The 185,887-nt window shown below is 70.3% G+C and carries 148 protein-coding genes, 3 tRNA genes and 4 pseudogenes; 49 read left to right on the plus strand and 106 right to left on the minus strand.

Annotation, left to right across the window (positions count from 1 at the left end):
- Nucleotides 1-103 precede the first annotated feature (103 nt).
- Nucleotides 104-520 (plus strand): annotated as a pseudogene (locus tag HNR28_RS07845) (DNA glycosylase AlkZ-like family protein); the annotation flags it as partial.
- Here HNR28_RS07845 and HNR28_RS07850 read toward each other — a convergent pair.
- The gene (locus HNR28_RS07850) at nucleotides 498-1,835 is read right to left on the minus strand and encodes a metal-dependent hydrolase family protein (protein WP_151024710.1); all 1,338 of its coding nucleotides are present in this window, start codon (nucleotides 1,833-1,835) and stop codon (nucleotides 498-500) included. The pseudogene HNR28_RS07845 and the gene HNR28_RS07850 overlap by 23 nt on opposite strands.
- Before the next feature lie 45 nt (nucleotides 1,836-1,880).
- On the opposite strand from HNR28_RS07850, the gene HNR28_RS18685 reads away from it, so the two are divergent.
- The gene (locus tag HNR28_RS18685; RefSeq protein ID WP_280528027.1) at nucleotides 1,881-2,015 is read left to right on the plus strand and encodes a hypothetical protein; all 135 of its coding nucleotides are present in this window, start codon (nucleotides 1,881-1,883) and stop codon (nucleotides 2,013-2,015) included.
- A 31-nt stretch (nucleotides 2,016-2,046) separates the two neighbouring features.
- Here the strand turns inward: HNR28_RS18685 and HNR28_RS07860 are convergent, their stop codons facing one another.
- The 4 genes from HNR28_RS07860 to HNR28_RS07875 form a co-directional block, all read right to left on the minus strand.
- Nucleotides 2,047-3,339, minus strand: a complete 1,293-nt coding sequence (locus tag HNR28_RS07860; protein ID WP_151024709.1) for an aspartate carbamoyltransferase — start codon at nucleotides 3,337-3,339, stop codon at nucleotides 2,047-2,049.
- 146 nt (nucleotides 3,340-3,485) lie between these two features.
- Nucleotides 3,486-3,953: a hypothetical protein gene (locus tag HNR28_RS07865; RefSeq protein ID WP_170288465.1), complete on the minus strand. Its 468-nt coding sequence runs from the start codon at nucleotides 3,951-3,953 to the stop codon at nucleotides 3,486-3,488.
- A 169-nt stretch (nucleotides 3,954-4,122) separates the two neighbouring features.
- Nucleotides 4,123-6,549, minus strand: coding sequence for a penicillin-binding protein 1C (gene pbpC, locus HNR28_RS07870; protein WP_409360347.1), 2,427 nt, complete (start codon nucleotides 6,547-6,549; stop codon nucleotides 4,123-4,125).
- An 8-nt stretch (nucleotides 6,550-6,557) separates the two neighbouring features.
- Complete coding sequence (locus tag HNR28_RS07875; RefSeq protein WP_151024707.1) at nucleotides 6,558-12,530, minus strand: alpha-2-macroglobulin family protein; 5,973 nt, start codon at nucleotides 12,528-12,530, stop codon at nucleotides 6,558-6,560.
- A gap of 364 nt (nucleotides 12,531-12,894) precedes the next feature.
- Here HNR28_RS07875 and HNR28_RS07880 point away from each other — a divergent pair.
- From HNR28_RS07880 to HNR28_RS07900, 5 genes are all read left to right on the plus strand, one after another.
- Nucleotides 12,895-12,973: transfer RNA gene (locus HNR28_RS07880), tRNA-Ile, on the plus strand.
- Nucleotides 12,974-13,204: 231 nt separating this feature from the next.
- Nucleotides 13,205-13,501 (plus strand): transposase, encoded by a 297-nt coding sequence (locus tag HNR28_RS07885; protein ID WP_151024706.1) that lies wholly within the window; start codon nucleotides 13,205-13,207, stop codon nucleotides 13,499-13,501.
- Entirely contained in the window at nucleotides 13,498-13,908 is a 411-nt protein-coding gene (locus HNR28_RS07890) for an IS3 family transposase (protein WP_151024705.1), read from the plus strand. Before HNR28_RS07885 ends, HNR28_RS07890 begins: the two co-directional genes overlap by 4 nt.
- A gap of 201 nt (nucleotides 13,909-14,109) precedes the next feature.
- The gene (locus HNR28_RS07895) at nucleotides 14,110-14,364 is read left to right on the plus strand and encodes a type II toxin-antitoxin system Phd/YefM family antitoxin (RefSeq protein WP_151024704.1); all 255 of its coding nucleotides are present in this window, start codon (nucleotides 14,110-14,112) and stop codon (nucleotides 14,362-14,364) included.
- Nucleotides 14,361-14,789 (plus strand): type II toxin-antitoxin system VapC family toxin, encoded by a 429-nt coding sequence (locus HNR28_RS07900; RefSeq protein ID WP_211369312.1) that lies wholly within the window; start codon nucleotides 14,361-14,363, stop codon nucleotides 14,787-14,789. The genes HNR28_RS07895 and HNR28_RS07900 overlap by 4 nt, the downstream gene beginning before the upstream one ends.
- Before the next feature lie 509 nt (nucleotides 14,790-15,298).
- Here the strand turns inward: HNR28_RS07900 and HNR28_RS18795 are convergent.
- From HNR28_RS18795 to HNR28_RS07925, 4 genes are all read right to left on the minus strand, one after another.
- Nucleotides 15,299-16,171 (minus strand): PAS domain S-box protein, encoded by an 873-nt coding sequence (locus tag HNR28_RS18795; RefSeq protein WP_211369311.1) that lies wholly within the window; start codon nucleotides 16,169-16,171, stop codon nucleotides 15,299-15,301.
- Between the two features lie 13 nt (nucleotides 16,172-16,184).
- Nucleotides 16,185-16,856: a helix-turn-helix domain-containing protein gene (locus HNR28_RS07915; RefSeq protein WP_184142716.1), complete on the minus strand. Its 672-nt coding sequence runs from the start codon at nucleotides 16,854-16,856 to the stop codon at nucleotides 16,185-16,187.
- Nucleotides 16,857-16,938: 82 nt separating this feature from the next.
- Nucleotides 16,939-18,018 (minus strand): YkvI family membrane protein, encoded by a 1,080-nt coding sequence (locus HNR28_RS07920; RefSeq protein WP_043682277.1) that lies wholly within the window; start codon nucleotides 18,016-18,018, stop codon nucleotides 16,939-16,941.
- Nucleotides 18,019-18,115: 97 nt separating this feature from the next.
- Nucleotides 18,116-19,270, minus strand: coding sequence for an NAD(P)/FAD-dependent oxidoreductase (locus HNR28_RS07925; RefSeq protein WP_043682275.1), 1,155 nt, complete (start codon nucleotides 19,268-19,270; stop codon nucleotides 18,116-18,118).
- Between the two features lie 285 nt (nucleotides 19,271-19,555).
- On the opposite strand from HNR28_RS07925, the gene HNR28_RS07930 reads away from it, so the two are divergent.
- Entirely contained in the window at nucleotides 19,556-20,527 is a 972-nt protein-coding gene (locus HNR28_RS07930; RefSeq protein ID WP_151024703.1) for a zinc-binding dehydrogenase, read from the plus strand.
- 59 nt (nucleotides 20,528-20,586) lie between these two features.
- Here HNR28_RS07930 and gspF read toward each other — a convergent pair whose 3' ends face one another.
- The 11 genes from gspF to gspG form a co-directional block, all read right to left on the minus strand.
- Nucleotides 20,587-21,792, minus strand: coding sequence for a type II secretion system inner membrane protein GspF (gene gspF, locus HNR28_RS07935; RefSeq protein WP_043682270.1), 1,206 nt, complete (start codon nucleotides 21,790-21,792; stop codon nucleotides 20,587-20,589).
- A gap of 46 nt (nucleotides 21,793-21,838) precedes the next feature.
- Nucleotides 21,839-23,269: a type II secretion system ATPase GspE gene (gene gspE / locus HNR28_RS07940; protein WP_151024702.1), complete on the minus strand. Its 1,431-nt coding sequence runs from the start codon at nucleotides 23,267-23,269 to the stop codon at nucleotides 21,839-21,841.
- Complete coding sequence (gene gspD, locus HNR28_RS07945; protein WP_184142719.1) at nucleotides 23,266-25,608, minus strand: type II secretion system secretin GspD; 2,343 nt, start codon at nucleotides 25,606-25,608, stop codon at nucleotides 23,266-23,268. Before gspD ends, gspE begins: the two co-directional genes overlap by 4 nt.
- Complete coding sequence (gene gspN, locus HNR28_RS07950; protein ID WP_184142736.1) at nucleotides 25,605-26,441, minus strand: type II secretion system protein N; 837 nt, start codon at nucleotides 26,439-26,441, stop codon at nucleotides 25,605-25,607. Before gspN ends, gspD begins: the two co-directional genes overlap by 4 nt.
- Complete coding sequence (gspM, locus tag HNR28_RS07955) at nucleotides 26,438-27,022, minus strand: type II secretion system protein GspM (RefSeq protein WP_052355736.1); 585 nt, start codon at nucleotides 27,020-27,022, stop codon at nucleotides 26,438-26,440. The genes gspN and gspM overlap by 4 nt, the downstream gene beginning before the upstream one ends.
- Nucleotides 27,019-28,056, minus strand: coding sequence for a type II secretion system protein GspL (gene gspL, locus HNR28_RS07960; protein ID WP_170288538.1), 1,038 nt, complete (start codon nucleotides 28,054-28,056; stop codon nucleotides 27,019-27,021). Before gspL ends, gspM begins: the two co-directional genes overlap by 4 nt.
- A 7-nt stretch (nucleotides 28,057-28,063) precedes the next feature.
- Entirely contained in the window at nucleotides 28,064-28,933 is an 870-nt protein-coding gene (gspK, locus tag HNR28_RS07965) for a type II secretion system minor pseudopilin GspK (protein ID WP_151025517.1), read from the minus strand.
- Nucleotides 28,934-29,112: 179 nt separating this feature from the next.
- The gene (locus HNR28_RS07970; protein ID WP_170288539.1) at nucleotides 29,113-29,841 is read right to left on the minus strand and encodes a PulJ/GspJ family protein; all 729 of its coding nucleotides are present in this window, start codon (nucleotides 29,839-29,841) and stop codon (nucleotides 29,113-29,115) included.
- Nucleotides 29,838-30,209: a type II secretion system minor pseudopilin GspI gene (gene gspI / locus HNR28_RS07975; RefSeq protein WP_043682261.1), complete on the minus strand. Its 372-nt coding sequence runs from the start codon at nucleotides 30,207-30,209 to the stop codon at nucleotides 29,838-29,840. The genes HNR28_RS07970 and gspI overlap by 4 nt, the downstream gene beginning before the upstream one ends.
- Nucleotides 30,206-30,703 carry a GspH/FimT family pseudopilin gene (locus HNR28_RS07980; RefSeq protein WP_170288540.1) on the minus strand — a complete coding sequence of 166 codons (498 nt, stop codon included), beginning with the start codon at nucleotides 30,701-30,703 and terminating at the stop codon, nucleotides 30,206-30,208. Before HNR28_RS07980 ends, gspI begins: the two co-directional genes overlap by 4 nt.
- Nucleotides 30,693-31,118, minus strand: a complete 426-nt coding sequence (gspG, locus tag HNR28_RS07985) for a type II secretion system major pseudopilin GspG (protein ID WP_043682258.1) — start codon at nucleotides 31,116-31,118, stop codon at nucleotides 30,693-30,695. The genes HNR28_RS07980 and gspG overlap by 11 nt, the downstream gene beginning before the upstream one ends.
- Before the next feature lie 111 nt (nucleotides 31,119-31,229).
- Here gspG and HNR28_RS07990 point away from each other — a divergent pair, with 111 nt between their 5' ends.
- The gene (locus HNR28_RS07990; protein ID WP_043682255.1) at nucleotides 31,230-31,700 is read left to right on the plus strand and encodes a type II secretion system protein N; all 471 of its coding nucleotides are present in this window, start codon (nucleotides 31,230-31,232) and stop codon (nucleotides 31,698-31,700) included.
- 24 nt (nucleotides 31,701-31,724) lie between these two features.
- On the opposite strand, the gene HNR28_RS07995 is transcribed toward HNR28_RS07990, so the two are convergent.
- The 5 genes from HNR28_RS07995 to HNR28_RS08015 all read right to left on the minus strand — a co-directional run bounded on the left by HNR28_RS07995 (nucleotide 31,725) and on the right by HNR28_RS08015 (nucleotide 39,196).
- Nucleotides 31,725-32,402, minus strand: a complete 678-nt coding sequence (locus HNR28_RS07995; RefSeq protein ID WP_052355732.1) for a prepilin peptidase — start codon at nucleotides 32,400-32,402, stop codon at nucleotides 31,725-31,727.
- 26 nt (nucleotides 32,403-32,428) lie between these two features.
- On the minus strand, nucleotides 32,429-33,595 hold the full coding sequence (locus HNR28_RS08000) for a formylglycine-generating enzyme family protein (protein ID WP_052355731.1): 1,167 nt from the start codon (nucleotides 33,593-33,595) through the stop codon (nucleotides 32,429-32,431).
- Complete coding sequence (locus HNR28_RS08005) at nucleotides 33,585-35,882, minus strand: sulfatase-like hydrolase/transferase (protein WP_151024055.1); 2,298 nt, start codon at nucleotides 35,880-35,882, stop codon at nucleotides 33,585-33,587. The genes HNR28_RS08000 and HNR28_RS08005 overlap by 11 nt, the downstream gene beginning before the upstream one ends.
- 135 nt (nucleotides 35,883-36,017) lie before the next feature.
- Entirely contained in the window at nucleotides 36,018-38,144 is a 2,127-nt protein-coding gene (locus HNR28_RS08010; protein WP_151024054.1) for a TonB-dependent siderophore receptor, read from the minus strand.
- Between the two features lie 119 nt (nucleotides 38,145-38,263).
- A complete protein-coding gene (locus tag HNR28_RS08015) occupies nucleotides 38,264-39,196 on the minus strand; it encodes a helix-turn-helix transcriptional regulator (RefSeq protein ID WP_151024053.1) in 933 nt (310 codons plus the stop codon).
- A 359-nt stretch (nucleotides 39,197-39,555) separates the two neighbouring features.
- Here HNR28_RS08015 and HNR28_RS08020 point away from each other — a divergent pair, with 359 nt between their 5' ends.
- Nucleotides 39,556-40,284 (plus strand): type 1 glutamine amidotransferase, encoded by a 729-nt coding sequence (locus HNR28_RS08020; protein WP_151024052.1) that lies wholly within the window; start codon nucleotides 39,556-39,558, stop codon nucleotides 40,282-40,284.
- A 7-nt stretch (nucleotides 40,285-40,291) separates the two neighbouring features.
- Here HNR28_RS08020 and HNR28_RS08025 read toward each other — a convergent pair whose 3' ends face one another.
- Nucleotides 40,292-40,981 carry a helix-turn-helix transcriptional regulator gene (locus tag HNR28_RS08025; protein ID WP_170288428.1) on the minus strand — a complete coding sequence of 230 codons (690 nt, stop codon included), beginning with the start codon at nucleotides 40,979-40,981 and terminating at the stop codon, nucleotides 40,292-40,294.
- A gap of 331 nt (nucleotides 40,982-41,312) precedes the next feature.
- On the opposite strand from HNR28_RS08025, the gene HNR28_RS08030 reads away from it, so the two are divergent.
- Entirely contained in the window at nucleotides 41,313-42,701 is a 1,389-nt protein-coding gene (locus HNR28_RS08030) for a tryptophanase (RefSeq protein ID WP_151024050.1), read from the plus strand.
- A gap of 93 nt (nucleotides 42,702-42,794) precedes the next feature.
- On the plus strand, nucleotides 42,795-44,204 hold the full coding sequence (locus HNR28_RS08035) for an amino acid permease (protein ID WP_151024049.1): 1,410 nt from the start codon (nucleotides 42,795-42,797) through the stop codon (nucleotides 44,202-44,204).
- Nucleotides 44,205-44,226: 22 nt separating this feature from the next.
- Here the strand turns inward: HNR28_RS08035 and HNR28_RS08040 are convergent, their stop codons facing one another.
- The 6 genes from HNR28_RS08040 to HNR28_RS08065 form a co-directional block, all read right to left on the minus strand.
- The gene (locus HNR28_RS08040; protein ID WP_151024048.1) at nucleotides 44,227-45,345 is read right to left on the minus strand and encodes an acetoin dehydrogenase dihydrolipoyllysine-residue acetyltransferase subunit; all 1,119 of its coding nucleotides are present in this window, start codon (nucleotides 45,343-45,345) and stop codon (nucleotides 44,227-44,229) included.
- Nucleotides 45,345-46,364 carry an alpha-ketoacid dehydrogenase subunit beta gene (locus tag HNR28_RS08045; protein WP_043682230.1) on the minus strand — a complete coding sequence of 340 codons (1,020 nt, stop codon included), beginning with the start codon at nucleotides 46,362-46,364 and terminating at the stop codon, nucleotides 45,345-45,347. Before HNR28_RS08045 ends, HNR28_RS08040 begins: the two co-directional genes overlap by 1 nt.
- A gap of 30 nt (nucleotides 46,365-46,394) precedes the next feature.
- Nucleotides 46,395-47,396, minus strand: a complete 1,002-nt coding sequence (locus tag HNR28_RS08050) for a thiamine pyrophosphate-dependent dehydrogenase E1 component subunit alpha (RefSeq protein ID WP_151024047.1) — start codon at nucleotides 47,394-47,396, stop codon at nucleotides 46,395-46,397.
- A gap of 30 nt (nucleotides 47,397-47,426) precedes the next feature.
- Entirely contained in the window at nucleotides 47,427-48,623 is a 1,197-nt protein-coding gene (locus HNR28_RS08055) for an ATP-NAD kinase family protein (RefSeq protein WP_151024046.1), read from the minus strand.
- A gap of 160 nt (nucleotides 48,624-48,783) precedes the next feature.
- Nucleotides 48,784-50,796, minus strand: a complete 2,013-nt coding sequence (locus HNR28_RS08060; protein ID WP_151024057.1) for a sigma-54-dependent Fis family transcriptional regulator — start codon at nucleotides 50,794-50,796, stop codon at nucleotides 48,784-48,786.
- A gap of 231 nt (nucleotides 50,797-51,027) precedes the next feature.
- Nucleotides 51,028-52,290, minus strand: coding sequence for an MFS transporter (locus tag HNR28_RS08065; RefSeq protein ID WP_043682221.1), 1,263 nt, complete (start codon nucleotides 52,288-52,290; stop codon nucleotides 51,028-51,030).
- A 208-nt stretch (nucleotides 52,291-52,498) separates the two neighbouring features.
- On the opposite strand from HNR28_RS08065, the gene HNR28_RS08070 reads away from it, so the two are divergent.
- Entirely contained in the window at nucleotides 52,499-54,580 is a 2,082-nt protein-coding gene (locus HNR28_RS08070) for a TonB-dependent receptor (protein ID WP_148304928.1), read from the plus strand.
- 149 nt (nucleotides 54,581-54,729) lie between these two features.
- Here HNR28_RS08070 and HNR28_RS08075 read toward each other — a convergent pair whose 3' ends face one another.
- The gene (locus tag HNR28_RS08075; protein ID WP_151024045.1) at nucleotides 54,730-55,803 is read right to left on the minus strand and encodes a methyltransferase domain-containing protein; all 1,074 of its coding nucleotides are present in this window, start codon (nucleotides 55,801-55,803) and stop codon (nucleotides 54,730-54,732) included.
- 271 nt (nucleotides 55,804-56,074) lie between these two features.
- Between HNR28_RS08075 and HNR28_RS08080 the strand changes: the two genes are divergently transcribed.
- Both HNR28_RS08080 and HNR28_RS08085 read left to right on the plus strand, forming a co-directional pair.
- Nucleotides 56,075-57,043, plus strand: a complete 969-nt coding sequence (locus HNR28_RS08080) for a helix-turn-helix domain-containing protein (protein ID WP_249043876.1) — start codon at nucleotides 56,075-56,077, stop codon at nucleotides 57,041-57,043.
- Between the two features lie 50 nt (nucleotides 57,044-57,093).
- The gene (locus HNR28_RS08085) at nucleotides 57,094-57,519 is read left to right on the plus strand and encodes a copper uptake system-associated protein (RefSeq protein WP_151024043.1); all 426 of its coding nucleotides are present in this window, start codon (nucleotides 57,094-57,096) and stop codon (nucleotides 57,517-57,519) included.
- A gap of 83 nt (nucleotides 57,520-57,602) precedes the next feature.
- Here HNR28_RS08085 and HNR28_RS08090 read toward each other — a convergent pair whose 3' ends face one another.
- The 4 genes and pseudogenes from HNR28_RS08090 to HNR28_RS08105 all read right to left on the minus strand — a co-directional run bounded on the left by HNR28_RS08090 (nucleotide 57,603) and on the right by HNR28_RS08105 (nucleotide 63,720).
- Nucleotides 57,603-57,884 (minus strand): hypothetical protein, encoded by a 282-nt coding sequence (locus tag HNR28_RS08090; protein ID WP_151024042.1) that lies wholly within the window; start codon nucleotides 57,882-57,884, stop codon nucleotides 57,603-57,605.
- Entirely contained in the window at nucleotides 57,881-59,335 is a 1,455-nt protein-coding gene (locus tag HNR28_RS08095) for an efflux transporter outer membrane subunit (RefSeq protein ID WP_151024041.1), read from the minus strand. Before HNR28_RS08095 ends, HNR28_RS08090 begins: the two co-directional genes overlap by 4 nt.
- Nucleotides 59,335-62,476: pseudogene (locus HNR28_RS08100) on the minus strand (efflux RND transporter permease subunit). The gene HNR28_RS08095 and the pseudogene HNR28_RS08100 overlap by 1 nt, the downstream one beginning before the upstream one ends.
- Before the next feature lie 8 nt (nucleotides 62,477-62,484).
- Nucleotides 62,485-63,720: an efflux RND transporter periplasmic adaptor subunit gene (locus tag HNR28_RS08105; RefSeq protein ID WP_052355725.1), complete on the minus strand. Its 1,236-nt coding sequence runs from the start codon at nucleotides 63,718-63,720 to the stop codon at nucleotides 62,485-62,487.
- A 182-nt stretch (nucleotides 63,721-63,902) separates the two neighbouring features.
- On the opposite strand from HNR28_RS08105, the gene HNR28_RS08110 reads away from it, so the two are divergent.
- The 3 genes from HNR28_RS08110 to HNR28_RS08120 all read left to right on the plus strand — a co-directional run bounded on the left by HNR28_RS08110 (nucleotide 63,903) and on the right by HNR28_RS08120 (nucleotide 66,145).
- A complete protein-coding gene (locus tag HNR28_RS08110; protein ID WP_151024040.1) occupies nucleotides 63,903-65,276 on the plus strand; it encodes an ATP-binding protein in 1,374 nt (457 codons plus the stop codon).
- Nucleotides 65,273-65,959: a response regulator gene (locus HNR28_RS08115; protein ID WP_043682205.1), complete on the plus strand. Its 687-nt coding sequence runs from the start codon at nucleotides 65,273-65,275 to the stop codon at nucleotides 65,957-65,959. The genes HNR28_RS08110 and HNR28_RS08115 overlap by 4 nt, the downstream gene beginning before the upstream one ends.
- Nucleotides 65,960-66,068: 109 nt before the next feature.
- Nucleotides 66,069-66,145, plus strand: a tRNA-Pro gene (locus tag HNR28_RS08120).
- A 14-nt stretch (nucleotides 66,146-66,159) separates the two neighbouring features.
- On the opposite strand, the gene HNR28_RS08125 is transcribed toward HNR28_RS08120, so the two are convergent.
- The 9 genes from HNR28_RS08125 to HNR28_RS08165 all read right to left on the minus strand — a co-directional run bounded on the left by HNR28_RS08125 (nucleotide 66,160) and on the right by HNR28_RS08165 (nucleotide 76,497).
- A complete protein-coding gene (locus HNR28_RS08125) occupies nucleotides 66,160-68,076 on the minus strand; it encodes a bifunctional diguanylate cyclase/phosphodiesterase (RefSeq protein WP_170288427.1) in 1,917 nt (638 codons plus the stop codon).
- A 166-nt stretch (nucleotides 68,077-68,242) separates the two neighbouring features.
- A complete protein-coding gene (gene sufT / locus HNR28_RS08130; protein WP_151024038.1) occupies nucleotides 68,243-68,800 on the minus strand; it encodes a putative Fe-S cluster assembly protein SufT in 558 nt (185 codons plus the stop codon).
- 23 nt (nucleotides 68,801-68,823) lie between these two features.
- Nucleotides 68,824-69,273 (minus strand): Fe-S cluster assembly sulfur transfer protein SufU, encoded by a 450-nt coding sequence (gene sufU / locus HNR28_RS08135; protein WP_151024037.1) that lies wholly within the window; start codon nucleotides 69,271-69,273, stop codon nucleotides 68,824-68,826.
- Nucleotides 69,274-69,276: 3 nt separating this feature from the next.
- Nucleotides 69,277-70,557, minus strand: coding sequence for a cysteine desulfurase (locus HNR28_RS08140; RefSeq protein WP_043682196.1), 1,281 nt, complete (start codon nucleotides 70,555-70,557; stop codon nucleotides 69,277-69,279).
- Nucleotides 70,554-71,891, minus strand: a complete 1,338-nt coding sequence (sufD, locus tag HNR28_RS08145) for a Fe-S cluster assembly protein SufD (protein ID WP_084330593.1) — start codon at nucleotides 71,889-71,891, stop codon at nucleotides 70,554-70,556. The genes HNR28_RS08140 and sufD overlap by 4 nt, the downstream gene beginning before the upstream one ends.
- A complete protein-coding gene (gene sufC, locus HNR28_RS08150; RefSeq protein ID WP_043682193.1) occupies nucleotides 71,888-72,670 on the minus strand; it encodes a Fe-S cluster assembly ATPase SufC in 783 nt (260 codons plus the stop codon). Before sufC ends, sufD begins: the two co-directional genes overlap by 4 nt.
- 11 nt (nucleotides 72,671-72,681) lie before the next feature.
- A complete protein-coding gene (gene sufB / locus HNR28_RS08155) occupies nucleotides 72,682-74,130 on the minus strand; it encodes a Fe-S cluster assembly protein SufB (RefSeq protein WP_043682190.1) in 1,449 nt (482 codons plus the stop codon).
- A complete protein-coding gene (locus tag HNR28_RS08160) occupies nucleotides 74,127-74,645 on the minus strand; it encodes an SUF system Fe-S cluster assembly regulator (RefSeq protein ID WP_052355723.1) in 519 nt (172 codons plus the stop codon). The genes sufB and HNR28_RS08160 overlap by 4 nt, the downstream gene beginning before the upstream one ends.
- A gap of 58 nt (nucleotides 74,646-74,703) precedes the next feature.
- On the minus strand, nucleotides 74,704-76,497 hold the full coding sequence (locus HNR28_RS08165; protein WP_043682187.1) for an ABCB family ABC transporter ATP-binding protein/permease: 1,794 nt from the start codon (nucleotides 76,495-76,497) through the stop codon (nucleotides 74,704-74,706).
- A gap of 130 nt (nucleotides 76,498-76,627) precedes the next feature.
- Between HNR28_RS08165 and HNR28_RS08170 the strand changes: the two genes are divergently transcribed.
- A complete protein-coding gene (locus HNR28_RS08170) occupies nucleotides 76,628-77,155 on the plus strand; it encodes a sigma factor (RefSeq protein WP_052355722.1) in 528 nt (175 codons plus the stop codon).
- Entirely contained in the window at nucleotides 77,152-77,622 is a 471-nt protein-coding gene (locus HNR28_RS08175; RefSeq protein WP_043682184.1) for a hypothetical protein, read from the plus strand. The genes HNR28_RS08170 and HNR28_RS08175 overlap by 4 nt, the downstream gene beginning before the upstream one ends.
- Before the next feature lie 29 nt (nucleotides 77,623-77,651).
- On the opposite strand, the gene HNR28_RS08180 is transcribed toward HNR28_RS08175, so the two are convergent.
- The 8 genes from HNR28_RS08180 to HNR28_RS08215 form a co-directional block, all read right to left on the minus strand.
- Nucleotides 77,652-78,074, minus strand: a complete 423-nt coding sequence (locus tag HNR28_RS08180; protein ID WP_043682182.1) for a MerR family transcriptional regulator — start codon at nucleotides 78,072-78,074, stop codon at nucleotides 77,652-77,654.
- Complete coding sequence (locus HNR28_RS08185; protein WP_409360370.1) at nucleotides 78,071-78,379, minus strand: integration host factor subunit alpha; 309 nt, start codon at nucleotides 78,377-78,379, stop codon at nucleotides 78,071-78,073. The genes HNR28_RS08180 and HNR28_RS08185 overlap by 4 nt, the downstream gene beginning before the upstream one ends.
- Before the next feature lie 12 nt (nucleotides 78,380-78,391).
- On the minus strand, nucleotides 78,392-80,797 hold the full coding sequence (gene pheT / locus HNR28_RS08190; RefSeq protein WP_043682175.1) for a phenylalanine--tRNA ligase subunit beta: 2,406 nt from the start codon (nucleotides 80,795-80,797) through the stop codon (nucleotides 78,392-78,394).
- Nucleotides 80,798-80,832: 35 nt separating this feature from the next.
- Nucleotides 80,833-81,855, minus strand: coding sequence for a phenylalanine--tRNA ligase subunit alpha (gene pheS, locus HNR28_RS08195; protein WP_043682172.1), 1,023 nt, complete (start codon nucleotides 81,853-81,855; stop codon nucleotides 80,833-80,835).
- A 77-nt stretch (nucleotides 81,856-81,932) separates the two neighbouring features.
- Nucleotides 81,933-82,292 carry a 50S ribosomal protein L20 gene (gene rplT / locus HNR28_RS08200; RefSeq protein ID WP_043682169.1) on the minus strand — a complete coding sequence of 120 codons (360 nt, stop codon included), beginning with the start codon at nucleotides 82,290-82,292 and terminating at the stop codon, nucleotides 81,933-81,935.
- A gap of 13 nt (nucleotides 82,293-82,305) precedes the next feature.
- Nucleotides 82,306-82,503 (minus strand): 50S ribosomal protein L35, encoded by a 198-nt coding sequence (gene rpmI, locus HNR28_RS08205; protein ID WP_043682165.1) that lies wholly within the window; start codon nucleotides 82,501-82,503, stop codon nucleotides 82,306-82,308.
- 260 nt (nucleotides 82,504-82,763) lie between these two features.
- Complete coding sequence (locus tag HNR28_RS08210; protein ID WP_043682162.1) at nucleotides 82,764-83,003, minus strand: accessory factor UbiK family protein; 240 nt, start codon at nucleotides 83,001-83,003, stop codon at nucleotides 82,764-82,766.
- Nucleotides 83,004-83,077: 74 nt separating this feature from the next.
- Complete coding sequence (locus HNR28_RS08215) at nucleotides 83,078-84,595, minus strand: YifB family Mg chelatase-like AAA ATPase (protein ID WP_184142739.1); 1,518 nt, start codon at nucleotides 84,593-84,595, stop codon at nucleotides 83,078-83,080.
- 328 nt (nucleotides 84,596-84,923) lie between these two features.
- On the opposite strand from HNR28_RS08215, the gene HNR28_RS08220 reads away from it, so the two are divergent.
- From HNR28_RS08220 to HNR28_RS08235, 4 genes are all read left to right on the plus strand, one after another.
- On the plus strand, nucleotides 84,924-85,325 hold the full coding sequence (locus HNR28_RS08220; RefSeq protein WP_052355721.1) for a DUF2946 domain-containing protein: 402 nt from the start codon (nucleotides 84,924-84,926) through the stop codon (nucleotides 85,323-85,325).
- A gap of 94 nt (nucleotides 85,326-85,419) precedes the next feature.
- Nucleotides 85,420-87,768, plus strand: a complete 2,349-nt coding sequence (locus HNR28_RS08225) for a TonB-dependent receptor (protein ID WP_151024503.1) — start codon at nucleotides 85,420-85,422, stop codon at nucleotides 87,766-87,768.
- A 31-nt stretch (nucleotides 87,769-87,799) separates the two neighbouring features.
- The gene (locus HNR28_RS08230; protein ID WP_148304927.1) at nucleotides 87,800-89,026 is read left to right on the plus strand and encodes a sialidase family protein; all 1,227 of its coding nucleotides are present in this window, start codon (nucleotides 87,800-87,802) and stop codon (nucleotides 89,024-89,026) included.
- Complete coding sequence (locus HNR28_RS08235; RefSeq protein WP_211369300.1) at nucleotides 89,023-89,538, plus strand: TlpA family protein disulfide reductase; 516 nt, start codon at nucleotides 89,023-89,025, stop codon at nucleotides 89,536-89,538. The genes HNR28_RS08230 and HNR28_RS08235 overlap by 4 nt, the downstream gene beginning before the upstream one ends.
- 141 nt (nucleotides 89,539-89,679) lie before the next feature.
- Here HNR28_RS08235 and HNR28_RS08240 read toward each other — a convergent pair whose 3' ends face one another.
- On the minus strand, nucleotides 89,680-90,090 hold the full coding sequence (locus tag HNR28_RS08240) for a YtxH domain-containing protein (RefSeq protein WP_052355718.1): 411 nt from the start codon (nucleotides 90,088-90,090) through the stop codon (nucleotides 89,680-89,682).
- 582 nt (nucleotides 90,091-90,672) lie between these two features.
- Between HNR28_RS08240 and HNR28_RS08245 the strand changes: the two genes are divergently transcribed.
- Both HNR28_RS08245 and HNR28_RS08250 read left to right on the plus strand, forming a co-directional pair.
- Nucleotides 90,673-91,011, plus strand: coding sequence for a P-II family nitrogen regulator (locus HNR28_RS08245; RefSeq protein WP_043682155.1), 339 nt, complete (start codon nucleotides 90,673-90,675; stop codon nucleotides 91,009-91,011).
- A 25-nt stretch (nucleotides 91,012-91,036) separates the two neighbouring features.
- Nucleotides 91,037-92,269, plus strand: a complete 1,233-nt coding sequence (locus tag HNR28_RS08250; RefSeq protein WP_043682152.1) for an ammonium transporter — start codon at nucleotides 91,037-91,039, stop codon at nucleotides 92,267-92,269.
- On the opposite strand, the gene HNR28_RS08255 is transcribed toward HNR28_RS08250, so the two are convergent.
- From HNR28_RS08255 to HNR28_RS08295, 9 genes are all read right to left on the minus strand, one after another.
- Entirely contained in the window at nucleotides 92,257-94,419 is a 2,163-nt protein-coding gene (locus tag HNR28_RS08255; protein WP_244978232.1) for a diguanylate cyclase domain-containing protein, read from the minus strand. The genes HNR28_RS08250 and HNR28_RS08255 overlap by 13 nt on opposite strands.
- A 107-nt stretch (nucleotides 94,420-94,526) precedes the next feature.
- Complete coding sequence (gene ptsP, locus HNR28_RS08260) at nucleotides 94,527-96,251, minus strand: phosphoenolpyruvate--protein phosphotransferase (RefSeq protein ID WP_244978244.1); 1,725 nt, start codon at nucleotides 96,249-96,251, stop codon at nucleotides 94,527-94,529.
- Between the two features lie 47 nt (nucleotides 96,252-96,298).
- Complete coding sequence (locus HNR28_RS08265) at nucleotides 96,299-96,568, minus strand: HPr family phosphocarrier protein (RefSeq protein WP_043682145.1); 270 nt, start codon at nucleotides 96,566-96,568, stop codon at nucleotides 96,299-96,301.
- A gap of 19 nt (nucleotides 96,569-96,587) precedes the next feature.
- Complete coding sequence (locus HNR28_RS08270) at nucleotides 96,588-97,001, minus strand: PTS sugar transporter subunit IIA (RefSeq protein ID WP_043682142.1); 414 nt, start codon at nucleotides 96,999-97,001, stop codon at nucleotides 96,588-96,590.
- 73 nt (nucleotides 97,002-97,074) lie between these two features.
- On the minus strand, nucleotides 97,075-98,037 hold the full coding sequence (gene gshB, locus HNR28_RS08275) for a glutathione synthase (protein WP_043682138.1): 963 nt from the start codon (nucleotides 98,035-98,037) through the stop codon (nucleotides 97,075-97,077).
- A 21-nt stretch (nucleotides 98,038-98,058) separates the two neighbouring features.
- A complete protein-coding gene (infC, locus tag HNR28_RS08280; protein ID WP_242404307.1) occupies nucleotides 98,059-98,622 on the minus strand; it encodes a translation initiation factor IF-3 in 564 nt (187 codons plus the stop codon).
- A complete protein-coding gene (thrS, locus tag HNR28_RS08285; protein WP_043682134.1) occupies nucleotides 98,622-100,568 on the minus strand; it encodes a threonine--tRNA ligase in 1,947 nt (648 codons plus the stop codon). Before thrS ends, infC begins: the two co-directional genes overlap by 1 nt.
- 241 nt (nucleotides 100,569-100,809) lie before the next feature.
- Nucleotides 100,810-105,705 (minus strand): autotransporter outer membrane beta-barrel domain-containing protein, encoded by a 4,896-nt coding sequence (locus HNR28_RS08290; protein WP_151024505.1) that lies wholly within the window; start codon nucleotides 105,703-105,705, stop codon nucleotides 100,810-100,812.
- Nucleotides 105,702-107,276 (minus strand): hypothetical protein, encoded by a 1,575-nt coding sequence (locus tag HNR28_RS08295; RefSeq protein ID WP_158386253.1) that lies wholly within the window; start codon nucleotides 107,274-107,276, stop codon nucleotides 105,702-105,704. The genes HNR28_RS08290 and HNR28_RS08295 overlap by 4 nt, the downstream gene beginning before the upstream one ends.
- A gap of 208 nt (nucleotides 107,277-107,484) precedes the next feature.
- Here HNR28_RS08295 and HNR28_RS08300 point away from each other — a divergent pair.
- Nucleotides 107,485-107,561 (plus strand) — tRNA-Val (locus HNR28_RS08300).
- Between the two features lie 218 nt (nucleotides 107,562-107,779).
- Here HNR28_RS08300 and HNR28_RS08305 read toward each other — a convergent pair.
- From HNR28_RS08305 to HNR28_RS08330, 6 genes are all read right to left on the minus strand, one after another.
- Nucleotides 107,780-108,559, minus strand: coding sequence for a class I SAM-dependent methyltransferase (locus HNR28_RS08305; RefSeq protein ID WP_043682126.1), 780 nt, complete (start codon nucleotides 108,557-108,559; stop codon nucleotides 107,780-107,782).
- A complete protein-coding gene (locus HNR28_RS08310; protein ID WP_170288455.1) occupies nucleotides 108,559-109,740 on the minus strand; it encodes an acetyl-CoA C-acyltransferase family protein in 1,182 nt (393 codons plus the stop codon). Before HNR28_RS08310 ends, HNR28_RS08305 begins: the two co-directional genes overlap by 1 nt.
- A 94-nt stretch (nucleotides 109,741-109,834) precedes the next feature.
- Nucleotides 109,835-110,800, minus strand: a complete 966-nt coding sequence (locus HNR28_RS08315) for a chemotaxis protein (RefSeq protein ID WP_043682119.1) — start codon at nucleotides 110,798-110,800, stop codon at nucleotides 109,835-109,837.
- A 144-nt stretch (nucleotides 110,801-110,944) separates the two neighbouring features.
- Nucleotides 110,945-112,543: a copper resistance CopC/CopD family protein gene (locus tag HNR28_RS08320; protein WP_184142742.1), complete on the minus strand. Its 1,599-nt coding sequence runs from the start codon at nucleotides 112,541-112,543 to the stop codon at nucleotides 110,945-110,947.
- The gene (locus tag HNR28_RS08325) at nucleotides 112,540-113,079 is read right to left on the minus strand and encodes a YcnI family copper-binding membrane protein (protein ID WP_052355715.1); all 540 of its coding nucleotides are present in this window, start codon (nucleotides 113,077-113,079) and stop codon (nucleotides 112,540-112,542) included. Before HNR28_RS08325 ends, HNR28_RS08320 begins: the two co-directional genes overlap by 4 nt.
- Before the next feature lie 80 nt (nucleotides 113,080-113,159).
- Nucleotides 113,160-113,567, minus strand: coding sequence for a DUF2946 family protein (locus HNR28_RS08330; RefSeq protein WP_184142745.1), 408 nt, complete (start codon nucleotides 113,565-113,567; stop codon nucleotides 113,160-113,162).
- A 243-nt stretch (nucleotides 113,568-113,810) separates the two neighbouring features.
- Between HNR28_RS08330 and HNR28_RS08335 the strand changes: the two genes are divergently transcribed.
- A complete protein-coding gene (locus HNR28_RS08335) occupies nucleotides 113,811-115,427 on the plus strand; it encodes a methyl-accepting chemotaxis protein (RefSeq protein ID WP_184142748.1) in 1,617 nt (538 codons plus the stop codon).
- Nucleotides 115,428-115,512: 85 nt separating this feature from the next.
- On the opposite strand, the pseudogene HNR28_RS08340 reads toward HNR28_RS08335, so the two are convergent.
- Nucleotides 115,513-115,617 (minus strand): annotated as a pseudogene (locus tag HNR28_RS08340) (DNA repair protein RadC); the annotation flags it as partial.
- Between the two features lie 203 nt (nucleotides 115,618-115,820).
- Here HNR28_RS08340 and xth point away from each other — a divergent pair.
- The 5 genes from xth (at nucleotide 115,821) to HNR28_RS08365 (ending at nucleotide 120,285) form a co-directional block, all read left to right on the plus strand.
- Nucleotides 115,821-116,606 carry an exodeoxyribonuclease III gene (xth, locus tag HNR28_RS08345; protein WP_151024308.1) on the plus strand — a complete coding sequence of 262 codons (786 nt, stop codon included), beginning with the start codon at nucleotides 115,821-115,823 and terminating at the stop codon, nucleotides 116,604-116,606.
- Between the two features lie 187 nt (nucleotides 116,607-116,793).
- Nucleotides 116,794-117,147 (plus strand): hypothetical protein, encoded by a 354-nt coding sequence (locus HNR28_RS08350; RefSeq protein ID WP_242404291.1) that lies wholly within the window; start codon nucleotides 116,794-116,796, stop codon nucleotides 117,145-117,147.
- Nucleotides 117,144-117,788: a guanylate kinase gene (gmk, locus tag HNR28_RS08355; RefSeq protein ID WP_043682108.1), complete on the plus strand. Its 645-nt coding sequence runs from the start codon at nucleotides 117,144-117,146 to the stop codon at nucleotides 117,786-117,788. Before HNR28_RS08350 ends, gmk begins: the two co-directional genes overlap by 4 nt.
- Nucleotides 117,789-117,800: 12 nt before the next feature.
- Nucleotides 117,801-118,004 carry a DNA-directed RNA polymerase subunit omega gene (gene rpoZ / locus HNR28_RS08360; protein WP_043682105.1) on the plus strand — a complete coding sequence of 68 codons (204 nt, stop codon included), beginning with the start codon at nucleotides 117,801-117,803 and terminating at the stop codon, nucleotides 118,002-118,004.
- A 16-nt stretch (nucleotides 118,005-118,020) separates the two neighbouring features.
- Nucleotides 118,021-120,285 (plus strand): RelA/SpoT family protein, encoded by a 2,265-nt coding sequence (locus tag HNR28_RS08365; RefSeq protein WP_043682102.1) that lies wholly within the window; start codon nucleotides 118,021-118,023, stop codon nucleotides 120,283-120,285.
- Between the two features lie 221 nt (nucleotides 120,286-120,506).
- On the opposite strand, the gene HNR28_RS08370 is transcribed toward HNR28_RS08365, so the two are convergent.
- Both HNR28_RS08370 and HNR28_RS08375 read right to left on the minus strand, forming a co-directional pair.
- Nucleotides 120,507-122,324 carry a sensor histidine kinase gene (locus HNR28_RS08370; protein WP_151024307.1) on the minus strand — a complete coding sequence of 606 codons (1,818 nt, stop codon included), beginning with the start codon at nucleotides 122,322-122,324 and terminating at the stop codon, nucleotides 120,507-120,509.
- Nucleotides 122,315-123,001: a response regulator gene (locus tag HNR28_RS08375; protein WP_151024306.1), complete on the minus strand. Its 687-nt coding sequence runs from the start codon at nucleotides 122,999-123,001 to the stop codon at nucleotides 122,315-122,317. Before HNR28_RS08375 ends, HNR28_RS08370 begins: the two co-directional genes overlap by 10 nt.
- Before the next feature lie 178 nt (nucleotides 123,002-123,179).
- Between HNR28_RS08375 and HNR28_RS08380 the strand changes: the two genes are divergently transcribed.
- Complete coding sequence (locus HNR28_RS08380; protein ID WP_151024305.1) at nucleotides 123,180-125,540, plus strand: sulfatase-like hydrolase/transferase; 2,361 nt, start codon at nucleotides 123,180-123,182, stop codon at nucleotides 125,538-125,540.
- A gap of 194 nt (nucleotides 125,541-125,734) precedes the next feature.
- Here HNR28_RS08380 and HNR28_RS08385 read toward each other — a convergent pair whose 3' ends face one another.
- Entirely contained in the window at nucleotides 125,735-127,693 is a 1,959-nt protein-coding gene (locus HNR28_RS08385; RefSeq protein WP_151024304.1) for a SurA N-terminal domain-containing protein, read from the minus strand.
- 302 nt (nucleotides 127,694-127,995) lie between these two features.
- Here HNR28_RS08385 and ugpQ point away from each other — a divergent pair, with 302 nt between their 5' ends.
- Entirely contained in the window at nucleotides 127,996-128,763 is a 768-nt protein-coding gene (gene ugpQ, locus HNR28_RS08390; RefSeq protein WP_151024303.1) for a glycerophosphodiester phosphodiesterase, read from the plus strand.
- A 17-nt stretch (nucleotides 128,764-128,780) separates the two neighbouring features.
- Complete coding sequence (locus HNR28_RS08395; protein ID WP_184142751.1) at nucleotides 128,781-129,746, plus strand: 23S rRNA (adenine(2030)-N(6))-methyltransferase RlmJ; 966 nt, start codon at nucleotides 128,781-128,783, stop codon at nucleotides 129,744-129,746.
- On the opposite strand, the gene HNR28_RS08400 is transcribed toward HNR28_RS08395, so the two are convergent.
- Nucleotides 129,719-130,450: a pseudouridine synthase gene (locus tag HNR28_RS08400; RefSeq protein WP_151025600.1), complete on the minus strand. Its 732-nt coding sequence runs from the start codon at nucleotides 130,448-130,450 to the stop codon at nucleotides 129,719-129,721. The genes HNR28_RS08395 and HNR28_RS08400 overlap by 28 nt on opposite strands.
- A gap of 85 nt (nucleotides 130,451-130,535) precedes the next feature.
- On the opposite strand from HNR28_RS08400, the gene HNR28_RS08405 reads away from it, so the two are divergent.
- Complete coding sequence (locus tag HNR28_RS08405; protein ID WP_151025601.1) at nucleotides 130,536-131,087, plus strand: chorismate--pyruvate lyase family protein; 552 nt, start codon at nucleotides 130,536-130,538, stop codon at nucleotides 131,085-131,087.
- 44 nt (nucleotides 131,088-131,131) lie between these two features.
- On the opposite strand, the gene HNR28_RS08410 is transcribed toward HNR28_RS08405, so the two are convergent.
- Nucleotides 131,132-131,470 carry a P-II family nitrogen regulator gene (locus HNR28_RS08410; protein WP_043686455.1) on the minus strand — a complete coding sequence of 113 codons (339 nt, stop codon included), beginning with the start codon at nucleotides 131,468-131,470 and terminating at the stop codon, nucleotides 131,132-131,134.
- A gap of 130 nt (nucleotides 131,471-131,600) precedes the next feature.
- Between HNR28_RS08410 and argH the strand changes: the two genes are divergently transcribed.
- On the plus strand, nucleotides 131,601-133,040 hold the full coding sequence (gene argH / locus HNR28_RS08415) for an argininosuccinate lyase (protein WP_151025599.1): 1,440 nt from the start codon (nucleotides 131,601-131,603) through the stop codon (nucleotides 133,038-133,040).
- Nucleotides 133,041-133,099: 59 nt separating this feature from the next.
- Here the strand turns inward: argH and HNR28_RS08420 are convergent, their stop codons facing one another.
- The 7 genes from HNR28_RS08420 to surE form a co-directional block, all read right to left on the minus strand.
- Nucleotides 133,100-134,443 (minus strand): mechanosensitive ion channel family protein, encoded by a 1,344-nt coding sequence (locus HNR28_RS08420; RefSeq protein ID WP_151024797.1) that lies wholly within the window; start codon nucleotides 134,441-134,443, stop codon nucleotides 133,100-133,102.
- 103 nt (nucleotides 134,444-134,546) lie between these two features.
- Nucleotides 134,547-135,761 (minus strand): MFS transporter, encoded by a 1,215-nt coding sequence (locus HNR28_RS08425; RefSeq protein ID WP_151024796.1) that lies wholly within the window; start codon nucleotides 135,759-135,761, stop codon nucleotides 134,547-134,549.
- A gap of 24 nt (nucleotides 135,762-135,785) precedes the next feature.
- Complete coding sequence (rlmD, locus tag HNR28_RS08430) at nucleotides 135,786-137,108, minus strand: 23S rRNA (uracil(1939)-C(5))-methyltransferase RlmD (RefSeq protein ID WP_170288471.1); 1,323 nt, start codon at nucleotides 137,106-137,108, stop codon at nucleotides 135,786-135,788.
- Entirely contained in the window at nucleotides 137,101-137,880 is a 780-nt protein-coding gene (locus HNR28_RS08435) for a 3'-5' exonuclease (protein WP_151024795.1), read from the minus strand. The genes rlmD and HNR28_RS08435 overlap by 8 nt, the downstream gene beginning before the upstream one ends.
- A complete protein-coding gene (locus HNR28_RS08440; RefSeq protein WP_151024794.1) occupies nucleotides 137,877-138,716 on the minus strand; it encodes a peptidoglycan DD-metalloendopeptidase family protein in 840 nt (279 codons plus the stop codon). The genes HNR28_RS08435 and HNR28_RS08440 overlap by 4 nt, the downstream gene beginning before the upstream one ends.
- A gap of 17 nt (nucleotides 138,717-138,733) precedes the next feature.
- Nucleotides 138,734-139,558 carry a protein-L-isoaspartate(D-aspartate) O-methyltransferase gene (locus HNR28_RS08445; RefSeq protein ID WP_151024793.1) on the minus strand — a complete coding sequence of 275 codons (825 nt, stop codon included), beginning with the start codon at nucleotides 139,556-139,558 and terminating at the stop codon, nucleotides 138,734-138,736.
- Entirely contained in the window at nucleotides 139,555-140,322 is a 768-nt protein-coding gene (gene surE / locus HNR28_RS08450) for a 5'/3'-nucleotidase SurE (protein ID WP_043682065.1), read from the minus strand. Before surE ends, HNR28_RS08445 begins: the two co-directional genes overlap by 4 nt.
- A 112-nt stretch (nucleotides 140,323-140,434) precedes the next feature.
- Here surE and plsY point away from each other — a divergent pair, with 112 nt between their 5' ends.
- Nucleotides 140,435-141,079, plus strand: coding sequence for a glycerol-3-phosphate 1-O-acyltransferase PlsY (gene plsY, locus HNR28_RS08455; protein WP_151024792.1), 645 nt, complete (start codon nucleotides 140,435-140,437; stop codon nucleotides 141,077-141,079).
- Nucleotides 141,080-141,222: 143 nt separating this feature from the next.
- On the opposite strand, the gene tsaD is transcribed toward plsY, so the two are convergent.
- On the minus strand, nucleotides 141,223-142,269 hold the full coding sequence (tsaD, locus tag HNR28_RS08460; protein ID WP_151024791.1) for a tRNA (adenosine(37)-N6)-threonylcarbamoyltransferase complex transferase subunit TsaD: 1,047 nt from the start codon (nucleotides 142,267-142,269) through the stop codon (nucleotides 141,223-141,225).
- Nucleotides 142,270-142,456: 187 nt separating this feature from the next.
- Between tsaD and HNR28_RS08465 the strand changes: the two genes are divergently transcribed.
- Nucleotides 142,457-143,749 carry an NCS2 family permease gene (locus HNR28_RS08465; protein WP_151024790.1) on the plus strand — a complete coding sequence of 431 codons (1,293 nt, stop codon included), beginning with the start codon at nucleotides 142,457-142,459 and terminating at the stop codon, nucleotides 143,747-143,749.
- Nucleotides 143,750-144,040: 291 nt separating this feature from the next.
- Nucleotides 144,041-144,421, plus strand: a complete 381-nt coding sequence (gene trxA, locus HNR28_RS08470) for a thioredoxin (protein ID WP_043682061.1) — start codon at nucleotides 144,041-144,043, stop codon at nucleotides 144,419-144,421.
- A gap of 52 nt (nucleotides 144,422-144,473) precedes the next feature.
- Here the strand turns inward: trxA and HNR28_RS08475 are convergent, their stop codons facing one another.
- Nucleotides 144,474-145,091 carry an IMPACT family protein gene (locus tag HNR28_RS08475; protein ID WP_151024789.1) on the minus strand — a complete coding sequence of 206 codons (618 nt, stop codon included), beginning with the start codon at nucleotides 145,089-145,091 and terminating at the stop codon, nucleotides 144,474-144,476.
- Nucleotides 145,092-145,219: 128 nt separating this feature from the next.
- Nucleotides 145,220-146,821 (minus strand): ABC-F family ATPase, encoded by a 1,602-nt coding sequence (locus tag HNR28_RS08480; protein WP_151024799.1) that lies wholly within the window; start codon nucleotides 146,819-146,821, stop codon nucleotides 145,220-145,222.
- Nucleotides 146,822-146,916: 95 nt separating this feature from the next.
- Here HNR28_RS08480 and HNR28_RS08485 point away from each other — a divergent pair, with 95 nt between their 5' ends.
- On the plus strand, nucleotides 146,917-148,410 hold the full coding sequence (locus HNR28_RS08485; protein WP_151024788.1) for an AlbA family DNA-binding domain-containing protein: 1,494 nt from the start codon (nucleotides 146,917-146,919) through the stop codon (nucleotides 148,408-148,410).
- A 167-nt stretch (nucleotides 148,411-148,577) separates the two neighbouring features.
- Here the strand turns inward: HNR28_RS08485 and HNR28_RS08490 are convergent, their stop codons facing one another.
- Entirely contained in the window at nucleotides 148,578-149,513 is a 936-nt protein-coding gene (locus tag HNR28_RS08490; protein WP_211369315.1) for a DMT family transporter, read from the minus strand.
- Between the two features lie 90 nt (nucleotides 149,514-149,603).
- Between HNR28_RS08490 and HNR28_RS08495 the strand changes: the two genes are divergently transcribed.
- Entirely contained in the window at nucleotides 149,604-151,037 is a 1,434-nt protein-coding gene (locus tag HNR28_RS08495) for an aminotransferase-like domain-containing protein (RefSeq protein ID WP_151024787.1), read from the plus strand.
- A 25-nt stretch (nucleotides 151,038-151,062) separates the two neighbouring features.
- Here HNR28_RS08495 and HNR28_RS18415 read toward each other — a convergent pair whose 3' ends face one another.
- From HNR28_RS18415 to recC, 8 genes and pseudogenes are all read right to left on the minus strand, one after another.
- On the minus strand, nucleotides 151,063-152,091 hold the full coding sequence (locus HNR28_RS18415; protein WP_170288472.1) for an LD-carboxypeptidase: 1,029 nt from the start codon (nucleotides 152,089-152,091) through the stop codon (nucleotides 151,063-151,065).
- Between the two features lie 168 nt (nucleotides 152,092-152,259).
- Nucleotides 152,260-152,784: pseudogene (gene tadA / locus HNR28_RS18420) on the minus strand (tRNA adenosine(34) deaminase TadA); the annotation flags it as partial.
- On the minus strand, nucleotides 152,777-153,625 hold the full coding sequence (locus HNR28_RS08505; protein WP_043682057.1) for an HAD family hydrolase: 849 nt from the start codon (nucleotides 153,623-153,625) through the stop codon (nucleotides 152,777-152,779). The gene HNR28_RS08505 and the pseudogene tadA, both read right to left, overlap by 8 nt.
- A gap of 4 nt (nucleotides 153,626-153,629) precedes the next feature.
- Complete coding sequence (locus tag HNR28_RS08510; RefSeq protein WP_280528031.1) at nucleotides 153,630-155,180, minus strand: NAD(P)H-hydrate dehydratase; 1,551 nt, start codon at nucleotides 155,178-155,180, stop codon at nucleotides 153,630-153,632.
- Between the two features lie 167 nt (nucleotides 155,181-155,347).
- Nucleotides 155,348-156,994 carry an acyl-CoA synthetase gene (locus HNR28_RS08515; RefSeq protein WP_151025579.1) on the minus strand — a complete coding sequence of 549 codons (1,647 nt, stop codon included), beginning with the start codon at nucleotides 156,992-156,994 and terminating at the stop codon, nucleotides 155,348-155,350.
- Nucleotides 156,995-157,144: 150 nt separating this feature from the next.
- Nucleotides 157,145-159,136 (minus strand): exodeoxyribonuclease V subunit alpha, encoded by a 1,992-nt coding sequence (recD, locus tag HNR28_RS08520; protein WP_184142757.1) that lies wholly within the window; start codon nucleotides 159,134-159,136, stop codon nucleotides 157,145-157,147.
- Nucleotides 159,129-162,839 (minus strand): exodeoxyribonuclease V subunit beta, encoded by a 3,711-nt coding sequence (recB, locus tag HNR28_RS08525; protein ID WP_244978235.1) that lies wholly within the window; start codon nucleotides 162,837-162,839, stop codon nucleotides 159,129-159,131. Before recB ends, recD begins: the two co-directional genes overlap by 8 nt.
- Nucleotides 162,836-166,321 (minus strand): exodeoxyribonuclease V subunit gamma, encoded by a 3,486-nt coding sequence (gene recC, locus HNR28_RS08530; protein ID WP_221291642.1) that lies wholly within the window; start codon nucleotides 166,319-166,321, stop codon nucleotides 162,836-162,838. Before recC ends, recB begins: the two co-directional genes overlap by 4 nt.
- A 130-nt stretch (nucleotides 166,322-166,451) precedes the next feature.
- On the opposite strand from recC, the gene HNR28_RS08535 reads away from it, so the two are divergent.
- On the plus strand, nucleotides 166,452-167,243 hold the full coding sequence (locus HNR28_RS08535) for a YggS family pyridoxal phosphate-dependent enzyme (protein WP_052355708.1): 792 nt from the start codon (nucleotides 166,452-166,454) through the stop codon (nucleotides 167,241-167,243).
- 7 nt (nucleotides 167,244-167,250) lie between these two features.
- A complete protein-coding gene (locus HNR28_RS08540; protein WP_184142760.1) occupies nucleotides 167,251-167,787 on the plus strand; it encodes a C40 family peptidase in 537 nt (178 codons plus the stop codon).
- A gap of 148 nt (nucleotides 167,788-167,935) precedes the next feature.
- Here the strand turns inward: HNR28_RS08540 and HNR28_RS08545 are convergent, their stop codons facing one another.
- From HNR28_RS08545 to HNR28_RS08555, 3 genes are all read right to left on the minus strand, one after another.
- Nucleotides 167,936-168,490 (minus strand): Spy/CpxP family protein refolding chaperone, encoded by a 555-nt coding sequence (locus tag HNR28_RS08545; protein ID WP_084330583.1) that lies wholly within the window; start codon nucleotides 168,488-168,490, stop codon nucleotides 167,936-167,938.
- 178 nt (nucleotides 168,491-168,668) lie between these two features.
- Nucleotides 168,669-169,352 (minus strand): response regulator, encoded by a 684-nt coding sequence (locus tag HNR28_RS08550; protein ID WP_043682051.1) that lies wholly within the window; start codon nucleotides 169,350-169,352, stop codon nucleotides 168,669-168,671.
- 3 nt (nucleotides 169,353-169,355) lie between these two features.
- On the minus strand, nucleotides 169,356-170,819 hold the full coding sequence (locus HNR28_RS08555) for an ATP-binding protein (RefSeq protein ID WP_151025022.1): 1,464 nt from the start codon (nucleotides 170,817-170,819) through the stop codon (nucleotides 169,356-169,358).
- Between the two features lie 222 nt (nucleotides 170,820-171,041).
- Between HNR28_RS08555 and tenA the strand changes: the two genes are divergently transcribed.
- Entirely contained in the window at nucleotides 171,042-171,722 is a 681-nt protein-coding gene (tenA, locus tag HNR28_RS08560; protein WP_151025021.1) for a thiaminase II, read from the plus strand.
- Between the two features lie 48 nt (nucleotides 171,723-171,770).
- Here tenA and HNR28_RS08565 read toward each other — a convergent pair whose 3' ends face one another.
- On the minus strand, nucleotides 171,771-172,901 hold the full coding sequence (locus HNR28_RS08565) for an aminotransferase class V-fold PLP-dependent enzyme (RefSeq protein WP_043682048.1): 1,131 nt from the start codon (nucleotides 172,899-172,901) through the stop codon (nucleotides 171,771-171,773).
- 326 nt (nucleotides 172,902-173,227) lie between these two features.
- Between HNR28_RS08565 and HNR28_RS08570 the strand changes: the two genes are divergently transcribed.
- Entirely contained in the window at nucleotides 173,228-174,514 is a 1,287-nt protein-coding gene (locus HNR28_RS08570; RefSeq protein ID WP_151025020.1) for an EAL and HDOD domain-containing protein, read from the plus strand.
- Between the two features lie 31 nt (nucleotides 174,515-174,545).
- Nucleotides 174,546-175,733 carry a benzoate/H(+) symporter BenE family transporter gene (locus HNR28_RS08575; protein WP_151025019.1) on the plus strand — a complete coding sequence of 396 codons (1,188 nt, stop codon included), beginning with the start codon at nucleotides 174,546-174,548 and terminating at the stop codon, nucleotides 175,731-175,733.
- A gap of 28 nt (nucleotides 175,734-175,761) precedes the next feature.
- On the opposite strand, the gene HNR28_RS08580 is transcribed toward HNR28_RS08575, so the two are convergent.
- The 7 genes from HNR28_RS08580 to mdlC all read right to left on the minus strand — a co-directional run bounded on the left by HNR28_RS08580 (nucleotide 175,762) and on the right by mdlC (nucleotide 184,711).
- Complete coding sequence (locus HNR28_RS08580) at nucleotides 175,762-176,811, minus strand: TRAP transporter substrate-binding protein (protein WP_151025018.1); 1,050 nt, start codon at nucleotides 176,809-176,811, stop codon at nucleotides 175,762-175,764.
- A gap of 96 nt (nucleotides 176,812-176,907) precedes the next feature.
- On the minus strand, nucleotides 176,908-177,969 hold the full coding sequence (locus tag HNR28_RS08585; RefSeq protein WP_151025017.1) for a TRAP transporter substrate-binding protein: 1,062 nt from the start codon (nucleotides 177,967-177,969) through the stop codon (nucleotides 176,908-176,910).
- A gap of 152 nt (nucleotides 177,970-178,121) precedes the next feature.
- Nucleotides 178,122-179,453, minus strand: a complete 1,332-nt coding sequence (locus HNR28_RS08590) for a TRAP transporter large permease (protein ID WP_151025016.1) — start codon at nucleotides 179,451-179,453, stop codon at nucleotides 178,122-178,124.
- Nucleotides 179,450-180,013 (minus strand): TRAP transporter small permease, encoded by a 564-nt coding sequence (locus HNR28_RS08595; RefSeq protein WP_151025015.1) that lies wholly within the window; start codon nucleotides 180,011-180,013, stop codon nucleotides 179,450-179,452. Before HNR28_RS08595 ends, HNR28_RS08590 begins: the two co-directional genes overlap by 4 nt.
- Before the next feature lie 152 nt (nucleotides 180,014-180,165).
- Nucleotides 180,166-181,566: an FAD-binding oxidoreductase gene (locus HNR28_RS08600; protein ID WP_151025014.1), complete on the minus strand. Its 1,401-nt coding sequence runs from the start codon at nucleotides 181,564-181,566 to the stop codon at nucleotides 180,166-180,168.
- Between the two features lie 10 nt (nucleotides 181,567-181,576).
- A complete protein-coding gene (locus HNR28_RS08605) occupies nucleotides 181,577-183,028 on the minus strand; it encodes an aldehyde dehydrogenase (RefSeq protein ID WP_184142763.1) in 1,452 nt (483 codons plus the stop codon).
- A 54-nt stretch (nucleotides 183,029-183,082) separates the two neighbouring features.
- A complete protein-coding gene (gene mdlC, locus HNR28_RS08610; RefSeq protein WP_184142766.1) occupies nucleotides 183,083-184,711 on the minus strand; it encodes a benzoylformate decarboxylase in 1,629 nt (542 codons plus the stop codon).
- Between the two features lie 163 nt (nucleotides 184,712-184,874).
- On the opposite strand from mdlC, the gene HNR28_RS08615 reads away from it, so the two are divergent.
- Nucleotides 184,875-185,768 carry a LysR family transcriptional regulator gene (locus HNR28_RS08615; RefSeq protein ID WP_151025648.1) on the plus strand — a complete coding sequence of 298 codons (894 nt, stop codon included), beginning with the start codon at nucleotides 184,875-184,877 and terminating at the stop codon, nucleotides 185,766-185,768.
- Nucleotides 185,769-185,887: the final 119 nt, after the last annotated feature.

The raw sequence follows: 185,887 nt of genomic DNA on the forward strand, positions 1-185,887 counted from the left end.
TATCGGCACATCTTTCCCCAAAATCTTGTTCGCACCTTGATTTTATGCGGGTTTCAGGGATGTGCCGATTCCTTTTGGTGAAAAATCCAGGCTAGAGGGCCGGCTGCGCGCCACCCACACCACGCTGCTGTCCCCTTTCGACCCGCTGGTGTGGGACCGCGAACGCGCCTCGGCGCTGTGGGGATTCGACTACCGCATCGAGTGCTATACGCCCGCGGAGAAGCGCACCTACGGCTACTTCGTCCTGCCCATCCTGCACCGGGGCGCACTGGTGGGGCGGCTGGATGCCAAGGCGCACCGGACGCAGGGCGTGTTCGAGATCAAGGCGCTGTTCACGGAACGGGACGCCACGCTGAACGACGCCGCGCTGCAGGCCGTGGCCGGGGCGATCCGGCGATGCGCGGACTGGCACGGCACGCCCGAGGTGCGCGTGAGGCGCACGGAGCCCGCCGACCTGCTGCCGCGATTGCGCGCCTGCCTGGAGTCACCGGCAAGCCTCATCCGGGCAGGGCGTTCTTGAACAACTTGCCGTTCTTCATGATCACGGCGAAGTTCTTCTCCGGATCCGCGATCAGGCCGATGTCGGCGATCGGATCGCCTTCCACGAGCAGCAGGTCGGCGAGCGCGCCTTCTTCCACGACGCCCAGCCTGCCCGGATAGGGATTGCGGGGGCCCGACAGCGCGAGCAGTTCCGCGTTGGTGCTGGTGGCCATCCGCAACACCTCGGGTGCCGCATACCAGCGCGTCATCGTCGCCAGCATCGCCCCCTGGTGGACGGGCATGCCGGGGTCGAAGAGGATGTCGGTGCCCCAGGCGACCTTGAGCCCGTATTTCTTTGCGAGCCGGTAGGCGTTGTCGGTTCCGGCGTACACCTCGAGCTGCTTGGCGCGCGACTCGCCGGTCTTCGGATTGGAAAACTCGTTGTCGATGAAGGCCTGGGCGCTCAGCCAGACGCCCCGCTCGGCCATGAGCCGGGCGGTCGGCTCGTCCATCAGCTGGCCATGTTCGATGACCTTGACGCCGGCGCGGACGGCCGCCTGGATGGCGCGCGGCGTGTAGGCGTGAACCGTGACATAGGTGCCCCAATTCTCGGCGGCCTCGACGGCGGCGCGGAATTCGCCCTCGGAGTACTGGGCGACATCGATCGGATCGTAGTGCGACGACACGCCGCCGCCCGCCGCCAGCTTGATCTGGGTCGCGCCCAGCATGAGCTGTTCGCGGACGCGCTTGCGGACTTCGTCCGCGCCATCGGCGATCACACCGCCATTGACCGCTTCGCCGCGGCTGAGCGGAGCGTTCCGGCCGGCGGGAACCTCGTACGGCATGCGGAAATCACCATGCCCTCCGGTCTGCGAGATCATCGCCCCGGAAGGCCAGATCCGCGGCCCGTCCACCACGCCCTCGTCGATGGCCCGCTTGAGCCCGAAGGCGGGGCCGCTGAGATCGCGGACGCTGGTGAAGCCCCGCATGAGCGTGTTGCGGGCTTCCTTGCCGGCCACCAGGTTGATGTAGCCGATGTCGCCGGTCAACAGCACCGGCATGGGAACGGCCGCCATCATGGCATGCCAGTGCGCGTCGATGAGCCCGGGCATCAACGTCCGCCCGCCGCCCTGGATGATGCGGGTATCGGCCCGGCGGTCGACGGGGATCGGGCCAGTGGCGATCCGTTCGATCACATGGCCCCGCACCAAGACATTCGACGGCGCGGAGAGCGTATCGCTCTTGCCGTCGAAGATCCGCACGTTCTCGAACAGCACGGCGGCCGGCTGCACGTCCTGCGCACATGAAATGGCCGGCACGAGACAGCCGGCCGCGAGCCACAGCTTCAGTCGCATTCCCTGTACGAATCGCATGGCGCCCCCTGTTTTCCCGTTGAATTCATGCCCAGCCTCGTCATGCCCGGCCTCGATGAGGCGGGCCCGTCTCATGATACCTGGTCGTTCCGGCGCATCGAGGAAACGACCTTGATGCTGGAAGGCGAGGAAGCCGACCGGGAGCTGGGGAGTGCGAAATGAGTGCGGTGCCCGCGGCATCCCTTATGCGGGATCAGTCGATCCCGTGGAACACGCTGTCGTCCGGCCCGATGTGGGACGGCGGCGTCCAGGTCACGTCGCGCAGCGAATGCTGCACCAGGCCTTCGACGCCCATCAGCACGGCGAAGATCGCCATGCGCACCGGGATACCGTTGTCCGTCTGGCGGAAGATCGCCAGGCGCGGGTCGTGGTTCAGGTCGGTGCTGAGGTCGTTGGCGCCCTCGCGGCTGTCGCGCGGCAGCGGGTGCATGACGATGGTGTCCGGGCCGCAGCAGGCGTCCACGATGGCGCGGTTGACCTGGAAGTCGGCCGAATAGCCCTCCAGGCTTTCGCCCGAGAAGCGCTCCTTCTGCACCCGGGTGGCATAGACCACGTCGGCGCCCTTCAGGCCGGCGGCCAGGTCGTGGGTCTGCTCGATGACGTGGCCGTTGCGGCTGGCCTGGTCCAGCAGGTATTCCGGCATTTCCAGGCCCGGCGGCGACACCAGGGTGAATTTCATGCCGCGGTACAGGGCCAGCAGCTTGATCAGCGAATGCACCGTGCGGCCGTATTTCAGGTCGCCGGCCATGACGATGTGCGCGCCGTCCAGCAGTTTCCCCAGCCGGGAAAATTCCGTCAGGATGGTGTAGAGGTCCAGCAGCGCCTGGCTGGGGTGCTCGCCCGCGCCGTCGCCGCCGTTGACCACGGGGATGTTGGTCGCGGCGGCGAACTCGGCCACGGAGCCCTTTTCCGGGTGGCGGATCACCATGGCATCCACGTAGCCGCTCATCACGCGGCTGGTGTCGTAGATGGATTCGCCCTTGGCCATGGAAGAAAAGGTGAAGCCGGTGGTGTCGCACACCGAGCCGCCCAGGCGGCAGAAGGCCGCGCCGAAGCTGACGCGGGTGCGCGTGCTGGCCTCGAAGAATAGATTGCCCAGCACCGCGCCTTCCAGGACGCGCGAAACCTTCTGCCGCCGGGCGATGGGCTGCATCAGGTCGGCCACGCGGAACAGTTCCTCGACGGACTCGCGCGTGAACTGGTCCACGGACAGGAGCTGGTGCTTGTTGTCGATGGCGATACGGTCGCGCAAGGGCCCGGATTGTGCGCTCTGCGCATACTTCTGCATCAGTGCGTCGTTTTCCACGATCTCGGTGACGAAGCGGGACACCACTTCGGGCATCGCCCGCGCTTCCTGCGAGCCTTCCGGCAGCAGCCAGGTATCCAATGCACGGCGCTTGACTCCGATGCGGGCCGCGAACACGTCGCGGGTCAGGTTCAGACGGCGCATCGCGTCGCGCAGGAAGACTTGCTGGGAAATCGCCATCTTCGGCTCCTATATACGCAATGCGTAGATTTTTACCGATACAGCGTCATCGCGGCAAGAAAAAATTGCAGTCCCGCGCCGACCGCATCGAAAAAACAACGCGGCGCGAGCCGGGAGGCGGCGCGGGGCTCAGGGTCGCGTCCCCCTCAGAACCCCTCCGTGGATGGAGGAGCGTCCACGCCGGCGACCGAGCGGGCGGCCAGTTCGGCGTTGCGCGCCGAGCCCACGCCGAAGGCGAGCTGCTGCTGGGTGATCGGCGCGGCATAGCCGGGCGCAGCCAGCATGGTGCGGCCCACGACCAGCGCCAGCCGCAGGCCGGGGTTCGCCGCCGTGGCTTCGCGCAGTTTGCGCAACCCCTCGTCGCTCAGGATCAGCACCAGGATGCCGTCGCCCTTCTGATCGGTCGCCGACTGGATGCCGATCAGATCACTGCGGCCGATCACCGCCGTGGGCCGCACGTACAGCATGCCCGAGGGCTTCAGGCTGACCGGTGTCCAGCCGGGCCGGGACCGCACATCGGCCAGGAACACTCGCAGGTCCAGCGCCTTGCGGTTCTCGGTGATGGCATGCCGGGGTCCCGTCTGCGTCGGCGCCGCGGCCGGCACGGCGGCCATCTCGTCTCCCCCGCTCCGCGACCCGGGCGGAACCTGGCACCCCGCCAGGCCCAATACCACCGTCCCGGCCAGAGCCGCCGACCAAAGCCTGCCCCCACTGCACGGATTGCGCATCCTTCGCCTCCTTTGCATCTTGTTCATGTCCGCATGATGGCATATTTCGCTGTGATCAATGTTTACCCTGAGGAACAGAATGGTTCCCCGGATCCCGGCCGCCCGCGCGGCCTCCGGCCAGGACGCCGGCCGGGATCCTTGCTGGAACCCCGTCTGGAGTCCCTGCCGGCGTCCCGTCTGGAGCCCCTGCTGGCGTCCCGTCTGGAGCCCCTGCTGGCGTCCCGTCTGGAAGCCCTGTTGGAATACTGGCTGGAACCCCGGCCGCGAACCGCGCGCCCCGGACGACGACCCGGGCCCGGTCCAGCACCGCGCCGGCCGCATCCCGCAGCTCGAACACGTGCGCACCCGGACGCGGCGCCCAGTCCGGCGCCCCGCCCGCGCCGTAGGGTTCGCCATCCAGGAACCAGCGCGCATCGTCCACCGGCCGGGAGGCGGCATCCACCGCCCGCAGGCGCAGGCGCTGGCGGTCCCAGGGAATGTCGGGGTCCAGGGCCAGGATGGTGCCGTCCACGGGCTCGGCGATGCGCGGCCGGCCGGGATCCGCCCGCGCGTCCGGCGGCGCGAAGCGGGCCTGGGCCGTGTCCCCCAGGAAATACTCGATGCGCGCGGGTTCCAGCCCCTCGCCGAAGGACACGGCCCGCTCCACGACGCCCGGCGGCCGCGGCGGCGCCGGCGGGACATGGTCGCGGTAGAGCCAGTCGAACACGTCGTGCCAGACGGGGCCGGCGCCGCTGACGCCCGACACGTTGCGCATGCTGGCGCCGGCGCTGTTGCCCACCCACACGCCGACGGTGTAGTCGGCCGACCAGCCCACGCACCAGTTGTCGCGCATGTCGCGGCTGGTGCCGGTCTTCACCGCGGTCCAGAAGCGCGTGGTCAGCGGGCTGTCCAGGCCGAAGGTGCGGGCGCGCGCGGGACGGTCGGCCAGCATGTCGCCCACGATCCAGGCGGCTTCGGACGAATACAGCCGGCTGCCCGCCTGAACCTCGGCGCCGGGCCGCGCCCGCAGGTTCACGGGCGCGTAGTCGCCCCCGCGCGCCAGCGCCCGGTAGGCGTTGGCGAGGGACAGCAGCGTCACGTCCGCCGAGCCCAGCGCCAGGCTGTAGCCGTAGTAGTCCCCGTCCCGCGCCAGGGGCAGGCCCAGCGCCGTCAGGCGGCCGGCCAGCGCGTCGGGGCCGACCAGCATCAGGGTGCGTACGGCCGGCACGTTCAGGGATGACGCCAGCGCCGTGCGCGCGCTGACCCAGCCGCCGAAGCGGTGGTCGTAATTGTCCGGCACGTAGAGCCCTCCGCCCCCGTCCAGCCCCACCGGGCTGTCATCCAGCAGCGAGGCGGCCGTCAGGCGCCGCTCGTCCAGCGCCAGGGCGTACAGGAAGGGTTTCAGGGTCGAGCCCGCCTGGCGGACGGCGCGCGCATGGTCCACGTCGGCGGCCTCGGACAACGCGCCCGACGAGCCCACGTAGGCGAGCACGGCGCCGCTGCGGTTGTCGAGCACCACCACGGCCGCGTCGGTCACTCCGGTGCCGCGCAATTCGCCCAGGCGCCGGCGCACGGAGCGCACCGCCGCCGCCTGCAGGCCGCGGTCCAGCGTGGAGCGGATCTCGCCGCGCGCATCGGCCAGCCCGGCCTCCCACAGCAGCCGCGCCCAGTGCGGCGCCAGCGCCGGGGTGTCGAAACGCGCCTCGCGGGCGCGCGCCAGGGCCGCCTGCGTGAAGTCCCGCAGGCCACGGCACTCGCCCGGCCGGCCCAGTTCCCGCAGCAGGGCGCAGCCGCGCTGGACCAGCGTCGGGACCGGTGCGTTCGGTCCGCGCAGCAGCACGGCGGCCAGGGCGGCCTCGCGGAAGGTCAGGCCCGAGGCATGCTTCTGGAACAGCACCCGGGACAGGGCATCGACGCCGACCAGCTCGCCGCGCCAGGCCGCCAGGTTGAGATAGGCTTCCAGGATCTCGGACTTGGTCCAGCGGGATTCGAGCGCCCAGGCCGCCTGCATCTGGTCGAGCTTCTGCAGGATGCCGCGCCCGCCGGGCCCGCGCCGCAGGCCAGGGTCCAGCAGGGCCGCCAGCTGCATGCTCAGGGTCGAAGCGCCGCGCCGGGCGCCCGTGCCCCAGGCCGACGACCAGGCCGCCGAGACGCTCGCCAGCCAGTCCACCCCGCCATGCGCGTAGAAGCGCCGGTCCTCGGACGCCACCACGGCCCGCTGCAGGGCGGCCGAGACTTCGGCCAGGGGCAGCCAGTCGCCGCGCCGGCCGGAGAAATCCGTGCGCAGGCGCTGCAGTTCCCGCCCGTCCGCGGCCAGCAGGCGCGCGTCCGAAGGGCGCCAGGCCGCCCGGACGGCCGCGTAGTCCGGCGGAAAGGCGTCCGAAGAAGCCCGGACCTGGACCGGAGCTTGAGCCTGGGCCCAAGGCTGCGCCGCCGCGGCCAGGGCCAAGGCCAGGCCCAGCCTCCGCGCGACGGTCCGAAGGCCTCGGCGCACCCCGTCCATCCGTCCCATCAGGGCTGGGGCGCCACGCGCAGGGGCGCGTTGGGCGCGCTGCCGAAGACATCCGGCTGGTACAGGGCCTCGGCGCGCGTCGGCGGCAGCTGGTAGTCCCCCGGCACGTTCAGCCGCACCGTGTATTCCAGCGTCCGCTCGCCCGGCTCCATGACCTCGTAGTAGGCGCGGAACACGCCGGCGTCCCGTTCCACGAAGCTGGGCCGGTTCCACCAGTCCTCCTGGCTTTCACCCGCCGCCGCCAGGCTGGAATCCCGCCCCAGCCCGCCGCCCAGGATGGAGGCGCCCGCCGGCACCGGATCGCTGATCACGGACCAGACCAGGGCTTCCCGGGCCTGGACGCGCAGACGCACGCGGTAGACGTCGCCCACCGACCAGCGGTCGGCCCGCGCCTTGAATACCGGCGTGACCGTGCGCTCGACCCGCAGGCCGGCGTCCACGGCCTGGGTCTGGGGCACGGCGGCGCGCGCCGCGACCGTCGCCCAGCCGCCGCCCCGCCCCTGCTGGGCGATTTCCAGCGCGCCCTTGCCCGCCGGAGGCCAGGGCAGGTCGAGCGTCTGGCGGCGGATGCCGTCGGCCTGCGGCATGTCGGACCAGGGCAGCACGGCCGGCTCGCCGGGCGGCAGGGCCACGCGCACCGCGCCCTCGCCCGCATGGGTTTCCGTCGCGCGGGCGAACTGGTCCACCGCCAGGGTGCCCAGGGCATTGGCCGCGGTCGTGGACCAGGCGCCATCGCGCTGCATGGCCAGCAGGCCGGTCAGCAGGCGCGGCAGGTCCGCGCGCCAGCCGGGCCGGTCCAGCACCGTCATCAGCAGGCGGGCCTGCGCCGTGGCGGCATTGCTCATCAGCCACCAGCCCGAGTTCGCCGTCTCGTCGGCCAGCGCCAGCGAAGTGCCCCGCCGCGCCAGCCGTGCGCGCAGCACGGCCTCGGCCTGGGCCGACAGGGCGTCACGGTCGTCCAGCTCCGGCACGTGCCGCAGGATCGACAGCCAGGTCACCACGGCGGCCGTCGGCCAGTCGTCCACGGCCAGGGCGAAGCTGTCCAGCATGCCGGGCTGCCAGGCGCCTGCCAGCGCCAGCGCGTCGACGGCGATCAGCTTGCGCCAGAAATCGTCCTGCACGGGCGCCCAGCCGTCTTCCGTCAGACGGCCGAACACGTAGTCCTGCAAGGCCGCCAGCATGCGCTCGCGCGTCCCGGCCGGCAGATCGTAGGCCGGGACCTGCGCCCGCGCGGCGAGTTCCAGCAGGTGCGCCGTCAGCACCACGCTGCCGCGCCCGCCGGGGAAATACGACAGCAGGCCGGACTCGGTCTGGTAGTCGGGCAGGCGCTTCATCAGGGCCTGCCACGCGGCCGGATCCCGCCGCCCGAGCGCCTTGGCGCTGAGCTGCTCGACGCAGGTGTAGGGATAGGCTTCCAGCCAGGCGCGCACGCCCGGCAGGGAGCCCGCCAGGCTGGACTGCAGGCTGACCCGGACGCCACCGCGCGGCAGCCCCGACGCATCGGCCAGCGCCCGCGCCGAGGCATCCACCGGCACCCGCTGCGGCACCCCGTCCGCGATCCGCAGCAGCGTGGCCTGGCGCACCGTCACCGGCACGGCGGGCAGCAGCGTCTGCGTGACGACGATCCGGTCGGCCGCCGCCTCGCCCTCGATGGTGCGCGCCTCGAAGCGCCACTTCAGCGCCTCGGTCTCCGACCGGCCGGACAGCATTGGCGCCGTCACCGGCCAGGCCACGGTCTGCGCCGCCCCCGGTTCGAGTTGCAGGGCCTGCTCGGGCAGTGCCTGCTCGACACCGTCGGCCGCAGCCACGGCCGCCGACAGCGCCAGCGTCATCGGCCGCGCCGTGCGGTTGCGCACCGTCGCGCGGGCCTCGTAGCGGTCGCCCTCGCGCGCCACCAGGGGCAGCCCCGACACCACCTGCAGGTCCTGGGTGCTGACGATGTCGGTGAAGCCCGTGCCGAACATCCCCTGCCCCTGGTCGACCACGGCCACCAGGCGGAAGCGCGTCAGGGAATCGTTCAGCGGCACCTCCAGCGTGGCCTGGCCCTGCGCGTCCAGCGTCAGGTCGCCGCGCCACAGCAGGCGCGTGTCGAACAGCTCGCGCGTGGCGTTGAAGCCGCCGCCCCCGCCTGCCGCCACCGCCTTGCGGCCGTAATGGCGGCGCCCGACGACCTCGCCCTGGCCGGTGGCGGTCTCCACGCCGTAGTCGCGCTCCACGCGCATGGCGCCCAGCAGGTCCCAGCTGGCGTTGTCGCGCAGTTCCAGCAGGGCCTCGTCCACGGCGGCGAAGGCCACGCCGGCCCCGGCGGCCGGCGTGCCGTCGGGCAGGGTCGCCTGGATGCGGACCTTGGCATGCTGGCGCACCTGGTAGGCGTCGCGGTCGGCCTCGACCTTGACCTGCAGACGGTCGGCCTCGCTCTGGACGCGGATGCCTGCCAGGCCGAAGCGGAACGCCGGCTTGGCCAGGTCCACCAGCCCGGCGGGCTCCGGCGCGGCGTCCGACCGGGCGGCGCGCGCCTGCATCCAGTCCAATGGATGGCGCCAGCCCCACTCGAAGAACGAGGTCCAGGGCACCTGGCGGATACGGCCGCGCACGACCAGCACCGAGACGTAGACGTTCGGCCCCCAGCCCGCTTGCACGGGCAGGCGCACCACGGGCTCGTCGCCATCCAGCTCGACCACGTGGGTTTCCAGCACGCCCTCGCGCTCCACCGCCACCAGCGCGCGCGCCTGGCGGAACGGCATGCGCACGGTGAATTCGGCGGTCTCGCCGGGCTTGTAGTCGGCCTTGGCGGGAATCACGTCGATCCGGTCGTCGTTGCCCTCGCCGAACCAGGCCTCGCCGCCCCAGACCCAGATCGAGGTCGATGCGCGCGACACGCGCGACTGGGCGTCGCGGGCCTGGGCGGACAATTCGATCCGGCCGTCCCGGTCCAGGCTGACCGGGCATTCCAGCATGCCCTTCGCATCGGTATTCCCCTGGCACAGCGTACCCAGGGAGGCGACCCGCTCATGGGAATCGTAGGCGTAGAACCCGCCCACCAGGCGCTTGCGGGTGCTGTAGGTGGTGCGCACGCGCCCATCGAGCTGAACCGGCACGCCGGCCTGAGGCCGTCCGGCCGTGTCCAGCGCCAGCAGCGTGACGCTGGACTTTTCCCCGCGCGACATCCAGCGGCCCGTGCGCAGGCCAACCACCACGTCCGCGGGCCAGACCCGCGCCGTCTGGGCCAGCGTCTGGATCTCGCCGGCGGGATCGGCGAAGGACGCCTCGAACAGCCAGGACTGGGGCTCCGCCGGGTGCGGCAGGTCCGTCAGGTCCACCCGCGCCCCGCCCTGGCCGTCCAGGCGCAGCGGCCGCCGGTCCAGGATCAGCCGCCGCAGGCCGGCAGCCGCGGGGCCGCCGGATTCCGGATCCCCGGACTGCGCGTCGTCCCCCTCGGCCGACGGCTCCATGCCGAAGCTGAAGTCGCCGTACCCGGCGAAATCCGGCGTCAGGGGCCGCGCCACCGCCGACAGCGTGGCGGGCAGGTCGCGCGCCGGTCCGCCCGAGATCCAGGACAGCTGCAGATCGGCCCGCACTGACGGCGGAGCAACCAGCGGCCCGGCGGCCTGCGCCTCGCCGCCCGTAATCTTCAGCGAACCCGTCAGCAGCGGCAGCTTGAAGGACTCGACGCGGAATTCGCCGGCGTGCAGCCAGGGCGCCCACTCGTCGTCCGGCTGGTCCGTCACGGGCTGCAGTTCGATCGAGTAGCTGCCCAAATGGGCCTTGCGCGGGATCGTGTAGTCGACCAGGGCGTACTGGCCGCCGCTGGGGCTGGTTTGCCAGTGCAGGGCCAGGGTCTGCGCATCGCCCGAACCGTCGTGCGTCAGGCGGACCTGCGCGGGCAGGCGGTCGGCGGGCAGGTTTTCCACGCCGGCCCGGCTCAGGCGGCGCAGGAACAGCTTCATGGAGACCGTCTCGCCCACCCGCAGCAGCGTGCGGTCCAGCACCGCATGGGCCACCAGGTCGGGATCGCGGGACCGGCTGACCGGCACGTTGAAGCGCCAGGGCTCGATCCCCCGGTCCCAGTTCGACCAGGCGAAGGAAAAATCCGCCTGGCCATGGGCCTGGGGATGGTCGGCGGGAATGCGCGCCGTGACGAACACCCCCGATTGCTCCACGCCTTCGCAATACCGGTCCGTCGGCACGGGCGTGTCCGCATGCCAGATCCCCTGCGCGTCGGTCTGCCCGTCCAGCAGGCGGCGGCCATCGCAGTCGAGCACCGCCACCCGCGCGCCCGCCACCGGCCGGCCCTGGTCCAGCGTGGTCACCCAGACCAGGGTGTCGTCGCGCCCGGCCTTCAGGTGGACCGCCAGGTTCGTCACTAGCACCGCCGAGCGCACGTGCATGACCTGCTCGTCCGCCGCCGCGCCCTCGCGTTTCAGCAACGCGGCTCCCAGGCGGGGCGAGGCGACCTCCAGTACGTGCAGGCCGGGCTCGGCGAGAGGAATGCCGACCATCTCGATGTCCTGGCCCTCCGCATCCCGCACGCCGGGCAGCGCCAGCGTCCGGACCTCGTCCTTGGGGCCGAACACGGAACGCGCGCGCACGTCGATGAGGGGTTCGCCTTCGCGGGCCTCGCGCGGCGGGCGCAGCGCCAGCCGGTCGGCGAACTGGCCGGCCGTGAGCGAGCCCTCCTGGAGATTCCTCACCCGGGCATACCATTGCAGGGCCTGGACGTCGTCGGTGATCACCTGGTCGCGCGCCTGGCCGGCGGACAGAACGAGCTCACGGGTCTGCAATTGCGGCTCCACTCGGCGCAGTGCCAGCGGCGCCAGCGCGGGCCGGTCCTGGCCCGGCGCGCCCTCGGCGAAACGCTCCACGATGCCGAACGTGCCGGAGGCGAACTTCGCCAGCGGCGGCATGGCGTCCATCGTGATCGCCAGGGGAAAGCGGTCGGCGTTGTCCAGCGGCCGCCCCATGTCGTCGCGCAACGCATCGGGCAGCGCCAGGGTCAGGGTGGACCGCTCCGCGAAGGGCGGATCGAAGCTCAGGCTCTCGAGGGCGTCGCCCGACGCTTCCGCGTCGGGCCCGAACTGCCGCGCCGTGCGCCGCCCCTGGGGCGTTTCCAGCGCGATGCGCGCGGCCTGCTCCCGGGGCACCGGGCTGGAAAACGACAGTTCGATGGGAAACAGCGGCGAGCACGGCGCCTGCGCATGGGTGCGCGTGCAGCGCATGGACGCATGGAAGGCCGCGCGGACCTCGAAGTCCTCGGCCAGCCCCGCCGTGGACGGCACGCCCGGCCGGCCCGCCTGCCCCACGGAGCGCACGCCGGGCGCCACCACCAGCCGCACCCGCGCCTTGGACGGCAGCAGGCGCTTGCATTGCAGCAGGCGGGCGTCGTCCCAGGCGTCCGTCTCGCCGTCGCCGGCGACCGCCTTCAGGATCCGCTCGCGGTCCACGCCCGTCACCATGCGCACCGGCACGGCCTCGCCCAGGCCTTCGACTTCGCAATGGCTGTGCTGCAGCAGGGACTGCGTGTCCGGCGCGGCGTTGAAGCGCAGCACGAAGACCTGGTCTTCCGCGATGGTGCGGTCCCAGGGGCGGACCAGGCGGGCGCGCGGCCCGCCGGTGGCGAATCGGCGGGTGTCGCCGGTCAGCGGTCGGCCCTGCAGGTCGCGGAAATCGGGGTTGGGTTTCGCCTGGCACGACACCGCCCCCGCCAATGGCTTGTCGAAGGCATAGACCCAGTGCTGCGGATCGGTCCAGCGGCCCGAGCCCCGGGCCGTGTCGTCGTCGCAGGCGATCAGGAAGGGATCGGCCGCCCCGTCGTCGCCCAGCGCCACGGCGGGCGCGTCGAAATCGGCCTGCACCCGGGCGATCCGGGCCATCATGCCCTCGGGGGAGAACCGCGTCACCGACAGGGCCGAGGCGGAGGCGGAACCGCACAGGATCAGCGCCGCCAGCGCGATGCGCGAAAGAAGATGCCGCATGGAGGACTTCCCGGGTCGTTGCTGTTTTTATGCCAGGGTCCAGATTACCATCGGGACCGGGGCGCGGCCATCGCGCGGCGGGCGGCTGATCGCCCTTCCATTGCCGCCGTCCGCCCTCCTCTCCGCCGCGGGCGGCGGCGGGCGGCGCGCTATGCGATAATCCCCGACTTCCGGCCCCGGGCGCAACGCACCGGGGGACTGGGGCGGGCCTCTAGCTCATGCCTGGTTAGAGCAGCGGACTCATAAAAGGCGGGTCGAATTGTGGTTTCAGGCTAAAAAATTTATTAAAAACAGATACTTAAAAACGATTCTGAATGCACAAAATACGGCGGTGTAACCAAAATGTATGCCGCTGTACAGTTAAGGGCCTCTAGCTCATGCCTGGTTAGAGCAGTGGACTCATAATCCATTGGTGCCGAGTTCGACTCTCGGGGGGCCCACCACCTAAAGCCCCACATCCTAAGGGTGTGGGGCTTTTTCCTTGCCTACGCCACAAGTTCAAGCCTCCGTTACATGACACATACATGCAACCTAATGGAGTCTTGCAGCACCACACTGGAACCCCGAACCTATTTCTTGTGCTGCTTCAGGTACTCACGTTCAGCCTCTTCGGTGGGCTTGCCCCACCACTCCGGACAGATCAGATGGCATGATCATGCCTGGAGAGCGAAACGATGGCACGAACCAGAAGGCATTTCACAGACGAGTTCAAGCGCGAGGCGGTACGGCTGGCTGAACAGCCCGATACCAATGTGTCGCGTATTGCGCAGGACCTGGGGCTGGACCCCAGTGTTCTGCGGCGGTGGGTAGGACAGATGCGCGGCGGCACCTGGGAGCCCGCGCCTGGCAAGCCGCTCAAGAGCGCGCAGCAGCAGGAGATCGAGCAGTTGCGCCGAGAGTTGGCGAAGGTCAAGACCGAGCGAGACATATTAAAAAAAGCGGTCGGATACTTTGCCAAGGATCAGACATGAAGTATCCGTTCATCGCCCGGCATCGGGCCGTCTGGTCGGTCAGCGAACTGTGCCGAACGCTGGGCGTGTCGCGCAGCGGCTTCTACGAGTGGCACGCCCGATCGCCCAGCGCCCATCAACGGACCAACGAGCGGCTGCTGGGTCGAATTCGCGAGAGCTTCCAGGCCAGCGACCGAACGTACGGCAGCCCCCGGATATGGCGGGATCTGAGCGCCTGGGGCGAGCACTGCGGCAGGCATCGCGTGGCACGTCTGATGCGCCACGCAAACATCGTGGTCCGGGCCAAGCGTCGTCGTCATCCGTCCGATACCGGATCCAGGTCGGCCCATGCCATTGCCGCCAATGTGCTGGATCGCGACTTTACGGCCAGTGCGCCGAATCAGAAATGGGTGGCCAATGGAGAGTAGTTCCAGGCATATACCTTGATGATGGGAGCGGCGGTCATCGGATTGCCCCTCTGTTTTCCGTTCATCGCGTGAGGCGGTGTCAATAGTGATGGAGAGATCGGCCAAGCTGGCATCTCCCGTCCCCATCGCCTCGATCAGCCACTTGCCTTTCAATCAGCGTTGTAGTAACGTACCTACCATTATTGATGCTGGAGGTGCTCTATGACCATCACGACCCTATCCAGTCGAGAGTTGAACCAGGACGTGACGCGAGCAAAGAAGGCCACCAAGAGCGGCCCGGTGTTCATCACGGATCGCGGCAAGCCCGCGCACGTGCTGCTCAGCTTCGAGGACTATCAGCGGTTGACAAAGCAGCGGCGCAACATTGCCGACGCGCTGGCGATGCCGGGTGTTGCGGACATCGAGTTCGAGCCACCGCGCGTGACCATTGGAGCCCGGCCGGCTGATCTCTCATGATGTATGTGCTCGATACCAACGTGCTGTCCGAGCTGCGCAAGGTACGGCTTGGCAAAGCCGATGGGAATGTGACGGCATGGACGGAAAGCGTCGATGCCGCCGACCTCTTCGTATCGGCCATCACCATCATGGAGTTGGAGTTCGGCGTTCTGTCGATTGAACGCAAAGACGCTGCCCAGGGAGCCATTCTGCGCTCGTGGCTGGAGCAACACGTACTACCCGAGTTCTCCGGGCGCACGTTGCCTATCGATACCGCTGTGGCGCAGCGCTGCGCTCGACTGCATGTGCCGGACAAGCGCGGCGAGCGTGACGCGCTCATCGCGGCTACGGCGCTGGCGCACGGCATGACGGTGGTAACGCGCAACGTGGCCGATTTCAAACCGACGGGGGTGACCATCGTCAATCCGTGGGAGCCATCACCATGACCGCCCCAGGGTTCAGATTACCCCTCTCTATCCCCACTCACGCCTCATATCTCATTCAAAAATGGCAATCATTAGAACAACAGAAATAGAAATACACCTTGAGAAACTCGAACGGAACTTTCTGGAGCTCAAGGAAATAATCAAAGGCACGGAACCGAATCAAAATATATGGGATCAGTACAGTCTCAACCCAGACGACTACAGGCGGGATTTCATAGAAATCAATCTGACCAGGCTTGACTATGCCATTGACAGCTACAAGTCTTCCCTGGCCCAGTTGGCAAAGCTCAGAAATCGACAGGCCTCGCGACGAGCATCAAACAAGTAGTTCTCCTATCCGGCTTCACGCCAAGAATACCCATCAGCAGGAATAGATGCCGCATAAGCCATGAGTGCCGAGCCTGGCTCCCGGGAATTTCATAAAAATGCCGGCAGCGCACTACCCCATGAGCGAGTGGTGGCACTCATCAGACACGGCTGATGATGTAGAGCCTGATGCAGAGCCGCCATCAGCTTCCCTGGGCCTGCGCCTTGCGCGCGGCGCGCTCCCGTTCCACCCGCTCGGTCACGTCGCGCGCCATGGCGACCGAGCCGATGGCGGCGCCCGACTCGTCCTTGACCAGGGCGAAGGTCATTTCCACGTACAGCTTCCGGCCGTCCTTGTGCACTCCGCGCGTCAGGGTCGGACGGCCTGCGAGCTTCGTGCGGCCGCTGGCGAGCGCGGCGTCGTAGCCGGCCCAGTGGGCGGCGCGCAGGTGCTCGGGAATGATGATATCCAGGCTGGCGCCCAGCGCCTCGTCGCGGGAAAAGCCGAACAGCCGGCAGGCCGCCTGGTTCCAGCGCGCGATCCGGCCGGCGCGGTCGGCGTAGATCAGCGCATCGGTCGTCTGCTCGACGATCCGTTCCGCCAGGTCCGCGGGCGGCGCCGAGGCCTCGCGGATGTCGCTCAGGATGCGGCAGAACAGGGCCGCCGGCAGCGAGGTGCGCTCCGGCTCCGGCCCCTCGCCGGTCTGGTGCAGGATTTCCAGGCCGCGTGTGGAAGCCAGGAGGCGGCGCAGGCCCTCGTTCTGGGCGAAGCGCGCGCGCAGCGCCCGCTCGACCAGCCGGTGGTGCTCGTCGGACCCGAACTCGATCCGCGCCTCGCCCCAGTAGGCGTGGCGCTTGTCCGCCCCCTTGCCGCATTCCTTGGCCTCCCAGGCCGCCGAAGCGAAGGCGCGTTCGCGGGCCGGATGGCCCGGCGGGAACTTGATGCCCTGGATGAAGCCTTCCACGGAGGCCAGCGGCACGCCGTCCAGCTCGAAGGGCGACAGGCTGAAATTGGACAGCGCGACGCCGCGCCAGTCGTCGGACGTGAATGCGACATTGATCGTCTTGCGGGTCATGCGGGACCTCCCATCAACAACAGACCGAAACCACCTGCGCCGGCTGCCGGCTGAGGCTGACGTAGACGTGGCCGACGCCGCTGTCGAAGTAGGCGGCCTCGTGCCGGCCGAGCTCGACGGCCTCGCCGTTCTCGAACAGGATGCGCACCCGGCCGGACAGCACCATGACGAATTCCTGGCCCGGATGCCGGATGGTCTCCGAAAAATCGCGCGCCTCGCGCGCATTGATCAGCGCCACGAGCGGCTGCATCTTCTTGCCCGGAAACGCGCCGCACAGCACGCTGTATTCGTACTGGTCGGTCTCGTAGCGCTGCACGTCGGCGAAGCGGTCCTTGACGACCGTCGGGCTCCCGGCCGCGTCCACTTCGAGCCGCGCGTCCGCCTGCATGAACAGGCGCGTCATGTCGATGTCCAGCGCGCGGCCGAGCTGCAGCACTTTCTCGTAGCTGAGGGCGATCTGCCCGCGCTCGGCCTTCGAGACGGTGGACACCGCCAGGCCGCTGCGCTGCGCCACCTGCTGCAGCGTCAGCCGCCGCTCCTTGCGCGCCGCGCGGATCCTGGCCCCGACCTCGTGCCGGCCCGCCAGCCCGGGGCTGGCGGCGGAGGCCGGCGGCGCGGCCGCGCCCGGAAGCACCTTGGAGAGGACCTGGACTGCGCGGGTTTTCTTGTTCGTCGGGCCGGGCATGATGGCGAAGGTTGCGATGCGCCCCGATCGGGCGCTTGCGACATTCTATGTCGATCCGGCGTCCGGCACCGGCGATGCGGCCTCAGGCGCGGGACGCGGCGCCGTCCCCGCGGCGCGCCACGCGCAGCCAGCCCACGAACGCCAGCGCCATCAGCACGAAGCCGATGTAGCCGTAGATCGGATACACGATCCCCACCAGCTGGATGAAGCCGACGAAGCTGCCCGCCAGCGCCAGCACGCCCGCCGCGACGGTGCCGACGCGGAACCTGCCGCTGTCGGCGGGCACGATGCGCGCCATGAAGGCATAGAGCATGCCGACCGCCGTGTTGAGGATCATGCCGAAAATCACCAGCGACATCAGGTGGCCGAGCCAGGGCGAGATCTGCGTGGCGATCGAGAGCATCGGCATGGGCATCCCGCCGATGGTGTCCATGCGCAGGTACATCGCCACGGCGATCAGCAGGATCAGGACGCCCAGCAGCAGCCCGCCCAGGACGCCGCCCCACAGCGCGGTCGCCCGCGACCGGGCCTGCCCGCCCATGATCACCAGGAACGGCATCCCCGCCACGATGTTGTAGGACACGTACAGCAGGGCCGCGACCAGCCACTGGCCGGCGCCGCGGGGCTGGGTCTGCGCGGCGGCCGCGAGCGCCTCGTGGCCGGCGTGCGGCGTCATCAGCACGTAGCCGGCCACCACGACCGTCATGAACATGAGGAACGGCGTGACGGCGCCGATGAAGGCGATCACGCTGCGGATGTCCAGGCACACGATCAGGATGGTGGCGACGGTGGCCAGCACGCTGCCCCAGACCTCCGGGATGCCCAGCCACTGATTCAGCAGCGAGCCGGCGCCGGCCAGCATCACCACGGTGATCGCGAACAGGAAGAACGTGATCAGCACGTCGAACACCAGGCCCAGGTGGCGGCCCAGCATGGCGTTGACGACTTCCTTGTGCGAATCCGCCGCCAGCCGCTGGCCCATGGTGGAGAACGCCATCGACAGCAGGGCGAAGAGCACGCCCGAGACCACGCAGCCGACCAGGCCGATGGCGCCGAAGCTGGCGAAGAACTGCAGGATTTCCTGCCCCGACGCGAATCCCGCGCCGATGATGACGCCGACGAACGCGCCCGCGATCCTGCAGACGTCCTTGAACGAATCCATGCCCTTGTCTCCCGATGGTCTAGTGATGCCAGTGATGATGGAATGAATCGGCGCGCCCGAGGCGCGGGCGCCCGGCGCTCGCGGCACCGGGCGGATTTCAGGTCCGGTCCGCGTCGAAGCGGCGTGGGCTCAGCCGGTCGGCGGCGACGCCCTGCCGCGCCAGGAATTCCGGCAGCGCCCGGCCCAGCAGCAGCGCGCAGGCGGCCGCCGACGCGCCCGCCGAAGTCTGGATGCCATAGCCGCCCTGCCCCGCCAGCCAGAAGAATCCCGGACGCCGCGGATCCCAGCCGATGACGAAATCGCCATCGGGGGCGAAGCTGCGCAGCCCGGCCCAGACATGCCGGGGCCGCCGGATGCGCAGGCTGGTGAGCGATTCGATCCGGTGGATGCCCAGGGCGATGTCGAGTTCCTCGGGCACGACGTCGTGCGGCGCGACCGGGTCCGCGTTGGCCGGCGAGCCGAGCAGCTGGCCCGCGTCGGGCTTGAAGTAGAAACTTTCATCGACGCCGATGACGGCCGGCCAGGCGGCGACGTCCACCCCCTCCGGCGCGGCGAACGTGAACGCGGAGCGGCGCCTGGGTTCGATCCCCAGCGTCCGCGCGCCGCACAGCGCCGCCACCGGATCGGCCCAGGCGCCGGCGGCATTCACCACGGCGCGCGCCCGCACGGCGTCGCCGCCGCCCAGCGTCAGCGTCCACACGCCAGCCTGCTCGTCGAGCGCGGCGGCGGCCAGTTCGGCGTCGCAGCGCAGGCGGGCCCCCTGCCGCGCCATGCCGCGCAGGAAGCCCTGGTGCAGCTCGGCCACGTCGATGTCGGTGGCGTCCACGTCGTGCACGGCGCCGACGAGCTTGTCCGCTTCGAGGCACGGCGCCATGGCCTTCGCCCGGGCCGCGTCGATCCGTTCGGCCCGCAGGCCCTCGCGCCGGTACATCGCCAGCGCGTCGTCCAGCAAACGCTCCTGTCCCGCCGTCCCGACGTACAGCACGCCGCGCGGATGCAGCAGGGCATGCGCGCAGAAGCCTTCCGGGGGCTGCTCGAAGAACGCGCGGCTGGCCCGCGTCAGGGCGCGGATCTGCTCCGTGCCGTAGCTTTCCATGAACATGGCCGCCGAACGGCCCGTGGAGTGGTAGCCGGGCCGGGACTCGCGCTCCAGCACCGCCACGGACGCCCCTTCCCGGGCCAGGCGGTAGGCGACGGAAGCCCCCGCCATGCCCGCGCCGACCACCGCGAAGTCGAACACCTCGTCGCTCATTGCCTGTATTCCATTTTTTCCGATAGGAAAATTATCTTATAGGAAAAAAATCCCGGATACCCTGGTTTACCCCCATCCGCGCCCAGGCGGCCGCCGCATGCCCCACGCCGGGCACGTTCCTCATCGGGCATGTTCCTCATCAGGCATGTTCCTCATCAGGCATGTCCCTCGCCGGCCACACGTCCCCCTGCCGGCCGCACGCCCTCCGCCGGACGCGTGCCATCCCGGGTGCGTGCTACCGTATCTTCTTCACGGATTCCCTCCCCTTCATCCACGAGGCCCCGCATGCGCGCCCATACCGCCCGACTGGTCGACGACCGGATCCGGATCGAACCTCGAGACACGCCGATCCCCGGGCCCGGCGCGCAGCAGCTGCTGGTGCGCGTGCGTGCCGCCGGCCTGAACCGCGGCGAGTTCCTGGCGCTGCGCAAGCAGCCGCCCGGCGCCCCGGCCGTCCTGGGCATCGAGGCGGCTGGCGAGGTCGTGCGGGCCGGGGCCGATGCCGGCCCCTTCCAGGCCGGCGACCGCGTCATGGGGCGCTGCCGCGCCGCCTTCGCCGACTACGCGCTGCTGGACGCGCACGAGGCCATGGCCGTACCCGAGCGCCTCTCCTGGATCCAGGCCGCCGCCCTCCCGATCGCCACCATGGTCGTGTACGACATGCTGATCGCCCAGGGCCGGCTGGCCGCGGGCGAATGGCTGCTGGTCACCGGAATCTCCTCGGGCGTGGGCGTGGCCGCCCTGCAGCTGGCCAAGGCGCTGGGCGCGCGGGTCATCGGCACCTCCGGCTCGGCGCGCAAGCTGGCGGACCTGGAACGCCTGGGCCTGGACGTGGGCCTGCACACCCGCGCCGCCGATTTCCACGACGCCGTGATGGCCGCCACCGGCGGCCGGGGCGCCGGCCTGGCCGTCAACATCGTCGGCGGCTCGGTGTTCGCGGAATGCGTCCGCTGCCTGGCCTTCGAGGGCCGGCTGGCCACGGTCGGCTACATGGACGGCGTGCTCGAAGGCCGGCTCGACCTCGCCGCCCTGCACGCCCGGCGCCTGACGGTCTTCGGCGTGTCCAGCAAGGGCTGCGGCCCCGAAGAGCGCCGGCGCATCGTCCGGGGCGTCGCCGAACAGGTCCTGCCGCTGGTCGCCGACGGCCGGCTCGTGCCCGCCATCGACCGGGTGTTTCCATTCGGCGAACTGGAAGCGGCCATCGCCCGCATGGAATCCGACGAGCAGCTGGGGAAGATCGTGGTGGGCGGGGAATAGCCCCACGGTCCGGCCCCGCCGCCGCACCGGGTCCGCACGGCCGCCCGCCTGCTGGCCGCCTACTGGATCAGCTGGTTGATCTCGATGATGGGCAGCATCACCGCCAGCACGATCACCAGCACCATGCCGCCCATGGCGAGGATCATCAGCGGTTCGAGCACGGCGGTGAAGGTCAGGGCGCGCCGCTCCAGGTCGGCGGCCAGCACGCCCGCGGCGCGATCCAGCATGGCGGGCAGCTCGCCGGTGCGCTCGCCGCTGGCGACCAGATGGATCAGCAGCGGCGGGAAGACCTTCTGCGCCTGCAGCGCCTGGGCCAGGGAGCCGCCTTCGCGCACCCAGCGCAGGGCATCGGCCACGGCGGCCCGCAGCCTGCGGTTGCGCAGCGTGCGGCCCGAGGCCTCCAGGGCCTGCAGCAGGGGCACCCGGCTGCCCGTGAGGATGGCCAGCGTGGCGGCGAACCGGGCCACGTCCACGCCCTGCGCATAGCGCCCCAGCAGCGGCAGGCGCAGCACCCGGGCGTGCCAGGCCAGCCGGGCGGCGGGATGCCGCAGATGCAGGCGCCACAGGACGAAGCACAGCGCCAGCCCCGCCGCCACCGCCAGGCCCCAGTCCTGGATCCCGGCGCTCGCGGCCAGCAGCAGCCGCGTCAGCCAGGGCAGCGTCTGGCGCGCCTGGGTGAAGGCCCCCACCACCTGCGGCACCACGTAGCTCAGCAGGAAGACGACGATGGCCATCGACACCACGGTGACGATCCCGGGATAGATGAAGGCGGTCAGCACCTTGTTGCGCAGGGCGCCGCGCGCCTCGATGTAGTCGGCCAGCCGTTCGAGCACCCGGTCCAGATCGCCCGACTGCTCGCCGGCATCCACCAGCGCCCGGTAGACGTCGGGGAAATCGCGGGGATGGGCATCCAGGGCCTGTCCCAGACGCAGGCCGGCGCGCACGTCGTCGCACACGGCCGTCAGCACGCGCACCACCTGCGCACGCTCGGCCTGCTCCAGCGTCGCGCGCAGCGCGGTCTCCAGCGGCAGGCGGGCCGCCAGCAGGCTGGCCAGCTGGCGCGTCAGCCAGCCCAGATCGGCGTCGCGCAGCCGCGCGCGGGCGCCGATGCCCGCGCCCGCGCGGCGGCGCGCTTCCACCACGCTCAGCGGCAGCAGCCCCCGGTTGCGCAGCGTCTGGCGGGCGCCGCGCTCGCTGTCGGCCTCGATCCTTCCCCGCTCGGCGCGGCCGGCGGCATCGATCGCTTCGTATTGATAGGAGGGCATGGGCTAGGACCTGTTCATGCGCGTCGAGGAGACCGCCTGCGCGCCGTCACGGATCGCGCGCGACGCGCTCGATCTCGGCCCGGGCGGCGACGCCTGCGCGGATCCAGCGCTCGCCATCCTGGCGCAGGTCCGGCATGCCGCCGCGCCGGGCGGCCTCGCGCAGGGCCTGCTCGCCGCCGCCCTCGTGGATCATGGCGCGCAGCGTGTCGTCGAGCATGAACAGCTCGTGCACGCCGGTGCGCCCGCTGTGGCCGGTGTGGCCGCAGGCCGGACATCCCTTCGGATCGCGCTCGGCCGTGCCGTCGGCCCGCATCCGCCGGCAATGGACGCACAGCTTGCGCACCAGCCGCTGGGCCAGCACCCCCTGCAGCGTGGAGGCGAGCAGGAACGATTCCACGCCCATGTCCAGCAGGCGGGTCACCGCCGACACGGCATCGTTGGTGTGCAGCGTGGCCAGCACCAGGTGGCCGGTCAGGGAGGCCTGGACGGCGATCTCGGCGGTCTCCAGGTCGCGGATCTCGCCGATCATCACCACGTCGGGATCCTGGCGCAGGATGGCCCGCAGCGCCGCGGCGAAGGTCAGGTCGATGCGCGGATTGACCTGGGTCTGGCCGATGCCGGGCAGATCGTATTCGATCGGGTCCTCGACCGTCAGGATGTTGGTCGTGGCGGCGTCCAGCCGGCTCAGGGCGGCGTAGAGCGTGGTGGTCTTGCCGCTGCCGGTCGGCCCGGTCACCAGCACGATGCCGTGGGGCCGCCTGATGAGCGCGTCGAGCCCCCGCAGCACGGCGGGCGACATGCCCAGCCGCTCCAGCCGCAGCCGCCCCGCCTCCTTGTCGAGCAGGCGCAGGACGACGCGTTCGCCATGCCCCGTGGGCAGCGTGGAGACCCGCACATCGATGGGCCGGCCGCCCACGCGCAGCGCGATGCGCCCGTCCTGCGGCAGGCGTTTTTCGGCGATGTCCAGGCTGGCCATGACCTTGATCCGCGACACCAGGGCGTTGTGCAGGGCGCGGCGCGGGCTGACGATGTCGCGCAGCGTGCCGTCCACCCGGTAGCGCACCACCGAGTGAGCCTCGAAGGGCTCGATGTGGATGTCGCTGGCGCCGTCGCGGGCGGCCTGGGTGAACAGGGCGTTGATCATGCGAATGATCGGCGCGCCTTCGCGGGTATCGAGCACGTCCTCGACCTCGGGCAGGTCCTGGAGCAGGCGGTCCAGATCCACGTCGAGGGCCGCCTCGTCGACGATGGCGGCGGCATCCCCGGCATGGGCGTAGGCTGCGGCGAGCAGGGTGTCGAGCTCCGCGTCGGACACCGTGCGCAGCGGGACCGCGCCGTGCACCCGGCGGATCTCGGCCAGGGCCCAGGCGGGCGTGCGCGCCGAGACCGTCAGCGTCTCGCCCGTCGCCCCGGTCTCCAGCAGGGCGCGCCAGGCGCGCGCCCAGGCATAGGGCAGGCGGCGGCCCGGCGCGCTCATCGCGCCCCCGGCCGGCCGACCGGCGCGGCCACCGCCGGAGCAGCGTCCGGGTCCGCGGGCGCGCCGGCGGCCGGCGCGGCTTCGTCGGCGCGCCGGAAGCCGCGCAGGTCGAGCAGGCCCGTGCCGGGATCGCGTTGCAGCGCGGGCAGATCGGTCATGACGTCGTCCGGCATCAGCCAGGACGCCTGGACCGGCAGGCCGGCCTGGGCCGCCCGCATGAAGTTGTAGCGGTCGAGCGTCAGGCGGGCGCCGTCCTGGGCGGTGCGCACGATGTGGGGCCGCAAGAACAGCATCAGGTTGGTCTTGGTGTGGTTGCGCTTCTGGTACTTGAACAGGTTGCCCAGCACGGGGATGTCGCCCAGCAGGGGCACCGACGACGTGGAATCGTCCATCCTGTCCTCCAGCAGGCCGCCGAGCACGATGATCTGGCCGTCGTCGACCAGCACGCTGGTCTCCAGCGCCCGCTTGCGGGTCACGTCCGAGGTGCCGTTCTGCGAGGCGGTCGGGACGAGGCTGCTGACCTCCTGGTAGAGGGCCAGCTTGACCGTGCCGCCTTCGGAGATCTGCGGCCGGATGCGCAGGGTCAGGCCCACGTCCTCGCGCTGCACGGTCTGGAAGGGATTGCTGGCGCCGTCGCCCGAGGTCGTGTAGGAGCCCGTCACGAACGGCACGGTATTGCCCACGATGATGCTGGCCTCCTCGTTGTCCAGCGTCATCAGGTTCGGCGTGGACAAGACGTTCACGCCGCCGTGCCTCTGCATGGCCCGGGCGAGCACGCTGAGATTGAGAATCTGCGTGCCCATGACGTTGACCGTGCCGTTGATGACGCCCAGGTTCAGGCCCTGGCCCAGGGCGTCGATCGTGGTGCGGGTGGCCGTGTCCAGGCCGATGCCGGTCCCGCCCAGGTTGGCGCCGCCGAAGAAGGCGGCGCCGTCGCCGTTCAGGCTGTTGCCGCCGGCCATCCACTGCACGCCGAACTCGGCGGCCTTGTCGGCGTTCACCTCGACGATCAGGCTTTCGATCAGCACCTGGGCGCGCCGCTGGTCGAGCAGGTCGATGACCTCGCGCAGGCTGCGGTACAGGGGTTCCGGCGCGGAGATGATGAGGGTGTTGGTGGCGGAATCCGCCTGGATCGTGGCGCCTCCCGCGGAGAAGGCCATGCTGCGGGCGTCGGCGGCCGGCAGCGCCGCCGCGGCGCCCTCTCCCTGGGACGACGAGAGCGCGGCGGCGGGCAGCCCGGTCTGCGCCTGCGTGGCCGACAGCGGCGGTCCGTCCAGGGCATCGGTGCTTCCGCCTTGCCCCGTCAGCGCTCCCCGCAGCACCTCGGCCAGGTGGCTGGCCTGGGCGTTGCGCAGGTAGACGACATGCAGATTCCCGGTGCGGGATTCGGGCGTGTCCAGACGCAGGATCAGCTGGCGCGCCTGCTTCAGGCGCTCGGGCGTGATGGCGCGCAGCAGCACCGAATTGCTGCGGGGATCGGCCAGCACGGACACGTCCCGGGTCTTGCGCCCGCTGCCGTCCTGCAGCAGCTGCTGCGCCAGGGCGGCCACGTCGAGGGCGACGCCGTATTCGATCGGCACGACATCCGTGTTCACCGCCAGCGGCGTGTCGATGCGGGCTATGATCTGGGCGATGCGCTCCAGGTTGTCGGCATAGTCGGTCACGACCAGGGAATTGCTGCCTTCCTGCGCGGCCAGGGTGTTGTTCGCCGCCACCAGGGGGCGCAGCACCGGCACCAGATCGGCGGCGTTCTCGTAGCGCAGGGCGAAGACGCGGGTCTGCAGTTCGCCGCGGCGCGCCGGCTCCGCGCCGGACACCACCGCCCCGCCCAGCAGCTTGGCGTCGGCCTCGGGCACGACGCGGCTGACGCCGCCGACTTCCACCACGGCAAAGCCCTGCATGCGCAAGGCGCCCAGCAGCATGGCATACGCCGTATCGGCATCGACCGGCGCATCCGACACCAGCGTCAGCTGGCCGCGCACGCGCGGATCGACCAGGAAATTGCGCCCCGTGAAGCTGGCCAGGGCACGGACCACCGCGCCCAGATCGGCCTCCTGGAAATTGAGCCGGGTCATCGGCCCGTCCGCGCCGGCGCCGGGGGCGGCGGCCGAGGCCCCAGGCCGTTCCGCGATGGGCTGCAGCCGGCGGGGGCGCGGCGCCTGCCGGGGCTCATCGGCCCTCGCCGGGCGCCCGACGGGCACGGGCGGCGCCGACCCCACCGAGGTGCGGACCACCAGCGGCGATTCCTGGGCCTGGCGCGCGGCGTCCGGGACCGCGCAGCCTCCCAGGGCGAGCACGGACAGCAGCAGGGGCAGGTATCGGGCAGTCTCTCTTTTCATGAACGAATCCGCAGAAGGGTTGCTCCGTCGGGACCGGTTCGGGGCCCGAGGGTGTCCAGCAGGCGGCGCAGCGCGACCCGCGTGTCGGGGGATGCCGAGGCGTCGGCCCAGGCCCGGCCGTCGAAGACGAGACGGCCGGAAGGCGACCACGTTCCGGCGCCGTCCAGCCGCAGAGGACCGTCCTCCGTGCTCAATCGCAGGGCGAAGCCCGGCTCCGGGCCGGCGGCGGCCGCCACCGAGAGGCGGTAGTCGCCCAGCGGCCTGATGCGGCTCAAGGCGGACCCGGCCTGCCGCCACCGGATCCGCAGCAGTTCCCCTCCCGGCGCGGCCTCGGGCCCGCCGCGGCCGACCACGAGGTCGGGCCATTGCAGCAGGAGGTCTCCCTCGGGCTCCAGGGTGTTGAACACGGCATGCAGAGTCGTCAGGAGCGCCGCCGGCACCCGCAGGGTCTGGCCGGAAATGCGTACGCCGCCCCAGGCCGGGCGGATTTCCAGCGGGCCGCCCAGCCAGGCATGCGACACCGACACGCGCGGTCCGCCGGCGAACGCGAAGCGCCAGTGGAGCGGCTCGGGCAGGCTGCGCCGCAGCGGGCCGGCGCCGACGGCCAGCGTGGCCTGCGCCGACCAAAGGCTGCCCTGGGCATCGACCAGCGTGACGGGCGCGCCGTCCGGCACCCAGGCCATGGCCCAGCGGGCCGGCAGCACGCCCGCCGCGGCCAGGAGGGCCGCGCCGGCCAGCGCCAGGACGCCGGCCAGGCGCGCCGCGCGGCTCGTCGCGCGGCCATCGCCGGACGCGTCCCCATGCGCGCGCCGAACTCGATTGGGCGCGCTCATGGCGGGCTCCCTGCCGGCAGCGCCAGCTCGATGCTGCCGCTCAGCAGGCCGGGACGGTCGCGCCCCCCGACGTGGCTGCGCGCCAGGTCGAGGCGATGCACCCGCACCCGGGCGATCTCAGGCAACTGCGCCAGCCAGGCCAGCAAGCGGGCGGCGGGCGCCTGCTCCACCGTCAGCGGCTGCCGCATCGCGCCGTCGACCGCGCGCACCGGGCCGAAGCGGCCGTGCGCCTGCAGGCCGGCCCGCCGCAGGCTTTCCTGCAGCGCGGCGGCGGTTTCTTCGAGGGTCATGGCGCCGCGCCGTTCGCGCCCCAGCGCCCGGGATTCCAGCACGACGGCCTCCAGCTCGGCCGCCTGCGCCCGCAGCACGGGCAGCTGTTCCCGTGCCTGCCGCAGCGTCCCGATCGCGGGACGCAAGGCCGCCAGCCACAGCACGGCGACCCCCAGCAGCAGGACCGCCAGGCCCAGCAGGCGCCGCTCGCGCGGGCTCAGCCGCCGCCAGGCCGCATGCCAGCGGCCCAGCGCGGGCCGCGCCCGCGCGTTCCAGGCGTTCCGCCAGCGCTGCGCATGCGGCCCGCTCATCCCGCCTCCCCGGCCGGACGACGCGTGCCCTCCGACGCATCCGGACGGCCGGCATGCCAGACATGGGGCCGGGTCTCGTCGCGCGCCAGCCGGATGCCCCGCTCCGCCGCCGTCCGCGCCAGCGCCGCTTCGTCCGCCGGCGGCCGGTAGCCTTCGGCCAGCGTCAGCGTCAGGCGGCCGTCCGCGTAGCGCAGGCCGAGCACGTGCCCCTGCGCGAAGTCCAGCACCTCGGCCGCCGCCAGCGCCAGCGGGATGAAATCGTCGGCGGCCTCGCCGCCGCCGGCGAGCCGCAGCGCGTCGCGCTGCTGGCGGGCCTGGCGCAGCGGATCGATCACCACGGGAATGCGCGGATAGGCCTGCTGCACGGTCCGGCGCATGGATTCGCGCAAATCCTCCAGTTCGCGCCCCTGCCGGGCGGCATAGGCGTTCAGCCCCAGGATCCAGACGGCGCCCGCCGCGGCGGCCCAGGCGAGCGGCCGGCGCCAGCGTCCCGCCCCGCCCGCGGCGCGCAGCTCCCGATCGACGAAGGACCAGGCCGGCAGGGGGGCCAGCCAGCGGGGTCCCGCCGGCAGCTCCAGCACGCGGCCGGGATGCGGATCGTCCGCGGGCAGCGCCAGGGCATGCGGCACCAGGGACTCGACGCGCAGGCCCGCGGACGTCAGCAGCGACCAGGCCCGCTCCAGGGGTTCGCGCGCCGTCCAGGCGACGGCCACCGCGCCGTCGGGCTGGCGCGGCCCATGGGCCACGCGCAGGCGGTCGAGGTCGGACAGCACCATGGGCTCGACGCTGCCGCGCACCGCGTCGCCCAGCCGCCGGGCGGGGACGGGCGGCACCGTGATGCGGGCGACGACCGCGTCCTCGTCGCGCACGATGGCGTGCACCGGCCCCGCGCCCGCCACCGCGGCCAGCGACCGCAGGCCCAGCGCGCCCGAGCGCAGCAGACGCCCATCGCGCCCCACGAGCGCGAAGGCCAGCGGCGTGGCGGGCGTCAGTTCGGAAAGGGGAGGCAGCAGCAGCCGCATGTGTTGTCTCATGTTCTTCTTATCCATAGCTGACCCAGCGGACCGAGGCTCTCCCCTGCCGGTCGCGCTGGAGCAGGGCCCGCAGCCCGACCATCGTATCACCCACCACGACCTGCCCCGCGACGCTGAACCAGTCGCTGCGCACGTCCAGGCGCCGCGCCTGGCCGGCCTGCAGTTCCGGCAGGCGATTGAGGAGATCGCCCCGGTTGACGAACCAGAGCCCCCGGTCGCGCTGGGCGGCCAGGCCCCGCGCGCCGGCCAGGCCCAGCCCTTCGATCACGGCGCCCAGCACCTCGGCCGGCGCGGTATTGGCATTGAGCGGCACGGTCTCCGGCAGGTAGACCACGTAGGGCCGCAGCGCTTCCACCCCCGCCGGTCCCAGGCCCGCGACCCACTGCAGCTCGTCCACCCCGCGCAGCCCCATGGCGGCGGGCGCGCGCCCCGGCGCCGGCTGGCTGTCGGCCACCCGCCGCGCCAGTGCGCCAGCCAGGGCGGGATCCCGTCCCAGCCACTGCAGCAGCCGTTCCAGCGACCGCACGGCGGCGGGGCTGGGCTGCCCGTTCGCGGCCAGGTCGCGCAGATTGAACTTGCCCTGCGCATCCTCGATGCGGCCGGAGAACAGGGCGGAGCCGGGGTCGTCGGCCGGCCCCACGGGCAGATCCGCCAGCGGCTGGGTCCACAGGCCGTCGAGCCGGGTCGTGGCGTTCTCGCGCGCGTCGAGCTGCAGGATGATCCGCGACCAGTCCAGCCCGCCGCGCAGCACCCAGTGCGCCTGGGCCAGGTGCCGTTCGGTCGCCAGCACCCTCACCAGCCGGCCCTGCCCTTCGATCAAGGCCGTGGCCAGCGCGGCGGCCGCGATCACCACCAGCATGGCGGCGATCACCGCCATGCCGCGCTGGGAGGACCGGGCGGCGATGCCCGCCGGACCGCCTCCGTGCCGCGCATATGGGCGCGGGCTCGGGTGCGTGCGATCCGGCGTGCCCGGATCGACGGAACCCCCTACGATCCCAAGCGGCATCGTGCCGCGCAAAACCTCGGTCTCGCCGCCGGAGCCTGTCACAGGATGTCTCATGGCAGCACCACCACCTTGCGATAGGCGCGTTGCTCGCCGGCTTCCTGGCGCAGCAGCACGATTTCCAGACCCACGGCCGCCATTGCCTGCGCGGCGTCCGTCCCCGGGCGCGCCGCGCCGCGACCCGCGCCGGAGGCATCGGCCGGCGGAGCCTGCGGGTCCGTCCAGCCCTGGCCATGGCGCCATTCGCGCAGCGACCAGGCGCGCAGGCCGTCCAGGACGGCGACCGCGTCCGTGGGTCCGGGCAGGGGCAGGCGGTCCGAAGGCGCGCCGGCCGCCCGGTAGAGGACGCCCTGGTTCACGTACCAGTGCAGCCGCTGCCAGCGGCCGTCATCCGTCGAGCGCACCAGCAGCAGCCCGGATGCGCGGGCCCAGGCCACGCCCGGCGCGGGAAACGCCAGGCCGGCGCGGTCCGGTCCGCCCTCGGCCGCCCGCCAGGCGGGCAGAACGTCCTCCCCGGCATGCCGGCGCAGGTCGCGCTCCAGCTGCCTCCAGGCCCTGACCAGCGACAGGGTCTCCTCGGCCCGCGCGTCGAGCCGCCCGGAGACGCGCTGGACGGCATCCAGCCCGCGCCAGGCAATCAGGCCCAGCAGCGCCAGCAGCACCAGGGCGACCAGGACCTCGATCAGGGTGAATCCCCGCTGGGCGCCGGGCGCGGCGCCCGCCGGCCGGCCCGCGTGGCGCGGGCGCCCATGTGCGCGCCTGGGGCGGCCCGGCATGCTCATGGCAGACGCGAGGCCAGGCCATCGAGCTTGGACAGCACAGGGCCGTCCTCCAGCCGCACGCTCACCGACACGCGGCGGAAGCGGGCATTGGGCGTGGCCTGCACCCATTGTTCGCATTGCAGGGCGAGGTCCGCCTGCGGACAGGGCCGGCGATGCCGGCCGACCGCCGGGAATTCCCCCTGCAGGCGCATTTCCCCCAGGACGTTCTCCGCCGACTGCAGCGCCAGGCTGCGCAGCCGCAGCGCCTGCGCGCCGCCGATGCCCACCCCGAGCGCGCGGATGCCGGCCGCCAGCGCCACGCCGACGATGGCCAGCGCCACCAGCACCTCGATCAGGGTGAAGCCGCGCTGGCGGCCCGGCGCGCTCATGGCCGGACCTCGTAATGTCCGCTGCCCGAGCGCGAGATCCGCACCGTCCGGTCCCCGGCGCTCAGCGTGATCTCGAGCGGCGCGCCCACCCAGTCGCCGCCGAAGACCAGGGCGCCGGCCGGCCGGATGTCGACCGACACCGGCCCGGATGAAAGCCAGGAGCGCGGCCGCAGGGGCGAATCCGCGCCGAAGCGGTCGTCCCGCCCCCCGGCCGAGCGCACGGCCATCCGGGCCGGCAGCACCAGAGGACGCGGCAGCCGCTCGAAGGCGTAGCCCTGCGCCCCGGGGCGCCAGGCGATGCGCCCGCCTCCGGCCCGGGCCTCGGTCTGCGCCGCCATGAACAGCCCCGCCAGCCGGTGGGCGTCCTGGCGCAGCGTGCGCATGCCGGGATCGCCGAACGCGGACACGCTGGCCGCCCCCATCGCGATGCCCATGATGAGGAGCACGACCATCATCTCCAGCAGCGTGAAGCCACGCTGCGCGTCAATGCGCATCGATCCCGATCTCGGCATCCACGCCCTCGCCCCCCGGCTTGCCGTCGGCTCCCAGGGAAAACACATCGACCTCGCCCCGCACGCCGGGATTCAGGTATTGGTAGGGCGTGCCCCAGGGATCGCGCGGCACGCGGTCCATGTAGCGGGACTTGCCGTCCGGTCCGCCGGCCAGGACCTCCAGACCCTGTTCGACGCTCGGGTAGCGGCCATGGTCCAGGCGATAGAGCTTGAGCGCCTGCTGGATGGAGGCCACGTCCTGCCGGGCCGCGATCACCCGGGCCTGGTCGGGCCGGTCCATGACGTTGGGCACGACGAGCGCGGCCAGGATGCCCATGATGACGACCACCACCATGATCTCGATCAGCGAGAAGCCGCGCTGCGACGGCGCGCCTGGAAGGGAAAAACCTGCTTGCATGATGCTCCGTCCGGACGGACGCCTCGTCCCGCCGCGAAGCCGGCGCACGAAGTCCGCAGCCGGCACTATACTAAAAAGACTGAAAAGCCCGGACAGCGCGACCCGCGACCCATGCCCGCCCTCCGTCTTCCCGCCGCCGCATCCCTGCGCCGCCACGCCCCCGGCATGCTGCGCGGCGCCGCCCTGCTGGCGATCGCCGCGGGGATCGGGCTGTGGGGCGCCCTGCTGCTGGCGCCGCGCCCCGCTCCGGCGCCGCCGCTGCTGGCGCCGCACGCCGCCCAGGCGCCTTCCCTGGCCCCCCTGGAAGGCTGGTTCGGCAGCGGCCGGGGCCGCCTGCAGGTGCGCATCGCCGGCCTGATGGCCGCCGGCGCCCGGAGCACCGCGGTGCTGTCGATCGACGGCGCGCCGGCGCGCGCCTTCCGGATCGGCGACGACCTGGCCCCCGGCATCACCCTGACCGCGATCCGCGCCGGCGAAATCGTCGTCAGCCAGGACGGCATGGAAGAAACCATCGCCACGCCCGCGCCGCCGGCTCCCGCGCCGGGCTTCGTTCCGGTCGAGCGACCGCCGGCAAGCCGCTGAATCCATCCGCACCTCCTTCACCCGCTACATCCCCCACAAGGCGGCCACGCCGGCCGCGGCCAGGAAAGGCCCGAAGCCGAAGGCCTCGCCCGGCGCCAGCCGCCCCGCCAGGCGCCGCGCGAGCGCCACCGCCAGGCCCAGGCACGCGGCCACGAACACGATGCGCGGCAGGGCCGTCCAGCCCAGCCAGGCTCCCAGGGCCGCCAGCAGCTTGCAATCGCCGCGGCCCAGGGCTTCGCGGCCCGTCAGCGCCCTGAACCCGGCGGCCACGCACCAGAACGCCAGATAGCCGCCCGCGGCGCCCGCCACGGCATGCGCCAATGGCGCGAAGGCCGCGTCCATATTGACCAGCAGGCCCAGCCACAGCAGCGGCAGCGTCAGGCGGTCCGGCAGGTAGCCGGTCTCGGCGTCGATCCAGGCCAGGACCAGCAGCACCGACACGAAAACGATCGCGGCCAGGGCCGCGCCGGTCGCCCCGAAGCGCCAGGCGCAGGCCACCGCCAGCAGGGGCGCCGCCAGCAGGAACGCCCGGCGGCCCAGCCGATGGGCGGCCGTCGGCTCGGCCGGCAGGGTGCCATCCAGGGCGCGCGGCAGCCGCCAGGCGGCCCGGGCGAGCGGCACGTTCAAGGCCAGGGAGAAAGCCAGGGCGGCGCACAGAGTCGCCGCTTGCCCCAGGTTCCAGGAAGCCCACAGCATGCTCATGGTCCGCTCCACCTCCCCGCTCCGTCTCAATGCGGCCACAGCCGCGCCAGCACGGACGGCGAGGCCGGCGGCGGCGCGTCGGACACCAGCCGGAAGCCCACGTGCGACATGGGGCTGTAGGGGTCCGCCGCCTGCCGGGCGCTGGGCCGGTAGGCCAGGCAATAGCTTTCGTTGCACAGGAACGAGCCTCCCCGGATCACCCGCCTGGGCGCATCGGCCGGGACGCCCGGATCGGAGGGATCGTAGGACCGGGGCGGGCCGCGCGGATCGGCGATGGGCTTGCCCTGCGCCGCCTGCGCCTGGCGGGCGAAATAGCGCGCGTCGTACCAGTCGGCCACCCACTGCCAGGCATTGCCCGTCATGTCGTAGAGCCCGTAGCCGTTGGCCGGGAAGGACATCACCGGCAGCGTGCCGGCGGCGCCGCCCGCCTCGGGGCTGACGACGGGAAAAGCGCCGCGGCCGGAATCCCAGTAGTTGGCCATGGGCTTGCCGTCGGGCATCAGCTCGTCGCCCCAGACGTAGGTGGCCTGCTCCAGGCCGCCGCGCGCGGCATATTCCCATTCGGCCTCGGTCGGCATGCGCTTGCCGGCCCACCGGGCATAGGCCTGCACATCGGCGTAGCTGACCTGGACCACGGGATGGTCGCCCTTGCCCTCGATCGAACTGCCCGGCCCCTGCGGATGGCGCCAGTCGGCGCCCGGCACGTAGCGCCACCACTGGCTGTAGTCCGCCAGATTCACGGGCCTGTCCGTGCCGACGAACACCAGGGCGCCGGGCACCAGCACCGAATCGGGCGGCCTGGGCGTGCCGGGCGGCAGCTGGACGCGGACGGTCTCCCAGTCGGGCGTGCGCTCGGCCGTGGTCACATGGCCGGTCTGCCGCACGAACTCGGCGAACTGGTCGTTGGTGACGTGGGTGAGGTCCATCCAGAAGCCCTTCACCCGGACCGGATGGGCCGGCTTCTCGTTGCGCTGGGCGAGCCGGCTGTCGCTGCCCATCAGGAAGACGCCGGGCGGCACCCATGCCATGTTCCCGGGCGTGTCCTTGCCGTCGCCGAGGATGGCGACGGGTTCGGCCGGCCCGGCCTGCGCACGGACCTGGAACCAGGCGTAGCCCCCCGCCGCCGCGGCGATCAGGACCGCGGCGGACAGGGCGACGAATCGCGGGCGGAGGCGGGGGCGGTCAGTAGACACTGGCGGGATAGACGCAGGTCTTGCCGAGGTTCAGGCTGACGACGTCCTGGTCGGGACCGTTCGTGTAGCCATCGGGCGGGCTGCCGGGGACGGCGCCCGCGAAATCGTAGACGCTGGACTTGCCCCAGTCGGCGTGGATGCGGCGCCAGTTCTCCAGGTCGGCCTGGTCCACGATCCCGTCGATGTTGCCGTCGCCCTCGCAGAGCACCGCCGACTGCATCAGGCGGTCGAGCCGGTCCTTCAGGTCCTTGTAGGCGGCTTCCTCCCCGGCCTGCCAGCCCGGCCTGGGGGTGCCGTCGGGGTTGACCTTGCTCGTGCCCTCCTCGTCGAGCAGGGGCGTGCCCTTGGCCTGATCGACTTCGTAGAACTCGTATTCCACCTCGTCGTGGATGCCCTTGACCGGATCGAAGCGCTTGAAGGTATTGCGCACCAGCTTGTAGCGCGCTTCCCGCACGGCCACGGACTGGTCGGGCATGACGGTGTACAGCTCGGCCTCGGGCACGCCGTTCCCGTAGCGCACCTGGTTCACCTGGGCGCAGGTGCCGTAGGAGGCGATGGCGTTGTCGCCGCCCATGGGCGCGAGGTCGTCGTGCCCCTCGCCCCACCAGAAGCCGCTGTTGTCGCCGCAGACGGACTTCGAGGTGGCGATCTGCATGCAGGTGCCGCCGCCCGCCGCGGTCGTCACCACGCAGGGCCCGTTGCGTCCGCCGTCGGCCTGCTGGTTCAGGCCGCTGATGGCGAAGTTGGTCTGGCGCAGGGCCGACTGCGAGGGATTCTTCAGGTAGGCCTGGATGCCGACGGAATCGACCGGGCGCGAGGCCGGCAATGCCTGGCGCACATCGATGCCCGCCAGCTCGCCGAAGAGCTCGAACAGATCCACCCCGTTGACCATGTGCTCGACGTCGCGGCCGGGATCGGCCACGCCGCGCCCCGCCACGATCAGCGGCACCCAGACGCCCGTCTGGTAGGCCGTGCCCTTGGCGCGCGAGCTGTCGAAGGGCGCCTTGACGGCCAGACCCAGCGAGCCGTTGTCGCCGACGATGACGATCACGGTGTTGCTGGCCGCGGGATCGTAGTTCAGGCTGCCGTCGGGATTGCGGGCGGCGATCCCGGTTTCCACCAGCAGGCGGCCGAACTCGGCGTCCATCGCCTGGGTCATGCGGTTCTGCAGGACCTGCATGCGCAGCACGTCGGCGGCCGATCCGCTGCTGGTGCAGCTGAGGTTGTCGAACACGTGGGCATCGGGATAGCCGCCGGGGCCGACCAGGTCGGACAGCAGCGCCGCAGGCGGCTGCTGCCAGGGCGTATGCGCCGCGGTGTAGCTGACCGTGGCCATCCAGGGCTTGCCGGCCGCGCGCGACTTGATCCAGTCGATGGCCGCGTCGGTCTCGATGGTGGTGCGATAGCCGCGGGCGCGCTTGTCCCCGGGCGGCACCTGCTCCGCCCGGCCGTTTTCCAGGATCACCAGGGGCGACACGTAGTAGCCGTTGTAGCGGGAGAAATCCAGGCCGGCCGGCTTCGGGTCCGCGCAGCTCGCACCGGGCACGAGGATGCCGCCGGCCGCCAGGCACTGCAGCCCCGCCACGTCCTGTTCCGGCGCGTCCTTGCGCACCGGCCGGCAGCTGTCGTCCGGAAAATGGCAGGCGCCGTGCGCGGCCCCGTCCGCGGCCGCCGCCCCCGGCACGAAGCCGCACTGGTTCGAGGTGCCGGCCGGCACGGCGCCGCCGGCCCGCAGATCGATGGATTCGGGCAGCCCGCCGATCCAGCCATAAAAATAGTCCCAGCCGAACAGGGCCGGCGTGGCGATGCCCGCCTCGTTGTTTTCCGGGCCGGCGAGGTGAAACTTGCCGAACATGGCGCTCTCGTACCCCGCCTTGCGCAGCAGCTGGGGCGCCGCCGTTTCATAGGGCGAGAGCTGGGCATTGGCCAGGTCGCCGGGGCCCAGCGCCTGGTAGGTGTGGGTGCGGGTGGGATAGCGTCCGACAAAGAAGCTCGCCCGCGCCGGCGAGCATTCCGGCTGCGACCAGGTATTGCGGAAACGGATGCCGGCCTGCGCCACGGCATCCATATTGGGCATCTTCGGGGGATTGGCGCCGCCGTAGCCGAAGGACCTCATCTGGTCGATGCCGACGTCGTCCATCATGACGAACAGGATGTTGGGCTTATCGGGCTGGGACGGCGCCTCGGCCACCTGGCCGGAGCCGCCGCCATCGCAGGCGGCCAGCAGGAAAACCGCCCCGATCGCCGCGCCCGCGGCAGGAAAAATGCTTCTCCGTCCTTCCGACATCTCCATCCCCTTCTTTTGACTTTGTCAAACATTGAAGGAAAAAAATTGATGTGTGTCAAGAAGAAACCGCCTCTGCGGTGCCTGCCGCCACGGAGGCGACGGCCGGCGGCCCCCGGATCCTCCCGCATTCCTCCGTCAGAACGTGCCTCGCAGCGTCAGCGCGGCATTGACCGGATCCCCGTAGCGGTTGCTCCAGTTCAGGCTGCTGAAGCTCTGGTAATACCTGCGGTCGAAGACGTTGCTGACGCTGAGCGCGGCCGTCCAGCGCTTGTCGATGCGGTATCCCACCCGCAGGTTCGCCAGGGCATAGCCGCCCTGATGCAGGGTGGCGCCGCCGGATACGACCTTGTATTCGCTTTGCACCTGCACGCCGCCGCCCACGCTCCAGCGCCGTCCCTGCCACGGCAGGTCGTAGTGGGTCCACAGGCGCAGGATGTGCTTCGGATTGAACGTCGCGTACTGGCCGCTCTGGGTCGAATCCTCGACGTATTTCGTGGTGTCGAAGGTGTAGCCGGCCGACAGGGTCCAGAACGGCGTGACGCGGCCGGAGGCCGTCCACTCGAATCCCTGGCTGCGGACCTTGCCGCCATTGATGTAATAGCAGGTCGAGCCCACGCAGGGATGGGCCGGATCGACCTGGACGTTGTTGCTCAGCTCGGTGCGGAACACGGCCGCCGACACGTTCAGCGCGCCGCCCGCGAGCTCGCCCTTGATGCCGGCCTCGTAGGTCTTGCCCTCGACCGGGTCGAGCAGGCTGCCGTCGAAGGCGAGGCGCGTCTGCGGCTGGAACACCTCGGCGTAGCTCAGGTAGGCGGACCAGTTCCGGCCGAAATCCCAGATCAGGCCGCCATAGGGCGTGAACTGCCGGCCGGGATCGAAGCGCGCCGTCAGCGTGCGCTGGTCCCACCAGCTCACGCGGCCGCCCAGCACCAGGGTGAGCGGATCGGCCAGCTTGAACCGCCCCAGGGCATAGGCGCCCTTCTGCGTGGTGTCGGTCTCGCTGGACAGCTGAAACGGCCCCACGGCGGGCTCGGGCACACTGGACGGATCCCAGCGGTACACGTTGACCGGCACGCCATTGCCCGAGAGCAGCCGGGCCTGGCGCTGGTCGCTGGTCACGTTGGCATGGCTCAGGCCCAGCAGCAGCTCATGGGTGCGCCCCAGCAGCTCCACCGGCCCGTGCACGTTGAGGTCCACGCTGCGGTTGTCGCTGCGGAACCGGTAGGCCGCGCCATTCAGCGCGCCGCCGTCGCCCGTGGCGGGGTCGATGGCGCCGAAGGAACCCGCATACTTCATGTCGGAATCCATCGTCTGGTATTCGCCGCTCAGCCTGGCCTTCCAGCCCTGGCCGAACCGCCGTTCGAGCGAGCCGAAGGCGCGCGTCGTCTTCCAGTCGAAGCGATCCCAGTCCACGTCCAGGTAGGTCGAGCGCGGCAGGTCCAGGTCGGAGCCGTCGCGCGCCATCGGCACGCCCGCCATGTTGGGGACCGAGCGGATGGACTGGTGCTGCAGGCCCACGGTCAGCAGGGTGCCGGGCGCAATGTCGAACTCGGCGATGCCGTAGAGGGAACCGGTCTCGCGCCTGGCATGGTCGTAGAAGAAATCGCGGTCCTCGTAGGCGGCCGCCAGGCGGCCGCGGGCGGTGCCCGCTGCGTTCAGCGGACCGCCGACGTCCACCTCGGCGCGCCGCCGGTTCCAGCTGCCCAGCGTCAGCGCGCCGCTGGCGGCGAACGCACGCTGCGGGCGCTTGCGCACCAGGTTGATCGTGGCCGCCGGATTGCCCGCGCCCTGCATCAGGCCGTTGGCGCCGCGCAGCAGTTCGACGCTGTCGTAGGCCGACATGTCCTGGGGCGAATCGGCCGTCCCGCCCAGGGCCACCGGCACGCCGTCGAAGGCGAAGGAATCCACCTTCAGGCCGCGCACGTAGTACGCCGTCGTCAGGAGCACGTAGGGCTGGACCACCACCCCGGGCGCGCGCAGCATGGCGTCTTCCAGCGTGGACGTGTTCTGCTGGTCCATCTGCTCGCGGTCGATGACCACGACCGACTGCGGAATCTCCCGCTGGCTCAGCGGCAGCTTGGAGAGCGTGGTGGTGGATGCCTCTTTCGCCGATCCGGTCACCTTGATGGCCGGCAGCTCGGAGGGCGACGCCGGCGCGGCGTCCCCTCCGCTTCCAGTCTGCGCCGCCGCGGGCAGCGGACCGGCCGCCAGCAGCAATCCCAGGCAGAGCGCCGGAGCGGGCGGCCAATCGCCGATATTCATGTCTTCTACCTCTTGTTGAATGATTCTTATTATTATCATTTACATTTTCATTCAACTCTTTCGATTGCCGGTCTTTCCCTATCGATCCTGGGATCGTTCGCCCGGCAGACGCGTCCGCCTCAAGTGCCGGCCTCGCGGACGCACGCATCCGCCGGATCCACGGCCCTGAGCTCGCTCGGGGAGACGCCGTAGCGCTTGCGGAACGCCACGGAGAAATGCGCCGGACTGTAGCCGACACGATAGGCCACGGTGGACACGCTGGCCTCCTCGTCGCACAGCATCTTGTGCGCCTCGCGCAGCCGGTGCTCGGCCAGCAATGCAAAGACGCTGGTGCCGAACACCTGGCGAAACCCCGCCGTCAGCTTGCGGGGATTGGTGCCCACGCGCACGGCCAGCGCCTCCAGCGACGGGGGATCGCGCAGCGCGCCGAACAGCAGGTCGCGCGCGGCATGGACCCGCTCCACGTCGCTGGAGGTGACGCGAAGCGCGGGAGTCCTCCGGCCGCTTTCCGTGCACAGCAGCTGCGTGCCCAGGGCCGCCAGCTCGAGCGCCTTGCCGCCCAGATAGAAATCGCGCGCGCCGCCTTCCAGCGGGCACGTGGCAATCTGCGCCGCCAGCGCCTGCAGCGCGCGACTGGCCGGGCAGCTGAGCAGGCGCGGCCCGCCGCCGCGCGGCAGCAGCGGCTGCGGCAGCAGGCCGCAGTCCCGGTCGAGGATCTCCCGCCCCAGGCGCACGATGGTGTAGCGCAGCGGCGCGTCGCGGCCATAGCGTTGCCTGGTCGAGCTTTCGCCTTCGTTTGCGATGAAGCACAAGGACGGCCCCTTCAGGCAGTGTTCCGCTTGTCCCGGCGCGCTGCAGCGCACCTCGCCGCTCTGGACGAGGACCAGCTTGACGCCCTGCTCCAGCGGCTCCTCGTGCCAGTCTTCGCTGGCCGGATGCAAAATGCCCGCCACCAGTTTGACGCTAGCGTCGAAATGAGAGACGTCCGGATCGTGGCCGGGCGGCGCGCCGGCATGGCCGCGCTTCGAGGGGAGAATGAGGGTGATGGCCATCTGCCGTTCCATGGACGAGCCGCGCGCCCCGGGCTGCCGACCGCCGTCGGCAGCATCAAGGAACGATTATCATTCGTATTTACTCCAAGACCGGAGATTCTGGCAAGCATTTTCATGGCCAGTTTTCACGGCCAGGCTCGCCGTCCCCCTCTCCGGATGCGGCTTGCGCGCATCCGGGACCCGGCCGGGACCCGCGCCGGCGCCGACGCGATTAAACTTCCGGCAAGGCGACTGGACGGGCGCGAGGCCGGAACACCCACGAAAGCCCGGACCGCGGCTCGATCCGGTCCGGCCGCCGGCGCCCCCCGGCCACACCCGGATCGTTCAACGCACTTGCCCAACGCGCTCCAAGGAAGATCATGAAGGTCCATTTCGTCGTGCACGAGTCGTTCGAGGCCCTCGGCGCCTATGAAACCTGGGTCGAGGACCGCGGATTCGAGGCGAGCCATTCGCGCGTCTACGACCATGAGCCGCTGCCGCGGTCCATCGACGGCATCGACCTGCTGGTGGTGATGGGCGGCCCGCAATCGCCGTCCACCACCCGGGAGGAATGCCCGCACTTCGACGCCGCCGCCGAATGCGCCCTGATCGCCCGGTGCATCGCCGGCGGAAAGGCCGTCGTCGGGGTCTGCCTCGGATCGCAGCTGATCGGCACGGCCCTCGGCGCCCCGCACGAGCGCAGCCCGGAAAAGGAGATCGGCAAGTTCCCCATCACGCTGACGGCCGCGGGCAAGGCGAACGGCAAGTTCTCGCACTTCGGCGACACGCTGGAAGTGGGCCACTGGCACAACGACATGCCGGGCCTGACCGCACAGGCGAAGATCCTCGCCTACAGCGCAGGATGCCCCCGGCAGATCATCGAATACGGCGATCTCGTCTATGGCTTCCAGTGCCACATGGAATTCACGCCCGCGGTGGTGGAACTGCTGATCGCCGCATCGGAGCGGGAACCGGAAACATTCGCCGCGCGCCGGTTCGTGCAGCCGCCCGACGTCCTGCGCGCCCACGACTACGGCGCCATGAACCGGAAGCTCTACGGCTTTCTCGACCGGCTGGTGGAAGCCTACGCGCACGGGCGCCGCGGCTGACCAGCAGCTAGCCCGCGGCGCGCACGGCGCTCAGGTAGCGGTAGACCGTGGCCGGAGAGCAGCCCAGTTCCTCGGCCAGCAGGCCCACGGCGCCTTTCACGCCGAAGAAGCCGCGCGCATCCAGGCCGCCGACCCATTTCAGGCGCTCGCGATGGCGCAGCCGCCCCGGTTCCTCGTTCAGCTCGGCCCTGGCCCGGGCCAGAATGTCCGCCGCCAGCCCGCGCGCCGAGGCCGGAGACGGGCGCGGCGGCATTTCTCCGGCCGCGGACACGTCCTCCAGCGCTTGCGAGACGAAATGGCTGTCGACGAAGGAATCGGGGTGGCGCAGCCGCAGGATCCGTTCGCTGAGATCGCGGTAGCGGCTGTCGTCGAAACTGATGGTCAGCAGGCCGGCCCGGCGCCGGGCCTCGTCGGTGACGACGCGCGCCGAGGTCCGCAGCAGCTTGCCCGTCGCCGTCATGTCGGCGAGCTGGATCCACTCCTCCGGCTGCTCGTCCCGGGGCTCGTCCAGCCACTGCCCGAGCAGCGGGGGCAGCGGCGCTCCGAGCGTGCGCTGGGTGACGTGGCCGTTGGCGATCGCCACGACCGCGGCGGCCGGTTCCGTCAGGTCGTACAGGGCGATTTCATAATCCGGCCCCAGGGTCCTGCCCAGGAAGCCGGTCAAGGCGATGTGGTTCGGCAGCCAGGCTTTCTGCATGATGTTCGTCCGTTCTCCGCGGACAGCGGTGCTCCGCAGGCCATCGCACGGCTGTTCCGCCCGAGGATGGAAAGAATGAAACCTCATGCAAGATGATAATTTTTTATCAGGTGAAGCGCAACGAATTCAATGATTCTTGCAAATTTTCCGCCTCATCGGCATAATCCGTCGCATAGGCGGCTGTTACGCCTATAAACTGATAATAATTTCTTAAAACATCGCAGACAAGAAATCTTTATCCTTCGCACTGTCCGCCTGTCCACGGCCGCCGGCAAGGCGGCCACGCGACGACCGGGGTGTCCTCCCATCCAATCGTTTCCGGAGGCCTCTCATGGCGATCAAATACATCCCCGAACCCTTCCGCATCAAGTCGGTCGAGCCGCTGCGCATGCTCACCCGCGAAGAACGCGAGTCCCGGCTCATCGAAGCCAAATACAATCTTTTCGGCCTCAAGGGCGAAGATTGCGCCATCGACCTGCTGACCGACTCCGGCACGGGCGCCATGAGCACCGGGCAATGGGCCGGCATCATGCGCGGCGACGAAGCCTACGCCGGCGCGGCCAGCTACGAAAAGCTGATCGATACGGCCCGCGACCTCTTCGGCTACGACTACATCCAGCCGGTGCACCAGGGGCGCGCCGCCGAAAAGGTCCTGTTCCCGCTGCTGCTGTCCGCCGGCAAGCTGGCCCTCTCGAACATGTTCTTCGACACGACGCGCGCCCACGTCGAACTCGCCGGCGCGCGCTGCATCGATTGCGTCGTCGAAGCCGCCAGGCACCCCGCCGAACGGGCCCGCTTCAAGGGCAACATGGACGTGCCGCGCCTGGAGCAACTGCTGCGTGAACACGGCGGGCGCGTCGGCCTCATCGTCATGACGATCACCAACAACTCGGCGGGCGGGCAGCCGGTCTCGATGCAGAACCTGCGCGAAGTCGCGGCACTGGCCAGGCAATACGGGATTCCGGTCTGCATCGACGCCGCCCGCTACGCCGAGAACGCCTATTTCATCCAGCGCGACGAGGCGGAGTACAAGGACGTGCCGATCCCCCGGATCGTGCGCGAGATGTTCAGCCACGCCGACCTGTTCACTATGTCGGCCAAGAAGGACGCCATCGTCAACATGGGCGGGCTGCTCGGCGTGCGCGACGGCGCCTCGGACCTGATCCAGGGCATCCGGACCGCCTGCATTTCCTACGAAGGCTTCTACACCTATGGCGGGCTCAGCGGACGCGACATGGAGGCGCTGGCCGTCGGGCTGCGCGAAGGGGTCGACGAAAGCTACCTGCGCTACCGCATCGGCCAGATGGAATACCTGGGCGGCCTGCTGGACGATGCCGGCATCGCCTACCAGTCCCCGGTCGGCGGACACGGCATCTTCGTGGATGCGGCCGCCCTGCTGCCGCACATCCCCTATACCGAATATCCCGGCCAGGTCCTGGCCATCGAACTGTACCGGGAAGCCGGCATCCGCAGCTGCGACATCGGCTCGTACATGCTGGGCAACGACCCCGACACCGGCAAGCAGCTGCAGGCCAGCTTCGAGTTCACGCGCCTGGCCATCCCCCGGCGGGTGTACACCCAGGCCCACCTGGACGTCGTGGCCGAGGCGCTGAGCGAAATCAAGCAGCGCGCGCACCGCATCACGCGAGGCTACCGCATCACCTGGGAACCCCCCATCCTGCGCCACTTCCAATCCTCGCTGGAACCCATCGCCGCCTGATCCCGCACAAAGCAAAAAACAAACCAAAGAACAAGCCGGATCCGGGAGCAGGCCGAAGCCGCCCCGGAATCCGGTGCCTCAGGAGACAATCCCATGTCAGCCACTCAAGCCGGCGGACTCGCCCGCAACCTGAAAAACCGCCACATCCAGATGATCGCTCTGGGCGGCGCGATCGGCACCGGGCTTTTCTACGGCTCGGCCGCGTCCATCCAGCTGGTCGGTCCGGGCATCATCCTGTCCTACGTGATCGGCGGGCTCTTCATCTACCTGATCATGCGCATGCTGGGCGAGATGTCCACGCAGGAACCCGTCTCGGGCGCCTTCAGCCATTTCGCCTACCGGTACTGGGGCGCCTTCCCCGGCTTCCTGGCCGGCTGGAACTATTGGCTGCTCTACATCCTGGTCAGCATGGCCGAGCTGTCCGTGGTCGGCATCTACGTCTCGTACTGGCTGCCCGGCTTTCCCGCCTGGGCGAGCGCCTTGACGGTCCTGGTCGGCATCACCGCCATCAACCTGATCAACGTCCGGTTCTTCGGCGAATGCGAATTCTGGTTCGCCCTGATCAAGATCCTGGCCATCATCGGGATGATCGTGCTGGGCCTGGTCCTGATCGTCTTCGGCCTGGGACACGAAAGCACCGGGATCGACAACCTCTGGATCCACGGCGGCTTCCTGCCCAACGGCGTCCACGGGCTGCTGCTGTCCCTGGTGGTCGTGATGTTTTCCTTCGGCGGCACCGAGCTGATCGGCATCACGGCGGGAGAATCCGACGACCCGGCAAACAGCATCCCCCGCGCCATCCGCCAGGTCATGTGGCGCATCCTGGTCTTCTACATCGGCGCGCTGACCATCCTGGTCGTCATCTACCCCTGGAACCAGGTCGGCATGGAAGGCAGCCCCTTCGTCATGATCTTTTCCCGGCTCGGCATCCCCGCCGCCGCCGACCTCCTCAACCTCGTCGTGCTGACCGCCGCCATCTCGGTCTACAACAGCGGCATGTACAGCAACGGCCGCATGCTCTACAGCCTGGCCGAACAGGGCAACGCCCCGAAGATCTTCCTGCGCCTGAACCGCAACCGGATCCCGGCGGCGGGCATCCTGTTCTCCTCGGCCTGCACCCTGGTGATCGTCCTCGTGAACTACCTGATCCCCGAAGGCGCATTCATGCAGGTCATGGCCGTGGCCACGGCCGCGGCCACCCTCACCTGGATGCTGATCGTCCTGGTGCATTTCCGGTTCCGCCGGGCGCACCGGCGGCAGGGTTCCACGCTGCGCTTCGAGTCGCCCTTCTTTCCGTACGCCAACTTCCTGACCGCCGCCTTCCTGCTGCTGATCCTGGCGATGATGACGCAGCTGGACGGCACGCGCAACGCGGTCTGGATCCTGCCCTTCTGGATCGGCCTGCTCTACGCCGGCTACCGGATCGCCGGCCTGCACCGGCGGCCCGAAGGGCCGCGAGCCCGGCTGGGCGTCAATCCCGAGTCGGCGGCCGGAATCGATTGAGGCGAGGCTTTCTTCGCCCGACTCAGGCGGCCTGCAGGTGCGCCTTGAGCAGCGCATTCACCTCGCTTGCCTTCTCCATCTGCGGCATGTGTCCGGCGCCGGCCAGGATCTCGATGCGCGCGCCTTCGGGGGCGGCCTGCGCCTGGGCGCTGGGGATGATGCGATCCTCCCGGCCCCAGACCACGAGCACCGGCTTGCCGAAACGGCCCAGCTCGCGTCCAGGCTGCTCCGCCTGCCGCCCGCCGGCGAACAGTTGCCGGTCGAGCGCCGTCAGGGCCTGCGTGACGCCATCCAGACGCTTGTACCTCAGCAGATCGTCGAGCATCTGCCGAGTGACCAGACTGTCATCGGCGAACAGCAGCTGGGCGACGGGCTTGAGCTCGCGGCGCGAGGCGGCGCGGATGAAACCGCCGGTGTAGTCGCCGTTGATGTCGTCGCCGAAACCGGCGCTGTCGATCAATGCCAGCGAGGCCGCCCTGCCGGGGGCGTCCAGCGCCAGGCGCATGGCGATCGCGCCGCCCAGCGAATGCCCGATCAGATGGGCCGATTCCACGCCGACCGCGTCCATGAACCGCGTGACGAAGGCGGCCATCTCGCCCAGGGTGGCGCCGGCCAGCGCGATGCTGGTCTGTCCGTGCGCGGGAAGATCGAAGGCGATGACCGGGCCGCGCCCGGCCAGGGCATCGATGTTGAACAGCCAGTTGTTCAGATCGCCGCCAAAGCCGTGGATCAGCAGCGCCGGCACGCCCTCGTCCGGCCCGCGCCGCACATGGCGCACGCGGATGCCGCCCACGTCCGCATACAGGTAGGCCGGCCCGTCGTCCCCGCCTTCGGCTTCCGCGGCCGGCACCTCGTAGGCCGCGATGTACGCGTCGATGTCGGCATCGCTCACGTCGGGCCCGGCCATGACGGCGAGCAGCGCCTTGACCGGCAGGACCTCGCCGCTGGCCGCCACGATGCGGCGCAACACTCCCGGATCGGTGGCTTCCACCGCATTGGAGATCTTGTCGGTCTCGACGTCGACCAGCGCCTGGCCCCTCTCGATGGGGTCGCCCACCGACACCAGCCATTCCAGCACCGTGCCCTGGCGCATCTCCAGCCCCCACTTGGGCATGACGATCGGGGTAATCTCCATAGCCATCACTTGCTCCCTTTCTTGCCCATTGCGCGGCGCGCCGCCTGGGCGATGCGCTCGGCGCCGGGGATGTACATGTCTTCCAGCGCCGGCGAAAACGGCACGGGGGTGTGCGGCGGCGAGACCATCTGCACGGGCCCTTCCAGGGCATCGAAGAGCTGCATCGCCACCTGGGCCGCCACGTCGGCCGCGATGTTGCAGCGGGGACTCGCCTCGTCGACCACCACCAGATGCCCCGTGTTCTCGACCGACTCCAGCACGGTGTCCATGTCCAGCGGCGACAGCGTGCGCAGGTCGATCACCTCGGCCTCGATGCCCTCCCGGGCGAGCAGCGCCGCGGCCTCCAGGGCGCGGTGGACCATGAGGCCGTAGGCCACGATCGAGACGTGCTTGCCGTCGCGCACGATCTCTGCCTCGCCGAAGGGAATGGCATAGGGCGCCTCGGGCACGTCGCCCTCCATCCCGTACAGGTTCTTGTGCTCGCAGAAGATCACGGGATCGTTGTCGCGGATCGACTGGATCAGCAGTCCCTTGCTGTCGTAGGGCGTGCTCGGACACACCACCTTCAGCCCCGGGATGTGCGTGAACAGCGGAGTCAGCATCTGCGAATGCTGGGCCGCCGCGCGAAAGCCGGCGCCCACCATCGCCCGGATGACCACCGGGGTCTGCGCCTTGCCGCCGAACATGTAGCGGAACTTGGCGGCCTGGTTGTAGATCTGGTCGAAGCACACGCCCATGAAGTCGATGAACATGAGCTCGGCGATCGGGCGCATGCCGCAGGCCGCCGCGCCGATCGCCGCGCCGATGTAGGCGCTCTCGGACAGCGGCGTATCGAGCAGGCGTCCGCCGTGCTTGCCGTGCAGATCCTTGGTGACGCCCAGCACCCCGCCCCAGGCATCGCTCTGCCCTCCTCCGCCGGCGCCGCCGACGATGTCCTCCCCGAGCATGATCACGCTCGGATCGCGCGCCATCTCCTGATTGATTGCTTCATTGATCGCCAGTTTCATACTGAGTTTTCGGGCCATGATAAAAGTTCCTGGTCGGTTCAGTCGGGTTCAATAGCTGACGTACACGTCGGTGGTCAGGTCGGCCTCGGTCGGCAAGGGAGCGGCCTTCGCCTGCTGCACGGCGTCTTCGATCAAGGCCGCCACCTCGCGGTCTATCGCATCGAGCTCGGCCTGCGCGATGACGCCGGCCTCGGTCACGCGCGCGGTGAAGAGCTTCAGGCAGTCGCGGTTGAGGCGGATGTCCTCCAGCTCGCCCGGGGCGCGGTAGGTCTGCGCGTCGCCTTCAAAGTGGCCATAGAAGCGCACCACCTTGCATTCGAGCACCGAGGGTCCGCCGCCCTCGCGGGCGCGCCGGATCACCTCTCCGGCCGCCTCGTGCACGGCGAAGAAGTCGATGCCGTCGACCGTGACGCCCGGGATGCCGAATCCCGCCGCACGATCGACATAGCTGTCCACGGCAGTGGCGTAGTAGCGCGAAGTGGCCTCGGCATAGCCGTTGTTCTCGATCACGAAAATCATCGGCAGGTCCCAGGCCGCGGCCAGGTTCATGCTTTCGAGCACCGTCCCCTGGTTGGACGCGCCGTCGCCGAAAAAGGTGATGCCCACCTCGCCCTTGCCGCGGAACTTGGCCGCCAGCGCGGCGCCGCAGACCAGGGGGGCGCCGGCGCCCACGATCCCGTTTGCCCCGAGCATCCCCTTGGACAGATCGGCGATATGCATGGAACCGCCCTTGCCGTTGCAGGCCCCGCCCTTCCTGCCATAGATTTCCTCCATCATGGCGACCACATCCACGCCCTTGGCAATGCAGTGGCCGTGGCCGCGGTGCGTGCTGGCGATGCGGTCGCCGTCGCCCAGGTGGTGGATGACACCGACGCCGGTCGCCTCCTCTCCGGCGTACAGGTGGACGAAGCCGGGGATGTCTCCCCGCGCGAAATCCACATGCAGACGTTCCTCGAATTCGCGGATCGTGCGCATTTTCCGATAGCAATGCAGCAGTTCATCGTGCCCGAGCGGCAACGCGGTCGATCCGGTGGGATGGGCAATGGCCATGCGGCTCTCCTTGCTGGGTGGGATGGCGCCTCAGGAAACTGAAGCGGTGGGGGAAATTGGCGGGGAACCGCCGTGCGCGCGGCGCAGCAGCCCGTGTTCGGCGGCATGGCGCAGGCAGGCGCCGACATCGACGCTGCGAAACGCGCGTTCGCGCAGCGTCACGGTGAGCACGTCATCGGGGCCGAACGTGATTTCGCGCTCTCCGTCGAGCGCCACGACGCCCTCCCGCTGGCGCACGCGCACCGGCTCGCCATCGGACAGCCGCCGCCAGGCATGCACGGGTACGGTCTCGATGAGACCGGGCACGATGGGCGCCCGCAGATCGAAGCGGGGAACTCCGGCCGCATCCGGTCCACCGGCGCCGGCGGCCCGCGCGGCCTCCGCGCCGGGGACGCCCGAGGGGGACAGCTCGACACACAGGCCGCCCGGCTCATGCCGCCCCACGGGGTCGAGCAGGCCGCCGATGGACGACAGGCCAAGCGCATCGGGCTCGGCGAACGACAGATAGACGGCGGCGAGCGAATCCGTTTTCCAGAGGGCCCTGGCGCCGATGTAACGCTCGCGCGCAATCGCGACGTCCACCAGGGCGATGTCGCTGCGCGCATCGGCGCGTCCCGCATTGAGCGCCACGTCCAGGCGCTTGTTCCACGCCAGGGCCCGTGCCGCCGGAATCCGTCCGCTCGCGTACAGGCCGACCGCCAGGCCGGCCGTCGTGGCCTCGCGCATTTCCGGATAGGCGTTGTTGGTGCCGGTCGAGATGCCCGCGATGGGAACCCGGCCGCATTCGCGCACGACTGCGCGATGGGTGCCGTCGCCGCCGAGCACGATGATCGCGGCCGCCCCGGCTTCGCGCAGCAGGCGGGCCGCCCTGAAGCTGTCATCGACCCGGCCGGTCACCGGCATTTCCAGCCAGCCCAGGCGCGGCCAGCGGCGGTCGCTCCCGTCGGCCGCGCGGGCACGCGCCAGATGGCGCGTGAGCATGACGCGCAGGCCCTCGTGATCGGGCATCATCAGGACCTGGCGCACATCGCAGGCGCCCAGCGCCGCGAGTGCGCGCAACACGATATTGGCCCGGTCCGCAAGCTGCAGGCTGCCCGCATTGGCGACGACGCGCCGGATGTCGCGCGCCGATACGGGATTGGCAATGATGCCCACGACCGCGCCATCCCCGGCCGCCCCCGCCCGATCCGATACGCCGGCCGCCGCCTGCCGTGCAGCTTCGCGCATTGCGTTCTCCCAGAATCATTGCCATGACCTGGGAGATGCAAAAGGCGTGCCAACTCTGCGGAGGCTTCCAGCCGGCGGAATTTAAGGGTTGACCCTGAAAAAACGGCCGGATCGGCCGCGACACCTGGAACGGCCTGTGACAGCTGTCACAGGCCACCTGTCACAGCGTATCCCCCGCCGCGCTGATCTGATTGGGCGAGCGCACGCCATAGCGCTTCATGCGCCGGTACAGGGTCATCCGGCTGATGCCCAGCTTGCGCGCCGCGGCGCTCACGTTCCAGCCCGCGGCGCACAGTTCCCTGACGAGCGGCGCCGCATCGTACGGCGGCGGGCCGCCATCCGGATGGCCAGGCGGCCGGCCCGCCAGCCGCGGCCCGCCGCCATCGCCCGGCACCGGCGCCGCCGCGCGCTGGCATTGCGCGAAATCATCCGGGAGATCCGCATCCCGGATGATGCCGTGATTGCAGACCGCCCGCGCATATTCCAGCACGTTGCGCAGTTCGCGCAGGTTGCCCGGCCAGCCATAGGCTCCGAGCCGGGCCCGCGCGGCCGGTTCGATCCGGATCCCCGTGCCCAGCAGCTTGCCGATGAGCCAGTCCAGGTCGCTGCGCTCGCGCACGGGCGGCAGCGTGAACACGACGCCCTTGAGCCGGTAGTACAGATCCTCGCGGAAGCGTCCGTCGAGCACGAGCCGCTCCAGGTCATGGTGACTGGCGGAAATCACGTGGATGTCCACCGGCACCGGGCGCACCGCGCCGACGGCCAGCACCTCGCGCTCGGCGAGCACCCGCAGCAGCCGCGCCTGCAGCGCATACGGCATGTCGCCGATCTCGTCCAGAAACAGCGTGCCGCCGTCAGCCTCCTGGATCAATCCGCGCTTGCCGTTGGGTCCGGCCCCCGAGAAGCTGCCGGGCAGATGGCCGAACAGCTCGCTCTCGATCAGGGCCTCCGGGATGGCCGCGCAGTTGACCGAGACGAACGGCCGCCGGTGGCGGGCGCTGGCCGCGTGCAGCGCCTTGGCGAAATATTCCTTGCCCGAGCCGGTCTCGCCGTGGATCAGCAGATTGATCGGCGAATCCACCAGCCGCGCCGCGCGCTGCAGCTGGCGCGTGAGCGGCGCATCGCCGCCCGTCAGCGCGGCGAGCGGCGCGGGGAGGTCCGCCACGCTGGGCAGCGTTCCCGGCATCCCCTGCGGGCGTTTCACGGGGGGCACCGCCGCGAGGAACAGCGTATGGCCGGTTTTCGTGAAGGTGATGGCCCGCCCTTCCGGCCGCCGGGAGCCGAGATAGTCTCCCAGCCGCTCGAAGGAAGCATCGAAGATCGCATCGAACGCGCAGCCCAGGATCCGGCTCTCGTGCCGCGTCCCGGCGCCCGGCAGGCCAAGCTCGCGCTCCAGCAGCTTCTGCGCATACCGGTTGTGGCCGATCACGCGGCCCCCGGCGTCCAGAGCGATCAGGATGTCCGGCGCCACGTCGACGAAGGCCGGCGACGCCGACAGGCGCAGCGTCCAGTCATGGTGGTGCGCCCGCATGAAGCAGGCGTTCTCGATCCGCTGAGCGTAGATCTTGACCAGCTGCAGCGCGAACTGCTGGCTGGACTTGGGAGCCGGGGACGTGAGCGCCGAGGCATCCAGCACGGCGCTCATCCGCCCCTGCGAATCGAATACCGGCACCGCCGTGCAGGTCAGCGGAATATGCGTGACGTCGAAGTGATCCGTCTGATGCACCGTCAGCGCCTGGCCCGTCGCCAGTGCGGTACCCACGGCGCAGGTCCCGGCATGCGTCTCCGCCCAGTCCGCCCCGAGATAGAGGCCGGTGCGGCGCAACTCCGCCGCGGAGCGCTCGTCGCCGATGTAATCCACCGTCACGCCCTGGGCGTCGGTCAGCAGGACCACATAGCCCACGCCCGCGATCTGGTGATAAAGCTGGATGAGGCCGTCGCGCGCGATCCGGGTGAATTCTTCGACGCGCTCCTGGTGTTCGCGCAGTTCGCCGCCGGGCAGGATCCGCGCCGGCTGCGGGCTGGTCGGGTCCAGCCCATGGACATCGACGCAGCGCTGCCAGGAGTCCTGTATGAGACTGTCGCAACCCGTGCCGTGGATCGCGGGCGCGCGCTTGCGCCCGCTCGTCAGGCCGAGCACGGTTTCGATGTGGCAGCGCTGGTTCAGGTCCACCGGCGTCTCCTGTGCGGTGGATAGAATGACCCCAGTGTAGCGAATTTGCCTGCGAACCGCATGATGGTCACATCCGGCGGCGCACGCGCAGCGGCACGAAGCACGGCAGCGTGCCCGGCGGGGGGAAGGCCCAAGGAGGCCGATGGCGCAAAAGAGCATCGGCAGGGCCATGGCCATCACCAACAGGAAGGGGCAGGCCCGCCGGGGAGCCCGGATATCGGCTTTCGGTGCTCATGGACATGCCGGCCCATCCCGTTCCACCAGCATCGGCTGCGTGGATCGAGCAACCGCCTCGCGCACCCGGAAGGCGATACCAAAGGCGGCCAGAACGCCCAGCGTGAGCACCGCCAGCATGCCGTCGTAGCCCAGCACGTCGAGCAACATGCCCGCCAGCACCGGCACGGCCAGGCGCGCCACCGTGAACAGCGTGACCTGCAGCCCATAGTCGGTCGCATTGCGCTGGCGCCGGGTGAAACACATCGTCAAGCCGAACATCAGCGCCGACACCAATCCCATGCCGGCCGCGACCAGGATCGCGCTGGCGATCAGCCAGCCCTCTTCGCCCAGCGGCATCCAGACGGTCAGCGTCAACAGGACCAGTGCACCCAGCGTCACCAGCAGGTACAGCACGATGGCGCGCGCAATCCCCAGCAGCGGTATCAGCAGGCCACCGATCAGACTGAACAACGCGCCTGTCGAGCCCCCCACGATGCCGACGATGAAGGCCACGCGCTCGAGCGGCATGCCCAGATCCAGCATCAACGGCTTCAGGTACAACCACGCCGCGCCGATGAAAGGAAAGCTGGTCAGCAGCAACAGCGTCCACTGCCGTGCGCCGGGCTGGCCGAAGAATCCCGCCCAGTCGGCCAGCATGCCGGGCTCGGGCGCCTGATCGGCGGCCATCGCTCCCCGCGGCGCGGCCCGTGAGCACAGGAGCAGGAACGGCGGCATCCCCAGCGCCAGCCCGGCGCCCATCAGCCAGAATGGCGCCTGCCAGCCATGGCGCGCCTGCACGACGATCAGGATGCCGCCGCCCACGATCGCCCCCAGGAACATCGCCGCCGAGCGGATGCTGCCCGCCCGCATCTGTTCGGCGCGCGGCAGCCACTGCACCGCCAGCGCATTGAGCGGGATGTCGGCCCAGGTGGCCGCGACGCTGACGGCCAGCGTCAGCGCGAACAGCAGCGCGTGATCATCGATCAGGTTCGCCCGGCCAAGCTGCCAGTACAGCGCCAACAGCGCCACGCACAGCAGCAGCAGCCAGTGCACGAAGTGCCCGCGCCCCAGCCGCATCCGCTGCACCGGCACGGCGAACAGGAACTTGAAGATCGCCGGCAGCGCCGCGAGCTGGAACAGGCCGATTTCCGTGCCGCTCCAGTCATGCTGGCGCATCACCACCGGCATGCCGAACATCAGGTAGATCGCCGGCACGGCCAGCGCCAGATTCATCCAGCCAAACAGCCATTGCAAACCGAGCAGACGCATCCTGGCCATGGGGCTCTCCTGTGTGAGTGAATCTGCGAGTGTGGCCTCCTCCTTGGCATCCTGGAACCGGATCCGAGAATCGCATAGGAATAAGATCGCTTTGCATATGAATGTGAATATCAAGCATTCTCATTCGTATCTATCATGACAAAAGGCATCCACATGTCCACCGACAGCGACAGCCCCGCAACCCTCACAGACAAGGAACGCAGACGAGATGGAACGCGCATCCCGCACACATGGTCCGATCCACAGACACATCCCCCTGCGCGCGGTCACGGCGGCATGCGGCGCGGCCCTCATCCAGATGAGCCTGCCGGCCCCGGCGCTGGGACAGACTGCGCAGGACCGGCCGGCGGCCGGCAGTCCTGCGGAAACGGATCGAGCCACCGGACTGCCTCCCATCATCGTCCATGCGCAGAAGCAGGACGAGGATCTCCTGAGCGTGCCCGCGGCCATCGCCGTCGTCGATGGCGAGACGCTCGCGGAAGAAGGCGCGCAAAGCCTGGATGCGCTGTCGGGCATGGTCAGCGGCCTGAGCTTTCAGCCCATGGGGCAATCCGGCCTGCTGCCTCCCGTCATCCGCGGCATGAACGCCAACGTGACGTCCTTTTCCTCCTCGACCGCGCTCATCGTCGATGGAGTGCCCACGCTGCGCGGGCAGGGGTTCGAGGATCCATTATTGGGCGTCGAACAGGTGGAAGTGCTGAAGGGGCCTCAGTCGACGCTGTACGGCCGCAATGCCGAGGCGGGGGTCATCAACATCACGACCCGCAAGCCCGGCAACGAGCCCTACGCCTTCATTTCCGCCGAGGCGGGCAACCATGAGCGGCGCGCCCTGCGCTTCGACCTCAGCCACCCCCTGGTCCAGGACCAGCTGTTCCTGGGGGTCGCGGGTTCCTTCAGCCGCCAGGACGGCTTCCTGGAAAACACGTGGCTGGACCAGAAGGACGGCGGCCAGATGCGGCGCAGCGGCCGGTTCGCCTTGCGCTGGACGCCAGGGGCGCGCACCGACGCCATCCTGCGCTACACCCAGAACGAATACCGCGACCAGGCCTCGCTGTGGGGATCGCCCTCCTCGCCCGAACGCGCCGAGGTGCGCTCCGGCACCGAGGGCTGGAACCGATCCACGGCGCGCACCTGGTCGCTGGACGTCACGCACCGGTTCGACTCCGGCATCCGGCTGCGCTCGACCACCGCGCGCAACACCTACGTGGACGACCTGCAGCAGGACACCGATTTCCAGCCCGCCGACATGATGCACATCGGGCGCCGGCACGAGTTCACCACCCTGTCGCAGGAACTGCGCCTGGAGGGCGGCGAAGCGGGCCAGACGCGCTGGCTGGCCGGGCTGTACCTGGACGACGACAAACAGGACTTGTCCTTCGCCCAGAAAACCCCCATGGCCCTGACCCTGACTTCGGGAATCCAGAAGCAGCGCACCGCCGCACTGTTCACGCACTGGACGATCCCGCTGTCCGGCCCGTGGTCCCTGGTCGCGGGCGGACGCCTGGAACAGACCCGGATCCGCTTCGACATGCCCGGCATGGATCGGCAATCTCGCACCTATACGCAATTCTCCCCCAAGCTGGCGCTGCAATACGCCGTCAATCCGCGCACCAGCCTGTACGCCAGCCTGGCAGAAGGCTATCGCGCCGGCGGCTTCAACGCCTTCTCGCCCGCCGCCTATCGCGAATACGATCCCGAGAAGGTGTGGGCGCTCGAACTCGGCGCCAAGGGCACCGCGCTGGACGACACGCTGCGCTACGGCGCCGCGCTGTACGCCATGGACATCCGGCAGATGCAGGTGCAGCAAATGGTGACGCCCGGCCAGGTCTTCATCACCAACGCGGCCACCGGACGCTCCATCGGGGCGGAATTCGACATCGACTACCGGCTGGCGCCCGGCTGGAACCTGCAGGCGGGCCTGGCGCTGAACCGCAGCACGTTCCGCGAATTCCAGGACGGCGCCAAAAGCTACGGCGGCAACGACAACGCCTTCTCGCCCCGCGTCAGCGGCTACGCCGGCCTGCGCTACCAGGATGCGCGCGGCTGGTACGCGCAGGCGCGGCTGCACGGCGCAAGCAAGGTCTATCTGGACGCGGCCAACGCATACTCGCGCAACGGCTTTGGCATCCTTGATCTGAGCGCCGGCTACATGCTCAAGAACGTCGATCTGACCGTCTATGTCAACAACGTCGCCGACCGCCACTATGACGCGGTCGGCTTCCTGAACGGACTGGTCACCATCTACAGCCCCCCCAGGGAAGTGGGCGTGCGCGTGAGCTGGAAGCTGTGAAGCCTGGCCATCGCGGGCACCCTGCCCCAGCAGGATCACGGGCGCTTCGCCGACCTGTGGCTGGACCGCTTCAGGAGGATACTGCTGAAACATATACTGCTGAAGCATGCGGAGGACTCGGCCCTGATCCAGGCCCGGGATCTCCGAGCTCAGGCGCAATCCCCGTCTTTGCGCGCGAGCAGCACGGTGACGGGCGCCATCGGAAAGCGCACCTCGTCGATCTGCTCGATGCAAGCGAACCCCGCATCCCGCAGCAGCGCCGCCAGCCGGCCGCCCGGCAGCACGTGCCGGCCCTGCATGCGCAGGTGCAGGTAATACTGCAGTACCGGCCGCGCCCGGCGCGCATCGCCGCCGATCTCGGCATGGCAGCAGACCAGCAGCCCGCCGGGCCGCAACGCCGCGCGCAGCCGTGCCAGCACCGCGGGAATGTCCGGTACGAAATGCAGGACCGACGAGCACCAGATGAAGTCGTAGCCACCGCCGAAATCGGCCTCCGCCAGATCGCCGCCACGCGCCTGCAGGCGGTCGGCCAGGCCCGCGCGCTCGATCGCCGCCTGCGCGACCGCGGCCACCGGTGGATACTCGAAGACGACGCCCGTCAGGCGAGGCTGAAGCCCCGCCAGGGCAATCGCCACCAGGCCGGGGCCGCCTCCCAGGTCGAGCATGCGGCGCGCCCGCGCGAATTCCGGCTGCCGGCCCAGGATGTCGCAGGCCACCCGGGCCGTGACCGCCCGCTGCTCCTGAGCGATCTGGACCTGGGCCGCCCGCGCCCAGCCCGCCTGTACCACCGCCGGATCCGCCGCCTGGGTGTGCGATGCGCCATCGCGCACCAGCCCCTCCAGTTGCGTGCCCACCTGCCGCAGCACCTGATGGCGAAACAGCAGCGCATCGCCGCAGTATTGCTCCGATGCCGTGTGCAGGTACGGCCGCAACGCCGCCTGCGTGCGGTATTCCGGCTCACCACCCCCCCGCGGCCTGCGCTCCAGCAGCTCCATGCCCCACAGCAGCTCCAGGAAATGGCCCGTGTTCACCGGGTCCAGCCCCAGGCGCCGCGCCAGTTCAGGCGCGCCGGCGAACTCGTCCAGATGGGTGAACATGCCGGCTTCCAACGCCATGCGCATAGCATCGGCCCCCAGGCCCGCCAGCTGCATGTCCCAACAGGGCTGCAGGGCATGGGGCAGCGTCACGGAGGCGGGAAGGTTTTCGAGGACGACCTGCGCCATCACGCAGCCCTCCCCGCCCACTCGTCGATCCCGATGGACGGGCCCAAGCCCGCCCCTGTCTGTTCGGTGGTACTCGGACACATGAATTCATCCTCCTAATGCGTTGATTACATTGATTTGTCTCAAACCAAAACGCCCGCTGCGGTACAAAGATCTGGCATTCCACAGCCGGCCAACTTATGATATTGAGAATCATTCTCGAATTTCTATGAGATGAGCATGATTTCCTATGCGAGAGGCCTTTCGCAGCGGAAAAGCAGGAGGGAAGAAAGTGGACACGTGCACAAGCGGCTACCGGTTGTCGATCGACGAACCCCGCATCCACAGTCGCCCGGGAAACGGCAAGGCTCGGCAGCAACTTCCCGATGACCTCGGGCACTGCTACCAGGACTTCGTCGAACTGGAACCCGGCCTGGGCCTGAACCGCCTGCACTATCATCCCCGCATCCCGCTGATCGAAGAAAGCAGCGGCCCGCACAAAGGCCGCGTCATGGTCATCACCCTCGGCATGCAGGGCCGCTCCCGCTACGAAGGCCAGGACGCCACCCGGCTGGAATTCGCGCAGGGCCACACCACCATCACCGCGTTTCACGCCATCCCGGGCGAACGGCGCTACGAGGCCGGTGGCGTCGTGTCCCAATTGCGCATCATCGCGCATGAGGCCCTGATCGACAGGTATGCCGGACGGGAGCGCACCGACAGGATCCTCGGCAACCGTCGGCTCAACTGCCTGGCTTTCCGCGCCAGCACGCCGGCGGCGATGGCGCACGCCCGGGCCCTGCTCAGCCTCCTGCAGCCCTGCCAGGGCGAGCCATCCCGGCTGGACCTGCACATCCACACGCTCAGCCTGCTTGGCGAACAGTTCAATCTGCTGGCGCCTCCGCGCCGTGCCCGCGCATTGCCGTTCTCGCCCTCGGAGATCGAACGCATCGAACGGGCACGGCGGATGATGGGCGAATGCCTGGACAAGCCCATCACGCTCGACTATCTCGCCGCCGCCGTGGGCATCAACAAGAACAAGCTCAAGGATGGCATGATCCTTCTGTACAACGGCACGCCCGCGGAGCTGCTGCTGGAGCTGCGGATGACCAAGGCGCTCGCCCTGCTGGAAGCCGGCTATCAAGTCGCACAGACCGCCTGGCAGGTCGGCTACAAATACCCGAACAATTTCACCGCCGCCTTCACCCGCTATCACGGGAAATCGCCCAAGGCCATGTTCGGCAGGCGCACGGCGCTGTGACCAGCCCCTGCGTCCGCAGGTTCGCCCTTCCCCTTTCCAGGATCCCCGCCATGTCCATCGCCGCCCGTCTGAAGCTCGTCTCCATCATCGGCCTGCTGACGATCCTCCCCACGATCGCCATGGCGGCGGATACGCCGGACCAGGCCGCGGTCCGGAAGCTGCTGATGGACACGTACGACACGCCGCAATCGCATCTCGTCGTCGATCCCGTCGTGGTCGGCTCGAATCGCGCGTTGGCGGGCTGGACGCAGGGCGAGCGCGGCGGCGTGGCCCTGTTCACGTGGGAGCCGGACGGCTGGCGATTGTCGCTTTGCGGGAACGACTTGATCAGCCAGCCCGACAGCCTCGTGCTGACCGGCATGGCGCAATCGGACGCGCAGATCCTGTCGAAGGCATTCACGGCCGCGGCGCGGGAGACGCCGCCGGAGCGGCGCGCCCTGTTTCGGACCTTCGGCGAGACGATACGCATGAATTAGGGCCTATCCGGTCCCGGGGCTGCCGCGGCCGAGTTGCCCGATTTCTACATCGGCGCCCCGTGAGGCAGGGCCGACCCGCCCTCTCAAGACTCATCGATCCCCTGCTCCACCCGCCACCGGGCCCGCATCAGGTCCAGTTCGTCGCCGGTGGCGTCCGCGGTCTGCCACCAATACCACGGGGCGCCGGGGCCGCCTTCCATCCTGTCCACGCGTCCGCGCACGACACCGGGCGCATCCACATAAAGCCAGGCCGTGCCCCGATGGACCCATCCATAGGACCCGCGAAAACTCGGCCAGAAACGCACTTCCGGGGGCGCATCGTGCGCACGCGCCGGTTTCGCGCTCGATAATCGGACCATCGTCATTCTCCCAGTCCGGTGAGGATCATTTGCCGATCCATGTTCATTCCCCCGCCCAGGACCTTGTACAGAGTGACCCGGTTATTGGCCTCGGTCAGCGACAGGGAAATGAGCCCCTGCTGCGCCTCGTACAGCGTTCGCTGCGCATCCAACGCATCCAGATAGCTGTCCATGCCGTTGCGATACCGCGCCTCGGCCAGTTGAAAGGTCCGGCTGCTGGCTTGCACCAGCGCCTGCTGGGCCGCCAGGCGTTCCTGCATCGACACGCGCACGGACAAGGCATCGGCAACTTCGCGGAACGCGGTCTGGATGGCCCGCTCATATTCGGCCACCGTGATGTCGCGCTCGATCTTGGCGACATCCAACGAGGCGCGCAGGCTGCCGGCATCGAAAATAGGAATGGTGATGCTGGGCGCAAACGACCAGCTCCGGCTGGCGCCGGAAAACAGGTCGGAGAGCTGGCTGCTGATGCGTCCGTCCGACGCGGTCAGCGAAATGGTGGGAAAGAATGCCGCACGCGCCGCGCCGATATTGGCGTTCGCCGCCTTGAGCGCATGTTCGGCCGATACGACATCCGGCCGAACCAGCAACGCGGTGGAATCCAGACCGGCGGGAACCTGAGCCAGCAGGACCGGCTCGTCCCCCGATCCGCTCGGCAACAATGCGTCCGGCACGGGTGCTCCCACCACCAGTTCCAGGGCATTGCGGTCTTCTTCGACTTGCGCGGCGTAGCTGGCCGCGTCGGCACGCGCGCTTTCCACGGAGCTGCGGACCTGGGCCAGGTCCAGGCCGGACACTACGCCCAGCGCATGGCGATGCTCGCTCAAGACGAGCGTCTCATGCTGGCTTTCCAGTGTCCGGCGGGCAAGCGCCAGAAGTTCCCTGTCGGCCGCCAAGGTCAGCCAATCGCCCGCGATCTCGGCCATCAGGCTCAGGCGCGTGCTGCGCTGCGTCGCGGCGGTGGAGAGATAGCTCTCCAGCGCCTCGTCCTTCAGGCTGCGGATGCGTCCAAACAAATCCAGCTCATAGCTGCTGAAGCCCACCTCGGCCGAGTACTGCCGGCTGACGGCCGACGTCCCGGTGGCGCTGACCGAGGCGGGGCTGCGCGAGGCGCTCTGGCCGGCATCGACCTTCACCGAAGGCAGCGCTGCGGCACGCTGGATACGGTATTGAGCGCGGGCCTTCTCGATATTCAACAGCGCGATGCGCAGGTCGCGATTGTGCGCCAGCCCCAGCGCGATGACCTGGCGCAGCCGTTCATCCCGGAAGAACGAACGCCACTCCACATCGAGGAGCGACACCGGCCGCGCGCCGCCTTGCGTGGCATCGCTGGCCGCCGCCACGCCCCGCCACTGCCGCGGCACGGGGGATTCGGGACGCGCATAGTCCGGCGCCATGCTCACGCACCCGGCCAGGAGGACCGCGGCAGGCAGCATCACGGAAAACATTCGCTTCATCACCGCGCCTCCTTCATCGCCACATCCGCCGCATGCGAACGCCCGCCCGGGAACCGGGTCCGCACGATGACATAGAACAAGGGCACGAAAAAGATGCCCAGGACCGTGGAAAACAGCGTTCCGCCCAGCACGCCGGTCCCCAGCGAATGCCGTCCCCCCGAGCCGGCGCCGGAACTCAACACCATCGGCAGCACCCCCAGCATGAATGCCAGGGACGTCATCAGGATGGGCCGCAGGCGCAGACGCGCCGCCTGCAGCGTCGCATCGACCAGGGACTGCCCCTGTTCCTCGAGCGCCTTGGCAAACTCGACGATCAGGATGCCGTTCTTGGCGGCCAGGCCCATGGTGGCTAGCAGCCCCACCTGGAAATAAATGTCGTTGTTCAAATCCCGCAACCACGTCGCCAGCAACGCGCCGGCCAGGCCGACCGGAACCGCCAGCATGACCGACACGGGGATCGACCAGCTTTCGTACAGCGCGGCCAGGCAGAGGAACACGAACAAGGCCGAGACGGCGTACAGCAGCCAGGCCTGGGACCCCGCCTGCCGTTCCTGGTAGGACATGCCCGACCAGGCATGGCTGAAGCCGCCGTCCAGCCCGGCGACGAGCCCGGCGATGTCCGTCATCGCCGTGCCGGAACTGACGCCGGCGGCGGGGCTGCCGGTGATCTCCATCGACTCGGCGCCATTGAAGCGCGTGATGGTCTGGGGGACATAGGTCCACCGGCCGCTCGAAAACTCGGAGAGCGGCACCATGTCGCCGTCGCCATTGCGCACCTTCCAGCGCCCAATGTCCTGCGGCAGCATGCGCGCGGAGGCCTCTCCCTGCACATACACGCGCTTGATCCGGTCGTTGTGGACGAAGTCATTCACATAGGAGCCCCCGAGCGCCGCCGACAGCGTGCTGTTGACGTCCGACGCCGACACTCCCAGCGCCCCCGCCTTCCGGTCGTCGAGCGCCAGCTTGTAGGTCGGCGCATCCTCCAGGCCGCCGTACCGGACGGCGGACAGGCTGGCGCGGCTGCCGGCCCGCTCCAGCAGTTGTTCGCGCGCCTGGACCAGGGCCTCGTGGCCGTTGCCGGCCGGGTCCTGCAATTGCAGAGTGAAGCCCGCATTGCGCCCCAGGCTGGCGATGGCCGGCGGCAGAACGGCAAAGACCTGCGCATCGCGCACGGCGTCCGCCATCGCGGCATTGAGGCGGTCGGCGATCTCGCGGGCGGAGGCCGTACGCTCGCTCCAGTCCTTCAGGCGCACGAAACCCATCCCGGAGTTCTGGCTGCTGCCCGCGGTGCTGAAGCCGGCCACCGTGAAGAGGCTCTCGACTTCCGGCTGCCGGCGGATGAACCCTGCCGCCTCGTCCATCGATTGCAGAGTGCGCTGCTGCGTGGCGCCGGCCGGCGCATTGAGCATGACCATCAGCATGCCCTGATCCTCCTCGGGCAGGAACGCGGTCGGCAGCCGCCAGAACAGAAGCCCCATCCCGGCCAGCACGCAGGCATAGGCCAGGATGCCGGGACCGCGGCGGTCGAGGAGGCGGCCGACCCCGTGCCGATAGCGGTCCGTCATGCGACCGAAGCCGCGGTTGAACCAGGGGAAGAAGCGGCCCAGCGGCCCTCTGGCCGGCACGCGCCCGCCCTTTTCGACCGGCAGCAGCAGGGTGGCGCACAGGGCCGGGCTCAGCGTCAGCGCGACGATGACGGACAGAATCATCGCGGCGGCGATCGTCACCGAGAACTGGCGATAGATTTCCCCGGTCGAACCGCCAAAGAACGCCATGGGGATGAACACCGCAGTCAGCACCAGGGCGATGCCGACCAGCGCGCCGGTGATCTGCCCCATGGATGCGTACGCGGCCTCGCGGGGAGGCAGCCCTTCCTCGGACATGACGCGCTCGACGTTCTCGACCACGACGATCGCGTCGTCCACGAGCAGCCCGATGGCCAGCACCATCGCGAACAGCGTCAGGGTGTTGATCGAATACCCCAGCAGCGCCAGCACGCCGAAGGTGCCCATGAGCACCACCGGCACCGCCACCACGGGAATGAGCGTGGCGCGCCAGTTCTGCAGGAACAGGTACATGATCAGGATCACGAGCGCGATGGCCTCGCCCAGGGTCTTGACCACCTCGGTGATCGACAGGCGCACGAACGGCGTCGTGTCATACGCGATCCGATAGGACAGGCCATCCGGGAAATACGGCCGCAACTCTTCGAGCCTGGCCTTGACTGCCTCGGCCACGTCCAGGGCGTTGGCGCCCGTGGCCAGCTGCAGTCCCATGCCCGAAGCGGGCACGCCATTGAACCTGGACACCGACGAGTAGTCCTGCGAGCCCAGCACCACCGTGCCCACATCGCCCAGGTACACCGCCGCGCCGCCCGCATCCGACTTGAGCACGATGCCGCGGAACTCCTCCGGCGTGCGCAGCCGGCTGCGCGACGTCACGGTGGCGTTGAGCTGCTGCCCCGACGCGGCTGGCAGGCCGCCCAGCTCGCCGGACGACACGTCGGTGTTCTGCGCCTCGATCGCCGCCACGACGTCCGACGCCATCAGCCCGTAGTGGGCGAGCTTTTCCGGGTCGAGCCAGATGCGCATCGCATATTCGGAACCGAAGACGTTGACGCTGCCCACGCCGTTGACGCGGCTGAGCGGATCCTGGACGGAGGACGCCATGTAGTCGGCGATGTCCGTCGCATCCATGCTGCCGTCCTCCGACAGGAAGGAGACCACCATGAACATGTCGCCCATGGCGGATTTGCTCACTATGACGCCCTCCTGGCGCACGGCCTGCGGCAGCATGGCATCGGCCTGCGATACCTTGTTCTGCACCTGGACCTGGGCCGTGTCCGGATCCGTGCCGGACTCGAACGTCAGCGTCAGCTGCGCGCTGCCCGTGGAGCTGCTGGAAGACATGTACAGCAGATTGTCCAGCCCGGTCATCTGCTGTTCGAGGATCTGCGTCACGGAATGCTGCACGGTCTCGGCGGATGCCCCCGTGTAGGTGGCGCGCACCGAAATCGAGGGGGGGGGCGATGTCGGGATACTGCTCCAGCGGCAGCGTGAATATCGAGATCACGCCGCCCAGGGTGATCACGATGGCGATGACCCAGGCGAAGATCGGCCGGTCGATGAAAAAACGTGCCATGGATCGCCTCAGTCCGCCTGGGTGCCGCCGGAGGCCGGCTGCTCCGAGGTCCCGGATGGAGCCGGACGCGCCTCGCCCGGGCTCGATGCGGCCGAGCCCGGGTCGATCTCCACCGCGCGGACCGCGTCGCCGGCCCGGACCTTCTGCGCCCCCTGGACGACGACTCGTTCGCCGGCCGCCGCGCCGGCGGTGATCACCCAGCGGGAGCCGACGGCCGCACCGGTCTGCACCACGCGCGACCGCACCCGTCCGGCATCGTCCACGACCAGGACGGTGGCCTCGCCCTTGCCGTTGCGCGACACCGCCTGCTGGGGCGCCAGCACGGCCCGTTCGTCGATGGCCATCGACAGCGAGGCCTTCACGTACATGCCCGGCAGCAGTTCATGGTCCGGGTTGGGCACGACCGCGCGCAGCTTGACGGTTCCCGTCGCCTCGTCGACTTCCGAGGCCACGACCGCCAGGGTCCCCTCGTGGGCGTAGCGGCTGCCGTCTTCGAGCGTCAAGCCGACCGGCACGCCGCCGCCGGCGGATTTCAGCGCCCCCTCCCTCATCCGGCGGCGCAGATTCAGCAGCTGGACGCTGGACTGGGTCACGTCCACGTAGATGGGATCGAGCTGATGGATCGTGGCCAGGGCGTCCGTCTGGTCCGCCGTCACCAGGGCGCCCGGCGTGTAGGCGGAGGTTCCGATGCGCCCGGAAATCGGCGCGCGCACCCGGGTGTACTCCAGATCGATGCGCGCGCTCTCCAGGCCGGCCTGGGCCGCCACGACCGCGGCCTGGGCCTGTTTCAGGCTGGCCAGCGCGTCGTCCCTGTCCTGCTGGCTGACCGCATCCAGCTCCGCCAGCCTGCGATAACGTTCGGCCTTGGGGCGCGCCGACAGGACGGCGGCCTCGGCCTGGGCGAGCGTCCCCCGGGCGCTGTCGTAGGCGGCCTGGTAGGGGGCCGGATCGATCTCGTACAGCACGTCGCCTTCGTGCACCACCGCCCCTTCGGTGAACAGGCGCTTGCGCAGGATGCCGCCGACCCGCGGGCGCACGTCGGCGGTGAGGTAGGCGCGCGTCCGTCCGGACAGCTCGCTTGCCACCGGCAGGCGTTCCGACCGGAGCGTCACCACCCCCACCTCCGCGTGCGGCGAGGCGGGCGGATCGTCCTGTTTCGCGCAGGCCGCCAGCCCCAGCACCAGGGCGGACAGCAGCAGAAGCCGCCAGAGCGGCCTGCGACCAATGACTACACCGGACTGCATGGGCGGATTCCACAAAATTTCAACGAGTGCATGCTGCCCAGGGAATGTGATGAAAATATGGAGTTCGCACCCCGGGCGCCGGAATGCCGCCGCACGCCGGCCCGCGATGGCTACACTGGGGACGCTCCGGACCGATCCGGGGACGAACCGCCGCGCACCGGCCTGCCTTTCCCCGGGCTCGCATGAAGATCAGCATCATCATCAAGCTATTCCTGGCCGTATTGGCCGTTTGCAGCGCCGTCATGCTGATGCAGGCCGTCGCCATGCGGATCAGCGTGCAGCAGGGCTTCTTCGGCTACCTGAACGATCAGGGACGCCAGAGCATCGAGGAAGTCCTGCCGCGCGTAGCCGCCTTCTACCGCCGGCATGGCGGCTGGGACGAACTGCACGACAACATCCGCCTCTGGATAGACACCGTCCGGCCGCCGCCGGCCAAGGACGCGGGCATCCATCTATCGACGGCGGACCAGACGGGCGCGGGGGTCCGGATGGGCCTGCTCGACGACCACTACGTCCGCATCGTGGGCAACCCCATGGTCGATGCCCGGTCGATCCGCCAGCCGGTCGTGGTCGACGGCAGAACGGTCGGGTGGGTCGCCATGGTGCCCTTCGAGCAGGCCCTGGCGCCCGGCGAAGCGCGCTTTCTCGCGGAGCAGCTGCGCATGCTGTGGATCATCGCCGCCGCCTCGGTGGTGCTGGTGGCCCTGTTCACCTATCTGGTCACCCGGACGGCATTGCGGCGCGTGCGCAACCTGGCGCAGGCCACGCGCGCCCTGGCGGCAGGGGACTACGCCTTGCGCATCGAGGCCGGGCCGCGCGACGAGCTCGGCGCATTGGCGCAGGATTTCAACTACATGGCGCAGGCCCTGGAACACAACGAACGCGCCCGGCGCACCTTCATGGCCAACATCTCGCACGAACTGCGCACGCCGCTGGCGGTCATCCGCGCGGAAGTCGAAGCCATACAGGACGGCATCAACCCGCCCACCGCGGAATCGCTGGGCGTCATACACCAGGAGGTCGGCCAGCTGGGCAAGCTGATCGGCGACCTGCACGACCTCTCGCTCACGGACATCGGCGGGCAGGCCTACCAGCGGGTGCCCATCGACCTGGGCATGGTGCTGAACACGACCGTGGCCAGCATGCAGCGGCGCTTCGAGGGCGCCGGGCTGCGGCTGCGCGTATCCATCCAGGCAGGCCCTCTGCTGGTGCTCGGCGACGAAAGCCGCCTCCAGCAGCTCTTCGCCAACCTGCTGGAGAATTCGCTGCGCTACACGGACGCCGGCGGCGAAGTGCGCATCCGCTGCGCGCGGCAGGCGGACGCCATTCAGCTCCACATCGAGGACGGTCCTCCCGGCGTGGCGCAGGACAAGCTCGGTCACCTGTTCGAGCGGTTCTACCGCGTGGAAGAATCGCGCAACCGGGCCAGCGGCGGGAGCGGACTGGGCCTGGCCATCTGCCGCAACATCGTCCAGGCCCATGACGGCCGCATCCACGCCGCGCGCTCGCCGCTCGGCGGCCTCGGCATTTCCATCGAACTGCCCCTGATCCCATGAACGCCACCGGACACGGACACATCCTGATCGTCGAAGACGAGCCCCGGCTGGCGGCGATACTGGGCAAGTATCTGACCAGCGCGGGCTACACGCACCACTGGGTCGCCGACGGCCTGCAGGCCTTGCCCGCCTGCCGGACGCAGCACCCCGACCTCGTGCTGCTCGACCTCGTGCTGCCCGGCATGGGAGGAATGGACATATGCCGCGCCCTGCAGCGGGCGGGCGGCCACCCTCCCGTGATCATGGTCACCGCGCTCGTCGAGGAAATCGACCGCCTGCTGGGCCTGGAGGTGGGCGCGGACGACTACATCTGCAAGCCGTTCAGCCCGAAGGAAGTGGTCGCGCGCATCGGCGCCGTGCTGCGGCGGTATCGCCACGTCCCGCAGGCGGGGGGCCGCGGCCCCCTGATGCTGGACGAGGCCGCCTATTGCGCCCATCTGCACGACAGGCCCCTGGACCTGACCGCCGTGGAATTCCGCCTGCTGAGCCTGCTGTACCACGCGCAAGGCCACGTCTTCTCCCGCAACCAGGTGCTGAACCACATCTATACCGACCACCGCGTGGTCACCGACCGCACCGTCGATACGCACATCAAGAACCTGCGCCGCAAGCTGGCCGAGGCCGGCGGAAACGAAGAATGGATCAAGTCGGTCTACGGGGTGGGCTACCGGATGGAGCTTTGAGGGGGTCCGGAAACCGGCGGAAGCCCTTCGGGCGGCGATGCCTTGCATGGGGCGTTGTCCACCGCATCCCGAGCGGCCTGAGAATTTCTATGCTAGAATTTCGTTCTTTCGGGGCGTAGCGCAGCCTGGTAGCGCACTTGCATGGGGTGCAAGGGGTCGCGAGTTCGAATCCCGCCGTCCCGACCAGCATTATCAAGGGCTTACAGATTTCGGTCTGTAGGCCCTTGTTCTTTTCCGGCGACCCCTAACGATGCGGTGGACAAGGACGTAGCCGACGGAGCCGCCGACGACGCCCGCGGCCGGCGGCGCTCGACGTACAGGCACGGCCCGACGCGTTTCTTGGCCTGGGTCTTGGCCTCGCTGGCGGCCTGGGCGATCTGGTGGCGCGACTGGTAGGCGCCGGGCTCGACCAGCACCGCGCCCAGCGACAGGGTCGGGGGATCGTAGTGCCGACGCTGGCCCTGGCGGTCCTCGGCCTCGTAGCCGGCCGCCGCCACCCGCCCCATGCCCTCCAGCAGCCGGGCCATGCCGCGGGAAAAGTCGGCCAGCATGGCTTCGCACTTCGCCTGCCAGTCGGGGCTGCGGAACAGCAGGATGAAATCGTCGCCGCCGATGTGGCCCAGGAAGTCCTGGCCGGCGTCGGCGTGCGCCGACAGGACCCGGCCCAGCAGCTGGATCACGTCGTCGCCGCAGCGGTAGCCGAACACGTCGTTGAAGGGCTTGAAATGGTCCAGGTCGGCATGGCAGGCCACGAACGCCTGGCCGGCGGTGAGGAAGCGCTGGATCTGCCGGTCGATGGGCACGTTGCCCGGCAGCTGGGTCAGCGGGTTGGCATGCTGCGCGGCGCGCAGCTGCAGGCGGTTGAGCGCCTGCAGCAGGTCCTGGCTGGAGCCAATGCCCAGGTAGCGCCCCCGCCCCGTGATGATGAAGTCGTTCGCCAGGCCGTGGCCTTCGGATTCGGCCAGCCAGCGGCTGAGCGTCATCAGCGGCGTGTGCATGTCCACGATCAGCGGCGCGACGTCCATGAAGAGGCGGCAGGGCTTGGGGCCGTACAGCTCGCGCTGGTACGGCAGCGAGAAGCGCTCGATCAGGCAGGCCCGGGTCAGCATGCCCACCGGCACCTCGTCATCCACCACGGGGACGGTATGCAGATCCGGCTGGCGGCGGAACAGGTCGAACACGGCTTCGTTGGACACGGCCGAGGACACGCACGGCACGCGCCGCAGCAGCCGCAGCGCCCGGCCTTCGGCTCCGTCGTGCGCTGGGTCGGACTCCCGGCCATCGCTCGCCTCGTGCATGTCGCGCATGTCGCGCAGCCGGCGTTCCGCCAGGCCCGCGGTCAGTTCGGACCAGCGCGGCGGGACCGGTTCGTCCGCGGGACGCTGGATGTAGTAGCCCTGGGCGCAGGCCACGCCCAGATCGGCCATGCAGGCCAGTTCGTCCAGGGTCTCGACGCCTTCGGCGACGACCACGGCGCCGGCGACGGTGGCGATGTCGCAGACCGAGCGCAGGATCTGCTGGCGCAGCAGGTCGTCCTGGATGCCCGCCGTGAAGACCTTGTCGGTCTTGATGAATTCGGGCCGCAGGTCCAGCCAGCGCCCCAGGTTGGAAAACCCCGACCCCAGGTCGTCGATGGCGAACTGCAGGCCCTTCGCGCGCAGCCGGGCGATGACCGGAGGCAGGTCGGTCCAGAACGCGCCCTGGTCCTGCTCGGTGATCTCGATCACCACCCGAGCGGGGTCCAGGCCGGATTCGGCCAGCAGCGCGATCAGGTCCAGCGCCCCGTCGGCCGCGTGCAGCAAGGCCATCGGGCCGATGTTCAGGAACAGGCGGCCCGGCAGGCCCAGCGCCGCGAAGCGCCGGACCACGACGCGGCAGCAGCGGTGTTCGATCCGGACGCTCAGGCCGCGGGCGCGCGCCGCCTCAAACAGGCGGTCCGGCGCGTGCAGCGGGCTGCCCAGCGGTCCGCGGACGAGCCCCTCGTATCCCAGGATCGCGCCTTCCCGCATCCACACGATGGGCTGGAAGACGGCGTTCAGTTCTCCCCGGAGCAGCAGCGCGGCGATGTCGTCCAGCCCTTCGCGGCGGACTGCGTCGCAGATTGGCGGTTCACACACCGGGGGATCCAGAAGCGAAGACATGATGTGTGCAGCAAGATGAAATGCCGCATACTTTACCCGCGATTCATGACATGAATATGGATCCGTGCGCCGCCGCGCTGCGAAAAATCAAGAACGCCCCCGTCGCGGCGCCCGATCGGGGCGCTTCTCGCCGCGGCGGGCGCTACAGCAGGCCCAGCTGCAGGCGCGCGGGCTCGCTGATCATCTCGCGGCTCCAGGGGGGATCCCAGACCAGGTCGACGGTGGCCTCGTCCACGCCTTCGATGTTGAGCAGCTTGTTGCGGGCCTCGTCGGCGATCATGGTGCCCATGCCGCAGCCGGCCGCCGTCAGGGTCATCTTGATCTCGATGCGGAAGCGGTCGGCGACGCTGGCGGGCACGACCTTGCATTCGTACACCAGGCCCAGGTTGACGATGTCCACGGGGATTTCCGGGTCGTAGCAGGTGGACAGCATGGCCCAGGCGGCCTCCTCCACCGACTCGGCGGTGGCGGGGCCCTGGTGGACGTGCTTGACTTCCTCGACCGGCTCGAAGCCCAGGGCGTCGCCGTCCTTGCCTTCGATGCGGTAGAGGTTGCCCTCGACCATGACGGTGTAGGTGCCGCCCAGCTGCTGGGTGATGACGGCTTCGCAGCCGGCCTCGATGGTGACGGGCGAGCCGTAGGGGACGGTGACCGCCGGGCAGTCCCGGTTGACGATCACTTCCTGACGATTGAAGCTCATGATGTTACCTTTGGTTCATCGCGTTATTCAGTGACGGCCGTGTCGCCCGCCTGGATGATGGCGTTGTGCAGGGTATGCCAGGCCAGGGTGGCGCACTTCACCCGCGAGGGGAATTCGCGCACGCCCGACAGGACCTCGAGCTTGCCCAGGTCGCAATCCGGATGGGCCTCGGTCAGCATGGCGTGGATGTTGCGAAACAGCGCCTCGACCTGCTCGACCGGCTGGCCGCGCACGGCCTCGGTCATCAGCGAGGCGGACGCCGTGGAAATGGCGCAGCCATGGCCGATGAAGCTGACGTCCTGGACGATGCCGCCGCTGACCTTGGCGTAGACCGTCAGCTGGTCGCCGCACAGCGGGTTGTGGCCGTCGGCGCGGTGCGAGGCGTCGTCCATCGCATGGAAGTTGCGCGGCGCGCGGTTGTGGTCGAAGATGACCTCCTGGTAGAGGTCACGCAGGCCGTCGTCGTCCCTCATAGCCTATGCCACCCCGAACAGTTTCTGCGCCTTGCGCACGCCCGCCACCAGGGCGTCGATGTCGCGCCCGTCGTTGTACAGGGCGAAGGACGCGCGCGCCGTGCCGGGGATGCCGAAGCGCGACATCAGGGGCATGGCGCAATGGTGGCCGGCGCGGATGGCCACGCCGTCGGTGTCCAGGATCGTGCCCAGGTCGTGCGGGTGGATGCCGTCCACCAGGAACGACAGGATGCCGGCCTTGTGCGCGGCCGTGCCCACCAGGCGCACGCCCGGCAGTTCCAGCATGCGTTCGGTGGCCTCGGCCAGCAGCGCGGCCTCATGGGCGGCGATGCGTTCCAGCCCGATGGCCAGGACGTAGTCGATGGCGGCGCCCATCACGATCGAGCCGCCGATATTCGGCGTGCCCGCCTCGAAGCGCTGCGGGCCGTCCGCCCAGGTGCTGCCCTCGAAGCTGACGGTGCGGATCATGTCGCCGCCGCCCTGCCAGGGCGGCAGGCCGGCCATGATGGAACCGCGCACGTACAGCGCGCCGATGCCGGTGGGGCCGTAGAGCTTGTGGCCGGAGAAGGCGTAGAAGTCGCAATCCAGGGCCTGCACGTCCACCGGGGCGTGGGCCACGGCCTGGGCGCCGTCGACCAGCGCCAGGGCGCCGGCCTCATGCGCCAGGCGCACCAGTTCGGCCACCGGGTTGACCGTGCCCAGGGCGTTGGATACGTGCGCCACGCCCACCAGGCGCGTGCGCGGGTTCAGCTGGGCACGGAAGTCGTCCAGGTCCAGTTCGCCGGAATCGGTGATGCGCGCATGGCGCAGCACGGCGCCGGTGCGCGCGCACAGCAGCTGCCAGGGCACGATGTTGGAGTGGTGCTCCATGCCCGTGACCAGGATTTCGTCGCCGGGGCGCAGGGACTGGCCCCAGGTCTGGGCCACCAGGTTGATGGAGGCGGTGGTGCCGGCCGTAAAGACGATGTCCTGGCTGTCCGGCGCGTTCAGCAACACGCGCACCCGGTCCCGCGCCTGCTCGTACAGGTCGGTGGCGTGCTGGGACAGCCAGTGCACGCCGCGGTGGATGTTGGCGTTGGACTGCTCGTAGAATGCCTCCATCGCCTGGATGACGGCGCGCGGCTTCTGCGTGGTGGCGCCGTTGTCCAGGTAGGCCAGGCGCCGCTTGCGCACCGGGCGCGCCAGGATCGGAAAATCGGCCGCCCAGGGCGAAACCAGCGGGCCTTCCCCGGCGGGGTCGGCGGCCAGCCGGGCGCTTTGCTGCGGGGTGAGCGGCGCGTTCATGCGGCTTCCTCCAGGGCGGCGCCGCCCGGCAGCAGGGCGCGCACGGCGCGCTCCACCCGCCGGCGCAGCGGATCGGATTCGATGCGCGCGACGCTGGCGGCGGCGAAAGCGTAGATCAGGATGTCGCGCGCGTGGGCCTCGTCCAGGCCGCGCGAGCGCAGGTAGAACAGGCTGTCCTCGTCGATCCGGCCGACGGTGGCGCCGTGGGCGCATTTCACGTCGTCGGCGTAGATCTCCAGCTCGGGCCGGGCGTCGGACTTGGCCAGGCGCGACAGCAGCAGGCTGTCGTTGCGCTGGATGGCGTCGGTGCCGTCGGCGCCGGGCGCCACCAGGATGCGGCCGCTGAAGACGCCGTGCGAGGCGTCGGCCATGATGCCGCGATAGGACTCGTGGCTGACGCAGCGCGGCTTTTCGTGGCCGATCAGGGTGTGGTGATCGACGTGGCGGCGCTGGTCGACGTAGTACAGGCCGTTTAGCAGGGTCTCGCAGCGTTCGTCGGCGAAATGCGTGGCGATGTCGTGGCGCGCCAGCCGCGCGCCCAGGGACACCGAATGCGAGGCGAAATACGAGCCGCGCCCCTGGGTGGCGTCGATCTCGCCCAGATGCCAGGCCTGCTCGGATTCCTGCTGCAGCTTCAGGTGCGTGATGCGCGCGTCCTGGTCCAGCCGCAGGCGCGTGGCCGCGTGGCGGAAATTGGCCGCCCCCGGGGCGCCCACGTAGTGCTCGACCACGGTGGCCTGGGCGCCGGCTTCGGCCTGCACCAGGTGGCGCAGGAAGTGCGCCGCGCGCGGCGAGGCCGCCGCGCAGACCAGGTGGATGGGCCGATCGAGCGCGACGCCGCGGCCCAGCCGGACCCAGGCGCCGTCGCTGGCCAGGGCCAGGTTCAGGGCGCTGGTGCTGTGGCCGTCGGCCGCGTCGCCGTAGGCGGCGCGGATGGCCTCGGCGTGCTCGGCCCAGGCCTGCGACAGGGGCAGGACCGTGGCGCCGGCCGGCAGCGCGCCGACTTCGGACAGGGCGGCGTCGTAGGCGCCGTCGACGAACACCAGCCAGTGGCCGGGGTCGGCGGCCTTCAGCGCGGCGACCTGCTCGGCGACCGGCTGGGCGTCGCCGTCGTCGAATGCGGCGGCGGCCAGGGGCGCGAGCGAGGTGTGGCGCCAGGCCTCGATGCGGGGCGTGGGCCAGCCTTCGCTCATGAAGCGGTCGAGGGCGCGGCGGCGCACGTCGGCCAGCCAGGGCACCCCGGCGCCGGGCAGACTCCCGGCGCGCCGGCCGAACGCATCGGCCCAGGCCTGCAGGCCGGCGCTCGCCGGACTGGCTTGATGCTGTCCGCTCATGCCGCGGCCCCCCGGGCGGCGGGCCTGGCGGCGGGCGCCGCGCCCTGGATCCAGCCGTAGCCCTTTTCTTCCAGCTCCAGGGCGAGTTCGCGGCCGCCCGAGCGCACGATGCGGCCCTGGGCCAGCACGTGCACGTAGTCGGGCACGATGTAGTCCAGCAGGCGCTGGTAGTGCGTGATGACGATCATGGCGCGCTCGGGCGAACGCAGGCGGTTGACGCCGTCGGCCACCGTCTTCAGGGCGTCGATGTCCAGGCCCGAATCGGTCTCGTCCAGGATGGCCAGCTTGGGCTCCAGCAGCGCCATCTGCAGGACTTCGTTGCGCTTCTTCTCGCCGCCGGAAAAGCCTTCGTTGACCGAGCGGTAGAGGAATTCGTCGCGCATGCCCACTAGCTTCATCTCGGCCTTGGCCTTCTTGACGAAGTCCATGGCGTCCAGCTCGGGCAGGCCGCGCTCGCGGCGCATGGCGTTGACGGCAGCGCGCATGAAGTAGGCGTTGGAGACGCCCGGGATCTCGATCGGATACTGGAAGGCGAGGAAGATGCCGGCGCGGGCGCGTTCCTCGACGCTCAGCTCCAGCAGGTCGCGGCCCTCGAACTCGACGGTGCCGGCGGTGACCTTGTAGGCCTCGCGGCCGGTCAGCACCTGGGACAGCGTGCTCTTGCCGGCCCCGTTGGGACCCATGATGGCGTGGACCTCGCCCGGCTTGACCTCCAGGCTCAGGCCCTTGAGGATTTCCTTGTCCTCGATCGAGGCGTGCAGATTGTCGATTTTCAGCATGAGAGGGCTCCTTAACCTACGCTGCCTTCCAGGCTCACGCCGAGCAGGTTCTGTGCTTCGACGGCGAACTCCATGGGCAATTCCTTGAAGACTTCCTTGCAGAAGCCGTTGACGATCATCGATACCGCGTCCTCGGCCGACAGGCCGCGCTGCATGGCATAGAACAGCTGGTCCTCGGCGATGCGCGAGGCGGTGGCCTCGTGCTCGACGTTGGCGCTGGGATGCTGGACTTCCATGGTGGGGAAAGTGTGCGCGGCGCACTTGCTGCCGATCAGCAGCGAGTCGCACTGCGTGTAGTTGCGCGCGTTCTCGGCCTTGGGCGTCATGCGCACCAGGCTGCGGAAGGTGTTGCTGCCGTGGCCCGCGGAGATGCCCTTGGAGATGATGGTGCTGCGCGTGTTGCGCCCCATGTGGATCATCTTGGTGCCGGTGTCGGCCTGCTGGTGGTGGTTGGACAGCGCCACGGAATAGAATTCGCCGGTGGAGTCGTCGCCGCGCAGGATCACGCTGGGGTATTTCCAGGTGATGGCCGAACCGGTCTCGACCTGGGTCCAGGAAATCCGCGAGCGCGGCCCGCGGCAGTCGCCGCGCTTGGTGACGAAGTTGTAGATGCCGCCCACGCCGTTCTCGTCGCCGGGGTACCAGTTCTGCACCGTGGAATACTTGATCTTGGCGTCGTCCAGCGCGACGAGCTCCACCACGGCGGCGTGCAGCTGGTTCTCGTCGCGCATGGGCGCCGTACAGCCTTCCAGGTAGCTGACGCTGGCGCCTTCGTCGGCGATGATCAGGGTGCGCTCGAACTGGCCGGTGTCGGCGTTGTTGATGCGGAAATAGGTGGACAGCTCCATCGGGCATTTCACGCCCTTGGGGATGTAGACGAAGGAGCCGTCGGAGAACACCGCCGAATTCAGCGCCGCGTAGAAGTTGTCGCCGGGCGGCACGACCGTGCCCATGTACTTCTGCACCAGTTCCGGGTGCGAGCGCACGGCCTCGGAGAACGAACAGAAGATGATGCCGACGTCGGCCAGCTGCTTGCGGAAGGTGGTGGCCACGGACACGGAGTCGAACACCGCGTCCACCGCCACGCCGGCCAGCTTGGCGCGCTCGTGCAGCGGCACGCCCAGTTTTTCATAGGTGCGCAGCAGTTCGGGATCGACCTCGTCCAGGCTCTTGGGACCGTCCTTCTTGGACTTGGGTGCCGAGTAATAGCTGATGTCCTGGAAGTCGGGATCCGGATAGTGGACCTTGGCCCAGCGGGGCAGGTCCATCTTGAGCCATTCGCGGTAGGCTTTCAGGCGCCATTCGAGCATGAACTCGGGCTCGCGCTTGATGGCGGACAGGCGGCGAATCACATCCTCGTCGAGCCCCTTGGGGAAGGTCTCGGATTCGATCTGCGTGACGAAGCCGGCCTCGTAGTCGCGGTCGAGAAAGGAATCGAGCTTGTCGTTGACGGTACTCATTTGGACAGACTCCAGTTCGTGATGTTCGGGATGGCGCGGCGCGCGCCGGCTTCGGGCGCGGGAACCGGAACGGCGGATGCGTGCACGGGCGCGGACACGGCGCCGGGACCCTCGCCGTCGAGCATGTCGGCCACGGTGACGGATTCCAGCGTGCGGCGCACGATGCGGTTGATGCGCTGCCAGTGGGAGCGGATGTGGCAGGCGCCCTCGACGCTGCAGGCGCCCGGCAGCGCGGTGCATTCGGTCAGGCCGAAGGGCTGGTCTTCGAGCGCGTCGATGATTTCGGCCACGTTGATCCGCTCGGCCTCGCGGCCCAGGCGGTAGCCGCCGTGGGCGCCGCGGGTGCTGGCGACCAGGTCGCGCTGGGCGAGCAGTTTCAGGACCTTGCTGACGACGGGCTGGCCCAGGCCCAGGTCGCCGGCCAGCTCAGCCGCGCTGCAGACGTGCGTCGGACGGGAGGCCATGTGCGTGAGCACGAGGATTCCGTAATCGACGATCTTGCTGATCCGCAGCATCGGGGGTTCCAGGGACGGGCGTTGAAAACCAAATAGTACCTCTTTGGTACGATATAGGTCAAACCCTGATGTCTTCCACGGGCCTGGACTGTTGCAGATGCCACATGCGGGCGTAGCGGCCGTCGAGCGCGAGAAGGGCCGCGTGGGTGCCCTGCTCCACCACCCGGCCGGCCTCCATGACGAGGATGTGGTCGGCGTGGACGATGGTCGAGAGGCGGTGCGCGATGATGAGCGTGGTGCGCCCCTGGGCGATGCGTTCGAGCTGCGACTGGATGGCGCGCTCGGTGCGCGTGTCCAGGGCGCTGGTCGCCTCGTCGAAGACCAGGATCGGGGGGGACTTGAGCAGCGCGCGGGCGATGGCGACGCGCTGCTTCTCGCCGCCGGACAGCTTCAGCCCGCGCTCGCCCACCGGGGTGTCGTAGCCCTGCGGCAGCGAGGCGATGAAGTCGTGGATGTGGGCGGCCCGGGCCGCCTGCTCGACGTCGTCCTGCGTGGCGTCCGGACGGCCGTAGGCGATGTTGTAGCCGATGGTGTCGTTGAACAGCACCGTGTCCTGCGGCACGATGCCGATGTGGGCGCGCAGGCTGGCCTGGGTGTAGTCGCGGATGTCGCGGCCGTTCACCCGCACACAGCCCCCGGTGGGATCGTAGAAGCGGAACAGCAGACGCGACAGGGTCGATTTCCCGGCGCCGGAAGCCCCCACCACGGCCAGCGAGCCGCCCGCCGGCACGCTGAAGCTGACGCCATGCAGGATCGGGCGGTCGGGCTGGTAGGCGAAATCCACGGCCTCGAATGCCAGGCTGGCCCGGTCCGCCCGCAGCTCGACGGCATCGGGGCGGTCGGCCACCTCCTGGCGGTTGCCCAGCAGATCGAACATGCGCTCCATGTCGGCCAGGGCGTGCTTGATCTCGCGGTAGACGAAGCCGAGGAAATTCAGCGGCGCGTAGAGCTGGGTCAGGTAGGCCGACACCAGCACCACGTCGCCCACGGTCATGTGGCCCTGCACCACGCCGCGCGCCGACTGCCACAGCAGCGCGGTCATCCCCACGGTGATGATGGCGCCCTGGCCCATGTTCAGGAGATTCAGCGATACCTGGTTGCGCACGGCCGAGTCCACCCAGCGGCTCAGGTCGGCGTCGTAGCGGCGGCTCTCGTAGTCCTCATTGCCGAAGTACTTGACGGTCTCGTAGTTCAGCAGCGCGTCGACCGCCCGGCCGTTGGCCTGGCTGTCCAGGGTGTTCATGGTGCGGCGGTACGTCATGCGGCGTTCCGTGACCCTCAGCGTGAAGAGCACGTAGGCGGCGATGGTGCCCAGCGTCAGCGCGGCGAAGGTCCAGTCGTAGCGCCACAGCAGCACGCCCGTGACCATGGCGATCTCCAGCAGCGTGGGCACGATGTTGAAGACCATGAAATTGAGCAGGAAGCCGATGCCCTTGGTGCCGCGCTCGATGTCGCGCGTGAGCCCGCCGGTGCGCCGGCCCATGTGGAAGCGCAGCGACAGCGCCAGCAGGTGGCGGAAGACCTGGCCGGCGACGCGCTGGATGGCGCCCTGGGTGACGCGGGCGAACAGGGCGTCGCGCAGTTCGCCGAACACCGAGGTCGCCAGGCGCGACAGCCCGTAGCCCAGCAGGGCCGCCAGCGGCACGGCCAGCAGCGTGGGCGCCACGCCCAGCGCATCGACGATGTCCTTGAGCCAGACCGGCGTGGCGACGTTGGCGACCTTGGCCGCCACCAGACAGACGAAGGCGAGCGTCACCCGGCCGCGGAAGGCCCAGACGTACGGCCACAGGGTCTTCAGGGTCAGCCAGTCGTCGCGCCGCGCGGGCGCGGCGCCGGTGTGGGAAAAGCGCATGGAAACATCCGGAAAACAGGCGGGCGGCGAGCGGCTGGGAGCGCGCCGGCGGGACCGCATACAATAATGCATCCCTGGAGGACGCGCCTTTGGCGGCGCATCCCGCGACCCGGTGAACGGGAAAGATTGTATGACTGTTTCGGTTTTCGATTTCGAGGCGGAGCTGAGCGCCTGCGCGGCGGGCGACCGCGCCGCCTTCCTCGCGCTGTACCGCCACGAGGCCCCCGCGATGCGCGCCCTGGCCCTGGCCATGCTGGACGATCCCGACGCGGCCGACGCCGTGCTGCACGAGACCTTCGTCCTGATCTGGCGCAACGCGGCCGGCTACAGCCCGGCCATCGGCACCGCGCGCGCCTGGATCTACAGCATCCTGCGCTACCGCGCCTCGGCCCAGGCGCGGCAGATGCGCGCCGAAGGCCGCCATCCGGCGGAAAACACGCCCCTGCCCACGCTCCGCCTGCCCGCGGACGCGCCGGCCGGCACGGTGGCCGGCGCCCTCGCCGCCCTGCCCGCGCCGCAGCTCGACGCGCTGCTGCAGGCCTATCTGCACGGCGGCGATCCCGCCCGCATCGCGGCCCGCCTGGACCGCACCGAACCCGACATCGAGGCCTCCCTGGGCGCCGCCCTGGCGCACATCGACGAAGCCGTGCGCGCATGAGACCCACCTACCCTTCCTACTCCGACGACGAGATCGCCCGCTACGTGCTGGGCCTGGACATGCCCGACCGCGTGGCGGACATCCAGTCGCGGCTGGCCCACGACGACGCGGCAGCCGCGCGCGCCCTGAAATGGGAAGCCTATTTCCTCGGGATCGTCGATGCCCTGCCCGTCCAGCCGCCGCCCGACGCCGTACTGGAACGCATCCGCCAGAGCCTGGGAATGGAACGGGACGAGCCGCCCGTCCTGGGCGAGGCCCGGGCGTCCGGCGCCGCGCCGCGCGCCGCCGCCGGCGACGAACCGCCGCGCCGCACCCGGCGCGTTCCGCGGCTGCGGCGCGGCCGGCTGGCCCTGGCGATCGGCATCGGCGTGGCGCTGTGCCTGGCGACCCTGGCGCTGTGGGCCGGCCTGCGGCCGCCGCCCGCCGGCACGGTCGTCCAGCAGCCGGTGCATCTGGAAGGCCGCTGAATCAGAGATCCGGCCTCAGAGATCCAGCCTCAGAGATCCAGCAGTCCCGCCGCCTGGTGGGCCCGACGATTGCCGTCCAGGGCCTGGGCCAGGCGCTCGTGCACGGCCTGCAGTTCGGCGCGCAGCGCCTGCAGTTCGGCGCCGCTCAGGCGCACGGCGGCGTCCTGGTCGTGCGGCGCGTCGCCGCTGTCGCCCAGGCGGTTGCGCGCCCCGGCGATGGTGAAGCCCTGCTCGTAGAGCAGGTCGCGGATGCGGCGCACCAGCAGGACTTCGTGGTGCTGGTAGTAGCGCCGGTTGCCGCGCCGCTTGACCGGCTTGAGCTGGGCGAATTCCTGTTCCCAGTAGCGCAGGATGTGCGGCTTGACGCCGCACAGCTCGGAGACTTCGCCGATGGTGAAATAGCGCTTGGCGGGGATGGGCGGCAGCGCGGCCGCCGGCGTGGCGGCGGTCATGCGGCGCCTCCGTCGGTGCCCACGCCGTCCTTGAGCTTCTGGCTGGGGTGGAACGTGACCACCCGGCGCGCGGCGATGGGAATGACCTCGCCGGTCTTGGGATTGCGTCCCGGGCGCGGCGGCTTGTTGCGCACCTGGAAGCTGCCGAAGCCCGACAGCTTGACCTCCGTGCCCTGGACCAGGGCGTCGCGGACTTCGGAGAAGAACGTGTCCACGATGTCCTTGGCCTCGCGCTTGTTCAGGCCCACGCGCTCGAAGAGCAGTTCGGCCAGATGGGCTTTGGTCAGCGTCCGATCCGTATTCACCAGGGATTCCTCCTATGAGCGCAGGCGCGCGCCATGCGTCTCGGCCAGGGCGGCGAGCAGGCTTTGCACGCAGTGTTCGACCTGGCGGTCCTCCAGCGTCGCATCGCGTCCCTGGAACCAGAGGCGCAGCGCCAGGCTGCGCTGCCGGGCGGTCGCGGCTTCGCGCCAGATGTCGAACAGTTTAATGTCTTTGACCACGGAGAGGGCGCCGTCGGCCGCGATCCGCTGCCGCAGTGTATCAAGCAGCGACTGCCACGGCACGTCCGCATCCACCCAGATCGCCAGATCCCGCACCGCCACGGGCTGGCGGGACAGCTCCTGCGGATGGGGGAAGATACGTTCGGATACGGCTTCGGCGTCGATCTCGAAGACCACGGGGGCGTGCGGCAGATCGAGCGCCTGGGCCCAGCGCGGATGGACCTCGCCCAGCCAGCCGATCGCGCGGCCGCCCAGCAGCAGGCGGGCGCTGCGGCCCGGATGCAGCGCGGGATGGCCGGCGGCCTCGCAGCGCAGTTCGGCCGCGCGCGCGCCCAGCAGGGCTTCGAGATCGCGCTTGACGTCGAAGAAGTCCACCGGCCGCGCCGGCTCGCCCCATTGTTCCGCCAGGGCCGGCCCCCAGGCCGCGGCGGCCAGGCGGGTCGGCTGGGCCACGCCCGCGACGGCCAGGCCGCCGTCGGCCACCGAGGCATCGCGGGCGAACACACGGCCCAGCTCGAACACCCGCACGCGCGTCTGGCGATGCTTGGCGTTGTAGGCGATGTTGGCCAGCAGGCCGCCGATGAGGCTGGAGCGCATCACCGCGAGCTGGCTGGCGATGGGATTGAGCAGCCGGATGGGGTCGGCGTTGCCGCAGTAGTCGCGTTCCCAGGCTTCCTCGACGAAGGAGAAATTGATGACTTCCTGGTAGTCCCGCGCGGCCAGGGCGGCGCGCAGCGCGTGCGGGCCGCAGCGGGTCTCGGGCACCGCCCGCATGACGGCCGGCGCCACCGGGGGCCGGTCGGGAATGCGGTCGAAGCCGTGGATGCGGGCGACTTCCTCGATCAGGTCTTCCTCGATCGTCAGGTCGAAGCGCGCCGCCGGCGGCGTGACGACGAAATCGTCGCCCTGGCGCTCGTAGGCGAAGCCCAGGCGCGTGAAGACGGCGCCGACGGCCTCGGCGTCCAGCGGGATGCCCAGCACGCGGGCGCAGCGCGCCAGGCGCATGCGCACCGGCTCGCGCGCGGGCAGGTTGACGACCTGGTCGTCCAGCGGACCGGCCTGGCCGCCGCAGACGTCCAGGACCAGGGCCGTCATGAGCTCCAGGTGCTCGGGAATGGTGGAGAAGTCCACGCCGCGCTCGAAGCGGTGGCCGGCCTCGGAATTGAGCTTGTAGCGGCGCGGCCGGCCCATGATGGCCTCCGGCCACCAGAAGGCGGCTTCCAGGTAGACGTCGGTGGTCTCCAGCGTCACGGCCGAATCCTGCCCGCCCATGATGCCGGCCAGGCTTTCCAGGCCCCGGCCGCTTTCGATGACGCCCACGTCGGGCGTCAGATCGACGGTCTGGTCGTTGAGCAGTTCCAGCCGTTCGCCCTCACGCGCCCAGCGCACGGTCAGGCCGCCCTGGACCTTGGACAGGTCGAAGACGTGCGTGGGACGGCCCAGCTCCAGCATGATGTAGTTGGAGATGTCCACCAGCGCCGACACCGGCCGCTGGCCGGCGCGCTCCAGGCGCGACCTGATCCACGCGGGCGTGGCGGCGCGGGCGTTCACGCCGCGCACGATGCGCCCGGCGAAGCGGCCGCACAGGTCCGGCGCCTGCACGGTCACGGGCAGGCGGTCGTCGATGGTGACCGGCACCCGGGGAACGTCCGGCGCGCGCAGCGCGCAGCCGGTGAGCGCCGCGACTTCGCGCGCCACCCCCAGGATGGACAGGCAGTCGGCCCGGTTGGGAGTCAGCTTCAGGGTGTAGATCGTGTCGTCCAGGTCCAGCGCCTGGCGCAGGTCCTGGCCCGGCTCCAGACCGGCGGGCAGTTCGAGCAGGCCGGCGTGGTCCTGGGACAGGCCCAGTTCGCGGGCCGAGCACAGCATGCCGCGCGATTCGATGCCCCGCATCTTGACCGGGCCGATGCGCAGGCCGCCCGGCAGTTCGGCGCCCAGCCGCGCCAGGGGCACCAGCAGCCCGGCCGCCGCGTTGGGCGCGCCGCAGACGATCTGCAGCGGCTCGCCCGAGCCGTCATCGACCCGGCAGACGCGCAGCTTGTCGGCATTCGGATGCGGCTCGGCCGATTCGATGCGCGCCACCACCACGCCGGAGAACGGCGGAGCGTAGGGGTCGGCGTCCTCGACTTCGAGGCCGGCCATGGTCAGCCGATGGGCGAGTTCCTGGCCGTCGATGTCGGGATCGGCCCAGGCGCGCAGCCATGATTCGGGAAATTGCATGATTCGGATTCCGTGTCGCGGAAGGCCTGGCGGGCCTAGTCGTTGAACTGGCGCAGGAAGCGCAGGTCGCCCTCGAAGAACTGGCGCAGGTCGTCCACGCCGTAGCGCAGCATGGTCAGGCGCTCCAGCCCGGAGCCGAAGGCGAAGCCGATGTAGCGTTCCGGGTCCAGCCCGAAATTGCGCACGACCTGGGGATGCACCTGGCCGGAGCCGGAGATCTCCAGCCAGCGGCCCTGGTTGGGACCGGAGGTGAACATCATGTCGATCTCGGCCGAGGGCTCGGTGAACGGGAAGAACGAAGGCCGGAAGCGCAGCGTCAGGTCGTCGGTCTCGAAGAAGGCCCGCAGGAAATTCGTGTAGACGCCCTTGAGGTCGGCGAAGGAGATGTCCTCGGCGATCCACAGGCCCTCGACCTGGTGGAACATGGGCGAATGGGTGGCGTCGCTGTCGACGCGGTAGGTGCGCCCCGGGGCGATGACCTTGATGGGCGGCTTGTGCATGCGCGCGTAGCGCACCTGCATGGGGCTGGTGTGCGTGCGCAGCACCAGCGGCAGCCCGTCCGCGTCCTTCATGTCCACGTAGAACGTGTCCTGCATGGAGCGCGCCGGATGGTTTTCCGGGTTGTTCAGGGCGGTGAAGTTGGTCCAGTCGTTCTCGATCTCGGGGCCGTCGGCCACGTCGAAGCCGATGGAGCGGAAGATCTGCTCGACGCGCTGCCAGGTGCGGATCACCGGATGGATGCCGCCCGTGCCGCGCCCGCGGCCCGGCAGGGTGACGTCGATGGTCTCGGCCGCCAGGCGCTGGTCCAGCACGGCCTGGGCCAGTTCGGCGCGCCGCGCGTTCAGCAGGGATTCGACCTGCTGCTTGGCCTGGTTGATCTGCGCGCCGCGCGTGCGCTTTTCCTCGCCCTGCAGGGCGGCGAGGCCCTTGAGCAGCGCGGTCAGCGAGCCCTGCTTGCCGAGGAAGGCGGCTTTTTCGTTTTCCAGCGTGGCGGCGTCCCCGGCCTGGGCGAAACGGGCGCGGGCCTGGGCGATCAGTTCGTCGAGCGATGAGTCCATGTGCATTCCAAAACGCAAACGGAGCCCGATGGAGCTCCGTTTGCGATGATACAGAATCGAAAACGAAACTGTGTCGGTCAGGCGGCCAGCGCGGATTTCGCCTGGGCCACGACGGCGGCGAAGCCCGCCTTGTCGTGCACGGCCATGTCGGCGAGGACCTTGCGGTCGAGTTCGATCGAGGCCTTCTTCAGGCCGGCGATGAAGACGCTGTAGGTCACGCCCAGTTCGCGGCAGCCCGCGTTGATGCGGGTGATCCACAGGGCGCGGAAGGTGCGCTTCTTGTTGCGGCGGTCGCGGTAGGCGTACTGGCCGGCGCGCATGACCGCCTGCTTGGCGATCCGGAAGACGTTGCCGCGGCGGCCGCGGTAACCCTTGGCGGCCTTGATGACTTTTTTATGGCGTGCACGAGCGGTGACGCCGCGTTTGACGCGAGGCATGTGTAATCTCCGATCAGGCGAAAGGCAGCATCGCCTTCACGGAGGCGACGTTCGTTTCATGGACGGCAGCCGAACCGCGCAGCTGGCGTTTGTTTTTCGTGGTTTTCTTGGTCAGGATGTGACGCTTGAAAGCCTGGCCGCGCTTGATGGAACCACTGCCGCGCACCTTGAAGCGCTTGGAAGCGCCTTTTTTGCTCTTCATCTTGGGCATGACGATACTCTGTTGGCTTGGCAAATCCAGGTGGCCCGGGATCCGGGCGCTTGTCAGACCTGGCATTCGCATGTGTTTCGGACCCGGCATGCGCAACCTGCATGCACGAACCCTGCTTCCCGCCTTTCCCCGCCCAGGACGTCCCCCGTTCACGAAAGAACCGGAAGCAGCCGGGCCAAAAGACGAATCCCCTGGGATGAAGCAGACCCAGAGGAAATTGGGAAAAGCCCTTGATTATAGGGTGATTTGCCTGGATCTGTCTATTCCTCGTCCTGCTCCAGAGCCTGGACGCGCGCCTCCAGGGCCTCGATGCGCTCCAGCGCACGGGCCAGCAGGTCGGCCTGGATGTCGAATTCTTCCCGGGTGACCAGGTCCATGCGGGCGAAGGTCTGCGCCATGAAGGCCTTCATGTTGCGCTCGATGTCGGCGGCCGGGGTCTTGGCGAGCAGTTCGGACATGTTCTTCTGGAAGTCGTCGAACCATTGATTGGGGGCGATCATCGCGGCCTCCTGGAATGGGGAAGGGAAAACCGGCATTTTACCGCCCTGCCGCAGATTGCTGTCCACGCCGCGGCTCACGCGCCGCTGTCGGGGCGGTACTGCACCGCCTGGGCCATGTGCCCGGCCTCGATCCGGTCGCTGCCGTCCAGGTCGGCCAGGGTCCGGGCCACGCGCTGGGCCCGGCGCGCGGCGCGCGCCGACCAGCCCCAGGCCGCCGCCGCACGCATCAGCAGCGCGCGGCCCTCGGCGTCCGGGCCGGCGTGGCGCTCCAGGGCCGCGCCGTCCAGCTCGGCGTTCAGGCAGCCCTGGCGCGCCAGCTGCCGGTGCCGGGCGGCCAGCGCCCGCTCCCGCACCGGCGCCGAAGGCTCTCCCGGCGGCGCATCCAGCCACGCGGACTCCACCCCCAGGCCGACGTGCAGATCGATCCGGTCGAGCAGCGGTCCGGAGATCCGCCCCCGGTAGCGCGCGATGGCCTCCCGCGAGCAGCGGCATTCCCGCTGCGGATGGGGATGCCCGTGCCAGCCGCACGGACAGGGATTCATCGCGGCCACGAGCTGGAAGCGGGCGGGAAAGGTGCAGCTGCCGGCGGCCCGGGCGACCGTGACGCAGCCGGTTTCCAGGGGTTCGCGCAGGGCTTCCAGGGCCTGGCGGCCGAATTCCGGCAATTCGTCCAGGAACAGCACGCCGTGATGGGCCAGGCTGATTTCCCCGGGCCGGGGACGGGCGCCGCCGCCCACCAGCGCCGGCATGGAAGCGCCGTGGTGCGGCGCGCGAAACGGCGGCACCCGGGACAGCAAGGGCCGCGAGCGGGCCAGCCCGTGCACGGCGGCGACTTCCAGGGCCTGCTCGGGCGTCAGGGGCGGCAGCAGGCCGGGCAGGCGCCGCGCCAGCATGCTCTTGCCCACGCCGGGACAGCCGCTGAGCAGCAGACCGTGCCCGCCGGCCGCCGCCAGCTCCAGGGCCCGCCGGGCCGCCGCCTGCCCCCGCACGTCGGACAGGCACGGCGGCGGGGCCTCGTCGGCCGGCTCGCCGCGCGCGGGCGCGGCGGCGGGCAGCTCCGCGCGGCCGGTGAAATGCGCCACGACCTCGTCCAGGCCGGCGGCGGCCAGCACCCGCAGGCCCGGCACGCGGGCGGCCACCCCGGCGGCCTCCGGCGCCATGATGAGCACAGCGCGGGGATCGTCGCGCGCGACCGACAGCGCGATCGCCAGCACGGCGTCCGCCGGCACGATGCTGCCGGTCAGCGAAAGCTCGCCGGCCAGCACGTAATGCCGCACGTCCGGCGCCTGCCCCCGGGCGTCGGCGATCTGCCCCGAGGCCAGCAGCACGCCCAGCGCGATCGGCAGGTCGAAGCGGCCGGAATCCTTGGGCAGGTCGGCGGGCGCCAGATTGGCCGTGATGCGGCCTGCCGGGAACTCGAAACCGCTGCTCAGCAGCGCCGAGCGCACCCGCTCGCGGCTTTCGCGCACGCCCGCGCCCGGCAGGCCGACGATGGAAAACGACGGCAGGCCGCCGCCCACGTGGACCTCGACCTGCACGGGCCAGACGCGCGGCCCGAACAGGGCCCGGCTGGACAGAACGGCAAGCGACATCGGAACTCCTCCCGCATCATCCCCGCCCCCACTATAGAGGCGGACGCGGGGCCGCGGGCGGCGCGCGGGACGGATTTGTCCCGCCCCTCCCGCCCTGGATTCCTGCCCTGATTCCCGCCCTGGATTCCCGCCCTGGATTTGTCCCGGCCCCACGCCATGGCTTAGAATGCTTCTCGCTCGTATTTTTCGCATCGTATTTTTCGCATCGGATTTCCGTACCGGTTTTTCAGCATCGGGTTTCCCTGGTACAGGTTTTCGGCACCGGTTTTCCGCAACAGGTTCCCGCAGGCACTTTCCCCACTCCAGGATCTTTCAGGCCCCCGCAGCCATGGTTTCCGGACCCCGCAAACGCCCCGCCCGTCTGGCCGCCTGGCTCGGCCTGGTGGCGATCTGCCTGCTCGCCGCCGCACCGACGATCAGCTGGCTGCTGCAAGCCGCGCCACGGGACGTGGCCGTGGCCGTGTGCTCGCCCGCCGACCTGGAGGGCTCGCCCGCGGCGGACTACCGCATCCAGGTCGGAAGCCACCACGACGGCCCGGCCGACGCGCTGGACGCGTGCGGCTATTGCGGCCTGCTCGCCGGAAGCTCCCTCCTGCCCGCCCAGGCACCGGCCGCCCCGGCCGTGCTGCTGCTGGCGCTCGTCCTGCTGGCGGCGCCCCGCTGGATCCGCCACGTGCCGCTCGGCACGTTCCCCGCGGGCCGGCCGCGCGACCCGCCGCCGTCTTCCTGACCCCTTCCGGCCGCCGCGCCGGTTTTCGTGCCCGCGCCGCGCGCCTCGCCAAAGGCGCCGGCACGGCCACCCCCTTCTCGTCAGGAAGAACACCATGCACCCCGCTTCCACCAGGAAGATCGCGCACGGCCTGCGGCCGCGCGCCGGAGCCCTGTGCGGCTCCGCCCCGCTCGCTTTCGCCGTCCTCGCCGCCCTCGCCGCCCTCGCCCTCCCCCGCGGCCCGGCATGGGCCGAAGAATCGTCCGCCGCCGCCCTGCCCGCCATCACGGTCACCGGCACGGCCGAACGCCCCGCCACCGATGCCGACATGCCCGCCTCGGTCGAATCCGTCACGCGTGAGCAGTTCGGCAACTGGAACGTCGTCAACAGCGAAGACACCCTGAAATACCTGCCCAACCTGGACGTGCGCAAGCGCTTCATCGGCGACCAGAACTCGATCATCGCAGTGCGCGGCACCAGCAACACGCAAAGCGCCCGCGGCCTGGTCTACGCCGACGGGCTGCTGCTGAGCAACCTGCTGGGCAACAGCTACTCCTTCCCGCCGCGCTGGTCGATGGTGTTCCCCGACGACATCGAACGCGTGGACGTCGCGTACGGCCCCTTCTCCGCGCTGTACCCGGGCAACGCCATGGGCTCGACGGTGCTGATCACCACCCGCATGCCCGCCCGGTTCGAGGCGCGCGCCAACGTGAAGGCATTCACGCAGCACTTCGACCTGTTCGGCGTCGATCGGGACTTCGAGGGCCACGAGGCCTCCGCCACGATCGGCGACAGGATCGGGCGCCTGTCGTACCTGCTGGGCGTCAACCGCCTGAAGAGCACCAGCCAGCCGATGCAGTTCGCCACCCTGGCGCAATCGAACAAGGCCGCGACGGCGGCCGCCACGCCGGTGTCGGGCGCGTATTTCTACGACAACCAGACGGAGCAGCGCACGGCGGTCCTGGGGGTGAGCGGCGAAGGCATCAAGCACACGACCCAGGACCAGTTCAAGCTCAGGCTGCAATACGAGCTGGCATCGGAACTGCAGGCGGGTGCGTCCGTGGCGTACTGGCGCGAGCGCTCCACCAGCGACACCTCGACATTCCTGGAGGACGAGAACGGCAATCCCGTCTACTCCGGCAAGGTGGCCATCGACGGACGCGAGTACGACATCCCCGCGGCGGCGCTGGCGGCAAGCCAGGGCGAAAGCGACAACTGGCTCTACGGCCTGTCGCTCAAGACCACGCGCGCGGGCGGCTGGAACGCGGAGGTGAACGCCTCGGCCTTCGAGGTGACGCACAGCGTGGGGCGGCAGGCCAATGCCGGCGGCTCCAGCGACGGTCCCGGCACCATCACCTACGGCGACGGCACGGGCTGGAAGACGTTCGACCTGAAGGCCAGCTACACGCCGCAGGCGCAGTCCGGCCTGCGGGCCCACCGGCTGGCGCTGGGCTACCACTTCGACCACTACTTCACGAACAGCGGCACCTTCGACACGGCGAACTGGCGCGGCGGCGACTCCGGCGCGCTGAAGAACGCGTTCGAGGGCAAGACCAGCACGCAGGCGCTGTACGTCCAGGACGGCTGGCAATTCCTGCCGCGCTGGAAGCTCGTCTACGGCCTGCGCTACGAGGATTGGCGGGCCTATGCCGGCGGCCAGGCCTCCGCGGCCGCGCGGCTGGCGTATCCCGCGGCCGCGCAGCGCCACGCCTCGCCCAAGGCGTCGCTGTCCTTCGACGTGTCCGACGACCTGACGCTGCGCGCCTCGATCGGCCGGGCCTACCGCTTCCCGACCGTCGGCGAGTTGTTCCAGGGCCAGATCAGCGGCTCGTCCATCGTCAACAACAACCCCGGCCTGCAGCCGGAAGACGACCTGGGCAAGGAACTGTCGGCCGAGTGGTGGCACTGGAACGGCGTGTTCCGCTTTTCCCTGTTCCAGGACGACGTGCGCGACGCCATCTTCCGCCAGACGGACACCACGGTCATCCCGAACGTCACCAATTTCCAGAACATCGACAAGGTGCGCTCGCGCGGCGCCGAACTGGGCTACCAGGGGCGCGACGTGGGGATGGAGGGCCTGGACCTCACCGCCAGCGTGGCCTACACCCAGTCGAAGATCCTCGCCAACGCGTCCAACCCGGAATCCGTCGGCAAGTACTTCTACCGGATCCCGCTGTGGCGCGCCAAGCTGCTGGCCACGTACCGGTTCGGCGAACGGGCCTCGGCGAGCGCGGGCGTGCGGTATTCCGGGCGGCAATACAACACGCTGAACAACGCCGACACCAACCCCAACGTCTACGGCGGCACCAGCACCTACACCGTCGCCGACCTGAAATTCACCTACCGGCCCGACCGGCGCAGCGAATTGAGCGTGGGCGTGGACAACCTGTTCGACGAACGGTATTTCGTCTACCACCCCTATCCCGGCCGCACGCTCTACGTGCAGGCGGCCTTCCGGATGTGAAGCGGTCCCATTTCATCGGGAGATGCGAAAAATGAACACCTGGCTGTCCCTGCTGCTGTCCGCCGTGCTCGCGGCGGCCCCCTGGAGCCTTTCCGCCCGGACGGCCGTCCCGGCGGCGGCTTCCCATTCCCATCATGGCGCGAACGGGGCGCCGGTCATGGCCACCAGCGCCGCGTTCGGGCCGGACGGACGGCTCTGGATGGCGTCCGCCGACGACGGCCGCCTGTCGGTGCGCCATTCCGACGACCTGGGCCGCACGTTCAGCGCCCCCGTCCTGATCGACGTGCCGGCCGGATCGGTGCTGACCATGGGCGAGGACAGGCCCATGATCGCCACGGGTCCGCGGGGCGAAATCTACGTCGCCTGGACCCGCGCGCTGCCCCGGCCGTACACGGGGCACATCCTGTTTTCCCGCTCGGTGGACGGAGGCCGGCACTTCTCGACGCCCGTCCGGGTGCACCGGGACGACGCCGAAATCACCCACCGCCTCGCGGCGATGTCGGTCGATGCCGAAGGACGCGTGCTGATCGCCTGGATCGACCGGCGCGACTTCCAGGCGGCCAAGGCGCGGGGGGAGCCCTACGCGGGCACGGCCGTCTACTACGCCTGGTCGGACGATGACGGCGCCCGCTTCGGACCGGAACGGCGGCTGGCCGACCACAGCTGCGATTGCTGCCGCATCGCCGCCGCGCCCGCCCCGGCAGGCGGCATCGGACTGCTCTGGCGCTTCACCGATGCGGACGGGCTGCGGGACCACGCCTACGCGGAGGTGCGCGACGGGACCGTCGCGCGCGAAGCCGCCCGCGCCACCTACACCGGCTGGCGGGTGGACGCCTGCCCCCACCAGGGCCCCGGCCTGGCCCTCGCCGCCGACGGCACCCGCCACGCGGTCTGGTTTTCCGCCAAGGACGGCGAGCCGGTCATCTGGTACGGACAGCTGCGGCCGGGGCAGCCGCCCGGCCGCCTGCTGGCCGTCGCCCGGGAAGGCGCGGCGCACGCCGACGTGGCGGCGGCGGACGGGCGCGTCTGGATCGTCTGGAACCAGGCCGATGCCGACGGCCTGAAGCTGATGGCGCGGGTTTCGGCCGACGCGGGCGCGCATTTCAGTGCCGCCCGGGAACTCGCCCGCACCGACGCGGACGCCGGCTCGCCGCAGGTGCTGCTCGATCGCGGCGGCCGCGCCTACGCCGCCTGGGGCACGGCCGACGGCCTGCGCCTCGTCCCTCTCACCGGAACCGAAGGAACTGGACAACCATGAACATGCGGCTTCAAATGCGGCTTCTGATCCTGTCGATGCTGATCCCCGCGGCCGCCGCCGCGGCGCCCCCGGAAACCCTGGAACCCCTCACGGCCGAGGACGTGCCGGCCCTGCTCGAACCGCCGGCGCGCGGCGTGCGCATCATCGAACTGTGGGCGCTGTACTGCGCCTATTGCGAAACCAATCTGCGGGCCGTGGCCGAACTGAGCGCGGCCGACGCCGGGGTCCAGGCCGTGACGGTCAATACCGACCGCAACGCCTCCGCCGCGGCCGTCCTCCAGCGCCTGCGCTCGGCGCAGGCCACCGGCGTGCCCGCGCGCGCCTATGCCGGCGCGTCCGTGCAGCGCCTCAACTACCTGATCGATCCGCGCTGGGGCGGGGAGATGCCCCACACGGTGGTGCTGCACGCCGACGGCACGCGGCGCTCGGCGAGCGGCACGCTGACCGCCGAGCGGCTGAAGGCCCTGGTGGAGGGGCCGAAGGAAGGCCCGAAAGAAGGCCCGAGGCCTTGAGCCGCGCGGCGACATGAAGGCGCGCACGGCGCGCCCCTCGGGACGCGCCGGCCGCCCCGGGCGGGGGGTTCCGCGTGGGCGTGCCGTCCCGCCCTGATGCGCAGTCCTGCTTGACCGCGTCGTCCCGCGCGGACGGGTCGTTTACTTGGAACCGCCGTTCGAGTTGCCGACGGCGTTCTGGATGGAGGCGTCGGCCTTGGCCGCGCCTTCCTTCACGGATTCGCGGGCGTCGTTGGCGGCTTCGCCCGCCTGATGGGCCAGTTCGCTGGCCTTGTCGGAGACGGCCTGGCTCACCTGGGCCACCTTTTCCTTGGCGGCGTCGGTCGATTCCTTGATCTTGTCCTGCATGGACTGCTGGTCGGCCGGGGCGCTGTTCTGCTGCTCCTGCGGAGCGGGGGTGACGGGAGGCACGGGAGCCGGAGTCGGCGCCGTCGAAGGCGCGGGGGCCGCCGGAGGCGGGGCCGAAGCGTCATCGCTCTTGGAGCAAGCGGCCAGCAGGCTCAGCGATGCCGCCAGGGCGGCCAGAGTCAGCGTTTTTCGCGTCATGTTCATGATCTTCCCTATATGTAGAATTCCGCTGCGTGAAGAGGCGGATCATTTTCGAGGACCGGTCTGTTACAACCGGCTTGGTTACAATTCTAGCGGCCTGCGGGCGCGGGTAAACCCTGACATGTAATGACTGATGTCCGGCCCGGCGGCGGCGCCGGACGGCCAAACCCTTTTCCCCACAAGGGGAAAGCGGCCGGAACCGGCGCCGCCCCGCCCGCCGCGCACTCCACAACTGGACACAAAACCAGGGCCTTTCGCAGACGGAATCACCGCGCGGGCGCCCCGCGCACCGTTGCGGGGCGGGCCCGCACCTCTCTGGTGCGCCGCAGCGGCCGGGCCCGGCGCCGTCCCGCCCCCTGCCATCCCCCTGCCATCCCCCTGCCACTCCGCACCTGCCACTCCGCACCCGCCATCCCCCTGCCACTCCGCCCCTGCCACGCCCGCCGCGACTCCGCCCCCTCGCGGCCGGCTTCGGTGCCCTCCCGTCCCCCGTCCCCCGCCAGGCGTCGTGAACCCGCTACCACGTGAAAACTGGCACGCCTTTTGCTTGAATCCTCCGTGCAAGCACACCGCAAAGGAGCATTCATGAAACTCGTCACGGCACTCATCAAGCCCTTCAAGCTGGAGGAAGTCCATGCCGCGCTGGAGGCCGCCGGCATCCAGGGCATGACGGTCACGGAGGCCAAGGGATTCGGCCGCCAGAAGGGGCACACCGAGCTCTACCGGGGCGCGGAATACCAGGTCGATTTCCTGCCCAAGCTGCAGATCCAGGTCGCGGTTCCCGACGCCCTGGTCGAGATGACGGTGGAATGCCTGTGCCAGGCGGCCCGCACCGGCAAGATCGGCGACGGCAAGCTCTTCGTCACGCCGCTGGAGCAGGTGGTGCGCATCCGCACCGGCGAAACCGGCGAAGCCGCCCTCTGACCCCACGAAAACAGGAGCTTTCCTCATGGACAAGAGCGATCTGGTCTGGACCCTGATCTCGACCCTGCTGGTCTGGCTGATGTGCGTGCCGGGCTTGGCGCTGTTCTACGGCGGACTGGCGCGCAAGCGCCACGCCCTGTCCGTCATGACGCAGGTGCTGGCCGTCTGCGCGCTCATCACGGTGCTGTGGTTCGCCTACGGCTATTCCCTGGTGTTCACCGAGGGCTTCGGCGGCCTGGGCGGATGGACGCGCCTGGGACTGGCCGGCCTCTACCGGCCCGGGGACGCCGCCGCCCCCCTGCCCCTGCTCGGCACGATCCCGGAGCTGCTGTTCGCCCTGTTCCAGGCGACCTTCGCCGCGATCACCTGCGGCCTGATCACCGGCAGCATGGCCGAACGCACCCGCTTCGGCGCGGCGCTGGCCTTCGCCGGCCTGTGGTTCACGCTGGGCTACCTGCCGATCGCGCACATGGTCTGGGCCGGCGACGGCTGGCTGCACCTGCGCGGCGCGCTGGACTTCGCCGGCGGCACCGTGGTCCACATCAGCGCGGGCGTGGCCGGCCTGGTGGGCGCGCGCTGGGTGGGCCCCCGCCTGGGATACGGGCGCGAGGCGATGCTGCCCCACAGCCTGCCGCTGAACCTGACCGGCGCCGCGCTGCTGTGGGTCGGCTGGTTCGGCTTCAACGGCGGATCGGCGCTGGCCGCCAACGGGCAGGCCGTCCTGGCGGCGGCCAACACCTTGCTGGCCGCCGCCTGCGGGGTGCTGGCCTGGGCGCTGGCGGAACGCGTCCTGAAGGGCCATGCCTCGCTGCTGGGCGCGGCCTCCGGCGCCATTGCCGGGCTGGTGGGCATCACGCCGGCGGCCGGCCTGGTCGCGCCGGGCGCGGCCCTGGTCATCGGCGCGCTCGCCTCCTGGGCCGCGCTCTGGGGCGTGAGCGGCCTGAAGCGGCGCCTGGGCGTGGACGATGCCTTCGACGTCTTCGGCATCCACGCCGTGGGCGGGATCGTCGGGGCGGTCCTGACGGGCGTCTTCTATTGCGCCGATCTCGGCGGCCCCGGCCCGGCGGGCCTGGGGGCGCTGCTGCGCCAGACCTGGCTGCAGATCGAAGCCGTGCTGGTCAGCCTGGCATGGGCGGGCGCCAGCGCCGCGGTCTGCGCCCTGCTGGTGGACCGCCTGATGGGGCTGCGGGCCGCGCCCGACGAGGAACGCCAGGGCCTGGACGCCGCGGAGCACGGCGAAACGGCCTATCCCGACTGAAGGCCTCCCGACTGAAGGCCGTCGCGCGCGAGGGCGGGCGCGCGCATCTCGGGCGCGTAGACGCGGAAATGGTTGCGGCCCTCTTCCTTGGCGGCGTACATCGCCAGATCGGCGGCCCGCAGCAGTTCCGCGTCGCCGTCGCCGTCGCGCGGATGGAAGGCCGCCCCCATGCTGGCGGAGATCTGCACCACGTGGTCGCCCAGGGTGAACGGCTGGGACAGCGCGCCGAGGATCTTGTCGGCCAGCGCGAAGATGTCGTCCGGATCGTGGATGTCGCGGATGATGAGCGTGAATTCGTCGCCGCCCAGGCGCGCCACGAGGTCCGAACTGCGCACGCATTCGTTCAGCCGCCGCGCCACCAGGCGCAGCAGCTGGTCGCCCGCTTCGTGGCCCATGCTGTCGTTGACGTCCTTGAAGAAGTCCAGGTCGAGGAACACCAGGGCGAAGGGCACGCCGCTCTCGCGGGAATGCTCGATGCTGCGGCGCAGGTTTTCCTGGAACATCTGGCGGTTGGGCAGCTGGGTGAGGAGATCGTAGTGCGCCTGGTGCCAGATCGACGCCTCCCGGCGGCGTTTTTCGGTGACGTCGGAAAACAGGCCGATGCGGCAGTTGACGCTGCCGTCCTCGTTGTAGGACGTATTGATCGACAGGCGTTCGACGTATTCCTCCCCCGACTTGCGCCGGTTGTGGATGTCGCCGCTCCAGCGGCCGGTCTCGTGCAGCCGGGCCCACATCGCCCGGTAGAATTCGTCGCCGTGGCGCCCCGAACTGAGCACGTTCATGGTGCGCCCGACCACGTCCTGCAGGGTGTAGCCGGTGACCGCCGTGAAGGCCGGATTGACGTCCTGGATGGCGCCGTCGGCGTCGGTGACCACCATGGCCTCGCTGGTGTGGGCGTAGACCAGGGCGGCCCGCCGCGCCGACGCCTCGGCGCGCTTGCGCTCGGTGATGTCGAACATGATGCCGATCAGGGCCGGCCGGCCGTGCAGGGACATCAGCGAGCCGAAGGTTTCCAGTTCAACCATGGAGCCGTCGCGGCGCCGCGCCGTGCATTCGAGCCGCGTCCGGGCCTCGCTTCCCGCGAACCGGTCGCGCACCCGGCGCAGGGTGGCCTCGTAGGACGGGCCGATGAACACCCGGTCGAGGGGGAAGCCGTCGGCCAGCTCGGCCTGCGGATAGCCCAGGATGTCCGCCATCCGCGCATTGGCGTAGATGAAGCGCAGGTCGGCGTCCATCATGTAGATGCCGGCCAGCGTGTTGTCCGACAGGCCGCGGAACATGGCCTGGGCCTCGGCCAGCGCCGCATGCTCTTTTTCGATGTCCCGCAGGAGCTGCCCGATGTGCGCCGCGGAATCGTTGAGCGCGCGGCCCAGCTCGCCCAGCTCGTCGCCCGGCGGCAGCGCCGAACGGGCGGCGTAGTCGCCCACGGCCAGGGCCCGGCACTGGCGCACCAGGGCATGGATGGGCCGCAGGATCTGGCGGGACACCACCCAGCCGGCCAGCCCCAGCAGCAGGAGATCCAGTGCGAACAGCGCATAGGCGCCGTACAGCGCCCGCTGCTGCACCACCCGGACCTGGGCGACCAGTCCGTCCATGAGCGCCTCGGTGCGCGCCAGCAGCGCCGAGCCGGCCCGCATCAGGTCCGCCACGGCGGCTCCGGTCGCGGTCCCCGCTCCGGCCACGGCCCCATTCACAGCCTCGGCTCCGTTTTCCGCCCGGGTCCCAGCCCCGGTTCCATTTCCGGCCTCAGCCCGGGCCTCGGCCAGGGCATCGACGGCGTCCCGGTAGCGCGTCCAGGCCTCGCGCACGGCCAGCAGCTGCGGCGCGAGCGCCGCCGGCACGGGGGGTACGTCCAGATCGAACGCGTGGCCGCCGTGGCGCAGCGCGTCGTGCGCCGCCTCGAACGCGGCCGGCAGGTCGTCCGCCGGGGCCGGCGCGCCCGGCGGCTGGTGCCCGGCCAGCGCTTCCAGGCCGATGCGCTGGCTGAGCATGCGCATCTTGCCCGCGACGTTCAGCGTGGCGGCCATGCCATCGCTCTCCCGCAGCAGGAACTGGACGATGGAGACATTGCCGATGGCCAGCAACACCACCAGGATGAAGGCCAGCGAGGCCTTCTGCCGCACGGTGCGGGGAAGAGGATCGAGTCGCAAGAGGAGCCTGGATATATCGGGGTCGGGAACCAGGTGATGGCCACCGGACGATTCTACCAACGAACCGGAGGGCCAGGAACCCGGGCATGGCCTGGAAACCGGCGGCTTCAGGCGTCCAGGGTGGACAGGTCGATACGCTCGGCCCGGTTCAGGGCCGACGCGACCTTGACCCGCAGGGCGTTGGAATGGGCCCGGCGGATTTCCTTCTTGACGTCGAGCAGCTGCTGCGGATGCATGGAGAAGCCGGTCAGGCCCAGCCCCAGCAGCATGCGGGTGACGCGCACGTCGCCCGCCATCTCGCCGCAGATCGACACAGGCTTGCCCAGCCGCTCGCCGACGTTGATGGTGTGCGCGATCAGGCGCAGCACCGCTGGATGCATGGGATCGTACAGGGAGGCGACGTCGGTGTCCCCCCGGTCGATCGCCAGCACGTACTGGATCAGGTCGTTGGTGCCGATGGAGAGGAAGTCCAGCGCCTCGGCGAAGGGCTCGATGGCGATGGCGATGGCCGGAATCTCGACCATGGCGCCCACCTGCACGGCGGCGTCGTGGGGCAGGCCGGCGGCGCGCAGTTCCTCGGCGGCCCGCGCCAGGGCGCGGCGCGCGGCGTGGATCTCGTGCATGTGCGACACCATGGGAAACAGCACCCGGATCGGCCCGTGCGCGGCGGCCCGCAGCAGCGCGCGCAGCTGCGTGTTGAACATCTCGGGATTGGCCAGGCAGTAGCGGATCGCGCGCAGGCCCAGCGCCGGATTGGTGGCCACGGTCACCTCGCCGTCGAGCGTCTTGTCGGCGCCGATGTCCAGCGTGCGGATGGTGACCGGCCGGCCCGCCATGGTGCGCACCACCGAGGCGTAGGCCTCGTACTGCTCTTCCTCGCTCGGCAGGCTGGAGCGCCCCATGAACAGGAATTCGCTGCGGAACAGCCCGATGCCCTCGGCGCCGGCCGCCAGGGCGTCGGCGGCTTCCTCGGGCAGTTCGATGTTGGCTTCCATGCGGATCTGGATGCCGTCGAGCGTGACGGCCGGCGCGAAGCGCAGCGCCTTGAGCTCGTCGCGCTCGCGCAGGAAGGCGGCCTGCCGTTCCTGGTATTCCCGCAGCACGGCGTCCGAGGGATTGACCAGGACCAGCCCGTTCAGGCCGTCGACGATCAGCCGGTCGCCGTCGCGCACCAGCGTGCGCACCAGCCCCATGCCGACCACCGCCGGCACGTTCATGCTGCGCGCCACGATGGCCGTGTGCGAGGTGGCCCCGCCCAGGTCGGTCAGGAAGGCGCCGAAGCGCCCGCCGCGCAGGCGCATCATGTCGGCCGGGGAGATGTCGCGCGCCACCACGATGAGGCTGCCGTCCACGTCCACGGCGTCCAGGTTCGGCAGCCAGTGCACGGACCCCGACAGCACCCGCAGGACGCGCTCGATCACCTGGCGCACGTCCGCCCCGCGCTCGCGCAGGTAGGCGTCGTCCATCAGGGAGAACTGCTCCACCAGGAGCTGGCCCTGGGCCGTCAGCGCCCATTCGGCGTTGTACTGGCGTTCCGCGATCAGCTGGCAGACCGACTGCACCAGCATGGGATCCTGCAGCAGCATGGCATGCACCGACAGCAGCACGCCCAGTTCGCGCGGCGCGTCGGCCGGCAGGTCTTCGGCCATCTGCCCCAGTTCGCGCACGGTCTCGTCCACCGCCAGGGTGAAGCGCCGCTGCTCGGATTCGATGTCCTTCTCGGCGATGCGGTAGTGGGCGACTTCGAGCGAGGCCGCGCTCATGACCACGGCCCGGCCGATGGCATAGCCGCGCACCACGCCCTGGCCGTACAGGCACAGGGTGGAACACATCGCGGACGGCACGGATTCCGGCGGGCTCATGCGAGGATCGGCCTGGTCTATTCCGCTTCTCCGAAGCGGCCCTCGAACAGGGCGCGGATATCGGCCAGGGCCTGGGCCTCGTCCTCGCCCTGGGCATCGATCCGGACGGTGACGCCCAGGCCCGCGGCCAGCATCATCACGCCCATGATGCTCTTGGCGTTGACGCGCTGAGCCCCCCGCGAGATGAAGATGTCGCTGCGATAGCGCCCGGCCAGCTGGGTCAGCTTGGCGGCCGCGCGCGCATGCAGCCCCAGCTTGTTGGAAATCACCAGATCGATGGAAGGCATGGGCACGGGCTCCTGGGCTCTAGCAATCACATGGGGGTTCCGCATTCACGATACCGCGCAGCGCCCCCTGTCGCACGCGTTCACCGAGAGATTCGGGGTTTTCCTGCTGGTCTGTCAAGGCTTTCAGCACCATGCAGGCGTTGGTGCCGGTCAGCAGGTGCGCCACGTAGCCTTCCTCCAGCGCGCGGCGCAGGGCCTGGGCGGCGATGTTGAACGGCGTCGCGCCGTACAGGTCGCAGAGGATCAGCACGGGCTCGGCCGGCCCGCGCGCCCGCATCCAGTCCAGGATGCGGGCGGTCTGGGCGGGCGGATCGGCGTCGGGCGCGATGTCGAAGACCGTCAGGTCGGGCACGCGGCCCAGCACGTGGCGGGCGCAGGCCTCGAAGGCCGCGCCCAGGGGCTCGTGCATGACCAGGGCGATGCGGGTGTTCATGGGGCCTCCGCCGCGGCGGCTGCGCGCCGCGTACTCCGGCATGCGCGCGAGGGGCGGCCCGGTGCGCGCGGGGTCATGCCGCGCCCACGGCCCGGACCAGGGCCTGCACGAAGCGCCCGGCCACGTCGTAGCCGGTCTGCTCGGTGATTTCCACGAAGCAGGTGGGGCTGGTGACGTTGATTTCCGTGATGTAGTCGCCGATCACGTCCAGTCCGATCAGCAGCAGGCCGCGCTCCGCCAGCTTGCGGCCCACGGCCTGGGCCAGTTCGAGGTCGCGGTCCGACAGCGGCTGCGCCCGGCCGCTGCCGCCGGCGGCCAGGTTGCCGCGGGTCTCGCCCACGAGCGGGACGCGCGCCAGGGCGAACGGCACCGGCTCGCCGCCGATGATCAGGATGCGCTTGTCGCCGTCGAGGATCTCGGGGATGTAGCGCTGCGCCATGATGGTCCGCGTGCCCAGTTCCGTCAGGGTTTCCAGGATGGAGCCCAGGTTCGGCTCGCCCGGCCGCAGGCGGAAGATGCCGCTGCCGCCCATGCCGTCCAGGGGCTTGACGATGACGTCGCCGTGCTGCGCGTGGAAGGCGCGCAGCCGCGCCATGTCGCGGCTGACCAGCGTGGGCGCCGTGTACTGCGCGAATTCGGTGATGGCGAGCTTTTCCGGATGGTTGCGGATCGCCGCCCCGGCGTTGAACACGCGCGCGCCCTGCGCCGCCGCATGGTCGAACAGGTGCGTCGCGTAGACGTATTCCATGTCGAAGGGCGGGTCCTTGCGCATCAGCACCGCATCGAAGTCGGCAAGCGTGCAGTCGCGCGGCGCGGCATCCTGCGTCCACCAGTCGTGGCCGTGCCAGTCGGCATCGGCGCGCAGGCGCATCGCCGTGGCCGACACCCGCACGCGGCCTTCCAGGACGTAGAGATCGCCCATCGTGGCGAAGCTGAAGTCGTGCCCCTGCGCCGCCAGGCCGCGCATGATGGCGACGGAGGAATCCTTCCAGGCCTTCAGGGCGGGCAGCGGATCGATGACGAACAGAAAATGCATGAATGCCTCTGTGATGCCTGGCTAACTCGCTTTCTTGCGCGGTGCCAGCACCATCACCATCTGGCGGCCTTCGAGCTTGGGCATGGCCTCGACCAGGACCAGTTCGCCCAGGTCGTCGCGCACCCGTTCGAGGACGCGCATGCCGAGTTCCTGGTGGGCCATCTCGCGGCCGCGGAAGCGCAGCGTGACCTTGGCCTTGTCGCCATCCTCGATGAAGCGGCGCAGATTGCGCAGTTTCACCTGGTAGTCGCCTTCGTCGGTCCCCGGGCGGAACTTGACTTCCTTGACCTGGATGATCTTCTGGCGGGCGCGGGCTTCCTGCTGGCGCTTCTGTTCCTGGTACTTGAACTTGCCGTAGTCCATCAGGCGGCAGACCGGCGGACTGGCCGTGGGGGCGATTTCGACCAGGTCGACGTCGTTCTGTTCGGCCATGGACAAGGCCTCGGATGTGCGGACGATGCCCAGCTGTTCGCCATCCACGCCGATCAGGCGGACTTCATGAATGCGGATCTCACCGTTGACGCGGTGTTTCTTTTCGGTTGCGATGTCGAGAACTCCTGTGAGTTGATGAAAAAGGGGTCGAATCAGGCCTGCGCCGGTTCGGTCCCCTGCTGTCGGGTCGAGATTTCGTGCTTGAGCCGGGCGGTGAAATCCGCCACCGGCATCGTGCCCAGGTCCAGATTGCCGCGCCCGCGCACGGACACGGCGCCGGACTCGCGCTCCTTGTCACCGACGACCAGAATATACGGAATTTTCTGCAGGCTATGTTCGCGGATTTTACGGGTGATCTTTTCGCCCCGCACGTCGGCGAACACGCGCAGGCCCTGCGCCTTCAGGTCGCGGGCGAGCTGTTCGGCGTAGGCGGCGGAGGCGTCGGAGATGCAGCAGACCACGGCATGGTGCGGCGCCAGCCAGGCGGGCAGCGCGCCGGCGTGGTTTTCGATCAGCATGCCGATGAAGCGTTCCAGGGACCCCAGGATGGCCCGGTGCAGCATCACGGGCGTGCGGCGCTGGTCCTGGGCGTCGACGTATTCGGCCCCCAGGCGCGCGGGCATGGAGAAGTCCACCTGGATGGTGCCGCACTGCCAGTGGCGGCCGATGGCGTCCTTCAGGGTGTATTCGATCTTGGGGCCGTAGAAGGCGCCCTCGCCCTCGGAGACCTCGTAGTCGCAATGGGAGAGGTCCAGGCTGTCCTTCAGGGCCTGCTCGGCCTTGTCCCAGACCTCGTCGGCGCCGATGCGCTTTTCGGGGCGGGTGGCGACCTTGTAGAGGATCTCGGTGAAGCCGAAATCGGCGTAGACCTTCTGCAGCAGGCGCGTGAAGGCGGCGCATTCTTCCTGGAGCTGGTCCTCGGTACAGAAGATGTGCCCGTCGTCCTGGGTGAAGCCGCGCACGCGCATCATGCCGTGCAGCGAGCCGGAGGGCTCGTTGCGGTGGCACTGGCCGAATTCGCCGTAGCGCAGCGGCAGTTCGCGGTAGGAATGCAGGCCGGCGTTGAAGATCTGCACGTGGCCCGGACAGTTCATGGGCTTGAGGCCGTACACGCGGTTCTCGGATTCCGTCGTGAACATGTTTTCCTGGTAGTTGTCCCAGTGGCCGGTCTTCTTCCACAGGGACAGGTCCAGGATCTGCGGCGCCTTGACTTCCTGATAGCCGTTGTCCTGGTACACCTGGCGCATGTACTGCTCGACCTGCTGCCAGATCGTCCAGCCCTTGGGGTGCCAGAAGATCAGGCCGGGCGCCTCGTCCTGGAAGTGGAACAGGTCCAGCTCGCGGCCGATGCGGCGGTGGTCGCGCAGTTCGGCCTGTTCGAGCATGTGCAGGTAGGCGTCCTGGTCTTCCTTGCGCGCCCAGGCGGTGCCGTAAATGCGCTGCAGCATTTCGTTGTTGCTGTCGCCGCGCCAGTAGGCGCCGGCCACCTTCATCAGCTTGAACACCCGCAGACGGCCGGTGGACGGCACGTGCGGGCCGCGGCACAGGTCGATGAAGTCGCCCTCGCGGTACAGGCTGATCTTTTCGTTGGTGGGGATCGAGGCGATGATCTCGGCCTTGTAGGCCTCGCCGATGCCGCGGAAGAACTTCACGGCCTCGTCGCGGTCCCATTCCTCGCGCGTCACGGCTTCGTCGCGGCGCGCCAGTTCGGCCATCTTCTTTTCGATGGCTTCCAGGTCTTCGGGCGTGAAGGGACGCTTGTACGAGAAATCGTAGTAGAAGCCGTTCTCGATCACCGGACCGATGGTGACCTGGGCATCGGGAAACAGGCTCTTGACCGCATAGGCCAGCAGGTGCGCCGTGGAATGGCGGATCAGGTCCAGACCTTCGGGATCCTTGTCGGTGACGATGCTCAGGGAGGCATCCCGGTCGATCACGTGGCTGGCGTCCACCAGCCGCGCCGGCTCGCCGTCGACAGCCAGCCGGCCTGCCAGCGCCGCCTTGCCCAGCCCGGTCCCGATGGAGCGCGCGACCTCGTGCACGGAAACGGGATGGTCGAATTCGCGCCGCGAACCGTCGGGAAGGGTGATGCAAACCATGTAAGCGTGTCCTGAAAATGCGAAACGCGGCCTGCGCCGCGTAGGTAAAAAGCCTGAATTTGCCATGCAGGAGGAATCCATCCAGTGTAGCAATCAGGCGGACAACAATCAATTTGATACGAGGAAATGCGCGGGATTCCGGGCGCTCCGGCGATCCCCGGCGGCGGGGATCGTTGCAAAAAGGCCAGTCCGCGGGGACTGGCCTTTGTCCTGGCGCATCCCCCAAGGGGGATGCGGCGCGTCAGAACCGCATGGCCACGCGCAGGCTGAGCTCCTGGTTGCGGAATTCCGAGGCCAGCTGGGCCCGGTATTCCGCGCGCAGTTCGTACTTGTCCTGCGCGTAGAGCTGGACGCCGGCGCCCACGTTGAACAGCCGCTCGGGCAGGGACGAACTCGAAGTGAACGTGATGCCCTTGCCGCTGCCGTCGGAGAAGGACACGTCGCTGTCCAGGCTCCGGTTGTTGATGAACGTGGCTCCGACCGACACGTAGGGGCGCAGCCACCCGTACCGGCCCAGGTCGACGCGGGTGCCCGCTTCGAGGGTCGGCGAAACGGCCACGCTCCATTCCTTCATGGCGCCGGCCTGGAGGGTCGCGCCGTCCCCGGCCAGGGTGTAGCCCGGCATGTAGGTGTGCAGCACGTCCAGGTCGGCATAGGGCCGCAGGTACCAGTCGTCCGAGGCCAGCTCGTAGGCCGCCCGCAGCCGCAGGCCGGCGGTCCAGACATCGTTCTTGTTCTCGGCGCTCCACAGGTCGTCGCCGACCCAGAACAGGGAACTGGAGTCGTAGTCGCCGTAGCCGGCGTGCAGGGCGCCCGCCAGCAGCCACGGGCCGGTCTGGTGCTTGAGCGAGACGGAGACGTCGCCGCTGCGCCCGTGGACCGAGGTGAGGCTGTCCCGGGTGTGCATGGAACTGACGTTGTAGGCCGCCGTGGCGCCGAAGAACCAGTCGGGGCGGATCTCCCATTGCCCGCCGATGCGGTAGCTCAGGCCGTCCTGCGAATAGCCGTCGCTCGCCGACCCGCGGTCCTGCGTGGTGCGCGAGCCGGTGATGCGCGACCAGACGCATTGGGTCTCGCGCAGGGTGACGCCCGCACCGTCGAACACCGGGCAGCTCAGCGCGGCATTGAGCGACTTGCGCCCGGCCAGCGTCTGGTCCGAGGCCAGCTGGCCCAGGTCCTCGGTGGGCGTCATGCTGCCGATCGCGGTTTCGTACTGCTGGGCCGATTCGATGTTGGCCATGCTGGCGAATATGCCCGCCATGCCGGCTTCGTTGCCGTCCCAGGCGCGCTGCAGGCTGTCGAGCAGCGAGCGGTCCGTATCGGTCAGATTGCCTTGCGCCTTGCCGACGAAATCCGCCGAGGGGGAGATCGAGATGCCGCCGCCGCTTTGCGACGCCGACCAGGCGATGGGGCTGCCGGGGCCGCCGGCCGCCGTGGCCGCCCGTCCGGTCTGCAGGGACGAGGCCGACACCACCGTGAAGCTGCCGGGCAGCAGTCCCTCGACGGCATGCGGCTTGATCTTGACGCCCTCGACGAGCACCCGGGATGCCTGCACCAGGTCGGCCTTGGGGCCCCCGGCGGCGACGCTGTTGACATCCACGAGCAGCGTGCCGCCCAGCTGGAGGTCCACCTTCTGGACCGTGGCGGTGGCGATCCTGCCCACCCCGCCGACATCGAAGGTGCCGGCGTTGTAGAACCAGCCGTTGCCGACCTTGATCGTTCCGCTGCCGCCGCTGACGTAGGTGCCGCCCACTTCGTTGCGGAACTCGTTCCATTCCGTGGTGTTGCCGCGCGCCAGGTCGATGTCGCCCACCACGGTGCCGAAGTTGCGCACGGACTCCTGGCCGAAAGTGGAGACGATGGCCCGGTCGGAAAGCGCGCCGACGCGCGAACCGGCGCCGATGACGATGGTGTTGTTGCGCCCGCCGTCGATCACGATGCCCGCGCCCTCGCCCGAGCCGCCCTGCAGCGTGCCCGAATAATCGACGGCGATGCTGCCGCCGGCGCGGCTGGCGTCCAGCGCGCCGCTGCTTTGCTGGAAGCCGCTCTGGGCGAAGATCCCGTACGAGCCGGCGCCGCTCGTGCGGATGTCGCCGGCGAGCTTGATCGAGATGTCGCCGCCCGTGCCCTGCGAGGCGCTGCGCTCGTTCAGGCTCTTCCTGAGCGCGGCCAGGGCGCTCTCGACCGTGTCCTTGTCGTTGCCGAACAGCCTGACGATGCCCTGGAGGTCCTCGGGCACCTTGTCGATGTTGTCCAGCACCGTGCCCGAGCCGCCGGCCTTGCCGATGAGGCCGGCCAGGACCGTGGCCGTCTTCTCCAGCGCGGCGCGCGCCGTGTCGTCGGTCTTGAGCGCATCGCTGACCGTGCCGCCGCCTCCGCCCAGCGACTGCGCGAAGACGCCGTGCGCCTTGGCCCCCGTCGTCCGGATGGTGGTGCTGCCCGTCAGCGTGCGCACCTCGATGTAGCCGCCCTGGCCGCTGGAGCCGCCGGCGCCGCCCAATACCGGCAGCGTCCAGCCCTGCAGCACCGAGGCGCCGCCGTAGCCGCCGCCGCCGCCGATGGACTGGGCGAACACCGCCGCGGCATAGTCGCCGGAGGTCTGGATCGAGGCGTTGCCGTTGAAACCGATGTTGACGGTGCCGCCGTCGCCGCTGGCGCCGCCCTTGCCGCCGTAAGACGCGGCGTACTTGACCCCGCCGGGGCTGCCCGCGGCGCTGACGAGGCCGCCGCCGCCGCCGACGGACTGGGCCAGGATGCCGAACGCGGCCAGGCCCGACGTCGTGATGGAGCCGCCATGGACGACGTTGACCGCCCCGCCCGAGCCGGAGACTCCGCCCGAACCGCCCAGCGTGAGGCTGCCCGACTTGGCCGAGGGCTTCTTGCCGGACCCTGCCGTCGAGACGGCCGGCACCTTCTCGATCCCGACGGCCTTCAGCAGTTCCTTCATCGTGCCCGCCGGCACCGCCTTCTCGTCCGTGCCGGCGGACGCGGTCTTGTCTTCCGGCACGCTCATCATGAAGGCGCCCCCGCCGCCGCCGATGCTCTGCGCCACGATCGCGTGCGCTTCCTCGCCCTGCGTGCGGATGGTGCCTTCGTTGCGCACGGAGACGCCGCCGCCGTTGGCGCCCGAACCCCCAGCGCCGCCGGCCGTGAAGTTGAGCACGAGGTTCTTGTTGTCGCTGCTGAGCGCGCCGACGCCGGTGCCCCCGCCGCCGCCGACCGACTGGGCGAACAGGCCGAACGATTCCTGGCCCCGGGTCTGGATCGTGCCCGTGTTCCGGACGCTGACGTCCCCGCCGATGTTGCCGGTGCCGCCCGCGCCGCCCAGCGTGGCGCTGAGATTGGTCTTGTTGGTGCCCGAGGCGTAGGCGACGCCGCCCTGGCCGCCGCCGCCGCCGATCGACTGCGCCATGATCCCGTGCGACAGCTGTCCGGTGGTCAGGATGGAGCCCGTGTTCGCCACGTCGATGATGCCGCCGCGGTTGCCCGCCCCGCCGTCGCCGCCCATGGCGAGCGTGAGCGACACGTCGGGGCGCTTCACCGAACCCTTGGACTGCTTGTCCAGGTAGTCGGTGACCTGCTTGCCGGCCGCCTGCATCTGCCTGTAGAAGTCGGACTTCTTGAACGAATCGGCCAGCGACTTGTAGGCGTTGGAGTTCTGGACGTCCTTGATGAACGCGTCGAGGGCTTCCTTGGTCTCGGCATTGCCCTTGTCGGCCGCCCACGCCTGATAGGCGTCCACGCCGACCGCGTTCTTCAGCACCGCCCAGACCTCGCCGACCGTATCGGGCGTGTCGTCGGGCGCGGCCGTCAGGCTGCCGCCGTTGCCGCCGCCCCCGCCGATCGACTGGACGAAGATGCCATGGGAGGCATCGCCATGGGTTTCGATCGTGCCGGCGCCGGACACCGAGACCATGCCGCCGGATCCGCCGGCGCCGCCCTTGCCGCCCATCGCCAGCTTGAGCGCCAGCGTGCCGCCGGACACGGCCGAGCCGCCGCCGCCCATGCCGCCGCCCCCGCCGACGCTTTGCGCCAGCACGCCGTCGGCCTGCGGGCCGAGGGTGCGGATCAGGCTCGACGCGGTCAGGGAGGCGCTCACGCTGCCGCCGTCGCCGCCATTGCCGCCATTGCCGCCGATGGCGTTGACGACGGTGACCGAATCGGCCAGCGGCAGCTTCTCGACGAGGCCGTTCAGCGTCTTGTCGAAGGACAGCCCGGAGGAAGCGGACGCGTTGACCGCGCCGCCGTACCCGCCGCCGCCGCCGATGCTCTGCAGCAGGATGCCGGTGGCGCCGGCGCCCCGCGTCTCGATCCGGCCGCGGTTCTCGACCTGAGCCGCGCCGCCGCGGCCCCCGCCCGTACGGTTGGTGCCGCCGATGGTCTGCCCGAGCGCGATCGTCCGGTAAAGACTCAAGGCGTCGGCCGAGGCGTCGGCGGACCCGGCGTTGCCGCCGCCGCCGCCGATGCTCTGGACGTGGATGCCGATGGCGCCGTCGCCATGGGTGCCGATGGAGCCGTCGTTGTACGCCCGGACATTGTCGCCCGAGCCTCCGCCCCCGCCGCTGCCGCCGACGGTATTGGTCGCGTTGAACGCCGTGGCGCCCGGCGCGGCAATGGCCAGGCCGTAGGCGAACGCGTTGCCCGCGTTGCCTCCGCCGCCGCCGATGCTCTGCGCCAGGATGCCGGTGGCGCCCACCCCGAAGGTCTCGATGCCGGCGTTGCGGTTGTCGACGGCGGCGGCCGCGCCTTTGCCGCCATCGCCGCCGGAGCCGCCGATCGCATTGGTCAGGGCGATAGAAGGCAGGGGCTGGCCCGAGGGGGTGACCGCGGGCAGCGCCACGGCGAACGCCGCGGCGCCGCCGCCCGTGCCGCCGCCCCCGCCAATGCTGGAGGCCTGCAACCCGATGGCGGCTTCGCCCGAGGTCCGGATGGCGGAATTGTTGCTGATCCTGACCGCGCCGCCCTGGCCGCCCTTGCCGCCGGAGCCGCCCAGCGAGGAGGCGGCCGACACGGCCGGGCTGACGGACCTGGAAGTCGCGTAGCCGCCCGTGCCGCCGCCGCCGACGGATTGCGCCAGCACCGCCGTCGCGTTCCTGCCTCCGGTCTCGATCCGGCCCAGGGTGCTGTTGAAGGTCACTTCGCCGCCGTTGCCGCCACCCCCCCGGCGCCGCCCAGCGCCACGGACAGGAACGCGGTGGAGCCCGAAGCCGCGCCGCCCGTGCCGCCCCCGCCACCGATGCTCTGCAGCAGGACGCCATGGGCGGCATCGCCCGCCGTGCGGATCACGCCGCGATGCTCGGCCTTGACGTCGCCGCCGACGCCGCCCTGGCCGCCCGTGCCGCCGCTGGCGAAAAGCAGGATGCCGCTGTTGCCGCCCGATCCGCCGCCCTGGTTCACCGTCGGCCGGGTGGCGTAGAACGCGTCCAGGGCGCTGCCGCCGCCGACGCTCTGGGCCACGATCCCGCTCGAACCGGCGCCCGTGGTCGTGATGGTGCCGTAATTGGTGATGGAAACCAGTTTCCCCAGGCCCGCGCCGCCGCCGTCGCCGCCGTCCACGAAGGCGGCGCCGCCGCCGCTGCCCCCCACGCCGCCCACCGACTGGGCCATGATGCCGAAGCTGTAGTCGCCGCGCGTGGCGATGGTGCCGCCATTGAGCGCCTTGACCACGCCGCCGGCACCGCCCCGGCCGCCCGGGGTGCCCGCGGCGAAGGCGCCATTGGCGCCGCCGCCGCCCGCGCCGCCGGCGCTTTGCAGGATGACCGCGGTCGAATTGCTGCCATTGGCGGCGATGGTGCCCCAGTTGGCGAAATCGACGGCGCCGCCGGCGCCGCCGTTGGAGGGATAGCCGCCGCTGTTGCTGGCGTGCCCGCCGTCGCCGCCCAGGGAGCTGACGGACACCGCGGGCGCCAGCGCCCCGGTCACGCCGACGCTGGCGCTTTTGTCGAAGGTGGCGGAGACGTCTCCGCCGGAGCCGCCGCGGTCGGTATCGACCCGATCCTTGTACGTGCCGTCGGCGGACCGGCGCCCGTCCTTGCTGACGCCGGCCGCCCCGCCCTGCGAGAGCACCTGGATGGCGGGCAGCGCGCGGGTCCGGGCCGCCGGATCGCTGGTCGCGGTGACGCGCGACGCGATGTTCAGGGAAACCGGACCGCCGTCGCCGCCGCGCCCGATGCCGCTTTCGCTCTCGGTCCACGAGGTATAGCCCAGGCCGCCCGTGCCGCCCACCGAAAAGACGCGGATCAGCGGCCTGGCCTGCGCGGAGACGCCCAGCACGCCGGAGATCTCGGCGGACTGCGCCACGGAAAGCGAGGCCGCGCCGCCCTTGCCGCCCGGCTTGCCCGGCAGGTTATGGAAGACGCCCTTGGTGTGGACCGAGCCGCCGGCGCCGCCGACGGAACCGATCTCCAGCGCCGGCGAGGCCACGTTGCGGATCGGCTGGGACTGGGTCCAGGCCGAGGGATCCGCGTCCTTGCCCTCGGTCGCGGAGGACCAGGTGAACGCCGTTTCGCCATCGCGGCCATCGGCGCCGCGGCTGACCTGGGAAATGCCTTCGTCGGCCCGCGCCGGCCCGGCCGCCATCGAGCCCAGGGACGCGAGCAGCGCCGCAAGGCCGATGCCGCCGTGCAGCGCGGCTGCCAGGCGATTCAGGGAAAATTCGGCGCGCTTGCCGCGACGCCGCTCGATGGATGCCACGTAAAATCGTTTCACGATGATTCGTGGTTCGCCCGACGGAGACTGCGGCGAATTTTATCGTAGAAACTTGTTTCAACCGCGAAATGTTCATGGGTATGCCAACAGGTGTGGGTTTCCCGCCATATGCCCAAGTCGGCCTCCGGGCGACCCCATGGCGGCCCATTCGCGGCCTGGCTCGTTTGACAGTGCCCAGCGCCCACTCTATAATGCTTTTCTTTCCTGAAGGCGGTTAGCTCAGTTGGTTAGAGCGCTACGTTGACATCGTAGAGGTCGCTGGTTCGAATCCAGTACTGCCTACCAGAATTCATGCAAGGGGTGCAAGCCCGGGGCGCCAAGCCCCGCCAAGAAAAGCCGTATTCTCAATGAGATACGGCTTTTTTGTTGCCAAGCGGTTTGTTGCCAAGCGGTTTGTTGCCAGGAGGCGCCCAGCAGTACCAAACCCAGGGTGCCGAGCCCAGCCAGCACAGTGTGGGGTATGCATACCCCAAATCAGCGAGGGCCATACCCCAAAACGGAGCTCAGGCGCCGATCAGCAGCGACCGCGCCCAGCGGCGCGCCGGCAGGCCGGTGCGCGATTCCAGCCGTTCGGCCCGGTCCAGCAGGTCCTGGCGCGACAGGTCCAGGGCGTCGCCCTTGAAAGCCAGGGCCACCGTGTTGCCCTCGTCGATCTCCGGCAGGCACAGCACGCGCCCGCCGAAGGCCGCGCGGATGCCGCGCAGGTTTTCCTCGAAGCTCTCGTGGCGGCCGAAGAGGTTCACGCTCATCACGCCCGGCTCGTCCAGGATCCGGTGGCAGTCGCGGTAGAACTCCGGATCGCCGCACACCGGGCCTTCGGCCCGGCTGTCGTACAGGTCCACCATCAGCGCGCGGTAACGCCCCGCCCGCCCCGGCTCGGCCACCCAGTCGCGCGCATCGGCATGATCGATGACCGAGCGCGCGCTGCCCGGCAGGCGGAAGAACGCCCGGCACAGGGCGGTGACGGCGGGATTGCGCTCGACCGTATCCACCGGGGAGCGCGTATGCCGCAGGGTGAAGCGCAGCAGCGACCCCGCCCCCAGCCCCAGGATGCCGACGCGATCGCGCGGGCCGGACGGCGCGAACAGCAGCCAGGCCATCATCTGCTGGGTGTAGGCCAGCACCAGTTCGGAGGGGCGGGCGATGCGCATCGCCCCCTGGATCCATTCCGAATTGAAATGCAGGTAACGGATGCCGCCCTCTTCCGACAGGGTCGGCAGGTCGGCCTCGATGGCCTCGGCGGCCGGCCGCCGGGCGTCCCGGGCGGCGCGCGGCCGCGCCACTACAGGCGCTCGAAGATGGCGGCGATGCCCTGGCCGCCGCCGATGCACATGGTGACCAGGGCATGGCGGCCCTGGACGCGCCGCAGCTCGTGCAGCGCCTTGACCGTGATCAGGGCGCCCGTGGCGCCGATCGGGTGCCCCAGGCTGATGCCGCTGCCGTTGGGATTGACCTTGGCCGGATCGAAGCCCAGTTCGCGGGACACCGCGCAGGCCTGCGCGGCGAAGGCTTCGTTGGCCTCGATCACGTCGATCTGGTCCAGCGTCAGGCCGGCGCGCGCCAGCGCGTTGCGCGTGGCCGGCACCGGGCCGATGCCCATGTATTGCGGGTCCACGCCGGCGTGGCCGTAGGACACCAGGCGCGCCATGGGCGTCAGCCCGCGGGCCCGGGCGGCCTGCTCGGTCATCAGCAGCACGGCGGCGGCGCCGTCGTTCAGGCCGGACGCATTGCCCGCCGTGACAGTGCCGTTCTCCTTGGCGAAGACGGGTTTCAGTTTGCTGAAGCTCTCGGGGGTGGCGTCGAAGCGCACGTGCTCGTCCTGGTCGAACACGACTTCGCCCTTGCGGGTCTTCTGCGTCACCGGCACGATCTGCTGCTTGAAATGGCCCTGCTCGATGGCATGGGCTGCGCGCCGGTGCGATTCCAGCGCCAGGGCGTCCTGGTCCTCGCGGCTGATGCCGTATTTCTGCGCCACGTTCTCGGCCGTGACGCCCATGTGGTATTTCTCGAACGGGCAGGACAGCGCTCCCGTCATCATGTCCACCAGGCGCGAATCGCCCATGCGCGAGCCCCAGCGCTGGCCCACCGCCACGTAGGGCGCGCGGCTCATGCTTTCGGCGCCCGCGCCGATGGCGACTTCGGCGTCGCCCAGCATCAGCACCTGGGCGGCGGACACGATCGCCTGCAGGCCCGAACCGCACAGGCGGTTGACGTTGAAGGCCGGCACGGCCTGCGGGATGCCCGCGTTCAGCGCCGCCACGCGCGACAGGTACATGTCGCGCGGCTCGGTGTTGATCACGTGGCCGAAGACGACGTGGCCGACCTCGGCCGCCGCCACGCCCGCGCGTTCCAGCACGTTGCGCACCACGAGTTCGCCCAGTTCGCAGGGGGCGACGTCCTTCAGCCCTCCGCCGAAATCTCCGATGGCGGTGCGGCAGGCTTCCACGATGACGATGTCTTGCATATCGATTCCTATAATGAGAATGCTCCCACGCTGCGCCTTCGGCTTGCTGCCCCCCAGGGGGGCGTTTTTACTTGGGGCGGCCCGGCGGTAAAAATCAACGTCCCAGCGCCTTGCGGATGGCGCTGGACAGTTCCTCGGCGGAGAACTTGGGCACGTAGCCGTTGGCGCCGACGCTGCGCACGTGGTTCTCGTTGGCCGAGCCCGACAGGGACGAGTGGATCACCACCGGCATGGCGCTGAAGCGGGCGTCCTGCTTGATGTTGCGCGTCAGCGTGAAGCCGTCCATTTCGGGCATTTCCAGGTCGGTCAGCATCAGGCAGACCTTGTCGTGGATGGTCTTGCCCTCGGCCTCGGCGTTGGCGGCCAGGGTGTTCAGGCGGTTCCAGGCCTCCTGGCCGGACTTGGTCATCTCGTAGGGGACGCCCATGGCCTTGAGGGTCTGCTCCATGAGGGCGCGGGCCACGAAGGAATCGTCGGCCACCAGCACCACGGTGCCCGGCTTCAGGGCGAACTTGTCGCCGACTTCCTTGGGATCGACCTGGTGGCGGTTTTCCTCGGGCGTGATGGCCTGCAGGATGGCCTCGACGTCCAGCACCTGGGCCAGGCGCGCCTCGTCGCCGCTGCCCTCGGTCAGGCGGGCGATGCTGGTGATCAGGCTGGGGCCCGTGCCGGTGTTTTCGGCGGAGATGACCTGGTTCCAGTCCAGCCGCACGATGTCCTCGACCGACTCGACCGTGAACGCCTGGGTCGTGCGGGCGTATTCCGTGACCAGCATCAGGGTCGGCGCGGCCGCCAGCTTGCAGCCGATGATGCCGGGCAGGTCGTACACCGGGATCACCTGGTCGCGCAGGTGCACCACGCCGAGCGAGAACTTCGGCGCCCCCGCGATCGGCGTGATGGCCGGCATGGTCACGATTTCGCGGACCTTCAGGACGTTGATGCCGAAGAGCTCGGACTGGCCCAGGACGGCATCCGTCCCCAGGCGAAACAGCAGCAGTTCAAACCGGTTGGTGCCGGCCAGGTTGGTGCGTTCATCGATTTCTTTCTGGAGTGAGCTCATGTCAGGCCTTTTATGAATGCGGGGGTCTCCGAACCGGAGATTCTAAAGGGCTCGGGCATCTATTGCAGCACCGGCATGGAAATATTCCCGTCCCCCGATGCCCATCCCGCCGATCCGCACCCGCATACCTTAACCCAAGGCGGCTCAGGGCGGCAGCACCCCCTCCAGCGTCACCTGCTCGAAATCGTTCACCAGGATCTCCATGCTCAGCCGCCAGTGTCCGGCGCCGGACGCGGGCAGGGAGCCCGCCTCGACGCGCCAGCGCCCGTCGGGCAGGCGGCGGGCCTCGCGGCGCAGCGGCTCGATGCCGGCCTGCGGATTGCTCAGCGCCAGCGTCAGCCCCTCGGCCGCGAGCGGCTGGCCCGACGGATCGCTCAAGGCGACGAGCCACGCGCCGCCGGAGCGCGTCAGCAGGGCATGCGCCCGATCATTGGACAGCATGAAGGAGGCCGTGCCCTCATCGGGCCGGGGAGCGGACTCGGCCACGGCGGCGTCCAGGCTGCGCGGCGGCGGCGTGAAGCGCCAGAGCGACACCACTCCCAGCAAGACCACGGCGACGGCCGTTTCCACCTGGATGCTGCGCCGCAGGCGCGCGCGGGCTGCCGCCTCGCCCGCCAGGGCCGGGCCGGTGCAGCGCCAGCGGTTGAACGCCGCCAGGGCGAGCAGTCCGCACACCAGAACCAGCTTCGCGCTCAGGACGATGCCGTAGGACGTACGCCACAAGTCTCCGGGCCGGTCCAGCTGCAGCAGCGCCAGCCCCGCCCCGCTCGCCAGCAGGACGAGCACGACGGACGTGATCCAGCGGGAGAACCAGGCCAGGGGCGCCAGACCGGCCCGCCCGCCTCCCCCGGCGCCGAGCAGCCTGAGCAGCGGCACGAGCGCGCCCAGCCAGGCCGCCGCCGTCGCTACGTGCAGCACCACCAGGGGGCGCGACAGCCACTGGGGCGGCGCCGTGCCGGCATGGCCGCTGGCGGCGAGCGCCACGCCCGCCAGCGCCAGGCCCGCGCCCGCGCACCCGCGCACCATGCCGGGCCGGCGGGCGCGCAAGGCCGCCGCCGAGGCCAGCAGGGCCAGGGCGGTCAGGCCCAGCGTCCAGGCATAGCGGCTGTCCAGAGCGGCCGCCCAGGCCGGCCAGCCTGCGAGGGCTGACCGGGGCAGGTCCAGCAGGTCCAGCCCCTGCAGCCCCAGGTTCACGGGCAGCAGGCCCAGACCGAGCCAGACCAGGGGACGGGCCCAGGCCTGGCGGTCCGAGGGATTCCGCGTACGGAACAAGGCCGCGCCCACGCAGGCGAACAGGCAGGCGTAGCCCAGCCAGCGGCCCAGCCAGATGGCCGCCTGGCGCGCGGCGGGCGGCGACTCGGCCGCGCCCGCCCTGGCCGAAGCGGCGGCCGGGCCGGCCGCCGGGCCGACCGTGTAATCCAGCGCGCCGCCCACGGGATGCCCGTCCGCCGACACGACGCGCCAGCTGAGCAGGTAGGCGCCGCGCCCCGCGCCGCCGGGCAGCGGCACGCGGATCCGGCTGCCTCCGGTCTGCTCCGGCTTCACGTCCACGGGCGGGCCTTCGGGGCCGAGCAGGCGCAGCGCGGTGACGCTGACGGGTTCGTTGAACATCAGCACGGCGGCGCCCGGCGCCCGGTCGAGCACGGCGCCGGGCGCCGGATCGGCCGACACCAGCGCGGCATGCCCCCAGACCGCCTGGCCCCACATCAGCAGGCAGGCGGCCAGGAGGTGAGCGGCCTTCAATGGTGATGACCGTGGCCGCCGCCCTCTCCCTCATGGGCGGGCGCCACGATCTTCACGCCCGGCGCGGGGCCTTTCGCATCCGGATCGCCCGAGGTGTCGATCCAGCGCGACACGCTCTGGCCGCATTCCTGAACGACCGGGAAATACACGGTCTGGCCGGGCTTGAGGGCGTCCGACAGGTAGGCGCGGAAGACGAACTCGTCGTAGTAGGCGTCGGGCAGGCCGCCGCTCCAGCTGATCTCGCGCACGCCGCTTTCCACCGGCGCGCCGTGCAGGGTCTGGGGCTGCTCGTACTTGCCCTGGGTCAGGTCCAGGGTCCAGCCGGCCTTGGGCTGCGGCTTGGCCGCCAGCACGCCGTCGGGGATGCGCACGCGCAGCCGGGTAGTATCGGCGCCATCGCAGCCGTGGCCGACGCGCAGCACCGCCTTGTAGTAGCTGCCGGCGGCGGCCTGGGTCGTTTCGAGGGTGACGTGGGCCTGGGCGGCCGTGGCCAGGCCGAGCAGGGCCATCAGGCCCGCGGCAAGAGTGAATTTCATGAAGATGCCTTTCGGATGAATCGTGGACGAAAAAACGGACGAGCGGGATCGGAAAACCGCGCAACGGGTCCGGAGGTTTCTTAAACGAAAGCGAAGGGCGGGGGCGGCGCGCGCGAGCCGAGCGGCGCGCCGCGCACGCGCGAGACGGGCGGCACGGCGGCGGCGGCGGGCGCGGCCGGGAGGACCGCGGCCAGCGCCGCCAGGACCGGCATGGATACGGCCGTCGGCAGGGGTGGACCGCCGGCATGCTGAGCCAGCAGGCACAAGGGGCAGGCCTGGGATTGCGGACGGTCGTCGGGATGAGGATGGCCGTCCATTGGATGGTGGCCGGCCATCGACAGGCCCGGATTCTGCACCGGGCACAGCACCAGGCCCGGAAACATGCCGTCCCGGGCCTCGACGTCGAGCATGGTGCCCGCCGGCACCAGCGCGCGCAGCGCCAGGGCCAGACACAAGGTCCAGATCCAGGGCGGGCACAGGGCGCGCAACGGCCGTCTCGACGCAGGGAGATTCATGCTCAAAGTATAGGGCACCGGGAAAGGCCGCGTCCGGCGCCGCGGGCCCCCGGAAACCTCTTAACGCCTAATTGTCCCGCTTCCCGGGTCCATTTCGGCACACTCTCGGATTTTTATCCATGTTAAAGATAACGTTATTTCATTCTGTTTCAGCATAAAACGGCGCCGGCATGCCCTGCGCCGTTCTGCGTCAGCCGCCAAGGAGCCGCCATGAGCATGCGCAACATCAAAATCAGCACCAGACTTTCGCTCGGATTCGGCATCCTGATCCTGATCACCGTACTGCTCGCCAGCCTGGGTGTCCTGGAAACGCAGAAAAACCTGGAGAACGGCGAGACCGTCCAGGTCCGCAACGAAATCAATGCCAAGATCCTGCAATGGGCCCGCTCCGTCGAAGTCAACGGCGAACGCACGCTCGCCCTGACGCACATCCCGGACCCCGCGGCGCGCGAGGCCATCCAGGCGAAGATGGCGGCCACCTCGAAGAACATCACCTCCCTGCAGGACCAGATCGGCACGCTGCTCCAGACCGCCGAGGGGCGGGCCCTGTACGAGAAAGTGCTGCAGGCCCGCAAGAACTATACCGGCCAGCGCAAGACCGCCATCGAGGACCAGAAGAAGGGCGACGTCGAAAAAGCCAACACATTCTTCCTGCAGGACATGCCCGGCCTGATCGCCGCCTACCAGGAGTCGATCGACGCGCTCTACACCTTCCAGCGGGAACGCGAACAACAGCTGTTCGCCGAGAGCCAGCGGGCCGGCCAGCGGACGCTGGTCCTCGTGGCGCTGGCGGCCGTCCTGGCGCTGGCCTGTGGCATTCTCCTCGCCTGGCGCATCAACCGCTCCATCGCCCGTCCGCTGAAGCAGGCCGTGGCACTGGCCGGCCTCGTCGCCCAGCGCGACCTGGACCATGACGTCACGCCCCAGGGCAAGGACGAAATCACCGTGCTGGAACACACCCTGCACGACATGATGATCAGCCTGCAGCAGACCGTGCAGGACGTGCGCGCCGGCGCCGATTCCATCGCCTCGGCCTCGGCGCAGATCAGCGCCGGCAACCTGGACCTGTCCTCGCGCACCGAGCAGCAGGCCAGCTCCCTGGCCGAGACCGCCGCCACGATGGAGGAAATTACCGCCACCGTGCGCCAGAACGCCGACAACGCCCAGCAGGCCAACACCCTGGCCGCCTCGGCCGCCAAGACCGCCACCGACGGCGGGGCCATCGTCGCCGAGCTGGTCTCCACCATGAGCGAGATCAACACCAAGTCCCAGCAGGTCGCCGACATCATCGGCGTGATCGACTCCATCGCCTTCCAGACCAACATCCTGGCGCTGAACGCCGCGGTCGAGGCCGCGCGCGCCGGCGAACAGGGCCGCGGCTTCGCCGTGGTGGCCTCCGAGGTGCGGGCGCTCGCCCAGCGCTCGGCCGGCGCGGCCAAGGAGATCAAGGGCCTGATCGACACCTCGGTCGAATCGACCGCCAAGGGCAACGAGCAGGCCTCGCGCGCCGGGGCCACGATGCAGGACATCGTCGACAGCATCAACCGCGTCACCGACATCATGGGCGAGATCAGCGCGGCCAGCCGCGAGCAGACCACCGGCATCGAGGAGATCAATGCCGCCGTCACGCAGATGGACGACGTCACGCGCCAGAACGCCAGCCTGGTGGAGGAATCCGCCGCCGCGGCCTCCAGCCTGCAGGAGCAGGCCGACACCCTGGCGCGCCTGGTCGCCACCTTCCGCCTGAAGGACCAGGGAGGCCCGGTTGCCGCGCGGTCCTCCGCCGCCCTGCCGGCCCCGGCGGCGCCCCGGCTGGGGCATGGGGGACGCTGAGGGGGGCGCTGCAGACCGGACCTATCAGTCCTGTTGGACAGCGGGCCGGCTCTGCTGGCTATGGACGCACAACCCCGAGCGCCCCAACCAGCCGGCGCAGATACACCGATGCGCCGGCGATGGTGCCTCGGAACATTTCGGCGTATTCGATCAGCCGATGCTGCGGGCCCATGAACAGCACCGCGAACACCATCAGACGTGAGCCTCATGTCCACCTTGGTTGACACCCTGAGCTGGATCAGCGCGGCCGCGTCCGGGCGGCGCCCATTCCCCGTTCATGGCCAACAGGCGGGACCAGGCGACCTGGCTGATACCATAGCGGCATCCGCGCTTCCGGACGCCGCATCTTCCAATGCCCTGAAACTGGGTAGCCAAAAAGCAAATCCTCATACCATGAAACTCGCCACCTGGAACGTCAATTCCCTGAACGTCCGCCTGGGCCACGTCCTGGACTGGCTGCGGGCCAATCCGGTCGACGCGCTGTGCCTGCAGGAACTGAAGCTGCCGGACGAAAAATTCCCGCGCGAAGCCCTGCTGGACGCCGGCTACCACGCCTGCTGGGCGGGGCAGAAGACCTACAACGGCGTGGCGATCCTGAGCAGGACGCCGCTGCTGGACGTGCAGCGCAACATCCCCGGCTACGACGACCCCCAGCAGCGCATCATCGCCGCCACCCTGCCCGGCCCGGACGGGCGGCTGGTGCGCGTCGTCAGCGCCTACTGCCCCAACGGCCAGGCGGTGGGCTGCGACAAATACGCCTACAAGCTGGACTGGTTCCAGGCGCTGCGCGGCTGGCTGGGCGAGGAAATGGACCGCCACCCGGAACTGGCGATCCTGGGAGACTACAACGTGGCCCCGGCCGACGAGGACGTGCACGACCCGGCCGCCTGGGCCGGCGGCATCCTGGTCTCCGATCCCGAGCGCCAGGCCTTCCGCGACCTGCTGGGCCTGGGCCTGCAGGACACGTTCCGCCTGTTCGACCAGCCGCCGCGCACCTTCAGCTGGTGGGATTACCGCCAGATGGGCTTCCGGCGCAACGCCGGCCTGCGCATCGATCACATCCTGGCGACGCCGGCGCTGGCGGCGCGCTGCCTCGAATGCACGGTGGACAAGGCGCCGCGCGGCTGGGACAAGCCCTCGGACCATGCGCCGGTGGTGGCCACCTTCGGTCTCGCCTGACGCACGACGGCGGGAGGCACCGCCCCGCACAATCTCCACAACCCGGCCCTGCGCAGCCCGGCCCTGCCCAGCCATGCCTGCGGGCAATCAGGCCGCGTGGCGCGCCCCGGCGGGCGCCGTGCCCGCCCCCCGGACCCGGGCCACGCCGGCAAAGCGTCTATAATCGAGGACTCGTCCCACGTTCCCCATGCCCATGCCGCTCGAAAGCCGACTGATCTCCCATCTGGACCGTGGGCTGGTCCTGGACATCACCCTGGAAGACCTGTCCTTCCGCGTCTACGTGGCCCAGCGCGAAGCCGACGTCGAGCAGGTGGCCGAGCTGGTCCCGGCCGAGCAGTTCCAGGGGGACGGTGACGTCCACGTCGCCGCGATCCACGACGGCGACGACGCCTCCGAGCAGATCCAGGACGTGCTCTTCAACCTGAATCCGGGCGACGCCATCGTCTTCCTGTGCACGGGCCCGCAGGCCTACGCCGAGGCGCTGGCCGAGCTCGGCCAGCCCGGCCCGGCATCCCCGCGCGCCGACTCGAACGCGACATGACACAGTCTTCCGGCAATATCTTCATGGTGGTCGCCCCCAGCGGGGCGGGCAAGTCCAGCCTGGTCAATGCCCTGCTGGAAAAGGACGCCAGCCTGGCGCTGTCCATTTCCTGCACCACCCGCACTCCCCGCCCCGGCGAAGAAGACAAGAAGCACTACCGCTTCGTGTCCGTGGAAACCTTCCAGGCGATGCGCGACCGCGGCGACATGCTGGAATGGGCGGAAGTGCACGGCAATTTCTACGGCACGCCCCGCGACCGGGTCGAGCAGGCCCTGGACGGCGGCACCGACATCATCCTGGAGATCGACTGGCAGGGCGCATTGCAGGTGCGCCGCCACTATCCCCAGGCGATCGGCATCTTCATCCTGCCGCCCTCGATCGAGGCCCTGGAAGCCCGCCTGAAAAAGCGCGGCCAGGACGCGCCCCAGGTCATCGCCCGCCGGCTGCTCGCGGCGGGCGGCGAGATGGCGCATGCCTCCGATTGTGAATATGTTATTATTAATCAAGAATTTAGCCTTGCACTGGAACAGCTGCGGCACGTGATCTGCGCGGCGCGGCTGCGCTATACGGCGCAATCCGTCCGGCACGCCGACCTGTTCACCCAGCTGGGCATCCGCAAACCCCTGTCAACCGCTTCCTGAACCAGGACACCCATGGCCCGCATCACCGTAGAAGACTGCCTCGAAAAAGTCCCCAATCGCTTCGACCTGACGCTGGTCGCGACCTATCGCGCCCGCGAACTGGCCCAGGGACACGAGCCCCGCATCCAGAGCCACAACAAGCCCACGGTCACCGCGCTGCGCGAAATCGCCCAGGGGCTGGTCGGCACCGAGATGCTGCGCAAAGTCCCCACCTGATCCGGCGGGGCGGGCCATGGCGTTTTCAGGTTTGCGCGGCGCGTCCTCGGGACTGCTCGCCGTCCTGCGCAAGGGTCCCCGCCTGCGGCGGCGCAAGCCGCACACGGCGCCCGCCCCGCAATCCGAACCCGCGCCCAGCCCGATCGCCTCGCTGGCCGGGCTCAACCAGATCGTCTCCGGCTACCTCGGCCCGCGCGACATCGAGCGGATCCGGGAAGCCTACCGCTTCGCCGACAACGCCCACCTGGGGCAGTTCCGCGCCAGCGGCGAGCCGTACATTTCCCACCCCATCGCCGTCACCGAGATCTGCGCCGGCTGGAAGCTCGACGCCGACTCACTGATGGCCGCCCTGCTGCACGACGTGATCGAGGACCAGGGCGTCAGCAAGCAGGAACTGGCCGAGAAATTCGGCGGCGAGGTCGCCGAGATCGTCGACGGCCTCACCAAGCTCGAACGCCTGGAATACGCCACCAAGGCCGAACAGCAGGCGGAATCCTTCCGCAAGATGCTGCTGGCCATGGCGCGCGACGTGCGCGTGATCCTCATCAAGCTCGCCGACCGGCTGCACAACATGCGCACGCTGGATGCGGTCAACCCCGAAAAGCGCCGCCGCGTGGCGCGCGAAACCCTGGAAATCTACACCCCGATCGCGCACCGGCTGGGCCTGAACGCCTTGTTCCGCGAACTCCAGGACCGCTGCTTCAAGGCCATCTACCCGAACCGCTACGTCGTCCTGCACAAGGCCATGATGGCGGCGCGCGGCAACCGCCGCGAGGTCATCTCGAAGATCGCCGAGGCGGTGCGCGCCGCCCTGCCCGCCGCCGGCCTGGACGCGGAAGTCAGCGGCCGGGAAAAGTCGCTCTACGGCATCTACAAGAAAATGGTCGAGCAGAAGAAGTCGTTTTCCGACGTGCTCGACATCTACGGCTTCCGCGTCATCGTCCACACGCTGCCGGAATGCTACCTGGCCCTGGGCACGCTGCACCAGCTGTACCGGCCGGTGCCCGGCAAGTTCAAGGACTACATCGCCATCCCCAAGATCAACGGCTACCAGTCCCTGCACACCACCCTGGTCGGCCCCTACGGCACGCCGGTGGAATTCCAGTTCCGCACCCGCGACATGGACCACGTGGCCGAGGAAGGCGTGGCGTCCCACTGGCTCTACAAGGAGCAGGGCACCTCGCTCAACGATCTGCAGAAACGCACCCACCAGTGGCTGCAGTCCCTGCTGGACATCCAGAGCCAGACGGGCGATTCGGGCGAGTTCCTTGAGCACGTCAAGGTCGACCTGTTCCCCGACGCGGTCTACGTGTTCACTCCCCAGGGCAAGATCCTGTCGCTGCCGCGCGGCGCCACGCCGGTGGACTTCGCCTACGCGATCCACACGGACGTCGGCAACCACGCCGTGGCCTGCAAGATCAACGGCGAATTCTCGCCGCTGCGCACCGAGCTGCACAGCGGCGACGCGGTGGAAGTCATCACCTCGGCCGCCTCGCGCCCCAGCGCCCAGTGGCTGAACTACGTGCGCACGGGCCGCGCGCGCTCGGAAATCCGCCATTACCTGCGCAACGAGCGCTACGAGGAATCCGTGGCCTTCGGCCGCCGGCTGCTCAACCAGGCTTTCGACCAGCTCTCCATCCCCTACCCCAAGGACGACGATCCTCAGTGGGAACGGCTGGCCAAGGGTTCGGGCGGGGCCTCGCGCACGGAGATCCTGGCCGACATCGGTCTGGGCAAGCGCCTGGCCGCCGTGGTGGCGCGCCGCTTCGCCCCGGAAAACGCCATGCTGGAAACCACCGCCATGGCGGTGGACGAATTCACGTCCGTCACCAGCGCGCCCATCGTGATCCACGGCAACGAGGGCCAGGCGGTGCAGCTGGCGCCCTGCTGCGGCCCGCTGCCGGGCGACGCGATCATCGGCGGCATCCGCCTGGGCCACGGGCTGGTGGTGCACATGAGCGACTGCCCGGTGGCCAAGCGTCAGCAGGCGCGCGAGCCGGAGCGCTGGATCCCGGTCATCTGGGACACCAACACCGCCCGGCACCTGACCACGCGCCTGGAACTGACCGTGCTGAACGAGCGCGGCGTGCTGGGCCGCCTGGCCGCGGAAATCACCGAGGCCGACTCCAACATCATCCAGCTCACCATGCCCGACGAGGCCGCCTCCACGGCCCTGCTCAACATCATGGTGCAGGTCGACAGCCGCAAGCACCTGGCCCAGGTCATCCGCGCCATCCGGCACGTCCCCCAAGTCCAGAAAATCGTCCGGGCGAAGGGATGAGGCCGGACACAGGACAGTCCCTGCGGACTGTCCTGTGCCGGCCGAATCGGAGCGGCCTGCAGGCCGCGACGTGGAGGGATGCCACATCCCAGGACGAGCCCCGCCGGCCGAATCGGAGCGGCCTGCAGGCCGCGACGTGGAGGGATGCCACACCCCAAGACGAGCCCCGCCGGCCGAATCGGAGCGGCCTGCAGGCCGCGACGTGGGGAATCCAGGCCGCCTCAGCCTTCAGCGTCCCCTGGCAGCCGGGGCGGCAGCGTCAGCGTGACCCGCGTCCCGTCCGCCAGCGCCTCGATGCGCAGCGCGCCGCCCAGGGAGGCCGCGCGCCGGCGCATGTTCCGCAGGCCCGCGCCCCCGGCATCCGCCTCCGTGTAAGGGACGCCGTCGTTGTCGATGACGATGAGCGCCTCGCCCCGCGGGCCGGCGAGGCCGCGCACCGCGATGCGGGTGGCCGGGCCGTGCCGCAGGGCGTTGGTGACCGCCTCCTGCACGATGCGCAGCACGTTCAGGGCGGAGGTCGGCGTGACGCCGGACACCTCGGGCAGGCGCGCCATCGACCAGTCCAGCGCCACGTCCAGGCGCCTGAGCCGGGGTTCGAGCCGCTCGCGCAGGCCGGCGAGCGCGGCCACCAGCTCGCGGTCGCCGATATCCAGCGAATGGATCACCAGACGCAGATCGTCGAGCGCCTCGCGCGCCGTGCGCTCGATGCCCGCCGACCGCTCGCGCTCGGCCAGCGCGATGATCGAGGCCAGGTGGCCGCTCAGGCCGTCGTGCAGGTCCACCGTCAGCCGGTGGCGTTCCTCGCTGCGCACGCGGCACGCGGCCTTGCCGCGCTCTTCTTCGTACAGCCGGTGCAGTTCGGCCTCGCGCTCGGCCAGCCGCTGCTTGAGGTGGGCGTTGGCGCCGTCCAGGCGCGTCAGGCTCAGGCCCAGGCGGCGCATGAGGATCGCCGCGATCGCCACCAGCAGCAGCTGGCGGTAATAGATCGACAGGAAGACCGGGCCGTCCAGCAGGCCGGCGACGATCGCGCCGTCGTGCAGGGTGGCCAGCGAGAACAGGCACAGGGGCAGCAGGAGCAGCCAGGCCTCCGGCACCTTCCGGACGAAGGCACCCCAGGCCGAGAGGGCGACCGTGACCAGCGGCGAGAACACCAGGATGGGCGCCACCACGCCCAGCACCAGGGTGCGCGCCGGCGCCACGCCCGCCGCCAGCGCCAGCAGGCACGCGCCGGGCACGGCCGCCACGCAGGCGCGCAGCCACGCCGGCGGCACGGTGCCGTTGATCTTCAGCGCGATCACGTGCAGGATGAAGACGCTCGACATGCTGACGGTGAAGGCATACGGCAGCCAGGCGGACACGTCGGGCACGATGTCGGCCAGCAGGCCCGCGTACGAGGCCGTGGACACCAGCAGCAGCAGGAACAGCCAGCCGTACAGGGATTCCCGCGGCCGGTAGATCCAGATCATCAGGGTGGCGATGGCCAGCAGCAGCTGGCAGGCCAGCACCATCATGCGCGAGTGCTCGAATACCAGGACCCTGAGCCTGTGGTACGGCAGGATCTGCTGCGCGGTGCCCACGTACAGGGCCGACAGGTAGCCGCGCGCGACGCCCGGCGCTTCGAGCAGGATGTCGATCTCGTGGCGGCCCGGACTCAGATGGCGTTCCGACAGCGGCACCAGCGCCGAAGCGCCCAGCGTGATGCCCGGCACCAGGGAATCGGCGCCCGTGTCCAACATGCGGTCGCCGTCCAGGGCGATGACCGCGCGATAGCTGAACGTGGGCACGAGGAGATGGAGCGGCTGCGCGGGCGCCTCGTCCAGCTCGAAGACCGCGCGGTAGCGGCTCCGCGCCCGGTGGCGGTCCTGCGCGTGGGGCAGCGCCACCCACCCGGGCTCGTCGCCGGGCGCCGCCGTGAACCGGGCCTGGTCGATGACCAGGGCATGCCGCGGCACGGGCAGCGTCAGCCACAGCGGCGAACAGGCCGCCGCCATCGCCAGGACCGTCAGCACGATGCCGGGCCAGCGCCGGCTCAGAGCCATATCAGGCCCAGGCGCGAAGCCTCGAACACCGCCTCGGAGCGGTTGCCCACCTGCAGCTTGCGATAGATGTTCTTGATGTGCACGGGCACGGTCTGGCGCGACAGGCCGAGCTGCTCGGCCACGTCGGCATAGGTCAGCCCCTTGGCGATGCTCAGCAGGATTTCCGTTTCGCGCGGCGTGAGCAGCGCCGCCTCGCCGGGCGGGCCCGGCCCCCGGTCGCGGACGGGCGGCCCCTGCCCGCCCAGCCGCTGCACGATGACCCGCGCGATCGAGGAGGAAATCGGCGAGCCGCCGGCGAGCAGTTCCTCGATGGCCGCGATCAGCTCGTCGGGGCCGACGTCCTTGAGCAGATAGCCGGTCGCGCCGGCCTCGATGGCCGCGATCACGACCTCCTTGTCGGCCAGCACGGAGATCACCATGGCCTCTGCCCGGGGATGGAGGGCGCGCAGATGCCGGATGCCCTGGATGCCATGGCCGTCCGGCAGGCGCAGGTCGGTGATGAGCAGGTCGACCGGTTCGCTGCGCAGGACGGCCATCGCCGCGGCCAGGGTGCCGCAGGCCGCGACCAGGCGGCCGCCCCGCCAGCCCGTCAGGATCGTCTCGAAGCGCCGCCGCAAGGCCGCGTCGTCCTCGAGCAGCAGCACCCGGCAGCACGCCGCCTCGCCGCTCCGGTCCATGCCGGCATCCGGACATCCGCTGCCAGATTCCATCGCCCCTACCCTTTTCATGGTATAGGCCGGCGGCGGGCCGGCCTTTAATCTTCAATCTTGAATATTTTATTCATTGTCACCGTTTTTTTAGTTTGTCACGGCCGGGCCGGTTTGTCATTCCGGCCGCACACGAGGAGCGCCCATCATGACTCAAAGACAAGCCCGGCCCCTGCTCTCCGCGACCCTGGCGGCCGCCGCGCTGCTGGCGGCCTGCTCCGACTCCGGTTCCGGCTCGTCCGCGCCCGACGGCCCGGTCGCCTCGGCCAAGCCGAACATCCTCTTCATCGTGCTCGACGACCTGGGCGTGGACCAGATGACGGCCTACGGCTACGGCGGCGCCGCTCCGGCCCGGACCCCCAACATGACCGCCATCGCCCGCGCCGGCGTGCTGTTCCGCAACGCCTGGGCCATGCCCGACTGCACCCCCACGCGGGCCACCTTCTTCACCGGACGCTATCCGTCCCAGACCAACGTGCTGAACGCGCTGGTGGCGACCGACCTGGCCAATTCCGCGCCCTCGCCCTACGAGATGACGCTGCCCAAGCTCCTGAAAACGGAGGGCTACACCAGCGCCCTGATCGGCAAGATGCACCTGACGGGCTCGGACCTGAACGGCGCATTCAACCTGCCGCACGGCTACGACAGCATGTGGAAGCTGGGCTGGGACCATTTCGACGGCTTCCTGGACGGCGCGCCCTACAACATCGACACCCGGGCGGGCCTGGCGACCCAAGGCGCCGACGTCGACAGCGGCCCCTACAAATGCGGCTTCGTCCCGACGCGGCGCATCGACGCCGTCAACGGCGCCGATGCCGGCGCCTGCTACTTCGCCGGCGGCGGCTGCACGCAACTGGCGGTCGGCGGCGACGTCGTCACGCCGGGCCGCACCTGCATGGAACGCGGCGGCATCCTCGATCCGGGCCAGTCCTGCCAGGCCAGCGCGCCCGCCTACATCGACTTCGAGGCGCAGAACGGCTACTACACGGGACGATGGGTGAAAAGCTCGGCCAACGGCGGCGGCTATGTCGTGCCGGCCTCCGACCCATCCTCGCGCGGCTACCGCAGCATCCTGGAAACCGACCGCGCCCTCGCCTGGGCCGGGCAGCAGCCCGCCGACCGGCCCTGGATGCTGACCGTGGGCTACTCGGCCATCCACACGCCCCTGCAGGTGCCGCCCGTCGCGCTGATCGCGCAGGACACGCCGGGACGCGACGACAATCTGGTGTGCTCGCCCCTGGCCGACTCGGAGCGCACGCCGGGACTGACGCAGGCCACCGACCTGATCGACGGCCATCTCATCACCAACCTCATGATCGAGGCCGTGGACAGGAAGATCGGCGACCTGCTGGTGGGCCTGGGCCTGGCCAGATACAAGGACGACGGCACACTGGACTACCATCCCGAGCGGACCAACACCCTCGTCGTGATCATGGGCGACAACGGCACCTACGTGAACAGCGTCAAGTTCACCGCGCCGGGCCGCTTCGATCCCACGCGCGCCAAGGCCTCGCCCTACCAGACCGGCGTGTGGGTGCCGCTGCTGGTGGCCGGTCCGATGGTCGCCTCGCCCGGGCGCGAGGTGCCGCACATGGTGGGCTCGGTGGACCTGTACCGGCTGTTCGCCGAGATCGCGGGCGCCGACGCGGACACCGGCATTCCGGCCGGCCAGACGCTCGACGCGCAGCCCATGCTGGCCTACCTGACCCAGGCCGACCAGGCCGGCATCCGCAGCACCAACTTCACGGAAATGGGCACCAACTTCAGGGCGGCCGGCTCGTCCGAAAACGAATCCCCCTGCGTGATCCCGGCGGCCAACAACGTCTGCACGACCCTGTTCCCGCAAAAAGGCGTCTGCCTGGCGCAGGGCGGCATCTGGTACGGCGACAACCTGTCTCCGGAGACCAGCGGCGTGCCGGCGGAGGGCTACCACAACTGCTGCCAGGCCCAGGCGTACCGCGCCGGCCGGAACGAATCGACCACCTTCCTTCCGGTCACCACCAAGGCGGTCACGGACGGCACCTTCAAGCTGGTGCGCCAGACGCGCAACCAGTGCGATCCGGCCATGGGCACGGCCTCGGACCCCGGCGCCTACCGCTACAGCACCACCGGCTTCGACATCCGGGACGAGCTCTACCGGATCGACACCGCCGTGCCTTCTCCCGCGCTCGACCGGGACGGCAGCGAACTGACCGCGATCACCGCCCCGCCGCTGGACACCGCCACGCTGGATCCCGGGCAGCAGCAGGCCTACGAGCGGCTCAAGTCCGAGATGGAGCGGCACGACAGCGTGGCCGACTACCACTGGAACTACGACAGCACCAACTGCCCGGGCGACGGCAACCACGACGGCGTGGTGGACCGGCAGGACCTGGACAACTGGCGGGAGCTGAGCCAGCTGAACGGCGCCCAGTCGAGCTGGTACGACTTCAACCACGACGGCAGGACCGACGCGACCGACCAGATGATCATCCAGAACAACATGGGCAGGACCTGCCACGGCGCCTGAACGGCGGACCTGCCGCGGCGCCTGAATGGAGGACTTGTCGCGGCGCATGGAGGACAGCGGCCGGATCGGGGCGCTCGAACCGGGACGCTCGAATCGAAGCGCCCGGCACCCCGCCCCCGTCCCCGGGGCGCAAAGACGAAGGCCCCGATGGAATCGGGGCCTTCGTCCTGAAGAGGCGCGGCGCGCCGCGCCGGTCAATTCGACCCGCCGTCTCCCTGCTCGATCAGCCTGCGGCCCTCGTCCGTGACCTTGACGCCCAGCTGCTGGCGCAGTTCGGCCAGCACGGCCTGCTGCTCCACGCCGCCCCAGACCCGGGCCATCTGCTGGCCCAGGCCGTCGAGCGCGGGCGCGTCCGTCGTGCCGGGCTGGACCTTGTCCACCTGGACGATGGCGTAGGCGTGCGCCAGCGCCACGCCGCCGAAGGCCGGCAGGGTCTTGTCCGCCTCGACGGCGAACGCGGCGTCGAGCACGTCCTTGGACAGGCCGGCCGGGTCCAGGCGGCTGACCGTCGCCGGCTCGCCGAAGCCCTCGGCCGAAGGCTGGGCGCGCAGTTCGGCCAGCGTCTTCTCGCCCTCGGCCACGGCGGCGGCCCGGGCGCGCTCGCCGGTGAGCTGCGCGCGGATGTGGTCGCGGACCTGGTCCAGCGGCGGCACGTGCGCGGGCGTCGCCTCGCGCACGCGCACCACCGCCATGGTGTCGGGCGAGATCTCGATCACGCCGGAATTCTGCTTGTCGGTGAAGACCTGGGCGCTGAACAGGGCCTGGCGCACGCGCACGTCGCCCAGGATGGCGGAATCGCCCGAGGCGGAGGCCGCGCCCGGACCCGCCTCGTCGGCGCTCAGCAGGCGGTCGCGCGCGATCCCGCCGGCCTGGCGGACCTGCAGGCCGAGTTCCTTGGCGGCGGGCTCCAGGCTGGACGGATTGTCGTAGACCAGGCTGGTGAGCTTGGTCGCCATGTCGGCATAGCGGTCGGCGGCCAGCTGGCGGCGCACCTCGTCCTCGACCTTGGCGCGGGCCTGCTCGAAGGATTCGCCCTGCTCGGGCTGGACTTCGTCGGCCATGAAGATGTGGTAGCCATCGGGGCCCTTCACGGGCTCGGAGACTTCGCCCTGCTTGAGGGCGAAGACGGCCTGTTCCATGGCCAGCGGCAGCGTGCCGCGCTGGATCCAGCCCAGCCGGCCGCCGTCGCGCGCCGTGCCGGCATCCTGGGATTCCTTGCGCGCCAGTTCGGCGAAGCCGGCCGGCTCCGCGCGGACGCGGGCGACGATGTCTTCGGCCTTGGCGAGCGCGGTCTTGGCGACCTCGTCGGACGCGCCGGCCGGCAGCTTGATCAGGATGTGGCTGACGCTGACGCGCGCCGGCACCACGTAGCGCGCCTTGTTCTGCTCGTAGTAGTCCCTGAGCTGGGCTTCCTCGATGGCCGGCACGCTGGCCAGGGCGGCGGCCTCGTCGAGCACCAGGTAATCGGCGGACACCTGCTCGGGCAGGCGCAGGGCGTCCTGGTGGCCGTCGTACCAGGCCTGGATGTCCTGGTCGGACACCTGCACGTCCTTGGCGTGGTCCTCGGCCTTGAAGACCCGCAGGCGGATGGTGCGCTCTTCGGTCAGGGCGCGCTTGAGGCCATCGAGCACCGGGGCCGGCAGGCCGGCCGTGTCGCGCACCGGGCCGAGCACGCGGTCCAGGGCCAGCTCGGCGCGCTGTCCGGCCTCGAAGTCGCGCGGCGTCAGGCCGTAGGAGGCGAGGACCTCGTGGTAGCGGTCCGGGGAGAACTGGCCGTCGACCTGCAGCTGCGGCATGGCGGCGATGGCGCGGCGCAGGGCGCCGTCGGACACGCTGAAATGGTTCTCCGTCGCCACGGCGATCTGCAGCTTGCGGTCCACGAGCTGGTCCAGCAGGGCCTGGCGCGCCTGGGGGTTGTCCAGCAGGGCGGGATCGAAGCGGCCCTGGCTGCTTTCCTGCATCTGCTGCAGCTGATTGCGCTGGGCCTGGACGAATTCGTCGCGGCTGACCGCGGCCCGGCCGATCTCGACCAGAGCCGGATCGGCCGTGACGAAGGAATAGCCGCTGATCCCCAGGAACACGAAGGACGGCACCACCAGGATCAGAAGGATCAACTGCATCAGGCGCTGATGCGTGCGAATGAAATCGAACATGAACGGCTCACCTGCTGGAGACTGACGGCCCCAGGGCCGCGCGAACGAAATGTTCCGCAGTTTACCACCGCGGCCGACCGTCTCGCCAAGGCGGCGGCGGGGCGGACCCGCACCGTACCGACGCATCCGACGCATCTGGCATGTCCGGGGCATCCGGGGCATCCGGCACATCCAGCGCGCCCGAGGGGGCCGGCGCAGCCCCGGCCTGGCGCGGCCATGGCCCGGCTCGTTCAAGGCTTCCCTGGCGGGGGGCGCCCCCGCTGGCTAAAATGCGGACTGTCCTCCTTTCACGGCGCCGCCCCATGCCTCCATCCCATCCCGCCTGGCCCTGGCCGGCCTTCATCGCCCACCGCGGCGGCGGCCGCCTCGCGCCCGAAAACACCCTGGCGGCGATGCGCGCAGGCGCCGCCGCCGGATTCTCGATGGTGGAATACGACGTCAAGCTGAGCGGCGACGGCATGCCCTTCCTGCTGCACGACGACACGGTGGAGCGGACCTCCAACGGCCGCGGCCTGGCCAGCGAACTGGACTGGCGCGCGCTCGGCCGGCTGGACTTCGGCGGCTGGCACGGGGCGGATTTCGCCGGCGAGCCGGCCCCGTCCCTGTACGCCGTGGCCCGCTGCACCCGCGCCCGCGGCATCCACAGCAACATCGAGATCAAGCCCACCACGGGCCACGACACCGCGACCGGCGCGGTCGTGGCCCGCGAGGCCGCCCGCCTGTGGGCGGGCGCGGCCCTGCCGCCGCTGCTGTCGTCGTTTTCCGAGGCCGCCCTGGAAGCCGCCCGCGCGGCCGCGCCCGAACTGCCCCGCGCCCTGCTCATCGAAGGCCCGGTGCCGGCCGACTGGCGGGTCCGCCAGCAGGGCCTGGGCTGCATCGGCCTGAACATCGACGTGCAGCACGCCGACGAAGCGACGGTGCGCGACATCCTCGACCAGGGCGCCACCCTGGCCGTCTGGACGGTGGACGATCCCGGCCAAGCCCGCACGCTGTTCGGCTGGGGCTGCCACGCGGTCTTCACCGACGAACTGCACCACGTCCGGGCCGATGCGCCGGGCCTGGCGCGCTAGCCCCGCAGGTCGCCGCGATGTTCAGCTACCGTCACGCCTTCCACGCCGGCAACCACGCCGACGTCCTGAAGCACGCCATCCTGGTCCAGATCCTGGACTACTTCAACCGCAAGGACGCGCCCTACTGGGTGATCGATACCCACGCCGGCGCGGGCCTGTACGCCCTGGACGGCGAATGGGCCGGGCAGAGCGGCGAAGTGGTCGACGGGCTGGACCGGCTGCTGGGCGCGCCCCGGCCGCCCGAACTGGTGGCGCGCTACCTGCGCGCGGTCCAGGACTTCAATCCCGACGGCGTCGCCAGCCGCTACCCGGGCTCGCCCGCGCTGGCCCTGCACGCCCTGCGCCCGCACGACAAGCTGCGGCTGTTCGAGCTGCACCCCACGGAAATCGAAGTGCTGGAAAGCACGCTGCGGCAGCTGGACACTTCGCGCCGCCAGGTGTCCATCGCCCGCGAGGACGGCTTCGGCGGGCTGAAGCGGCTGCTGCCGCCGCCGACCCGGCGCGGCATCGTCCTGATCGATCCGTCCTACGAGGACAAGCAGGACTACCGCCACACCCTGCAGGCGGTGCGCGACGGCCTGGAACGCTTCGCGTCCGGCTGCTTCGCGGTCTGGTATCCCCTGGTGCAGCGCGTCCAGGCGCACGAGATGGCGCGCGTCCTGGAACGGCTGCCGGTGGAATGGCTGCACGCCACCCTGACGGTGCGCAAGCCCTCGGCCGACGGCCTGGGCCTGCACGGCAGCGGCATGTTCGTCATCAATCCGCCCTGGACGCTGCACGAGGAACTGCGCGCCGCCCTGCCCTGGCTGGAAAAGACGCTGGCCCAGGACGAGCACGCCCGGCATACGCTGCAGAACCACGCCGCCGCCGGCGCCTCGCCCGCCGGAAAGCCGGCCCGGCCGCCGCGGCCGGCCGAAGGCCGCGCGCCGCGCGCCGCCGCCCGGCCCGCGCCGGCTCAGAAACGTTCGCCGGGCCGCAAGTAGCGCCACTGCCCCACGGGCAGGTCGCCCAGCACGACGCCGCCCATGCGTACACGCTTCAGGCCCACGACCTTCAGTCCGACCTGCTCGCACATGCGGCGGATCTGGCGCTTGCGGCCTTCGCGCAGGATGAAATGCAGCTGGTCCTCGTTCTGCCATTGCACCTTGGCCGGCCGCAGGGCCTGGCCGTCCAGCGACAGGCCGTGGTTCAGCAGGGCCAGGCCGCCGGCCGACAGGCGGCCCTCGACGCGCACCAGGTATTCCTTTTCGATCGAGGAATCGTCGCCGATCAGCTGGCGGGCGATGCGCCCGTCCTGCGTCAGGACGAGCAATCCCTGGGAATCGATGTCCAGCCGCCCGGCGGGCGCCAGCCCGCGCAGATGCGCGGGATCGAAGGCCGGTCCGCCATGGCCCGTCCGGTACTGGGTGCGCGCCTGGATCAGCGACACGGCCAGGCGGTAGCCCTTGTCCGACTGATGCGACACGTAGCCGACCGGCTTGTTCAGGATGAGGGTGACCTTGTCGGTCTGGCGGCGGGCCGCCTGGCGTTCGAGCGTGATGCGGGCGCTGGGCAGGGCCTTGGTGCCCAGTTCGCTGACGATCCTGCCATCGACGCGCACCCAGCCGCGTTCGATGTAGGCGTCGGCTTCGCGCCGCGAGCACAGGCCGCGCTGGGCCATGAGTTTGGAGATTCGGACGGGTTCCATGATGCTGCGCATTGTATCGCGCCGCCCGGCCGGGCCGGGCGCCATCGGTCATGCTATCGTGATGCCCCTCGAAGACATGCTTTCCATGACCCCGGACACCGCCCTCCCCCGCCCCTGGCGCAGCGTACCCGCACCCGGACTGGACCGGACGCGGCAGGCCTGGCTGCGGCGGCCCGGCGCCCTGACTGCGGGACTGCGCCGCCTGGGCGAGGTGCGGCTGACGGTGCGCCGCGAAGCCGTCGAGGCCCTGACGCCCGGCTGGGCCGCAGAGGCCGGGCTGCCGGCCGGCGCCCCGGTCTGGTGGCGCGAGATCCTCATGACGATCGACGGCGTCCCCGCCGTGCAGGCCTGCAGCTTCACCCCCCTGCGCGCCAGCCTGGGCGTCTGGCAGGCCATGCGCGGCCTGGGCCAGCGCCCGCTGGCCGACATCCTGTACCGGGACCCGCGCATCGCGCGCAGCGGCTTCCGCTTCGGCCGGCTGCGGGTGCGCCGCGCCGACGGCACCTGGACGGGCGCCGCCACGGGCGCGGCGATCCTGGCCCGGCATTCGGTGTTCGTGCGCCTGGGACAGCCGCTGCTGGTAGCGGAATACTTCCTGCCGTCCTTCTGGGCGGTCGCTGGGCGGCGCCGGCCCTGAAGCCGGACGGCACAAGCAGAGGAAACGAGGCGGCGGGACCCGATCTACAGCGCCTCGATGCCGCTTTCGCCGGTGCGGATGCGCACGGCCTGCTCGACCGGGGTGACGAAGATCTTGCCGTCGCCGATCTTGCCGGTGCGCGCGGCGCGGATGATGGCCTCGATCACGCCTTCGGCCTGGTCGGCCGCGACCACCACGTCGATGCGGATCTTGGGCAGGAAATCCACCACGTATTCGGCCCCGCGGTACAGCTCGGTGTGACCCTTCTGGCGGCCGAAGCCCTTGACCTCGGTGACGGTCAGGCCGTTGACGCCCAGCTCGGACAGGGCTTCGCGCACCTCGTCGAGCTTGAAGGGTTTGACGATCGCCGTGATCTGCTTCATGTCGGACTGCGCCATGGTGTCGGGGTTCCGCTGAAAAGCTTTTAATATAGCGCAGACGCCGGCCGCCCGGCCCGGCGGCGGCCACGGCGGCGGCCGCGCGGGACGGCCCCTCCCTTATAATGCGCCCACTATGCCCAATCCCAACACCCCGTCCGCACACAATCAGTTCGACAACAAGTCGCAGGCCTGGTCGGCCCGCTTCTCCGAGCCCGTCTCCGACCTCGTCAAGCGCTACACCGCCTCGGTCGGCTTCGACCAGCGCATGGCGGCCTTCGACATCCAGGGCTCGCTCGCCCACGCCGACATGCTGGCCGCCGTGGGCGTGATCAGCGCCGCCGACCTGGCCGACATCCAGCGCGGCATGGCGCAGATCCTGGAAGAGATCCGCGCCGGCGACTTCACCTGGTCGCTGGACCTGGAAGACGTCCACCTCAACATCGAGAAGCGCCTGGTCGAGCTGATCGGCGACGCGGGCAAGCGCCTGCACACGGGCCGTTCGCGCAACGACCAGGTGGCCACCGACATCCGCCTGTGGCTGCGCCACGAGATCGACCTGGCGATCGGGCTGCTGGGGCAGCTGCGCCAGCGGCTGGCCGCCCTGGCGCTGGAGCACGCGGACACCATCCTGCCGGGCTTCACCCACCTGCAGGTCGCCCAGCCGGTCACCTTCGGCCACCACCTGCTGGCCTACGCGGAAATGTTCGGCCGCGACGCCGAGCGCCTGGCCGACTGCCGCCGCCGCACCAACCGCCTGCCTCTGGGCGCGGCCGCGCTGGCGGGCACGTCCTACCCCATCGACCGCGAGCGCGTCGCCCGCACCCTGGGCTTCGACGAGGTCTGCCGCAATTCCCTGGACGCCGTCTCCGACCGCGACTTCGCCATCGAGTTCTGCGCGGCCGCCGCGCTCGTCATGACGCACATTTCGCGCCTGTCCGAAGAGCTCGTCCTGTGGATGAGCCCGCGCGTGGGCTTCATCGACCTGGCCGACCGCTTCTGCACCGGCAGCTCGATCATGCCGCAGAAGAAGAACCCCGACGTGCCCGAACTGGCGCGCGGCAAGACCGGCCGCGTGCACGGCCACCTGGTCGCCCTGCTGACCCTGATGAAGGGCCAGCCCCTGGCCTACAACAAGGACAACCAGGAAGACAAGGAAGGCCTGTTCGACACCGCCGACACGATCCGCGACACGCTGACGATCTTCGCCGACATGATCGGCGGGGTGCGCGTCAAGGCCGACGCCATGCGCGCCGCCGCCCTGCAGGGCTACGCCACCGCCACCGACCTGGCCGACTACCTGGTCAAGCGCGGCGTGCCCTTCCGCGACGCCCACGAGACCGTGGCGCTGGCGGTGCGCTCCTGCGAGGAGCGCGGCTGCGACCTGGCCGACCAGTCCCTGGACGAACTGCGCGGCTTCCACGCCGACATCCAGGACGACGTGTTCCAGGTGCTGACCCTGGAAGGGTCGGTCGCCGCGCGCAAGCACATCGGCGGCACCGCGCCCGAGCGCGTGCGCATCGAGGCGCGGCGGATCCTGGACGAGTCAGGACACGGGTCGGCCCCTGCGGACTGATCGGTGCCTGACGAATCCGGGCCGCCTGCAAGCGGCGAGGTGGATGGCGGCGGACAGGCCTAATCCCCCGGCGTTCCCGCGCCGCCGTTCCCGGGCGGCGGCGCGGCGGGCGCGTCGCGCGGGCCGCCCGCCGCGCCGGCCAGGCGCGCGAACACGTGTCCCGAAGGCGCCTGGTACACCCGCAGCGACAGTTCCGGCAGAATGGCCAGCAGATGGTCGAACAGGTCGCCCTGGACCCGCTCGTAATCGACCCAGGCCGTCAGGCGCGAAAAGCAATAGACCTCCACCGGGATTCCCTGGCTGTCGGGCTCGAGCATGCGCACGATCATGGTCATGTCCTGGCGGATGTCCGGATTCCGCTGCAGACAGGCCAGCGCATAGGCCCGGAACGTGCCCAGATTGGTCAAGCGGCGCCGGTTGGCCGAAATCTCGGCGGCTTCCCGCAGGGCCTGGTTGGCATCGTCCAGGGCCGACTGCTTGGCCGCCAGATAGTCGCCCAGCAAGCGGTAGCGGCGCAGCGCCAGGATTTCGGCATCGTCCAGGAACCGGACCGATTCCGCGTCGATGCGCAAGGTGCGCTTGATGCGCCGCCCGCCCGATTCAAACATCTGGCGCCAGTTGCGGTAGCTTTCGGAAAAGAGCTTGTAGGTGGGAATCGTGGTGACGGTCTTGTCCCAGTTCTGCACCTTCACGGTGTGCAGGGCCATGTCGATCACGAAACCATCGGCGCCCGCCTGGGGCATCTCGATCCAGTCGCCGATGCGCAGCATGTCGTTGGTGTTCATCTGCGTGCTGGCCACCAGCGAGAGCAGCGTGTCCTTGAACACCAGCAGCAGCACGGCGGACAAGGCGCCCAGGCCGGAAATCATCAGCAGGGGCGACTGGTCCAGCAGGACGGACACCACCAGCACCAGGCACAGCGCCCAGACGGCCAGCTGCGCGATTTCGAGATACCCCTTGATGGGACGCCCCCGGCCCTGCTGCACCCGCAGCATGTTGACGTCCTGCCAGGCGCGCAGCAGCCGGGTCAGGGCCAGGAACACGTAGATCAGGGCGACCGCCTGGATCAGCCGCTCCAGGGAGGCTTCGATCCGGCTGCCGATGGAGAGCAGCCGGATGTTGGCGGCGATCAGCAGCAGGGACACGGCGTGGCCCAGGTGGCGATAGACGCCGCGGCGCGCCACCGCCCGGCTCCAGTCGTCCCGGCCCAGGGCCTGCAAGGCGCGCCCCAGGGCCAGCGCCAGTCCGCGCGAAGCCAGCAGGCCCGCCAGCCACACCACGCCCGCCAGCGCCAGCGTGCCCACCAGGGCCTGAGCCCAGGGCTCCTGGGGCACCCAGGGCAGAACCCAGGCATCCAGCCAGATTTCCAATGGGGTCCTTGCGGTGTCCAGCGTGGGCGGCATGGCGTGCTCGATCCGAACGGCAGAAAAAACAGAAACAGGAGGCCTTACTGTATCCGATCGGGCCGTATCCGATCGGGTCCGGCCCCGCGCGGCGGCTGCCGCCCTACCCCCGCTTCCCGCGCCCCACGGGCACGCCCAGGCCCAGCAGCGCCGCGGCGGCGAAGCCCGCGCCCGCCAGGAAGGTCGCGGACGGCCCCCAGGACTGCCACAGCCAGCCTGCCAGGACGCTGGCGAGCAGCATGCAGATGCCGCTTGCCAGGTTGAAGATGCCGAAGGCCGTGCCTTTCAGGCCCGCCGGCGTCGTGTCGGCCACCATCGCGGCCAGGATGCCCTGGCTGAAGCCCATGTGCAGCCCCCACAGCGCCGCGCCCGCCAGCAGCAGCCAGGCGCCGCCGCTCGTGGCCGCCAGCGCCAGGTCCGCGAGCACCAGCAGGACCAGGCCGGCCGCCAGGATGGCGCTGCGCGGCACGCGGTCCGACAGCCGGCCGGCCGGATAGGCCGACAGCGTGAAGAACAGCGACATCACGATCAGCACGGCGGGCGCCCAGGCGGCGCTCAGGCCCATGTCCTGGCCGCGCAGGATGAGGAAGGCTTCGCTGAAGCGGGCCAGCGTGAACACCGCGCCGATCGCCACCACCCGCCAGTAGGCGGCGCCGAAGCCGCGCGCCGCGTCCCAGCGGATGGGCGAGCGGAACGCCCGCGCCTCCGCCGGATCGGGGCGCGCCTCGCGCACGCCCCAGAACAGCAGGGCCATGGCGACGACGCCGGGCACGACGGCGAACCACAGGACGTGGCGGATGTCCGTGAAGGCCAGCATCAGCACGACCGCCAGCGCCGGCCCAAGGACCGCGCCCACGGTGTCCATGGACTGGCGCAGCCCGAAGGCCGCGCCGCGGATGTCCGGCGGCGTCACATCGGCCACCAGGGCGTCGCGCGGCGCGCCCCGGATGCCCTTGCCGATGCGGTCGATGAAGCGCGCGGCGAACACCATGCCCACCGAATGCGCCAGGGGAAACAGGGGCTTGCTGAGCGCCGCCAGGCCGTAGCCCGCCAGCAGCAGGCCCTTGCGCCGGCCGAGGAAATCGCTGATCGCGCCGGAGAAGACCTTGACGATCAGGGCGGTGGCCTCGGCCACGCCTTCGATGACGCCCACGGCCAGCACGCTGGCGCCCAGGCCCGAGACGAGGAAGATCGGCAGCAGGCTGTGGATGAGCTCCGAGGACAGGTCCATGAACAGGCTGACCAGGCCCAGCATCCAGACCGTGCGCGGGATGGCGCGTCTTCCGTTCGCGTCCGGAGCGGAATGCCCGTGACTCATTGCCCGTGACTCATGCGGTTTCCTTCAGGGTTCAAAGACCGCGATCGACTCCACGTGCGCCGTGTGCGGGAACATGTTGACCGCGCCCGCGGCCGCCAGCGTCCATCCGCCCACGTGGTGCAGCACCCCGGCATCGCGCGCCAGGGTGGCGGGATTACAGGACACGTAGACGACGCGGCGCGGACGTTCGTCCGGTGCCAGGTCAGCCAGGGCCTGCGCCACGGCCAGCGCGCCCTCGCGCGGGGGATCGATCAGCATGCGGTCGAAATGGCCCAGGCCACGCAGCCAGCCGGCGTCCACCTCGAAGAGGTTGAGTTCGGCAAACGATGCCTTGTCCGCCAGGCCCTGGCGGGCGGCGTCCTCGCGGGCGCGGGCCACCAGCGCGGCGCTGCCCTCGATGCCCACGACCGCGCGGCCCTGCGTGGCCAGCGGCAGGCTGAAATTGCCCAGGCCGCAGAACAGATCGGCCACGCGGTCGCCCGGCTGCACGTCCAGCAGGCTCAGCGCGCGGGCGACCAGGGCCTGGTTGATGTGCGGGTTGACCTGCGTGAAATCGGTCGGCCGGTAGTGCATGCGCAGGCCGTAGGCCGGCAGCGCGTAGGCCAGCGCGTCGGCGCGGGCCGGATCCAGCGGATGGGCCGTCTCCGGCCCCTTGGGTTGCAGCCACCAGTCGATGCGGTGCCGCGCGCCGAAAGCGCGCAGGCGGTCCAGGTCGGCCGGCGTCAGGGGTTCCAGGTGGCGCAGGCAGAAGACCGTGGCCTCGTCGCCCACGGCCACCTCGATCTGCGGCACGCGGTCGGGCCGCGACAGGCCGCCGACCAGGTCGCGCAGCGGCATCAGCAGGGCCGAGACGTGCGGCGGCAGCACCAGGCAGGATTGCATGTCGGCCACGTAGCTGCTGGCGCGCTCGCGGAAACCCACCAGCATGCCGCCCTTCTTCGGCACCAGCCGCACGGACAGGCGCGCGCGGTGGCGGTAGCCGGAGGCCGGCCCCTGCAGCGCCGGCAGGATCTGCCGCGGCCGGACCTTGCCGATGTGCGCCAGGGCGTCTTCCAGGGCGCGCTGCTTGACGGCCATCTGCGCGGCCGGCTCCAGGTGCTGCATGGCGCAGCCCCCGCAGACGCCAAAATGCGGGCACGGCGGCCGGGTGCGCTGCGCGGAGGGCCGCAGGATGCGTTCGACCTTAGCCTTGTCGTAGGACGGCTTGCGCCGCGTCACGCGGGCCAGGACGCGCTCGCCGGGCAGGGCGCCCTCGATGAAGACGACCTTGCCCTCGTGGTGGGCGATGCCCTGCCCTTCGAGATCCAGCGATTCGACGTCCAGGGACAGCAGGATGGGTTCAGACATGAGGCCAGGCGGAGAGGAATTCTTGCCAGTGCGGCGCATCGATCGCCGCCAGGGTGTCGCGCACCAGCGCGAGCTCGGCCGCGTAGGCGGCGGCGTCCAGTTCGCCCTTGATGAGCCGGTAGCGGCAATACACCAGCCAGGTGTTGACCACGTCGGTCTCGCAGTAATTGCGCACGTGGTCCCGCTGTCCCGCATGCCAGGCCTGCCACACCTGGCCGCCGTCCATGTCGAGCTTGCCGGGAAAGCCGCACAGCTTGGCGAGCTGGTCCAGCGGCGCGTTGGCGCGGCCGTTGAACTTCGCCAGCACGTCCATCAGATCGACGTGGCGGGTGTGGTAGCGGTTCAGGTAGTTGTTGAAGCGGAAGTCGCGGTCGTCTTCCCCGGTGTCCCAGTAGCGCGGCGCGGCCACGCCGTGGATCAGGCTGCGGTAGTGCAGCACCGGCAGGTCGAAGCCCGAGCCGTTCCAGCTGACCAGGGTGGGCGTGTAATGGCCGATGGTCTTGAAGAAGCCCGAGATCAGGACTTCCTCGGGATCGTCGGCCTGGCCCAGGGTGCGCACGCGAAAGCCCTGGTCGTCGCGGAACACGCAGCCGATGACGGCGATCTTCTGCAGGTGCAGCGGCAGGAAATCGTTGCCGTGGGTCTCGCGGCGCCGCGCCAGGGCGGCCTCGACGAGGGCGTCGTCGTCCAGGTCCGCCCATTCGGGGTTCAGGCGCCGCAGGCCGTCCGCATCCGGAATCGTTTCCAGGTCGAAGACCAGCGTCGGGATCATCGCGCCGGCAGATACGACAAGGGGTTCACGGGCGTGCCGCGGCGGCGGATCTCGAAGTGCAGGCGCGGCGAGGAGGTGTCGCTCTGGCCCAGGGTGGCGATCTTCGCGCCCTTCTTCACGGATTCGCCGGTCTTGACCAGCAGGGACTGGTTGTGGGCGTAGGCCGTGATGAAGCCGTTGCTGTGGCCCAGCAGGATCAGGTTGCCCAGGCCGCGCACGCCGTTGCCGGCGTACATGACCTTGCCTTCGGCGGCGGCCGTCACGGGCGCGCCCACCGCGCCTTCGATGTCGATGCCCTTGGTGGTGGCGTTGAAGCCCTGGATGATCTTGCCGTTGCTCGGCCAGCCCCAGGAGATCAGGCTGGCGTCGCTGGCGCGCGCCGCCGTGGTCTCGACCGGCGCGGACGTGCCCGCGGAGGCCGTCCCGGAGCCTTCGCCGCCGGCCGGGGGCGTGGTCTTGACCGGCGAGGTCGTGGCCGTCGAGCCGCCCGAGGGCATCGGGGTGTTGCCGTCCAGGCGCAGGACCTGGCCGATGGCCAGCTGGGAGGGATTGCTGATGTTGTTCAGCTGCGCCAGGCGGGAGACGTCCATGTCGTGGGCCTGGGCGATCTTGAAGAGCGTGTCGCCGGCCCGCACGACGTAGGTGCCCGAGGCCTGGGCGCTCGTGGCGGCGGTGGCGCCGCCGCCGGTGGAATGATCGGCGACGGGCGCGCGCGCGGAGCGCGAGGCGCAGCCCGACAGGACGGCGGCCGACAGCAGGGCGGTCAACAGCAAAAGGCGCCCGGTGCGTGGCGATTGGGTGAACGGAGCATCTGTCACCAGCGTCCCATCGAGCATGTGGTTCTCCTACTTACTTAAGTCTGCGTGCCGGGACGCAGCGGTACGAATCGGACATCTTCGAGTTCGAGCCGGTGCCAGGAAGACGGACCGGTCCGCTCGATCAGGATCAGCCTTTGATGCGCGGCGCCTTCCGGGGCGATCAGGCGCGCGCCCACAGCCAGCTGGTGCAGCAAGACTTCAGGGATTTTAACCCCCGCGGCGGCGACCACAATGCCGTCGAAGGGTGCGCGGTGCTCCAGGCCCTGCATGCCGTCGCCGAAGGTCAGGCGCACCCGCCCCCGGGCGCGGCCCTGGGCCAGGTTCAGGCGCGCCTGCTCGTACAGGCCGCGCACCCGCTCGATGGCATGGACCTCGGCCACGAACTGGGCCAGCACGGCGGCCTGGTAGCCGCAGCCCGCGCCGATCTCCAGCACCCGCGCCGGCGTGCGGCCGTCGCACATGGCCGACAGCATGTGCGCCACCACCCAGGGCTGGGAAATCGTCTGGCCGTAGCCGATCGGCAGGGCGGCGTCCTCGTAGGCCCGGCTGGCCAGGCCCTGGTCCACGAACAGGTGGCGCGGCACCGCCTGCATGGCCGCCAGCACCCGCTCGTCGGTGATGCCCTGCTCGCGCAGGCGGCGCACCATCTGCAGGCGCAGCCGGTCCGAATTCAGCCCCAGGTTGACGGCGGCGGGCGCGGCCTGCCCCCGGGCCGGGGATTGCGGCAGGGTGAACGGGCGCGGCCCATGGATGCGCGTATTGCTGTTGGCGGCCGAATAGCCGGGCCCCAGCGCGGAACTCCCGGGAGCGGCGCGCGCACTGCGGGCAGGCTTGACCAGCGGGTGACGCGGCTTGTTCATCGGGCCTCCGGGGCGCTCACGCGGTCTGCCATCCAGCGCGCGACCGCGTCGGTGCGCGCATGGTCGGTGAGATCGACGCGCAGGGGCGTCATCGACACGGCGTGCGCCTCGATGGCGCCGAAATCCGTCTCGGCGCCGCCGTCGAGCGCCCGCCCCACCGGGCCGATCCAGTATACGGTCTCGCCATAGGGCGTGGTGCTGCGGATGACGGGCTCGGCCGGATGGCGGCGCCCCAGCCGGGTGGTGCGAAAGCCCGCCAGGTCGCGGTAGGGCACCGCCGGGATGTTGACGCTGAGCAGCAGCGGCTCGTCCCAGGGCCGGTCGCGGAACCGCGCCACCAGATCGTGCGCCACCCGCGTGGCGCAGTCCAGATGGCGCCATTCGCGGTCCACCAGGGAAAAGGCCATGGACGGCACGCCGAACAGGTAGCCCTCCATCGCGGCCGCCACCGTGCCCGAATACAGGGTGTCCTCGCCCATGTTGGCGCCGTTGTTGATGCCCGAGACCAGCAGGTCGGGCCGGAAGCCCAGCAGCCCGGTCAGGGCCACGTGGACGCAGTCCGAGGGCGTGCCGTTGACGAAATGGAATCCGTTGGCCGCCTGGCGCACCGTCAGGGGGCGGCGCAGCGTCAGCGAATTGGAGGCGCCGCTGCAGTTGGTCTCGGGCGCCACCACCGTGACCTCGCCCAGGGGCCGCAGCGCCGCGACCAGGGCTTCGATTCCCGCCGCGTTGTAGCCGTCGTCGTTGGACACCAGGATGCGCATTTTCTTCCTTCCCGCCTGAAACCGGATGGTGCGAATTGTACCCGCGCGCCGCCGCGCTTTAGAATGCGCCCATCACCCACCCCCGCGGACCGCTCCGGCCGCCCCCTCTGCCATGACCACTTTCGCTTCCATCCTCGGCGTGGCCGCCGCCCTGCTCATCGGCTACCTGATGGGTTCCGTTCCCTTCGCCGTGGTGGTCAGCCGCGCCATGGGCCTGAAGGACCCGCGCAGCTTCGGCTCGGGCAATCCCGGGGCGACCAACGTGCTGCGCGGGGGCAACAAGCTGGCGGCCGTCCTGACCCTGATCGGCGACGCCGCCAAGGGCTGGCTGGCCGTGACGCTGGCCGCCTGGGCCGCGCAGCGCGGGCTGCTGCCCGGGGCGGCGATCCCCCTGGCCGGCCTGGGAGCCTTCCTGGGCCACCTGTATCCGCTGTTCCTGGGTTTTCGCGGCGGCAAGGGCGTCGCCACCGCCCTGGGCGTGCTGCTGGCCCTGCAGCCCTGGCTGGCGCTGGCGACGGCGGCCACCTGGCTGATCGTGGCGCTGGTGACGCGCTATTCGTCCCTGGCGGCGATCCTGGCGGCCATCTTCGCGCCGTTCTACTACATCCTGGGGGACAAGGTGGCCTGGCGCGCGGACGCGCTCACGATCTCCGTGATCGTGTTCATCAGCGTCCTGCTGCTGGCGCGCCACCGCGAGAACATCGCCCGGCTGCTGGCGGGCAAGGAAAGCCGCATCGGCTCGAAGAAGAAGTCGTAGTCATCCGGGCCTCTGGGGGGCCATCCGGGCCTCCGGGCAGTCGATCCGGGGCGCCGGGGTCCGGGCCGCCGGGGGTCGGAGGCCAGCCCCGATCGGAAGGGCCGGCCGCGCGCACGGTGCGGCCCGCAACGCGCCCCGGGCGATCAGGCGACGCACACGTCCTGCAGGTCCCAGCGGGGCCGCACGGCGAAGGCCGCGTCGCCGCGCAGGGACGGCAGGTCGACCAGGCCGGCCCGCGCCCGCAGCACGGCCGCCCAGGCGATCATCGCGCCATTGTCGGTGCACAGGTGCAGGGGCGGGAAATACGCCCGGCCGCCCAGGGCGGCCAGCGCCTGCGCCAGGCGCGCGCGCAGGTGCCGGTTGGCCCCCACGCCGCCCGCCACCACCAGGGTCTTCAGCCCGGTGCGGCGCAGCGCCTCCAGGGACTTGGCCGCCAGCACGTCGACGATGGCGGCCTCGGTCGAGGCGGCGAGGTCGGCGCGGGCCGCGGGATCGGCGGCGCGGCCGGCGTCCTGCAGGGCCCGCATGCGGGTCAGCACCGCCGTCTTCAGGCCGCTGAAGCTGAAATCCAGGTCGCCGCTGTGCAGCATGGGGCGCGGCAGCGCGTGCGCGTGGGGATCGCCGCGCTCGGCCAGGCGCGAGAGCTCCGGCCCGCCCGGATAGCCCAGGCCCAGCAGCTTGGCGCTCTTGTCGAAGGCCTCGCCCGCCGCGTCGTCCAGGGTCTCGCCCAGCAGTTCGTAGCGCCCGACGCCATCGACCCGCATCAGCTGCGTATGCCCGCCCGACACCAGCAGCGCCACGAAGGGGAAAGCGGGCGCTTCCTCGGCCAGCAGGGGCGACAGCAGGTGGCCTTCGAGGTGATGGATGGGAATCGCGGGCAGGTCCCGCGCCCAGGCGAAGGCGCGGGCGAAGCCGGCCCCCACCAGCAGGGCCCCGGCCAGACCCGGGCCGGCGGTGTAGGCCACCGCGTCGAGCGCGTCCGCCCGCACGCCGGCCTCGTCCAGCACCTGGCGCGTGAGCGGCACGATGCGGCGGATGTGGTCGCGCGAGGCCAGTTCCGGCACCACGCCGCCGTAGTCCCGGTGCATGGCGACCTGGCTGTGCAGGGCGTGCGCGAGCAGGCCGCGTTCGGTGCACGCCACGGCCACCCCGGTCTCGTCGCAGGAGCTCTCGAATCCGATGATCAGCATAGGGCGCCAGTTTACAACCGATCCTTACAACCGATCCCGAAAGGGATTTAGAATGACGCAGTCAAAAAGCGGCCTCCACGCCGCGCCTTCGGCTTGCCGCTTTCCCAGGAAGGGCGCGGTTTGCCTCGGGGCGGTCCGGCGGCAAAAACAAGCAGTGAACATCGACGTCCACCCGACAGGAGACACCATGCTGGAACAGTTCTTCAGGCTCAAGGAACACGACACCTCGGTCCGCACGGAATTACTGGCGGGCCTGACCACCTTCCTGACGATGTCCTACATCGTCTTCGTCAACCCGGACATCCTGTCGGGCACCGGCATGGACAAGGGCGCGGTCTTCGTCGCCACCTGCCTGGCCGCCGCCCTGGGTTCGCTCATCATGGCCTTCGTGGCCAACTGGCCCATCGGCATGGCCCCGGGCATGGGCCTGAACGCCTTCTTCGCCTTCACGGTGGTGGCGCAGATGGGCTACACCTGGCAGCAGGCGCTGGGGGCGGTCTTCATTTCCGGCGTGGTGTTCGTGATCCTCACGGTGACCGGCATCCGCGAATGGCTGGTGGCGGGCATCCCGCCCTCGCTGCGCTCCGCCATCGCGGCGGGCATCGGGCTGTTCCTGGGCATCATCGCGCTGGGCTCGGCGGGCATCGTGGTGGCCAACCCGGCCACCAAGGTCGGCCTGGGCGACCTGACCCACGCCACCACCCTGTTCGCGGTCCTGGGCTTCTTCATCATCGCCGCCCTGGGCGCCATGAAGGTCCGCGGCGCCATCCTGATCGGCATCCTGGCCATCACGATCCTGTCGATCGTGACCGGCTACACCCAGTTCCAGGGCGTCTTCTCGGCCCCGCCCAGCCTGGAGCCCACCTTCTTCAAGCTGGACATCCTGGGGGCGCTGAACACCGGCTTCTTCCACGTGATCCTGGTGTTCGTGCTGGTCGAGGTCTTCGACGCCACCGGCACCATGATCGGGGTGGCCACCCGCGCCGGCCTGATCCGCCCGGGCAACCCCGGCCGCCTGGGCCGCGCCCTGCTGTCCGACAGCTGCGCCATCGTCGCCGGCTCCATGCTGGGCACCAGCAGCACCACCGCCTACGTCGAAAGCGCCTCCGGCGTGCAGGCGGGCGGGCGCACCGGCCTGACGGCGCTGACCATCGCCGTGCTGTTCCTGCTGGCGCTGTTCCTGTCGCCGCTGGCCGCCATCGTCCCGCCCTACGCCACGGCGCCGGCCCTGCTGTACGTGGCCTGCCTGATGCTGCGCGAGCTGGTGGACGTGCGCTGGGACGACATCACGGAATCCGTACCCGCCGCCATCGCCGCCGTCGCCATGCCGCTCACCTACTCCATCGCCAACGGCCTGGCCTTCGGCTTCATCAGCTACGTGGCGATCAAGACCCTGTCCGGCCGCTTCCGCGACATCCACCCGGCCACCCTGCTGGTGGCCGTGCTGTTCGTCATCAAATACGCGCTGTTTCCGGGATGAGACAGGACTGAGAATGGTCCCTGCGGACCATTCTCAGCCTGGCGAATCCGAGCGGCCTGCAGGCCGCGAGGTGGAGGGATGCAACGGCTTGAAAGTCCCTGCAGACCATTCTCAGCCTGGCGAATCCGAGCGGCATGCAGGCCGCGAGGTGGAGGGATGCAACGGCTTGAAAGTCCCTGCGGACCATGTTCAGCCTGGCGAACCGGAGCGACTTGCAAACACGCTCATCGGCCTCATATAAAAGGAAATCCGGGCGGCATCCTGCCGCCCCGCCCCGCCCCCGGAGACTCCATGAGCGTCATCGAACTCACCCAAGACACCTTCCAGGCCGCCACCCAGGCCGTCCAGCCCCTGATCATCGATTTCTGGGCGCCCTGGTGCGGCCCCTGCCGCCAGTTCGGTCCCACCTTCGAGGCCGCCGCCGAGAAGCACGCGGACGTCACCTTCGCCAAGATCAACACCGAAGAGCAGCCCGAGCTGGCCGCCGCCCTGCGCATCCGCTCCATCCCGACCCTGATGGTCTTCCGCGAGAACGTGCTGCTGTTCCAGCAGGCCGGCGCGCTGTCGGCCTCGCAGCTGGAAGAACTCCTCACCCAGGTGAAGGCCGTGGACATGGCGCAGGTCCACGCGGAAATCGCCGCCCAGGAAAAGCGCGGCGCAACCACGCACTGAAGCCCTGCCGCGCCCTGCGGACCGCACGCCGCCTGGATTCGCCCGGCGTGGTTCAGTCCGCTGGAGCCGAGCCGGGGCCGGGCTCGGTCACGGCCTCGAAACGGCCCTGGCCTCGCGTCAGGTCGGTGTACAAGGCCCGCAGCGCGGCCGCATCGGCGCGCGCCACGGCCAGGCGCCAGCGCACGCCACGGCCGTCGAATTCCGCCTGCTCGATGCGCGCGCCGGCCGCCAGCAGGCGCGCCTGCACGCGGTCCATGTCCGCATAGGGACAATCGCACAACACCCGGCATTCCTCGCGCAGTTCCACCCGCTCCGCCACACGCAGGCATTCCGCGGCCGTGCCGCCATAGGCCCGCGCCAGCCCGCCCGTGCCCAGCTTGATGCCGCCGAACCAGCGGATCACCAGCACCGCCACGCGGTCGTAGCCCTGGGAATCGATGGCCTGCAGGATCGGCCGGCCGGCCGTGCCGCCGGGCTCGCCGTCGTCGTGGAAGCGGTAGTGCGCGCCGAAGCGCCAGGCCCAGCAGTTGTGGGTCGCCTGGGGGTCGCGCGACGCCTCCAGAAAGGCCTGGGCGGCCTCGGGTGCGTCGATGGGCGCCGCCAGGGCCAGGAAGCGGCTCTTGCGGATCTCGGCCTCGTGCCGGACCGCGGCGGTCAGCGTATGCGGCATGCCTGCGCCCCGTCCTCATCCCGACGATTTCCCCGACGATTCCGCCCCGGCATCCCCGCCGTGGCGGGCATCCCGCGTTCGACGATTCGCGGACCCAATGCGGCCTCTCCGGTCCGGGCCGCCGCGCGCTAGGCCTCGATGCCCTGGGACGCGAGGTATTCCTCGTAGGTGCCCGGGTAGTCGTTCAGCCGGCCGTCGGGCAGGATCTCGATCACCCGCGTCGCCACGCCCGACACGAACTGGCGGTCGTGCGAGACGAACACCAGCGTGCCCTGGTACTGTTCCAGCGCGTACTGCAGGGACTCGATGGATTCCATGTCCAGGTGGTTGGTGGGCTCGTCCATCAGCATGACGTTGTGGCGCCCCAGCATCAGGCGGCCGAAGCTCATGCGGTTCTTTTCCCCGCCCGAGAGCACGCGCACGGGCTTGGTGATCTCGTCGCCCGAGAACAGCAGCCGGCCCAGCACGGAGCGGATCGACTGGTCCTCGTCGCCCGGCTGGCGGTAGTCCGTCATCCAGTCGAACAGGTCGCGGTCGGAATCGAACTGGTCGGACACGTCCTGCGCCATGTAGCCGATGTCGGCGTTCTCGGACCAGCGCACCGTGCCCTCGTCGGGCGGCAGCTTGCCGGCCAGCAGGCGCAGCAGGGTCGTCTTGCCCACCCCGTTGGCACCGATGATGGCGACCTTCTGGCCGGCCTCGATCATGGTGGTCAGGCCCTGGATGATGGGCCGGTCGTAGGACTTGGACAGGTCCTCGATGTGCGCGGCCTGGCGGTGCAGGACCTTGTTGACCTCGAAGCGGATGTAGGGGTTCTGGCGCGAGGACGGCTTGACCTGCACGGTCTCGGCCTTGATGCGGTCGATCTGCTTCAGGCGGGACGTGGCCTGGCGCGACTTGGACTTGTTGGCGGCGAAGCGGCGCACGAAGTCCTGCAGCTCGCTGACGCGTTCCTTGGCGCGCGCGTTGGCGGCCACCTGGCGCTCGCGCGCCTGGGTGGAGGCCAGCATGTAGTCGTCGTAGTTGCCCGGATACACGCGCAGTTCGCCGTAGTCCAGGTCGGCCATGTGGGTGCAGACGGCGTTCAGGAAGTGGCGGTCGTGGCTGATGATGATCATCGTGCTGTCGTAGCCGTTGAGCACGTTCTCCAGCCAGCGGATGGTGTTGATGTCCAGGTTGTTGGTGGGCTCGTCCAGCAGCAGCACGTCGGGATTGGAGAACAGCGCCTGGGCCAGCAGCACGCGCAGCTTCCAGCCCGGGGCGATCTCGCGCATCGGCAGCTGGTGCTGCTCGACGGGGATTTCCAGGCCCAGCAGCAGTTCGCCGGCGCGGGCCTCGGCCGTGTAGCCGTCGTATTCCGCGAACTTGCCTTCCAGCTCGGCCGCGCGCATGTAGTCGTCCTCGGTCGCCTCGGGATTGGCGTAGATGGCGTCCCGATCGGCCATGGCCTTCCACATCTCGACGTGGCCCATCATCACCACGTCCAGCACGCGCACGTCCTCGAAGGCGAACTGGTCCTGGCGCAGCTTGCCCAGCCGCAGGCCGGGTTCCAGCGCGACGTTGCCCGAGGTCGGCTCCAGGTCGCCGCCGATGATCTTCATCAGGGTGGACTTGCCCGAGCCGTTGGCGCCGATGAGGCCGTAGCGATTGCCGTCGCCGAACTTGACGCTGACGTTCTCGAACAGGGGCTTGGAGCCGAACTGGATGGTGAGGTTGTTGGTGGAGATCACGGTGGCGGTGGGGAAAATTGGAGTCAAAACAACCTGCTAGTTTAGCAGGTGGGCTACCATGCCATTTTGGCTGGAGGCCGGGGACGAGGATCGACATGGATGGCCCGCTGCTGGATGCCCTGCTGCAGACACCCGAAGGCAAGACGCTTGAATTCAAGCGGGATCTGTCTTCCCCGCGCAACGCGATCAAAACTCTGGTGGCCTTTGCCAATTCGGCCGGCGGACGCCTGATCATTGGTGTGGATGACGCGCGGCGGCTGATCGGGGTGGCGGACCCACTGGACGAGGAGGAGCGCATCTGCAACCTGATCGCGGACTCCATCGTCCCAAGGCTGATTCCCAACGTGGAGCTCATCAGCCAAGGAAATCGCACGGCGCTGGCCGTCGAAGTCTTTCCCAGCAGCAACCGGCCGCACCATGTAAAAGCCCAGGGCCCGGAACAAGGCGTCTACGTGCGCCTGGGGTCCAGCAACCGCCAGGCGGGGCCGGACCTGATCGCCGAACTGCAGCGATCCGCACGAGGCGTGGTGTTCGATGAGATCACCATGCCGGAACTCACTCTGGAAGACCTGGACCTGGCCGCCGCCCAAAAGCTGTTTGGCGACCGCCGAACGCTGGACGAAAAATCGTTGGCCACGCTGAAGCTGGTCCGCCGCGAACAGAATCGCCTGGTTCCCACCCAGGGAGCCGTCCTGCTCTTCGGCAAGGATCGGGAACAATACTTTCCGGACGCCTGGGTGCAATGCGGGCGGTTCCGGGGCACGGACAAGGTCCATATCTTCGACCAGATGGAAATCCATGATCCACTGCCGCAGGCGGTGGAGGCCATCGAATTCTTTCTGAAAAAACATGCCTTCAAAAGCGCGCGATTTGGCGCCATGCGCCGGGAAGACGTATGGAGCATCCCGCTGACCATCCTGCGCGAGGCAATCGTCAACGCCCTGGTGCACAGCGATTATTCCCAACGCGGCACCCCGATCCGCATCGCATTCTTCGATGATCGCGTCGATGTCGAGAGCCCTGGCCTGCTGCTGCCCGGCATGACGGTGGAGGATATGAAAAGCGGCGTCTCCCGCATCCGTAATCCCGTCATCGCGCGGGTATTTCGGGAATTGGGGATGATCGAGCAATGGGGCAGCGGCGTCAGACGGATCTTTGATGAAGCGGTTGCCCAGGATCTGCCGGAACCGAAGGTGACGGAAATAGCCACCGGCGTGCGGCTGAGCGTCTATTTATCACAGGATCGGCGGTCTGTTCAAATCAAGGAGCCGTCTCCTCCGGCCCATCCTCTGGGCACTGCCGACATTTCACGGCTAGAGTCACGGCTAGAGTCACGGCTAGAGTCGAGCCTGGCGGCCAAAGTCGTATTGCTGCTGAAAGAGCACGAGTCGGGCAAGGCCCAGTTGGCCAGAGCCCTGGGGCACAAGACGGTTTCCGGAGAATTGCACAAACAGATCCGGCGGCTGCTCGAAATGGGCATGATTGAAATGACCTTGCCCGATACGCCCACCAGCCGCATGCAGCGCTACCGTCTGACGGTGGAAGGCCATGCCACCGTAGCCGCCCCGTCGAAAGGAACTCGGGATTGAGCAAGACTGCCCTCCCTCTGGAGTCAGCAGCTTGCTGCAGCAAGCGCATGGCAAGCCAGGGCGAATAAGACCAAACAGCAAGGTTACTGCCGATCAACCACGGCAGGCGATCTTCCAGGCCGCCGGCACGATGCCCCGTGCAGCCAATCACGGGTATCGTGCCGGCTTCACGTCTTCCTGCCAAGCAGCTTCTCGACCGGCAGCTTGGTGATGGCAAAGCCGACCAGCAGCAGCGTGGTGAAACCCACCAGATCGAGAGAAACCACCGCCCCCTCGTACCAAGTGCCGATGACGATGGCGAAGACCGGGAAGATGATGAAGACGAACGACAGCACGATCGGGCTCAGCCGCTTGAGCAGGAAGAAATAAACGATAAACCCGCCGACTGACGCCGCCAGTCCGAGATACGCCAGGGCGGCCCAGGAATTCGCGGTGACAAGGGAAAGGTCCGGGTGCTCGACCAGCAACCCGGTCACGAACAGCCCCAAGCCCGCGATTCCAATCGGCAGCGTATTGAAGGTAATGACCCCGATGTCCGCGCCCCGCTGTTTGGTGATGACGTAGACGAGCGCATGCATCACCGCCGCCGCCAAGACGGCAACGGCCCCCAGAAGCTCCGAGTAATCCAGGTGCAGGCCCTGGGATTTGATGATCATGAAGAGGCTGCCGAATCCAACCGCGATGCCGGCGATTTGCGACAGGAAGATGCGCTCTTTCAGAAAGAGCGCGGAGAAGATCAAAATGAAGACCGGCATGGTGCTGAACAGCAGCGCGGTCAAACCCGAAGCGACGTATTGCTCGCCGTAGTTCAGCAGGTAGTACGGCACGCTGAAGTAGCCAAGCGCGACGAATACGAAGAACGCCCGATGCCGGCGCGGGAAAAAGATCGGCGCCCGGCGTGCCGCGGCGAAGAGCAGGAAGAGCGGGAACGCGATCAGGAAACGCAGCCCCGCCGCGGTGAGCGGCGGCACGCTTTCCACTGCGATCTTGATGCCCAGCCAGGTCGTTCCCCAACTGAGACACACCACCAGGAACAGCAAGGCGGTCACCAGACCGGCCACCGGTATCCTCCGGCCCTCTTCCGATACATCAGAAATTGACATTAATGAATCCTTTAATAATAATATCAATCAAAAATTGATATCCTTTATTGAATTTTTATTTGGTGAGAAACAAGCATATGTTCGGAAATCATGCCAGTCAAATCAAATATTGACACCATTTCAATACTGGAAACTTTTCTGGTCGAAGGCAGCGGACTGAAATACAAGCGGCTCGCCCAAGGCATCGAGGAATCGATCCGCAATGGCACCCTCAAACCGGGCGCAAAACTGCCCCCGCACCGCATCCTGGCGGACAAGCTGGGCATCACCCCCGGCACGGTGAGCCGAGCCTATGGCGAACTCGAGCGCATGGGCCGGGTGGTGGCGCGAGTCGGAGACGGCACCTTCGTCCGCGAGCAGAGCCAGGAGCGCCCCAAGGAAATGGGCTTTCGCAACTTCGTGGATGGCGCCGATGTCTGCAATGACATGAGCCGGAACATGCACATTCCCGGCAATGAGGTCGAACTGCTCGCCCGCAGCCTGCGGCAACTGTCCGACGAATCCGAGTGTCTGCGGGAACTGACGCTCTACGCACCCGATGCCGGCTTGCCGCGCCATCGGCAGGCCGGCGCCACATGGCTATCGCACGACGAATTTCATGCGCAAGCCCAGCAGGTCGTGTGCGTCAATGGCAGCCAACACGGCCTGCTCGTCGTGCTCATGGCCATGCTCCGCGCCGGCGACACATTGGTGACGGAACACCTCACCTACCCCGGGCTGATCAGCGCCGCCCGGCTCCTGGGCATCAAGGTACTGGGGCTGGATATGGACGAAGAGGGCTTGTTGCCTGAATCGCTGGAAGAACTCTGCCGCTGCAATCGGGTCGTCGCCCTGTACTGCACCCCCACCCTCCAGAACCCGAGCACGGCGGTGATGTCACTCGCACGCCGGCAGGAGATCGCGCGCATCTGCCGCGCGCACAATCTCTTCGTCATCGAAGACGAGACCCACGCAGTACTGATGCGCCAGCGTCCCCTCCCCATCAGCCATCTGTTGCCCGAACGCGGCATCCTGATCGGCGGCATGAGCAAGGCGGTGGCCGCGGGGCTGAGAGTCGGCTACGTCCACGCCCCGGTCTCCATGGTCGGCCGCATATCGGCGTCCGTACGGAATTCGTGCTGGATGGCGACGCCTCTGCCGCTGGAACTCGCAAGCCGCTGGATCCAGGACGGAACGGCTCGGACGCTGCTGACGCAGCAGGTCGCGGAAATCGAGCGGCGCCAATCACTGGTCATCGATCTGCTGCACACGCTCACTTACCGGACACATCCCTGCTGCCCGCATGTCTGGGTAGAAGTCCCCGCGCCATGGCGCGCAATCGAAATCGAGCACGATTTACGCAAGCGGCAACACCTGATCTCCACAGCGGAAGCCTTCAGCGTCGGGCGGGGCGCATTGCCTCAATACATCCGCGCCAGCGTGAGCAACGCGCCGGGTGGAGATCAGGCGCTGCGTGAAGGTTTCGCGGCGCTCGCCGACGTGCTGCGCAACGGACCGGACGAGGCACGGACGATGCGGACCTGACTCCGCCGCCCGCACGGCCACCCGCTCAGTGCCCGTGCTCGCGCAGCACCAGGTGCGCCATGCCGTCCTCGGTGGCGATGCCGACGAGGGCGCCCACCGGCAGGGTCGCCTTGACCTTCACGTGGCCGTAGGGCAGGCCCGTGATCACCGGCACGCGCACGGTCTTGCGCAGCCAGCGCACCACCGCGTCCAGGTCGTAGCCATTGTCGTGCGGCGCGAGGCGGTAGTCGGTGAACTGGCCCAGCACGATGGCGTGCTGCTTTTCCAGCACGCCGGCGTGCCAGAGCTGGGTCAGCATGCGCTCGATGCGGAAGGGGTGCTCGGAGACGTCCTCCAGGAACAGGATGCCGCCCTGCACGTCGGGCAGGTAGGGCGTGCCGACCAGCGAGGCCACCATGGCCAGATTGCCGCCCCAGAGGATGCCGCGCGCATCCACCGGATCGGCACCGGGGGACTCGAAGCTGAGGATCTCCAGCTCGCCCGACAGCGTTTCCTGGAACAGGGCCTGGGTCAGGTCGTCCACCTTCTTGCCGCCGAAGTCGAACACCGCGGTGGGGCCGGCCAGGCTGACCGCGCCGGTGCGCGCCAGCAGGGCCAGGTTGAAGGCGGTGAAGTCGCTCTGGCCGATGAAGGTCTTGCCGCTGTCAGCCACGGCCCGCCAGTCGATCTGCGGCAGCAGGCGGCTCAGGCCGTAGCCGCCCCGGGTCGCCATGACGACCGGGTGCTTCTGCTTGAGCGCGCGCTGGATGGCCGCCAGGCGCTGCCTGTCGGTGCCGGCGAAGCGTTCGTGCACGGCCAGCGCGGTCCGGTCGACGGCCACGCGAAAGCCCAGGGCGCGCAGCCGCTCGACGGCCAGGTCCAGAGCGGCGGGATCGGCCACGGCGCCCGAGGGCGAGATCAGGTAGATCCCGGAAGGCTGCTCATGCACGCCGTGCGCGCCGCAGTCCAGGTCGGCGCAGACCAGGTGCGTGTGTTCGCCGCCGGCGGCCGGATGGGACGCAGGATGGGGCGCCGGGCTGGCGGGCGCGGCGGAAGCGGGTTTCTGTTTGGGCATGGAAAGGGAATTCCGTAAAAGGGGAGCGTCGGCCTCGGGGGCTTCGGAGAAGGATGCGGGTGCCGCGCTCGCCGTCAGGGTAGCAGGTGCGGCGGGCGCGGCGGAAGCGGGCAAGGAGGAAGCGGGCACGAAGGAAGCGGACGCGGGCGCAGTCGCCGCCTGGGCCCGCGCCGCGCGGCCGGCCGCGCGCCGGGCGCGGAAGAAGTCGCGCAGCAGGTCGCCGCAGGCCTGCGCCCCCACCCCGCCCCGCACCCGCGCGTGGTGGTTCAGGCGCGGCTGGACGGACAGGTCCACCACGCCGCCGCAGGCGCCGGTCTTGGGATCGGGCGCGCCGTAGACGATTTCCGCCAGCCGCGCGTGGAACATGGCGCCCAGGCACATGGCGCAGGGCTCCAGCGTGACGAACAGGCGCGCGCCGGTCAGGCGGTAGTTGTCCAGCCGCCGGGCGGCGGCGCGCAGGGCCACGACCTCGGCGTGCGCGGTCGGGTCGCGGTCCAGGATCGTGCGGTTGTGCCCGGTCGCCAGCAGATGGCCGGTGGCATCCAGCACCACGGCGCCCACGGGCACCTCGCCCAGTTCCGCCGCCAGGCGGGCCTGGGCGAGCGCCAGCGCCATGGCGCCGTCGTCGTCCAGGAGATCGGCCGCCTCGGCGGACGGGGCCGCGGCCAGTCGAACCGGACGGGACTCAGCCACGGTACATCCGCGCGCGCAGCACGATCTTGGAGGCCAGGCTTTCGACGGCGGCCTCCAGCCACTGGTAGAGCTCGGCGTCCTCGCCGAAGCGCGCCTGGTTCAGGTTGGACACCCGGCCGTCCTCGATGAAGCCCCAGGCGCGGCTGCGCTTTTCCTTGTGGCGCGGGTCCCAGACGCCGAACGCGACCCCGCCCGAGCGACGGATCAGGGAAAAGCAGGGAATGTCGGTGTAGCCGTCGCCGACGAAGATCATCTGCTCGAAAGGCACGCGCAGCTTGTCGGGATCGACCTTGCGGTTGACCTCGAAGGGCTTGTTGCGCGAGTCGGAGCCGATGATGCCCTTCTGGATGTGGAACAGGTAGCGGGTCTTGTCGGTGAAGCTGACCACGCGGCGCGGAAACTCGATGGCGCCGTCAGGGCCATAATGGAATTCGGACGCCCAGATGTCGGAAAACCAGCCGGCGATGGGCGTCTCGCGCAGCACGTCGCCGATGCCGCTGGACACCAGGTAGAACTCCAGCTGCACGGTGGGATGGGCATGGCGCAGCCGCTCGCGCAGGCGCTCGAACAGCGTCGTCACGCCTTCGTGCAGCGGCAGCCGGCGCCCCCAGTCGCGCAGGCGGTCGCGGGTGATGGGGCCCTGGGGTCCCGAGCGGGACAGTTCCAGCATCCGGTACAGGTAGGCCGGGACCGGGTCCCAGTCCTCGTGGTTCAGCAGCGGATCGACCTGCTCGTGCCAGAAGGCCGGCACGTCCACGCCGATGTCCTGGAGGAAGCCCGAGGTGCTGTCCGGCGCCAGGGTGTCGTCGAAATCGAAGACCAGCGCGACCACGTCCGCCATGGGATTATTCCTCCGCGTCCCGATCCATGCCGGCCAGGACGGCCAGCGCCCCGGGCAGGGCGCCCGGCAGGTCCTCGGCCAGCAGCCCCCAGCCCAGCTGGTCGGCCGCCAGGCCGTGCAGCCAGACGGCGGCGCAGGCGGCCTCGAAGGCCGGCATGCCGGCGGCCAGCAGGCCGGTCACGCAGCCCGCCAGCACGTCGCCCGTCCCGGCGGTGGCCAGCGTCGGCGGCGCATTGTCGTTGATGACGCAGCGGCCGTCGGGCGCCGCGATCACGGTGTCGGCGCCCTTGAGCACCACCACCGCGCCGGCACGCCGGGCGGCGGCGCGCGCCCGTTGCAGCTTGCTCTCCGCCGGCGCGGATGCCGCACCGCCCACGCCGTCCGCACCGCCCGTACCACTCGCGCCACCCGCTGCCACACCGCCCGCAACCTCCGGCGCGGCATCGAACAGGCTGGCGAACTCGCCCTCGTGGGGCGTCAGCACGCAGTGCCCGTGCAAGGCGCCCAGCAGCGCGTCCGGCTGGCCGGCGAAGACGCTGAGCGCGTCGGCGTCCAGCACGCAGGGCCGGCCGGTCGCCAGCAGCGCCAGGACCTGGTCCCGTCCCTCGGGCGCACGGCCCAGCCCCGGACCGATCAGCAGCGCATTGCGGCGCGGATCCGCCAGGGCCTGGTCCAGCGCGCCGTCCGGCGGCAGGGCCTCGACCATGACCGAGGTCAGCGCCCCCGCCTGGATCGCCCAGGCGGCCGGCGGCGCCGCCAGCGTCACCAGCCCGGCGCCGATGCGCGCGGCCGCCAGGCAGGCCAGGCGGCTGGCGCCCAGCATGCGCCCGCCGCCCACGACCAGGGCATGGCCCCGCCGGTATTTGTGGCCCTCGGAACGCGGCCAGGGGAAGGCATCCGCCCAGAGGTCGGGATGGTTGGCGTGGGCCTCGGGGACGATGGCGTCCAGCGCGGCGTCGGGCATGCCGATGCCGGCGCAGATCAGCGCGCCGCACAGCGCGCGGCCGGGCAGCAGCAGATGGCCGGGTTTGCGGCGGCAGAACGTGACCGTCAGATCGGCCCGGACGGCCGCGCCCGGGCAGCGGCCGCTGGCGCCGTCCAGGCCCGTGGGCACGTCGATGGCGCACACCGGCGCGCCGGCGGCGTTGGCGGCATGGATGAGCGCTTCCAGCGCGCCGTCCGGCGCCCGGCTCAGTCCGGCGCCCAGCAGGGCGTCGACGATCAGCCCGGCGCCGTCCAGGCAGCCAGGAACGGCGGGCTCGACCGGCCCGCTCCAGGCCTCGGCCGCCCAGGCCGCGTCTCCGCGCAGGGCGTCGCGGCCGCCCCATAGCGCCACCCGCACCGGCCAGCCGGCTTCCCGCAGCAGGCGCGCGGCGACGAAGCCGTCGCCGCCGTTGTTGCCCGGCCCGCACAGCACCCGCACCGGCGCCGGCGCCCAGCGCTCGCGGATCGCCCGGGCCACGGCGGCGCCCGCGGCCGCCATGAGCCGGGTGCCGGGCACCCCCGCCGCCGGGGCGGCGCGGTCGGCGGCGCCCATCTGCGCCGGGCTCAGCAAGGCGTGCGGCGACAGGTGCGCCGGGCCGCCGGCGCGCCGTGACCGGCCCGGGGCGGCGCCGGCCCGGCCGGACGCAGGCGGGGCCGCGGACGGGAGCGCCGAGGACGGCGCGGACAAAGGCGCCGACGAGGGCGCGGACGAGGACGGCCGGATCGACATGTCCGGCCTCAGGCGGACTGCGCCGCCCGCTGGCGCAATTCAAACTTCTGGATCTTGCCGGTGGACGTCTTGGGCACTTCGCCGAACACGATGTGGCGCGGGACCTTGTAGCCGGCGAGATGGGCCTTGCAGTGCGCGATGATGTCCTCGGCCGTGATCTGGGCGTCGGGCTTGAGCTCGACGAAGGCGCAGGGGGTCTCGCCCCAGCGCTCGTCGGGCCGCGCGACCACGGCGGCGGCGAGCACCGCCGGATGGCGGTAGAGCACGTCCTCGACCTCGATCGAGGAGATGTTTTCCCCGCCGGAGATGATGATGTCCTTGCTGCGGTCCTTGATCTTGATGTAGCCGTCCGGATACATCACCGCCAGGTCGCCGCTGTGGAACCAGCCGCCCGCGAAGGCCGCCTCGGTCGCCTGCGGGTTCTTCAGGTAGCCCTTCATGCAGATGTTGCCCTGGAACATGATCTCGCCCATGGTCCGGCCGTCGGCGGGCACCGGCTGCATGGTCTGCGGGTCCAGCACCGCCGCGGCTTTCTGCAGGTGGTAGCGCACGCCCTGGCGGGCGTTGAGCTCGGCCCGCCTGCCGATGTCCAGTTCGTTCCAGGCCTCGTCCTTGGCGCACACCGTGGCCGGCCCGTAGACCTCGGTCAGGCCGTAGACGTGCGTGAGGTCGATGCCCAGGGCCTCCATGCCCTCGATCATCGAGGCCGGCGGCGCGGCGCCCGCCACCATGGCGCGGATGCCCGGCGGGATCGTGTCGCGCAGGGCCTGCGGCGCATTGACCAGCATGCTCTGCACGATGGGCGCGCCGCAGTAATGGGTGACGCCGTGCTCGCGCATGAGCGCGATCATGGCCGCCGCATCGACCCGCCGCAGGCAGACGTTCACCCCCGCCCGGGCCGCCAGGGTCCAGGGGAAGCACCAGCCGTTGCAGTGGAACATGGGCAGCGTCCACAGGTAGACCGAATGCTTGGGCATGTCCCATTCGAGGATGTTCGACACGGCGTTGATCGCCGCCCCCCGGTGGTGGTAGACCACGCCCTTGGGGTTGCCGGTGGTGCCGCTGGTGTAGTTCAGGGCGATCGCGTCCCATTCGGAATCCGGCATCCGCCAGGCGAAGTCCGGGTCCCCCTCGGCCAGCAGGGCCTCGTAGTCCATCGAGCCGACAGCCTCGCCCGGGCCGTCGTACAGGGGATCGTCGACGTCCACCACCAGGAGGGGTTCGGTGCGCGTGCGCTGCGCCAGCGCCTGGCTCACGACGCGGGAGAATTCCCGGTCGACCAGGAGGACGCGCGCCTCGCCGTGGTCGAGCATGAAGGCGATGGTGGCGGGATCCAGCCGGGTGTTCAGGGTATTGAGGACGGCGCCGCTCATGGGGATGCCGAAATGCGCCTCGACCATGGCGGGCACGTTGGGCAGCATCACGGCCACCGTGTCGCCGCGGCCGATGCCGCGCGCGGCCAGGGCGCCCGCCAGGCGGCGGCAGCGCCGGTACAGCTCGGCCCAGGTGTGGCGCACGGCGGCGGCGCCCCCGCCATGCACGACCGCCGTGCGGCCGGGATAGACCTCGGCGGCCCGCTCCAGGTACAGCAGGGGTGTCAGCGGCGCGAAATTGGCCGGGGTCTGGGGCAGGTCCTGATCGTATATCGAGGTCATGAAGGTCTCCATCCGTCTATCGGGGGCGTTGCTGCGCAGGCATGGCGCCTGCCCCCGCCGGTCCTCATTTTAGCGGGGGCGCAATGACGGCAGGCCCACTTTCGGCATGGCCGCCCTGTCTGAAATCAATGAGCCGGACGGTACGCCCGCTCAGGGATTCCAGATGCCGCCCGCGCGCCGGGTCCTGCGCCGCACGGCATGATCCAGCAGGACGTCGCCGCCCGGCAGCACCAGCGCCAGCGCGCGGCGCGCCCGGGTCGCGCCGGTATAGAGCAGTTCGCGCGTCAGCAGGGGCGATTTCCGGTCGGGCAGCACCAGCGCCACGCGGTCGAATTCCGAGCCCTGGGACTTGTGCACGGTCAGGGCGTAGACGGTCTCCACTTCCGGCAGGCGCGCCGGCGACACCCAGCGCACGGCATCCCGGGTGGCGCCGGCGAAGGCCACCCGGATCATCCAGGCGCCCTCCCGCTCGGGATCGGGCAGCGGCAAAGCCACGCCGATGTCGCCGTTGGCCAGCCCCAGGGCGGGATGGTTGCGCAGCACCAGCACCGGCCGGCCGGGATACCAGGCGTCCTCGGCCGCCGGGACCAGACCCTCGGCCCGCAGGCGGGATTCGATGCGCCGGTTCAGCCCGCGCGCGCCCCAGGGGCCGTCGCGCAGGGCGCACAGCACCTGGAAGCGGGCCTGCTGCGCCAGGACGGCGCGCGCCCAGCGGTCCCGGTCCGCCTGCGCCGCCCGCGGATCGGGAGACGCCCGCAGGGCGCGGAACAGCGCGGGACAGCCGTCCGCGTCCAGAATGCCGCTGTCGTACAGCCAGGCATCGCCGGACGCGGCCCGTGCGCCCTCGGCGGACGGCCCGACCCGCACCAGGCTCAGGCCGTCCGGCGGCCGGCGCAGCAGTTCGGCCACGGCCGGCGCATCGCCCCGGTTCACGGCGGCGGCGAACCGGCCGATGCCGCTGTCGGCCTGGAAGCGGTGACTGTGGCGCAGCATGACCACGGCCTGGTCCAGCGCGGTGCCGGCGGGATCCCGCCAGGGCCACGCGTCGGGCACCGTCTCGCCGCAGCATTCGAGCAGGCGGCGGCACTGCGTCGGGGTGTAGTGGCCCTCCTCGGCGCGCGCGCACAGCTCGCCCAGCACCGCGCCGGCCTCGACCGAGGCGAGCTGATCCTTGTCCCCCAGCAGCACCAGGCGCGCATGGGCGGGCAGCGCGGCCAGCACGGCGTCCATCATCTCGATGTCCATCATCGAGGCCTCGTCCACCACCAGCACGTCCAGGTCCAGCGGATTGCCGGCGTGGAACTTCAGGCGCCGGGTATCGGGCCGGCTGCCCAGGAGGCGATGCAGGGTGAGCACTTCGGCCGGCACGCGTTCGAGCGCGGCGCGCAGCGCCGCGTCGGCCGGGGCCGACAGGCGCTCCAGGGCGCCGGCGATGGATTCGTTCAGGCGCGCCGCGGCCTTGCCCGTGGGCGCCGCCAGGCGGATGCGCAGGCCACGCTCCAGGCCGCGCGCCTGGGCCAGGCCCTGCAGGACCGCCAGCAGGCGCACGACCGTGGTGGTCTTGCCCGTGCCGGGGCCGCCGGTGACGATGCTGAAGCCGTGCAGCAGGGCCGCGGCGCAGGCGATCTTCTGCCAGTCCGGCGATTCGGCGGCGGGGCCGGCGAACACCGCGTCGAGCCAGGCGCGGATGCGGGCGGGCTCGCGCGCCTCCGGCGGCTCCAGGGCGAGGCGCCGGCCGAGATCCTCGCGGATGCGCCGCCCGGCGCGCCAGTAGCGGGCCAGGTACAGCCGATGCCCGTGCAGGACCAGCGGCTGCGGGCCGTCGCCGTCGCCCGCGAAGCCGGCCGCCGCCAGCGCCGCCAGGCAGCCGTCGAGCCCGCCGTCGATCCAGGCGGGCGGCCCGGTCCGTTCGTCCGCGTCCGGGTCGCCGCCCGGCGCGTCGAGGCCCGATTCGCACAGGGCCCGCAGGTCCAGGCAGGGATGGCCGTGGGCCAGCCGCGCGCTGCACAGGACCGCCAGGCGCAGCGCCAGCTCGGGCGCCCGCGGCGCCTGGCGGGCGAGCAGGCGGCCGAACGCCACGTCCAGGTCGCGCAGGCCGTCCTCGGGCTGGCCGAATGCCAGCCAGGGGGGAAATTCAGTCATCGCCCGCCTCCCCGTCCGCGCCGTCGAACAGCGCGTCCAATGCCTCGACGAGGCCGCGTTCGGGCCGCAGGGCCACCAGCCCCTGGCCGGGCGCCTCCTGGCCGCGCAGGAACAGGTACAGCGCGCCGCCCATGTGGCGCGCATAGTCGTAGTCCGCCAGCCGCGCGCGCAGCTGCCGGTGCAGCGCCAGCACGTACATCAGCATCTGCGCGTCGTAGCGGGACGCGCACATGGCCGCCTCCAGCGCCTCGGGAGCGTAGTCGGCCGCGCGCGCACCCAGGTCGTTGGACTTGTAGTCGATCAGGTAATAGCGGCCGTCGGCCTGCAGGACCAGGTCGATGAAGCCCTTGAACATGCCGTTCAGCCGCCCCGCCGCCAGCGCGGGACGGGCGGCGCCGCCGAACGTCGCGCGGCGCAGCAGCCCGTCCAGGCGTCCGATGTCCACCCGCTGCGCCGGCAGCCAGAACTCCATTTCCGGCAGGCAGGCCTGCAGGCTGTCCAGGCGCAGCACCGGGTCGCCCGGCAGGGCCGGCCGCCATGGCGTGCGCGCCAGCCGCAGCAGCCAGTCGTGCAGCGCGTCGATGTGCGCCTCCCAGCCGCGCACCGCGCAGCGCCGGGCGATCAGGTCGCGCGCCTCCGCGTCCAGGTCGCGGAAGCCGCGCCGCGCCGCCCACTCCAGCAGGCCGTGCAGGAACGTCCCGGCCTCGCTGCCGCGCGGAAAGTCGCGCAGGCCCGAGGCGAGCGGCACCGGCGCAGCCTCCGCCGCCCGCGGCGCCGGCGCGGGATCGGCCTGGCGGCCCTCGCGCAGCACGTCCTCGGCGGCGGTCTCGGGCGCGGCGGCATCGGCCAGGCACAGCGCGGAATAGCTGGAGATCCACCAGGGCTGGCCGACGGCCGGCGCGGCTAGGCGGCGGGCTTCGCCCAGCGCCTCGGGCGCTTCGGCCGGCGCACCGGCAAACGGCGCCTCGCCGGCGTCATCCGCCGATGCCGCGTCCCAGGCCATCAGGCCGGGATGGGCCCGCGCCAGCCCGTCCCAGGCCGCCCGCAGGTCCGCGCCCAGCAGGTGGCCGATGGCGCTGCCGCCGCCGGCCTTCAGCGGCCCCAGCGCCATCCAGACGGCGTGGCGCGCGCGCGTCAGCGCCACGTACAGCTTGCGCACGTCCTCGCCCAGGCGCTCGCCGTCCAGGCGCAGCAGCGCTTGGGCGTCCGCCTCCATGACCCATTCCCGGCCGGCCGCGCCGGGCAGCAGGTACGGCCCCTCGCCCGCCTTCACCGGACGCGCCTTGCAGACGAAGGGCAGGAAGACCAGGGGATATTCCAGGCCCTTGGACTTGTGCACGGTCACGACCCGCACCAGGCCCTCGTCGCTTTCCAGGCGCAGGCGGCGCCCGTCCTCGCCTTGAGGCGATTGGGCCTGGCGATGCAGGTAGCGCAGCACGGCCTGCTCGCCGTCCAGATGCGCGGCGGCCTGCTGCAGCAGCTCGGCCAGGTGCAGGAAATCGGTCAGGCGCCGCTCGCCCTCGTAGCCGTCGGCCAGCAGGCGGGCCGGCACGTCGAAATCGTGCAGCAGCCGGCGCAGCATGGGCAGCACGCCGCGCTGGCGCCAGATCTGGCGGTAGGCCTGGAACCGCTCGACCTGGGCGTCCCAGGCGCGTTCATCCTCCACCAGCCGGTCCAGCGCCTGCCAGTCCAGGCCCAGCGCCGGGGCCGCCAGGGCCGCGCGCACGGCGCGCTCGTCCTCGGGATGGGCGCAGGCGTCCAGCCACAGGGCGAGTTCCGCCGTCTGCGGCGATTCGTAGACGGAATCCCGCTCGGACAGGTACACGCTGCGCACCCCGGCCCGGGCCAGCGCCTGGCGCACGCTGCGCGCCTCGGCATGGGTGTTGACCAGGATGGCGACGTCGGCGGGCCGCACCGGCGTCCACCGGGCGTCCTCGCGCATGCCCGCCGCGCCGCGCCGGCCCAGCGCCAGCGTTTCGGCCACGCGCCGGGCGCAGAGCGCGGCGGCGTCCTGCTCGTACTGGGTCGAGGACAGGGGTTTGTCCGGCGCGGCCGGCTCGATCCAGCAGGCGCTCATGGCCGGGGCCGGGCGGCCCAGGACTTCCCAGCGTTCGGCGCGGCCCTGGGCCTGCACGGGGTGGAAGGCGATGCCCACGTCCGGCAGGCCGGTGGGAAAGGCCTGCGCGCCGCGCAGGGCGAAGCAGCGGTTGACCGCGGCGACCATGGCCACGGACGAACGGTAGTTGCGCCCCAGCGTCTGCACCCGTCTGGCGCAGGCCCGGCCCGCCCGCAGGTAGGTGTGCACGTCGGCGCCGCGGAAGCCGTAGATGGACTGCTTGGGGTCGCCGATGAAGACCAGCGCGGTGTCGGGGTCGTCGTCGGCCACCCGGTAGACGCGGTCGAAGATGCGGTACTGTACCGGGTCGGTGTCCTGGAATTCGTCGATCAGCACCACCGGGAACTGACGCCGCAGGGTCTGCGCCAGGCGCGCGCCCGCGGCGCCTTCCAGCGCGGCGTCCAGATTGCCCAGCAGGCCGTCGAAGCCCAGCAGCGCGGCGCTGGACAGGGCCTGGCGCAGGCGCCGGGCCATCCAGGCCAGGGCATGGCGCAGCAGGGACGCGCGCGCGCCGGGCAGCGCGGCCAGATCGGCGCGCAGGCGGACCAGGGCCGCGCTGGCGGGATGCTGCGGCGCCGGCTCCTCGCCCTGCCACTTGTCCTGGATGCCCTGCGGCGTCAGGCGGTCCCAGCCGGTCTTGAGATCCAGTTCGGCCAGCTCGGGGTCCCGCGCCCAGGTCCGCAGCGCCTGCATCCAGCGGCGCAGGTCCGCCGGCCGGATCTTCGTGTCCTTGCCCAGCGAGACCAGCCAGTCCTCCAGCGCGTCGGCGGCCTCGATCCAGGGCGCCTTCAGCGCGGCCAGGCGTTCCCGCCGCACCGCCCGGTGGCGCGCCAGCACGGCGGACAGGCTTTCGTCGGCGGCCTCGGGCAGGGATTCGCGGGTCAGCAGGCCGGACAGGCCGAGCAGGGCATCCGGCCCGGGCCAGACGGCCAGCACCTCGGCCAGGTCATCCGGCGCCAGCGGCGCCACGTGCGCGCGCCAGTAGTCCCAGGCCGTCTGGCGGATCTCGGCGCCCAGGTCCGGCTCCAGCCGCTGCTCGAACAGGCTGCCGCTGTCGAAGGCGTGCTCCTGCAGGACCCGGGCGCACCAGGCGTGGATGGTGGAAATGGCGGCCTCGTCCATGGACTGCGCCGCCAGGTCCAGCGTGCGGGCGCAGCCGGCCCAGCGGTCCCGCGGCCATTCCCGGCGCAGCGACGCCAGGAAGGGATCGGCCGCATGGCCGGTCTCGTGACCGGTTTCGTGATCGGCCCCATGACCAGCCCCATGATCGGCCCCATGGCCGGCTTCATCCCGCGCCTCGCCGGCGAACCAGACGGCGGCCTCGGCCAGGCGGGCGCGGATCCGGTCGCGCAATTCCTGGGCGGCCGCCTCGGTGAAGGTGAGGACGAGGATCTCGGTGGGCAGGCGCGGATCCTGCCCGCCATGGCCCAGCACCAGGCGCACGTACAGCGCGGCGATCGTCCAGGTCTTGCCGGTGCCGGCGCTGGCCTCGATCAGGTGGCTGCCGCGCAGGGGGAAGCGCAGCGGATCGACCTGGGGAATCGCGGGCGCACCGTTCATGCCGTCCCCCTGGCGCTGCGCACTCATGCTCCGCCCTCCGCCGCGGCGGGATACGAGCGGATGGCCCGCGACACCTCGCCGTACAGGACCTGCGCCCAATGGAAGAAGCCGCCGCCCGCGCACAGGCGGTCGAAATCGGGATAGCTGCGCCGCAGATACAGGTCGTCGGCCACCCGCTTGAGGTAAGTTTCCTCCGCCGCGCGCCAGGCCTTGCCGCCGGGTTCCGGATCGGCGCCGGCCCGCAGCCAGGCGCCCGCCGCGTCGATGTCCACCGGCAGCGCGGCGCGCATGCCGGTCCGCCAGGCGTCCCACAGGGCGCGCCACTGGCCGGCGGCCCGGTCCGGATCCAGCGGATCGAAGGACACGCAGCCCTTGGGGCTGACGAGCACCGTCGTCAGGGACCGGCCATGCGCGTGCGCGGCCAGATGGTCCAGCCAGGCCGGCACCATGGGCGCAATGCGATAGGAATCCCTGCCGTCCACCAGATGGCTGGCGAGCAGCACGATCCGGCCCCACCCGCCCTGCGCATCGCAGCGCCAGCCGCCCAGCGTGTCCTCGAACGTCCAGCCGCCATCCGGCGCGGCGCTGGCCATGCGCAGGGTCTCGTCGGACACCTGCGGCCAGTCGCCGCAGGCGCGGCGGTAGGGGTCGATGGCCTCCTGCACGCTGTCGCGCAGCGCCCGGGCCGCCGCCTCGCCCAGGCCGCCGGCGACCAGCGCGCCGCGCCGGCGCATGCGCTCCAGGCAGTCCCGGAACGCCGGCTCGGCTTCGACCGGGCCGGGCGCACGGCGCAGGGCTTCGAGCAGCTCGGCGCGCAGCTGCCACTGCGCCAGGCCGTCCCGGACGTAGGGTTCGCCTTCGTCCAGGTCGGGATCCGGCGCCTCGAAGTACACCTGCAGGCGCTGCTGGAAGAACGCGCGCACGGGATGCTTCAGGAACTGGCGCAGGACGTCCAGCCGCACGGCGGCGTCCCGGCGCGGCGGCGGCAAGGGAGCCGGCGCCGGCGCGGCGGCGGCCGGCCGGCGGGCGCCGCGCCATTCGGCGGCATAGGTGAACAGCGCGCCCGGGCCGCTGTCCGGCGGGACCGGAAAGTAGCGGCGGCTGAAGGGCTGCAGCGGATGGTGCAGGCTCAGGGCGCGGGACGGGGGCCCGGCCCCGTCGGCGCACCGCCAGCCCCGGTCCAGATGGTCCATGAGCTGGGACACCAGCACGGACGGCGGCTGCGGCGTGTTGTCGTGGATGCTGTGCCCGATCCAGGAGATGTAGAGCTGGTCGCGCGCGGACAGCAGGGCCTCCAGGAACAGGTAGCGGTCGTCCTCGCGCCGGGAGCGGTCGCCCGGGCGCGGATACAGCGCCATCAGGTCGAAGTCGGCCGGCACGCGCTGGCGCGGAAAGGCGCCGTCCTGCATGCCCAGCAGGCACACGCGCCGGAACGGGATGGCCCGCATGGGCATGAGCGTGGCGAAGGTCACCGCGCCGGCGAAGAAGCGCTGCGACAGGCCGGCCTGGTCCAGCTGGCCCAGGCAATGCTCGGCGACGATGGACGCCGGCAGGGCCTCGTCCACTCCCGCGGTCTCGCACAGCTGCGCCCAGTCCTGCAGGATTTCCCGGAAACGCGCCAGGGTGTGCTCGTCGGCATCCGACACCGGCAGGAAGAAATCGTCGAGCAGCGCCTGCAGGGACGCCACCCACCGCGCGGGCGCGGCGTCCTGGCGCAGCAGCCGCCAGTGGCGGTCCAGCGCGTCCAGCAGGCGGGCCAGCGCGCCCAGCGCCTGGGCCTGCAGCCCGCCCGTCTCGCCATAGGGCTCGATGGCCTGCCAGGCCGGCGCGTCGGGACCCGCCGCATAGCCCAGCAGCATGCGTTCCAGGCCGAAGCGCCAGGTGTGTCCATGGGCCGCCTCGGGCGCCTGCGCCAGGCCGAAGGCGCCGCGATGCTCGGCGTGCAGCCCCCAGCGCACCTCGGCGTCCCGCACCCAGGCCTGCAGCAGCGGCAGGTCGCCGGCCTCGATGCCGAAGCGCGCCCGCAGCGCCGGCACGTCGAGCCATTCCAGGACCTCCTGGATGCCCAGCCGCAGGCGCGGCAGGGACAGCAATTGCTCCAGCACGATGACCAGCGGATCGGCCTGGCGCTGCCCGCGGTCCGCCAGGGCATAGGGCACGTGGCGCCGGTCGCCGGGGCCGTACTGGCCGAAGACCGCCTGCACGTGGGGCGCGTAGGCCTCGGTGTCGGGCACCATCACGATCACGTCGCGCGGCTGCAGGCCGGGATCGGCGGCGAAGGCCGCCAGCAGCTGGTCATGCAGGATCTCGACCTCGCGCTGGGCGCTGTGGGCGACGTGGAAACGCAGCGAATCGTCGCGCGCCGCGTCCAGCGCCGGCCAGCGCGCGCGCGTCTCGGCCAGGGGCCGCAGATCACGGATGTCGTCCTGCAGCTGCTCCAGCAGCGTGGTCCCGGGCAGTTCCTCGAAGGCGTCGATGCGCCGGTGCAGGGCTTCGAGGGCCAGGCCGCAGCGCGTCCGGTGCGCCGGATCGTCGATGTCGTCGAGCAGGCCGATGAAATCGCGCCCCTGGCGTCCCCAGGAGGCCAGCAGCGGATGCGTCTGCTGGTGCAGCGCGTCCTCGTCCAGGATTTCCGGCATGCCCGGCCGGCGCGACTGGCGCCGGAAGCGCGCCCGCAACAGGTCGCGGTCGCCCAGGATGTCGGCCCAGTAATGGGCGCAGGGATTGTTCACGCACACCAGGATCTGGATCCAGCACGACAGGCCCGACAGGGCCTCCAGGATCTGGCGCGGCATGGCGGAAATGCCGAAGACCAGCAGGCGGCGCGGCAGCCCCGCCGGACGCGGGGCGCCGCCGGACGCCCGGATCCGCGCCATGAAGGCCGCGTGCACGGCGGCGCGGCCGACCGGCTCGCCCGCGGCCGCGCCCAGGTCGTCGAGCAGGGCGCGCCACAGGCGGGCCTGCCAGGCCTGGGATTCGGGCAGCGGCCGCTCGCGGCCGTACGCATCGGGCAGGACGGCCTCGCCCCGGCTCCAGGCATCCAGCCAGTCGGCCCGGTAGACCTGGTACTGGTCGAACAGGTCCGCCAGCCGGTGGGCCAGCTGGTGGCGCTTGCGCACGCCGGCGTCGTCGGCGAGGAAGCGCGCCACCGGCTCGAAGCCGGGCTCGCCGGCCAGCGCCGGCAGCAGGCGCATCAGCCGCCAGGCCAGTGGATCCTTGTCCAGGGGGGACTGCTCGGGAACCGCATTCGCACCCAGCACGGCGCGATAGGCCTGCCACATGAAGCGCGACGGCAGCAGGAAATCCAGCGCGGCCGCGATGCCGCAGCCCTGCTCTCGCTCGGCCAGGGCCAGGCGCAGCCACTGCGCGATGCCATTGCTGTGCACCAGCAGGCATTCGTTTTCCAGGGGGTCGAGCGGCGAATGGCACAGCCAGGCGACCAGCACCTCGCGCAGCTGTTCCGCCCGATTGCCGTGGACCAGCATCAGCCCCGGAGTGAGTTCCGTCACGCCTGCTCCTTCGATCGATCAGACAGCATCATAAAAGGCTTTCGGCCCCGCCGCATTGGGATTGCCGCGCGTTGGGGTTATCCTAGGGACTGCCCTCGACCCATCATCCTTCTTGCCCGAGACCGCTGCAATGAACGCTGTGCCATCCCCCGTCCGGCCCGCCTACCGGACGGCCGCCACCCTGGAGGAAATCCGGGCCAACCTGGCCGACATCCGCGCCCGCATCGACGCGGCCTGCGCCCGCGCCGGGCGCGATCCCGCCGAAGTCCGCCTGCTGCCGGTCAGCAAGACCGTGGACGAATCCCGCATCCGCATGGCCTACGCGGCGGGCTGCCGCCTGCTGGGCGAGAACAAGGTCCAGGAAGCCTACGGCAAATGGGAGGCCATGGCCGACCTGACCGACCTGGACTGGGCGATCATCGGCCACCTGCAGACCAACAAGGCCAAGTTCGTGGCCCGCTTCGCCCGGGAATTCCAGGCCCTGGACAATCTGCGCGTGGCCGAGGCCCTGGACCGGCGCCTGCAGGACGAAGGCCGCGGCCTGGACGTCTTCGTCCAGGTGAACACCTCGGGCGAGGCCAGCAAGTTCGGCCTGGCGCCGGAAGAGGCGCTGGACTTCGCCCGCGCCCTGCCCGCCTACGCCTCGCTGCGGGTGCGCGGCCTGATGACGCTGGCGCTGTTCTCCCCGGACGAGGCCCGCGTGCGCCCCTGCTTCCAGTTGCTGCGCGACCTGCGCGAGCGGCTGCGCCAGGACGCCCCGCAGGGCGCGGATTTCGCCGAGCTGTCGATGGGCATGTCGGGAGATTTCGAGTGGGCGATCGAGGAAGGCGCCACCACCGTGCGCGTCGGCCAGGCGATCTTCGGCGCCCGCGCCCTGCCCGACAGCCATTACTGGCCGGAAGGCAGGACGGCCCCGGGCTGATCCGCGCATGGCCGCCCTCCCGTCCGCCGCGAGCCGCGCCGACCCGCCTCCGGGATGGCGCGCCGCCCGCGCCCTGGCGGCCGGCCTGCTGTGCCTGTGGCTGGCGGCCTGCGCCGGCCCGGGCGCGCGCAGGCCGGTTGCGGCCAATCCCAACATCGACCCGGCGCAGCGCACCGAGGTGGTCATGACGGCCCTGAGCCTGCTCGACACCCGCTACCGCTACGGCGGCTCGCAGGCCCGGCAGGGCTTCGACTGCAGCGGCCTGGTGAAATACGTGTTCGGCACGGCGGCCGGCGCCGCCCTGCCCCACAATACCGAGCAGATCGCCCGCATGAGCCGCCCCGTGCCGCGCAGCGAGCTGCAGGCCGGCGACCTGGTGTTCTTCGACACTCTGGGCCGGCCGAACTCGCACATGGGCATCTACCTGGGCGACGGGCGCTTCATCAACGCTCCGTCCACCGGCGGCCAGGTCCGCATCGACCGGCTGGACAATCCCTACTACCGGCGCCACTTCCAGTCGGTGGGGACGCTGTTCGCCCGATGAGGCAGGCTCCCGCCCGGCCATGAAAAAAACCAGGGCCGGCGCGATGCCGGCCCTGGACTTCCGGACTTCCGGACTTCCGATCTTCAGCCGCCCGGCCTGCCCGGACCGATCCAGGGCGAGGACGGGCGGGCACCGTCGGCGGCGCCGATCAAGACTTCGCGGGCTTGCCGGCGCGCTTGGGCGCATGCATGTCGGCCAGCTTCTGGCGCTGTTCGGGTGTCAGCACCGCGCGGATCTGCGCGCCGGTCTGGGCACGCAGCAGGGCCAGCTGCGCCTGGGCCTGGCCCAGGGCGTCGGCCGCCTGCTTGACCTTGGCCTCGTCGAAGGTGTCGGCCCGGCTCAGTTCGCGCAGCGATTCGTGCGCTGCGCGCAGGGCCTTCTTCTGGTCGTAGAAAGCCTGTTCCTGGTCGTGGCGGATCTTGAAGATCTTGTCCTGCTGATCCTGGCTGAGATCCAGGCCGCGCAGGCCGTGGGCCCCGCCGAAGCGGACGAAATCGCCGCCGCGCGGACCGAAATCACCGCCGCGGGGGCCGAATTCGCCACCACGCGGGCCGCAGTCGGGGCCGCCCTTCTGGTGGTGGCGGGGACCGCCCTCGTCCGGCATGCCGGGAGCGGCGGAGGCGGCCAGGGGCGCGGCGACCAGGGCGGCGGCCATGGCCAGGGCGGAGAGCGAGCGGGCGCGGGTGAGGTGGGTGAAGTTCATGTCGGTCTTCCTTTCTTCGTTTCCGGCGGCCCCCCGATGGAGCCGCGATGGAGACAGATTAAGGGCCGACTGCGGCGCAAAAATGGGCGAATCGTGAAGACTTCGTGGAGAAGCGTCAGCGGATCCTGCGCGAGCCGCCGAACGGGCGAACGAACCAGACGAACCGCCCCGCTGAGGTTCAGACGCCCCCGAGATCCAGCCGGTAGCCCACGCCGTAGACCGAGCGGATCAGTTCCTCGTCCGGACGCACGGCGGCCAGCTTGCGGCGCAGGTTCTTCACGTGGCTGTCCACCGCCCGGTCGGTGACCACGCGGCGGTCGTCGTACAGGCCGTCAAGCACCTGGTCGCGGGAAAAGATGCGCCCCGGCTGGCTGGCCAGCAGCGCGAGCAGGCGGAATTCCACCGGCGTCAGGTCCAGCGGCACGCCGTCCAGGCGCGCGCTCCAGGCACCCTCGTCGATCTCCAGCCCGCCGGTCTCGCGCGCACGGGCGGGCGCCAGGTCCGCCGCGCTGCGGCGCAGGACCGCCTTGACGCGGGCCACGACCTCGCGCGGGCTGTAGGGCTTGCAGATGTAGTCGTCGGCGCCCAGCTCCAGGCCCAGCAGGCGGTCGATCTCCTCGGTGCGGGCGGTCACCATGATGACCGGGATGGCCGTCCTGGCGCGGATGTCGCGGCACAGGTCCAGGCCGTCGCGTCCAGGCAGCATCAGGTCCAGCAAGACCAGGTCGGGCGGCCAGTCCGCGATCAGGGGCATGACCTCCAGGCCGTCGCCCGCGCAGCGCACCTCGTAGCCGGAGGCCTGCAGGTAGGTCCGCAGCACCTCGGCCAGCTTGGGCTCGTCTTCCACCACCAGGATCCGCATGCCTCACTCCTCGTCCATCGCGCGCAGGCCGCCCGACCCGCCTGCTCCGACCGCCGCATCCGCCGCCCGCGCCTCGGCCAGGGGCCATTCGACGCGGATCGCCAGGCCGCCCAGGTCGGACGGCGCCGCCGAAATCCCGCCGCCATGGGCCTGGACGATGGAACGGCAGATCGCCAGGCCCAGCCCCGATCCGCCGTGGAGGCGGCTGCGCGAGGATTCCACCCGGTACAGGCGGTCGAACAGGCGGGGCAATTGATCGGGCGCCACGGCGGGCGCGGTATCGGCGAGCTCCAGCACGATGCGGCCGTCGCGCCGGCCGAGCCGCAGCCGCACGCGCCCCGGGCTGTCGGTGTAGCGCAGGCTGTTTTCCAGCAGGTTCGCCAGCAGCTGCTCCAGGCGGCGCTCGTCGCCGGAGAGCCGCAGGCCGGGCTCGATGTCCTGGTCCAGCGCCAGGCCGGCCCGGGTGTAGCGCTCCCGCACCGCGTCGAGCGCCCGTGCGGCCAGCGCCGACAGGTCCAGCGGCTGCATGCGGTAGTCCAGCGCGCCCGCATCGGCCAGCGACAGTTCGTGCAGGTCGTCCACCAGCCGGTTCAGACGGCCGATCTCGTGCGCCAGCGAGGCCAGGGCGGCCTCGTCCGGCACGCGCAGGCCGTCCTGCAGGGCTTCGATTTCCCCGCGCAGCACGGCCAGGGGGGTGCGCAGTTCGTGGGACACGTCCGCCATCAGTTCGCGGCGCAGGCGGGCGTTGCGCGCCAGGCTGTGCGCCAGGCGGTTGAAGTCGCGCGCCAGGCGTCCGAGCTCGTCGGGAGCCCCGACGCGCACGCGGATGTCGAAATCGCCGTCGGCCAGCCGCCGGGTGGCCAGGGCGAGACGCCGCACCGGCACCAGCAGCAGGCGCGCCAGCAGCAGGCTGACCAGGGCGGCCAGCAGCACAGACAGGCCGACGATCACCCAGGTCGCCCGCAGCTGGCGGGCCTGGAAGCGGCGATCGATCTCGTCGTTGACCACCATGGGCATGGGCGCGGGACTGAGCAGCCAGCCCACGGAGCGGCCCTCGACGGTCACGGGATGGCGCATCAGCTCGGCCCCGGGGCGCACGCGCGGCCCCGCCAGCCAGCCGCCGTCGGCGTCCAGCAGCGTGACGCGGAGCGGCGGCCCCGGCGGCGGCCCGCCATCGCGGTCGCGCTCATGCTCGTGCTCGCCGCCCGGCCGGCCGTAGCGCGACAGGCGCAGGCTGCGCCCCCAGCGATCGCCGCTCCCGGCGAGGAAGCCCCAGCCGCCGGCCTCTGCGTAATCGACGGCGAGCGCCTGCGCCAGGCTGTCCAGCCGCTGGTTCTCGCGTTCCCGGATGTAGTCGTCGAAGCCGCTGTCGAAGCTGTAGCGCACGGCCATGCCCATGGCGAGCGCCACGACGATGCAGGTCGCCAGGATGGCCAGGAACAGCTTGAAGGTGATGCTGGAGCGCATGAAGTCATTTCCACGGGCGGGGATGCGGTCCCCGCCGTCCACGCTATCGTACCGTAGGCGGGCCGCGGACGGCCGGCGAGGACGGCTGCCGCATGGCCGCGCCTGGATGGCGATGACCGGCGCACGGATCGCGCCGCAGGCAGGCGGCCGACACACGGCCGGCGCACGCCCCCCGCGCGGGCTACACTCGGGGCCGCATACCCGCTCGCCAAGGAGACCCGCATGACGCCCGCATCCGATCCGACGCCCTTCGCCGCCCTGGTGGCCCGCTGCGCCCCCGAATGGGAAGCCTATTGCCGGCACGAATTCGTGCGCCGGCTGGCGGCCGGCACCCTGCCGGCCGAGGCCTTCCGCCGCTACCTGCGCCAGGACTACCTGTTCCTGCTGCACTTCGCCCGCGCCTGGGGGCTGGCGGTCTACAAGAGCCGCAGCATCGCGGAACTGCGCCAGGGCCTGGACAGCCTGAAAGCCATCGTGGACCTGGAAATGGGCCTGCACGTAGACTATTGCGCCCAATGGGGCATCGGCGCGGACGAGCTGGAAGCCCTGCCCGAAGCCCGCGAGACCATGGCCTACACCCGTTACGTGCTGGACGCCGGCCATCGCGGCGACCTGCTGGACCTGCACGTGGCGCTGGCCCCCTGCCTGGTCGGCTATGCGGACATCGCCCGCTGGATCGAGGCCCAGCCGTTCACCGTGCGAGGGACGGCCAATCCCTACGAGGCCTGGATCGCCATGTACGCCAGCGAGGAATTCCAGGCGGCGGCGCAGGCCGAGCGCGCCTGGCTGGACGCGCGGCTGGCGGGCCAGACCGCCGAACGCCTGGACGGGCTGGCGGCCACGTTCCGCGACGCCACCCGCCTGGAGATCGACTTCTGGCAGATGGGGCTGGACAGCGCCTGAAGCCCATGCCCGGGCGCCGCGCCCGGATCCGGTTACGCCCGGATCCGGTTACGCCTGGATCCGGTCCAGCGCCCGCGCCAGGGTGGCGACGGTACGCTCGACGTTGTGCAGCTTGTCCAGGCCGAACAGGCCCAGGCGGAAGGTCTTGAAGCCTTCGGGCTCGTCGCAGGCCAGGGGCACGCCGGCGGCGGCCTGCAGCCCTGCCTCGGCGAACTTGCGCGTCGTGTGGATGCCGTCGTCGGTGGTGTAGCTGACCACCACGCCCGGCGCCTCGAAGCCGGGCGCCGCGACGCTCTTGAAGCCGCGTTCGCGCAGCAGCGCGCGCACGGCCTGGCCGAGCTGGCGCTGCTCGGCCTTGACGCGCTCGTAGCCGTAGGCCTCGGTCTCGGCCATCACGTCGCGCAGCACGGTCAGGGAATCCGTGGGCAGCGTGGTGTAGTAGGCATGGCCGCCCTTCTCGTAGGCTTCCATGATGCCCAGCCACTTGCGCAGGTCGCAGGCGAAGCTGGTGCTCTGCGTGGTCTCGATGTGCTTGCGGGCGGCCTCGCCCAGCATCACCAGGCCGCAGCAGGCCGACGAGGTCCAGCCTTTCTGCGGCGCCGAGATCAGCACGTCCGCGTGCACTTCGCGCATGTCCACCCAGATCGTGCCCGAGGCGATGCAGTCCAGCACGAACAGGCCGCCCGCCTCGTGCGTGGCGTCGGCCACCTGGCGGATGTAGTCGTCGGGCAGCATGATGCCGGAGGCCGTCTCCACGTGCGCGGCGAACACGACCTCGGGCTTGAACTCGCGGATCGCCGCGACGACCTCGGCCACCGGCGGCGGCTCGAAGAAAGGCTGGGCGCCGGCTTCGGTCGGGCGGGCCTTGAGCACGCGCTCTTCGGAGGGGATGCGGCCGGTCTCGAAGATCTGGCTCCAGCGGTAGCTGAACCAGCCGTTGCGGATCACCAGGCAGCGCCTGCCGGTGGCGAACTGCCGCGCCACGGCCTCCATGCCGAAGGTGCCGCTGCCCGGCACGACGATGGCGGAATGCGCCCCGTACACCGACTTGAGGGTGCGGGAGATGTCGCGCATCACCTGCTGGAACGACGAGGACATGTGATTCAGGGCGCGGTCGGTGTAGACCACCGAATATTCCAGCAGCCCCTCGGGGTCTACTTCAGGCAGCAATCCAGGCATGGGTCTCTCCGGCGGAACGATGCCCGATTGTAGACCACCCCCCGGAAAACGGGCGCGCGGCGTCCCGGAGGGCGGACATCTCGCACCGCGTGACGGAAACGTCCTCCCGCGAAGGCTGGCGGACCGGCCGGTGCTGACCCCCGGCGGCAGGCACAGTACAATGCTCGGCGGCGGCTGCACGGACGAGCCGCCGCGGGCGGGAAGCCGGGAACAACAAGAACAAGACCAGAACCGCCGTTTTCTTTTCAAGACGACGACAAGAGACAAGGCCTGCGCGCGAGCCGCGTGCCCGTGAAAAACACCGCAGGCGCCCACAAGGAGACCCGATGGAAGAACCTACCCTGACGACCGATCCGTCCACCGACGCCGCGGCCGAGGCCCCGCCCCCCCTGCCGCCGCGCCTGATCCGCCGCGAGCCGATCCTGGACCAGAACCGCGGCCTGGCCGGCTACCGGATGCGCGTGCTGTGGACCGCCGAGCCGCAGGCGCCCGATCCGGACACCGGCGCCGCCCTGATCGAAGCCGCGCGCACGCATGGCGCCAGCGCCTTCTTCGCCTACGTTCCCCACTGGATCGACGGCACCCCCGGCCTGCTGCAGAACGCCTACGTGCACATGCTGCCGCGCCACCGCACCTATCTCGAATTCCCGGAAACGACCGAGATCACGCCGGAACTGATCCAGGCGCTGCAGGGCCTGGCCCGGGGCGGCACGAAATTCTCCATCCGCGGCGACCTCGCCGCCCAGCCCGGCCGCGAAGCGCTCCTGCCCTTCTGCAAGATCGTGCGCTTCGATCCCGCGCTGAGCACCAAGGCCGACATCTTCCGCCAGAGCTTCCAGCACAAGCAGGCCGGCCGCCAGCTGATGGCCGTGAACTCGCCCGACAAGGCGACGCACGACAATTTCATGCTGCTGGGCTTCACCCTGTTCCAGGGCCACTGGCCCATGGACCTGGCCTCCGCGGCGTCCCTCACGCCGCGCCAGAAGACCCTGCTGCGCCTGGTGACGCTGATCATGGGCGAAGGCGAAGCCCCGGAAATCCAGGCCTGCCTGCAGCAGGACCCCGAACTGGTCAAGACCCTGCTCGACATGGTGAACACCCCGGCCTTCGGCCTGAGCCAGGAGGTCGAGTCCCTGAACCAGGCCATCATGCTGCTGGGCCGCCGGCAGCTGCAGCGCTGGATCCAGGTCCTGATGTACACCGAGGCCGGCCGGCCGGCGGGCTACCTGTCGCCCATCCTGCTCCAGGCCAGCGCGCGGGCGCACCTGATGGAAGCCCTGTCCACCCTGGTCCACCCCGAGCAGACCGTGCGCGCGGAAGCCGCCTTCACCACCGGCATCCTGTCCATCATGGACCAGATGTTCCAGGGCACCATGCAGGACCTGCTCGCGCAGGTCCACGTCGACGTCCCGGTGCGCGACGCCCTGCTGCGGCGCGAAGGCGCCCTGGGTCCGGACCTGCGCCTGGCCACCCTGATCTTCCCTTCGGACCGCGACGCCGAGGAAGACCCCGCCCCGCTGCTGCAGGCGCTCGGCGTCACCGCCGAGCAGCTCGACCCGCTGGTCCAGCAGGCCTTCACCTGGGCGCACAGCATCACCCAGGCCGCGCCATGAAATGCTGCCCCCCGCACGTCCAGGGAAACGCATGAGCACGGACACGACAGCCGGAGGGATCGCGGGCTGGCTGCGGATCTCGCACATCTCGGCCGGCTTCATCGCCGTCCTGGTCGGCTACACCAGCTCCGTCGCCATCGTGTTCCAGGCGGCCAGCGCCGCCGGAGCGCACGGCGAGCAGCTCGCCTCGTGGATGTGGGCGCTGGGCATCGGCATGGGCGTCACCTGCATCGGTCTGGCGCTGGCCTGGCGCGCGCCCGTGCTGACCGCCTGGTCCACCCCCGGGGCGGCCCTGCTGGCGACCAGCCTGGGCGACGTCGGCCTGGCGCAGTCCATCGGCGCCTTCCTCGCCTGCTCGGCCCTGATCACGCTGTGCGGCGTCATGGGCTGGTTCCAGAAGATCATGGACTGGGTGCCGCGGCACCTGGCCTCGGCGATGCTCGCCGGGATCCTGCTGCGCTTCGGCATGGACCTGTTCGTCTCCATGCAGGGCCGCCCGCTGCTGGTGGGCGCGATGCTGCTCGCCTTCCTGCTGGCCCGGCGCGCCCTGCCGCGCTACGCCGTCCCCCTGGCCCTGGCCGCCGGCATCGTCTGCGCCGCCCTGCAGGGCGGCCTGTCCCTGGCCGGGCTCGACTGGACTCCCGCCCGGCCGGTCTGGATGGCGCCCGAGTTCTCGCTCTCGACCTTCGTGGGCGTGGCCCTGCCGCTGTTCATCGTCACCATGACGTCCCAGAACATCCCCGGCCTGGCGGTGCTGCGCGCCAACGGCTATGCGCGCGTGCCCGCCTCGCCGCTGATCTCCTGGACGGGAGCGACGGGCATGCTGCTCGCGCCCTTCGGCGGCTTCGCCTTCAACCTGGCCGCCATCACGGCCGCCATCTGCATGAGCCCCGACGCCGACCCGGACGCCGCGCAGCGCTACAAGGCCTCGGTCTGGGCGGGCGTCTTCTATCTGTTCACGGGCATCTTCGGCGCCACGGTGGTGGCCCTGTTCGCGGCCTTCCCGCACGAACTGGTCGCCGCCATCGCGGGACTGGCCCTGCTGGGCACCCTGAGCGCAGGCATCCACGACGCGCTGCAGGCGCCCGAGCACCGCGATGCCGCGCTGGTGACCTTCCTGGTGACGGCCTCGGGCATGAGCCTGCTGGGCATCGGCAGCGCCTTCTGGGGGCTGGTGCTGGGCGGCGCCTGCCACCTGGCCCTGAACCGGCACCGCTGAACCGGGCCGCCCTCCGGCCCGGGCGGGCTCAGCGCCGCATCGAGAACTCCTTGACCAGGTTGCGGGCGGCCGTGTACAGATCGGCGCCCTGGCCGCCCTTCTTGTCGACCGCCTCGATCCACAGGTCGCGCACGCCCTGAGTCGCGTCCACCCAGCGCTGGTATTCGGCCTCGTCCATGGCGTGGAACTCGCTGCCGTTTTCCCTGGAGGTCTTCATGAACTCGGCCTCCCGCTCGTCGAAGACGGTGCGGCCCGCCCAGGCGGACACCTCGATGCCGCTGTTGTCGTCGATGACTTTCTTCAGGTCGGGCGGCAGGCTGTCGTAGCGCGCCTGGTTCATGCCGAACAGGAAGATCGAATTGCCCATGCGCGGCTTGCCCTGGGGCACGTCCAGGTGGTAGCGCGAGATCTCGTCGAGCTTGATGGCCGGCACGCCCTCCCAGGGCACCGCCGCGCCATCGACCACGCCCTTGGCCAGCGAATCGGGCACGGCGGGCAGCGGCATCTGCACCGGCACAGCGCCGATGGCCTCCAGCATCTGGGAATTGACGCGGTTGGCCGAACGGATCTTCAGGCCCTTCATGTCCGCCAGAGTCTTGGGCCGCTTGCCGACGAAGTGGATCAGGGTGCCACCGTGCATGTGCATGAAGATCGGATGCACGCCCTTGTATTCGTCCAGGGCGTACTTCTGCGTGAAGGCCCACAGGGCCCGGCTGCCGGCCTCGGCGTTGGGCACCAGCCAGGGCAGCTCGTACACCGCGCTCTTGGTGAAGCGGCCCGCCGAATACGTCGGCAGGGTCCAGACGATGTCGGCCACGCCGTCCTTGGCCTGGTCGAAGAGCTGGGCCGGCGTGCCGCCCAGCTGCATGGCCGGATAGATCTGGCAGACCAGGCGCTGACCGGATTCCTGCGCGATCCGGTCGCACCAGGGCTGGATCATGTTGAGTTGCGCGTTGGAGGTGGCCGGCAGGAAATGGTGCACCTTGAGGACGATCTGTTCCCCCTGGGCGGTTGCCGCCAGCGCCAGGCCGGCGGCCGCGCCCGCCAGCAGGCGCAGCACGGATGCGTGTCGTTTCATCGTATGTCTCCTTTGGGTGGTGAAATGCGCGATGTCCAGGACGGCCGCCGCACCGGGACGCGCCGCGCACCGCGCGGCGCCTGGCCGGATCCGCGCTCAACGGCCGGACGCATGGCTCTTGACCATGTTGCGCGCCACGGCGAGCAGCTCGGCGCCCTTGCCGCCCCTGGCATCGACCGCCGCGATCCATTCCTGGGAGACCCCGCGCGTGGCCTCGACGAAGCGCCGGTATTCCGCGTCCGGCATGTCGTAGAACTGGTTGCCGGCGGCCTTGGCCTGCGCCTTGAACTTCGGGATGACCTCGTCGAAGCCGACCCGGCCGGCCCAGGCCGAGGCCTTCAGGCCGCTGTTGTCGTCGATGACTTTCTTCAGGTCGGGCGGCAGGCTGTCGTAGCGCGCCTGGTTCATGCCGAACAGGAAGATCGTGTTCGACAGCCGGGGCGCGCCCTCGGGCACGTCGAAATGGTAGGAGGCGATTTCCGCCAGCTTGATGGCCGGGGCGCTCTCCCAGGGCACGGTCACCCCATCCACCACGCCCTTGCTCAGGGCATCGGGCACGGCGGGCAGCGGCATCTGCACCGGCACCGCCCCCAGCGCCTCGATGGTGCGGGCGTTGGAACGGGTCGCGGCGCGGATCTTCAGGCCCTTCAGGTCTTCCAGCGTGCGGGGGTGCTTGCCGGAAAAATGGAACAGCGCGCCGTCGTGCAGGTGCATGAAGATCGGATGCACGCCCTTGAACTCGTCCAGGGCGAACTTGTGGACGTATTCCCACAGCGCCTGGCTGCCGGCCTCGGCCTTGACCGCGATCCAGGGCAGCTCGAAGACCTCGCTCTTGACGAAGCGGCCCGCGGCGTAGGTCGGGACGGTCCAGACGATGTCGGCCACGCCGTCCTTGGCCTGGTCGAAGAGCTGGGCCGGCGTGCCGCCCAGTTGCATGGCCGGATAGATCTGGCAGACCATGCGCTGACCGGATTCCTGCGCGATCCGGTCGCACCAGGGCTGGATCAGGTTGATCTGGGCGCTGGAGGTGGCGGGCAGGAAATGGGCGACCTTCAGGACGACCGGATCGGCCGCCCGGGCGCCCGCGGCCGCCGTCAGGCCCAGGGCCAGCGCGGCCAGCACCCTGCCCGCGCGGAATGTCTTGGAATGCTGCTTCATGCGTGTCTCCTCATGGGTCGGCGTGGTTCGCCTGGTTTGAATGAATGCGCATCGCACGGCGCGAACGCGCTTGCACCGGACGCGCGCCGCACCGAACAAGCACCGCGCCGCATGCGCGCGTCCCGCATCGGGCGCGCGCGCACGCACCGCGGCTACAACGCCCCGAACGTCCTGACCAGCACCAGCGCCAGGCTGGGGAACAGCACCAGCGCCGCGATCCGGATGAAATCCGACGCCAGGAACGGCAGCACGCCCTTGAAGGTGTCCGTCAGGGGGACGTCCTTGGCCAGGCGGTTGATGATGTAGACGTTCATGCCCACCGGCGGGTGGACCAAGCCGATCTCCACCACCATGAGCGCCAGGATGCCGAACCAGATCGACTTGTCGTCGTGGCCCATGCCGTAGAAATCCAGCTCCATCACCATCGGGTAGAAGATCGGGATGGTCAGCAGGATCATGGCCAGCGAATCCATGACGCAGCCGAGAAAGATGTAGACCAGCAGGATGGCGACGATCACCAGGAACGGCGACAGGCCGCTCCCCTGCACCCAGGAGGCCAGTTCGGCCGGCAGCTGCGACAGGGCCAGGGCCACGTTCAGCATGTCGGCGCCCAGCAGCACCAGGTAGATCATCGCCGTCGCCTGGGCCGTGCCCAGGGCGCTTTCCAGCAGGCCCCGCCAGCGCAGGCCGCCCGAGGCCACGGCGATCACGCCGCAGGCGGCCGCGCCGATGGCCGCCGCCTCGGTCGGGGTGGCCCAGCCGGCGTAGATGCCGACGATGACGATCACGAACACCGCCAGCACCGGCCCGACCTGGACCAGAGCCCGCAGGCGTTCCGGCCAGCCGACCCGCGCGCCGGCGGGGCCCATCTCCGGATGCCGGCGCACGATGATCTGGATGACGATCATGTAGCCGATCATGGCCAGCAGACCGGGGATGACGGCCGCCATGAAGAGCTTGCCGATGGACTCCTGGGTCAGGATGGCGTAGATGATGAGCGGCACGGACGGCGGAATCATGATGCCCAGCGTCCCGCCCGCGGCCAGCGTGCCGGTGGCCAGGCTGCCGGCGTAGCCGTAGCGGCGCAGTTCGGGCAGCACCACCTGCCCCATGGTGGCCGCGGTCGCCAGGGAGGACCCGCAGATGGCGCCGAAGCCCGCGCAGGCGCCCACCGCCGCCATCGCCACCCCGCCCCGCCGGTGGCCGATGAAGGCGCTGACGAAACGGAACAGGCTGCGGCTCAGCCCGCCGTGCGTGGCGAACTGCCCCATCAGCAGGAACAGCGGGATCACCACCAGGTCGTAGTTGGACAGGCGGGCATACGCGAGGTTCTTCAGCGAGGCCATCAGCGGCGTCCAGCTGCCCGTCAGCCAGGCGTAGCCGCCGGCGCCGGCGACGAACATCGAGATGCCGATGGGGATGCGGATCACCATCAGGGCGAGCAGCGCCGCGAACATGATGAAGCCGATGGTCATGCCGCTCATGGCCGGACCTCCCCGCCGGAGCGGGCGGCCCGCAGGTGCAGACCGCACATGTAGAGGCCGGCCGCCGCCATCAGGACGAAGCCGGGCACCATGGCCGCCTGGGCGACCCACACCGGCCAGCCCAGGATGGCCGAGGTCTCGCCCGCCTCGCGCAGGGCGGCCGCGCCCACGCCGGTGCGCCAGGCGATCAGCGCGCCGAACAGCCCCACCAGCAGGGAGCCGAGGGCGTCCAGCCCGTGGATCACGCCGGGCCGGGCATGCGCGGTGAAGAAATCCACCTTGACGTCGCCGCCTTCGAGGTGGCAGAAGGCGAAGAAGGCGGCCGAGGCGGCGGCCGCCACCATCATCAGCACCTCCATGTCGCCGGGCACCGGCATGGCCGCGAGCTTGCGCCCGACGATGGAAATCAGCGACATGGCGACCAGCGCCACGAAGGCCAGGCCGCCCAGGGCCGCGAGCGCCTTGGATGCGGCGTGCAGGGCCCGGCCGAACGGCCCGAACCGGTGCGTGTGGGGTCCTGGCGGGGCTGCCGCCGCGTCGTCTGCCGGGTGCGTATGCATGTCGTCTCCTGCTCCGTCTCTTGTCCGTCTCTGAGTTCGTGTTCCGTCCGTGTCGCGTCGGTCCTTCGGGACGGCTCTCGCTCCGGTTTTCGCCCCGGCTGCCGATCCGTCCCGTGGCCGGGTGCCGCCGCCATGCGGCGGCCGGCGCGGGCTCAGCCTTCCGGTTCCGGCAGCACCTTGCCGGGGTTGAGCAGGCCCAGCGGGTCCAGGGCCGCCTTCAGCGCGCGCATCGCCGCCAGCTCGGCCGCGCTGCGGCTGTAGCCCAGATAGGGCCGCTTGAGCACGCCGATGCCGTGCTCGGCCGACACCGAGCCGCCCCAGTCGCGCACCAGCCCGTAGACGACCCGGTCGATGTCGGGCTCGGGAAAGGGATCCTCATCGACCTTGACACCGATGTGGATGTTGGAATCGCCCACGTGGCCGAAGAACACGGTCCGCGCCCCGGGCCAGCGCTTTTTCACGGCGCGCGTGCAGGCCTGGATGAAGCCGCCCAGATCCCCTGTCGGGATGCTGACGTCGTAGCCCGCGTGCGGCCAGAAGATCCGCTGCAGTTCGCCCGAGGCGTCGCGGATCGACCAGAGGGCCGCCACGTGCGCCTCGGACTGGGCGATGACGACGTTCTGCACGACGTCGGACATCAGGGCCTCGCCCAGCACGGCCTCGAAGCGCGCCTGGTCGGCCCGCGGGTCCGTGCCCATCGACTCCAGCAGCACGTAGGCGCCGTGGCCGTGCGGCAGGGGCGTGGGCAGCGAAGGCAGGCTGGAGGTCACCAACTGGTAGAAATCGGGCCACATCAGCTCGAAGGCCGCCAGGTGCGGCCCCAGGCCGGCACGGGCGTGGTTCAGCAGACGCACCACGGCGTCGTAGTCCGTCAGCGCGCACAGCGCCGTGCAGCGGCTGCGCGGCTGGGGAAACAGGCGCAGCACGGCCCGCGTGATGACGCCCAGCGTCCCCTCGCTGCCGATGAACAGCTGCTTGAGGTCGTAGCCGGTGTTGTTCTTCAGCATCTTGTTCATCCCGCTGAGCACGGTGCCGTCCATCAGCACGGCCTCCAGCCCCAGCACCAGGTCGCGCGCCATGCCGTAGCGCAGCACCCGGTTGCCCCCGGCATTGGTCGACAGGTTGCCGCCGATGCGGCACGAGCCGCGCGCGCCCAGGTCCAGGGGAAACAGGAAGCCGGCGCCCTGCGCCGCCTGCTGGATGGTCTCCAGGGGAACGCCCGCCCCGACGGTCATGGTCGCCGCCGCCGGATCGATTTCCTCGATGGCGTCCAGCCGCTCCAGGCACAGCACGACGCAATCCGGCACCGGCAGGGCGCCGCCGGCCAGGCCCGTGCGCCCGCCCTGGGGCACGACCGGCACGCGGGCCGCATGGCAGGCGCGCAGGACGGCGGACACCTGGGCGGTATCGGCGGGGCGCACCACGGCCAGCGGCCGGCCCGGCGGCGTCCTGACCATCCAGTCGCGCAGGTAGCGGTCCTCGATCGCGTCGCCCGCCAGGCAGTGGGCCGCGCCGACCGCCGCGCGCAGGGCTTCGATGACGTCGTTCGCCATGGCGCGGTCCTCAGAACGGATAGGCGCGGGGCGAGGTCTGGACCGTCACCCAGCGGACCTCGGTGAAGGCCTCGATGCCGGCGCGGCCGCCGAAGCGGCCGTAGCCGCTGTCCTTGACGCCGCCGAAGGGCATCTGCGGCTCGTCGTCCACGGTGGCGCTGTTGATGTGGCAGATGCCGGACTGGATGCGGCCGGCGACGCGCAGCGCGCGGGCGACGTCCGCGCCGATCACGGCCGCGGACAGGCCGTAGGCGCTGTCGTTGGCGCAGGCCACGGCGGCGTCCTCGCCGGCCACGCGCACGATGGCCTTGACCGGTCCGAAGGTCTCCTCGGCGTAGATGCGCATGTCGGGCGTGACGTGGTCCAGCAGGGTCGCGGCCATCAGGGTGTCCTCGCTCCTGCCGCCGCACAGCAGCGTCGCGCCCTTGGCGAGCGCGTCGTCGATCATGTCGTTGCAGCGCCGCACGGCGGACATGTCCACCAGCGAGCCCAGGACCACCGGTCCCTCGCGCGGATCGCCCACCGGCAGGGCGCGGGCCTTGTCGGCCAGGCGGCGGACGAATTCGTCGGCGACGCGCTCGTCGACGATGATGCGTTCGGTGGACATGCAGATCTGGCCCGAATTGGCGAAGGCGCCGAAGGCCGCGGCGTTGACCGCGCAGTCCAGGTCGGCGTCGTCGAGCACCACCAGGGGCGCCTTGCCGCCCAGCTCCAGCACCGCCGGCTTGAGATGCCGGGCGCACAGCTCGCCGACGATCCGCCCGACCCGGGTCGAGCCGGTGAAGTTCACGCGCCGGGTCGCCGGGTGGCCCACCAGCGCCTCGACGACGGCGGGGGCGTCCTCGGGCGCGTTGGTGACGAAATTGACCACGCCGGCCGGCAGGCCCGCTTCCCGCAGCGCCTCGACGATCAGGCCGTGGGTGGCCGGGCACAGTTCCGAGCCCTTCAGCACCACGGTGTTGCCGCAGGCCAGAGGCGTGGCCACGGCGCGCACGCCCAGGATGACGGGCGCGTTCCAGGGCGCCATGCCCACCACCACGCCGGCCGGCACGCGCAGGCCCATGGACAGGCTGCCCGGCACGTCGGACGGGATCACTTCGCCGCCGATCTGCGTGGTGAGCGCCGCCGCCTCGCGCAGCATGCCGGCCGCCAGGTGGACGTTGAAGCCGGCCCACAGCGCGGAGGCGCCGGTCTCGGCCGCCATGGCGGCGCTGAAATCGGCGGCGCGGGCCTCCAGCGCCTCGGCGGCGCGGTTCAGCAGGGCGCGCCGTTCGCCGGGGCCGGTCTGCGACCAGGCGCCGAAGGCCCCGGCGGCGGCCTGCACGGCGGCCCGGGCGTCCTCGGGCGTGGCGGCCGGCGCCGTGGTGGCGACGCCGCCGTCGAGCGGATTGCGGCGCTGGAAGGTCTTGCCGCCGGCGGCCGGGCGGCGCTCGCCGCCGATCAACAGGGAAATCGTGCTCATGATGTCCTCCTCGATGGAGATGGAAACGGAATGCGGGCGCCGGGCCGAGCGGGCTCAGGCCACGTCGATTTCCAGCAGGAACGGCACGGGCGCGGACAGGGCCGTGCGCAGCGCGCCGGCCAGCGCGCCCGGATCGGAGACGCGCGCGGCCTCGCAGCCCAGACCCCGGGCCACGGCGACGAAATCGATGTCGGGCAGATCGACGCCGTACAGCGGATCGGCGGCCGTGAAGCCGTAGACCGGCGCGAATTCGCGCAGGGCGGCGTAGCCGCGGTTCTTCAGGATCAGGAAGGTGATCGGCAGCTTCAGCTGCGCGGCGCTCCACAGCCCCTGGATCGAATACAGGCTGGAGCCGTCGCCGATCAGGCCGATGACCTTGCGGCCCGGCTTGCCCAGGGCCACGCCGACGGCGGCCGGCAGGCCGAAGCCCAGGCCGCCGCTGCACATGGTGTAGAAGGTCTCGGCGCGCAGGATGGGCAGGTGGCGCTGCATCACCGGCCGCGCGCTGGGCGCCTCCTCGACCACGATCGAGTCCGGCGCGCGCGTCTCGGCCAGCGTCTGCAGCACGTAGGCGACCGACATCGGCGACGCCGGCTCGGCGCGGGGCGCGGGGGCGCGGCGCGGCGGATCGTCGCGCCGGGGCGGCATCGGCCGGTCCAGCAGGTCGCGCACGGCCGCGCGCACGCTGCCCAGCGCCGCGGTCCCGGTCGGCGCCCAGGCGAGCGTGTTGGGGTCGTCGACGATCTGGGCCAGCTCGCTGCCGGGCGGGATGTGGGGGCCTTCGCCCTCGATGTGGTAGGCGAAGGCCGCCGCGCCCAGGGCCAGGATGAAGTCGTGGCCCGACAGCAGGCCGACGATGCGCTCGCGCGCGGCGGGCAGGAAGCCGGCGAACAGGGGGTGGTCCTCGGGAAAGCCGTTGCGCCCCGACATCGGCGCGGTCCAGACCGCCGCGCGGTGGCGCTCGGCCAGCGCCACGACCTCGTCCCAGGCCTGGTCCCGGTCCACCGCCGCGCCCAGCACGAAGGCCGGCCGCCGCGCGGCGTCCAGCCGCTGGCCGATGCGCTCCAGCAGCGCGGCGTCCGGGCGGATCGAGCGGCTGACGCGGCGCGCCCGCACGGGCTCGCACAGGCGCCCCCAGTCGTCGGCGGGCACGGACACCAGCACCGGCCCGCATGGCGGCTGCATGGCCATGTAGCAGGCGCGCGCGATGGCCAGCGGCACGTCCTCGGCGCGCGCCGGCTCGATGCTCCATTTGACGTAGGGCTTGGGCAGCTCCGTCGCCTGGCTGGAGAACAGGAAGGGATCGAAGGGCAGGATGGCGCGCGACTGCTGCCCCGCCGTGATCACCAGCGGCGTGCGGTTCCTGTAGGCCGTGAAGATCGCCCCCATGGCGTGCCCCACGCCGACCGCCGAATGCAGGTTGACGAAGGCGGCGTTGCGGGTGGCCTGGGCGTAGCCGTCGGCCATGCCGACCGCGACGGATTCCTGCAGCCCCAGGACGTAGCGGAAATCGGCGGGGAAATCCAGGAACAGCCCCAGCTCGGTCGAGCCCGGATTGCCGAACAGGGTCGTCATGCCGAACTCGCGCAGCAGGTCCGTCACGGCCCTGCGCACCGTCACCCGGCCCGCCTGCGATTGCCCCTGCGCCTGCGCGCGCGCCGCGTCCTGCGCCACGTCTTCCATCCTGTCGTCCTCCGGGCCCCGGGCGGGGCCTGTCTTCGTTCGTGCAGCGGTCCGCCGGAGGGCGGACTTTGCTTCACTTCTATTCATTCGAGACATGATGGAATCGGGCGGGATATAAATCAATAAAATGGATTTAATATTTTTTATTAGCCATACTAATGATATGAAGCTCGACCTGAACCTGCTGCGCGTGTTCGATGCGATCTACACGGCCCGCAACGTCAGCCGCGCGGCCGCCGCGCTCGACCTGACCCAACCCGCCGTCAGCCAGGGCCTGACCCGGCTGCGCAACCTGATGGGCGATCCGCTGTTCGTGCGCGCCGCCGGCGGGGTCGCGCCCACGGCCCGCGCCCAGCGCATGGCGCCGGCCATCCAGGAGGCCCTGCGCGCGCTGGAAAGCGCCGTGCGGGACGCCTCGGGCTTCGATCCCGCCCTGGCGGAGCGGGTCTTCCGGCTGCACATGACCGACATCGGCGAGGACCAGTTCCTGCCCCGCCTCATCACCACGGTGCGGCTGCGCGCGCCGCGCACCCGCATCGAGACCATGCGGGTGCCGCTGGCCGACCTCGGGCCCGCCATGGACCAGGGCCGGGTGGACCTGGCCTTCGGCTTCCTGCCCGGCCTGAAGTCCATGCGCTCGGCCATCCTGTTCCAGGACCGCTACATCATCCTGATGCGCGCGGGGCATCCCTTCGCGCGCCGCCACGGCACGCGGCTGCGCGCGCTGGACGCCATCCAGGCCCTGGACTTCATCACCGTGCGCACGCACGCCTATACGCGCACGACGCTGGAAGCCCTGCACGCGGCCGACCGGGTGCGGGTGACGACCGAGCATTTCATGGCGCTGCCCGCCCTCATCGAAGCCACCGACCTGGCCGTCATCATCCCGCGCAACATCGCCCTGTCGTTCGCGCCGCGCGGCGGCTACGCCATCATCGAGGCCGACCTCCCGCAGCACCAGTTCGACGTCGGCATCCACTGGAGCCACCGCTACGACAAGGACCCGGCCAACCGCTGGCTGCGCGGCGTGGCGCTGGAGCTGTACCGGGAAGATTGAGCGGGACCGGGGGCGGACGCGCCGCCTAGCCTGGACATTTCGTCAGCAAGCCTGGTGAAGTGATTTTCGGGTGGTCAGGCTGCTCCGGCGACGCGGCGGCGGGGATCGGCGGCATGGGA

The sequence above is a fragment of the Castellaniella defragrans genome (genome assembly GCF_014203015.1).
GTDB classification, from domain to species: Bacteria; Pseudomonadota; Gammaproteobacteria; order Burkholderiales; family Burkholderiaceae_B; genus Castellaniella; species Castellaniella defragrans.

Coding starts and splice junctions, on each gene's coding strand:
- HNR28_RS07850 (WP_151024710.1), bottom strand. CDS start 1,835: ATGCGACTGAAGCTGTGGCTCGCGGCCGGCTGTCTCGTGCCGGCCATT.
- HNR28_RS18685 (WP_280528027.1), top strand. CDS start 1,881: ATGCCCAGCCTCGTCATGCCCGGCCTCGATGAGGCGGGCCCGTCTCAT.
- HNR28_RS07860 (WP_151024709.1), bottom strand. CDS start 3,339: ATGGCGATTTCCCAGCAAGTCTTCCTGCGCGACGCGATGCGCCGTCTG.
- HNR28_RS07865 (WP_170288465.1), bottom strand. CDS start 3,953: ATGGCCGCCGTGCCGGCCGCGGCGCCGACGCAGACGGGACCCCGGCAT.
- pbpC (WP_409360347.1), bottom strand. CDS start 6,549: ATGGACGGGGTGCGCCGAGGCCTTCGGACCGTCGCGCGGAGGCTGGGC.
- HNR28_RS07875 (WP_151024707.1), bottom strand. CDS start 12,530: ATGCGGCATCTTCTTTCGCGCATCGCGCTGGCGGCGCTGATCCTGTGC.
- HNR28_RS07885 (WP_151024706.1), top strand. CDS start 13,205: ATGGCACGAACCAGAAGGCATTTCACAGACGAGTTCAAGCGCGAGGCG.
- HNR28_RS07890 (WP_151024705.1), top strand. CDS start 13,498: ATGAAGTATCCGTTCATCGCCCGGCATCGGGCCGTCTGGTCGGTCAGC.
- HNR28_RS07895 (WP_151024704.1), top strand. CDS start 14,110: ATGACCATCACGACCCTATCCAGTCGAGAGTTGAACCAGGACGTGACG.
- HNR28_RS07900 (WP_211369312.1), top strand. CDS start 14,361: ATGATGTATGTGCTCGATACCAACGTGCTGTCCGAGCTGCGCAAGGTA.
- HNR28_RS18795 (WP_211369311.1), bottom strand. CDS start 16,171: ATGACCCGCAAGACGATCAATGTCGCATTCACGTCCGACGACTGGCGC.
- HNR28_RS07915 (WP_184142716.1), bottom strand. CDS start 16,856: ATGCCCGGCCCGACGAACAAGAAAACCCGCGCAGTCCAGGTCCTCTCC.
- HNR28_RS07920 (WP_043682277.1), bottom strand. CDS start 18,018: ATGGATTCGTTCAAGGACGTCTGCAGGATCGCGGGCGCGTTCGTCGGC.
- HNR28_RS07925 (WP_043682275.1), bottom strand. CDS start 19,270: ATGAGCGACGAGGTGTTCGACTTCGCGGTGGTCGGCGCGGGCATGGCG.
- HNR28_RS07930 (WP_151024703.1), top strand. CDS start 19,556: ATGCGCGCCCATACCGCCCGACTGGTCGACGACCGGATCCGGATCGAA.
- gspF (WP_043682270.1), bottom strand. CDS start 21,792: ATGCCCTCCTATCAATACGAAGCGATCGATGCCGCCGGCCGCGCCGAG.
- gspE (WP_151024702.1), bottom strand. CDS start 23,269: ATGAGCGCGCCGGGCCGCCGCCTGCCCTATGCCTGGGCGCGCGCCTGG.
- gspD (WP_184142719.1), bottom strand. CDS start 25,608: ATGAAAAGAGAGACTGCCCGATACCTGCCCCTGCTGCTGTCCGTGCTC.
- gspN (WP_184142736.1), bottom strand. CDS start 26,441: ATGAGCGCGCCCAATCGAGTTCGGCGCGCGCATGGGGACGCGTCCGGC.
- gspM (WP_052355736.1), bottom strand. CDS start 27,022: ATGAGCGGGCCGCATGCGCAGCGCTGGCGGAACGCCTGGAACGCGCGG.
- gspL (WP_170288538.1), bottom strand. CDS start 28,056: ATGAGACAACACATGCGGCTGCTGCTGCCTCCCCTTTCCGAACTGACG.
- gspK (WP_151025517.1), bottom strand. CDS start 28,933: ATGGCGGTGATCGCCGCCATGCTGGTGGTGATCGCGGCCGCCGCGCTG.
- HNR28_RS07970 (WP_170288539.1), bottom strand. CDS start 29,841: ATGAGCATGCCGGGCCGCCCCAGGCGCGCACATGGGCGCCCGCGCCAC.
- gspI (WP_043682261.1), bottom strand. CDS start 30,209: ATGAGCGCGCCGGGCCGCCAGCGCGGCTTCACCCTGATCGAGGTGCTG.
- HNR28_RS07980 (WP_170288540.1), bottom strand. CDS start 30,703: ATGCGCATTGACGCGCAGCGTGGCTTCACGCTGCTGGAGATGATGGTC.
- gspG (WP_043682258.1), bottom strand. CDS start 31,118: ATGCAAGCAGGTTTTTCCCTTCCAGGCGCGCCGTCGCAGCGCGGCTTC.
- HNR28_RS07990 (WP_043682255.1), top strand. CDS start 31,230: ATGCCCGCCCTCCGTCTTCCCGCCGCCGCATCCCTGCGCCGCCACGCC.
- HNR28_RS07995 (WP_052355732.1), bottom strand. CDS start 32,402: ATGAGCATGCTGTGGGCTTCCTGGAACCTGGGGCAAGCGGCGACTCTG.
- HNR28_RS08005 (WP_151024055.1), bottom strand. CDS start 35,882: ATGTCGGAAGGACGGAGAAGCATTTTTCCTGCCGCGGGCGCGGCGATC.
- HNR28_RS08010 (WP_151024054.1), bottom strand. CDS start 38,144: ATGAATATCGGCGATTGGCCGCCCGCTCCGGCGCTCTGCCTGGGATTG.
- HNR28_RS08015 (WP_151024053.1), bottom strand. CDS start 39,196: ATGGCCATCACCCTCATTCTCCCCTCGAAGCGCGGCCATGCCGGCGCG.
- HNR28_RS08020 (WP_151024052.1), top strand. CDS start 39,556: ATGAAGGTCCATTTCGTCGTGCACGAGTCGTTCGAGGCCCTCGGCGCC.
- HNR28_RS08025 (WP_170288428.1), bottom strand. CDS start 40,981: ATGCAGAAAGCCTGGCTGCCGAACCACATCGCCTTGACCGGCTTCCTG.
- HNR28_RS08030 (WP_151024050.1), top strand. CDS start 41,313: ATGGCGATCAAATACATCCCCGAACCCTTCCGCATCAAGTCGGTCGAG.
- HNR28_RS08035 (WP_151024049.1), top strand. CDS start 42,795: ATGTCAGCCACTCAAGCCGGCGGACTCGCCCGCAACCTGAAAAACCGC.
- HNR28_RS08040 (WP_151024048.1), bottom strand. CDS start 45,345: ATGGCTATGGAGATTACCCCGATCGTCATGCCCAAGTGGGGGCTGGAG.
- HNR28_RS08045 (WP_043682230.1), bottom strand. CDS start 46,364: ATGGCCCGAAAACTCAGTATGAAACTGGCGATCAATGAAGCAATCAAT.
- HNR28_RS08050 (WP_151024047.1), bottom strand. CDS start 47,396: ATGGCCATTGCCCATCCCACCGGATCGACCGCGTTGCCGCTCGGGCAC.
- HNR28_RS08055 (WP_151024046.1), bottom strand. CDS start 48,623: ATGCGCGAAGCTGCACGGCAGGCGGCGGCCGGCGTATCGGATCGGGCG.
- HNR28_RS08065 (WP_043682221.1), bottom strand. CDS start 52,290: ATGGCCAGGATGCGTCTGCTCGGTTTGCAATGGCTGTTTGGCTGGATG.
- HNR28_RS08070 (WP_148304928.1), top strand. CDS start 52,499: ATGGAACGCGCATCCCGCACACATGGTCCGATCCACAGACACATCCCC.
- HNR28_RS08075 (WP_151024045.1), bottom strand. CDS start 55,803: ATGGCGCAGGTCGTCCTCGAAAACCTTCCCGCCTCCGTGACGCTGCCC.
- HNR28_RS08085 (WP_151024043.1), top strand. CDS start 57,094: ATGTCCATCGCCGCCCGTCTGAAGCTCGTCTCCATCATCGGCCTGCTG.
- HNR28_RS08090 (WP_151024042.1), bottom strand. CDS start 57,884: ATGACGATGGTCCGATTATCGAGCGCGAAACCGGCGCGTGCGCACGAT.
- HNR28_RS08095 (WP_151024041.1), bottom strand. CDS start 59,335: ATGAAGCGAATGTTTTCCGTGATGCTGCCTGCCGCGGTCCTCCTGGCC.
- HNR28_RS08105 (WP_052355725.1), bottom strand. CDS start 63,720: ATGCAGTCCGGTGTAGTCATTGGTCGCAGGCCGCTCTGGCGGCTTCTG.
- HNR28_RS08110 (WP_151024040.1), top strand. CDS start 63,903: ATGAAGATCAGCATCATCATCAAGCTATTCCTGGCCGTATTGGCCGTT.
- HNR28_RS08115 (WP_043682205.1), top strand. CDS start 65,273: ATGAACGCCACCGGACACGGACACATCCTGATCGTCGAAGACGAGCCC.
- sufT (WP_151024038.1), bottom strand. CDS start 68,800: ATGAGCTTCAATCGTCAGGAAGTGATCGTCAACCGGGACTGCCCGGCG.
- sufU (WP_151024037.1), bottom strand. CDS start 69,273: ATGAGGGACGACGACGGCCTGCGTGACCTCTACCAGGAGGTCATCTTC.
- HNR28_RS08140 (WP_043682196.1), bottom strand. CDS start 70,557: ATGAACGCGCCGCTCACCCCGCAGCAAAGCGCCCGGCTGGCCGCCGAC.
- sufD (WP_084330593.1), bottom strand. CDS start 71,891: ATGAGCGGACAGCATCAAGCCAGTCCGGCGAGCGCCGGCCTGCAGGCC.
- sufC (WP_043682193.1), bottom strand. CDS start 72,670: ATGCTGAAAATCGACAATCTGCACGCCTCGATCGAGGACAAGGAAATC.
- sufB (WP_043682190.1), bottom strand. CDS start 74,130: ATGAGTACCGTCAACGACAAGCTCGATTCCTTTCTCGACCGCGACTAC.
- HNR28_RS08160 (WP_052355723.1), bottom strand. CDS start 74,645: ATGCTGCGGATCAGCAAGATCGTCGATTACGGAATCCTCGTGCTCACG.
- HNR28_RS08165 (WP_043682187.1), bottom strand. CDS start 76,497: ATGCGCTTTTCCCACACCGGCGCCGCGCCCGCGCGGCGCGACGACTGG.
- HNR28_RS08170 (WP_052355722.1), top strand. CDS start 76,628: ATGACTGTTTCGGTTTTCGATTTCGAGGCGGAGCTGAGCGCCTGCGCG.
- HNR28_RS08175 (WP_043682184.1), top strand. CDS start 77,152: ATGAGACCCACCTACCCTTCCTACTCCGACGACGAGATCGCCCGCTAC.
- HNR28_RS08180 (WP_043682182.1), bottom strand. CDS start 78,074: ATGACCGCCGCCACGCCGGCGGCCGCGCTGCCGCCCATCCCCGCCAAG.
- pheT (WP_043682175.1), bottom strand. CDS start 80,797: ATGCAATTTCCCGAATCATGGCTGCGCGCCTGGGCCGATCCCGACATC.
- pheS (WP_043682172.1), bottom strand. CDS start 81,855: ATGGACTCATCGCTCGACGAACTGATCGCCCAGGCCCGCGCCCGTTTC.
- rplT (WP_043682169.1), bottom strand. CDS start 82,292: ATGCCTCGCGTCAAACGCGGCGTCACCGCTCGTGCACGCCATAAAAAA.
- rpmI (WP_043682165.1), bottom strand. CDS start 82,503: ATGCCCAAGATGAAGAGCAAAAAAGGCGCTTCCAAGCGCTTCAAGGTG.
- HNR28_RS08210 (WP_043682162.1), bottom strand. CDS start 83,003: ATGATCGCCCCCAATCAATGGTTCGACGACTTCCAGAAGAACATGTCC.
- HNR28_RS08215 (WP_184142739.1), bottom strand. CDS start 84,595: ATGTCGCTTGCCGTTCTGTCCAGCCGGGCCCTGTTCGGGCCGCGCGTC.
- HNR28_RS08220 (WP_052355721.1), top strand. CDS start 84,924: ATGGTTTCCGGACCCCGCAAACGCCCCGCCCGTCTGGCCGCCTGGCTC.
- HNR28_RS08225 (WP_151024503.1), top strand. CDS start 85,420: ATGCACCCCGCTTCCACCAGGAAGATCGCGCACGGCCTGCGGCCGCGC.
- HNR28_RS08230 (WP_148304927.1), top strand. CDS start 87,800: ATGAACACCTGGCTGTCCCTGCTGCTGTCCGCCGTGCTCGCGGCGGCC.
- HNR28_RS08235 (WP_211369300.1), top strand. CDS start 89,023: ATGAACATGCGGCTTCAAATGCGGCTTCTGATCCTGTCGATGCTGATC.
- HNR28_RS08240 (WP_052355718.1), bottom strand. CDS start 90,090: ATGAACATGACGCGAAAAACGCTGACTCTGGCCGCCCTGGCGGCATCG.
- HNR28_RS08245 (WP_043682155.1), top strand. CDS start 90,673: ATGAAACTCGTCACGGCACTCATCAAGCCCTTCAAGCTGGAGGAAGTC.
- HNR28_RS08250 (WP_043682152.1), top strand. CDS start 91,037: ATGGACAAGAGCGATCTGGTCTGGACCCTGATCTCGACCCTGCTGGTC.
- ptsP (WP_244978244.1), bottom strand. CDS start 96,251: ATGTGTTCCACCCTGTGCCTGTACGGCCAGGGCGTGGTGCGCGGCTAT.
- HNR28_RS08265 (WP_043682145.1), bottom strand. CDS start 96,568: ATGCCTTCCATCGATCTGGTGATTTCCAACAAGCTGGGGCTGCATGCG.
- HNR28_RS08270 (WP_043682142.1), bottom strand. CDS start 97,001: ATGAACACCCGCATCGCCCTGGTCATGCACGAGCCCCTGGGCGCGGCC.
- gshB (WP_043682138.1), bottom strand. CDS start 98,037: ATGCATTTTCTGTTCGTCATCGATCCGCTGCCCGCCCTGAAGGCCTGG.
- thrS (WP_043682134.1), bottom strand. CDS start 100,568: ATGGTTTGCATCACCCTTCCCGACGGTTCGCGGCGCGAATTCGACCAT.
- HNR28_RS08310 (WP_170288455.1), bottom strand. CDS start 109,740: ATGCAAGACATCGTCATCGTGGAAGCCTGCCGCACCGCCATCGGAGAT.
- HNR28_RS08315 (WP_043682119.1), bottom strand. CDS start 110,800: ATGAGCTCACTCCAGAAAGAAATCGATGAACGCACCAACCTGGCCGGC.
- HNR28_RS08325 (WP_052355715.1), bottom strand. CDS start 113,079: ATGAAATTCACTCTTGCCGCGGGCCTGATGGCCCTGCTCGGCCTGGCC.
- HNR28_RS08335 (WP_184142748.1), top strand. CDS start 113,811: ATGCGCAACATCAAAATCAGCACCAGACTTTCGCTCGGATTCGGCATC.
- xth (WP_151024308.1), top strand. CDS start 115,821: ATGAAACTCGCCACCTGGAACGTCAATTCCCTGAACGTCCGCCTGGGC.
- HNR28_RS08350 (WP_242404291.1), top strand. CDS start 116,794: ATGCCCATGCCGCTCGAAAGCCGACTGATCTCCCATCTGGACCGTGGG.
- gmk (WP_043682108.1), top strand. CDS start 117,144: ATGACACAGTCTTCCGGCAATATCTTCATGGTGGTCGCCCCCAGCGGG.
- rpoZ (WP_043682105.1), top strand. CDS start 117,801: ATGGCCCGCATCACCGTAGAAGACTGCCTCGAAAAAGTCCCCAATCGC.
- HNR28_RS08365 (WP_043682102.1), top strand. CDS start 118,021: ATGGCGTTTTCAGGTTTGCGCGGCGCGTCCTCGGGACTGCTCGCCGTC.
- HNR28_RS08370 (WP_151024307.1), bottom strand. CDS start 122,324: ATGGCTCTGAGCCGGCGCTGGCCCGGCATCGTGCTGACGGTCCTGGCG.
- HNR28_RS08375 (WP_151024306.1), bottom strand. CDS start 123,001: ATGGACCGGAGCGGCGAGGCGGCGTGCTGCCGGGTGCTGCTGCTCGAG.
- HNR28_RS08380 (WP_151024305.1), top strand. CDS start 123,180: ATGACTCAAAGACAAGCCCGGCCCCTGCTCTCCGCGACCCTGGCGGCC.
- HNR28_RS08385 (WP_151024304.1), bottom strand. CDS start 127,693: ATGTTCGATTTCATTCGCACGCATCAGCGCCTGATGCAGTTGATCCTT.
- ugpQ (WP_151024303.1), top strand. CDS start 127,996: ATGCCTCCATCCCATCCCGCCTGGCCCTGGCCGGCCTTCATCGCCCAC.
- HNR28_RS08395 (WP_184142751.1), top strand. CDS start 128,781: ATGTTCAGCTACCGTCACGCCTTCCACGCCGGCAACCACGCCGACGTC.
- HNR28_RS08400 (WP_151025600.1), bottom strand. CDS start 130,450: ATGGAACCCGTCCGAATCTCCAAACTCATGGCCCAGCGCGGCCTGTGC.
- HNR28_RS08405 (WP_151025601.1), top strand. CDS start 130,536: ATGACCCCGGACACCGCCCTCCCCCGCCCCTGGCGCAGCGTACCCGCA.
- HNR28_RS08410 (WP_043686455.1), bottom strand. CDS start 131,470: ATGAAGCAGATCACGGCGATCGTCAAACCCTTCAAGCTCGACGAGGTG.
- argH (WP_151025599.1), top strand. CDS start 131,601: ATGCCCAATCCCAACACCCCGTCCGCACACAATCAGTTCGACAACAAG.
- HNR28_RS08420 (WP_151024797.1), bottom strand. CDS start 134,443: ATGCCGCCCACGCTGGACACCGCAAGGACCCCATTGGAAATCTGGCTG.
- HNR28_RS08425 (WP_151024796.1), bottom strand. CDS start 135,761: ATGAGTCACGGGCATTCCGCTCCGGACGCGAACGGAAGACGCGCCATC.
- rlmD (WP_170288471.1), bottom strand. CDS start 137,108: ATGTCTGAACCCATCCTGCTGTCCCTGGACGTCGAATCGCTGGATCTC.
- HNR28_RS08435 (WP_151024795.1), bottom strand. CDS start 137,880: ATGATCCCGACGCTGGTCTTCGACCTGGAAACGATTCCGGATGCGGAC.
- HNR28_RS08440 (WP_151024794.1), bottom strand. CDS start 138,716: ATGCTCGATGGGACGCTGGTGACAGATGCTCCGTTCACCCAATCGCCA.
- HNR28_RS08445 (WP_151024793.1), bottom strand. CDS start 139,558: ATGAACAAGCCGCGTCACCCGCTGGTCAAGCCTGCCCGCAGTGCGCGC.
- surE (WP_043682065.1), bottom strand. CDS start 140,322: ATGCGCATCCTGGTGTCCAACGACGACGGCTACAACGCGGCGGGAATC.
- plsY (WP_151024792.1), top strand. CDS start 140,435: ATGACCACTTTCGCTTCCATCCTCGGCGTGGCCGCCGCCCTGCTCATC.
- tsaD (WP_151024791.1), bottom strand. CDS start 142,269: ATGCTGATCATCGGATTCGAGAGCTCCTGCGACGAGACCGGGGTGGCC.
- HNR28_RS08465 (WP_151024790.1), top strand. CDS start 142,457: ATGCTGGAACAGTTCTTCAGGCTCAAGGAACACGACACCTCGGTCCGC.
- trxA (WP_043682061.1), top strand. CDS start 144,041: ATGAGCGTCATCGAACTCACCCAAGACACCTTCCAGGCCGCCACCCAG.
- HNR28_RS08475 (WP_151024789.1), bottom strand. CDS start 145,091: ATGCCGCATACGCTGACCGCCGCGGTCCGGCACGAGGCCGAGATCCGC.
- HNR28_RS08485 (WP_151024788.1), top strand. CDS start 146,917: ATGGATGGCCCGCTGCTGGATGCCCTGCTGCAGACACCCGAAGGCAAG.
- HNR28_RS08490 (WP_211369315.1), bottom strand. CDS start 149,513: ATGTCAATTTCTGATGTATCGGAAGAGGGCCGGAGGATACCGGTGGCC.
- HNR28_RS08495 (WP_151024787.1), top strand. CDS start 149,604: ATGCCAGTCAAATCAAATATTGACACCATTTCAATACTGGAAACTTTT.
- HNR28_RS18415 (WP_170288472.1), bottom strand. CDS start 152,091: ATGCCCAAACAGAAACCCGCTTCCGCCGCGCCCGCCAGCCCGGCGCCC.
- HNR28_RS08505 (WP_043682057.1), bottom strand. CDS start 153,625: ATGGCGGACGTGGTCGCGCTGGTCTTCGATTTCGACGACACCCTGGCG.
- HNR28_RS08515 (WP_151025579.1), bottom strand. CDS start 156,994: ATGACCTCGATATACGATCAGGACCTGCCCCAGACCCCGGCCAATTTC.
- recD (WP_184142757.1), bottom strand. CDS start 159,136: ATGACTGAATTTCCCCCCTGGCTGGCATTCGGCCAGCCCGAGGACGGC.
- recB (WP_244978235.1), bottom strand. CDS start 162,839: ATGAGTGCGCAGCGCCAGGGGGACGGCATGAACGGTGCGCCCGCGATT.
- HNR28_RS08535 (WP_052355708.1), top strand. CDS start 166,452: ATGAACGCTGTGCCATCCCCCGTCCGGCCCGCCTACCGGACGGCCGCC.
- HNR28_RS08540 (WP_184142760.1), top strand. CDS start 167,251: ATGGCCGCCCTCCCGTCCGCCGCGAGCCGCGCCGACCCGCCTCCGGGA.
- HNR28_RS08545 (WP_084330583.1), bottom strand. CDS start 168,490: ATGAACTTCACCCACCTCACCCGCGCCCGCTCGCTCTCCGCCCTGGCC.
- HNR28_RS08550 (WP_043682051.1), bottom strand. CDS start 169,352: ATGCGGATCCTGGTGGTGGAAGACGAGCCCAAGCTGGCCGAGGTGCTG.
- HNR28_RS08555 (WP_151025022.1), bottom strand. CDS start 170,819: ATGCGCTCCAGCATCACCTTCAAGCTGTTCCTGGCCATCCTGGCGACC.
- tenA (WP_151025021.1), top strand. CDS start 171,042: ATGACGCCCGCATCCGATCCGACGCCCTTCGCCGCCCTGGTGGCCCGC.
- HNR28_RS08565 (WP_043682048.1), bottom strand. CDS start 172,901: ATGCCTGGATTGCTGCCTGAAGTAGACCCCGAGGGGCTGCTGGAATAT.
- HNR28_RS08570 (WP_151025020.1), top strand. CDS start 173,228: ATGGAAGAACCTACCCTGACGACCGATCCGTCCACCGACGCCGCGGCC.
- HNR28_RS08575 (WP_151025019.1), top strand. CDS start 174,546: ATGAGCACGGACACGACAGCCGGAGGGATCGCGGGCTGGCTGCGGATC.
- HNR28_RS08580 (WP_151025018.1), bottom strand. CDS start 176,811: ATGAAACGACACGCATCCGTGCTGCGCCTGCTGGCGGGCGCGGCCGCC.
- HNR28_RS08585 (WP_151025017.1), bottom strand. CDS start 177,969: ATGAAGCAGCATTCCAAGACATTCCGCGCGGGCAGGGTGCTGGCCGCG.
- HNR28_RS08590 (WP_151025016.1), bottom strand. CDS start 179,453: ATGAGCGGCATGACCATCGGCTTCATCATGTTCGCGGCGCTGCTCGCC.
- HNR28_RS08595 (WP_151025015.1), bottom strand. CDS start 180,013: ATGCATACGCACCCGGCAGACGACGCGGCGGCAGCCCCGCCAGGACCC.
- HNR28_RS08600 (WP_151025014.1), bottom strand. CDS start 181,566: ATGGCGAACGACGTCATCGAAGCCCTGCGCGCGGCGGTCGGCGCGGCC.
- HNR28_RS08605 (WP_184142763.1), bottom strand. CDS start 183,028: ATGAGCACGATTTCCCTGTTGATCGGCGGCGAGCGCCGCCCGGCCGCC.
- mdlC (WP_184142766.1), bottom strand. CDS start 184,711: ATGGAAGACGTGGCGCAGGACGCGGCGCGCGCGCAGGCGCAGGGGCAA.
- HNR28_RS08615 (WP_151025648.1), top strand. CDS start 184,875: ATGAAGCTCGACCTGAACCTGCTGCGCGTGTTCGATGCGATCTACACG.